We start from the raw sequence: 230,686 nt of genomic DNA, 5'->3' as shown, positions 1-230,686 counted from the left end.
AAACCAATGAACATCCATTCTTTCAAAATATAGGCTTGTGCAAATAAAAATAGGGCAAACACCAGGCGAACCCAGCGCATAATATGCCAATTGGTGAATAATAATGTTTTCATTTTTTTCTCTAAAAAGTAATCTGAATTTAGTTTTTTATTTTTTTGATGGTATACTTTTCATCGCAAGTAATAACATCTTTCAATATATCGGTTTCAATTTCATTTTTACTGACTATTAAAACTTCAGCATAATTACTGCTGATACTTACATTTAAAACACCGTCGATTGCCAATATTTTTTTAGTGATGGTTTCCATGCAATCGGTACACGTAATGCCTTCCAATTCATATAAGTTTACACCAACCTGACTGTTCTTATTCAATTCGATAAATAACTCTGAATTCGCTCTTGGTGTAATTGAATTTTCAGATATATTCATTTTTGTAAAATCAAAAGCAGCTGCAAAATGTTTTTCATATTCTTCTTTGCTTCCTCCAAAAGGAGGTCCGGATTCAAACATTCTATTGAATAGCAATCCTGCCAGAATTCCTTCTTCAGCTAGAAGTTGATGCATTTTCCACACGTATTTTTGACGCATTGTTGGAGGCAAAGCGCAGAAAAAAGTTTGCTCTATAATTAAATCGTATTTTCCCTGATGTTCAAAGAAATCACCTAAAACAATCTGAATATTAGGATTTTTTTTGAATTTTTCTTTTAAAACTCCAACTGGTGTTGGTGCAATATCGATAACGGTAATGTTCGAAAATCCTTGCTTCAGAAGATATTCTGCTTCATAGCTGTTGCCGCAACCTGGAATTAAAATACGGCTTTTTTTATTGTCAACCGTATCCATGTAAGCTTTTATGGGCGGTGAAACCTGGCCTAAATCCCAGCCGGTAGTTTTGGCTTCATATTGCGCTTCCCAATAGGCTGAATCTAGCGGTCTATCGCAGGAAACAACACAACATTTTAAATCGGACATTTTATATTTTTTTTCGGGTTGAAATTCCAAATGGGGAATACAATGGACAAAAGCTCACAAAACTGGTGATTATAAAAATAACTGCAAATGCTCCTAAAACAAGTGCAAGTGTACCGCTGATGATATTAGTAAAATACAATATCGCAATGAGTATTGCTATGGCGATGCGGATAATTTTGTCTGTTGAACCCATGTTTTTTTTCATTGTATACTTTTTATTTGGTTACTAATTATTTCAAAACTTTACTTTGGCAAACGAAATCGGTTTTAGGAACATCCGTTTTTGCAATAGCATTAAAACCGCCTTCAATTTCAGTAAAATTTCTAAAACCACGCGCTTCCAGAATCGAAGCCGCAATCATACTGCGGTATCCGCCGGCGCAATGCAGGTAAAAATGTTCTTTTGGATTAATATCTTTGATCCATTCATTAATAGCCGCTAATGGTTTGCTGTAGGATTCCTCAACATGCTCTGCGCAGTATTCACTTTCTTTACGAATATCAATTATTTTGCTTTCGCCAATTTTCACTTCCTTGGCAAATTGTTCAGCTGAAATTCTGTTTACGGTATCAATCTCCTTTCCGGCTTTTGCCCAAGCATCAAAACCACCTGCTAAATGACCAATCAAGTTGTCAAAACCTACACGACTCAATCGGGTAACAGTTTCTTCCTCTTGTCCCGGTTCACAAATAATCAGCATTGGTTGTTGGACATCGGCTATTAAAGCGCCTACCCATGGAGCAAAATCACCATCAATTCCAATATTTACAGACTGCGGAATAAATCCTTTGGCAAAATCTCCGTTTTTTCGAGTGTCTAATAGTAAAGCTCCAGTCTCTTCCGCAGCCACTTCAAATTCTGAAGGAGAAAGCGCACGCATTCCTAAATTCAGAACGTTTTCGAAACTGTCATATCCTTTTTTATTCATGGCCACATTCATACCAAAATAAGCAGGTGGAGGCAATAAACCTTCGGTCACTTCTTGTACAAATTCGGCTTCTGTCATATTCGCACGCAACGCGTAATTAGTTGCTTTTTGGTCGCCAATGGTTGAAACGGTTTCCTTGCTCATGTTTTTCCCACAGGCACTTCCTGCGCCGTGAGCCGGGTAAACGATAACATCATCTGCCAAAGTCATAATTTTATCTCGTAACGAATGAAATAGGGTAGCTGCCAGTTGTTCTTGTGTCATGTGTGCCGCTTTTTGTGCTAAATCCGGTCTCCCCACATCGCCTATAAATAAAGTATCTCCTGAGAAAATAGCATGATCTTTTCCGTTTTCATCAATCAATAAAAAAGTTGAGCTTTCCATCGTGTGTCCCGGAGTGTGCAATACTTTTATTTTGATGTTTCCAATGGTGAATTCCTGTCCGTCTTTTGCAGAAATGCAATCAAATTCACAGGTCGCATTTGGACCATAAACAATTGGAGCACCGGTTTGACGACTTAAATCGACATGGCCGGAAACAAAATCGGCATGAAAATGAGTTTCGAAAATGTATTTTAATTTCACGTTATCTCTTTCCAATCGGTCTAGATAGGGTTGAGTTTCGCGTAACGGGTCAATAATGGCAGCTTCACCATTTGAAGTGATGTAGTAAGCACCTTGTGCTAAACATCCGGTATATATTTGTTCTATTTCCATGATTGCGATTTTTAAATGTATAGTACAAATGTACTTCTGTTATTTAGGAAAAACAGTGACAATTGTTACATTACTATTATTAGATTAAGAAAAATGAGTACTTGGATTGTAAGTTTCCGTTTTTGAATATCAAACAAATAAACAATACTAAAGATAATCAAAAAGAAAGTTTAGTGTACAATTTATAAAGTGAATTTTTTTATAAATTATTATATAAAGTGTTGAATTACAGTTATTAGTACTGTTTAATTAAAATTACAATCGAAAAAAAAAGTATTTATAAAAAGTGTTTTTCTTAATGAAGTGAGTAAATTTATTTTAAAAGTTCAATATTATTCCGGTGTAAAGCAACTATTCCACGCTGTTCCATTTTTTTCAATAAACGGGAAATCACTTCTCTTGACGTATTCAGTTCAGAGGCAATTTCTTGATGCGAAAGCTTCAATTCTTTACAATTGCAAACGTCTGCGTGGCGTTTTAAGTAAAATTCCAATCGCTCATCCATAGCTCGGAAAGCAATGCTGTCAATGACCTCAAGCACCTCTTCAAACCGACTTCTGTAGGTATCAATTACAAATTCATACCAGCTGCGGTGCTGCATCATCCATTTGTCCATTAGTGGTAGCGGCACTAGGAATAGTTCAACATCTTCAACAACTTTAGCCATGATTTGGCTTTTTTCATTTTTCGTGGCACAAATCATAGAAATGGCGCAAGCCTGACCGGGCTGTAAATAGTACATAAAAAATTCACCACCATTTTCATCTTCGCGATAAATTTTTATTTTGCCGCTGATTACCAATACCGTATTTTTTATATATTGTCCGGTACGCATGATAATGTCGCCCGTTTTGAAGGATTGAATAGTAGCATTAGTATCAATATCTTTAGCTAATTCAGTAGAAAAGGTAGTAAAGGTTTTTTTTATTGGATCAAGCATTTTTAATTTTTTTTCAATATTTTGAAAGGTAAAAGTAGTCTAAAATTTTCAAAAAACAGCTTGTTTTTCCAGACTAAAAAGACCCACAAGTACTTGACTAAGTGTTTAACTTATCTGTTTGTCCTATAGAAATAGTAGATTGTGTTTTTTTGAAAATAAAAGAGAATTTATAGTTTAATGATCACTATAGTTTTGCGAAAACGATTTATAGTGATTTTTATCTAATTAACAATTAGGGCATTTTTTGTTTGATAAAAACGTTGTATTTTTACAAAAAACATCATTATGAATTTAATACAAGAAGATTGGGTTTCTCAATTTGAAGCAGATGAAAATGCAGTAATTCTGGACGTGAGAACCGCAGAGGAATTTAGCGAAGGTTTTATAGCAAATGCGATCAATATCGATATTCATAGCGGTCAGGATTTTGTAAACGAAATAGAAACTTTGGACAAAAATAAAAAATATTATGTGTATTGTCGCTCTGGAATGCGAAGTGCAAAAGCTTGTGAGATAATGAATCAGCTAGGTTTTGAAAATACATATAATTTAATTGGTGGCATTACAGAATGGGAAGGACAAATTGTCGAACCATAAAATATGAAGAGGTAAGTACCTCATTTCTTTCTTATAAGTAAAAATATAAAATCCTTTAATATGAGTTTAATACCAGAAGAATTTCAAATTACAACATTATTAAATCAAGACACCTATTTATTGGATGGCGAGTTAAAAAAATGGGAAGGTCAGACAACCGCTGTTTTTTCAACGATTTCTTCTACCGAAGAATACGGCCCAACTATTTTAGGTTCGATCCCGTTCATGGGTGAAACCGAAGCAATGGCAGCTGTTGATTCGGCAAGTATAGCCTATAATAACGGACAAGGACTGTGGCCTACGATGAAAGTGGCGGATCGAATAAAGTGTATGGAAAACTTTGTCGCTCAAATGAAAACAACTCGTAAAGAGGTAGTTAAACTAATGATGTGGGAAATTGGAAAATCATTAGGTGATTCTGAAAAAGAATTTGACAGAACCGTAGAATATATCTACGATACTATTGACAGCTTAAAGGAATTAAACAGTCGCAGTGCCCATTTTTCTAAAGTTCAGGGCGTAAATGCTATGGTTCGCAGAGGACCGCTTGGCGTTGTCTTATGTCTTGGACCTTATAATTACCCGTTAAACGAAACTTTTTCGTTACTGATTCCTGCTTTAATTATGGGTAATCCAGTAATTTTTAAACCAGCCAAACATGGGGTACTGTTAATTTCTCCATTATTAGAAGCTTTTAGAAGCAGTTTTCCAAAAGGAGCTATTAATATTGTATATGGTCGCGGACGAGAAGTAGCTTCGCCCATAATGAAATCTGGAAAAGTAGCTATTTTAGCCTTGATTGGAAACAGTACCTCCGCTATAGCATTACAAGATCAGCATCCTAATAAAAATAGATTGCGTTTGATTTTGGGTTTAGAAGCTAAAAATCCTGCTATCATTTTACCGGATGCTGATCTAGATTTAGCCATTCAAGAATGTATTGCGGGCTCTTTGTCGTTTAATGGACAGCGATGTACCGCATTGAAAGTATTGTATGTCCACGAATCGATTGCAGATGAATTCAACAAACGTTTTGCGGCTAAAGTTGATGAATTAGTTTTTGGAAATCCTTGGGATTCCGCTGTTTTCCTGACTCCTTTACCGGAAAAAGAAAAACCAGCATACATTCAGGAATTAATTGATGATGCTACCAGCAAAGGAGCTTCAATAATCAATGAAAAAGGAGGACAGCATTTATCAAATTACATCTTTCCTGCCGTTTTATTTCCTGTTAATAAAGAAATGCGCGTGTATCACGAAGAACAATTTGGTCCCGTAGTTCCTATTATTTCTTTTAAAGACATACAAGAGCCTTTAAACGATATGGCCGAATCTAATTACGGGCAACAGGTGAGTTTGTTTGGAAAAGATATTAAAACGATTGCACCACTTATTGATGCTTTAGTAAATTTAGTGTGTAGAGTAAACTTGAATAGTTCTTGTCAAAGAGGCCCGGATGTTTTTCCTTTTACAGGACGAAAAGATTCAGCAGTAGGAACATTAAGTATTCACGATGCTTTGCGTTCTTTCTCAATTAGAACCTTTGTAGCCTCTAAAGACAATGCCTATAACAACGCTATTTTACAAGAATTATTGAAAAGCAAAGAATCAAATTTCATCAATACCGATTATATTTTGTAACCTACATTTTATTTTAAACCTCGTGAATATTTACAAAGCGAGGTTTTATTATTTTATTAAATCTTCAATTTTTGTTGTTTATTCTTTCACCACTGCATCGATACAACATTGACAGCAATTTCAAGGATCTTCTTTTTTAGGCTTTTTTAACATAAAAAATGTAGTCATTTGTTCTGCTATTTGGAGTTTTTTGCATTCTAAATAAGGCACTATTGCTAAAAATACCGCTTGCAAGTTATTAATTTTATAAAATATTTTTTTATACCACTATATGTGACAGTAATCCATACTTTATTTCAAAATTGTGGTCTTTTATGATTGTAATTTTTAAACAATGAAATTTGAGGAGCGCTACCGAAAAGTGTGTAACGAGTAAAAAATAGTTTTTAAAAATATTTTTTGTTCTCTTCTACTTCATAAAAAACCGAAATGACGGTGTAAATAATTTAAAATAATGTTTAAAAATAGTATCAGGCTGCAGAAACCATAAAGGAAGACCTTTTTTACAATTCAATTGTGAAAATTAATATAGTAGCAAATTATTTTTGATTTCTTTAAAGCGAATGATTTAGAGATTATGATACAAATTAGAGGAGAAATTTATTGTAATTATACAATCGTAAGAAGAAAGTTTAAAAAGATAAAAAGGAATATTTATACTTTTTTTTTACCGTTTATACAGCTTTACTTTAAATGATAAAATTGTAGTATTAAAAAATTCAATATCATATACAGTAAAGTTCCTATTATTAGTATTGCTACAACACAACTAATTAAATTGAGCACAAAATTGGGGATAAACTTCAGTTTGGGATGTGTAATAATGGGTTCCCGATGAAGTCTTTCCTGAATACTTTCCTTCACTATTTTAATTTTCTTTTTGATAGTCAATGCTTTTAAATGCAATCAAAAAGACCTTAATTATGTTGCTTTTTGATTCCTATTATTAAGGTTTAAAAATACATAATAAATTCAATATAAATAGATTATCTATTTTTAAAAATAAATTTTTGAAGCAAAATATTTTTTTTATCATGTCAAAAACCAAAAAATTATTGTGATTGCATTTATATTTAATGGTACAATTAGTTTATATTCCTTTAATATTTCCCTTATTTTTCAAGAAAATTACCTCGATTATTTTACTAGTCATTCCGGCCTCTATTTTGAGTCTGTTTGATAAAATTTCGATGATACTTTTTTCCTCTTTCTCCAATTTTCCATCAGCAAGTAAAACTTCTAACGCAAGTGCAAAAACAGTTTCTTTATACTCTTCCTCGATCAATTTGCAACAGGCAGAAAGATGTTTTAATTGACCCATTTCAATTTTTAAGTTGAAAGATTTTGCATAGAGAGGAGCAATATCAATTCCGATAAACTTTTCCTTTGAATGTAATATTCTGGTTAGCGTTGCTGTTTCCGAATCTGTAATTTGGTTATCAGCAGCAATGCAAGAGTATAAAATTCCAACCCAAGCCTCACAATCGGTAGTGATTGGATTATTATCATCAAATGAATTCATGTTTTTTTTGTTAAAGTTACAGCTAACATTAGGAAAGACCACTCAATTTTAGGTTTAAATTATTATTTATTTTAAGTTCATACCAACTATACCAGCGTAAAAATTAGAATATAATTCCAGTACCATTTTCTACCGGGATCAATTTGATATTGGTAAAATGCTGAAATTATAAAAGAACAGGATGTTTTAAGTGTGGTGAATTATAAAAATTTTGATTACCAGGATATTATTACAGATGCAATAATGGGTTTTGAATAAATATTTTAGTAAATTTATCAGATACTTTTATATAGTAACTACTATAGTTTTTATCTATAGAAAATAAATATTGGTAAGAACCTTTTTTGGTAATTTTGTTCAAAACAAATAAAAATTAATCATACTATGGAGAATAATACAAATCCTCATGCAACTTCCTACAACGTTAATGGAGAAAGTAAATGTCCTTTTTCGGGCGGAGTTGTCGCAAAACAAAGTGCTGGAGCTGGTAATGTAAACCGCGATTGGTGGCCAAATCAGTTAAAATTAAACATCCTTCGACAAAATTCTTTAATGTCAAATCCTATGGGAGAGGCCTTTAATTATGCAGACGAATTTAATTCTTTGGATTTAGAAGTTTTAAAGAAAGATATTTTAGATGTTATGACAACCTCTCAAGATTGGTGGCCAGCTGATTATGGTAATTACGGACCATTTTTTATCAGAATGGCATGGCATAGTTCCGGTACATATCGTATTGCTGATGGACGTGGTGGAGCAGGTTTTGGAACGCAACGATTTGCCCCACTAAACAGTTGGCCTGATAATGCTAATCTAGACAAAGCTAGATTGTTGTTATGGCCAATAAAACAAAAATATGGTAAGAAGATTTCATGGGCCGACTTGATAATCCTTACTGGAAACTGCGCACTTGAATCTGCCGGGTTAGAAACCTATGGTTTTGCTGGAGGTCGTGTTGATGTATGGGAACCTCAAGAAGATATTTATTGGGGATCTGAAACAGAATGGTTAGCAGCTAGTGACAAACCAAACAGCAGATATTCGGGTGATCGCGACCTAGAAAACCCGTTGGCCGCAGTACAAATGGGACTTATTTACGTAAATCCCGAAGGACCTGATGGCGTTCCTGACCCGTTATTAGCAGCTATTGATATTCGTGAGACTTTTGCTCGTATGGCAATGAATGATGAAGAAACAGTAGCCCTTATTGCTGGTGGGCATACTTTAGGCAAAACCCATGGTGCCGCAGATCCAAGCAAATATGTGGGGCCAGAGCCTGCAGCCGCGCCTATTGAAGAGCAAAGTAAAGGTTGGAAAAACAGCTTCGGTACAGGGAATGCAGGAGATACAATCACAAGCGGACTTGAGGGAGCATGGACAACAACACCTACAAAATGGAGTAATAATTATTTTGAAAATTTATTTGGATTTGAATGGGAATTAACTAAAAGTCCAGCAGGTGCTCATCAATGGAAACCAAAAGGGGATGCAGGTGCTGGCACTGTTCCAGATGCACATGATCCTTCCAAAACACATCAACCATTCATGTTGACCACTGATATCTCCTTAAGAGTAGATCCTGTTTATGAGAAAATTTCAAGACATTTCTTTGAAAATCCTGCCGAATTTGATGCTGCATTTGCAAAAGCATGGTTCAAGCTTACCCACAGAGATATGGGGCCAAAAACACGTTATTTAGGATCTGAAGTACCTAGTGAAGAACTAATTTGGCAAGATCCAGTTCCAGCGGTTACTCACACATTAATTGATGAACAAGATATTGCTGAACTTAAGAAAAATATTTTAGCATCAGGTTTGTCTATTTCAGAATTAGTGTCAACAGCTTGGGCATCAGCATCTACTTTCCGTGGATCTGATAAACGTGGCGGAGCAAACGGTGGACGTATTCGTTTAGCGCCACAAAAAGATTGGAAAGTGAATAACCCACTACTTCTAGAAAAAGTACTTAACAAACTTGAGAATATTAGAAATGAGTTCAACAGCGCTCAATCTAACGATAAGCAAGTTTCTATTGCTGATTTAATTGTTTTAGGCGGTAGTGCGGCCATAGAAAAAGCCATCTTAAATGCTGGTCATTCCGTTATCGTGCCATTTGCAGCAGGACGAACTGATGCTTCACAAGAACAAACAGATGTAGAATCATTTGCAGTTCTTGAGCCTCAAGCAGATGGTTTCCGAAACTATGTGAAGACAAAATATACAGTATCCGCAGAAGAAATGTTAGTTGATAAAGCGCAATTATTAACTTTAACGGCTCCAGAAATGGCCGTTCTTGTTGGTGGAATGCGTGTGCTAAACACCAATTTTGATCAGTCACAAAATGGTGTTTTTACAAAACGTCCAGAAACACTTACAAACGATTTCTTCATGAATCTTCTTGATTTAGGAACTACTTGGAAAGCGGTTTCTGAGGATGATAGTGCATTTGTAGGAAGTGATCGCGCAACAGCAGGATTAAAATGGATTGGTACTCGTGTAGATCTTATCTTTGGTTCAAACACAGAATTAAGAGCCATAGCTGAAGTTTATGGCTACAATGATGGACAAGAAAAATTTGTCCAAGACTTTGTGGCAGCATGGACAAAGGTGATGAACTTAGACCGTTTTGATTTAGTTTAATTTAAATTTTATAATTTGTTTAAAAAGTGGTCTGGCAACAGATCACTTTTTTTTATGCCCTTTTTGAAATCGAAAGGTTTTCTAAAAATAATTAGTTTCAGGATCAACAAAATGTGATGTTGGTAAATGTATCTCCGTTATTTTTACGATTGTAAGAAATAGAATTTAAGTTGTAATTATTTTTATACTCTGCCTTTTTTTGGCATTCGCTCGCGTTTTTCTGTGCTAATAAAAACTATGGATTTTTTAGAATATAAAGATTTAGGCGAAATTGCTTCCGAGTTCAAAAGAAAGGCTGGGCACTATTGCCAAAAGCGGAAACAGGATTAGCAGAACCCTTTCTGGATTTGTGGAACTGGATCCCACAACTAAAGGTTTTCAATCGTCTAGTTTAATACTGCTTGGTGGAGTTGCAGGAATTGGGAAAACATCACTGGTAATATCCTTGATCAGAAAAATAGTGAATAAAAATTAATGTCCTATCTCTTTTTCTAATTGGAAATGACAAGTCAACAGTTGATGATGTGCCTCATCACTCAGCAGACCAATATTGCTGCAAAGTAATTGCGTCTAGGTTTGCTCAATAAAAATGAGATGGAACTTGTTTCCAAAAGAACAGTAGCATTGGGAAATACACTTCTATATGTATTTGATTACTCTTTTCTAACTATATCTGATATTGGAGATACCCTTTTGTGTTCTCCTTCTGATTTTGCCATGGTTTATATTTTGAAAACAGTATTGAGTACTCCAACTAAACAGATTTCGTCTTTGAGGATTTGACTTTACTAATAGGTATACCAGAATTTACGTATTCTTGATTTATAATATGTCCTTCGCTTTTGTAAATTTGATCTTGACTGTTTCTGCTATCTAGTGGCCAATTTACAATTATGATATTGTAATGCGCCCTGATTTTATTTATAAATAAGGTGTTTGTGTTTAGACAATCTTAGAGCGTAATTTCTTTGTGTTCAAAGATGCCTGTATCCCATAATGAATATTTGAATTTTAAAAAACAACACACCTCTAGCCTCCCGTTCTAGAAACGGGACAAGCGCTCTCGAGAGGGGAATTCACCTTTGCTACTATTTAATCCATACTTGTATGTTAGGCACATAACACGATTTATTAAATTTCGAGTTCTTTTAAAATTGCATTCACATCCTCTTCTGTAGTGGTTAATTTTAATTTGCAAAATTTAATTAGTGCTGTTGCTCTTTTTACTTTTGCAGAGAGTTCATCAACAGAGATTTCTCCTTGTTCTATTTCGGTAACAATTTCTTGTAATTCCTCAAAAGCATTTGTATAATTCAATTCTTCTTTCATTTTATTCGTTGATTTTTGTGATTGTACTGTTTATTGTACCATTAAAAAGCACTGTATTTATTGCTACGCCTTCTCCCAATTGGGAAACATTTTTGACAGCTTTACCATTTGAATACGTGATGCTGAAACCTCTTTTTAAAACATTTATAGGATCCATGATTTGGACGTTTTTTTCTATGTTTTCTAATGCAAGTTCGGAATTTTTGAGATATAGTATGGGTTGTAATTCTAATTTTCCTTGCAAATGAATTATAGCTACTTTTAGTTGATTCAGATTGAATTTAGTTGCAATGCGTGTTTTGGCTTGTACTACGTTTAATTTTCCGTGGTTATTTTTTATTATAAATTGTGATTGCTGCTGAATTGAATAGCTGGCATTTATAATTCGGTTTTTATTGGTGTTCAAAATAGAAACCGTTATGGAACGAAACAATTTAAGTTCTGATTCAAGTTTTGTATTTTCCTCGTTTAGCAATCTTCTCGATTTGTCCGCTATTTTTTCTTTAGCTTTTTGAATTGGAACTGAAAAATTATGAAATTTTTGAAGTAGGTATTCGGCAAGTTTAGTTGGTGTTATTGCATTGGTATGAGCAATCATTTCGCAAACCGTTTCATTTGTGACATGGCCGATACCCGTAATAACTGGAATAGGAAATAGGGTAATTGCTCTGGCCAAATCATAATTGTTATAACAAGACAGCCCTACATCACCACCGCCACCTCTGATGATGGCGACTGCATCGAAATGATGGATTACTTTTTTAATTCTTTCTAATTGCGCAAGGATACCGATAACTGCTTTGTCTCCTTGTAGTATGGATGGAAATAATAGATAGAAGAACTTGTAATTCCAAGAATTTTTATCAATTACATCTTTAAAATCACCAAAGCCTTTGCTGGTTTCTACCGAAATTATTGCAATTCGTTGGGGTAAAAAGGAGAGTTGTAATTTTTTGTTTTTATCATAAATACCCTCCAGTTGTAGCTTTTTGATTGTTTCTCGTTTTTCATTTTCTAGATCTCCTAACGTGTATTGTGGATCAATGTCAATTATTTGGAGTGAAAGACCAAATGCAGGGTCGAAGGATATTTTGGCAAGGAATAAAATTTTGATTCCATCCTTGAGTGGTTCTTTTAATATTCGCAGAAAATTGCGATTTATATTCTGGAAATCGTCACGCCATAACGTTGCTTTTATTTGCGCAATTATTTTACCATTTACTTTTTCTATTATTTCGGGAAAGCAATGACCGGATTGACTGTAATGATTCAGTTTGTTCATTTCGGCTTTAATCCAAAACGCACTTTTATATCTTTGTTCTAATGTTTTTTTAATACTGTTAGTTACCTCCAGCAACGAAAAAATAGTCTTATCATTAATTTTTTCAGGCATTTTAATTTTGGATTTATACTTTAATGAAAGAGGGACATTTATAGTGTTTCAAAGGTAAAGCAGTTTTTTCATTCTTTTATTGGATAGTGATTATTAGTTTAGTTTTGATAATGTAGCGAGTTGAGAAATGAGAAGAAAATCGTTTTTGTGTATTAAATAGAAAGGATTTGGAATATAATTTTATGACTGCGGTGGGCAAGATCGTTAACTGTCTAATAATTGGAATAGGTGCGGAATGCTATTCCACGGGAATGGGGCTCTTTTTAGTGAGCTGCATTGCAAACGCTACGAATTGTTTTTATAAGTAAAATAGCCACTCATTACAAACGGAGTTTTAAGGGGATGTTACGATTGTATCACACCGTTTGTTTGTTGTTTAAAAGGGTTTGTTTTGAAAAAAGCAAGCCCTTTTCTTTGATTTAGATAAGGAATTGTCTTTTGCAGTGTGACATTAAAAGGGATTAAATCCTTCTTTTAGTTGGTTGATTGTTGGTAAGAAAAGGGGCGAGGGTAAATTATCCCATTCAAACCATTCCCATTTGTCGCATTTATCAGGTTCCCTTAGTTTTACTTCGCCGGACTCATAATTGGAGATCATGCTAATTGTGATGTAATGTTTGTGTTCGTTTTCAAAAATATCATTAGTAATGGTTCCAAAGCGAATATTTTTAATTTGAATTCCTACTTCTTCCCAGACTTCCCTACGGGAGCATTCCTCCCAAGATTCCCCAAATTCTAAGTGGCCACCAGGGTAGCACCAGCTTCCTTCACCATGGGCATTTTTTCTTTTGCCCAAGAGAATTTTCTTGTCTTTAATTATAATTACTCCAATACCAACTTTGGGTCTGTTTTCCATTTATAGTTTTTATTAATGCCAAGATAGTATTATGAAGTCTCTAGCTATTTTTTGTGTTTTGTCAGCCATGTACTTAGGGATTCAATAAATCCCTTGATGTTGTCGCATTACTACCAAATTATTATTCTGTCCTTTATTGGCAAAAACATTTTATCTTCAGGTTTTACATCAAATGCTTCATAAAAAGGAGTGGTATTCATTAGAGGACCATTGACACGCCAAACAGGTGGGGAATGAGGATTATTATTGATCCACAAGCGCAGGTATTCGTCTTTCATTTTTACTCTCCATATTTTGGCAATAGACAAAAAGAAGCGTTGGTCTGGAGTAAAACCTCCAATTTTTTTGGTGTCTTGTCCTTGTTGGGTCATTTTAAAAGCATCATAGGCTACCGCTATTCCCGCAATATCTGCCGTATTTTCACCAACAGTCAGTTCGCCTTTAATGTGTAAAGTATCTAATACAGTATAGGTACTGTATAAATCGATAACTTGTTGTATTCTTGATTTAAACTTTTTATAATCCTCTTTGGTCCACCAGTCTTTTAAGTTCCCTTCCTTATCATATTGTGCGCCTTGGTCATCAAAAGTATGGGTTATTTCATGGCCTATTACCATTCCAATACCTCCATAGTTAAGGGCATCATCTACACTATTATCAAAATATGGAGCTTGTAAAATACCTGCAGGAAAAACAATCTCATTTGCAGTAGGATTATTATATGCAGTAACCGTTGAAGGAGTTGTATACCATTCTGCCTTATCAACAGGCTTGCCCAATTTTGCCAATTCGCTTTCATATCCAGCTGCAGCGGCCGAAACGACATTTTCAAAATAGGTATCTCTTGCAATATGCACATTTTTGTAATCTTTCCATTTATCGGGATATCCTATTTTTTTGGTGATGGCAAACAATTTTTCTTTGGCTTTTTGTTTTGTACCGTCACTCATCCATTCCAACTTATCAATTCTGGCAGCATAGGCTTTTTGCACATTGTTCACAAGGACCAACATCCGTTTCTTGGCGTCCTCCGAAAAATATTTCTTTACATACAATTGTCCAAGGGCTTCGCCTAAGTAATTGTCCACTGCACTAGCCATCTTTTCGCCACGTGATTTTTGAACTGCCTGACCAGAAAGTACTTTAGTGTACTCAAATGCGGCATTTACGAAAGCTTTGCTTAAATCATCTGCATATCTTGCTATCGTATTCGCTTTTAAGTAAACTTTCCAGTTATTGATGGGAATAGTTTTTAAAAGGATGTCAAGGGTATCATAATAAGCTGGTTGGCCAACATCAATAGAATCGGTTTGAGCACCTAAATTATCTAGCAAAGCAGCCCAGCCTATGTTGGAATGTCTTTTTACAAGATCTGTCACAGCTATCTTATTATAATTAGCTTGTACATCTCGAAGTTCCACTTTTGTTTTATGCGAAATGGCGAGTTGTTTGTCAATATTGTAGACTAGATCAGCATTCTCTTTGGACTCTTTGGCATTGCTGCCTGTATTTTGAAATAAGGTGGCAAGGTATTTTTTGTATGATTCTTGTATGGCAACAGTTGATGAATCTGATTTGAAATAGTAGTCCCTGTCAGGCAAACCAATACCTGTTTGGTAGGTATGTGCAATATTCATACTGCTGTTTTTATCATCAGGTGATACCCCAAAAGCTATAATTGAAGAGTTGTCCATTTTTACTTCACCCGCCACAAAATTCATTAAGGACGGTATATCGTTGATAGTTTCAATTTTGGCTAAAAGTGGTTTAATAGGTTCGTAAGTGCGTTTGTCGATCCTTACAGTATCCATACCTGAGGCATAAAAATCAGCTACTTTCTGTTCCGGGCTCCCCATAGGATTCTTGTTTTGTGAAATATTATCCAATATTCCTTGTAGGCGTATCCGTTGCGGGTAATTCATAAACATGTAGGCACCAACTCCAGTTTGGGAGGTGGGTATTGGTACCGAATCATACCATTTTCCATTTACATATTTAAAAAAATTATCACCGGGTCGTAATGTGGAATCTATTCCCGTAATAGCAACATTATTTTTTAACGTCTGTTTTGAGCAGGAAGCAAAAGCTAAAAGTGCACTGAAAAGCATTAGTAAATTTTTCATAACCTAGATGAGATTTATTAAAAATAAATTGAAGAACCTTTGAAAACTGGCATTTTAAAATAGTACGCCTGGTAAAGTTAATTTTAGCAGCACAGTATACGAATTCAGTTTTTAAACCCTACTATTTTATGCTTCTTCAAATATATATAACTTTTATTACAATTTTGCAATGGGATGGAATTAACCTCTTTGATTTTTGTGATGAAGGAGGGGGAGAGTTTTACTTGTTTAGTCTATATTATATTATTCTGGTCAGACTTAATGCTGTTTTTATTCCAAGGAGTTTCTTTTGTGCAGCTTTTCTTTTTTTACAACAGGTAGAGGTTTTGGTGGCGAATTTGACTTTGTTTGTTATGTATAGTAAACCAGATTAAAGGATTACTTCGACAAATTTCATTTCGTTCTCGGGTTATTATTACTAGGAAAACGAAAAGAGAAATCTGCATAAGCAAATAAGGAAAGTTTTTTATAATATCCTTTATAATGTAATCGCATTTAAATCATCTGAGTTGAGAAATGTAAATTGTTCAATGGGTTAGCGCTGGAAGTTTAAGTCACTAGGAGAAATAAACCTGATCAGAGGATTTATTCCAGAGCAGGGGAGGACACTTTGGGGAAGTAGACTAGATAGTAATAAAAACGGTAAATTATATAGCCATTAGAAGCAAGTTAGGATTAGATTTGATTAATTTTACAAAAAAGGGTAAAATAATGCGCCTTATCAAATCAATTTTATGCAAATTCAAAATTCCAAAATACAAATCAAGCAAGAACTCGTAAACAGTATCGTACATGGTTTTGGAATTATTTTTGGTATTGTAAGTATTCCTATCCTAATTGCATTTGCCATTAAAAGTGATAACACTTCTGGTATTATTGGGGCAGCTATCTATGGCTTTTGTTTTTTACAACTTTTTACTTTTTCTACACTTTACCACGGAATTCAGCATGCTCAGGCAAAACGCACACTTGAAATTCTTGATCATATCAGTATTTATTTCTTGATAGCGGGTACTTACACTCCGTTTTTACTAATGTATATGCCTAATTCTTTTGGTATAACTTTGCTTTCGGTTTTGTGGGGTCTTACAGCATTAGGAATCATTTATAAGATTTTTTTTATAGGAAAATGGAACATTTTATCTACGATAATTTATATAGGAATGGGCTTGATTATGGTTGTTGGCGGACGTACTTTTTTTGAAAGTATTCCCTCTAATATCCTTACAATGATTCTAATTGGAGCAGCACTTTACCTTATTGGTGTTGTTTTTTACTTATGGAAGAAATACCGTTACAACCATGCTGTCTGGCACTTTTTTGTGCTCGCAGCTGCTGTTTGTCATTACGTAGCTATTTTATTGGCAGTAGCTTCAAATTGATTAAAAAAAGAATTGGGTTGTAAGAAAACAAAAGACACAATCTTACTAAATGCAATGAAGAGGTTTATGATATAGAAAAACAATTGTTATTCGATAAAAAGGAAATTCAAATTCCAGAATAGTATAAACCGAATAGCACAAAATTAGCTATTATAATAAATAACTATTTACTAATGCATAAGTTTTTTTTTCATCATGATTCAATTTGAACTATCAAATAGGATGAGGAATGAACACAACTAAAGTAGATAAAGGAGGTTGTTTGCAAGTGTCACATTCAGTTCCTGAGGAGTGCTTTAACAATACTGAAATTAGGTATTGAGTTACTGACTTAAACCCAATAAAATGGCTATTGGTTCTCTACAATAGCCGAACGATAACGTTCCGTTGCCTTTTGTAGGTTTTCTGAAAGGGATTTTAACCAATTCATGTGATTGGCAATTAAATAAGCTTCCTGAAGACCATGAAGCGTTTCGGTATCTAATTCGGTGTAGCCTAATCTGATATTTTCATCTCGCAAATCTGATAATTGCTGATACTTACCCAATAACTTTTCCTCTGCATCTTCAGCAGTTTCTGTAGTGACTTTATTCTTTATTTGAGTATTGTCAAAACTATCGAATGACAACTGTAGTGTATTGGAAATTTTTTTAATCAGTATGTCAAATTCTATAGAAGCAGGTGTGGTTTGATGATTACTGATAAAATTACCGATGGATGCAATGGCAGAAACCATTGTCTGGTTCAGCGTCACAATTTCATAAATTAGTTGAAATTCTTTCTGTTTCGATTTTGGGTCTTGGGTAAATCGCTGGAAGGCCGCATTTAAATTACTGATAGCAAGAAAGGCTTCTTTCCTTGCTAAACTATAGGATAGTTTGTGTTTAGAAGGATCTTGATACAACTCTTGCGTTGCTAAAAGATATTCTTTGTTTCTTTTTAAAGCGTTCAGAAGTACTTGTTTTAGATTATTGGCTTCCCAACTTGGTAAAAGTATATAATTAGCAACAACTGCTATCGTGGCTCCAATGATAGTGTCGATGACGCGGTACTGAATCACTTCAAAGGCATCAGGATTGATTAAGGAATACACAAATATGATACTGATGGTGATCAATGCGGCGGCAAACTTATAATTCTGCTGAATTAATGCAAATGCGAATACCAATGAAACAAATGCCAATACCGCATAAACCACTACATTTTGAGTAAGTAACACAATACCAATAGCAACAGCCGCACCAATGAGTGTGCCAATGATACGATCTTTTGATCGCTCTTTGGTTAGTCCGTAGCTAGGTCGCATAATAACAATGACGGTCAGTAATATCCAATAGGAGTTTTGGATTTCAAAAATAAAACCTAAAAGATAGGCAAATACTATCGCAATGGTAAGGCGCAGTGAGTGTCTAAACATGGTGGAATCCAAACTGAAATTTTGAACAAGGACGTTCAGTCTGTATTCCTGAAGCGTTAAAAACTGACTCGAATCTTGTCTTTTTAAGGATACTTTAGAAGCCTCTTTGACATTAGCCATTACACGCCTAATAACTCTGATTTCTTGTAGCAGTTGCTCTTGGTAATCGTATAGGTTTTTCAATACTAAAGCACCTTCGCGCGCTTTAGGTAATTTGACGGTATCAACATAATTTTTGATCGATTCGTTGACTTCTGCCAATGCGCTTAATAGAATATCTTTATTTGGTATTTTATTCTTTTGAATCAATAATTCCGACAAACGGATGAGGTGGTTGCCCATGATTGTACTCAGATTCTTGGAAGCTTTTAGAAATTCTTTATGCTCGCCAAAAATGGCATCGATCATTTTATAATCTAAATGTTTTGCTTCTATCAATTCGAAAATATTAATAGAAGAGAGTAAGATTAATAGTTGCTTTTCTTCATAATGCGAACGTCCAGAACGTTTACGTGAGGTAAGCAGTGTTTCTCGGAGGGTTTCCTGCTTTTCGTTGATTTGATGTTGCAGGACTAAGCTTTGTTTAAGGTATTCGTCACGCTTGGTTTTCTTTGTTAATAATTTTGCTCGTATTTTTAGGTATTCACCAATAAGCAGAAGCGTATCTGACAAGAGCTGATTCTGATCTTTTACGGGCGAAAGTCGATGAAAAATAAAGGATACAACTAAATACCAAAGACCTCCAACGCCCATTAAAGCAACTTGAACTAAAATATCATGTGCCGTTTCTTTTTGAATAGCAATTGCTATAACCATTGCTAACAAGCCAGAAAAAGACACTAACGACGCTCTAAACCCATAAACAGAAAGCAGCGAGACAGCAAACGTAATAATTGTAATTGCTACCAATAAAAGGGGTAGGAAAGGTTTTGAAAATAGGATTGTAGCTGTAATAACCATTGTTAATCCAATACTGACTAAAATGGCATTGACTTTACGTTTGGTGCTGCCCGGAATGTCGCCTGGCGCATTTAAAAAAGCACCTATAGCAACAGCTAGAGCATATTCAAAGTACCCTAAAAGATACAGCACTGCAAGGGGTACAGCAATCCCAAAACCAATACGGATTCCTCGGTCAAAGCTCGAGCTCTTTAAAAATAATTCTAATTGTTTGCGTTTTTCTTTCAAGAAGGTTTGTATTTTGATTCTAAAGGAGGAATAATTGTTTGATTAACTTATTTTAGTTGGTACATTTAAATGAATTGCAGAATGTGAAATAATTGCATAAAGCCTTTTAGAAATAGCTAATTTTCCATGTTATTGCTAATATCTGACTCGGTTTGGTCGTCTTTTTTGACGGAGTTCACTTCTCTATTTGTACCTATTTTAAAGCCCTTTAATTAAATCTATTAGCAAATAATAAAAAAAGCTAAAATAGGGATCTTTATCTTTTTACCAACATCAGGAGACTTTTTTTCTTTAAGACGGCCGTCAAGTTGTTTTTTAAACCTATAAAATCAGGCTATATTTCGTTTTCTGATTTAGTCATTCGCCATTCCTTTTTTGAAAACGTAGAATAGATTTCTGCGGGCTTCTAAAGACTTAAAAATATTTCCATGTTTAAATAGTAGCCTTTTATTGTTTTTCTATAAATAGGAATAAAACTTCCTTTATATTCGCAAGGAGTACCAATGAGAAAATCATTAATTGGCAAAAGAAGGGAATATAGTTACACTCGAATGGGCTCTGTTTAGTGAGCTGCGTTGAAAATGCTTGATCTGTTTTTATGAGGTTAGTAGACGTTCGTTACAAACGAGCGCCAATGGAGGAACGTAGAAATATTAAATCTGTCTTTCTTGATATAGGTCAAGGAGGTTTCTGCTGTAGTATTGTACATTTGTAGATATTAAAAATTTATAAAACAGAATATGAGCATACCTAATATAGCAAAAGAAGACGTTATCAATGCATTTCAATTTAGACATGCCACTAAAGAGTTTGACACTACTAAAATTATTTCAGATGAAAACATGGAATTTATTTTAGAAACCGCTCATTTATCTCCAAGTTCTTTTGGTTTCGAACCTTGGCATTTTATTGTTGTACAAGACAAAGCGTTGCGTGAATTGATCAAACCAGTAGCTTGGGGAGCACCGGCAAAATTAGATACTGCAAGCCATTTTGTATTGGGTTTGTCTATGAAAGCGCCAATGGTGAAACACGATTCTGATTATGTCATGTCGATGATGAAAGACGTCAAGCAATGGCCAGCAGAGACCATAGAAATGTATACTAAATTCTACAGAGAATTTCAAGAGAGTGACTTTGATTTAGACACAGATAAAAAATTATTTGATTGGTCATCAAAACAAACCTACATTGCTTTAGGAAATATGATGACATCAGCCGCTTTAGTAGGTATTGATAGTTGCCCCATTGAAGGTTTTCATCAACAAAAAGCAGAAGCTTTATTGAAAGAAAAGTTTAGTGTAGATACAGACAAATACGGTTTGTCATTTATGGTTGCTTTTGGTTACAGAAAAGCAGAGCCAGCGAATCCTAAATCAAGAAGAAATACAGAAGATATTATTACTTGGATGTAATTTTTAAACATTTCAATTTTGCCAGAAAAATAATTAATGGTTCCAAAGTGTAAAAACCTTGGAACCATTTTTAATATAAGTTACAGAAAAAGAAAGTGATGAGACTTAAAGAAAATCTTTTGATAGAAGCTATTAAATCATAACTTTGTTACCGGCAGGTAATAATTATTTAAAACAATGGAAAAATCGTTTTTACTAAAATTTTTCTTCTTGACGGAACACTTTTTTATCGAAAATTACTTGAAAGGACTATAAATTATCAGAAAAAAATAATTACGCCCAAGAGGCAACTTAGTTTCATCAATTTTGCAATAGTAAGTTTAAATCAAAACAGCAATAAATGAATAAAGAAAACACAGCTGTTGATTCAATTCTGGTTCAGGATTTTAATGGCAACCAAATCGATCTTATAAAAGAGTACCAGGGGAAACCTATTTTGGCCATAATTTATAACAACCAATGTTTGGGGTGTACAGGACGCGCGATTCCTTTGGCATACCAATTACAGAAAGAAAATGTAGGGGTGCAAGTAGTGGGTATTCACAGCAACTTCAGTACTGCAAAAGTTACCGAAAATGATATTAAGAGCATTTTTACAATAGAGGAACTTCCTTTTCCTATTTTTCTGGATGAAGGGCATTTGGTTTATGACCAATTTGATTCAGAAGGAACTCCGCAATGGCTTTTAATTACAAAAGAAGGAATTTTATCTCGCTCCATATTTGGCTCTCAAGAAGGGTCACAAAATCGTTTGTTTTATGCACTTGAGCAACTGGATTAAAAAACACTTTCAAAAAAATTGCCCTTTGTCCTGTAACGACCTGTTCGTTTTAAACGGGAAGCGGTATTCCCTATTTAAGAGTCATTCCAGAAAACTTAAGTAGCGTCAGGAAAACAGTTAAATCTATTATAATTGATATAGGTCAATGATATTAGCGCTGCGGTATCGTAGATTTACACAAATTAATAATTTATAAAAAACAACATGAGTAAACAACCTTTATTAACGCCATATAACAAAAATATTAATCTCAATAACAGAGTTGTCATGGCGCCTATGACACGTGGTAGAGCAGATAATGAAGGCAACGTTCCAACTGATGAGCTACATGGTTTGTATTACGAGCAACGTGCATCAGCAGGTTTAATTATTACAGAAGGATCACAAGTCTCTCGTGATGCTGTAGGTTACATTAATACAGCTGGTATCTACACAGAGGAGCAAGTAGAAGGTTGGAAAAAAGTGACCAAACGCGTACATGACAAAGGAGGTAAAATCTTTATTCAATTGTGGCACGTAGGCCGTATGTCTCATCCTGATTTTCATAATGGAGCATTACCATTATCCGCATCAGCTATAAATCCTAACGATAAGTCATTTACTCCAGAAGGATTTAAAGAGACTGTTACGCCTAGGGAAATGACCATTGAAGATATTAAAACTACGGTACAAGATTTTAAAAATTCAGCTGCAAATGCAGTAAAAGCTGGTTTTGATGGAGTAGAAATACATTCCTCTAATGGCTATTTGTTTCAGCAATTCTTTAACGGAACGTCTAACCACAGAACGGATGAATATGGTGGAAGCATTGAAAACAAAGCCCGTATATTTTTTGAAGTTCTAGACGCGATCAAAGAAGTTATTCCGCAGGAAAAAATTGGAGCTCGTTTTAATCCATCATTAAACGGTCCATTCGGGACCACTATGGATGAAGAAACTATCCCAACATTTGAATACATCATTAAAAAATTGAACGATTATAATTTAGCTTACGTGCATCTTTCTGAACCTTTTACAGATGTTTCAGAAATACTATTTGCTGTGACGCAAATAGCTAAACATTTCCGTCCTTTGTATAATGGAACATTGATGATCAACTCAGAATTTGATCAAGAGAAAGGGAATAAAGTAATTGAAGAAGGGTATGCAGATTTAGTAGCTTACGGTAAGCCATACATATCTAATCCAGATTTAGTAGAGCGTTTTGAAAACAACTTAGATTTAGCAGAGTGGGATCAAAGTACGTTCTACGCAGGAGGAGCAGAAGGGTATACAGATTATCCAGAAGCTTCTAAATAAATAGTAACACACAAATCGAATTAATAGTAACTTTAAAAACAACATAATAATGGCGACTACAATAGTAAAAGCATATGGTTCAACAGCACCAACAGAAGATTTAAAACCTTTAGATATTGAAAGAAGAGCTGTAGGAACAGATGACGTAAAAATTGACATCACTTATAGCGGTGTTTGTCATAGTGATATACATACAGCAAGAAACGAGTGGAATGGATCAACCTATCCTGTAGTACCTGGACATGAAATAATTGGTCGAGTAGTAGAGGTAGGAAAAGGTGTTACTAGCCATAAAGTAGGTGATTTAGTAGGAGTAGGTTGTTTGGTAGACTCTTGCCAGACCTGTTCTGCTTGTGAGAAAGATTTAGAACAATTTTGCGAAAATGGAGCAACATTTACGTATAACAGTCCGGATAAACATCTTGAAGGCAAACAAACTTACGGAGGTTATTCAACGTCAGTAGTTGTTGATGAAAAATTTGTACTGCGCATTCCAGAAAATTTAGACGAGGCAGCAACTGCTCCGCTATTATGTGCTGGAGTTACTACATGGTCACCATTACGTCATTGGAACGTAAAAAAAGGAGATAAAGTAGGAGTAGTAGGTTTAGGAGGATTAGGTCACATGGGCGTTAAATTTGCCAACGCATTAGGTGCACATGTGGTTATGATAACAACATCTCCAGAAAAAGGAAAAGATGCTCAACGTTTAGGTGCTCATGAAGTTTTAATTTCAAAAGATGAGGACGACATGAAAAAACACCAAAACAGTTTCGATTTTATTTTAAATACCATTCCTGTAGGTCATGAAATGGATCCATATTTAGGATTACTTAAAATTGATTCAACAATGGTTTTAGTTGGTGCAGTAGAACCGTTAAAGCCATTTCATGGAGGAAATATCATTGGGGGACGTAAGCGTATTGCCGGTTCTTTGATTGGAGGTATAAAAGAAACACAAGAGATGTTAGATTTCTGTGGCGAACATAATATTACGAGCGACATTGAGCTTATCAATATGCAAGATATTAATACCGCTTATGATCGTGTTACAAGCAATGATGTTAAATACAGATTTGTAATTGATATGAAATCGCTTAAATAAAAACGATTTTTCTTCAGCGCATAAAAAATAGCATCTAAGTAATTTTAGATGCTATTTTTTTTTGTACTAAACTATTGCGTCAAATTTAGTTTTATTTCTTTTTTCTAAAATGACTAAGAGATACAGCCTATAAATTTTGGTTGTAACAGTGCTTACGCTTCTGCCATTTCGCTCTTTATATGCTTTATGGTATGTACTTCCAGTAGGGCCAAAAGCATACATGAACTTGTCATACCAATTATTTGATTTTTCATGTCTTCCTAGATTTTTTTGTATTTATGGGTTAAAATATAAAAGAGATTATAAGAGTTATTAAAATTAAGAAAGGAGAAATATTCTTTATTATTAAATTTTAATGTTTTATTTTAATCATATTCAAATAATTCTTTATAGATACTTAGAAGCTGATTTCTAAGCTGATTTGTTTTTAATCCAGTTTTAGATTCAATCTCTTTTAAACTTGGTAACGGGATATCGTCATCTTTATAGTAATCTTTTTCGGTAAGGAAATTTATGAGAGTCGCATATTTAATGTTTTCATTGAAAAGCCTTTTCAATTGATCCGTGATTGAAAGTAAATCGATAAGGATTCTTTTACAGACAATTTATGTGATTCCATTTATATTTAAAAGTTGATAAAAAGTAAAAAGAGAAAATCATGGGGATATTAGGGAAATAAAAAACCTTAACGCCTTTGTTTACAAGGGTTAGGGTAATTTTCCTGCGGAGAAAGAGGGATTTGTTTGTTTTTAAAAAATGGCGTAAAACAAAGCTTTACAAAGCTTTTTGTTTTAAGTGACACCTCAACTGACACCTCTCTATTTTGAGCAAATTATTCTAAATTCTAACTAGTCAAATATAAGCTTTTTAAGGCTATAATTGATGATAAATTATCAAAAAATGAACAGCTACTTGTTCATTTTTTAAATAGGTAGCTATTTAATTTTTGAAAAGTATGGCCATATAGTTGTTCAATTATTGAATAGGTAATCTACATGAAATTTGATTTGATAATAGCATAGGCTGGTGTTCAATTTATGAATGGGTAATCTATAATTTATTAAACATGCTCCTTTAAAATAAGAACGGATCAAAACGTTTCTCATCCCACTATTAGTGGTTCGACCTGTTCAATTTTTAGGCTAGTGTATTGACAAAATTCCTCGATTGACACAAACTCATTTTGGAGCTTATTGAGCTCCTTTCTTATTTTTTGAAGTAGTCTAATGCTTTGACGATAACTCTTCCCGGTTATGCGTTGTATGTCTTTCGGGTAGATACACAATCTCTTGTTTTGGGTTTTCATAAACTATCTATGGCTTTAATTGGGCTTTGATTTACTCTAAAGTACTACTTGTCAAACTTTAGTGAAGCCTAAATTTATGAAAAAAAGTGTTTGCTTAATCAGTCTCAAATAATCTTTGGTATCTGTCTTCTAATAGCGTTTTGTATTTTTCTTTGAATTCATCCGACAGGAATGAATTATTTATCCATTGGATGGCGAGGGGTTTATTTTTTTGGAATCGCTTTGCCATTCCTTGTATTTGTTTTTCATTTAATCCAAGGTTAATACCCAGTTTTTTGAAGTGCTCCCATTTTAGTTTTTTCTTTTTCCCATCCAAGGTCAGGGCCAACTCTTCAGTGTCGTCTGGATTAACGATGGCCACATTCAATAAATCATAGGCTGGTGCCAATGTCCAAGTTTCGCCGAAATGAATCATCGAAAAGTTTTTCAAGTGCATATCATTATTACCGGTCAGGAAACTGAAAATACCCAGTTCGAGAAAGTACACTTTGTCGAGCAAGGTGTTGTCTGAAAATTCATCTAAGGCTTTGCCTATTTTTTCCATCGAGCTTTTGTACTTGTCAAAAGCTTCTGTGATTTGGAACATGTCCAACATGTGAATTTTTTCTCCAGTTTCTGTTCTGTCGATGCGTTTGGTGATATAGGATAGTTCTCCAGACTGTAATCTTATTAAGCTAGATTTTACGGTATTGATTCCGAAAGCTTCCGCAATACGCATTGTTACATGCTCATTTTCGGGCATTTCAGGAAATTGTTCGGATGGTGGTTTGAAAATATAATTTCCGCCCAAGGCTCCAATAACGGTAAGGCGTCCTTTGCTTCCGTCCTGTATCGTATCGTTTACAATAGACAAGGACAACTTGGGTTGTACTCCGGGCACTGCCACACTGCGCTCCACCACATTTTTTGCTAATTCTACCATTTGCTTTAGCGAATGATCGAATGCCGGCTGTTGTTTGGTACCGAAAAATTCTAAGCTGCACCGCTCATGGAAATCACCAACGCTTTTATCGTTTAATGATTGGTAACAATATAAACATTTCTTAGACATCTTCAGTTGGAATTGGTTGAACACTTACTGCTCCGATACAATTTTGGCAACAAGCCAAAAGGAGTCCCATGCGATCGTTAGGATTGATTTTCCAGTTTTTGGCGGCGATATCCAGTAACCATCCTTCGGGTATCAGACCTTCAAAAAATGGGAATAACCGTTTTTCCGTGTATGGTTTTACTCTTACAGGCATGTTCAAAGTGATACTTTCTTTGGGATGTTCTGCAACATACTTTTCTTCGTATTGAAAGTTATAATCCCCATCATCTGTTTCTGTGAGTATTCCTGACAGAAACTCTTTATAATAGATAGCTGCTTTTCTCATAGAATCTAATCTTCACTATTGGATAAATCTCGGGTATTTACTGGAGCTAATGTATGTCCGAACATTTTAAGTACCTGGTTTACTTTTTCGAGATTCAGGTTTTCCTTTCCTTGTTCTATTTTTCGTATCACGGTAAGGGCTACTCCGGCACGTTCCGCTAGAGCTTCCTGTGTGAGGTTGACCTCATTTCTTTTCTCTTTCACAAAATCTGCTATTGTTTTCATATCCGGAAACGTATTTTTTAATAGATCATACTATAATTGACTTTCGAGGCATTCGTTTTCGCTCATGCGATGTCATGATTATATGCTTTTGCAACGATTTTAAACAAATGTATTAAATTATATGTAAAAGCATATAGTTTTGATTAATTATTTATATTTATATGCAAAAGCATATAGTTGTAATTGATTGTTGATTTTCAATGACAACTGACATTTAGGTCAATTTCTGCCATTGATGTCACTTTATGACATATGGAACAGCAGCGTCTTTTTTATCTGATTTAATAGCTTAAAATTTGTTTTATAATCAATCGAAAGTGTTGCAACAGGATGAGGATTGAAGGAATTTTAAAGGAAAAATTAATTTTAAATTTTAGAAATTATGGCAAGACAGAAAGGCATAATTAAGTTGAAAGGTACTATCGGGGATATTACTTTTTACAAAACTCAAGACGGGCATTTGGCCAGAGAAAAAGGCGGCATCGACGCAAGCAGAATCGCGAGTGATCCTGCATTCCAGAGAACACGGGAAAACGGTTCCGAATTTGGACGAGCTGGGAAGGCCGGGAAAACTTTGAGAACGGCATTACGAACGTTACTTATCAATTCTGCTGATGGCAGAATGGTCAGCCGATTGACTCAATCTATGATAAAAGTCATTCAAGCGGATCTGGTAAGTGAGCGTGGATTGCGTAACGTGATTGATGGCGAAGCAGAATTGCTTGCAGGTTTCGAATTCAACATCAGAGGAAAACTAGGCACTTCTTTATTTGCTCCTTTTGTGGGGACAATTGACCGTGCTACGGGTGATATTATGGTTGATTTGTTGCCGTTTGTTCCTGCGAACATGATTGCGGCTGCAAGTGGAACTACTCATTTCAAAATCATCTCCGGAGGTGCCGAAATCGATTTTGAAGCAGAAACTTTTGTAATTACAACTTCTCAAACGGACATTTTGCCGTGGGACAGTAATGAAACTGTGGCTATTAATCATGTCAATCCGGTTACTCCGGACAGTACGAAACCCTTATTTTTGGCTTTAGGTCTTGAATTTTTTCAAGAGGTAAACGGTAGAATGTATCCGCTGAAAAATGGCTCTTTCAATCCATTGGCTTTGGTTCAAGTGAGCGGTCTGTAAGATGGTTTTAGTGTTAAAAAGGACGTATTTTCCAGAGGGAACGCAAGGAATTCTAGAATGGAACGGCACCATAGTTTGTTATACCATCGAGTTGCCCTGGTTGAAAAACCAAAGGCGTATTTCTTGTATTCCTGAAGGAGAATATGTTTTGCAGAGACGGTTTAGCCCCAAGTTCCAATGGCACTTGCAGTTAAAAAATGTTCCGGGAAGAGATTTTATATTAATCCATCCCGCCAACGACGCTAAAATGGAATTGTTGGGCTGTATCGCACCTGTAACACAACACACCGGAATAGGGAAGGGAAGTTCATCGCGAAAAGCGATAGAAAAATTAAAGGCTATAGTTTATAAAGTTATGACCTATAATGAAGAAGTGAAAATAAAAATCCAATCTAATCCTTTGAAACCGCTGAGGATGACAAGGTAAAAAAGTAAAGAAATTATGAATATAGTTGAACGTGCAAAAGCACCAACCCCAAAGTTTTTTAAGATTTTGAGAAATATTGGAATGGCATTATTGGCTATTAGTGGCAGTATCATTGCAGCACCGGTCGTTTTACCAGTAGCCGTTGTGAGTATTGCCGGGTATGCAGCCCTAGCGGGAGGAATCATTTCAGTAATTAGTCAAATTACGGTTGACGATACGGCCAACTCAGAGCAGGCCATCACCAATCGGATGAAAAAAAACAATCAAAATTTACCGCGAGATGGAATCAAATAACACTTTATCAATCGGAACCGCATCTGGAACTTTATTAAGTGTCATGCCAAATATTGTTTCTGAAGATATTCTAAAAACGATTATCTTAGCGGTGGTTGGAGCGATAATCAGTTTTATTATTACGCTCCTTTTAGCAGGATTAACAAAATTTAAAAAGAAATAATTCGGGTTTGGCTTGGTAACCTTTTCCCGAATATATTAGAAAGTCTGGTCGTGAGATCAGGCTTTTTTTATGCTTAGATAATGTTACATTGGTTATTATTGACAATAATTATTTTATCAGGTATTTTGTTTTGTTCAGAGTTCCTGAAATTTCAAACAGATTCAGTACGACCCCTTTTTTTAAGTCTCTACTTGCCGTTGCGGATGATATATCTTTAAAGATATTCATGTACTCTTTTCTTGTGAATTCTTTGAGTCCAAGAGTAATAAAATGATCTAATCTGTCAATATCCCGTAAAATTCGATTGTTGTAATTGAGTAGACTTTTTAAAGACTCGTCAATCACTCCAAGCATGTATTCAATAAATACAGTAGATTTTCCGACCTTATCACTAAGCGCTAATGCATTATAGTACTCGTTTTGTGATTGGCTAATTAATGTTTCAAATGGGAGGAATTCAAAGACCGGATATTCAGATCTTAAAATTAAGGTTTGCCATAATCGGCCCATTCTGCCATTACCATCTAAAAAGGGATGGATGAATTCCATTTCATAATGAAAAACGCAGCTTTTTATTAAAGTCAGTTCCTCGGAATCTTTGAGATATTCAAACAAGTCCTTTATTAAATAAGGAACATTGTCATGCGGTGGAGCAATATGTTCTACTTTAGTTCCTTTCACAATTCCAACAGCCTGTTTTCTATATTTTCCCGCGCTGTCGATTAATCCTTTCATTAATTCCTGATGTGCTTTTAAGAAACTTTTGTCTGAGGAATAGCTATAGTCTTTTAATTTTTCGTAAACTTTAATTGCGTTTATAACTTCTATTACATCTTTTTCAGGACCGATTACCCTTTTGTTTTCGATTAATGCAGTAATCTGTTCTTCTGTCAAAGTGTTTCCTTCAATTTGAAGCGACGAATGAATGGTTTTAATTCTGTTCTGCTTTCGAAGTTGAGGAGATTGTTTGCTGAGGTAGGTAGCGTTTACTTCTCCAATCTTTTCGGAAATAGAACGTATCAGTTTTAAAATATTCGGCGTTATGTCGTAAGGAGGTTTCATTGATGCTATCATTTGATAGTATCAAAAGTAATTTTTTTAAGGTTATTTTCCAATAGTATCGCAATTTAATAGTTGCTTTTTTTTTATTTACAATACCTCAACAATATAACCCGTCTCATTTCATTTATGAGTACAATATTCTTCTGGAATTGATCCTCTTTTTGTTCCAATAACCCCAACGCCTGAATTTGTTTTTTATGCAGCTCATGTTCCTGCAACATTTCATTTACTTTTGAGTTAAAATCTTTTTTAAAATCGTCAATTCGTAAAAATGGAATTACGGACCCTACTAACGATTGGTGCCAGAATCTTGCTTTCCATAAACTATAAGCCAACCAATACACTGTTTCGGTATCTTCTTCATTTTGAAATAGTATTACAAAACTATTGGTGAAAGGTTCTTTTTGTGGTTTTACCAATGCGTTGTTATTGTTTTTTTGGTATTGGTGAATTTTGCTACGCTCCATTTCCGCTATTCATCTCTTTGTTGAGTATGAAGATTTGGTTTGCTTTGTAAATTGAATTTTTTTGATGTGTTTTAATGATGAAATTTGGCATGGCGTGTTGGTTTTAAATATTCGACTTTAATTTTTTGAAAAGAAAAAAGAGAAAAAAAGAAAGCACTAAAACAGCAGCAATGACGAACGAAAATGGAGGGAGGAACGACCGACTGAAAGTGAGGAATGGAGGCTATGTTTGCTGGATTTTTTTCTTTTTCTTTTCAATAAATTGCAGGAACGTCTTGTTGAGGTTTTTCTGGGGACGTTATTATGAAAACGGCAATCAAACACCCCCAAGCACCGCAAGGAATGGAGCTAAAATGAAGCGATAGCGTAATTGTAGCGCAATGTATGAGGAGCGCAGTGGCGGGGTTGCGGCAATCGAACAGCCACCTGAAGCCGAGAATTGCAGCTGGTGAGGAACGAGACGTAAAATGAAGGAAAAAGAGCGTGAAACGGCGGGGAAAAAATAGAAGATAGCCGCAGGCGTTCCTTGATTTAGGGCAAAGTGACGTTTTTCACGGAACGGCGCCAACCCCGATGGCTGTGCGAAGAGCGCAACCGCTGAAAAAATAAAGGGCGACAGACATGATACTGCTGGAATGCAGTGAAACGGAGCCTGCGGAGTGTAACGAAATGAAGCGGTATTGTGGATGTACTAGCCCTGCCGAACGCAGGAAGTGAACGTGTGAAGATGAGGAACGAAACAGTGCAAAAAAACAGCTGCTGGTTTTCAAGCTGCTGGTTTTTTAGTGCTGTGAAGTGTCTGCGGAATGGAGGGAAACCTAACTAATGAACTGAAATACTGAATTGTTTATTTCCAAAAAGTGTTCTTATGAAAAGGTAAGGTTGACTGACTGAAGCTGCCGAACGGAACAAAGAGAACGACCGAAGAGAGACCGCTTGATTGCTTTTTTTGGAAAGATATACTTTTGGAGTGGAATAGTTTCCTTTGATTGCGCTAGTGTTGGAGATTGCTAGAAAGGCCTGCAAGTATTTTGTATTACTTGCAGGCTATAAAGGGATACTAGCACGAAATATTATAGTACCTTATAATTCCAAGGTATTAATTACAAATTAGTAGCAAATCAAAGGTATATGGAGTATCGGGTTGAAAACGTTTTATATTATGTTAAGATGCACAGGAATAGAACCTTTACAGGTTAAATTGTTCAATAATTGCGTTGCAGCACTTTCTTGAAATTCATTAAAGTCTTGATATACCTGTACAACTCCAAAAGCGGATTCTAAGTTTGGAATAACTTGTAAGACATACGGATTTCCAAAAACATATAAAATGCACTTTTTATTGCTTAATAAATTTTTTAAAAAAGCTAGTACAGATTTTTCTATATCAAAAGTATTTGTCGGTTTAGCTTTTGGTACAAATAATGAAATAAGAATCGTTTCGTAATCTGCTAGATTTTTTTCTACATCTTTAATAGCATTTTCATCTTCTATTTCAATACAAAATTCGGGAGAAGAGAGCGAATGATTCAGGGCTCTGAAAAAGGCGTTATCAGTGGTTTTAAACAAACTTAGTTTGGCTAATTTATTCTTATTTTTAGCTTTAAAAACAGCTTCTGTATTATTGTTCCCTTTGATTTTGGTAAGACAATTTTCTGCAATTTTCCGGTTCAATTGAGATGCTTTTTCGAAATCTAAAGAAATTGAAACTGGAGTTTTACTATCCAAGATCCCAGCCTTTTGCTTACATTTCATTAAACGATTATAACTGGCTTCAATCCTTTCCGGGCTTGCTTTTTCGAGAATTTCCTGAATTCCTTCTGCAATATTTTCTGCAAAACAGAGGACATCGTTTCCAGCATTAAAAGCTTCCCATTCGAGTTGTCCTTTTTTGGAATACAATTTGGAAACACTGTGCATATTCAAAGCATCCGAAATAATCAAGCCATCATAGCCTAATTGCTTTCGCAAAAGGGTTTCAATGATGGAGTTTGATACCGTTGCCGATATATTTTTCCCTTCATTCAGTGCCGGAACTGCTAAATGTCCGATCATGATAGAATCCACTTTATTTTCGATTCCTTTTATAAATGGAACCAATTCATTTTCTAACAATTGTGCCAAATTTTCTTCCAAAACAGGTAATCCCAAATGAGAATCGACATTTGTATTGCCGTGTCCGGGAAAGTGTTTCAGACAACCTAAAACATCTACTTCATTCATTCCTCTTAAATATTCCAAGGCAAAAAGAGCTACTTTTTCTTTGTTTTCACCAAAGGAACGATACCCAATTACCGGATTATTTGGATTGTTGTTGATGTCAGCCAAAGGTGCTAGATTGTAATGAATTCCCGCTGATTTCAGGTCTAACCCAATTTGTTTTCCTACTTCATAAACCAAATGATGATCACCTTGATTTAAAGCACCAAGGGTAATGGCAAAGGGATATTGAGGTGTTTTTTCGACTCGCATGGCCAATCCCCATTCGGCATCAATGCTCATTAGAAGTGGAGTAGTAGCAGATTTTTGATAGCGAACAATAAGATCTTTCAAACGCTGGTAACTGTCATCGTTTAAAACAATTTTCTTTTTGGCCTCATAGTTGGTGGCGGCACTATCTCTACTATGAAAAAAAGTAAGTCCGCCTATATTTTGCTCCTTGATTAAGCGTTCGGTTGCTTGAATATTTTCTTCAGTGTCGTTTATAAAAACCGCAGGAAAAAAGAATTGTCCTATTTTTTGTTTTAATGTCATAATAGCGCTTTTTAATTTAGAAATTTAATTTACTTAATTGTAGATGAATAAAAAAGATTCGCTAACGCGAAAATGCAGATAAATACAGAATATAAATTTTTTAGAAAATCAACGGAAATGCTTTTCGTATTTGTTTAAAATTTAATCTTTAAGAGTCGGTTTTTAACTTTGTCTCTTTGAACTAAATCCCTTTCAACAATTACTTTTTTTTAAATTATCCTGTTTTCTTTCCAAAGTATTTTGGAAATATTAGAAAGCGCGAGAGGATTAATCCTGGTATTGTTGCCAGAAATACCCAAATAAAGAAATTGGCATATCCTAAATATTCTTGGATAAAACCGCTCAGCATTCCCGGAAGCATCATTCCTAAAGCCATAAAACCAGTTGCAATTGAGTAGTGGGAGGTTTTTGATTCCCCTTCGGCCACATAAATTAAATACATCATAAAAGCTGCAAAACCAAAGCCGTAACCAAATTGTTCCGCAATTACCGTAATGTATATAAAGTAAATCGATGTCGGATGAAAATGAGCTAGTAGTATAAACCCAATTATAGGCAAATGCATGGATAAAATCATGGGCAACATCCATTTACCAAGTCCATCACGGGAAATAGCTATTCCGCCTATGATGCCGCCAATTGTCAATGAAATTAGGCCAACAGTGCCGTAAACTATTCCGATTTGCTGGGTTGTTAAACCCATACCGCCAAGTCCTTTTTCGTCAAGAAGAAAGGGTGTTAACATTTTTAATAATTGAGATTCACCCAATCGAAAGAATAAGATAAATGCCAAAACAATTCCAATTTGCTTTTTTTGGAAAAAGCTAAAAAAAACAGTTCCAAAACTGACTAAAGGAGTTGCTGCTATTTTGGTGTTTTTCACTTCAACTTTTGGAGTAGAAAAATAGTTGTAAAGGGTAATTATGGACATTATTAAACCGATAATAATCATTGTGTAAGACCATGCTTTCTGTTTGTCGCCATATTCTTGTTCGAGAAAACCAGCTATAAATACAATTAATCCATTTCCGGTGAGCATGGAAAGTCTGTAGAAAGTGCTTCTGATTCCCAGAAAAAAAGATTGTTCTTCTTTGGCTAAAGCCAACATATAAAAACCGTCACTGGCCACATCATTCGAAGCAGATGCAAAAGCGGCGACCCAAAATATGGATAAACTTATTACAAAAAAATGATTCATAGGGATGGTCAATCCTACTATTAAAAATGAAATGGATATTATAAATTGCATGGCCAAAAACCACTTTCTCTTGGTCGAATAAAGATCAATAAAGGGGCTCCATAATGGTTTAATTACCCAGGGTAAATATAGGAGACTGGTATAAAATCCGATATTTTCATTATTAACACCCAGGCTTTTGTACATGATTACTGATACTGAAATAATAATTGCATATGGCAGTCCCGATGCAAAGTTTAGAAGCGGAATCCAATACCAAGGTCTGTTTTTTATATTCATGTTTTAAAGGAGTTTCATTATTTTTATTAATGCCGTTATATTTAATACCGTTAGGTCGTTTTAATTCTGATTCAAAAAAGAAAGTAAAAAATGAGGGCGGATTACTAATTAATTTTTAATTTAAAATAAAAGTAGTTTTCCTGTTGTAATTTCTTTCCCAAATCTTAAAGTCCGCTACTTTGGGGTAATGAGTTGTGGCTATTTTAGATCAGACTTTAAAAAAAAGTTTCTTTTTATAAAAAAACCATAAAACAAAAGACCAAAAAAGGATATTAAGCAAAGCCCATATTAGAGAAGCAAGTTTTGGATCATCAAAATAAGGCAGAATACAAAATCTATTTAAGTAGTCTTGTAATCCTATTTGTTCCGGAATTTCGTTTAGATTTCTAATAGCATACTCTGGATTAGGAACTTTTATAGACGATAAGACCCGAGGCAATATTCCCGAAAGAAAGAAAACAATCATTGGGTTTACACCCCAAACTAATACAGGTGTTGTCCAGTTTTTGTAGCCTTTGATATCGATTATATAATAAAGAATAGCTAAAAATAATGTAGCAAAACCAGCTGTATAAAGCACAAAAGAACTTGTCCACAATGATTTATTTAATGGAAAAAAATCATTCCAAATTAAACCTACAATAACCAAAGCTAGGCCTGAACCAAACATTTTTATGGCTTTCTCTTTTTTAGTCAAACTGCTATTTAATAGTTGTCCGACTAACAAACCAATAATGCCGTTTGCAATAGCAGGAATTGTACTAAGAATACCTTCTGGGTCCCAGGTTTTAGAAAACGACCAGAGATGATTTTTTAACAATAAATTGTCTATCCAAGCCGCTAAATTCGTGCCTTTATCTAAATTTGCAGGTCCAAAATTAGGTACTGGTATTAATGTCATGCTGGCCCAATATCCGATTAATAACAGTAGAACAATAATTATTTGCCCTTTGATTTCCGTTTTTAGATAAACCAGTGAAGTAAAGAAATAGACGATACCAATTCGTTGTAAAACTCCAGGCAAACGGACATCGCTATATTCGGTTATACCACTAAAAGCAAGAAAAATAAAAATAAAAAATAAGGTCAAAACTAAGGACAATTTTATTTTTGGTTTGAAATTTCCAAGCAATGCATAGGCTACAATTCCCGTAATAATCAATTTTGACATTAGCAGGGGATAGCCATCTAAATCAAGTATTTCTATTTTACCATAAAATCCTAAAAAAAGTCCAAGTGAAATAATTCGCAAGGATCGTGTTAGTATTTTTAAAAAGCTTTGTTGATTCAATACTTTGGACAGAATCGCAAGAGGAATTGCTGCTCCTAAAATGAAAATAAAGAAAGGGAAAACTAAATCAGTTGGAGTACAACCATGCCAGTTGGCATGTTCCAGAGGAGCGAAAATATTTCCCCAATTACCAGGATTATTTACCAAAACCATCATCATAATGGTAAATCCTCGCAATATATCCAGTGAAATTATACGTTCTTTTGTCATTTTTTAATTTTTTTAAAAAGGAGACGTGATTTTTTATCAGGTTCTTATTTTTAATTAGGAAAGGAAATTTTTCCCATCGAAACCGCAGGAATACCTTCACGTGATCCAAAATTTGAGTTTCCTCCCGAAACTGTTTCATTTGCTAAAATAGCAAACAAGATTGCCTCTTTTGCATCACCTGGAATGCCTAAGATATCTGTTTTTAAAAATTTACAGGTTAGTAATTCTTTTAACCAAGACACCAATAAAGGATTGTGTGTTCCTCCTCCAGACATGTAAATTGTAAAACTGTCTGTGTTATATTTTGTGTTTTTTATAGCGTAAAGAATTGATTCGGCTATTGTTTCTGCACTGAATCGTGTTAATGTTGCCAATAAATCTGGAATTGAAATGTTTTCAGTATTGGATTCTTTCTGTGCTTTTATAACATATTCTATGCTGAAAAGTTCTGGCCCTGTAGTTTTTGGAAACGGTTTTTCGAAGAATGGATTGGATTTAAGAATCTGTAAAAGTGAGGAATTCACAATACCTTGGAAAGCAATTTTAGCATCTTTGTCGTAGGCTTTATCTGGAAAATAGAATCTGGTAAAGGCATCAATTAAAGTGTTGCCGGTTCCTGTGTCAGTAACAAAAACTTCTTCCGGATTTAGATCCATTGGCAAATAGGTAAAATTTGCGATACCTCCGATGTTGAGCATTATACGATTTTCTCCTTTTTTACCAAAAATTAAATAATCACCGTAAACTGCTAGAGGGGCACCTTCGCCGCCGGCGGCAAGGTGTTTTTGTCTGAAATCAGAAAGCGTTATAATCCCTGTTTTTATAGCAATGTGATCTCCATCACCAATTTGTAAAGTAGCGTTTGGAAATTTTTCTTGTTGATGTAAAATTTTTGGTAGGTGTAATACTGTTTGTCCATGCGAAGCAATTAGATCAACTTCATTACTTTTAATTTCCCATTTTTCCAAGCACTTTAATACCATGTTGGCATGCAAGATACCTATCCATTCGTTTAATAAAACCAGACTGTGGAAATCAATATTTTGTTTTGCAAAAACTTTTAGAATTTCTGTTTTTATTTCTTGTGTATACTCAACGGTATCAAACTCTACTAGTTTGACTTGTGTGTTTTGGCCTGAATCTAAAATTTCGCATAAAGCTACGTCTAGGCCGTCCAAGGATGTACCTGACATTAGTCCGATTATCCTGCGAGCAGGTTTTTGAGCGATTTTATAAAGTAATTCTATATTTACATTCATATTCACAAATAATTAAATTTTAAAGGACTATTTTCTTTTTGCAGATGATTTTAAAAATGTAATTCTTCATTAGAAGTTTTACTTACTAGGTATAGTCCTATAAACGTAAGTAGTCCATTTAGTATGATTAACTCATTATCAAATACGTACCCAAACAGGAGTGTTTTAGAATTTTCGCTAATAAAATAAGTCAGTGCTGGTGATAATAGACAGATTATAGGGACTAGTTTGTCATTTACTTTTTTTGATTTTTTAAATATACCAAAAGAATATAACCCCAACAAAGGGCCATAAGTATAGGAAGCAACCTTGAATATCATTCCGACCACAGAACTGTCATTAATAGAGTTGAAAATTAGAATTACAATAAACACTAATACAGAAAAGCTAATGTGTACAAAATATCTAGTTTTCACCATGTTTTTTTTATTAAGATTTTCTGTTTTATCCATATTAAGGAAATCTACACAAAAAGAGGTAGTAAGTGCTGTCAATGCTGAATCAGTTGTTGCGAAAGTAGCTGCAATAATCCCTAATAAAAATACAATAGCAGGCATTATTGATAGATGATTTAATGCAATTTCAGGAAATAATAAATCAGTTCTGGGTTTATTTGTAATAAGATCAAGAGGAGCGGTGATTCCATTCTTATTTGCATAAATATAGAGAAGTGCACCAACACTAAGAAAGAAAATATTGATAACAACAAAGATTCCGGTAAATGTGAACATGTTTTTTTGAGCTTCGCCAATATTTTTACAACTTAGATTTTTTTGCATCAAATCTTGGTCAAGACCAACCATTGCAATCGTAACAAACATGCCTCCTATAATTTGTTTCACAAAGTGAAATTTACTAGTCATAAAATCGTCAAAGAAAAACACTTTCGAGTAGTTACTGTTTTTTACTTCATTGAATGCACCAATCGCATTTAAATCGAGACTGTCGCAAATGAAATAAATAGTCAGAATAACAGAAGTTACCAGGAAAAAAGTTTGTAAAGTATCAGTAATTATTATTGTTTTAAGACCACCTCTGTAGGTGTAAGAAAATATTAAAAGCAATGATATTAGTACTGTCAAGAAGAAAGGGATTTTATAGAAATCGAAAACATAACGCTGCAGTACTATAACTACTAGATAAAGTCTAAATGCGGAGCTAATAGTTCTACTAACTAAAAAAATAGTAGCTGCAGTCTTGTAGCTATAGAAACCCATTCTCTTTTCTATATAGCCATATATAGATGTTAAATTCATCCTATAATATATGGGTAATAGCAGTTTAGTAATAATAACAAATCCTATAGCATTCCCTAGTATAAATTGAAAGTATTTGAATTGTTCTCCACTTGGAGCACCAACTTCTCCTGGAACTGAAATAAATGTGACTCCTGATAGAGCAGTACCTACCATCCCAAAAGCTACTAGATACCATTTTGAATTTTTATTAGCTTTGAAAAATGCTTCATTACTATCATCTTTCTTGCTGACTCTATGTGATATATAGAACAATATACCAAAATAAACAATTATAAGGATCAGGATTGCATTTGGTGTCATTTTATAATCTTTAGGAGTTTGTATTTTTGAATAACGGAGCGTTAAATATCAAGATTTTTATTTTGATTGAGTAATACTGCTCTTACGCTTTTATGTTTTTCTAACAATTTAGAAGCTGATTTTTCATCTATTTGGAGTTCTTCAACAATCATTTCTATACCTCTTTGTACCAATTTATTATTGGATAATTGCATATCGATCATTTTATTCCCATAAATTCGTCCTAGTTTAATCATAACTGAGGTAGAGATCATGTTTAGCACTAATTTTTGCGAGGTACCTGCTTTCATCCTTGTACTTCCAGTGAGGAATTCTGGTCCTACAATTAATTCAATAGGATAATCAGCTTCTTTTGAAATCAGACTTTCACTATTGCAAGAAATGCTTCCGGTGATAATATTATTTTCACGGGCTTTGTTTAAACCACCGATGACATAGGGTGTATTTCCTGAAGCAGCAATTCCTATAACTACATCTAAACCTGAAATGGCATATGCCGATAAATCTCTCCAAGCTTGATGAACATCATCTTCAGCATTTTCTACGGCTTTCCTAATGGCGGAATCACCTCCGGCTATGATACCAATAATCCAATTATCGGGAACTCCAAAAGTAGGGGGACATTCTGAAGCATCAAGAATTCCAATTCTCCCAGAAGTGCCGGCTCCAATATAAAATAAACGGCCTCCCAGTTTCATTTTAGATACGATACTGTCTACCAGTTTTTCAATATTTGGAATTTGTTTTTCAATTATAGCAGCTACTTTCATATCTTCTTTATTGATATTTAGAAGTAGTTCCTGAGTACTCATTTTGTCTAAATTTGAATAAAGGGATTCTTGTTCTGTATCAGTAGTATTATTCTTTTTCATTTTTTGTGTAAATTAATTTGGATAAAAAAGTGCGCAAAGAAACCCATAAACTATTTTTATGCAGTCATTGCTAACCTTTTGTAAATAACAATAGAACTATAAAAGTGGATTTTACTAGTTTGAAAAAACGAGGCGACATAAAAACAGATTAATCGCCTCGATTCTGTTTTAGTTTTAATTAGCTGGATCAGCAGGAGTATTTGTATTGTTAAATCTTTCTGAATCTGGATAAGGATACCAATTACGGTTTCTTTCTGCTCCTACAGTTCCACTAGCTGGACGATTAAATCGACGTGTATCTTCAAGTTTCAAACCAGACATAAACAACTCAATACAACGGTTTCTATATATTTCTGTTAGCACACTTGCTTGGTCAGCTGCTCCAGAATAGGCCGGCAAATTTGCGCCAACACCCCACGCATCAGATGCTACCGTTTTTTGTAATATTCGATTAATTTCTATAATAGCTTGCGGCAACTGATTTTTTCGTGCCAATACTTCTGCTCTGATCAAAATCATTTCACCTGGCAAATAAATAGGGACTGAAGAACCTACACTACTCCAAAATCCAGCTCCTTTAACTGCTGAAGATGTAGAAATTGGATTGATGTAAAAATTAATACGCCCATCAGCTGTGGCTGGTTGTAATGCTGCGGGTAAACCTAAAGTACGTCCTATTGGCTGATAATTATTCGCAACTAAAAATGCAGTTGCTGCAATTGAATTTTGATTTACAGCATCGAAAGGAAAGCTAGAACGGATAGATAAATTAACTAAGGTCGCATGTTCAAATGCTTTATCTAAATCGCTTGGGCTTCCGGACATCAGATAAAACCTAGCCAAAAGAGCATTAACCGTGTTGGTATAATTTAAATTACCCACTAAACCAGAAAAACCAGTTGCACTAGGTAATGAAGTCTTGGTATCTTCCAAGGTTTTAATTACTACTGCAAGTACTTCGGCACGTGAGTTAAAAACGGCATTTTTTTCAGTTGAGATTGGCACTCTTTCAAAAAATTGAATTAAATTTCCCAATGATAAAGCTTTGAAAATTGACGCATGTACTAGTATGCTGGCTTTTTCAACTGGTAAGCTAATGCGATCAATATTATTGATCACTTTTTGAGCTTCCGAGTTCAGAATTAAGCTTTGCGCCCAGATAGTGCTTACCACTCCGTTAACTGGTAAAACCTCTCCAGAACCAGCAAATAATGCAACTTCATCTGCATTTCCGCCTTGTGGAGCACCAAGCTCATTTGTCGTAAATCCATTTGCAGTTATGATAGCATACCCAAATGGACTCTGGCGTCCAACACTAAATCGTGATTGTAGCCCATTGGCAACGCCAACTAAACCATCGCGGGAAGAAAACACATCTACTTCTGAAGCGCGAGTTGGATCTAAAAATTCTTCATCGCAAGAGGTTAGAAACAAGCTCATAAGAGCTGATAATATAATAAATTTTTTCATTTTTCTTTGTATTAAAATTTAAATTTAATCGCTAGTGCAACAGTACGAGGAATTGGAATTGTTCCAAAATTATATCTTGCCACAGCTGATTGTCCACCAGAATTTACCTCAGGATCATAGCTTGTAAACTTATCCCATGAATAAAGGTTACGACCACTAAGATTTATTATAAAGTCCTCAAAGAAGTTATTCAATTTACCAAAAGAGTAATTTATTGAAACTTCTCTTAGTTTAAGATAGCTACCATCAACAATTCGAAATTCTTGGATGTTATAAATAGAATAAACATAACCACGTGGTAACTCTCCTCTTAACTCTTGAGCAACTAATTGTCCAGAACCAGTACCTTGACGTGTTCTATAATCAGCATCCCATATATCTCCGCCGCTCACACCGTCCAATAAAACAGAAAGACCCCAATTTTTATAGTTAACATTGGTGCCAAAAGCATAGATGAAATCTGGATTTGGATCGCCAATCTCTTTATTTAAAACATCACCAAACGGTTGTCCATTTGCATTTCTTTGAATTACTCCAGTTGCTGTGTTTCCGCGTTCTGTTTGCGGCAATCCATCGGGCATAAGTAACAAGCTTCCATCAGGATTACGTGCATAGTAACTTCCAAAATAAGTACCAACAGGGCGATTCAGCTGAACTGCAACAGGAGCACCCGCTGGATTTGAATCTAATAAAAAGAACGGTTGGTTTAATTTAGTAACTTCATTTCTGTTTCGGCTCATGTTACCATAAATCTCAACGTTAAAATCTTCACTTTTAACAACTATACCTTTCACAGTAAATTCTAGCCCTTTATTAGTCATTTCGCCTAAATTTTCAATTGAAGAAGTTGCGCCAGTTGACGGTGCCGCTTGTACACGCAATAGTAAATCTTTAATGTCGGCTCTATAGTACGTTCCAGAAAGTGTTAATCTATCATTAAAGAATCCAAAATCAGCTCCTACTTCATAAGATACATTGCGTTCTGGTATTAATCCTAAATTTCCACGGCTGTTCCCCGCAAGTGTAAAAGAGGTTTGTCCAAAGAGGTTACCTGTAGAATAGTTAGTAAATCTTGAATAAGCCCCGATCGCCGTTAAGTTTCCTGATTCTCCCCACGAAGCTCGCAGTCTTGCAGTGCTCACTTTACTGTCTTTCATAAACTCCTCGCTGGAAAGCACATAACTTCCGCTCACTTTTGGATAAATTTGTCTTCTTACATCGGCTGAGAAAATTGTGGATGCGTCCTGCCGAATTGCAGCGGTTACAAATAATTTATTTTTATAGCCGAAAGTTTCTTGCAGATAAACACCCCACAGGTTATAATTTGTTTCTGCAGAAGAAGCGGAACCACCTATTATAGTATTGGCAGCATTTATATTTTCAATAAATGGTTTTAAATCTCGTCCTTGAACAGAAAAAAGTTTGTCTCTATAATATTGCACATTGTATCCTGCATAAGTTGTTGCTGTAAAATCTTTTGATATATTCCAAACGTACCTAAGATTTAAATCATTGTTTAATTGATAAACTTTATTATCGGTTTCTGACACAAACCCATCGTTATAAGTACCTACATTAACAGGTGAATAAGGGAATCTTGGAATAAAACCAAATCCTTTTTGGTTAAAATTGTCTAAACCAACAATAAAGTCAGCATTGAAATTTTTAAAAGGCTTGTAATTCAACAGTACATTTGCGATCACACGATCGGTTTGCTGTCCAAATTTGAAAGTTTCAATAACAGAGAGTGGATTAACACGACCTGGATCAACTGCTAATAAATTACCATTACTATCGCGTGTAGATATGTCATAAATATTATTGTTTATCGTCGAAGAATTCATCGGACTGTAAAAAACATTCCCATCAGGCTTGTCTTCAGAGCGAGAGGTAACATAATTTACTCCAAAGGAAGCAGAAAGCTTTTCATTGATTTTATTTTGAACTTTAAGATTTAGACCCAGTCTTTTGTAATCGGTGTTTTTTACAATACCACCATTTTCTAGATAACCAACCGATGCAAAATACTTAGTGCTAGTATTACCGCCTGCGACTGAGAAGTACGTGTCAGTACCAATACCAGTGGTGAAAATATCATCCTGAAAATCATAACGAGTTACATCCTTCAAACGAGTGTCCATATTTGTAAGCCCTTGAGGAACCCCAGCTTGATTTAAACCTCGACTTACAGGGACAGTAGTGGCTGAACTAGCAGGAAATCCAGTAATTGGAAATAATGCTCCACTAGCTGCAGGTATTTCAAATTGTTTATTTACAAGATTGACATCTAATTTTTTGCGTAAAGAATTAACAACCAAACTTGTTGAAAAAGTGTACGAATCTTTACCAGCTTTTCCTTTTTTAGTAGTAATAATTACAACACCATTTGCTGCACGAGATCCATAAATAGCTGCTGCGGCGCCACCGTTAAGGACTTCTACACTTTCAATATCGTTTGGATTGATATCGGAAGTTCGGTTTTGTCCTATTACTAAGTTTGTATTACCACCAATCTCAGGATTTGAAACATTAGCACTACTGTTACTAATAACCACACCATCGATAACATAAAGTGGATCAGACCCTCCCAAAATAGAAGAAGTACCCCTTAATTTAATTGAAAACCCTCCTGAGGGATCACCTGAATTTTGCGTGATCTGTGCTCCTGCAATTTTGCCTTGTAAGGCAGATGCAAGTCCGTTAGGTTGTGTTTTAACTAAATCTGACGACTTAATACTAGTTACAGCATTACCCATTTCTTTCCTTGTAGTTCGAATGGTTGATCCCATTACAACCACTTCATTTAATGTATTTAGCTCTTCAGACATCCCGACATTAATAGTACTGCTGTTTGCAGTAACTTTTACTTTAGAAGTAGCGAATCCTATATAGCTAAATGTAAGGATATCTCCTGTGGAAGCAGAAATACTGTATTTTCCATCAAGATCCGAAACGCTACCTTCAGAAGTTCCATCTAAGGTGATGGTAATCCCAGGGATAGGTATGCCATCCGCTTTGTTTTTGACAGTTCCAGTAATTGTTTTTGTTTGTGCAAAAGCACCTAGGGTTAACAAAAACAATAATAAAATTAGGAATAATTTTTTCATAATTATAGGGGTTATTTTATGGTTAGGAAACAAATATATCCATTATTTGCATATAAATGCGATATTGTTAATATATCTTTCAATTTATTTGATAATAACGCATTATAATGCAATTTAAATTTCATTTTGAATCATTTTTATCATTTACATTACGTAAATAATGCATCTCATAAATAATATATAGCAACATATATTTATTCTAGTTCAAATATTTATATCTTTGGCAATATTTTTAATTAATTGAAATGCTAAAAGTAGAAAGACATAAATACATTCTGGGTAAACTTCATGAAAATCAAAAAGTTAGTACTATTGATCTAGCTTTGGAATTGAGTATTTCCGAAGATACAATACGAAGAGATTTAATAGAATTGAATAAAAAAGGTCTTCTTGAAAAGGTATATGGGGGCGCATTTCCTGTTATTGATAAGCCTGCTAATATTTTTGATATCGCGATTGTGAATCGAGATAAGAAAGATATTATAGGAAATAAAGCCCTTTCTTTAATTACTGATGGACAGGTTATTATTATGAGTGGGGGAACTACAAACCTTGCTTTTGCTAAATTAATTCCATCTGATCTGAAAGCAACTATATATACTTATAGTTTGCCAATAGCCATGCAACTCTCACAACATCCTAATGTTGAGTTAATTTTTATTGGAGGAAAAATGCAAAAAAATGCAATGGTTACAATTGGATTGGATGTGGTGCATGTATTGTCTAAATTAAAAGCAGATATTTGTTTTATGGGGGCTAGTAGTATAAATGTTCGTTTGGGTCTTACAGAAATGGGTTACGAAGTGTCTATTGTAAAAAAAGCAATGATGCAAGCCTCAGATAAGGTAGTTACGATGGTTTCTTCTGAAAAACTAAATACTAAAATGCCTTACGTTGTTAGCGAACTTAACCAACTAAATACTATGATAACTGATCTGAATCCAAAAAATCCTATATTGGAAGAGTATATAAAAGCCGGTGTTAAGGTATTATAAATTGCATTATTATGCATTATTTAATAGTTTATTCTAAATTAACGCATAAAGTTGCAATTATTTAGGATGTTTTTTTATATTTGCCTTAATAATATTCTTAAATTCCGAAATAATTATGAGTGCAATTCAACTTTTATCTTATGTTAAGCCAGGCAAATATGAAACTACTCGATTTGAAAAAATTCACAATAAGGTTTTTAAAAATGCTTTGGAAGCTTCAATAATTGTTGCCCGTGAAATAGCTGAATTGATTAAATTAAAACAAGCTCAAAACTTACCCTGCGTTCTGGGTTTAGCAACAGGTTCCAGCCCGATAAAAGTCTATGATGAACTCGTGCGCCTCCACAAAGAAGAAGGTTTGAGTTTCAGTAATGTTATTAGCTTTAATTTGGATGAGTATTATCCAATGACCAAAGAGAACAATCAAAGCTATCATTATTTCATGCAGCAGCATCTATTTGATCACGTAGATATTAATCCTGAAAATATTAACATTCCTAACGGAACTATAGCTATTGCCGATTTAAATCAATATTGTGTTGATTTTGAGCTGAAAATTAAAGAAGTGGGTGGAATAGATTTTCAACTTTTAGGAATTGGGCGAACCGGTCACATTGGATTCAATGAACCAGGATCTCACATTAATTCCGGTACCCGAATTATCACTTTGGATCATATTACAAGAGTCGATGCTTCTTCTGATTTTAATGGGATTGACAATGTTCCTAAGCGAGCAATTACTATGGGGGTTTCAACAATTCTCCGATCAAAAAGAATTGTCTTAATGGCTTGGGGCCAAAATAAAGCCGATATTATAAAAAGAACCATCCAAGGTGATATCAGCTCTGAAGTTCCTGCTACCTTTTTGCAAAATCACACCAATACCACATTTGTTTTAGACCAATCTGCCGCTTTGGAATTAACCCGATTTAAAACACCTTGGTTAGTTGACGCCTGTGTTTGGACCCCTGAATTAAAAAGTAAAGCCATAGTTTGGCTGTGCCAACAGACCAATCAATCTATTTTAAAACTGACTGATAGGGATTACAACAACAACGGCATGTCGGATCTATTAGCGCAAGAGGATTGTTCAGCTTACGATTTGAATATAAATATGTTTAATGTTTTGCAACATACTATTACAGGATGGCCCGGAGGAAAACCTGATACAGATGATTCGTATCGACCTGAAAGAACTAATCCTGCGAAGAAAAGGATTATTCTTTTTAGTCCTCATCCGGATGATGATGTGATTTCTATGGGAGGAACTTTTTCTAAACTAATTAAACAAGGACATGATGTTCATGTCGTTTACCAAACCTCAGGAAATATTGCAGTTACAGATGACGAAGCCTTAAAATTTGCCGAAGTTTCTAATGATTTTGTAGGAGATGATGCCACTAAGATTAATTTTACTGCCATTATTGATTTTTTAAATAATAAAACCGAAAATCAAGTTGATTCTTTAGAAGTTCGAAAACTGAAAGGACTTATTAGACGCCGAGAATCGTATGCCGCCATTAGATATATTGGTTTAAAAGATGAAAACACACACTTTTTAGATCTTCCTTTTTATGAAACCGGACAAATTAAGAAAAACCCATTAGGAACTGCAGATGTTGAAATCGTAAAGAACATCATTGCAAAAATAAAACCACATCAGGTTTTTGCAGCGGGAGATTTAGCAGATCCGCATGGTACGCACGAAGTATGTTTGAATGCGATATTTGAAGCCATGAAACAACTGAAATCAAAACCTTTTATGAATGATTGTTGGTTATGGTTGTACAGAGGTGCTTGGCATGAATGGGATATTCATGAAATTGACATGGCTGTACCCTTGAGCCCGGATGAAGTTTTATTAAAAAGACATGCCATTTTATACCACCAATCTCAAAAGGATAGGGTGATGTTCCAAGGAAATGATTCCAGAGAATTTTGGGTAAGAGCCGAAGATCGTAATAAGAATACAGCTAAATTGTATGATGATCTAGGTCTCGCAGAATATGAAGCTATTGAAGCTTTCAAACGTTTTGATTACTAAACGAACGGAATCACAAACTTTATCTTTTATTCTTAAAATTATAAATCACTATATTTTATAATTGTGAAAATTATGGACATATACTCCCCTCAATGTTAAGCTCACTTTCGTTAGAAAAATTATCTCAGTCGTTAGAAGGCTCCCTTTTATATGATGAACTCCATAAAACACTATATGCCACTGATGCTTCTGCCTATAGAATTATGCCTCTTGCTGTAGCTTATCCGAAAAACAAGGAGGATATTGTCAAGTTGATGCATTTTGCAACCCAAAATAAAATTTCCCTGACACCCAGAACTGCCGGAACTTCTTTAGCAGGTCAAACTGTTGGAACTGGAATAATCGTAGATGTTTCGAAGTATTTTACCCAGATTATTTCTTTTGATGCCAGTCAGAAAACGGTTACAGTGCAACCTGGAGTGATTCGGGATGAGCTTAATTTGTTTTTAAAACCCCACGGTTTCTTTTTTGGCCCTAATACTTCTACTTCCAGTCGTTGTATGATAGGCGGAATGGTAGGCAATAATTCCTCGGGAACCACGTCTATTCGGTACGGAGTTACTCGGGATAAAATTGTAGAGCTAAAGGCACTTTTAAGCGATGGTTCATCGGTCGTTTTTAAAGAACTTTCTTCACCAGATTTCATCGAAAAAACTAAAGGCAATACTCTCGAAAATAAGATTTATAAAACAATTTGCGAGGAACTTTCGAATGCAGAAAATCAAAAAGAAATTATTGCAGAGTTTCCAAAACCTGAAATTCACAGACGAAATACCGGATATGCCGTAGATTTATTATTGAAATCGGACTTGTTTTCAGGTGCCGAACGAACTATAAATCTAGGAAAATTACTTTGCGGTAGCGAAGGAACTCTTGCCTTCACCACCGAAATCACCTTGAAAGTCGATGAATTACCTCCAACGAATAACGTCATGGTGGTGGCTCATTTTCACAGTATCCAAGAAAGTTTAGAAGCGGTCTTGGTGGCTATGAAACATCATTTGTACACTTGCGAAATGATTGACGATACCATTTTGGACTGTACTAAAACCAATAAAGAACAAAGTAAAAATAGGTTTTTTCTCCAGGGGGATCCCAAAGCCATTATGATGTTTGAAGTAGCTTCTGATTCAATGGAGGATGCCGAAAGTCAAGCCAATGCTTTGATTGAAGATCTTCGAAGAAATAACTTTGGTTACGCTTTGCCAAAAATTTACGGCGAAGATATCAACAAAGTAAATGAATTACGGAAAGCAGGTTTGGGTCTTCTGGGAAGTATTGTCGGTGATAATAAAGCAGCCGATTCCATTGAAGATACTGCAGTTGAATTGAGTGATTTGCCCTCTTATATCGCCGAATTTTCAGCTATGATGAAGCGTCACAATCAAGGTGCTATTTATTATGCGCATGCCGGAGCAGGTGAACTGCATTTGCGTCCTGTTTTAAATTTAAAAGAGAAGCAAGGAGTGCAACAGTTTAGAACTATTGCAACCGAAGTAGCTCATCTAGTCAAAAAGTATAGAGGTTCTCTTAGCGGAGAACACGGTGACGGAATTATTCGAGGGGAATTTCTTCCTTTCATGATTGGCGAAAAAAATTATGAGCTGTTAAAACGAATAAAACAGGCTTTCGATCCCAATGCTATTTTAAATATTGGAAAAATTGTGAATACTTCCAAAATGGATGAAAATCTCCGTTTTGAAGCGGGTAGAGTAGAACCTGAGATTCAAACTATTCAGGATTTTTCAGACAGTATGGGCGTTTTGCGAGCTGCCGAAAAATGCAATGGTTCTGGTGATTGTAGAAAATTACCCTCTGCCGGAGGGACCATGTGTCCTAGTTATCGCGCCACCTTGAACGAAAAAGATACCACTCGGGCTCGAGCCAATGCGCTGAGAGAATATTTGACCCATTCTGAAAAAGACAATAAATTCAATCATAAGGAATTGTATGATGTTTTTGAATTGTGTATCAGCTGTAAAGCCTGTGCAAGCGAATGTCCCAGTAATGTTGATGTGGCGGCTTTAAAATCAGAGTTTTTGTACCAATACCAAAAAGCGAATGGATTTTCCTTTCGAAATAAAATTTTTGCTAATAATGCCAAACTCAATAAACTGGGAAGCTTTTTTCCATCGATTACGAATTTTATTGTCAATCAGTCTCTTGTTAAAAAGGGAATGGGTGTGGCTCCAAAAAGAGAAGTACCATTATTAGCTCCAAAAACTTTTAAAAAATGGTACGGAAAAAGCAAAAGTAAAGCACAAAGTGATTTCTTTGTTAACGGAAAAGTCTATTTATTTTGTGATGAGTTTACAAATTATTACGATGTTTCCGTTGGGATTGATGCCTATGAATTATTAACCAAATTAGGATATCAGGTTCTCCTGATCGATCACGAGGAAAGTGGAAGAGCATTCATATCCAAAGGTTTTCTGGAAGAAGCGCAAGACGTAGCTAATAAAAACATTGCTATTTTTAAGAATTTAATTTCAGAGGACTGTCCTTTAATAGGAATTGAACCTTCGGCGATATTAACGTTTAGAGACGAATACCTTCGATTGGCAAAAGATAAAGACAGTGCCCAAAAATTATCAAAAAATGCCCTTACTATTGAAGAGTTTTTCAAAAAAGAAATAAGTTCTGGAAAAATTCATTCAGGTCAATTTTCCGACATGGAAAAATCTATAAAAATTCACGGACATTGCCATCAAAAATCTTTGAGTTCAATTGAAGCTACATTTGCAATGCTGAATTTACCAAAAAATAGTTCGGTTACTATCTATAATACGGGTTGTTGTGGAATGGCAGGTTCTTTTGGTTACGAAAAAGAGCATTATGATATTAGTATGCAAATGGGAGAAGACACATTGTTTCCAAAAATTCGAAATACAGCAGAAACAACAGCGATTGCTGCGGCCGGGACCAGTTGTCGTCATCAAATTTTTGATGGAACCACCAGAAAAGCTTTGCATCCAGTGAGTATTTTAAAAACTTTTTTGAAATAAAAATTTAGTATTTTTTTTAAAATTTTATTAATAATATTTACAAAATGATATTATAAGAATAACCTTGTAAGGCTTATTAAACTCTCATAAGATCCAGATTGAGATTTGGTTCAAGAATAAAAAAGTTCAAAAGCTAACTATGAGTACTTTCAATAATGAAAATCTATTATTCCCCTTATACAAGTTGGAAACTATTGAAATTACTTCAAAAATGGAAAAAATAATTTATGTAGAGCAAGAAGAATTTGGATTTTTTAGTAGCTATGAGTTCATTCTTGAAGACGAATTTAGCATTGAAAATCTATGCTTTCTTCTGATAAATTTTGACGATGAACAAATTTTAAATAAATTTACTTATGTTAATCAGAAACTTCTAGAAATTAAAAAGAACCTTTGATTGATTATCAAAATGGTTTTTACCGAATATGCTAATCAAGCCAATAAAAAGATATTCTTTGTCAAATACGAAAATTAAGCAGATTTAAAAATCTATTTTGTGGAATATGAAAATCAAGCAGGGTGGAGGAATAAGTCAAAACAGCAGTTGATGTATTAATACTAATTTATATTTTAAACTTCTGTTTACTGAGTTTGATTGATAATATTATGCGGAGAATATCGGTTTCAAAAGGTTCAAAAACTATGTCTATAATTGCGTTTTCTCTAATTGGATTTAATCCATTTTGGTATTCAAGAATGTAATTAAAAAAGCTCTCCTACATCTTCTTTTTTTATTTTCTTTACAGTATGAATTAGGTCATTGTATACCAAGAATATTTTTTATTATTTTCCATTAGAAACCTCCTTCAAATCTCTTTTAGAAGCAACATCCTTGTTTTAAAACTGTTTAAAAAATAATATCTTTTAGGGAAATTATCTTGTTTTCGATTATGTTTATTGCTTTTTCTTTAAAACAGTTTTAAATTCTAATGGGAACAAGGAGTATTTCTTAGTTTTAATAGAATTTGAAAATCTATGTTTGATATGTTTCGGTATTATTGCAGGTTTTAGTTCGTTCTGGGAATTTCTCGGCTATTTTAGCCAAGGCTTTTGTTGGTGTAAAACCAATACTAACCGGGTTTCCTGTTCCCTTTGTTACTTTGCGTTGCATGTCTAATTCAATATCAATTATTAAAGAAGTTTATTTTTATCTGTTGTAATTGTAAAATACACTTTATTGATGGTTATCTCATTATAGCCAATTAATGGAACTTTATTTTTGACTCTTTCATCATTTACAAAAGTACCGGTGCTTTCTAAATCATATAACCAAACATTATCTTTGCTGTTTATGATTACACAATGTCTTCTGCTTACAGCATTACCGCCAGATACTTCGATGTTGTTTTGAATGTATTCAGTTCTACCAAATTTTATTATTGGTTTTGATAGGGATGTTGGTGTAACATTTTCATTATTCGTTTCCAATATTGTTATTGTGTTTTCTTTCAAAGTGTTGAATTGAAAGTCCATAAATAATAGTTTTGATTTTAGTGTTGGTGATTTTTTATAATTATGACTTATTTCCTCTTCCATAATCACCGAAAGATTGTATTCGATAAATGGATTGTTACCTTGTTCAAATTTTGATTTTGGAGGGTATGACTTACCATTAGAATTTAAGACAAAAGCAATAAAATAATTATTTGCAAAACACGGTAAAGACGGATTGGCTTCCATAATCATTTTGGATAATTCCATTGCTGTTTCGTATCTATCGGTTTCGTAAAAACATCGAATTAATAAATTATAGGCTTCATAATCTGCCGGATTCCTATGCAGATGGTCTGATAATAATCCTATTGCAATTGGATATTTCTTTGCCTCTAAATTGATCCAACCTAAATCTTTTTGTACATCTAATCTCGGATTGAGTTTGAGTGCTTTTTCATAAAATTTTTTAGCCGCATCAATTTTCTGAATCCTTAAATTGTATTTCCCTAAAGCCTGTAATACTGCCACATTATTGTGGTATTTTTTATTGGCTAAATCTAAATATTTCCAAGCATTCCTCCATTTGTTTGTTCGTAAGGCTTTGTCTGATAATTCGATTAATTCGGCAGCTTTTAGATTGTCTTTGCTGAATATTATTGGAACTGATTTGGCTTTTAATGCTTCTTCCAATTCAATCATAAACTGGAAACGGAGTTCCGGAACTTTATTGATTGCTTTTAAAATTATTTCCTGTTGCCAATTAGGAAGCTCCTGAATTGGGAAATCAGCCGATTGGTGTTTTTCAATTATTTCCTCTCTAGATAAACTGGAGAAAGGATTTTGATTTGTAAGTAACTCCATCATAGTAACTCCTAAAGCATAAATATCAATTCGAGGATCCTTTGTGCAGTCTATGTCCCATTGAAACTCTTCCGGGCTCATATATGCTCTAGTACCTATGTCTTTATTCGCTACCCCAAAGTCAGCAATTTTAATAGTGCCGTTTTGAGTGAAAACAATATTATCGGGTTTGATGTCATGATGGACAATTCCTTTTTTATGAATGACCCTAAAGGAAGTAGCCAATGTCTGTATCCATTCTATAGCTTCAGCCGGGGTTACATTGTTCTGTGAAATCTTATCTCGTAAAGTACCACCAGAGCAGAATTCCATTACTAAATATAATATATCTTCCTCGTAAAAATGATGGTAGTAGGTGACAATATTGGGATTTTCGAACTTTGAAATTATTTCAATTTCGTGGATTATATCTTCTTGGTCGGACTTATTTGTGTATAGTAGTTGCTTGATTGCTACATACCTGTTCGAAACTTTTTCTTTCGCCAAAAACACCTTGCCAAATCCACCATTGCCAAGGTCTTTTATGAAAGTGTATTTGTTGTCGTAGAGTTGCATTTAAATTTGAATATTAATTTTTTTTTATTTGTAAATTTAAATATCATTAGAAAACCCTCTGCAAAAAGATATAGCTCACAATAATTTAATTTGCCACTTGAAGAATTTCAACAAAATTGTCTAAATCTCCAACTTTTACAATGTCACCGATAGAACGCCCAAGTATTGATACTGCCAATGGTGATTTGATATTAACTTTTTGAATTCCATTTACAATTTCACCTTTGTTGGTAGTAGATTCAACAATTTGAACACTAATATCTTTACCATTATTCACATATTTTACTTTTACCTTACTATTTAGCTTGATTTCATCTTGGAATAGATGGGTTTGTACCGGAGCCTTTCTTTCAATTGCTTGAATAATTTTAACATCATGCTCATTATCAATGAAAGATACTTTTGAAATATATTTTTCAATTATTTCAATTTCATCTGTAAAAGCTAATGCTGTCTTTGAATGATCTTTTAATTTTGAAACACCTGTTGATCCAACACTCTTTATAAAGTCAATTAGTTTTGTGGTTTCTCTGCTTGGATTACGCCACCAATTTGTACTCCAAATTCTGTGAAACACAAAACCGTGATTTTCTAATATTTTTTGTCTGTGTCTGTCGTGTAAATAGGCTTCACGACTGGAATGGTATTTTGCACCATCACATTCAATTGCAATTTTAGGAATACCAATCTTTTTAGGGTCATAAACAATATCAATTCTAAAACCAGCAAACTTCAATTGAGGAATTAAATTCTCAATGCCCAGTTTGTCCGCTAGACTTTGATACACTTCTTCTTCAAATGGCGATTCGAGATCACTTCCAAGGAATGAATCAAGACCAACGTTATTAGTTGTGTTTTCAGATAGGGCAGTTAAAACAGAAAGCCGCAAATCATTGCTGTTCTCACTTACCGCTTTACTGTACGCCAAATATGCATACAAAACAGCTTTTTTATTGTTTCCTTCAGTAGCTAAATATTCCTGATATTTCATAAATACTTCCTCTGGTATTGATGAACACACATACACTTTAAATTTGGCTCGAGTAATTATTACGTTTAAAAGTTTATACCCTTTTGAATGATTAATTGGACCAAATCTTTGAGCAAATTTGCCGTCTTTACCTATTCCATAAGTTGTAGAAAGAATAATTACGTCTCTTTCATCCCCCTGAATATTCTCTAAATTCTTTATAAACGATTTATTACTCTTAGGGTTATCAAGCTCTAATTCTTGTATTTTTTCATTAAAATTACTGAACTTTTCAAACTTTTTCCGCTCCTCAATTTTTGACTTTATTAGGTTTCTTTGAGCAATATTGAATGTTGCTATTCCTACCGTAGGGTATTCTCCATTTGGTAATCGGTTAATATTATTTTCAATTATTGATAAAACCATTTCGGCTTCGGCTTCATTTGTGTGCTCTGAAAATGTGCCGCCTACCTGAATGTATTTGATGGGTATATATTCAAAATTATTTGGCAAAGGTTTTAGTCTTTGATTGTAAAAAGCATAATTAGAAAAATCAATTAAAAATGGATGTCTTGAACGATAATGAAAATCAAGATGCTTCTTTTGGAAGTTCAACTCAGTACCGAAGTCAAGTAAAGATTCACAAGACAACAACATAGCATCTTTATCGATTCTAACTTTATTGTCATTTTCCTCTTCAATATCCTCTTCATCTTCTACAGTTCCTTCAAATACCTTGCTAAAATAATTTGAAGGGGGCATTTGATGTTCATCTCCTGCAATAACAATCTGCTTTCCTTTTAATATTGCCGGTAAATTATCTTCCAGTCTTAATTGACTGGCTTCGTCAAACATTACAATATCAAAATAACCATTCATTCCTTTGAATAAATTACTAGCAACATCTGGAGATGTGAAAATAATTGGAAAAAAGTTAGTAAATAGGTTCGGGTCATACTGAACAATTTGTCTTAATGAAAGTTTTTTGTTTTTTGTCCCGCGATGTTTGAGATATAAATTTGCAACAGATAGATTAATATTGTTTTGCTCAAATTCTCTTGTGGAATCTATCTGTTTCGAATACCAAAATTCTTTGATGAATTTTAATTGTTCTTTTTCAACTCCGCTTAGCGCCTTATCCAATTCATTATGATCACCCTCATCTGTTGGCAAATCCATATTCGCTGAATTAAGAAGCATCGAATTGAGATAATGAATCAAAAAGGATTTGTTCCAATTTGATTTAGACTTTAATTCATCAAGTATTGATTTATTAGTAACAGATTGGATATTGTAAAATTGAAACCATTTAAATTCAATTGTGAATAAATCTTTTTCCGCCTTGAAATAATCAACTTTCTTCTGGATAAGAGCTTCTATGTCCATTATGAATTTGTAGAATTCTACCAACTTAATTTTCTCAATAGTCCAATTGTCATTTTTGATTTTATCGGCGAAAGCATTTGACTTTTCTTGAAGTAGTGAAAGGCTTTTTATTTCAATTTCATTCGGATTTGCCTTGAGTAAACTAATCTTTTGAAACTCTGTTCGAATTTTAGAGTCAAATGATTCTTTTATCAATTCTAAATCAGCAAGTAGACTAGATATAATACTTTTTCTGTTATTGATTGAACCAATGAATGAATATTGTAATTCCAAGTCATTGCTTTCAGCGATTGTATTTGACAGCACCTTAAAGACTGCATTAAGATCGTCAAAGTACGTTTCAAAATCATTTTTTATAGCTTGCAATTTTAATCCAAAACTTTCAGAACATTCTAAATCGTTTATTTTGAAGTCAATTGGTTGAAATAAAATTTTAGTGTCAGCTGCATCCAGTAGGGAAGTTAAATTGAATGAATGAAACTCCTCTTCAATTTTGTTGTTGAAGCCATTTTTCAACTTTACTGCATCACTTTTGAATGTGTGTAAAGATTTTTTCTTTGAATCTAAATCTCCAACAAATTCTTTAGTATCGTAATCTTTTGAAGATTCTATAAGTTCTTGGAGACTTATAAAATTGTACTGTAGTTTTTGATGATCTGAAATTGTTTGTTTCTTGCTCTTTGAGAAAATAGATGCTATTTTGAATCCAAAACTATCAATTTTTGCTTTGTTTGTTAAATCATCATTTCCTTTATTGCTTTCAAAAATCGCATCAATTTCTGTAATCAACTTCCAAAAGCTGTTTTCTTGTTGGTCTAATTCTGATTTTCTAAAGGTGCAATATTCAACTTGATTTTTATAAAGTAAATGCTCCAGTTCTTTTTCCTTTTCAAAAACCTTTTCTATTGCTTCATTGACAAATGCAAGCTGTGTTTTCAATTCATTTTTTCTTAAACCAAAAAACTCATTTCTATTTGCTTCTAAAAGTTGTTTAATCTCAGCCAGTTGTTTTACATAAATATCAAAATCTTCAATAATACTTTGTTCAATTAAGAAGGGATTCTCGCCAATTAATTTTGTGGGATTTATGAATGAATTCGATGCAATAGGCGAAAAATCATCATATAGGATTTGACCTTTATGGACCAGGTCGACCAAGGAGTTTAATTCTTGGGATGTATACGTAAAGAGCGTTTTGTCAATATCCAGATTATTATCATCTTCTGTTCCTTTAAGTTCTTTTAACAGATTTCCTACTACATCAGGCCAAGATTTGTTTCCAATAAGTTTTTTGTCAAGTTTTTGATGTTTATTATTGATATTGGAGATTAATTCCTTTGCTTTTGAAGTTAAGATGTCTAAAGATTCCTTTGAATAATTGTATCTGTAGCGTTTGTATTCTGAATTATCAACACGATCTCTTACTGAGTCAACAACCGTTTTTCGGTCCTTTACAATGTCTCTAATTAAAACACAATGATAATTTAAACCTTTTTCTATCAAGGCGTTATGGAGTACTTCAAGTGCCGTTCTTTTCTCACATACGACAATCGTTTTTTTATTGTTCTCGAGTGCATTTACAAGGATAGCAGTAAGTGTTTGGCTCTTGCCAGTTCCCGGAGGACCTTGAATTAAAACATTTCTTGTGGCTTCTAATGAATGCAAAATACTTTGTTGTGAAGGATCCGTTTCTACTGATGAAATGGATTGAAACGTATGTTCCTCCATATCTTCAAGGTCTAAATCTACTCCTTCAAGTTCCATTAAATCCCCATAATCATTGATTATGTTTTGTTTCTGAACTTCAAAAATTGAGAACAAACCACTAAAATCAATAAAGGAATTTGTTGAGTTTAAAGGTAATTTTTCATAATGTGCCTTGTCTCCAATCGCAGTAATGGTCTCCAGTTTCTTTTTAAAAGTATCTTCTAAATCTTCTGGTGACTTTGTGTTTATTGCTTTTATGAGATTGCTGCAAATTTCAATAAGCTCTGCTTTATTGATTAAACCATCATCAAGCATTTCACTTGGGATTTGTTCTATCTCAATTTCTGAATCACTTTGCAAATGATTTATTAAAACTTCATTAATGTATATGGGGTCGTCTTCATTCCTAAGTATTTCCCAGGTATTAAATTCTTTGGTTCTCCTAATTCGTAATGACCAGATCAGGATCGGTGCAACAGTTAATTTATTGTCAGCTCTATCTCGTCTTGCTAAAATTGGAAATCCAAATCCAAAAGTATTAATGCCCTTTTCAGATTCAATTGCATCTGTTTGATTTATCAGGTTTTCGAATGCCTTGGTAATTCTAACTAATTGTGTTTGGTCTTCTTGAAAAAGAGAGTTTAAATCCGGCACATTGTCTTTCCAACTTATTCTAAATTTAAGCGGTAACTCTGTCAGTAGTGATTTAATAAAATTATTTGGAAGGTCTTTGTCAATATGGGAAAGTCTATTTAAATCGAACTTATATCTTGAATTTGCAGGAATAGCATTTAAGTGAACACCTCTTCGGTTTCCTATTTTAAGTCTTCTTTGTAATTCGGATAATAATTTCTCAGTTAATTCCATAATTGTTTATTGAAGCAATGTGTAAATTTAGTTCTTTGTTAAATTGGCTCTTAATATATCAAGACTAATCTTATTTATTTCGTCATAATTAATGTTTAGGGAATTCTTTATTCCATTTTTTTCAACGGATGAAATGTAAATACCTTTTCTTCCCACTATTAGCATAAAAATTATTTCAGAATTTAAAATATTACCCTGTATTTGTTCTAATATTGATTTCTTATCAAGACCTGAAGGAGTAGGATAATCTTCGGGATGGGTATGCCATTCGCCTAAATATATTTTCTTTCCCTTACTATCTTTAAAAATAGTATTAATTATTTTTTGAGCATTCTTTTTAGATCTAGTAAAATTAAATCTACTTGATTTGTCAAACTCACTAGGTGAAGAAACATCGGTAATTGAATAATTATTGTCTTCTAAATAATGACCAATTAAAATGCCTCCAGCTTCGGGCTTGTGATTTTCATCTTGAATAAAAGACTTCATTTTTTCAAATACTTCTTCGGAAATTTTGATTGACAAATTCCCTAACTCAAATTCTATCATAAATTATTTATTATTAGTTGGTAGGAGTTATTAGTGTTACCAAAATCTGTAATTACTAATCCTTTACTGCTTAGTAGTTCTTTATCTCCAATCCAAGAATAAACCATTGATTTATGGTCATTATTAGTTATATGTTCTTTTAAATATGGAAAAATAGAAGAAATAAATTGAATTAAGTATGAAGACGAATATGGAAAATAACCTGTTTGACAACTACCTTCAACTAGATAAGTCTTATCTTGTTGATTTTCTATATTTGATAAAACACTATACTCATAATTTTTATTTCTAATTAGGTTTAAAGCTTTTTCAGCGTCACTAGGCATAATAAATAGCATTTGACCACTCGCTAAAAAGGGTTCAACCCAAAAAATAAAAGTAGGTTTTGTCAACTTTTGTTCAATTATACTTTTTATTATATATTCCTCAATCAATGTTTTGCCAATTGCTACAATATGATAATCACAATCATTTATAAATGTTACTTCATCTTGGATAATTGATATTACAGATTCTATTCTTGTATCTACATCAATTAGTGGGTTAGAGTTTTTTATTTCATTCTTTATAGCATCAACTTTATTGTATTTTAGAAATGAAAATCCGGATAAATGTCTTTTTATATTTTCAGATGATAATCTTTCTATGTCGATTAATTTGAAATTGTTGATTGGTAAGTTTTTTAGAAAGAATATAAGATTAGAACCCACGCTACCTAAACCACTAATTGTGATGCTTTTTTGTATTTCTATATAACCAGTTGTCCTTAATTGTAACCTATTAGGATTGATGCTATCAAACGTTAATCTTGTTACATATTTGTTTTTGTAAATGTGGTGAGATAAGTAATCAATTTTTGACTTTAGATTTCTGTAACCACCATTCTTTCTATCCAATAGTTGAATATTTTTATAGGTCCAGCCATAATATTCATTAGTTGAATTACTATTGTTTACAAAAATTACTAAAACACAATCAAAATCATTATTTCTGCATAGTTCTTTGAATTTGCTGTAGTTGTTAATGTCTTTTTTTATAATCGTTAAAGATTCTGTAAAAGTTATTTCAAACGGAGGTTCTTCAAAATTATTTTCAATTATCAGAATCCCAACTTCCTTATATTGGCATTTGTAATTATCAGCAAATTTTTTAATTTTTTCTAAATCATTCTCATCATTACAGATATAATACTCATATTCAGATAACAATAAATTGGTAAATTTAATACCGATAATTTTATTTGTGCTATAGTAAGGAATAGAATGAAATCCTAATTTTTGGGGCATATCATCCTTTGAGTAACTTAGTTCCCAATAAGCCTTAAATTCTCTTTTAAATTCTTCTTTCTTGTATACGACGTCTTCAGATTCTCGAATTATTTTTTTTGCTTTAGAAATCATTAATTCAATGAATTCTACAACATTATTTTTGGGTAAAATTAAATTTAATCCCTCGTCAAAAATACAGATACTTAGATCTTCATTTATGTGCGGAATGTATTTTAGAATTTCATAACTTTCATTACTGATAAAGATTTTAGGAGCAACTAAGGGGAAATCATTTGGGAAACTCAAAAACAGTTTGACATCAAAACACTTATCATTTAATGTTATTTCTGTTTTAATTTCCCAAACAATACTGTCTTTGAAAAAATTATAATCGAGGGGTTTTATTTCGTCTCTTTCTAAATTTCTGCAAGTCTCTGTTTTTTCAATTTCTTTTAAAAGTAATTCGTAATCAATCATTATGCTGATTTATTATCATATCGTAATTGGTCAGGTGTTGCAAATGCTTTTGCTACATCTTCATCTTTTTCTTCGATACTTGAGCAAGGAAATCTGTTACCTAAATGTTTTTGCCATTTTGCACAAGCATCTTTTTTACTTTTTACTTCTAATGCCTGTCTGCCAGATTTTATAAGACTATCTAGTGCGTCAAGAAAATTTTTCTTTCTTGTTTCTGAAGAATATTTATCCAATAGATTTTCTGTATCATCAGTAGTCGGTCTTTTACATTCATAAGTTGCCCAAGTATGTCTAGTATTATCAATTGATTTTTGAATTGTTTCCAACGTTTCTAAAAATGCTTCATCATCTCTATCTTTTGAAACATAATTATTAACTGCAAGAATTGTAAAAACCATACCACTAGGTAAATTCAAATGACATTTATTATCTGTCCAAGCTTTTAGATAACGAACAATTCTTTTTAATTGATTTTTATCTTTAGATTCCTTATCAAACCATAATTTAAAAGCATATGGATCACTTTCAATCCAACCTTTCCCTTTGTGAGCAAGTTCTGGAATGTCTTTGCTATCAAAAAAATTTCCTTCATTGCTACCAGTTGTTTTATAGTAAATCGGTAAATCAACGTGATAGTTTTTAGCATACTGAACCCTGATACAGGTATTTTTATCAATTGTATTTTGGCCGGTTCTATTCTCAACCGCTTTAAAAATCCAATTATGTGCCGTTGCGGGTGTTGGTCTGTCTTCCTCTTTGCCAAAAATATAAACACCATCATCAACATCATATTCACCACTTGCTGGAAGTATAGTTGTATTCATTGAAAACGAGCCTTGTCCTTTAAATCTTACTGTGTGATTATCTCTATTTTTTTCAAAATAAGTTTCTATATCTTTTCTAATTGCATTTCTAGATGTTCTTAATTCCTCTTTCTTTTTTGGAATTAAAGCAATTATTCCATTGAATTCGTTGAATGTTTCGTTTAAATCTGCCATCTTTTATCTTACTTTAAATGTTTTTTCGGTCGTAAATAAATTTTTTATATCATCTGTTTTCTCAAATATCAATGCTTGATCTTGTGCTTTTATTTTCATCAAGTCATATGCTTGCTTATTTGCAACATCAAGTTGGATTAAACTTTCTTGTTCAGTTGCTATTGACACACTAGGAATTCTAAGATATTTTATGTCTACATTATAAATTTCGGTAATTTTGGACAAGAAAAAATCGGTAAAATAGCTTTGACCATTCATTGATGTTTCAAATAATTCTGCACCCCAATCTTTAAATGAACGTTCTCTTTTTAATCCTGTTTTTTTACCTCCAGTAATTGTAAGGCTACTTAAAGACAGTATTTCAATAGAATTATATTCTTTACTTTTATCGCTTCCAACGAAGTAATTTAGTGCTTCTAGAAGACCTACCAATGTTGGATTATTTGCCCAAACACCTCCATCAATAAACTGTTCATTATTATAAAATTCTGATTCTGCTAATGGAAAATAAGTAGGTGCTGCAGATGTTGCTAAAGCTATATCAATAATTGGAGCCTCATTGTCTCTAGATAAATCACCTTTTTGATGATCGAATTTAAATACTTTCGGTTTCGCTTCTGTAATAGAATAACTAGGAATGCATAGCAAATTATTACAATCTTTGATTTGTTTATCACCAAAAATTTCTATTAATGCTGCTTTTAATCCTTTATCGGAGTATTTACCTCCTTTTGCTATTTGTTTTAAAAAACCATAATCAATTGTACCGAAAAAAGGAATTTTTTTCTTTTTGTTTTTAGGGAAAATCAATTCTCCTTTATCTTCATAAAATTTACAAATATCTTTTGCGGGTATTTTTAATGATAAAGCTAAGGCAATTAAACCACCAGTAGAAGTGCCACAAATCATATCAAAGTGATCACTAGTTTGGCAATTAAATTTTTCTTCAAATTTAGCAAGTATTGAGGCTGAGTATAGACCTTTAATACCACCACCATCTATTGATAAAATTTTAAAAACTTTTTTCATAATTTGAATTACTTTAAAATTAACTATTTTCCACAATCCCAATCTCTTCCTCATTCAAACCATACAATTCATACACCATAGTATCAATGGCTTTTTCGGTGGTTTCTATTTGGGATTTCAGGTCTTGGGCTTTGGTTTTGTTTTCTTCAAACAGATCTAGCCATTCGAACTCGTCTTTTTTGGTGAGCGGCGTTTGTCCTGCTGTTTTAATGGCTTTGTTGAGTTCTTTAATGAATTCTGTAAAAGTTAATTCGCTCCAGTTTTCTAGTTTCTTTGGAAGTTTTTCTAGATTGTATTGACCTGAAAAGTAGTTGGTAAATTTTTTGTTTATGGATTGCTTTTGTTTTTTGAACTCCAACATCAGATCAACTTTTTCAATGAAAGGTTGTTGTTTCTTTGAAAGTGTTTTTGGAATTGGTATTTGTTGTAATTGATTTATTTTAATATGTAATCCTTCTTGGAAGTTTGATTCAAACCATTTGTTTACAAAATTAGAATTTAAAAAGGCCATAATAGCTTTTAAATGGTAGCCTTTATCAACTTTATAAATAACATTTAAAGTGTCATTTGCTAAAATTTCTTCATCGCAATAACAGGCATTTATACTTTTTGAAATATCTTGAATATAAATTTTTTCGCCTAAAAAATTTTGTAAAATCCGAGGTCTACCACCTGCCTTTTCTGTTATTAATTCCGGCTTATACCAAATCCAATCAGTATCATTAGAATAATAATATCTTGAAATATTTCTCCCTCTTAATATTGGAAAACAATCGCTATTTATTTTTGTATTAAAAATAAATCGGGAATCATCACTTGTTTTAATTCCAAGAGAAAACTCAGCTATTTTTCCTAATTTAACGAATTCTGTTTTTATTGAAATTTCAGGAACAAACGAAAAAGTATTTGTTTCAGAACTTTTAATTCGAGCATAACTTAATTTGCTTTTTAATAATTGGAATTCTGAATTGACATACTCTTTTAAAACTATTGAATCATCTTCCGAGGGCTTTACTTTTCTGAAAATAATTATTAGAGGAGTTACTACTGCATCATCAAATACATCATTAGGAAGTTTAACAAGTTCTTCTATCAAAGTATTTTCGATTAAGTATTTTCTAAGTTTAGAAAAACTTTCAGTTCCTAACCAAGAGTTTGGGAATATAAAGCTTAGGTCTCCATTTTGCTTTAATATTTGATAACCTTTTTCTATAAAAATGCTATATAAATCGGATTTGTTTTTAACTGTTTCATAATTCTTTTGATAAAATTCTCTTTCGTTTTTATTTGCGATATTTACAATGTTCACATAAGGCGGATTCCCAATGATCACATCAAAACCACCTTTGGCAAATACTTCGGGGAATTGTTCTTTCCAGTTGAAAGCTTTGTCACCGGCAACGGCTTTGTTTTCGATAAGCGAGTTACCGCATTTGATGTTGTTGTTTAGGCTGGTGAGTTTTCGTTTTGGTTGGGCGGTGCGCAGCCATAAAGAAAGTTTTGCAATCTCGATACTCTCCTCGTTGAGATCGACCCCATAAATATTGTGTTCCAGGATTTGGTTTTCGATATCGGGAAAGACAAAGAAACCTCCAAAGAGTTGTTTGTTGAGTTCGTCTAGGTAAGCATGTTCCTTGATCAAGAAATCTAAGGCTTGGTTCAGGAAAGCTCCTGAACCACAAGCTGGGTCACAAATGGTGAGTTGTAATAACCATTCGCGGTAATCCTTGAGTTGCTGGTCCAGTTTTATAATGGTGGTGGTTTGGCGATTCTTACGGCCTTTGGCATATTCTTCATCAATTATGCCCAGTTCTTGTTTTTTCTCGGTACAGAGTTTACCAATGGTGTTGTCGACTATGTATTTGGTAATGTATTTCGGGGTATAGAACACCCCGTCTTTCTTGCGTTTGGTTTTTTGTTTGTCGAAAGCGGTTCCTTCAATTTCGGCATTGACACTTTCGATTTCATTTAGTGAATGTTCAAAAATGTGCCCTAAAATATTCACATCTACCTGACTTTCGAAATCATAAGTCGAAAGTTTTAAGGTATGACGGTAGAGTAGATCATTGTCTATGATCACGGCATCAAGAATGGTGTCGGGCTGGAAGAGTCCTCCGTTGTAGGCAAAGATTTCCTCTTTCTTGTCGGTGCCTTTGCGTCCGGTATCGAGATAGCCAAAGTATTGTTTGTAGCGATCGTAAAGTGGCATTTCTACATCCAAATCAGCCAATGCTTTCCATTCTTTAAGCACGGTATTAATGGAGTTTGGAGCCAGCAGTCCACGGTCTTCTGCAAAGAGAATAAACAGAAAACGGTCGATCAATTTTTGTGATTTTTGGAAAAGAATCAGTTTAGTAGTCTTTTCGGGTAAATCATTAAGTAAGATGTTAGATCGGTTTTGTTTGACTAAATCCCGGTACAATTCTCGTTTGAATACCGAATAATCAGCATAGAATTTTTTAGTAATATTTTCTTCTTCCACTACCGAAGCTTCTTTAATGCTGAGTGGTTTGTTGGCCAATATATTTTCTTTAGCCAGACAGAGGTAGAAGATTTCGAATTCAACGTGGGTAAGGGTAAAGAGGTTAAATTCCTCGAAGTCCACGGCATTGTTAATGTAGAACCTCAACTTCTCGAAATTGGAAGTAATCACATAAATGCAACCAGTTTGGTTGGCTTTGTAATCAAAGGCTTGCTGGCGGATGCTTTCGAGGTCTTTTGTATTTGTACCTTTAAGTTCAATTACACCGACGGCGTTTCCGTTTTTGAGAATGGCGCCATCTACTTTTTTTGCTCCTTTGATGTTTTTGAGTTCCGTGGTCAGGTTAAAGTTAGCTGCCGGATTGAGTGTGTAGCCCAAAATATCCACAAATAATTCGCGCAAGAATCCTTCCTGGAATTGTTCTTCCTTGCTGTTGCGGATGTTTTCCTGAATGGCAGCGTTGTGAAAATACTTAACGTATTTTTTATAGGCTTTTTGGATCAAGGCAGAATCTTGTTGGCTCAAGTATTTCTTGAGAACTGAGGGCTGAAATAATGACATTGGTAACGCTTTTTTTTTGAGAATCTAAAAATACACAATTTGAAAGTAGTGTAAGATTTTTTTTATTAACAAATTAGGTTGATAAAACACTATTCAAGCAGTTCCATTCCACTTGGTTTTTTCAAAGCTAAGTTGACAAAATTAATTTATCTTACGGTTTCCCACATTTTGAGAAAATAATTATTTAATTCCACACCGTTTAGATTGTCCAGAAACAATTGAAAATCGTACAATTGAATCAATCCTTCCTTGTTATCCGGAACTTGTGCCAACTGCACAAAATTGATGTTTTGGTATAGGGATTTTTCTCCTACAATGTCCTGCATTATGATGAAAATTGCTTGTTGCAGCGTCTTTGTATCACAATACAAATTGTAACTTTTTAAAAAAACTACAATGTCTAACTTATGCGATATTTCATGATACTCTACAGGTAAAAAAGTAAGTTCGCTGGCTTTTAGTGTAATCTCATGGAAGATGTATGGATCGTCAAGACCTTTCATCATTTCTTCAATTTTTTCGGTTGGTTGTATAAATGCGGTGAATTTCCAGTTTTTCAGCTGCGGTGCATTGTCGACTAAATTTAATACCTGTTCAAAGAAATGAGGATTGCCATTTGCGGTTAGTATTAGCTCAGATTTATTATTATTACTAATTGGGAAGACAATCATAAAGTCAATTTCCTTGCAATAGTAACTGAGGTTTTTGTTGATCCAAAAGCTGATGTGTTTTTGGTTTAAAGGGGTTTCGTTGATGCGGTTTTTGATGGTTTGATTGTTGTCTTGGAACCAGTTCCAGAAGTTGTTGATTGCTCTCATGTTGAGGAAAGTTTAAGGTTTAAAGTTTAATGTTGCTGAACGATTTGACTTATATTTAAAACGAAGTGCTTTGATTTCATCGTTTGTCTTTGGTTGTTTTATCAAAAGCGATGAGATTTAGCATATTGCGGAGTCGAGAACGAACCCGATTGCCATACGCATTTTCTATTTCTGATGCGGAGAGATTGCTTGTGATGTGCGTGTGTATTTTTTTGGAGATAAAAATGTCATATCTGGATAGAATTATCTCTGCCATAACATTGCATTCGTTTCCAAAGTATTTGAGGTTCTTTTCGGTGCCTAAATCGTCGAAACAGTAGTTTTTGTGTTCGGCATGGGTATTATGACCATGGCTGTAGCGGTGAATTACTTCATAGCCGTCTTTTATAAACTCAAAACTAATGTCCCGGCACGTTTTTACAAAAAACTTTTTAGGAGGTTGCGGTACATATCGCATGAGTGACATCAAAGTAGTTTTGCCACAGCCAACCGGACCACAAAGTAAAATTCCTTTTGTGAGATCGATTCCAAGTGCGGCAGCTGTATTTTCATCATCTAGGAAATAACTAGCCATTTTAGTAATATTAGGCATGTCCTGTTCAAGAAAGTGGAATTTTTCTCCGAAATCTTTCTTTCCTTTTTTTTCTAACCAAGCAATGATTTCCGGGTAATTGAATTGTGAGCTCATGAGTAAGTGTTCAGTGTTCAGTTTTGAGTGATCAGTTATAGAAGCTGAAATGAATCCAGCTTAAAAAAGTTGAAACGAGTTCAGCTTAAAGCGGTTCAGCATAGTTTTTATCGGTTACAGTGTGCAAATTCTGAGCGCGTGTTTGCTCTTTTACCAGAATGTTTTGTGGAGTGTTGACAGTGAATTTTGTAGTATTCAACATCCAGTTGCGTGCGGCTGCTTTCCAGTCTTTCATTTTTGATTTCCCGCCAATGAGCCATCCATTGCTGCTGTAGTAATTGAAATATCTTTCCGCTTCAAATTCGGTATTTTCTTGAAACTTGAAATATTCCTTGACCAATTCCAATGTTGGCATCTCGTCCTTCGACTCCGTTCTGGATGACACGCTTGAAGTGACAGTTTTTTCCATTTCTTTTTTGGCGGAACTTTTTTGCCGACTTTCTTCAGTTTGTTTTTCAGCAGTGTCGGCGAATGCGAAAAGTATGTCTTTTTCTTTTTTTAAAAGAGAATTAGTATTAAAAAATTTAAACTCGGGTTCTATATCTAAGTTTATATTGTTTGTATTTGTTTTATTATTGTATATATAGGGCTGTTCAACAGCCTGTTCACTCCCTTGATCATTTTTTGAACAGGGTAGAGGAGTAGCCTGTTTAATTTTTGATGCCGTATGTTTATCCACGTGTTCATTTTTTGAACTAGTTGCTTCACTTTCTTCAAATCTTGATTTAGAACCTTCTTGTAAATTGTGGATTATGATTGCGGTCCCTGTGTACGGGTTGAAAGAAGGGTTGTAGTCCAAATATCCTAAACGTTGTAATTCCTTGATGCATTTGTGATAGGTGGCAGTTGACGCAATTTTGCTGCCCCGCATTATATCTTCTCTTGTAATTGTAAATGGATTTTTGAAACGGTTCACATTCCAACATTGAAAAATGGTAATGTATAAACTGATGTGGGTAGGATTGAGTGTTTTTTCAATCGCAATGCTATTGAAAAAACCAGTGAGATGCTTGATGTAATTCATTAATGGGAGTATTAAGAAGTGAGTATAAAGAATTAAGAATGGCAGATTGTACTATTTGTCAAGCATTTTTTTTAAATCGTCGTATTTGTAATACATGATGCTGCCCACCTTGGTGTAGTTCAATGTTCCGTTTACGCGAAGATTTTGTAATGTACCGGGAGAAATTTTTAATAGATTTCTGACTTCTCCGGATTTAAGCCATTTTGTGGGTTCCGGATTGTGACTGATTATTTCTTTGAGTTCCGAAATAAGCGTGTTTTTAAATTCTACTAAGTCGCCTTTAGTAATAAGCTGATGGCTGAATAAAGTTGGATTTTCAGGTGTCATATAATTGTTTTATAATTAGTTATGGCACAAAAGAAGTGAAGTAGAAATTATAAAACACCCAAGTTGGGTGTACCTTGGGTGTTTTTTTTATACAAATTGAACTAAAAGCTATTATTTATTATCCTTTTCATCGAAGCGTTTGTTGAGGTTTTCGCTCAGCGTATCGATGAATTTAGTTTTATTAATTTTTCGATTTTTTATTTCATTGCATGCTCTGTAAATATCGCCTAATTCGATATCAAATAACTTTTCAAAACACTTGCTTATTTCCGTTAAATCGGCTTTTCCATCATTGAATACTTTTTGTGTGTGCAAGGCATAAATTAACTCAATCAGATCGGTTTTACTGGCGGTCCATTTAAACACCTTATTCTCTAAAGGATTTTTAATTACTACCGATTTACTATTGGATAAACTTTTGATTTTATTTTCAATGTATCTTTGAAAAATTTCATTTGCCAGAATCATTGCTACTTTGAAATCATGGGTTGTTGAAAAACGATGGTCTAGCTCATGATAAAAAATATCAAGATTATAATCAATTTCTACACTGTGTCTAATAAATATTTTGTTGTCAAAGGATTGACCTCCTAATCGGTAATAGTTATAAAATTCGGTGTTTTCACTAAAATAAATATTAAGCTTATTCAATTCGTTGTCTAAGTAATCCCTCTGTATTCTTTTACTCCCAAGAGGCTTATACGATTCTAATTTTCTAACTTTATTAAAGTAAATTAATTTAGAAGAAAATTTGGGTTTTATATATTTGAAAAAATGAATTTCATCTTCCTTGATTGGAAATTCATTATCCAAAATGTAATTTTTAAGAATTTGTAAATACTTAACAATAGTTTCGATAGACTTATCACTCATGCTGATAGGGTTATCATAATTAAATGATATAGCATGTAATTCCTCTTCGAGTTCACATAGTAATGCGCGACTGAATGTGATCATAAAATAATTTAGGTTAGGTTATTTGAAATTTGGTTTTAGTAATAAATTTCCCTAAATTACTTTAATAGTTAACCTGAAAAATAATATAAAAGTGACTAATGTTAATTTTTAATTGCTTATCGCTAGTTTATTTTTTTCTCTTGATTAAAAGGCATTGCAGCAAATTTGTCGCGCAGTATTTTCATATCCTCACTTACTTTTTTGTCTAAAACCTTTGCATAATGCTGGGTGGTTCGTAAGTTTTTGTGTCCAAGCATTTTACTGACGCTTTCAATAGGAACGCCATTTGTAAGCGTTACTGTCGTTGCAAAAGTGTGCCGGGCAATGTGGAAAGTCAATTCTTTTTCGATTTCACAAACACCTGCAATCTCTTTTAAATAGGCATTCATTTTTTGATTGCTTAAAATGGGAAGCAGTTTATTTTGGTTGTTGCACTCCGGATGATCTTCGTATTTGTCAATAATCATTTGCGTTAGAGGAAGTATCGGAATTTTTGAGGCTGTTTCCGTTTTTTGACGGTGGGTAAATATCCATTTTTCACCATCAATACCAATACTGATATGAGATTTTGTTAAGTTTTTGACATCAATGTAGGCTAAGCCTGTAAAGCAGCTGAAGAGGAAAATATCGCGTACCAATGAAAGTCTTTCTGTTTTGAAATCTTTGTTGATAATGTTTTGGATTTCGCCTTCCGATAAGTATACGCGTTCCACTTCTTTGACTTTCGATTTATAATTAGCAAACGGATTTCTGTCAATCCAATGATTGGCCAAGCAAATCTTAATTATTTTACTGAAGTTCTTGATGTATTTAACAGCGGTATTGTTGGCACAATTGCGAACGCTTCTCAAATAAAACTCATATTCGGTAATGAAAGCATGGTCGATTTTAGAGATTTCGATATCGGATATTTTGTATTTCCATTCTAGGAACTCAACCGTGTGCTTTAATGAGGTGGTATATCGTTCCAGTGTTCCCGGCGCATATTCTCTACCTACTAATTCTTTGATTTTATTATTGTGATCTTTGAAAATAGGGATGAGGGTCATTTGGCGCTCACCGGTACCGAACAATTCATTCTTAAGATTTTCAGAAGTTAATATGATGTCTTTTTTGAATAACTTTTTCTCCGCTTCGAGGACCTTGCTTTTTATATTTTCAAGGTGATTATTTATTGAACGGGTATCCTCAGTGGAACCCTTCACTTTCGACCCTTCATTAGACCATCTTTCTGGATTAACAAACTTACTGCTGCTAAACTCAAATCGTTTGGTTAGAATTGTCACACGGACATAAATAGGGCAGATGCCTTCAATATTGGCTTTTGATCTTTTGATGTAAAAGAGAACTGATACGGATGTATTCATGGCTGGTAACCTTTAAGTTATTATTAAATTTAAACTTTAAAATAGTTTCACGCAAGATGTTTAAATTATGAACATCTGATTGAACAGCTACCTGTTTAATGAATGAACAGTAGCGGAATATGTCTTTTTTTTGAGAGGTGTCACTAAAAGTTTTAATTTTCTAGTGACACCTCAAAAGACACCTAAGTTTTGAGATTTAATGAATAATTTGATATACCGTAAATGAAAAAACCCCCCTAAATCATAAGATTTAGAGGGGTTTGCTTCGTTTTGTATTTCTACCGGCGGAGAAAGAGGGATTCGAACCCCCGGACCTGTTACAGTCAACAGTTTTCAAGACTGCCGCATTCGACCGCTCTGCCATTTCTCCAGTCTGTTGCTTTCATTACCTGATTGCGAGTGCAAATATAAGAACCTTTTTTGGTTATACAAATGTATTTTTAGAAAAAAAGTATCTATTTTTAGAAGTGGTTTTTAAAGGTTTCATTTTCTTAGCTTTAGCATCGTTTTTAATTTAATAAATAAGATAAAAAAAATTAATAACTGACGTATTCTGTTATTTCTAGGCCGTAACCAATCATTCCTACTCGTTTTCCCGGTTCCGTATTAGACACTAATCGTATTTTTGAAATATCTATATCGTGAAGTATTTGCGCTCCGATTCCAAAATCTTTACTGTCAATTTTGATTTTTGGTGCTTTTATTTCTCCTTCAGCCTGTAAAATTTTAAGCTCTGCAAGGCGATTCAATAAATTAACAGATTGCATGTCTTGATTGATAAATACAATAGCACCTTTTCCTTGTTCGTTAATCACCTTGAACATATCATCAAGTTGCTGGTCAGCATTGTCCGTCAAAGTACCTAACAGATCATTATTAACTTGTGAAGAATGTATTCTTGTTAAAACAGCTTCTCCTAAATTCCAAGTTCCTTTTGTTAATGCAATATGAATTTGTTTGTTGGTGGTTTGCTGATAAGCTCTTAAACGAAAAGTGCCAAAACGAGTTTGAATATCAAAATCATCTTTCTTGATAATTAGACTATCGTGCTGCATTCTATAAGCTACAAGATCTTCAATCGAAACTAATTTTAAATCAAATTTATTAGCAACTTTTATTAATTCAGGCAAGCGCGCCATGGATCCATCCTCATTCATGATTTCTACAATAACACCAGCTGATTTGAAACCCGCTAATCGCGCAAAATCTATGGCGGCCTCTGTATGTCCAGTTCTTCTCAAAACGCCTCCTTGCTTAGCAATTAATGGGAATATATGTCCCGGTCTGGCTAAATCATGCGGCTTGGTTTCAGGATTAGTCAATGATAAAACGGTTTTTGCTCTATCAGCTGCAGAAATTCCTGTTGTCACGCCATATCCTCTTAAATCTACTGAAACTGTGAAAGCAGTTTCCATTGGATCCGTATTATTAGTAACCATAACGTGTAATCCCAATTCTTTGCAACGGCTTTCTGTTAGAGGCGCGCAAATTAATCCCCGACCATGTGTAGCCATAAAATTTATCATTTCAGGGGTTACTTTTTCGGCTGCAGCCAAAAAATCACCCTCGTTTTCACGACCTTCATCATCAACAACGATAATAATTTTACCCTGACGAATATCTTCTATAGCTTCTTCTATTGTGTTGAGTTGTATATTATTTATATTCATTTGTACAATTAATTTTGTGGTGGAAATATTTTTTTAAATATCTTTTGAAATGGAGCCAAAATAACATCAATATTTATTAATCCAATGTCATTTGTTGCTCTATATGTTAGTATAATTGCTAGTGGCGTTAATAGTATTGAGGATAACCAAGCTCCTAAAAACGGTGTCATTCCATTTTCCTGAGCAATTCTTTTACCAAAAGTGTTTATAAAGTGAAAGGTTATGAAAATTAAAATAGCAAAAACAATTGGCAATCCTAATCCTCCTTTTCTAATAATAGCACCTAAAGGGGCTCCTATGAAAAACATTAGAAAACAGGCAAAAACAATGACAAATTTATCGTAAAAAGCTAATAAGTGATTGTTTATGTTTTTTTGCTTATTTTTTAATTCTATTTCAGTTGTATCTATCGCATAAATAGTGCTACTGATTGTACTACTAGCAATTTTCAATATTTCTATTTGTTCCGATTTTGTGTAAATAGATAAAATATCTTTTGGAAGTGATTTCCCCTTTTTTAGGTCTTTTTTGTTGCTAACAGGAATTCTTATTCGGGAATTACTGTTTTCCGAAAACGAAATAATATCATTTTTTAAATTTTTGTTTAAAGAATCTAACGTATAATTTAATTCATTTACAGTCAACATTGTATTGGTATTTGCTACGCTTTCATCATTAACATCTACATTGTTTAATTCTGATAAATCAATGTTGATAATATGTTTTTTAAAAGAACTTTTTATGAAAGGCATTTTATTTCGATCCTCATATTTTTTAGGAACAATATCTTCATAGTAGTTTCCATCATTCAACACTAATTGCAAAATACTAGATTTCTCACTACTTATTAATTCTCCATCTTTAGCTGTGATTACCGTTTTGCTTCCGTCACCAACATTTGATTTTTTATGAATAGTCACACCGGTGAGAATGTTGCCGTTATCACCCGTTTTTTTATTTACTTTAATATTATAAAAACCTACATCGCTAAATTGTCCTTCAGTTATGGCTAAAGCAGGTTTTACTTGAGCAATATTTTTTCTGAAATTGATAAATTTGTACTCCGCGTAAGGAATAACATTATTTGAAAAAAGAAATGCAACAATACTTAACAAAACAATGAATACCGTCAAACTTCTCATAGCCCTTTGCAACGAAATGCCTGATGATTTCATCGCAGCAAATTCATAATTTTCGGCTAAATTGCCAAAGGTCATTATGGAAGATAACAAAATTGAAAGTGGTAATACCAATGGTACAATTCGCGGCATTGAAAATGCCAGAAATTTTATGATCATCAGTAAATCTAAGTCTTTACCTGCTAGTTCGGCTATGAATAACCAAACCGTTTGAAGTATAAATATAAAAAATAAGATGACAAATACCGTGGTAAATGTAGTCAGGAAAGTTTTTAATAAGTATTTGTCAAGAATTTTCACCTAATAAATTAATCTAATTTGTTGATGTAGTAATTTGGATATTTACTACTTGCAAATGTAAATTGATTTTTTGACAAAGGTTGGTTGGTTTTAAAAGAATTCACCGTTAAAGTTGTTTTTGTACCTTTTTTACCTATTTCAATTAAATTATAAATATGTTTTGTTTGTACATCGATCCCTAATAATATTTCTTTCCTTTGGTCTTTTGTGTTCAACGGAATCAATTTTATATACTGAATTTTGCGACCTCTGACATTCTGCAAAACATCCATTGAGTATTTATAACCGCGATTAAAAAAGGTTAGCATTTTTGAAGGAGTGATCGCATTGTCATCTTGATCATTAACTGTTGAAATGGTGATTTCTTCATCTTCTGGAACAATAGTGTAGTTTTTCTTTCCGTCATAAATTTTAGTGACTCCCATAAAATTTAAAACATACTGGTTTCCTTTCATCGTAACATTACCTTTGCTTTCTTGGTTAATGTTTTCTTTTGAGTTATTTAAAGAATATTTAAAGTCAATTATTATTGTATTGTAGCTTTTTACTTTTGCAGTAACTTGGTCTAAAAGATCTTTTGCCTTTCTGTCCTGAGCTTGTACGGCAAAACTAAAGAACATTAAAGTGGCTAAAAGAATAAGTCTTTTACTCAAGTTTTTTAAATTGCTTTTTTTGAATTCCTTCATTTCTTTGCTTTTACTTGAGTTTTGAATCTTTGATTTCATGTTGTTAATTATTTTGTTCATTGTTGAAAAATTGATCAAGAGAACTCATATCTAGAATGTTTACACTGCGGGCTTTACTTCCTTCAAAAGGGCCCACGATTCCCGCAGCTTCCAGTTGATCTATCAAACGGCCTGCTCTGTTATAACCCAGTTTTAGTTTTCTTTGTAGTAACGATGCTGAGCCTTGTTGTGCATTAACTATTATTTCGGCGGCTTCTCTAAACAAAGTATCTCTATCAGATATGTTTATATCAAGATTAATGCCACTTTCCTCACCAACGAATTCTGGGAGTAAATAAGCGGTAGCGTATGCTTTTTGTGCTCCAATGAACTCTGTGATTTTTTCCACTTCAGGTGTGTCTATAAAGGCACATTGTACCCGCACTACGTCATTTCCATTGGTGTAAAGCATGTCGCCACGACCTATCAATTGATCTGCACCTTGCGTGTCAAGAATGGTTCTGGAATCAATTTTTGAGGTAACTCTAAAAGCAATTCGAGCAGGAAAATTAGCTTTTATCAAACCCGTAATTACATTTACAGAGGGTCTTTGTGTGGCTATAATCAAATGAATTCCAATTGCGCGCGCAAGCTGTGCCAATCGTGCAATAGGAACTTCAACTTCCTTTCCTGCTGTCATAATCAAATCGGCAAACTCATCGACAACTAATACGATATACGGTAAAAATCGGTGTCCATTTTCAGGATTTAATTTTCGCGCTTTAAATTTATCGTTGTATTCTTTGATATTACGCACCATCGCATCTTTGAGCAAAGTATAACGATTATCCATTTCTACGCAAAGCGAATTCAACGTATTGACTACTTTTGCATTATCAGTAATGATGGCATCATCCATATCAGGAAGTTTTGCTAAGTAATGTCTTTCAATTTTATTAAAAAGTGTTAACTCTACTTTCTTAGGGTCTACCAGAACAAATTTAACTTCTGCAGGATGTTTTTTATATAATAGTGATGTTAGAACCGCATTTAAACCAACAGATTTTCCTTGACCAGTAGCGCCAGCCATTAATAAGTGAGGCATTTTGGCCAAATCAACTACAAAAGTCTCGTTCGAAATTGTTTTTCCAAGAGCAATTGGTAATTCCATTTCAGCTTCTTGAAATTTAGCAGAACCAATAACACTTTTCATTGAAACCATTGTTGGGTTCTTATTAGGAACTTCAATTCCTATTGTACCTTTCCCTGGAATAGGAGCGATGATCCGTATTCCTAAAGCAGAAAGTGACAACGCAATGTCATCTTCTAAACTTTTTATTTTTGAGATTCTAATTCCAGCTTCTGGTACAATTTCATATAATGTAACGGATGGTCCTACAGTAGCTTTTATCTGTGCAATTTCTATTTTATAATTGCGAAGCGTATCAACAATTCTGTTTTTATTTTCTTCTAATTCTTCCTGATTAATGGTGATTCCTCCGGTTGAATATTCCTTCAACAGATCGATTGTAGGGAATTTATAGTTAGATAAATCTAAAGTTGGATCAAATAAACCAAAATCAGCCACCAAACGAGAAGCTAAATTTTCTTCTATAATATCCTCTTCTGGTGCCGTTTCAATAACAAAAGTATCAACGGGAGCAACGATCTCTGGAGGAACTATTGGAGTGATTTCCATAGCAAGAGGTTTATTTATCGGTTCCCGATTAATGTTCGATGCACTATTTATAGTTGGTTTTAACGCTTCTTTATTAATTTCAAATTGGCTGCCATTTATTTTCAAGTGAATGCTGTCCTCTTCTTCGGTTACAGCAAATTCTTCTAAATTATATCCGCCTTTCTCGTTTTTTATAAGACTGCTTGTTGCTAAATCAGTCTTTATTTCCTGTTTTGTTTGATTAAAAAAAGATTGAATTTTTTCAGGCGAAATTTTAAGTTTAAAAATTAAATAGATAATTAATCCAAAAACTAAAATTAATAAAGTTCCCGTTTTACCAATATAATCTTGTAAAAAAGAATTCAATTCATAGCCAATTACGCCGCCTAATTCGGGTGCTGATGTAGCAAAAAAACCAAATAATACCGATAAAACGATACACACAAATAAATCCCAAAACCAAATATTTTTTAGTTTCCTTAAGGAGAGACCTACGATCATATAAATTCCCGTCAACAAAAATAATCGGACAAATATAAATGCAGCAAGTCCAAAACCATTGTAAATTAATAGATCTGCTAAAAAAGCACCAAATTTTCCTAACCAATTTTGAACGATTTCCTCGCGATTCGTTAAGGCATTTACTGCACTTTGATCTTCTTGTCCATAAATATAAAACGAAACAAAGGCAAATAGTAAAGCAATTGAAAATAATACTAATAGTGATCCAAAAACAATTTTATGCTGTTTAGTCACCTTCCAAGAATTATTTTCCGAAGTTTTAGAATTATTTTTTTTATTTAAAGGAGGTGTTTTTGTTGATTTTGCCATTCTTGTTTTACTAATTCTTACAGGAATTTAGGTATGTAAATTATTGAACCGATTGTTATTGCCGTCAAAGCAGCAAAAAAGACAGCTCCTGCAGCAATATCTTTAATAAACCCAATTTTTTCATTATAATTGGGATGAATGAAATCTGCTATTTTTTCTAAAGCCGTATTTAATCCCTCAATGCTCAGTACTAGCCCTATTGCAAAGGTTTGGAACAGCCATTCTGTTTTTGTTATATCAAAATAAAAACCAGCGATAGTCAACAGTATGCCTATCGAAAACTGGACCATAATACTGTGTTCTGTGCTGATTAATTTTAAAGCGCCCTTAAATGCATAAGTGACGCTTTTTAACCTTCCGGTGAAGAAAGTGTTATCTTTTTGAAATTCCATCAAACTGATGTTAAAGCACTGCTAAAGCAGCTTCGTAATTTGGCTCATTTGCAATTTCAGCAACTTGTTCGGTATGGGTTACAATTCCGTTTTCGTCAACAACAATGACTACTCTGGAATGCAATCCAACTAATGGACCGTCCGTCATTTCTAAACCATTTGTTTTACCAAAATCGCCACTTTGAAAATCAGATAAATTGATCACATTATCTAGTCCTTCAGCACCACAAAAACGCTTTTGTGCAAATGGTAAATCTCTCGAAATACATAAAACAGTTGTGTTCTCTAAAGCACTCGCACGCTCATTAAAATGTCTCACTGATGCAGCGCATGTTCCTGTATCTATACTTGGAAAAATATTTAAAACTAGTTTCTTTCCAGCAAAATCATGAAGTGTAGCTACAGATAGATCTGTTTTTATTAATTTAAAATCAGTTATTTTAGTTCCTATTTCTGGTAATTCTCCAGTAGTGTGTATTGGATTTCCGCCTAATGTAATTGTTGCCATAATGCTTGTTTTTTAATGTGGCTCAAAAGTATGAAAATTATTTAAGAATTAGGTTTTAAGACATAAGATTTTGATCAGGAAATTAGAAAATCCATCCTAATAATTTTAAATAAAAAAAACGCTCAGACCAAATTTTATTTGGATCATGAGCGTTTCTAAAGTGTGTGAATTGAATTTACTTATCAATAGATCCTAAAACGCGTTTCATAAATGCGTTTAAAGCTTCTTTTTTATCGGTTCCGTTTTGAATCATTTTATGAACTTCAATTGCGCCGTACATATTTGATATCAATTCAGCAATTACATCTAGTTCTTCATCTTTTAACGAAGATAGTTCTGTCAAGGCTTCTAAAACTTCAATAGTTTCAATCACATAATCCTGATCATTTTCCTCAATAAAGTGAGTTAAATGTTTTATTACGGGTAGTTTCATAACATTTAGTTTGCAGAAATTTCACTAACTAGTTCGGCTAAAACATCTGCCTTATTGGTTTGTGTTTCGTTCAATAATTTTCCTCCCACAAAGGTAGCAAATGTTGGTAAATTAGAAACATTAGCCAGTTTTCTGGATTCAGGTGAATTTTCAGCATCTACAAAAACAAAAGTAATTGCTTCATTTTCAGTGGCCATTTTTTTGAATTTTGGCTTCATGATTCTGCAATTTCCACACCAAGATGCAGAAAATTGAACTACTACTTTTTCGTTTTTTGAAACTAAATCTTGTAACGTATCTTCGGTTAAATCGATTAACATATTTCTTTTTTTTAAAGATTAAATGGCAATCTTAATTTTAAAGTGTAATTATTTTGCCATTGAATTGAACAATAATTTGATCTTTAGTTACTCAAGTAGGATGCAACACCTTCTCTTGTAGCTGTCATAGCTTCTTTTCCTTCTTCCCAATTTGCTGGACAAACTTCACCTTTTTGTTGAAAGTGTGTAAAAGCATCAACTAAACGCAAATATTCATCTACATTTCTTCCTAAAGGCATGTCATTTACACTTTCGTGGAAAATTCTTCCTTCTTCATCAATTAAATAAGTAGCTCTGTATGTTACATTAGATCCCTCAACAATTATTGAATCGGTATCGTCGCTGTAACTAGTTGAATCAATATCAAGAATTCCAAGAATGTTAGATAAGTTTCTGTTAGTATCAGCTAGAATTGGATAGGTAACCCCTTCAATTCCTCCGTTATCTTTAGGAGTATTTAACCAAGCAAAATGCACTTCGTTTGTGTCACAAGATGCACCAATTACTATTGTATTGCGTTTTGAAAATTCTGGCAATGCAGCCTGAAAAGCATGTAATTCTGTTGGACATACAAAAGTAAAGTCTTTTGGATACCAGAACAAAAGTACTTTTTTATTGTTTTTTGTAGCCTCTTCTAAAATATTTATTTTTAAATTGTCTCCCATTTCTGACATTGCGTCAACGGCAATATTCGGGAATTTTTTTCCTACTAATGACATGATTTTTTGTTTTTGATGTTTTTATTTGATGCTGCAAAAGTAGTTCGAATCTCGACTTTTAGAAGCTGCTTTTAATTATATTTTACTATGAAGTTATAATTTATAGTTATTCTAATTCCTTTAATAAAAACAAAAAGCGTTTCAGTTACACCAAAACGCTTTTTAAATAAAATTTAGACACAATAAAACTAAGTTTTAAACTGGTATTTCATTTTTGTTAGCAACTAATTGCCTAATTTTTATATTAAAGGCAGCAAAGATTAAAGTCATAAATGGACTTAAAATATTAAAAAATGCATAAGGCAGGTAATCTAATGTTGTCACACCTAAAGTTCCTGATTGGTAGGCTCCACAAGTATTCCAAGGAATTAAAACAGAGGTTACCGTTCCGGAATCTTCTAATGTTCTACTTAAATTTTCAGGAGCTAAACCTTTATTTTTGTATGCTTTTGCAAACATTTTACCGGGAACAACAATAGCTAAATATTGATCTGAAGCAGTAATATTTAGCGCTAAACAACTTCCTACAGTCGACGCAAATAATCCAAAAGTAGTATGGGCTAATTTTAAAAGTGCTTTACTGATTGTGGCTAAAGCACCAATTGCATCCATAACTCCGCCAAAAACCATTGCACAAATAATCAACCAGATGGTTCCCAGCATTTTTTGCATCCCTCCTGAAGTAAACAAGTCTACAAGGGTTTTATTTGATGTAGGAATGCTAACGGTTGTAGTAATCGCGTCCATAATTCCTTTGTAGCCGGATTGTATCGTCATGTTATCAACACCGGCAATTTGATTTATAATGTGCGGTTGAAATAAAATTGCAAATATTGCAGCCAAGAGCGTCCCAGCTAAAAGAGCAATCAACGGCTCTGTTTTCTTGATGATTAATCCAATAACAATTATTGGAACTAAAAATAACCATCCAGAAATGGTAAACGAACTTTCAATATCAGTCAACAGTGTTTTTATATCTACATCGCCTTTAATATCAACTGTTAATCCCAGAATAATAAACAAAAGTAATGTAATGATGTAGGTAGGAATTGTTGTCAAGGTCATGTATCTGATGTGTGTAAACAAATCTGTACCAGCCATAGCAGGAGCAAGGTTAGTCGTGTCTGACATGGGCGATAATTTGTCTCCAAAATAGGCTCCTGAGATTACGGCTCCTGCCACCATTCCTAGATCAAAACCCAATGCCCCACCAACACCGATTAATGCAATACCTACCGTTGCACTTGTAGTCCAAGAACTTCCGGTAGCAATAGAAATTATAGAACAAATTAATAATGTCGCTGGCAAAAATACGGCTGGGCTCAAAATTTGTAAACCATAATAAATCATTGACGGTATGATCCCGCTAACCAACCAAGTTCCAGCCAATGCGCCAACCATAAGTAAGATCAGAATTGCTCCTACGGTTGATTTGATATTCTCGGCCACTTCATCAATCATTTTTTGATACGTAACCTTATTAAAAAAACCAACAATTGCAGCAACAGCTCCTCCCAGTAGCAGTACAAATTGATTGCTCCCGCTTAAAGCATCATCACCATAAACATACACATTAAAACCTAACAGAATGATAAGCGCAACAACAGGAATCAACGCTTCTCCTATTGATAATTCTTTATTTTTGTTGATTTTCACATCCATTTTTAAGGGTTTGAGTGTGCAATATAGATAAAAAATAGCCTTGTATCCTAAAGGAATTTCTGGATCAGTTTTGATTTTCTGTCGATTTTACCACCAATATTTTTTAATTAAACCGATTGATATTCAAGATATTTCCGAATTTGTTTTGGGCTTTTATTATCGTTAGAAGCGATAGCTAACAGAAAAATAAAATTATACGTAAATTCCATTTAAATTGTCGTAATATGCACAGGAAGAGCTCCTTTGCATTTCATATTTTCCAGCAATTGATGTGCTGCCGTTTCCTGAAACTCTTTAAAATTCTGATACACTTGAACGATTCCTGCAGTAGCGCTTAAGTTAGGAATTACCTGTAATGCGTATGGGTTGCCAAAGACGTATAAAAAACATTTTTTTGAAACAAATAATCTTTCTAAATACTTCAATATGGCATCTTCAATGTCAAAATTGTTCATTGGTTTTGCTTTTGTAACAAATAAAGCAATAAGAATAGTATCAAAATCAACAAGGGCTCGATCTAGTTCATTGAATATTAAATCACCTCCGGTTTCAAAACAAAATTCAGGAGAAGTCAAAGCGGGGGACAAACTTTTAAAAAATGAATTTTCAGTGTTTTTATAAATACTTATTTTAGCTAGTTTTGCTCTTTTTTTTGCATCAAAAATGGCAATAGTATTTTGATTGTCTTTTACTTTTGTAATGCAGTTTTGAGCAATTTTTGTATTTAATTTAGAAGTGGTTTCAAAATCAAAATCACGGTCGGAAAGATTTGGCAAATTCAGTTTTCCATTTGTAATTCCTGCTTTTTGTTTGCATTTCCAGATGCGTTGAAAACTGGCTTCTATTCGCTCCGGATTTGCGTTTTTTAGGATTTCTTGAATGCCTTCTGGTACGTTTTCGGCAAAGCACAACACATCATTTCCGGCATTAAAAGCTTCCCATTCCAGTTGCCCTTTTTTGTCGTATAACTTAGAAACACTGTGCATATTCAAAGCATCCGAAATTACTAAACCATCATAGCCCAATTGCTTTCGCAAAAGCGTTTCTATAACTAATTTTGATAACGTTGCCGAAGTATTTTTTCCTTCATTTAAAGCGGGAACAGCTAAATGACCAATCATAATCGAATCGACATTGTTCTCAATTCCTTTTATAAATGGAACCAATTCATTCGCTAATAACTCCTCTAGCGTTTCTTTTAAAACCGGTAATCCTAAATGCGAATCGACATTGGTATTTCCGTGTCCGGGAAAATGTTTAAGACAGCCTAAAATCCCAACATCATTCATTCCCTTTAGATATTCCAATGCAAAATCAGCGACTTTTTCTTTATTTTGACCAAAAGAACGATAGCCAATTACGGGATTATTAGGGTTATTATTAATATCGGCTAATGGTGCCAAATTATAATGAATCCCCACGGATTTTAAGTCCAAACCTATTTGTTTTCCAACCTCGTAAACTAAATGTTTTTCACTGTCAGGTAAAGCGCCAAGGGTAATCGCATACGGATATTGCGGTGTTTTCTCGACACGCATGGCCAATCCCCATTCAGCATCAATACTCATCAATAATGGAGTCGTAGCACACTTTTGATACCTGATGATAAGTTCCTTCAAACGTTGATAACTATCATCATTCAAGACTATCTTTTTCTTAGTTTCATAATTTGTAGCAGCGCTGGCTCGGCTGTGAAAAAAAGTCAATCCGCCTATATTGTGATATTTGATTAATCGTTCTGTAGCCTGAATATTTTCCTCGGTATCATTGATGAAAACAGCTGGGAAGAAAAATTGTCCTATTTTTTGTTCTAATGTCATTTTGAAATGAATGTGATTTTAATTTTAAACAGATAAGTCATGTAAGTCAAATTCTAAAAAATAAAATATTTCATTTGGGTATTTACAAAAAAAAGCCGTGTTAGAGTAGTCGTGCTCATATGACTTATGTGATAAAAAAAACTATTTTGTTTCTTTTTGTTCGGTTTTCTTTCCATAATTGGCAGGAAAAATTAAGAATCGCGATAAAATTAATCCTGGGATGGTTGCTAAAAACACCCAAATAAAGAAATTACCATAGCCCAAATATTCTTGAATAAATCCGCTCAACATTCCCGGAAGCATCATTCCTAAAGCCATAAATCCGGTTGCAATAGAATAGTGGGAGGTTTTTGATTCTCCGTCAGCCACATAAATCAAATACATCATGAAAGCGGCAAAACCAAAACCGTAGCCAAATTGTTCTGCAATTACCGTTGCGTAAATATAGAAAACGGAGCCAGGATGAAAATGGGACAATAATATGAATCCTATAATAGGCAAGTGCATGGCTAAAATCATGGGTAACATCCATTTTCCTAATCCATCTCTGGAAATGACAATACCACCTAAAATCCCACCAACAGTCAGTGAAATAACGCCAAAAGACCCATATATAACGCCAACATCCTGCGTGGTTAAGCCCATGCCGCCAGCAGTTACAGGATCAATCAAAAAAGGAGTCAGCATTTTTAATAACTGTGATTCTCCTAATCTAAATAATAGAATGAAAGCTAAAACTAAACCAATTTGCTTCTTTTGAAAAAAAGTAGCAAAAACAACTCCAAAGCTTTTATTTGGCACCGATTCTGCTTTTGCCTCTGCAATTTTTGCTTCTATTTTTGGAGTAGAAAAATAATTATAAATGGTGATTACAGTCATAATCAATCCCACAACAACCATCGTGTAGGACCACGCTTTTTGTTTATCGCCATATTCTTGTTCCAGATAACCGGCAATGACCACGATTAGTCCGTTTCCGGTAAGCAGGGAAAGTCGGTAAAATGTACTTCTAATGCCAAGGAAAAAAGATTGTTGCTCTTTCTCTAAAGCCAACATGTAAAAGCCATCACTTGCTACATCATTCGACGCAGATGCAAATGCGGCAACCCAAAAAACGGCTAAACTGACCACGAAAAAATTACTCAAAGGAATCGTTAAACCCACAAGTAAAAAAGCAACAGCAATTAGCAATTGCATGCTTAAAAACCATTTTCTTTTAGTTGAATAGAGATCAATAAATGGGCTCCATAATGGTTTTATTACCCAAGGTAAATACAGTAAGCTGGTATAAATCCCAATATCCTCATTGTTGATTCCTAGGTTTTTATACATAATCACCGAAACCGAAATAATAATAGCATAAGGCAATCCGGAAGCAAAGTTTAAAACGGGAATCCAATACCAAGGTTTATTGTCTGTTTTCATTTAAGGCAAATTATATTCAATTAAAATTATAGCGTAAAGTTGACAAAAGTGGCTTCACTTTCATTGCCATAAAAATCGATGAATGTAATGGCGCAGGAATTATTTTTATCTAATTTATAGGTCGGAATTACTATCTCAATCGGATTTTTCTCGTTGAAAGCAATTTTGTTGATGATTTGACTCGGATCATTCACATCAATTTGTGTTTTAAGTGTCGATCCGTAAACCATTACATAACGCACTTGGCTATTTTCAGGATAGTCTACATTAAAACTTGATGATAAAGCATTTTTGACTAGTGTATTTGCCTTTGGAACCACTTGTACTTGCTTGACGAAATTTGGAACAACATAGGGAAGTGCCGGATATTTGTATTGGTTGTTTTCCAGTAATCGAGTCACACTTTGATTTTTATTCAAAAATGACTTGGCACTAAAAAAAGCATTTCCCTGAATGTTTTTGTAGGATCGGGTTATATCTATTTGATTTGGGATTTCATATGGATTATTCCACCTTTTGTCAGAGTCAGTATTGATTTTATAGGTTCCGTTACCAATATAGATGGCCGTATTCGTTGAGTTCTCTGACCACCAACGCAACAATTTAGAATAAGAAGCTTTAGGATGATCCATACTCCAATATAACTGTGGAACGAGGTAATCAATCCATTTGTTTTCCATCCATGCTAAAGGATCAGCAAATAAATCATCATAATTAGTTTGCCCTGATTCCGTTTCTGAACCTCTTGGATCTACTGATTTATTTCTCCAGACGCCAAACGGGCTAATACCAAATTGTACCCACGGTTTGATGTTTTTGATCGATATTGAAACACTTTTTACAAAATCATTCACATTTTTACGTCTCCAATCAGCCAAACCCAGTCCGTTTCCATATTGTTTGAAAGATTCAGTATCATCAAATAATTCTCCTTTTATTTTATAAGGATAAAAATAATCGTCAAAATGGATGGCATCAATATCATAATTTGCAACGACTTCTTCAACAATAGCTGTCAAATGACTTTGAACTTCAGGCAAGGCCGGATTGTAATAATATTTTCCACCATATTTAATCATCCATTCCGGATATTTAAAATAATCATGTTCTGGACTCAAAAGAGAAGTATTGTAGTCCATCGTGGCGCGGTATGGATTCATCCAGGCATGAAATTCAAAACCTCGCGCATGGGTTTCAGCAATCATCCACGCTAATGTATCAAAATAAGGTTTTGGGGCTTGTCCTTCTTTCCCGGTCAAAAATCGGGACCAAGGCGCTAATTTTGTTGGATAAAAAGCATCTCCTACACTTCTAATTTGAACAATTACGGCATTGTAGTTTAGTTTTTTATAGGCCTCTAAAATCTCAATATAGTCTGCTTTTTGTTTGGCAACATTATCAGTACTGGTTTTTGGCCAGTCAATATTTACTACGGTAGCAATCCAAACGGCTCTAAATTCATTTTTTGGATTGGTAGCCAATGCTTGTGCAGTACCATTCCAAAAAGAAAATAAAAGAAACGTAATAAGCAAAAGAGCGTGCTTGTAATTTTTCATTAGAGTATTGTTTATAAAGTATTCAAAAATAGTTTTTTTAGTGAAATTTATCTGCTAAAATGGTTTTAAAATTCGACTTTTTTTAGCAGCTCAATTTCTTTGCCAAATTTTTCTAAAGCGTTGAAAAATATTGTTTTTAATGTATTTAAATTTGACTGGATCTTTTTGATTTTTTCTTATTCGATTTTTCACTTTATAATACGGTATATTTTTATATTTGTGAAAATAACAGCAATTTACTCCACTACATGTCAATTACGCTTCAATTACAAGAGTTAGCTCAATCATTAGAAGGCAGTCTTTTATATGACGATCTTAATAAAACACTTTATGCTACAGATGCTTCTGCGTACCGAATTATGCCAGTTGCTGTAGCGATTCCAAAATCAAAGGATGATATTGTTAAAATTATCCGCTTTGCAGCAAAAAATAAAATTTCAATTACGCCCAGAACTGCCGGAACATCACTGGCTGGTCAAACAGTTGGAAATGGAATAATTGTGGACGTTTCTAAACATTTCACAAAGATTCTCTCTTTTGATAAGGAGAAAAAAACAATTACCGTCGAGCCAGGAGTAATTCGGGATGAACTGAATTTATATTTAAAACCACACGGATTATTTTTTGGACCCAATACGTCGACCTCAAATCGCTGCATGATAGGAGGAATGGTAGGTAATAATTCATCGGGAACCACATCAATTCGATACGGAGTTACCCGAGATAAAATAGTAGAAATTAAAGCAATTTTAAGTGATGGAAGTGAAGCGGTATTCAAAGCAATGACTTCGGCTGAATTCATTGAAAAAACCAAAGGAAACACGCTCGAAAACTCTATTTACAAAACGATTTATGAGGAACTTTCGAATAGAGAAAACCAAAAAGAGATTATCAAGGAATTTCCAAAACCTAAAATTCACAGACGAAATACCGGTTACGCAATAGACATATTATTGAAATCAGACCTTTTTGGCGGCACAGAAAACACTATAAATCTTGGTAAACTCCTTTGCGGAAGCGAAGGAACACTGGCTTTTACTACAGAAATTACACTGAAAGCAGATGAATTGCCACCAACAAATAATGTGATGGTAGTGGCCCATTTTCATACTATTCAGGAAAGTTTAGAAGCTGTTGTTATCGCGATGAAACATCATTTGTATACCTGTGAAATGATGGATGACACGATATTGGATTGTACCAAAACTAATAGAGAACAAGCTAAAAATAGATTTTTTATTCAAGGAGAACCAAAAGCGGTTATCATGCTCGAAGTAGCTTCGTATAATAGTATGGAAGACGCCGAAGCGCAAGCGAATGATCTGATTGCAGATTTGGAAAATAATAATTTTGGATATGCTTTGCCAAAAATTTATGGAGCAGATATTGATAAAATAAATGAGTTGCGAAAAGCAGGTCTCGGACTTTTAGGCAGCATCGTAGGTGATAATAAAGCAGCTGATTCTATTGAAGATACCGCTGTCGAATTGAGTGATTTACCAAATTATATTGCCGAATTCTCAGTAATGATGGAGCGTCACGGACAAAGCGCTATTTATTATGCGCATGCTGGCGCAGGAGAATTGCATTTGCGTCCTGTTTTGAATCTAAAAACAAAGGAAGGGATACACCAATTTCGAAACATTGCAACCGAAGTAGCTGCTTTAGTGAAGAAATACAGAGGTTCCTTGAGCGGGGAACATGGAGATGGTATTGTTCGTGGTGAGTTTTTACCTTTTATGATAGGAGAAAAGAATTATGAATTACTAAAAAGAATTAAACTTGCTTTTGATCCTGATACCATTTTGAATGTGGGAAAAATTGTAAACGCTTTCAAAATGGACGAAAACCTTCGGGTGGAAGCGGGCAGATTGGAACCGGAAATACAAACGATTCAGGATTTCTCCGACAGTATGGGAATTTTACGTGCTGCAGAAAAATGCAATGGTTCTGGCGACTGCAGAAAATTACCTTCGGCTGGCGGAACTTTATGTCCCAGCTATCGCGCTACTAGAAATGAAAAAGATACGACGCGTGCTAGAGCTAATGCACTACGAGAATATCTGACACATTCAGAGAAAGACAATAAATTTAATCATGAAGAATTATATAAGGTATTTGAATTGTGTGTAAGCTGCAAGGCTTGTGCCAGCGAATGTCCCAGTAATGTAGATGTAGCGGCTTTGAAATCAGAGTTTTTGTATCACTATCAAAAAGCAAATGGATTTTCATGGCGTAATAAAATATTTGCTTTTAATGCGAAATTGAACGGATTGGGCAGTATCACACCAAAGTTTACGAATTTTATGGTGAACTTGCCTTTGGTAAAAAAAACCATGGGAATTGCTTCTAAAAGGGAAGTGCCACTTTTAGCTCCGCAAACTTTTAGAAAATGGTATGAGAAAAATTGGAACCAAGCCCCAAGTGATTCTTTTATGAATGGAAAAGTATGTTTGTTTTGCGATGAATTCACCAATTTCTATGATGTTTCGGTGGGAATCGATGCGTATGAATTATTGACAGCATTAGGATATGAAGTGATTATGGTAGATCATGAAGAAAGCGGAAGAGCTTTTATTTCTAAGGGTTTTCTGGAAGAAGCCAAAGCAATCGCCAATACAAATGTGGATGTTTTTTCAGATTATATTACTGCTGATTTTCCGTTGATAGGAATTGAACCTTCGGCGATATTGACCTTTAGAGATGAATATATTCGATTGGCAGACGATAAAGAAGGTGCCGAAAAATTAGCCAAAAATGTCTTTACCATTGAAGAGTTTTTTAAAAATGAGATTGCTGCGGGCAAAATTTGTGCAGAACAATTTTCAGATGTGGCCAAAACCATAAAAATTCATGGACATTGTCACCAAAAGTCATTGAGTACGATGGAAGCAACTTTTGCAATGTTGAATGTTCCCAAAAATAGTTCGGTTACCATTTATAATTCGGGTTGTTGTGGTATGGCGGGTTCTTTTGGATATGAAAAAGAACATTACGAAATCAGTATGCAAATGGGCGAAGATACGTTGTTCCCTAAAATTAGAGCCACAGAGCCAACAGTCGCTATTGCAGCAGCCGGAACGAGTTGTCGTCATCAGATTTTTGACGGTACGAGCAGAAAAGCCTTGCATCCGGTTACGATCCTAAAAAGCTGTTTGAAACACTAATTTCAGCACTACTTTAAATTGTTTTCACTTTTAGAAATAGTTTAATTTGACTTAATTAGTGTTTAAAAATGAACAATTTAACTTTAATAAAAAATAAACAAAAAAATAGTTAGCGAAACTCCAATAATTAAAATTGTTTTATACTTTTGGATTTTGAATATAATTTACATTATGTTCCTATTTATAGCATATAATTTACAGTGTATTGATTTTTAATGGTAAAGTTTAGTTTATGGCATCTTCAAGTTTATTTAGAAAAAAAACAGTCCAAGATATTTTAAAACAAGTCGAAAAAAGAGATGCTGACGGACATAATGCATTAGGAAAGCATTTAACGGCTCGCGATCTAACTGCCTTTGGTATTGCCGCAATTGTAGGAGCCGGAATTTTTAGTACTATTGGAAAAGCAAGTTCTGATGGAGGCCCTGCAGTTATTTTTCTGTTTTTATTTACTGCGATTGCCTGTAGTTTTGCGGCTTTTGCATATGCTGAATTTGCCTCGATGGTTCCCGTTTCCGGGAGTGCTTACACGTATTCATACGTAGCTTTTGGTGAAATAATAGCGTGGATTATTGGTTGGGCTTTGATTATGGAATATTCAGTGGGAAATATAACGGTTGCCATATCGTGGAGTGATTATTTTACGGGTTTACTCGAAAGTGGCGGGCTTCAGTTGCCACAATGGGTTCAAATGGATTTTTTGTCTGCTTCCAGAGGTTTTAATGATGCCACTGCACTGATGCAAGGCGGAAAAGAATTCGTGAACTTAAATCCTGCTTTGCAAGATGCTTATACGGCCTGGACCACTTCACCAGTTCTTGGTTCTTTTCATTTTGTAGCAGATCTTCCTGCATTACTGATTATTGTTTTGATTACCGCATTGATTTACCGCGGAATGAAAGAATCTCGAAATGCCAGTAATATCATGGTGGTTGTCAAATTATGCATCGTTCTTTTAGTTATTGCTGTAGGTGTTTTCTATGTCGATACCGCGAATTGGGATCCATTTGCACCTAATGGGGTTACTGGAGTTTTGAAAGGAGTTTCTGCAGTATTTTTTGCTTACATTGGGTTTGATGCCATCTCAACAACCGCCGAAGAATGCAAAGATCCACAGCGTGATTTACCAAGAGGAATGATGTGGGCCATAATAATATGTACTATCCTATACATCGCCATAGCCCTGGTGCTTACCGGAATGGTGCGATACGACCAATTGAATGTTGGTGATCCTTTAGCTTTTGTTTTCGAAAAGCTAAATTTAAAATGGATGTCAGGAATTATTGCTGTAAGTGCAGTTGTGGCAATGGCTAGCGTTTTATTGGTGTTCCAAATGGGTCAACCACGTATTTGGATGAGTATGAGTCGTGATGGTTTGTTACCAAAACGGTTCTCAAAAGTACATCCAAAATACAAAACACCATCATATGCGACGATAGTTACCGGTTTTGTGGTAGCAGTTCCCGCTTTATTTTTGAACTTAACACTGGTTACAGATTTGTGCAGTATTGGTACTTTATTCGCTTTTGTGCTAGTGTGTGCAGGAGTTTTAGTTTTACAAAACAGAACGGATATTCCTCGTGGAAAATTCAAGACCCCGTATGTGAATTCTAAATTTATATTGCCAGTATTAATTATTTTGGGATTGGTATTTGCCTTTGGTTACAACAAAAAGGGAACTATGGATTTCATTACCAATGAAACTCAAATTAATAGTTCAGCCGCAATAATTACATCGTTAAACAAGGAAGAAACGCAAAAAGTTTACAATTACCTGGTTACTATTGATACGAAAAACAGTACTGATGAAACTCCTGATTTAGAGCACTTATTAAGTCAATACCAACATGATGACGCAAAATATGCTGCAGTCATAGCCGGTTTGCCAATCGCTGATACGGTTAAATATGAAAGTGGTTTTAGTTTATTCAAACACAAAATTCCAATGTGGATTTTCCTGATAGTTTTGGCTGGATTATCCGTTTGGTCTTTCAAATCAAACTTGTCTTTGATTCCATTATTAGGATTAATTTGTTGTTTGTACATGATGGCAGAATTGAGTGTTTGGAACTGGATTTATTTTGGAATATGGCTTTTGATTGGGTTGGTGATTTATTTTGGCTTTAGCCGAAAAAACAGTAAACTAAATTACGTAATAACATAAAAAGATCTGGAATAGTCAGCGACTTTCTAAAGATTTTCTCCGGTCAATCGCGGGATTAAGACCTATTTAAGTCCTCTAAAAGTAATTTTAGAGGACTTTTTTGATGTTCTTGGGGATCTTTATTAAACCCCCTGAACACAAAATGAAAAGCAAATATTCTTATGAGGTTGGATAAAATCCTTGGTAGACAATTTCTTAGCAGATAATTGACGCTATCATTTTTTACCTTATTTTTATAAAAAAAATAAACAGATGATTTTTACTGCTAAACCTCTTATATTCATTAGTTTCCTTTTTTGTGTTGCTAGCTGTCAATCACAGAATTTGATTTATAAAACAGACGAAAAAATAAATTCAAGCAGCAATGACACTCTATTTGTAAATTTAAAAGAATACAGTCAAGATTTTGTGTATGACATGAAATACGCAACAACAGATAATTTCCTGAATGCAAAAGTATACGATTGTGCGGAATGTTTTTTGAGAGTAAAAACCGTTCGCGCACTTGTGGAAGCCAATGAAAAGTTCCTTGCCAAGGGCTATAAAATTAAACTTTTTGATTGCTATCGTCCTTTGGATATCCAAAAAAAAATGTGGAAAATTGTGCCCAATCCTAAATATGTGGCTAATCCTTCTAGAGGATCAATTCATAATAGAGGCGGAGCCGTAGATATAACTTTAGTCGACAGCGACGGAAAAGAATTAGATATGGGGACGGGGTTTGATTATTTTGGAGTTGAAGCCGGTCATGGTTATCCCACTGTTTCGCAAACGGTAAAAGCAAATAGAAACCTCTTGAAAACAACAATGATTAGTAGTGGTTTTAATTCATTGGATTCAGAATGGTGGCATTATAATGTAAAATCCGGGTCGATTGATCCAGTTTCTAATACTAAATGGGATTGTGAATAAAAGATTATTCGATACATTTTATGGTATTGATAAAATAGTTCTCTGGGTAGTATACCTCGTTATTTAATTCCGATTTAAATTCTTTTTTCATAATAATATCTTCTGTTTCGGTCATATATTTGATTCGCATCATGGAAACGGGAGATTTTTTTAATTCTTCAAAGCTGTCTTTCATGAACATAAAAACTGCTGAATTGATTCTATTATCATAACCATTATCATCACGAATAAGGGTTCCGCAATTTTCTTGATCGGTGTGAATCATTGTAATTATTTTACCATTGTTGAGTTGCAAAAACAATTTAGAATTTTTATCAAAACAATTTGCTTTAATAAAACCTTTACTTTTTTGGATAAATTGAATGTTTAATGTTGGTAATCCATCCGTTAAAGCAAGTGAATAAAAAATAAAACTGGAGTTATCAGCAAATTTTTTCTCACTAATCATATATTCTTTTGTTGCTTTGTATGTTCCTATGGAATCCGTAATGTTTTCGCTGTATTCACATGGTTTTTGAGCAAAAAGAGTCAAACTGAAGAAAAAGAAAGTAAGTGTAATTATGGATTTCATTTTTGTTATATTTTGGTGCAAATTAAAACTATTTTATGATTATTGGCATCAGTTGTAAAAAAACTATATAAATTTCCTCCATCTTTTATTTTCCATTTTTTGCGAATGCTTTCTACGCTATCAGGAAAATTTCGTGTAGTGATATTGGCTTTTGTGTTTTCTAAAAAAGTTTTCATCGCTGTTTTACTATATTCAAAAGTTTTTTGAATTTCAAAAACACGACCTGGAAAAGGAATTAAGTGTTCAGAAGTATACAAGTGCGAATGTTTGTGAAGCTTGTTGACCTTATAAAATGATCCCACTTCATCAAATCCACCGGATTTCATAATAGCACTATTGGGTTCATATAAGTAGGTTTGGGGTAAGCTAAGATTTGGAAACCCATCATCATTGTTCATGATAAAATCAAAAGTTTCATTTTTATCCTTCGCAATATTGATAGTTTTAATGCGTACTGGTCCTGCATAGTCCGCATGAAGTTCCCATAGAAGTTCCTTTACCTCGTTTTCAACAGCTACAATATGTATTTGTTTCACATGTGGTAATTCTGCTAATCCAGCGGTAATGTCAAGAATAGGCGCTGTTTTTATCAGAATAGCATTTGTGTTTTTAAAGTAAAAAGTTAGATTTTCGGGAACATTTGGCAAACAATCTTTAAGCATGAATACTTTTCCTTTAGTATCATTTCTTCTGGAGGGATCTATATAAATCCAGTCCCAGTTTGTTTTTAAATGGGCTAATGCTTCCAGGCTATCGCCAGCGAAACAAGTAATGTTAGGTGCTTTTAAGCACTCAAAATTGTGTTTCACGATTTGAGATAATTCGGTATTAATTTCGCAATGAACCACTTCTTTAATTTTTTGTGCAAAATAAAAATCATCTACCCCAAAACCTCCTGTTAAATCAATTAAACGGTCACCAGAAACTATAGAAGCTTTGTAAGAAGCTGTTTTTTCGGAAGAGGTTTGTTCTATTGAAAGTTTGCTTGGATAAATAATGTTTTGGGACATAAACCAAATCGGTAATTTATTTTTTGCTTTAGTCTTTGCTTCAATTTGGTTCAAAATTGAAATCCAATCTACATCAGGAAATGGATTTTTTTGGAGTGCTAGTGTCGCTATATTTGTACCAATATTAGTATTGATAAAGACTTGTACTTTGGGATTTAGAATCGGAAAATCCAAAATTAAAGGTCTTTAGTTAATAATTGAATAATCTTATTCTCCGGAAAAAATTCTTTTCCTATGACCTTCATTATTGTGTACAAAGGAACTGCAACAATCATTCCCAATATTCCAAAAAGAAAACCGGCGATCAGGATCACCAAAAATATTTCTAAAGGATGTGAACTGACACTTTTTGAAAAAATAATTGGTTGAGATAAATTGTTATCAATAATCTGAACGATCCAGAAACCAATAAGAACATAAATAGTGGTAGGTAAAATATCAGATTGAAAGTCACTACCTAAATTACTGATCATTGTCAAAATTGCGGCTAATACAGATGCAATTAATGGACCTATATAGGGTATTATATTTAGGATGGCACATAAAAAAGCAATAACAAATGCATTAGGAATGCCAAAAATGACCAGAACAATCAAATACAAAATGAAAACGATAAATAGTTGAAGCAATAATCCAATAAAATAACGAGATAGTAAGTGGTTTATTTTTTCTATGGAATGTAAAACTTGGACTTCATGGCTATTAGGAATTAATTTTTTTGCTCCTCTAAGAAACATGGATCGATCTTTTAAAAAGAAAAAAGTAATAAAAAGTACCGAAGCTAATCCCATACCAAAACTGCTGATCGTTCCCAAAATTGCATTTAGAAAATTTGGAATAATATTAAAATTTATTTTTGAAGTAATGTTGGCTTCCTTCAGCATTTGTGAAGAATCAATTTGGTGACTTTCTAAAAATACTGCAATCTGATGGGATAACTGGGTTATGTTTTTTTCAATTTCAGCTGTATTAAGCAAAGATAAGTTTTGTCCTTGGGATAAAATTAATGGAATAAACATCATTATGAATCCGAAAATAAGCAGGATAAAAATAAATAAAGTTGTAATAGTAGCAAAGAGATGATTGAATTTTAGTCTTCTTTTGAAAAAATCAGAAATTGGATATCCAATCAATGTGAGTATAGAAGATACTACAAGATAAATTATAACCGATTGAATTTGGTAAAAAAACAACAGAACCAAAGCACTTACAACTACGGTAAGAAGTGCTCGAACGATGCCGTTAGAAATGGTTTTAGAAGTAATCATAGCAGTAAATTTGGGGCCAAAGATAAAAAAAACTCGCTAACATGTAGCGAGTTTTAAATTCTAAAAAACTAAAAATTATATTCCGAAACCTGCTCTAGCTCCACCAGAAACAAAAAGAGCATCCATTCTTGATTTTTGTCCACTTGTAAACATGTACATTCCTCTATCATCTGTGTAATCCATATAGTTCATGGTCATTTCTACTGGAGTACCAGTACAAGTGCTGTAATGAGGGTAAGCTGGAACACCATAATTTGCAGTGTTGTGTGTAGGTGTGTCAGAAACTAAATCGCTACCACAAGTAGCATCACCCCAAATGTGACGTAAGTTCATCCAGTGTCCTACTTCATGAGTTGCTGTTCTTCCTAAATTATAAACTCCTGAAACTGTACCTGTACGTCCAAAAGCGTTATTGTCCATAACTACTCCGTCCGTAGCAGCAGCTCCACCAGGAAATTGTGCATAACCAAGAATACCACCACCCATATTACAAGACCACATGTTTAAAACTGTTGATGGTGTTGTTGGAGCAATTCCTTTTGCCGATTTTTTCATGGCATCATTTGTTGACCAAGAAGTTGTTGTTGTAGCTCTTCGAACTACGTTTTGCAATACAAATGTGATTCCAATGTTAGCTTTTACTCCTGAGAATAAAGTAGGAACACTACTGTAATCAGAGTTGGCAGCATTAAAATCTTCATTTAAAACATCTATTTGAGATTGTATTTGCGCTAAAGAAATGTTTTCAGCAGCAGTTTTGTACAAAACGTTTACTACTACCGGAATTTCAACTTTTCCGTTTACTAATCGACTAGATAGCATTGCTTTTTCAGTAAAAGCTTCAATTTTATTCATTCTCAAGGCTAAAGTTGGGTCTGCTTTCATTTGTGCAGCTAGAACTTCTTGGGAGGCACAACCGCGTTGCAATATAGTACTTGCTTCTGGCATTATTTCTGTTGAGTCATTTTGACAAGAGAAAAGCATTAAAAAAGCAGCAACTGGTAAAATAATCTTTTTCATAATGGGTTTGTTATAAATTAATAGATTTGGTTAATTATTTCACAATTTTATAACAATTTTTTCATAAAAAAAATTAAATTTTAGTTTTTTATCTAAAATAGACTGTTTGCGTAGCATTATACTACACTTGTTGTTTTTTTCTTGTTTTTATTTTTAAGTAGTTTCTTTCAAATGCGTTTGTTTTGTATAAATTTATTTTTTTTCGTTGATTATATCACAATTTCATGCTAATAATAGTAACTATTGCTAATTTTAATATGAATATCTTATTAGTTGGTTTTTCTTAAATAGTTGTTAATGTGTGATTTAATTTGAGCTGAATAAGATTTCTTTTCAAAATAGCGATCATTAAACCAGAGAAACAGACATTAATTACAAAAATTATATGTGTTTTGTCAAGCGGGAAATAACAGTAAATTATAAAATTTTATTAATGATTTAGCCGTAAAAAAGACAAGTTTCTAGCCAAAGAAGTGTTTGTGAAATTCAGGTTTTGCACATTTGAAAAAACAGGTGTAGGGCGGAATTAATTATTAAAAATATAATTCATAATATTAGCCCCCATTTTTAATGCTTTTTCGCGAACCGCTGCTGGATCATTATTGACCTCAGGATCTTCCCAACCATCCCCTAAATCAGATTCGTAGGTGTAAAGGAGTACTAATTTATTTTCTATAAAAAGTCCAAAAGCTTGAGGTCGTTTACCGTCGTGTTCGTGTATTTTAGGCAATCCGTTTGGGAACGAAAATGGTTTTTGAAAAATGACATGACTAGAAGGAAGCTCCACTAGATTATTATTTGGAAATATTTTTTTGATTTCTTTTCGGATGTATTGATCCAATCCATAGTTATCATCAATATGAAGAAATCCACCAGCTTGTAAGTATTTTTTTAGATTATCTGCAGCAGCATCACTAAAAACTACATTTCCATGACCTGTAATATGCACATAAGGATACGAAAGTAGGTCAGGACTATCAGGCTCAACAGTTGCGGGCTTCGGTTTTATTTTGGTATTAATAGTAGCATTGCAATATTTTATCAAATTAGGCAATGAAGTTGGATTTGCATACCAATCACCACCACCACTGTATTTTACTAATGCAATTTCTTGCGAAAACAATGGTGTTGAAAAGATCAACAGTAGATAAAATAGATTCCTCATAATTAATGAAATCAGTGATTCTTAGTCCTCATTAATGAATACCACACTGTGACAGGCAACAATTGCCGCGGTTTCTGTTCTTAATCTGGTATTTCCCAAAGAAACAGCAGTAAAATCATTCTCTAGAGCTAATGCTATTTCTTTTTCTGAAAAATCGCCTTCAGGACCTATAAGTAATGTAATATCTTCATTTGGTTTCAAAACGGATTTCAGTGTTCTTTTATCTGTTTCTTCACAATGAGCAATCAGTTTTAAACCTTCATTTTTAAGTTTGATAAATTCCTTAAAGGTAATAGCAGGATTCAATTTAGGAAGAAATAATTCATTCGATTGCTTCATGGCAGTCAACAAAATTTTATCAAATCGCTCATTGTTAATTACTTTTCGTTCCGAGTGGTCACAAATAATTGGCGTGATTTCATGAATGCCTATTTCAGTTGCTTTTTCTAAAAACCATTCGTAACGGTCGTTCATTTTAGTTGGTGCGACAGCCAGATGTATCCTAAATTTTGCAGCGGGTGCTTTTTCAAAGGAAAGGATTCTAACGGTACATTTACTATCAGAAGCCAATGTTATTTCTGTTTTGAATAAAAAACCTAAGCCATTGGTTACAAATAAAATATCGGTATCTTTCTTTCGTAATACTTTGATAATGTGCTTGCTTTCTTCTTTGTCAAAAGAAAAAATTTCAGTAGATTCAGTGATCGTTGGATTATAGAATAATTGCATAATTATAATTGTATTCTTGCTTTAGAAACAACCGAAGAAGTTTCAAATGTTTGAGTTAAAAATTTTTGATAGCCAACAATTCCTATCATTGCAGCATTATCAGTAGTGTATTCAAATTTAGGAATAAAGGTTTTCCAACCATATTTTTTTTCCGTTTCTTTCAAGGTATTTCGGATTCCGGAATTAGCAGAAACACCGCCACCAATCGCTATTTGTTTGATCCCGGTTTCTTTTACGGCTAATTTTAACTTGTCCATTAAAATTTCAATAATAGTATATTGTATCGATGCGCAAATATCATTTAGATTTTCTGCAACAAAGTCCGGATTTTCTAATTTTTTCTTTTGAATAAAATATAAAATAGCAGTTTTCAAACCAGAAAAACTAAAGTTTAAACCAGGTACTTTAGGTTTTGTAAATACAAATGCCTTTGGGTTCCCTAATTGTGCGTATTTATCAATTAATGGACCTCCGGGATAGGGGAGGCCTAAAATTTTAGCGCTTTTGTCAAAAGCTTCTCCAACTGCATCATCAGTGGTTTGACCAATCACAGTCATATCAAAAAAGTGATCCACTTTGATAATTTGTGTGTGTCCGCCGCTAATGGTCATGGCTAAGAAGGGGAAACTTGGTTTTTCATATCCTTCTTCTGCTATATAATGCGCCAAGACATGAGCTTGCATGTGATTTACGGCGATCAAAGGAATTTGTAATGCCAGGGCAAGTGATTTTGCAAACGAACTTCCTACTAAAAGTGATCCCATAAGTCCTGGACCTTGCGTAAATGCAATTGCAGATAACTGTTCTTTTTGTATATTTGCCTTTCTTAGCGCGGCATCGACTACAGGAACTATGTTTTGTTGATGCGCACGAGAAGCCAGCTCAGGAACCACGCCGCCATATTGATTATGAATTAGCTGATTTGCAACAACATTTGACAACACTTTATCGTTGTGTAAAACGGCCGCTGCAGTATCATCACAAGAACTTTCAATAGCAAGAATAAAAACCTCGGGATTTTGCATAAAAAGGCATTAATTTTGAGTTACATTTGGTGAGTATTTTTACAAAAAAAAACATTTTTTATGTAAAAGCCAAAATTAAAGAATTTTTATTTAAGGTGCAGGGGTTTCCAGAGGTAAAATGAAATTTTAGAAAATTTAAACATATAGTAGGTATCAAAAAATTTAAAAAAATAGTATTTCGGTCTATACTTGGACTAATCCTACTTTTGCTTGTACTTGGTATTGCTCTAACTCTGCCATTTGTTCAAACTAAAATAGCACAATATTTTACAAAAAGTCTTAATGAAGACTTTGGAACTAACATTGCCATTGATGGGGTTGATATATCTGTTTTTGGAGGCGTAAAGTTCAAAAAAGTATTGATTCTGGATCATCATAAAGATACTTTAATTTACTCCAACAGAATTGCTACGACTATTTTAGAAGGTAAAAAATTATTGGATGGTGATTTGATTTTTGGAGATTTGCGTTTGCATGGTTTATTTTTTAATTTAAAAACATACAAGAACGAAAAGCAATCCAATCTGGATAAATTTATTGCCGCATTTGAAACTGGAAAACCTTCAACAAAGAAATTTCTTCTTAAGGTAGACGACTTAAAGATTTACGATAGTCGTTTTATGCTGACGGATTTAAATCGGGATATTCCAAAAAACCTCGACTTTACAAAACTAAATGCATCAACATCAAACTTTAAGATTTTTGGTCAGGATGTGACAACGATGATCAATACCATGTCGTTTTTAGATTTTCGTGGTTTATACGTTAAAAATTTAAAATCAAAATTCAGTTATTCCAGAAAAAATTTAAAGCTAGAAAATTTAGATTTACTGACCAAAGAATCCACGGTCAAAGGAACTGTTCTATTAAAATATAAAATTGAAGATTTTTCTAATTTTACAGATAAAGTTCTCTTTGATATACAACTGGATGCGGCTTCAATTGCTTCAAATGATATTCGCTATTTTTATAAAGAACTAGGTAAAAACCAACATTTTTATACAAAAGCAAGTATAAAGGGAACTCTAAATGATTTAAAGTTTAAAAATCTGAGATTAATTGATGACCGTAAAACACAGATTAATGGTGATATTAATTTTAAAAATCTATTTGCTAAAAAAGGTCAAAAATTTTCTATGTACGCCAAGTTTGACAAATTAACGTCCAGCTACGGTGATTTAGTTGTTATACTGCCCAATGTTCTTGGAAATAAATTACCAAGTTCTCTAAAAAAACTAGGACGATTTTCAGCCTCTGGAGTCTCTACTGTTTCAACCACTTTTGTAAAAGCTGATTTTTCCATGATTACTGCACTTGGCAAAGTATTTTCTAACTTAGAAATACAAAATATCAATGTTATTGATAGAGCGTCGTACACTGGAAACGTGATTCTAGAGCAGTTTGATATTGGTACTCTATTGGACCAAAAAGAGTTAGGAACAGTTAGTTTGAATATTGATGTGGATGGTAAAGGATTCAAGGAAAAATATTTAGACACGGACATTAAAGGGAATATTAGTCAAATAGAGTATAAAAATTATAATTATACCGCTATTGTTGTCAATGGAACGCTCAAAAATCCGAATTACAAAGGACAAATTTCGATTCAAGATCCTAATTTAAAAATGAATTTTGACGGGTCATTGGATTTAAGTAAAAAAGACAACCGATATGATTTTCATATTAATGTTGAGAATGCAGATTTGAATAAATTAAAGTTAATTAAAGATTCCATTGGTATATTTAAAGGAGATGTGGTGGTTCAGGCTTCTGGAAATAGCATAGAAAATTTTCAAGGAAATGTGTACATAAATGAAACCTCTTATCAAAATGCAAAAGACACTTATAACTTTGATGATTTCGCTATAAATTCCGTTTTTGACGAAAATAAAGTGAGAACGATAACCGTTAATTCTCCAGATATTGTGCAGGGTGAAATTGTAGGTAAATATGAATTTAACCAATTGGAAAACTTAGTAAAAAATTCGTTGGGTAGTCTTTATACGAATTTCAAACCCGATAAGGTCAAAAAAGGACAGTTTCTCAAATTTAACTTTTCTATTTACAATAAAATAATTGAAATATTTTATCCTGAAATTTCGATTGCACCAAATACTATTGTAAAAGGAAACATAAACTCCGACAATCAGGAATTTAAACTCAATTTTAATTCGCCTCAAATTATTGCCTCAAAAATTACGTTGGACAACATAAGAGTTTCGGTTGATAATAAAAATCCTTTGTACAATGCCTACATCGAATTGGACAGTATAAAAACCAAATATTATAAAATTCGTGATTTTAGTTTGATAAATGTAACAATGAAGGACACATTGTATTTTCGTTCGGAATTTAAGGGAGGTCCGCAGGCTGAGGATTATTTTAATCTCAATTTATATCATACCATAAATAAGGACAATGATAATGTGGTAGGTATTAGTAAATCTGAAGTGAAATTTAAAGATTATTTATGGTTTTTGAATGAAAATGAAGCAACCAATAATAAAGTTGTTTTTGATAAATCATTTCAAAACTTCAACATAGATAATATTGTTTTATCACATGAAGATCAGGAAATATCTTTAGATGGTTTTTTAAAAAATACGACAATTAAGGATTTACAATTGCGGTTCAAAGATGTAGATTTAAATAAAATTACGCCCACTAATAATAAATTTATTGCTTTTGGAAACATTAATGGAAAAGTGAATTTTAAGCAAAATAAAGATGTTTTTCAGCCTACATCATCAATAGTAATTGATAATTTGATTTTAAATAAAACAGATTTAGGAACGTTAAATTTTGAAATTGAAGGAGATGAAAGTCTTCGAAAGTTTACCATTAATTCTAATTTGGAAAACGAAAATTTTGAATCGTTTAACGCTGATGGTAGTTTTGAAATTGTTAATAAAGAAACCATTCTTGATTTGAGATTAAAATTTGACAAATTTAATATTGCAACGTTAAACTCTTTGGGAGGTGAAGTGTTGTCTAATATCAGAGGATCTGTAGCTGGGAATGCTACAATAGCGGGAAATCTTAAAAAGCCTAACATAAACGGCAGGTTATACTTAGATGATGGGGGCATAACAATTCCTTACCTGAATGTTGATTATGGTTTAAGTGATAACACCATTATAGATCTGACTGCTGAACGATTCTTGTTTAGAAACAATACGTTGACGGACACTAAATATGGGACTGTTGGGAACTTAAACGGAAGTATAGAGCACAATAATTTTTCAGATTGGAAATTAGATTTAGCGTTAACTTCAAATAGGCTTTTAGCTTTGGATACAAAAGATAGCGAAGATTCTGCTTATTACGGCACTGCTTTTATTGACGGAATTGCTACTATAAAGGGACCAACGAACTCATTATTTATAAAAGTAGCGGCAAAGTCAGAAAAGGGAACAGCAATAAAAATTCCTATCAACAATGCCGAAAGTGTCAGTGATAATATTTTTCTTCACTTTCTAACTGCTAAGGAAAAATATAACGTAAAGAACGGTATTGTAGAAAATATTAGAAATTATAACGGACTTGAGTTAGAGTTTGATTTTGATATTACTCCAGATGCCGAAGTAGAAGTAATTCTGGACCGCAACACTGGTCATGGGATGAAGGGAAAAGGTTTTGGATCGTTATTATTCAAAATAAATACTATGGGAAAATTCAATATGTGGGGAGATTTTCAAGCGTATGAAGGAACTTATAATTTTAAATATGGAGGACTGATTGACAAGAAGTTTGAAGTTAAAAAAGGAGGTTCTATTTCTTGGGAAGGAAATCCAATGCGCGCCCAATTAAACCTGGAGGCCGTGTACAAAACCACTGCCAATCCTGCAATTTTGTTAGAAAACGCATCTTTTAATACTAAAGTACCTGTTGAAGTTATTATAGGGATTAGAGGAGATTTGACCAGTCCAGAACCGATTTTTAATATAGAATTTCCAACGGTCAGTACGGTATTAAAATCAGAAATACAATATAAATTAAATGATAAAGACGTGAGACAAACTCAAGCTTTGTACTTATTGTCTTCTGGAGGATTTTTAAGTCCGGAAGGAGTAAGTCAGTCCGATTTTTCTGGAAGTTTATTTGAGACTGCCTCTAGTCTTTTAGGGGGAATAATACAATCAGACGATGAAAAGTTTAAAGTGGGTCTGAATTTTATTGGAGCCGACAGAAGAATAGGAAGAGAAACAGATGGACGATTTGTTGCAACAATTTCATCGAAAATAAATGAAAGAATTACCATTAACGGAAAGCTAGGAGTTCCCTTTGGCGGAATTAATGAATCTGCAATTGTGGGTGATTTAGAAGTTCTTTTCCGGGTCAATGAAGATGGAACGCTGAATTTACGGTTGTTTAACAAAGAAAACGATATTAATTATATAGGTCAAGGTATTGGTTATACTCAAGGATTAGGGGTATCTTATGAAGTTGATTTTGATACGTTTCAGGAGTTTGTGAATAAAATTTTCAAGAACTTAAAAATTGATAGAGTATCAGCACCTGCAGCCGAAGATCAAGATTCTAATGTGTCTCCTGAATATATTAAGATTTTGAAAGCTAAAAGAGCCAAGAAATCCAAAATAGAAAAAATCAACCAGAATCAAGAGGGTTTAATTCCTGAGGAAAATTAATTAAGTGATTTATATTTTCTGCATAGAATATGTTTTTAACAAAAAGAGTTAAAGATAAAAATTGCAAGACAGCCAATAAATAAGATTATTTCACAGCCATTTTAATTAAATTGTAAGACCTAATTTAATTACTTCTTGGCCTGTATGTTAACTACATTTCGTAATTTCTGATTTGGAATGATTTAACAAATTGATGCTAAAATGTGGTTGAAATTATGATTATATTGCTAAATATCAAATAAAAATTCATTTTTTTTATGAATACAAATGTGGTTTATGTTGGTTTTTTTAAAACTTATTAACGAAAACGTTTGAATTTATTACACTGCACTAACTTATAAAAAACAAGGTGCTGTAAGTGCATAATGTTTGTTAGCTTTACACTTTAATACTTAAATAATGCCAAAAACAATTAAAAAAGTTGGTGTTCTTACATCGGGAGGTGACTCGCCGGGTATGAATGCAGCAATTAGATCCGTTGTTCGAACATGTGCTTATCACGCTATTGAATGCATAGGAATATACAGAGGATATCAAGGAATGATTGAAGGAGACTTCAAGGATATGGGTCCCAGAAGTGTAAATAACATTGTAAATAAAGGCGGAACGATTCTGAAATCAGCTCGGTCCTTAGAATTTAAAACTCCTGAAGGAAGAAAAAAAGCACACGATAATTTAGTGAAAGCTGGGATAGATGCTTTAGTAGTGATAGGTGGTGACGGTACATTTACCGGAGGTTTGTTATTTAATAATGAATTTGATTTTCCTGTAATGGGAATTCCCGGAACTATTGACAATGATATTTTTGGAACTAGTCACACATTAGGGTATGATACTGCGTTAAATACTGTTGTAGATGTTATCGATAAAATTAGAGATACGGCAAGTTCACACAATCGTTTGTTTTTTGTAGAAGTGATGGGTAGAGATGCTGGTCACATCGCCTTGAATGCAGGAATTGGTGCAGGAGCTGAAGAAATTCTGATTCCTGAAGAAGATTTGGGATTAGAACGTTTATTAGAATCGCTTCAAAAAAGTAAGGCCGCTGGAAAATCATCTAGTATAGTTGTCATAGCCGAAGGTGATAAAATAGGTAAAAACGTATTTGAATTAAAAGATTACGTAGAAACACATTTACCAGAGTATGATGTTCGAGTTTCGGTTTTGGGTCACATGCAACGCGGTGGTTCGCCTTCTTGTTTTGATAGGGTTCTTGCCAGCAGATTAGGAGTAAAAGCAGTTGAATCTTTACTTGAAGGTAAATCTAAACTGATGGTGGGATTGCAAAACGATACCATTTCATTAACTCCATTGGAACAAGCCATTAAGGGGAAAACAGAAATTGATAAAGAATTATTAAGAGTTTCAGACATAATGTCGACTTAAAGTGCTTTGCGTTTATAAGGAGCAAAATAAACGTTGAAGACTGTTAATGTTTAAATAAATAAAATTAAAGTAAAATGTCAAAAGTAAAATTAGGAATAAACGGTTTTGGAAGAATTGGAAGAATTGTTTTTAGAGAATCGTACAACAGAGATAATGTAGAAGTAGTAGCAATTAATGACTTATTAGATGTTGATCATTTAGCTTACTTATTAAAATACGATTCAGTTCACGGGCGCTTCAATGGAACTGTAGAAGTAAAAGAAGGAAAACTTTTTGTAAACGGAAAAAACATTCGTATTACAGCTGAAAGAAATCCAGCAGATTTAAAATGGAATGAAGTTGATGTTGATGTAGTTGCTGAATGTACAGGTTTTTTTACAACTATTGAAACTGCAAACGAGCACATCAAAGGTGGTGCTAAGAAAGTAATTATTTCGGCACCTTCTGCTGATGCTCCTATGTTTGTAATGGGTGTTAATCATGACAAAGCATTAGCTTCTGATACAGTAGTGTCTAATGCATCTTGTACTACCAATTGTTTGGCTCCATTGGCCAAAGTAATCAATGATAATTTTGGAATTGTTGAAGGTTTGATGACTACTATTCATGCAACTACTTCAACTCAAATGACTAATGACGGACCATCAAGAAAAGATTTCCGTGGTGGTAGATCTGCATTGGTAAATATGATTCCATCTAGCACAGGAGCTGCAAAAGCAGTAGGAAAAGTAATTCCAGAATTAAATGGAAAATTAACAGGTATGTCTATGCGTGTTCCTACAGTTGACGTTTCTGTAGTAGATTTGACTGTGAAATTAGCCAAAGAAACTACTTATGAAGAAATAATGGCCGTTTTAAAAACAGCTTCTGAAACTACTATGAAAGGTGTTTTAGGATACACTGAAGATGCGGTTGTATCACAAGATTTCGTATCTGATTCACGTACTTCTATCGTTGATGCAAATGCAGGAATTGGTTTGAATTCTACTTTTTTCAAAATTGTATCTTGGTACGATAATGAATATGGGTATTCAAGCAAATTGATCGATTTATCTGTGCACATTGCAGGTTTAAAATAATAAATTATAGTCACAAGATCCCGTTATTTTATTTTAACGGGATTTTGTTTTTTATTCCCTTTTTCATTTAATTTTTTTTAATATCTTTATTTTAAATAACATAAGGAAATACAACTTCAAAACCAAAACCCCAAAAAAATGAGATTAATAGTTGATAGTGGTTCTACCAAAGCCGATTGGATAGCAATAGATTCAAACGGTAAAATATTGTTCACAACTCAAACCTTAGGATTAAATCCTGAAGTACTTGAAGAAAATGAAATTATTGATCGTTTAAATGATCGTTTTGATATTTTGCAAAACAAGAAAAATGCAACCCATTTATTTTTTTATGGAGCGGGTTGTGGGACTGATAAAATGAAAATTGCATTGTCTCAGGTTTTTCAAAACTATTTTCCTAACGCCATTATAGATGTTAAAGAAGATACCTATGCAGCCGTTTATGCAACGACTCCAAAAGGTGAAAAAGCAATTGTTTCTATTTTAGGAACAGGATCTAACTGTAGTTATTTTGATGGTAAAGAACTTCATCAAAAAGTACAATCATTAGGCTACATTGCCATGGATGATTGTAGCGGAAATGTTTTTGGAAAAGAACTAATCAGAAAATATTACTTTAACAAAATGCCTCAAGAACTGGCCATTGAATTTGAAAAAGAATACGACCTTGATCCAGATGCGATAAAAAATAAACTTTATAAAGAGCCAAATCCAAATGCTTATTTAGCCACTTTTGCTAAGTTTCTAATTCAGCATAAGGAAACGGAATTCTGCAGAAAAATTATTTTCAAGGGCATGAAATCTTTTGTAAAAAATTACATAAAACAATACGATAACTGCAAAGAGATTCCAATTCATTTTGTTGGTTCTATTGCTTTTTATCTCAAAGAAGAATTACAAGAAACTTTTGATAAATATGAGCTGCAATTAGGTAATGTATTGCGAAGACCAATTGATGGTTTAATAGCGTATCATATTGCAAATAAATAGTTTTTCGTTTTTAAATTAAAAATCACTACTAATTTACTTTATATAAGTTCATTAGTAGTGATTTTTTTTATGACAAAAAAGTGATTTCAGCATTTATAGAACCGTAATCTGGCTAGTTGTTAAAGAATAGCGATCATTGATATTTCGACATTTACATTTTTTGGCAAGCAAGCCACTTGAACTGTTTCGCGTGCTGGAGCAGTTTTTTCGTTAAAATAAGAACCGTAAACCGTGTTTATTTTTCCAAAATCATTCATATCCATAATAAAAATTGTGGTCTTTACTATATTTTCAAAAGTCATACCTGCCGTTTCCAGAACTGCTTTCATATTTTGCATGACTTGCTCTGTTTCGGCTTCAATTGTATCAAGAACTAGCGTTCCAGTTGCTGGATTTATCGCAATTTGACCTGACGCATACAGTGTGTTTCCTTTCAAAACTGCTTGATTGTAAGGGCCAATGGGTGCAGGAGCATTTTCTGTAAAAATTATCTTTTTCATGATTATATTGATGTAATTGATTTAGGTTATAAAACAAACGTTCCAATTATTATCGGTTGATGGTGCTTCGTTTGTCCCATTTAATGTCGCTGAGCACACCTGATTTTATTCCAATGAAGAATCCCCAATTTGCATTTTCTCCCATTGGCGACCAGTTAAAATCCATTCTCCAGCTTAATAAATCCCGTTCAAAACGGAGTTGGGTAAAGGTGACCCCTTTTTGAACAAAATCATATCCCGTTGAAACTCCTGCTTTCCACTTAGGCGTAATATCAGCATTAGCAGAAATCATTATTGAGTTACCAATGATTTGATTCTCTCTATTATTATTTCCGTAAGTCAATGAATAAGCAAAGGTCATGTCCCAAGGTAACTTTGAATTAAAAAATTCAGAGATTTTATCTTCTCCAGCATCTTCCTCGTCTTCGTCAAATTGACTGCTTCGGTTGTCTCCTAAATCTGTATTGGTACCAAATAAATCATCTGCACGCCCCCCGTTTCTTCTACTTTGTTCATTTGTGTCTTTGTCTTTTTTATCATTTCCTTTGCTGGAAATGGAGTAATTCAGAGTCATATTAGAACTAGTCATTCTAAAAAGACTACCGCCATTGTTAATATTAAAGACATTGATTCGGTTTCCGGAGTTGTCAATCGCGTACGGATCTAGCGTAGCGCCAAAGTTGACATTCATTTTGTTTTTAAATAATTGTGTTCCTCCGCTTAATCTCATCGGTGCAAAGGCAAGTGAATTTATGCCATCTGCATCTAAATTGTAACTAGTAGACAAATTTAAATTGTTCAACAACATGATTTTTTTTGGCTCAACCTTAGTACTATCACTATCCGTTACTTTAGCTTCAAAGGTGTTGCTTAAGTCAAATCCTAATGAATTAGAATTACTCAATCCAGGTGCTCCAAAAATACCATTTTCAAATCGGGAATATTGTTTTGTCATCGTTCCAGTAGCATCAGATGCATAAGTGTCATAATATTTCTCAAAACTAGGAGTGTAGCCGTACGAAACGGATGGCCGCATTACATGCCGTATCGATTTTATTTTTTTGTTTTCACCAAAATTAAATGTACCATAAATAGTAGTTCCTACACTAGATGAAAAGGAATAGGTTCTAAAAGCATCAAAACCATTGATAGTTTTGTCAACTACCTTGCTTTGGTCTTGATCAAAATTTCTTTCGATTGTTTTGGTATACCAAATTTCTTCATAATTAACGGATGTAGAAGCGCTGAAATATTTAAAGAGTTTAAAATTGGTACTTAATGGAATGCTGTGTTGAAAACCAATTTTGGCATCGCGAAACATTTGCGGTTTGAAGAATAATGAATCTGTGGTAACGATGCTATTTCGACCATTCAGATTGTATTGTAAATTGATATTCTTAAAAAAACCTTTTTTTACTCCGTCTTTACCAACAAAAGGATAGATCCGATCCACACTTAATTGTAGTGTGGGTAATGTCATATTGATTTCCTCTGTTTGTGTGTTTTGTGAATGTGTTGCTGTTAATGACATTCTAACTTGCGGAATTGAAGTAAATGTTTTTGAATACGAAACAGATGAACTTAGGGTATTGTTAAGATTTGATCCAATATTGACCTGATTGATCGATTGCTTGAAGTACTTACTACTTCCAAGATTCACGGAAGCTGAAAAACTAGAGTTAGGACTTGCTTTTGTGTCCTTCGAATGTGACCACTGTATGTTGTAAATATTTTGTTTTAAGTAATCAGGATACCCTCTTTCGCTGGTGATTAAGTTTTCAAATCGAATATTTAAATTCCCTCTGTAATTGTATCGTTTGGCGTAGCTAGATTCAAAACGCAAACCGTAACTTCCATTGGTGTAGTAATCTCCTAAAACGGTTAAATCATAATTGTCGCTCAATGCAAAATAATAACCCAAATTTTGTAAAGAAAACCCTCTGTTATTAGAATCGTTATAACTAGGCAAAATTAATCCTGATATACTTGTTTCTTGGCTCATTGGAAAAAAAGCAAAGGGTAATGCAATTGGGGTTGGAACATTCGCAATAACCATATTAGTCAATCCAGTAACTACTTTTTTGCCGGGTATAAACTTTACTTTGTTTGTTTGAAAATAATATTCGGGGTTATCCACATCTTTTGAAGTAGTAAATCGCGCTCCTTTTAAGAAATAAACAGAATCATTTTCTTTTTTTGTCAGAGTTGCTTTAATTTTAAACTCACCTTGATCTGAGCGTGAGTTCCAAATTAAAGCTTTTTTTGTTTTAAAATTAAATCGGATGGAATCAGGTTCAACTGCATTTGTGCCTTGTTTGAAATTGGGAAACTGCGTGTACGCTCCCGTTGAATCTTTGATACGGCCTGCATAAACCTCATTTTTTTCATAATCAAGTATTATAATACCAGACTTTAACTCAATATCTTGGTAATATAATTCTGCTTTATCATATAATGTGATTGTTTTTTTCTTTTGATCAATTTTAGCATATTGCTCTGCTTTGTATTTCACCTTTCCGTCAAGAAATGCTTTTTTAGGCTTGATGCTATCTTTTTGAATGGAGTCCGTCTCTTTAGCAATAGTCGCAACAGTTGTAATTTTTTTTGTATTGTTTAGCGTGGTACTATCTGCTTGTTTACTAACAGGTATAGCTGTATTTTTTTTTGTTATATCTTGTGAATATAATTTACCAGAACCTAAAGATAGGAAGATTGATAATAAAACGGTATGAAATAAGTTTGTATACAAAGGTTTAAATGCTATTTTTGTAAAATTATGGCCTGTTTTTTGAGATGTCAAACTTACATATAAATTTTTGTCAAAAATAGTCAAATAAATAAATTTATACCTTTAGTCTTCTAATAAAATTAACTTATAGCTTTATGCACAATACCTATAAAATCAAAATTATAGTTACTTTTTTTATGACGATAGTTTCGCTATCCGCTTTTTGTCAAACTAATGCTTTCAAGGTAACGCTTGATGCTGGTCATGGCGATCATGATTATGGTGCAGTTTACGATGGTCGGATCGAAAAAAACATTGCTTTGGCGGTTGTTTTAAAAGTGGGAAAACTTTTAGAAGCAACGCCACAAATAAATGTAAATTTCACCAGAAAAACAGATGTTTTCATCGACTTAATTGAGAGAGCCAATATTGCGAATAGGTTTAATGCTAATATTTTTGTGTCCATCCATTGCAATGCCAACAGGAATACGGCAGCTGATGGAACCGAAACGTATGTCATGGGTTTGAGCAAGATTGCCTCGAATCTTGAAGCTGCAAAAAAAGAAAACTCTGTAATAACCCTTGAAAAAGATTACCAACGAAAATATGAAGGATTTGATCCAAACTCTCCGGAAACGATGATTGGTATGACTTTAATGCAAGAGGAATATTTAGATAATAGTATAAGACTGGCCAGTAAAGTAGAAGATGCTTTTGCTGATTTAGGAAAAAAAATACGAGGAGGCGGAGTAAAGCAAGCACCCTTTATGGTACTTCACAAAGCTTATATGCCGCGAGTATTGATAGAAATGGGATTTATTTCTAATCCTGCTGAAGGAAATAGATTGAATTCAGAAGAAGGTCAAAATGAAATTGCCAGAGCCATAGCAGGAGCTATTATTGGATATAAAAAAGAATATTTTGGAAGTGGAGAAGCTGAAGTTTTAGAAGTAAAACCTTCTCAGAAAATCATTGAAGATAAAGTAAAGGATACTGCCGCTCCCGTAAAAGCAAAAATAAATTTGCAATCTGATAATTCAAAAAAACCAGTTGATAATTCTAAGACTTCATTTAAAGTGCAACTTTCCGCTAGTATCAAAAAAGTTCCGCTCGTGCCTAAAAATTTTAAAGGGTTAAACAATATCTCCGTCGTTTATGAAAATAAAGTATACAAATATATGTTTGGAGACACAACAGACTATGATGAAGCAAGAAAACAGTTGAATGAAGCAAAAGCAAAAGGATATGGGACTGCTTTTCTGATTGCCTTTAAAAATGGAGAGAAAATTAGCATTCAAGAAGCTCTAGAATAATAAGCTTAATCGTTTTATGAAATTATATAATTTTGTACGGAATTGTATTTACAAGGCTAAGTAGAGCGCCGCGTATGTTGTCGTTTCTATTATTTAAGATAATAGGTGGTATTTTAAATTTTGTACATCATGATTCATATTCAGGAACCTTAAATGTTGGTTTTATCGAAGTACTTTGATATCAATATCTGTCGCGTCAGAAAAAGTCAAATAATGAGGTACATGAGTTTTTAAGCAGAATGCTACTTTTTCAAATATAATTCTCTTTTTTTTAGAAATTCTACTAATTAAATTGCGACTTTGTAAAAGCAATAAGTGATTGCTAAGGAGGAAAGTGAAGTCCTGTATTTGAAAAAATCATCAAAAAAATAGATTGCTAATACGATCTTTTAAAATTAGAAGATCCCGCTGTAACATCTAAAATTTCATTTTTTTTTCTTTATGGAAGTTCAAAATGGAATGATTGAATAATGAAAAAATATTTTTTTTAATATAAATATCTGTAAATCAAGTGTATTTTAAAAATGTAAAATCGAAAAATTAATAAACCACTAGAAAATACAGTCGTAAACGGAATTGTATTGAGGGACTAAAAGAAAGTTAGTATTTAAGAAGCAATTAAATATTAACAACAACTTAAAATATTTTATATTAAATTTGTAAAAAATACTTAAATTTTGAAAATAACACGAGAAATCAAAACTGCAATTTTAGTAATTGCAGCCATTTTATTATTTATTTGGGGCTATAGTTTTTTAAAAGGCAGAAACCTTTTCACAGATTACAAAACTTTTTATGTAGAATATAAAAGCGTTGAAGGGCTTGGCACATCAGCGCCAGTGACTTTAAATGGAATGGTAGTTGGTAAAGTCAGCAGCATTTCAATAAACGAAAATACGGGACTCTTACTAGTCGAAATGCAACTGAATACTGATTTTCCTATTTCTAAATCGAGTATTGCGTCAATCTACGAGCCAGGGTTTATTGGTGGGAAGCAAATTGCAATTATACCTAATTTTGAAGACAAGGACTTAGCAGTTGATGGCCAGAAATTACAAGGTGGCATAAAAATGGGTCTTACAGATAAAGTAGGTGATCAGTTAGCTCCTCTTCAAGAGAAACTAGAGAAATTATTAGGAAGTACTGAAAAATTAATTTCAGGTTTAAATAATGTTTTAGATCCAGAAGGACAAAAGGATTTAAAACTTACTGTGGATGAATTGGGTAAAACTATTGAGCAGTTCCATAAACTTTCCTTGAATGTCAATAATTTATTAGAAACTAACAAAACGCAAATCAATGGTGTTGTAAGTAATTTTAGTACTATATCGAGAAATTTTTCTAAAATTTCAGATTCATTGAATAAAGCAGATTTAGGTAAAACAGCCAGAAATTTGAATGCCACTTTATCCAGAGTTGATGGTATTATGAGTGGTTTAGAATCTGGTAAAGGGTCTATGGGCAAATTATTAAACGACGAAGCTTTCTACCAAAATATAAAAAATTCTACCAAAGAATTAGAATTATTACTTCAAGATATTAGACTTTATCCAACACGATATGTGAACATTTCTATATTTGGAAAGAAAAACAAACCGTACACAGGACCTGTAATTGATTCTGTTTCTAATGATATAAAATAGCAAATATGAGCTACTTAGATAACATTTTATTCGCCATTACGCTAATTGTAGGCTTTGGATTTTTTTTTACCAGCGTCAAAAAAATCAAACGGAATATTAATCTTGGAACAGATGTGAATCGTTTTGATACTCCCAAAGCACGTTGGGCCAATATGGCTAAAATTGCTCTTGGTCAATCAAAAATGGTAAGACGGCCTGTTGCTGGGATATTCCATGTTATCGTGTATGTTGGTTTTGTAATTATAAACATTGAACTACTAGAAATTATAATCGACGGACTTTTTGGTACCCATCGTATTTTTGCCTTTTTAGGGGTAACATATGATGTGCTAATCGCTTCTTTTGAAATTCTTGCATTTCTAGTTTTAGTTGCCGTATCTGTTTTTTGGATTAGAAGAAATGTGATTAAACTGAAAAGATTTGTAAGTTCCGATTTAAAAGGCTGGCCTAAAAGCGACGGAAATTACATCTTGTATTTTGAGGTGGTTTTGATGACTTTGTTTTTGCTTATGAATGCTTCTGATTTACATTTGCAAAATGTACCTGGAGGTTTTTCTCATTTTATAAAAGCAGGTTTTTTTCCTGTGAGTCAATTTATTGAGCCTATTTTCAATGGAATGTCAAATGAATTGGTCATGTTGCTTTCAGAAATATTTTGGTGGTTACATATTGTGGGAATTTTAATTTTCATGAATTACCTTTATTTTTCTAAACACTTGCATATACTATTAGCTTTTCCAAATACCTATTTTGCAAATCTGAATCCACAAGGACAGTTTGATAATTTAGAGTCTGTTACCAAAGAAGTAAAGTTAATGATGGATCCTAATGCTGATCCTTTTGCGGCCGCACCCGTAGATGAAAATGCGGTTCCAAGCAAGTTTGGCGCAAGTGATATTCAGGATTTAAATTGGGTACAATTGTTGAACGCCTATACTTGCACAGAATGTGGTCGTTGTACATCAGTTTGTCCAGCAAATATAACTGGTAAAAAATTGTCTCCGCGAAAAATCATGATGGATACCAGAGACAGGATGGAAGAAGTGGGTAGAAATATAGATGCCAATAAAGGTGTTTTTATTCCGGATAACAAAACATTATTGAACGACTATATTACTAAGGAAGAGCTTTGGGCTTGTACTTCTTGTAATGCTTGTGTGGAAGAATGTCCCGTAAACATTAGCCCGCTTTCTATAATTATGGATATGCGACGCTATTTAGTTATGGAACAAAGTGCAGCTCCAATGCCTTTGAATGCTATGATGACCAATATAGAAAATAATGGAGCGCCATGGCAATACAATCAACAAGACCGATTGAATTGGAAAAATGAATAATTGTTTATTAGCTAAAGGTTATTTAATGAGCTAATCATTTACGTTTACTCGAATAATCAAATCAACGAATAACCGAATCACAAATAGTATGTCAGAGAATTTAATAGTGCCAACAATGGCCGAAATGTTAGCTCAAGGGAAACAACCAGAAGTTTTATTTTGGGTAGGTTGTGCAGGAAGTTTTGACGATAGAGCAAAGAGAATTACAAAAGCATTTGTTCGTATTTTGAATCGTGCCAATGTTCCTTTTGCCGTTTTGGGTACCGAAGAAAGTTGTACAGGTGACCCTGCAAAAAGAGCTGGAAATGAGTTTTTGTTCCAAATGCAAGCCATGATGAATATCGAGGTTTTAAACGCATACGAAGCTAAAAAAATAGTTACGGCTTGTCCACATTGTTTCAATACACTAAAAAATGAATATCCGGAATTAGGCGGAAAATATGAAGTAGTTCACCATACAGAATTTTTGAAATCATTATTAGATGATGGTAGACTGACGATCGAAGGAGGACAATTCAAAGGAAAGCGAATTACTTTTCACGATCCTTGCTATTTAGGCAGGGCTAATAATGTATATGAAGCACCTAGAGAATTGATTCTTAAATTAGATGCTGAATTAGTCGAAATGAAACGTTCTAAAGCAAACGGTTTATGCTGTGGTGCTGGTGGTGCGCAAATGTTTAAAGATGCTGAACCTGGAAATAAGGAAGTCAATATCGAAAGAACCGAAGACGCATTAGAAACAAAACCAGAAATTATCGCTGCAGGTTGTCCTTTTTGTAATACGATGATGACTGATGGTATTAAAAATAAAGAAAAAGAAGGCGAAGTAAAAGTCATGGATATTGCGGAATTAATCGCCAATGCGCAAGATCTATAATTCAATATAATTTAAGAATTTTGAATATCATTCTCAAAATTCATAACACGTAATTTACAATTAAAATGGTTATTCCTTTTGAAAATTTACCCGAAGAGTCTAAAATCTGGATTTATCAATCCAACAGAAAATTTTCGGATGCGGAATTTTCTGAAATAGAAATTGCTTTGCAAAACTTTCTTGAAAGTTGGGCTGCACATGGTACTAGTTTAGAATCCTCCTATCAATTAAAATACAACCGATTTATAATTATTGCCGTAAATCAAGATGTTCAAGCCGCTACTGGTTGTTCGATTGATTCTTCAGTAGAATTTATTCAAAGTTTAGAACAAAAATACACCGTTGATTTATTGGACAAAATGAATGTTACCTTTAAACTTGGGGAACATATTGCGCACAAACCATTGATTGATTTCAAGAAAATGGTAAAAGATAAAGCCGTTACTGAAAATACTATAGTTTTCAATAATTTAGTCAATAATATAGAAGAGTACAATGAATCGTGGGAAGTTCCAGCTATTGACAGCTGGCACAGTCGCTTTTTTTAAACAAAATAGATCAATGAAAAAAATAGGTGTCAAAATTGTTTTTTTTTGTGTCTTATTTATTTTTGTTGCTGCGGGTTGTGTTGGTACAAAAGTGAATAAGCAGAAAGCAATTGTAACCAATATTCCGTCCAAAATAGAGAATTTGGACAGTGTAAATTCTACCAATACTCCGCATCTTTTTGAATTGTCTCCTCAAGGCAACAAATGGGTGGATAGTGTTTATAATGCAATGACTTTAGAAGAAAAATTTGGGCAATTATTTATGGTTGCTGCTTATTCCAATAAAGATTCAGCGCATATTAAAGCTATTGACAAACTCATATTAGATCATAAAATTGGCGGATTAATTTTCTTTCAAGGCGGCCCGCAACGTCAAGCAAAATTGACTAATCGATATCAATCGAAATCAAAAACTCCACTATTTATAGGTAATGATGCAGAATGGGGCTTGGGCATGCGACTGGATTCTACCTATAGTTATCCTTGGAATATGACACTTGGAGCCATCCGAGATATGAAACTTTTGGAGAAAGTTGGTATTCAAATCGGACAACAAAGCAAACGTATGGGATTGCAATTTAACTTTGCACCTGTGCTAGATATCAATTCAAATCCTAAAAATCCTATTATTGGTTTTCGTTCTTTTGGCGAAGATAAATTTAAAGTTACCGAGCGCGCCATAGCTATAATGAAAGGTGTTCAGAGTCAAGGTGTGTTTTCAACTGGTAAACATTTTCCGGGTCATGGAGATACGGAAACAGATTCTCATAAAAGACTACCAACTATAAATTCCTCAAAAGAAAGATTATCAGATGTAGAGTTTTATCCATACAAAAAAATGTTTCATGAAGGACTTTCATCTGTTATGGTGGCGCATTTAAACGTTCCCAGTTTAGATTCAAGGCCTAATTTTCCTTCTTCGATTTCTTATAATGTAGTGACTGATATTCTTCAAAAAGAATTGGGTTTCAAAGGCCTTATTTTTACCGATGCCTTAAATATGAAAAGTGTAAGCGATTTCAAATTACCAAGTGAAATCAACTTTGAAGCTTTTATGGCCGGAAACGATGTGCTCGTATTTCCTGAAAATGTTCCTGCTGCCATTGATAAATTTATACTTGCATATTCTCTAAATTTACTTACTGAGGAACGATTGGCTTTTTCGGTAAAGAAAATTCTAAAATTCAAGTACAAAGCCGGTTTGAACAACTACAAACCAATTGCCACTGAAAATTTATACAACGATTTAAATGGTGTCGAAAATAATGCATTGCAATATGAATTGTATGAAAATGCGATTACTGTTCTGAAAAATACGGGTACTGTTTTACCAATTAAAAATTTGGACAAACAAAAAATTGCTTATGTAAAAATTGGCGATGACAGTAATGATGCATTTGTTTCGACTTTAAAAAAATATGCTGAAGTTACTGTGATTTCAGATTCGAATCTCGATAGTCTTCAAGTGAAATTGCAAGCTTTTACAATAGTGATTATTGGTTACCACAAATCAGATGTAGCTTTTAGAAACGATGATTTAAAATCGAATGAAGTATTCAAAATCAATTTTTTAGCTAAAAATAATAATGTAATTCTGAATGTTTTTGCAAAACCATATTCTTTATTACCCATTACAGATTTTGATGATATCGAAGGATTGGTTATTTCATATCAGAATAATTCTATTGCTCAGATTGTTTCTGCTGAACTAATTTTCGGGTCTATTGCATCCAAAGGGAAATTACCGGTTTCTATTAATAACAGTTTTAAGGTAAATGACGGTTTATCTACGGAAAAACTGAATCGTTTAGGATTCACAACTCCTGAGAATGTTGGCATGAATTCAGCTATTTTGTCAAAAATTGATGGTATTGCCAATAAAGCAATTAACGCTAAAATGACGCCTGGAATTCAGGTTTTGGTTGCCCGAAAAGGAAAAGTTATTTATCAAAAATCATTCGGGCATCATACCTATGATCAAACCATTAAAGTGCAGGATTCAGATATTTATGATGTGGCATCGTTGACAAAAATTTTGGCGACTTTACCAAATGTTATGTTGCAATACGATCAACAAAAAATAAATCTGGAAACTACATTAGGAGTAATGTCTCCAATTTTCAAAGATTCAAATAAGGCAAATATTAATTTCAAGGATTTATTGTCGCATTATGCGGGGCTTGCTGCCGGGATTCCATTTTATAAATCGGCAATGGATAAATCTAGATTACCTTCGGAAGTTTATTTTAGAAAGGTAGCAGAACAGGATTTTTCTAAAAAATTAGGGGACAGTCTTTTTATCAGAAATGATTTTAGCGATACAATTATGAAAATGATTGTTGAAAGTAGAATTGCAACTAAAAAAGAGTACAAATACAGTGATCTTACCTTCATGATCTTGAAGGATTATCTAGAAAAAACAACGGGAAAAACATTAGATGTTTTAATTCAAGAGAATTTTTATCGTTCTCTTGGTATGAATAATTCCAGTTTTAATCCGTTGACTAAATTTGACAAAAACAGAATTCCTCCAACGGAAACTGATACTTATTTCCGTCGTCAACTATTGCAGGGCTATGTTAATGATTTGTCAGCTGCGTTAGAAGGCGGAGTTTCGGGTCACGCCGGAGTTTTTTCGAATGCAATGGATGTGGCTAAAATAATGGAACTTTATTTGCAAAAAGGAAATTATGGTAATCAACAATATTTTTCCGAGAAAACTTTTGAAGACTTCAATACATGTTATTTCTGCACAGTGGGAAATAGGAGAGGTGTTGGCTTTGATAAACCGCAATTGGGAGCATCAGGACCTACATGTGGTTGTGCTTCGATGACTAGTTTTGGTCATACTGGCTACACAGGAACGATGGCTTGGGCTGATCCTGAAACACAAATTGTGTATGTGTTTTTGTCAAATAGAACTTTTCCAGTTGCGGTAGAAAATAGATTGTCTAAAGCAAATATTCGGGAAGACATTCAAGCTATAATTTACGAAGCAATTACAGATTAAAAGGGACAATAGTTTTGATCATTTTTGGTTAAGAAATACGGTTTGACTTCTCTCTTGCTGAAAGTTAATTTTGTACTTTTAGAATTCTTAATCTACTTTAAACATGGCATACAAACATAAGAATAACGTTAGTCTTAAAACTGCTTGTTGCTCATTGGAAGAAAATAAAAAAGAATCAATTCACAATCAAACAGAGTGTTGTACCACAGATATTGATGCTGAAAGTCATGACGGGCACAATCATGATCATGATGATTTAAAAGAAAAAGAAAATGTATTCAGATTATTTTTACCTTCAATAATCAGTTTTGTATTTTTAGTTGTTGCGCTGTTATTTGATAATTACTTTCCTCAATCGTGGTTCAACGGTTGGATACGAATTTTATGGTATGTTGTAGCCTATCTTCCCGTAGGTTTTTCTGTTTTGAAAGATGCTTTTCAAAGTATTAGAAAAGGAGCCGTTTTTTCTGAATTTTTTTTAATGAGTGTTGCTACAATTGGTGCGTTTGGCATCGGTCAATATGCGGAGGGAGTTACTGTAATGCTTTTTTACGCAATTGGAGAACTGTTTCAAATGATGGCTGTTCAAAAAGCCAAATCCAACATAAAATCATTATTGGACCAAAGACCTGATACAGCAAATGTAATTTATGGAACGACTGTTGTTTCTAAAAGAGCCTCGGAAGTAACTATTGGAGAAATAATAGAATTAAAATCTGGAGAGAAATTAGCATTGGATGGAAAATTACTTTCGGATCATGCGACTTTCAACACTGCTGCATTAACAGGAGAAAGTAAACCGGATTCTAAATCAAAAGGGGATAGTATTCTTGCCGGAATGATTAATCTGAATGCTGTTTCGCAAATAGAAGTAACTACCGCATTTACCGACAGTAAATTATCTAAAATCCTTGAAATGGTTCAGGAAGCTACTGCCAAGAAAGCACCGACAGAATTATTTATCAGGAAGTTTGCCAAAATTTATACACCAATAGTTGTTTATCTGGCAATCGGAATTTGTTTAATTCCAATGTTATTTGTTGATGATTATGTTTTTAAAGATTGGCTGTATCGCGCCTTGATATTCTTGGTGATTTCATGTCCTTGTGCTTTAGTTATTTCGATACCCTTGGGCTATTTTGGTGGCATTGGAGCAGCAAGTAAAAACGGAATCTTATTTAAAGGATCCACATTTCTCGATATTATGGCGGCAATTCAGCTCGTAGTTTTGGACAAAACAGGAACGTTGACCAAAGGCGTTTTTAGCGTGCAAAAAGTAGTAGCAATAGGGATTTCTGAGAAAGATTTAGTGAGATATACTGCAGCTATAGAAGCTAAATCGACACATCCTGTAGGTTCAGCAATAATAGAATTCGCTAACTATGTTAATAACAATACGGTCGTTACCGAAGTCACTGAAATCGCTGGGCATGGAATCAAAGGTTTTGTAGATGGAAACGAAATTTTGGTGGGAAGTCCTAAACTGATGAAAAAATTCAATATTGATTATGATTCAGAGCTTGATGCGATTCCGTACACCATCATTGTTGTTGCCATTAATAAAAAATATTCAGGTTATTTCTTGATAGCGGATGAAATAAAAGAAGATGCAAAAACGGCAATAGAAAGTTTGCACAAAATAAATATCAAGACAATCATGCTTTCTGGTGACAACCAAGCGTTAGTTTTGGCTGTAGCCAAAGAATTAAACATAGATGAAGCATACGGAAACTTATTACCGGAAGATAAAGTCGAGAAAGTAACCGCATTTTTAAATCAAAAATCAAAAGTTGCATTTGTTGGAGATGGCGTCAATGATGCTCCAGTAATCGCTTTGGCCGATGCCGGAATTGCAATGGGTGGTCTAGGAAGTGATGCTACTATTGAAACTGCTGATATTGTAATTCAAAATGACCAACCCACTAAAATTTTCACTGCTATCAATATTGGGAGGAAAACTAAACAAATCGTTTGGCAAAATATCGGATTGGCTTTTTCAGTAAAACTACTAGTTTTGATTTTAGGAGCTGGTGGATTAGCCACAATGTGGGAGGCAGTTTTTGCAGATGTGGGCGTAGCCTTGTTAGCTATATTGAATGCGATACGAATCCAACGAATGAAATTTTAAAATCCTCTCGTATTTAACTTAAAATTCCATAAAACCCATTCCTATTTTTCTTAATTTCGTCTTATTAAATTACACACATGAAAATTGCAATCGTTTGTTATCCTACCTTTGGAGGTAGTGGTGTTGTCGCTACAGAACTTGGACTGGAATTGGCTCGTCGAGGTCATGAAATACATTTTATAACTTACAGTCAGCCTGTGCGTTTGGCGCTTTTGAACCCCAATGTGCATTACCATGAAGTGAATGTTCCTGAATATCCATTATTCCATTATCAACCGTATGAACTGGCGTTATCGAGCAAATTAGTCGATATGGTAAAATTATATAAAATAGAAATACTTCACGTGCATTATGCTATTCCACATGCATATGCGGGTTATATGGCAAAACAAATGTTGAAAGATGAAGGAATTAATATTCCAATGGTCACAACGCTTCACGGAACCGATATTACATTGGTAGGAAATCACCCTTTCTACAAACCAGCGGTAACTTTTAGTATCAATAAATCAGATTTTGTTACTTCGGTTTCCCAAAGTTTGAAAGACGACACCTTAAAATTATTCAACATAAAAAATGAAATTGAGGTGATTCCAAATTTTATTGAATTGGATAAAAATATAAATGATCCAAGTGCACCTTGTCAACGTTCAGTTATGGCGAAGGAAAATGAACGCATTATTACACACATCAGTAATTTTAGAAAAGTAAAGCGAATTCCGGATGTTATTAAAATTTTCTATAACATTCAAAAAGAAATTCCTGCTAAATTAATGATGGTTGGCGACGGTCCTGAAAAAGAAAAAGCAGAATATTTATGTCAGGAACTAGGTATTTTAGACAAGGTAATTTTCTTTGGTAACAGTAACGAAATTGATAAAATTCTGTGTTTAACGGATTTGTTTTTGCTTCCCTCAGAAACTGAAAGTTTTGGACTTGTGGCTTTGGAAGCTATGGCTTGTAAAGTTCCAGTTATTTCTAGTAATTCTGGTGGGTTACCTGAAGTAAATTTTGATGGTATTTCCGGCTATTTAAGTGATGTGGGAAATACGGAAGAAATGGCTCAGAATGCATTAAAAATCTTAAAGGACGAAACAGTACTCAATCAATTTAAAGAAAATGCATTAAAAGTTGCAAAACAATTTGATATAAAAAACATATTGCCGCTATATGAAGCGTTGTACAAAAAAGCCCTCAACAAATATTTGTAAATCTTTAAAAGAGAATAAATATTGCAAGAGTATAATTCAAATGCATATAAAATGAAAAAAGGAATGCTTTCAATACTAGCAATTACGCTAGCTTCGTGCAGTGCCACTTCTGTTAAAAGTTCAGATGGCAATGTATTATACGAAGTAATGACGCAGCAAACGACTGGTGGTGCAAGTATTCGTTTTTTTGAAATTCTTTCGGAACCAGATGAAATAAAAATGCTGCAGAATGATGAAAATCTAAAAAATAAGATTAGCGCTAATGATGTTCAGAATGCTAACTTTATTGTGTTGAATATGGGAGAGAAGTCCTCTGGGGGATATGCTATTGGAGTGGAAAATATAGTTGAAACCGATAGAAATATAATTATTACCATAAAAGAAACCAAGCCTGAGCCCGGAAGTATGGCGGTGCAACTGATAACAACTCCTTTTTGTGTAGTGAAAATAAATTCTAAGAAAGAAATTTTAATTCAATAAAAAAATGCCACTATTTCTAGTGGCATTTTTTATAATTCTTTTACAATATTAGAATTGGTATTTAAGACCCAAAGCTACATCAGAACCATAATTATTGTCGTAATAGCCATTTCCACCAAATTCTGGTCTAAAGTCTAAAGAAATTAATAATGGAAAGTCAAAATTATATTCGATACCAATATCACCAGCAGCAAATGCGAAAACACCGTTGTTGTAATCTCTACCATCTCTATAATCTCTGTTGTAACTTCCTACACCACCACCAATACCTGCGTACCAGTTGAAACCACCATCAATATTCCAAACCCATTGGTATAAACCAGTTAGTTTTATAGCATCGTCATCATAGAAATTGTCATTAGTTCTATTTCTCCAACCCAAATCAAGTTCAAGTCTGTTGTTGCTACCTAATGCTCTTTGATAAGAAATTTCAGCACCAAAACCATTGCTATCACCAAAACGCAAACCTAATGCATTTTTTGAAATATCTTGTGCTTGTGCTGTAAATGCTAATCCAATTAGCATTATCGCTGATAAAATAATTTTTTTCATAAGTAAATTTTTATACCTGCAAATGTAAAAATAACTCTGGGACTATTTTTGTAAAATTAATTGTAAATGTTTCAAAATTCACACTTTTATAATCATCTTACTCCATGTTTGCTATTTATTTTTATTTGTAATAATATAAGTTTGCGATTTTTTTGCAGACCAATGGTCCTGAGGACTGAGAAATTATGGTTTTAAAAGCGGTTATTGACAGAAGACATTTCGGGTGCGAAGCGTATTTTGAAGGATCGTATACCTTAATAAACACTTGAAATATTTTTTTAAATAAATGCAACAGTCAGGCTAATCTAAAATGATTTTTTTGAAAAAATTGCAGAAGTAACAAATTGACTGCTGATTAAATCTTCCATTTCAAAAAGATTTTCTTCATCTAAATAATTTGTTTCAGAGTATTGAAATAATTTCCAACGTTTATTATTATACTCCAACGCAGTTAAATTTTCAACCCAGTCCCCTGAGTTCAAATATAAAGTTGCTCCGTTTTTATTCTCTTTTTTGATTATTTTTGGCTCGTGAATATGACCACAAATGACATAATCATAGTTGTTTTCAATGGCTAATTCTGTTGCTGTTTTTTCAAAATCTGAAATATGCTTTACCGCTTTTTTTACGCCTGCTTTTATTTTTTTTGAAAATGAGTAGGGCTCTTTTCCTATTTTTAACAAACACCAATTAACAAATCGGTTTAAAAGAATCAGATAGTCATACCCTAAACCACCCAATTTTGCAATCCATTTTGAGTGCTGGACCGAAGCATCAAAGACATCCCCATGAAAAATCCATGCTTTTTTGTCATCGAGATCCAAAACTAATTTATCAACTAAAGCAAAATTACCCATGCTCATATCGCTAAACTTTCGGAGCATTTCATCATGGTTTCCTGTGATGTAGTAAACTTTCGTCCCTTTTGATGCAAAACTAATTATTTTCTGAATTACTTTTAAATGCGCTTTGGGAAAATAGGATTTTCTAAATTGCCATACATCAATAATGTCTCCGTTTAAGACTAAAACTTTGGGTTTAATAGCACACAAATAATTATAAAGTTCCTTGGCATGACTTCCAAAAGTTCCTAGATGCACGTCTGAAATTACGACCAACTCGACTTTTCTCTTTTTCAAAGTAATTCAATTTGAAGTTTGCCAAATCAATGGAATTTCTTTTAATTATTGTGCAACAAAAGGTTACTAAAAAGTTTTTAATATTAATTTAAAGCCAACAAAAGGGTTTAGATATTCAAAAGTTTAAGGGTTAAACTTTTGAACTTTGAACTAAAATATTACATTTGTTCAAAACTTATCAGTATGGCAGGAAATAGCTTTGGAACACTATTTAGAATAACGACTTTTGGAGAATCTCACGGTGATGCTTTAGGTGGAATAATAGATGGCTGTCCTCCAGGAATAACAATAGATTTAGAAGCAATTCAATTTGAAATGTCACGCCGAAAACCAGGGCAATCTGCAATAGTTACCCAACGTAAAGAACCGGATGAAGTTCAATTTCTTTCGGGAATTTTTGAAGGTAAAAGCACAGGCACTCCAATAGGTTTTATTATTCCGAATACCAATCAGAAATCAGACGATTATTCACATATTAAAGATAATTACAGACCCAGTCACGCTGATTATGTGTATGAAAAAAAATACGGAGTTCGCGATTACCGTGGCGGAGGCCGCAGTTCAGCTCGGGAAACTGCCAGCAGAGTGGTGGCGGGAGCTGTTGCAAAACAAATGTTGCCTAACATAAAAATTAATGCTTACGTTTCTTCTGTTGGACCTATTTATTTAGAAAAACCATATCAAGAATTAGATTTTTCGAAAACTGAGAATAATCCCGTTCGTTGTCCAGATGAAGCAACAGCCGTAATCATGGAGGAATATATTCGGGATATTCGCAAACAAGGAGATACTGTGGGAGGTACAGTAACTTGCGTGATTCAAAATGTGCCGATTGGTTTAGGAGAACCCGTTTTTGACAAATTGCATGCGGAACTCGGCAAAGCCATGCTGTCGATCAATGCGGTAAAAGGATTTGAATTTGGAAGTGGTTTTGAAGGATCACGCATGAAAGGAAGTGAGCATAACGATTTATACAATGCTGATGGAACGACTAAGACTAATCGTTCAGGCGGAATTCAAGGAGGAATCAGCAACGGAATGGACATTTATTTCCGTGTGGCTTTCAAGCCTGTAGCTACTATTATGCAAAAACAAGAATCCTTAGACAATCAAGGTAATATTACAGAAATGTCTGGAAAAGGACGTCATGATCCTTGTGTTGTGCCTCGCGCTGTGCCTATTGTTGAGGCAATGTCAGCGATAGTATTGGCTGATTTTTATTTATTCAACAAAATATATTAATATTAATTTTTGTAAGTGTTCTGTTTTTGTATTATTGCGAATTTACTTGACACCAAACGAGTAGAATTCTATAATAATCAAACTAGTCTTAAAACCTAATAACCACTTTAATGAATACCAAAACAACCAAAAAGCCGTCCTTTTTTTCAGGATTAACAGGCCAAATACTTATAGCCATGGTGCTGGGTGCTATTTTAGGAATTATCATTCATAATTCAATATCCTCGGAGGCAGCTCAGAATTTTAGTAACAAAATTAAAATTTTGGCTACTATCTTTATCCGATTGGTTCAAATGATTATCTCGCCACTGGTTTTTACCACTTTGGTGGTAGGAATTGCAAAACTTGGTGATATAAAAGCAGTGGGAAGAATTGGAGGAAAAGCGATGGCGTGGTTTTTTACAGCTTCCTTTATCTCGTTATTACTGGGAATGTTTTTTGTAAACGTACTAAAACCGGGCGAGGGACTTAATTTATCAAATGTTGATTTAGGATCAGTATCAGAAGTTACAGCGAAAACACAAAACATATCTTTTGAAAATTTTATTGAGCATATTGTTCCTAAAAGTATTTTTGAAGCAATGGCAACCAATGAAATTTTACAAATAGTAATTTTTTCTATTTTCTTTGGTTTAGCAGCTGCTGCATTGGGTGATTATGTGAAGCCAGTGACAAACGCTTTAGATAAAACCTCCCATATTGTTCTTAAAATGGTGAATTATGTAATGAAATTTGCACCAATAGGCGTTTTTGGAGCTATTGCTGGAGTATTTGCAGTACGAGATTTTCAGGAGTTAGCTATTACGTATTTTAAGTTTTTTGGTTCGTTCTTAATTGGAATTTCATCACTTTGGGTAGTATTAATAGTTGTAGGCTACATTTTTCTAAAAAGCAGAATGACCGTTTTGTTAAAGAGAATTGTAAGTCCACTAATCATCGCTTTTGGTACTACCAGCAGCGAGGCTGTTTTTCCAAAATTGACAGAGGAGCTAGAACGTTTTGGTGTTAAAGACAGAATTGTGTCCTTTATGTTACCGCTAGGATATTCGTTTAACTTGGATGGAAGTATGATGTATATGACTTTTGCCAGTATTTTTATCGCACAAGCGTATGGAATTGATTTAGATTTAGGTACACAAATGACCATGCTATTAGTTTTGATGCTCACGAGCAAGGGCATTGCTGGAGTTCCAAGAGCAAGTCTTGTTGTAGTTGCCGCTACTTGTGGTATGTTTGACATTCCTATTGAAGGAATTGCTTTAATATTGCCAATTGACCATTTTTGTGATATGTTTCGTAGTGCCACCAATGTTTTGGGAAATGCGTTAGCAACCTCAGTGGTTGGAAGTTGGGAAAAAGAAGAGGATATAGAACAGGTATCCTTAGATTAAATAACAAAGCTCCTCACGTAACGAGGAGTTTTTTTTTGCAGCATATCAGTTCGTCTGATTAAATAGAATGAAAAATTATGAAAAAACTTGCTTTGCATTGGAAAATTCTTTTAGGAATGATTCTAGGCCTTCTTTTTGGATTATTAATGAAAGATTTAGAACAAAAAGGGATTGTTATCGATTGGATAAAACCTTTTGGAACCATATTTATAAATTTACTCAAAATGATTGCTGTTCCATTAATTGTGGTTTCACTTATTGTTGGATTAGCAGATTTAAAAGATATTTCTAAACTTTCTAAATTAGGAGGAAGAACAATTTTTTTCTATTTATGTTCGACTGTGATAGCGGTCACTATTGGTTTGCTACTTGCAAATTTAATTAAACCTGGAACCTATATAAATGAGGAATCCAGAATAAGTTTGCTTGAAAATTTTTCGGTAGATGCTTCTCAAAAAATTGAATTAGCTGTAAATACTAAAAATGATGGACCACTTCAACCATTAATCAACATAGTTCCAGATAATTTTTTCAAAGCTTTAAGTGATAATGGAAGTATGCTCCAAGTCATTTTTTTTGTTATTTTAATTGGGATTGGACTTATTTTAATAGAGGAAAAAAAATCAAAACCTGTAGTTGATTTCTTCAAAGGACTGAATGAAGTTATTTTGAAAATTATTGATATTATCATGCTTTTTTCGCCGATAGGTGTTTTCGCACTCATGGCTGCCTTGATGGTTGAAATTCCGGATTTTTCAACATTGGGTGCTTTAGGGATTTATGGATTAACCGTTTTATTTGGCTTGTTATTAATGGTATTTGTGTTCTATCCAACCTTATTAATGATTTTTGCGAAAGTAAATCCAATACAATTTTTTAAAGCTATTGCACCTGCACAATTACTGGCTTTTTCAACAAGTTCAAGTGCAGCTACACTTCCCGTAACTATGGAATGCGTTACTGAAAATTTAGGAGTAGATGAAGAGGTTTCCAGCTTTGTGTTGCCTTTGGGTGCTACCGTAAATATGGATGGAACTAGTCTTTATCAAGCAGTAGCGGCGATATTTATTGCTCAAGCAATGCTTCCTGATGCTTTAGATTTAAACACCCAATTGATGATCGTTGTTACAGCAACGCTGGCTTCTATAGGTTCAGCTGCGGTTCCTAGCGCCGGAATGGTGATGTTAGTTATAGTTCTTGGTCAAGCTGGGATTCCAGAGGCTGGACTGGCACTTATTTTTGCTATTGACAGACCTTTAGATATGTGCAGAACTGTTGTAAATGTGACAAGTGATGCAACCGTGGCAACCATTGTTGCTAAATCAGTAGGGAAATTAAAAGTACCAAAAGAGTAATCATGTGAATTTAACATCACGTTTTGGGTGTATTTCAGTTTGTTGATTTTTGACTAAAAGGTATTTAGATTTTAAAATTGTGGAAAACACTTTACCGCAGTCAATAAATTTTAGATTGTGCCAATTCAAAATTAGGCTATCTAGCTGTTTTATATTTTTTTAGCTGGCATAAAACAAAGATGACGCCTTATTTATATAATTTTTTTTAAGGTGAATTAAAAATTTATCAATCACATCTAAAATGTTTAAATAAATTATAAGATAAACACAGATAAATGTATATTTGATAAAATTAATCATTTATGTATCAGGGGCGTATCATTTTATGTGTAGTATTTATATTTAATTTTTTTAGTAATACTGTGCTTTCACATACGATAAAGTCTTCAGAAAATGAAATTATTAAATTCACAAATCTGGCGGGACGGTTTGTGAAGATTGTTGATTTACCAAAATCTATTTTACAAAATGAGGAGTATTTTGCACTGAAGTTTTACTACATAACTTTAGCTGATAATAGTGAATCTGAAAAAGTTACTTTTTATGATCAAAAGACAATTGATAAAATTGAAAATGACAAGTTCGCAAAACAAGAAAGTTTAAGAAAATCGAAAGTAATTGTTGTGCTATTTGTTGTTATTTTATTATTTCTGCTGGTCTTGCTGTATTCATTATTCAAAGCTAATAATTTCAAGAAAAAAGCAAATGCTGAACTTTCTCAAACATTAATAGCACTAACGATTGCCAAAGAAAAAGCCGAAGAAGCATCGATATTAAAATCGCAATTCGTATCTACAATTAGTCATGAATTGAGGACGCCTTTATATGGTGTGGTGGGAATTACGAATATGTTGCTTGATGAACATAAGGAATTGGCAAACAGTCCGCATTTAATTTCATTAAAATTTTCAGCGCGGTATTTACTTTCACTCGTAAATGATATCCTTCAGATAAACAAAATTGAAGACAATAGAATTGTTCTAGAAAGCATGACTTTCAATATTTCTGATGAAATAAACATGATCAAAAATTCCTTGTCTTTTATTGCTAAAAACAACAACAATTTTATCATTGTCAGCATTGATCCTGCTATTCCTGAATATCTGATAGGAGATAAGTTAAGACTCTCTCAAATAATAATGAATCTGGTTAGCAATGCATTGAAATTCACTAATGATGGAGAAATTTTAATCAAAGTAAACTTAGTCAAAGTCGAACAAGATCTTCATTTTATCGAATTTGTTGTAAAAGATAATGGAATTGGAATTGCACCTGAAGATCAATACAAGATTTTTGATAAATTTATTCAGGTGGGTAGGAAAGAAACTGATTATCAGGGGACCGGACTGGGTTTGTCAATTGTAAAGCAGTTATTAGGATTGTTTGATAGTACAATATCACTTCAAAGCGCAATTGGACAAGGAACCACATTTAAATTTACGATAGCATTTGAATTTAACCCTGAAAAAACAAATGAAATTATTAATAATATTTTGGTCGACTTAAAAACCGCACAAATTATCAATATTTTAGTCGTTGAAGACAACCATATTAATCAAATGGTCACTAGAAAAACGATAGAGAAGAACAATTACAAATGCAGTGTTGTTGATAATGGATATGCAGCACTAGAAATACTTGACAAAGAAAATTTCGACGTGATTTTGATGGATATCAATATGCCTCTTATAAATGGTTTTGAAACTACAAGAAAAATACGTCTAAAGGGGATAGATATACCCATCGTTGCATTGACAGCTTTTGATAAAACAGAAATAACAGAAGAAGCTCTTTCTGCGGGGATCAATGATATTATTATAAAACCTTTTGATGCTAGTAAATTATTTAATATCATTAATATTTTGATTTCTAAGAATTAAGAATTTTTTTAGGACAGCCACAACTTAGAAATAATAGTAATTTTTCTGTTTACGAAAGTTTCTTTATAATCAAAATCGTTACACTTTTAAGACCAATTCAGGTCATGAAAGTGTAACGATTAGAATAAAGTTGCTGTCAAAAAACGTTATTTGATAGCAATTGTTTTATTGGCTCTTTTCTTTCCATTATCTTTCTTGGCAATGTCAATATGCAGAATCCCGTCTTTGTAATTTGCTTCGATTTTATTTTCATCGATGTAATTCGGCAATGTGAAAGATCTTGAAAATGATTGATAACTAAATTCTTTACGAACATAATTATCTTTTTTTCTTGTTTCTTCTTTCTCCTCTTCTTTTTCCGATGAAATCATCAACATGTTGTTGTCTAATTCTACTTTAAAATCTTCTTTCTTCATGCCTGGAGCTGCTAATTCAATTTTTAATTTATCGTCTGTTTCTTTTAGATTTACAGAAGGTAAATTACTGCCAATAGCCGTAAAGTTTTTGTCAGACCAATCAAAAAGATCTCGAGATACAAAATCATCAAAAAAGGTGTTCACTGTGGGAAATAAACCATTTCGTTTTACTAAAGTTTCCATAATTTTTAATTTTAATTGTTTTATATAATTAAAATCAAATTTAATAATTTTATTTATTTTTAAATACTTAATTATATTTAAAACGTTGAAAAACAACATATTAACGACAACATGCTTGTTTTAGCAATAGTTAAAAAGGAGTTTCTTACAGCTCAAATTTGTTGCCTAAAAAATTAGTACCAGCGTTTTTTATTTTGTTTAGAAACTTCTGATTTTCTTGATTTATGAGCTCCGGCACTGCGATTTGAATTTTTTTGAGCACCAGCGGGAGCGGTTTCAGGACTTCCTGAATGCCAACCGTAGGGATGATCGCTCACGATTTTTACATCTACTTTTATTAATTTTTGAATATCTTTCCAGTATTGGTGCTCATCTTTACTACAAAACGAGATTGCAACACCTTCATTTCCTGCACGACCAGTTCTTCCTATTCGGTGAACATAAGTTTCTGGAATATTGGGTAAATCAAAATTGATGACATACGGTAATTGATCAATATCAATACCTCTGGCTGCAATATCTGTCGCTACCAGAACATTTACTTCTTTATTTTTAAAACCATCTAAAACGCGTTGTCTGGCGTTTTGAGACTTGTCACCATGAATGGCTTCGGCAGCAATATCATGTTTCCGCAATGCTTTTACAACATTATCGGCTCCGTGTTTTGTTCTTGAAAAAACCAAAACATTGGACAGTTTTTCATTTTTAATTAAATGATAAAGCAAATTTCGTTTTTCTGCTTTTTCAACAAAATATACACGTTGTTCTACGTTTTCAGCTGTAGAAGAAATAGGCGAAACGGTAACTGTTGCAGGATCTTTTAGAAACATTTCAGATAACTCTCTTATTGCGATTGGCATCGTTGCCGAGAACAGTAAGGTTTGTCTGTTATTTGGGGTCAGTTTTACGATTTTTTTGACATCATTTACAAATCCCATATCTAGCATTTGGTCTGCTTCATCAAGAACTAAAGTGTGTAAATAATCTAAATCTATAAAACCTTGTTTGACTAAATCGAGTAAACGTCCCGGAGTAGCGACTAGAATATCAATTCCTTTTTTTAGCATTTCTACTTGAGGTACTTGAGAAACTCCGCCAAAAATGGTAAGTTGAACTAAGTTGGTATATTTTCCATATTGGTCAAAATTTTGTCCAATTTGAACAGCTAATTCTCTGGTTGGAGTGATTACTAAAGCACGAATTGGACTAGCTTTTTTTGACGAACCTACAATTCTATGCAATTGATGAATGATAGGAATGGCAAAAGCCGCTGTTTTTCCGGTACCAGTTTGTGCGCAACCAATCATATCTCTTCCTGATAATACGATTGGAATAGCTTGTTCTTGTATTGGAGTTGCTTCTAAATAGCCTTGTTCGAATACGGCTTTTTGTATACTTTTTGAAAGTGGTAAATCTTCGAATAACATATTTTAGGAATTAAGAATTTAGTTATAGTTACTTAAATTCTCTGCAAAGATAGTTTTATTTCTCGATTTGTTTTATTCCTGATTTGTCTACCCCTTTTAAACGACAACGCTGTTACATAATTTGTTGGTTCGATTTAATAAAATCAGTTACCAGATAGCCTATTAATTTACCTATTAAATGATTGTTTTTATCTTCACCTAGGTCGGGTGCGCCTTCGCAAATGTGTAAATACGTCGCATTTTTATTTTTGGAAAAATAGAAAATAAATTGCCGAAGTTGTTCTACAGAAAAACCACTCATGGTCATGGCGCTGCAGGCAATGTTTGGAATTGCATCTAAATCAATCTCTATTCCAAAAAAATCGTCATTTATAAATTCAGATGCTAATGCCATTTCTTGATCAAAGTCTTTTTCTTTCCTAATGCCTATACTGTCGTAAGTTGTAAATCGTACACGATCCTCTTTCTTCTTGATAATATCTAGAACACTTTTAGAAGTATAATTTTCATGTAATCCAAAAATAAAATATTTTTTCAAAAAGCCTTCTTCGTACGCATAGGAGAAACCATTGCCACTGTGTCGTCCTTCTAAAATCCTAAAATCCGAATGCGCATCAAAATTAATTGCATTTATAGGTTTGCCTTTAGCAAGTGCAGCTCCTTTTATATTACCGTAGGAATTATTATGGCCGCCTCCAATGATTATTGGGGTTTTACCTAATTTTACAATATTGAAAATAATATGAGAAACATCTTTATCAATTTTTTCTACCAATTGACTTAACTTAAATCGATCATCAATATCATTAAAATCGAGGTGTTCTACTTCCTGCATTTTTTCACTTACGTCTAATTGGCCTAAAACAACTAGCTGACTTCCTTTACAAAAACGGTTATGCTGAATATTAGCAATGCTTTTTATCGCACTGTCCCAAGCTGAAGCCGCACCAGGTCTGCCAAAATTAGCTCTTATTCCAATATCTTCAGGAATACCAAATAGTACATATTTAGCATCACAAGAGGTAAGAAAATCAATTGAATTAACGTCTTTCGGGATCGTTATCATTTTTTCTCCAAACTTTATTTCACCGCTTCTGTGGTTGGTGATTTTTGCAAGATCTTTGATTGTAAACGGGATAATTTTTTCCATTAAAAAAAATATTTTCCCCCAAAAATAATATAAATGCAACAACTTGCGTTACTCATTAGTTATATATTGTTAAATTTGTAGAAATTAAATGTAATAAAACATGGAAAATCAAAAGAGCAGTTCAAGTCTTAAAGCTGTCATAGCGGTATTAGCTATATTATTAGTAGGAAGTTTAGTTTATATTTTTAAAGTGACCTCTGATGCAGATACCGTTAAAACAGAATTGAAAACGACGATGACCGAAAAAGAATCGGTTATGAAAGATTTACAGGAATTAAAAGCAACTTATGATGCTGCAATAGCTGAAAACACATCCATGTCCGATGAGTTAATTCAAGAAAGAGACAAAGTGGTAAACTTGATGAGTGATTTAACTAAATCTAAAGGAGATGTAGCTTCACTATCAAAATACAGAACTCAATTCAATGCTTTGCAGGGCAATATGAAGGTTTTAATGGCTGAAAATGAAGGATTGAAAAAAGACAATACAATCTTAACTACCCAACGTGATAGTACGGTAGTGGTATTAGGAGAGTCTAAAAAATACAATGAAGTACTAGTTGGACAAAACGAAGAGTTATCGAAAGCAGTTGAAAAAGGATCAAAATTAACAGTTTTAAATACCAGAGGAACTGCATTCAAATTAAGAAATTCAGGGAAACAAATTGAAACAGACAAAGCCAGTAGAGCTGATGTTTTAAGAGTTAATTTTACTATTGCTGAAAATCAAATCGCCATGTCGGGAGACAAAAGGTATTATGTCCAAGTAATCGATAGCAAAAATAATGTTTTGGGAGACAAAAAAACAGAGAATTTTGGCGAAAATACATTGACTTACAGTTTTGCAACTACTGTGAATTATGAAAATAAAACAGTTCTTGTTTCTGAGGATTTAAAAGGAAACGATTTTGCTAAAGGAACTTATTTTATCAATATTTTTGATAAAGATGTTTTAGTTTCAAAAACAAGTTTTGTGTTGAGATAATTCATAACTGAAATATTTTAAAAAGAGGAACGAAAGTTCCTCTTTTTTTTATGAAATAACTTCACCTTCAATTAGCACATTTTCAATTAAATTACTACCAAAAGCATAGGGCAGTTGATAATAGGAATGAATTGGTTTCGTGATAATTAGATTTGCTTTTTTACCAATAGTAATACTTCCGTGGGAGCTAGCAATACCCATAGCATAAGCTCCATTTATTGTGGCAGCATTTATGGCTTCTTCGGGAGTCATTTTCATTTTGATACAAGCAGTTGCTACAACAAAATTCATATTTCCAGAAGGAGTGGAGCCCGGATTATAGTCCGTTGCTAGCGCTATAGGAAGTCCAGCCGCTATAATTTCTCGCGCTGGGGTGTACGGAATACTTAAAAAATAGGAGCAAGAAGGTAATGCAACAGGCATTATTTCGGTATTTTTCAAAGCCTCGATATCTTCGGGTTTCATTATTTCTAAATGATCTACTGAAAGTGCGTTGTATTTTATTCCTGCTTGAATTCCGCCAATTGAGTTGAACTGATTGACGTGAATTTTTGGCTTTAAGCCAAATTTAATTCCAGCATCCATAATTTGTTGGGTTTCTTCAACAGTAAAATAACCCGTTTCACAAAATACATCGATGAAATCTGCCAGTTTATTTTCAGCAATTGCTGGGAGCATTTTATTGATGATTAAATCGATATAACCGTTATGGTTTGCAGTGTATTCTAATGGGAAAGCGTGTGCACCCAGAAAAGTTGCTTTTATGGTAATTAGATAATTTTGAGATAATCGCCGTATCACGCGAAGCATTTTCAATTCTCCATCAACTGTTAATCCGTATCCTGATTTAATTTCTATAGCTCCAGTTCCCAATTGCATGACTTCTTCTAATCGAACTTTAGATTGATTGTAGATTTCTTCTTCCGAAGTTTCATTTAGTTTTTTAGCTGAATTTAGGATTCCACCGCCACGATTAGCAATTTCTTCGTACGACAAACCATTGATCCGATCTACAAATTCTTGTTCCCTATTTCCTGCATACACAATGTGCGTGTGGCTGTCACACCAAGACGGTAAAATGATTTTTCCAGTAGCGTCAATTATTTTGTCAGCGTGTATTTCTGGTAAATTATCCATCGAACCAAAATCAGCAATAAGTCCGTTTTGAATAACTAAATAGGCGTTTTTGATGGTCGGTAAAATCGCCATTTCAGCGCCTGAAACTTTAGTTATAGATGAATCCCTTATTTGGAGTAGTTCTTTAATATTGATGATTAATGTGATCATTATGCATGATTATTATTCTGAAACTTTGATTTCAAACATTTTATCCCAATTTTTACCAGTTACAAAAATGGTTTTTGTTTTTGGGTTGTAGGCAATTCCGTTTAGAACATCCGTGTCTGGTAATTGAGTTATTTTTTTCTTCAAATCAGCAAGATTAATAATTGCTTCAACCGCTCCATTTTTTGGATTGATGACAGCAATCGCGTCTTTTTGATACACATTTCCATAAATTTTGCCGTCAATCCATTCCAGTTCGTTAATTGCCTTTATTTTTGTTTCAAACGAATACACGTTTAAGTAATCTACTTCTTTAAATGTGGTTGGGTCAATGATCCAAATTTTTTCGGTTCCGTCGGATTGGTATAAATAGGTTCCATCATTAGTCAATCCCCAACCTTCAATAGGTTTGAAGTAGGTAAACGTTTTTACTTTTTTGAACGTATCCGCATCATAAACATATCCTTCATTATTTTGCCAAGTCAGTTGGTATACTTTGTTATTTAGAATTGTAATGCCTTCGCCAAAATATTTATCAGCTAATTCCACTTTTTTATAGACTTCTCCAGTTTTATAATTTGTTTTTCTTAAACTAGAAACTCCTTTTATTCCAGAGCTATTGCCAGAGCCGTTCCCCGTTCCTTCATAAAGCGTATCTCGATAAAACTCTAGTCCTTGCGTGTACGCCTGAATATCGTGTGGATAGGTATTTATGATGGTGTACTTTAATAATTTCGGACTAATGTTTGAAACTAATTCTATTTTCGCCGTAGCTTCAGCAGTTTGCCTTTCGTAATAGACTAAAGCTTTAAGGTCTTGGTACCCTAATTTTTGTTCTTTTAGGTCAAATGATAGTTTGTCAATACCTTTCTTAGAAGCTATTTTTTTATCATTGACGTAGTAAATAATACTGTCAACTGTTTTTGATGTGGTGTTCAAGATTTCTAAAGAAAGTACCTCTTGTGGATTATATTGTTCCTTAAATTTGGAATTATCAAAGGTAAATAAAGTGTTTTCGCCTTTTTTTGCTTCATTACAACTTGCTAAAGTGATTCCTAATAAAATGATAGATAGGAAGTTATGTTTTTTCATGATTTGAATTTTTGATACCCCAATATACAACGTTATTTTTAATGAATAAAGCTCTTGTAAAAATATAAAAAGATTGTATATTTGCACCGGCAAGTCCTACACGACCAGCTCCTGCAGACTCCCCCAGGATGGGAACATAGCAAGGGTACGTGGTTGAGCGGTGCGATGTAGGTCGCTTGCCATTTTTTTTTGTTCCAAAATTAGTCTTCCTTATGGAAGATTTTTTTATTTTTGGACCTTTCGTTTCATAAATAGCAATCATAATGAATAAAGTAGTATTAATAACGGGCGGTTCCTCTGGAATAGGAAAATCTATTGGGGAGTTTTTGCATCACAAAGGTTTTGTTGTGTACGGAACCAGCAGGAATCCGGATCGAATTTTGAATTCGGTTTTCCCTTTAGTAGCTCTGGATGTGCGGGATACGGATTCAATTCGTGCGGCTGTTGCCAAAGTGATTGCGACTTCCGGACGACTAGATGTTGTTATTAACAACGCGGGTGTTGGGATTACGGGACCATTAGAAGAAATTCCGATGGATGAAATAAAAAATAATTTTGAGACAAACCTTTTTGGCCCAATTGAAGTAATAAAAGCAGTGTTGCCACAAATGCGTGCGCAACAATCTGGACTCATTATTAATGTAACTTCGATTGCAGGTTATATGGGTTTGCCGTATCGAAGTGTTTATTCTGCTTCAAAAGGAGCCTTAGAACTCATAACAGAAGCGTTGCGAATGGAAGTGAAGTCGTTTGGTGTTCAGATCACCAATGTGGCTCCGGGTGATTTTGCAACAAATATTGCTTCGGGACGTTTTCATGCTCCGGTTTTAAAAGGTTCTGCTTACGAAACTCCGTATGCAAATACATTGAAAACTATGGACGAACATGTGGATAGCGGCAGTAATCCAAATGAAATGGCCGAGGCAGTTTACAAGGTTATACAAACTCGGGAACCTAAAATTCATTATAAAGTGGGCGTTTTTATGCAAAAAATATCAATTGTTTTGAAACGAATACTTCCTGACAAAGTGTATGAAAAAATGCTAATCAACCATTATAAATTGTAATTTTGCAGGAGATTTGCGTGAAGGATTGAAGCGGCATCCCTCGCTTTTTAGCGAGGATACAGCGGAAAGCCTGACCCGAAGTTTTTACGAAGGGTCACGCCCAAATAATTAAAAACACATAATTAAATTAGATAATATGAAATTTTTTATTGACACGGCTAATTTAGCTCAGATTAAGGAAGCACAGGCATTAGGGGTTTTGGATGGCGTTACAACCAATCCTTCGTTGATGGCCAAAGAGGGAATTACAGGAAAAAACAGCATTTTGAAACATTATGTTGACATTTGTAACCTAGTTGAAGGCGATGTGAGTGCTGAAGTAAATGCATTGGATTACGACGGAATGATTAAAGAAGGAGAAGAATTAGCAGATTTACACGAGCAAATCGTGGTAAAATTGCCTATGACCAAAGAAGGGATTATGGCTGCTAAATACTTTTCGGATAAAGGGGTTAAAACAAATGTGACTTTAGTATTCTCAGCAGGTCAGGCTTTAATGGCGGCAAAGGCAGGAGCGACTTATGTTTCTCCATTTATTGGTCGTTTAGATGATATCTCTACAGATGGTTTGGCTCTAATTGAAGAAATCAGATTGATTTATGATAACTACGGTTACGAAACTCAAATTCTTGCTGCTTCGGTGCGTCACACAATGCACATTGTAAACTGTGCAAAAATTGGTGCTGATGTTATGACTGGACCATTATCAGCTATTTACAGTTTGTTGAAACACCCATTGACTGATATTGGATTGGCACAATTTGTTGCTGATTTCGAGAAAGGAAATAAATAGATTTAAGATTAACGATTTCTGATTTGAGATTTCGGTATAAATAAAAACTCCCATTATGCTTAGCAAAATGGGAGTTTTTTGTTGGTTTGGTTTTGGTTACTTTGTGTTTATATTAATGTGCTCCACCAACTTCTACTTCTTTTCCAATTCCTTGTTTTTCTAAAATTTTAATTACTTTCCATCCGTAGAATGCGATGAATGCGAAACATAAAACAGGAATAAAGTAAGAAGTATGAATGCCTACAATATCTGCTAGTTTTCCTTGTAAGGGCGGTATAATTCCACCACCTAGAATCATCATTACCAAGAAGGCTGAGCCTTGAGAGGTGTATTTTCCTAAACCTGCAATTGCTAATGAGAAAATAGAAGGCCACATAATACTTAAGAATAATCCACCGCTCATAAAGGCAAAAATTGCGATTGTTCCAGTAGTGAATAAACCAATAAGCATGGCTGTCATTCCCATTAAACCAAAAATCATAAGTGTTCTTGACGGTTGGTCTTTTCCTAAAAAGAAACCGGCGATTTGAAACAAAATTACAAATGCGTAGGCGTATAAAGGTGTTACATCTTGTCCTGAAATGGCATTAGCAGCTAATACTACTCCAAAAGCAATATAAGGAACAACGATAAGTAAAATTTTCTTTAGTTGAGATGAAGGATTAAAAACCGTGATAGCTCCTGCCCAACGGCCAATCATTAAACTTCCCCAGTACATAGACATATATGGTGCTAAAGCAGGTCCTGAAATCGAGCCAAAATCAGCAGTTACCAATAATTCACCAAGGTTACTTCCTATAGTTACCTCGACACCTACGTAAGCGAAAAGAGCTAACATTCCTAATACTAACTGTGGGTATTTCATGGCGCCCCATCCTTCAGGATTTTTTTGAGCAGTAGTGTTAGCAAATAATAATCCAATAACAACTACTAAAAGTGTAGATACAGTTAATCCTAATCCTAAATAATCTTTCTCTTTATTTTCGATAAATCTAGTGATGAAGTCAGCATCCTCATAACGTGAGAAGATATAAGCAAAAATTGCGACCAAAATTATCGTAATGGCAATTAAGGTTTTCATTGCTTTTGAAGCAGTTTCAAAAGAAGAATCACTTTTTCCAGACGGTAATTTTTTAGAAAAATGGAATAAGGCTGCTGCTAATAAAAACAACCCTCCAACAAATACGTAGAGTATTCTCATGGAGTCTAAAGAATCGGGTCTTTGCGCATATTCTTCGATATTTACACCAGCAATAACACCAAAAAGGGCGATTGAAACTACTATTGGTCCTATTGTGGTTCCCAATGAGTTAATTCCTCCGGCAAGATTCAATCTGCTGGATGCAGAATGGGGCTCACCAAGAGAGGCGGCAAACGGCTGTGCCGATGTTTGTTGTAATGAAAAACCAAGAGCAACAATAAATAAAGCAGCAAGTATAAATAAATAACTTCCCTGCGTAACTGCTAGAATCATTAGGAAAGCCCCAAAGGTACTGACCAATAATCCGTAAATAATTCCTTTTTTGAATCCCCAACCGTTAAGAATGTCTTTTTTGGCAATACTACTAAAAATGAAAAGTAATAAGGCACCAATATAGTAAGCGCCATAAAAAGCAAAGTCAATTAGCTGACTTTGAAATTGGTCTAAGCCAAATTTAGCTTTACAAAATGGAATAAAAACTCCGTTAGAGGCTCCAATAAAACCCCAAAAGAAAAATACGGTGATCAGCGTATAAAGCGCGGAATTGTTAGACTTTGTTTGTTCTGAATTCATAAGTATATTAGGTTAATGTTTGTTTTTTGAATACTTTTCTAGCTGCAAGACCGTAAATATATTTGTTAAGTAAATTAAAAAAAAATAATTTAGAATAAATATTGTTAAAATTATTGAATAACCATTTTTTGTTGAAAATACCTGCTTTTTTTACAAATTTTTTGCTAATTCTAAAACGTGGAGAATTAAGAAATGGGTTTGTTATATTCCAAATTGGTAAAAATGGTTGATGATTTCTGTGATTCAATAAATTTTCAGAGGTAAAAATAATTATTTGGTTGTATTGGATTGATTTTTCTTTGCTCTTTCAAAAAAAAACTATCTTTATGAATCAGTATAAAAAACACGATATGAAATGTACTTCAGAAGGAAAAATAGATATCAGTTATGAAAGTATCGGTAAATTTGAGGAAACACGATTTGAAAAAATTCATAATACAATTTTCAAAAATGCTTCAGAAGCGTCTGCAGTAGTTGCTCAGGAAATTGCTGACTTGATTAAATCCAAACAATCTGAAAATAAAGTTTGTATCCTGGGTTTGGCAACAGGTTCCTCACCTATAAAAGTTTACGAAGAATTGGTTCGAATGCATCAAGAAGACGGACTCAGTTTTAGCAATGTAGTCACTTTTAATTTGGATGAATACTATCCAATGAAGAAAGAGAACCACCACAGCTATCACTATTTCATGTACGAACATTTGTTCAATCACATTGATATTCAACCGGAAAATATAAATATTCCAGATGGAACAGTGCCTATTGATGCGCTGAAACAATATTGTATTGACTATGAAAATAAAATTAAAAATGCTGGTGGACTTGATTTTCAATTGTTAGGAATTGGTCGTACCGGCCATGTGGGTTTTAATGAACCGGGTTCTCACATCAATTCTGGAACTCGAATAATTACTTTGGATTATATTACTCGAGTCGATGCTTCTTCTGATTTTAATGGTATTGAAAATGTTCCAAAAAGAGCCATTACGATGGGCGTTTCGACTATTCTTAAATCCAAAAGAATTGTTTTGATGGCTTGGGGCCAAAATAAAGCCGATGTAATTAAAAGAACTGTGCAAGGCGATATAAGCTCGGAAATTCCAGCAACTTTCTTGCAAAGCCATGATAATACCACTTTTGTTTTAGACCAATCAGCGGCTTCAGAACTAACACGATTCAAAACTCCATGGCTCGTTCAAGATTGTAATTGGACATTAGAACTTAAATGTAAAGCTATTGTTTGGTTGTGTTTAAAGACAAATCGTTCCATTCTAAAACTAACGGATAGGGATTATAATAATAACGGAATGTCTGATTTGCTGGCTTTAGAAGGTTCTGCTTATGATTTGAACATCAATATGTTCAATGTATTGCAACACACCATAACCGGATGGCCAGGAGGAAAGCCCAATACCGATGATACCAACAGACCCGAAAGAGCGAATCCCGCAAAGAAGCGAATTATCCTTTTTAGTCCGCATCCGGATGATGATGTGATTTCGATGGGAGGGACTTTCTCTAAACTGATACGACAAGGACATGATATCCATGTCGTGTATCAAACTTCAGGAAATATAGCGGTTACGGATGAAGAAGCGTTGAAATTTGCCGAAGTTTGTAATGATTTTGTAGAAAATGATGTCGCAAAAATAGATTTTCAATCGGTTATTGATTTTTTGAATAACAAGTCAGAAAACCAAATGGATTCTCTTGAAGTTCGGAAGCTAAAAGGACTTATCAGACGAAGAGAATCGTATGCGGCAGTGCGGTACATTGGATTGAATGAATCGAATATTCATTTTCTGGATATGCCTTTTTATGAAACGGGACAAATAAAGAAAAATCCAATACATGCCGAAGATATTGCCATTGTTAAAGCAATTATCGAAAAAATAAAACCGCATCAGGTTTTTGCCGCAGGTGATCTTGCAGATCCGCATGGAACGCATGAAGTTTGTCTTAACACTATTTTTGCTGCAATGGGAGCTTTGAAACCCGAACCCTTTATGAAGGATTGTTGGTTGTGGCTCTATCGCGGCGCATGGCATGAGTGGGAAATTCATGAAATAGATATGGCAGTTCCGTTAAGTCCAGAGGAAGTAATGCTAAAAAGACACGCTATTTTGTATCATCAATCGCAAAAAGACCGCGTGATGTTTCAAGGTAATGATTCCAGAGAATTTTGGGTGCGTGCTGAAGACCGAAATAAACATACTGCAAAATTGTATGATGATTTAGGACTGGCTGAATATGAAGCCATCGAAGCTTTTAAACGTTTTGATTATTAAAATATATTGAATACCTATAGACTATGAAATACTTTTTAATGTTATTATTTGGGACTTGTGTTGTAAATGCTCAAATCACCACCGAGCAATTAAACCTGATGCCTTGGCCACAAAATATAAAGTTGACCGCTGGCACTTTTGCTTTAAGCAAAAATTTTAAAGTGAATATTACGGGGAATCCTAATCCCAGAATTTTTATAGGCGCAACCAACTTTGTAAGAAGATTGGACGGCAGAACGGGATTGTTTCTCGAGCAAAGTTTTTTGACGAAAGTCAACGAAAGTCCGGAAGCCGAATTACAAATAAATTGTGTTCGCAATGGGAAAATAGAAATTAATGAGGACGAAAGTTACCAACTGACAATTACTGCGAATAAAATTATTATTAATGCAACCAATGATTTAGGGGCGTTGCATGGTTTGGAAACTTTATTACAGTTGTTGCAAAATAACAGTACGTCTTATTATTTTCCAGTTATTGAAATTTCTGATTCACCACGTTTTACCTGGAGAGGCTTGATGATTGATGCTGCCCGACATTTTCAGCCGGTTGATGTCATCAAGAGAAATCTTGACGCTATGGCTTCAATGAAAATGAATGTTTTTCATTGGCATTTAGCCGATGATCAAGGTTGGAGAATTCAATTGAATAACCATCCTAAATTAACAGAATTAGCCTCAGATGGATATTTTTATACTCAGGAAGAAATTAAAAACATTGTAAAATATGCTGATGAAAAAGGGATTTTGGTTATTCCCGAGATAGATGTTCCGGGACATGCTTCTGCATTGCTGACTGCTTATCCGGAAATAGGAAGTAAAATTGGAGAAGGAAAAATCACGTATGAAGTGCAAAGAAATTCAGGAATTTTCAATGCGACTCTAGACCCTACAAATCCAAAAACCTATGAAATTTTAAGCTCGATTTTTGATGAAGTCTGTCCGTTATTTCCGGGCAGTTATTTTCATATTGGTGGTGACGAAAACAATGGTAAAGAATGGAATGCAAATTCTAAAATTCAACAATTTAAGAAGGATAATAATTTGGCTAACAATCATGATTTGCAGACTTACTTTAATATGAAGTTGATTCCAATGCTAAAAAAGCACAATAAAAAACTGATGGGTTGGGAGGAAATAATGACTGAAAACATGTCTAAAGATGCTATAATTCATGCTTGGAGAGGAACGAATGAAGGTCAAGAAGCTGGTGGAGCTTTGATCAAAGCCGCAAAAAGTGGATACAATACCGTTTTGTCCAATGGGTATTATATTGATTTGATGCTGGGTTTAGAAAGTCATTATATGAATGATCCCTTACCGAAAAAGATTATTCTTAGTTCAGAAGAAAAAGCAAGAGTTTTAGGAGGAGAAGCTGCAATGTGGAGCGAACTCGTAACACCATTAAATATAGATTCTAGAATTTGGCCACGAACCGCCGCAATAGCCGAGAGATTATGGTCAAGTGCGGAAGTAAATGATATGAACAGCTTGCGCAAAAGGTTGAAAACAATTTCTTTTCGATTAGAAGAACTCGGAATTACGCACATCAGAAATAAAGAAGTGATTTTGAGAAACATAAGCAACAATCAAGATACACGCGTATTGAATGATTTTTCGAACCTTTGTGAACCACTTAAAAATTACAAACGCAACGGTGGCGGAAAGAAATACCGCATGCATTCTCCGTTGACATTATTTGCGGATGCGTGCAATGCAGATGCTTCGGAAGCGCTAGATTTTAATGTTGCTGTGAAAAATTATTTAGCTGATAAAAGCAAGGAGAATAAAGGGATTGTAACTGATTTTTTCAAGAAGTGGATTGTTATGAATGCCGATTTAATTGCTTTAGGCGTCAATGCTCCTTTGGTGCAACCTCTTTTGCCTTTATCTAAAAGTTTGAGTGATGTATCGGAACAATTTTTACTTTTTTTGAATAAAAAACAAAAAGTAAATCAATCGGTAATGGAGGATTTACTAGAAAAATGCAATACCAGAAGCTCTTCTGATGTAGAATTAGCAGTTTATGGCAGTTTGAAAAAGTTGCTTTAGAATAAATATAATATTGGTTTTATGAAATAAGAATTTTGAAATCCTTACAATTTTTGTCAGGATTTTTTAGGTCAATTATTATCCTATTACATAAATTTAAACCGTTGAAAACGGATTTTTTTGTAATTCAGTAAATCGGTATTTTTTTTGTAATTTTGCATAAATTTTATAAAATAAATATTCATGTTAACAGTAAATAATTTATCAGTTCAGTTTGGCAAACGAATTTTGTTTGACGAAGTAAATACGACCTTCACACACGGTAATATTTATGGCGTTATCGGAGCTAATGGCGCTGGAAAATCTACTTTTCTTAAAATAATTGCAGGTGAAATGGATCCAACTTCGGGGCATATTCATTTGGAACCAGGAAAACGTATGTCGGTTTTAAACCAAAACCACAATATGTTTGACGAAAGCACCGTATTGGAGACTGTTATGATGGGAAATAAAACCCTTTATGCGATCAAAAAAGAAATGGATGCTTTGTATTTAGATTACAATGACTCAAATGCGGATAGGATAGGGGAGTTGCAAGTGCAATTTGAAGAAATGAATGGTTGGAATGCTGATTCTGATGCGGCATCAATGTTGTCAAATCTTGGCATTACCGAGGAACATCATTATACGTTAATGGGAGATTTGGAAGGAAAAATAAAAGTTCGTGTCCTTTTGGCACAAGCGCTTTTTGGAAATCCGGATTTACTTATTATGGATGAGCCTACCAATGATCTGGATTTTGAAACCATTGCTTGGTTAGAAAATTTCTTAGCTAACTATGAAAATACCGTAATCGTAGTTTCTCACGACAGACACTTTTTAGATTCTGTTTGTACGCATATTTCGGATATTGATTACAGTAAAATAAATCATTATTCGGGTAATTACACTTTTTGGTATGAATCAAGCCAATTAGCAGCGAAACAACGTGCACAACAGAATAAGAAAGCTGAAGAAAAGAAACAAGAACTAGAAGAATTTATTCGTCGTTTTAGTGCGAATGTAGCCAAATCAAAACAAGCTACTTCGCGAAAAAAAATGATTAGTAAATTGAATATTTCCGAGATAAAACCATCAAGCCGTCGTTACCCGGCAATTATTTTTGATCAAGAGCGTGAAGCAGGAGATCAAATTTTGAATGTGCAAAATTTAAGCGCTACTATCGAAGGAGAAATATTGTTTAAAGGAGTAGATTTGAATATGGCCAAAGGCGATAAAATTGTTCTTTTCTCAAAAGATTCACGTGCAACAACAGCTTTCTACGAAATTTTAAACGGAAATAAAATAGCAGATTCAGGAACTTATGATTGGGGAGTTACAACAAATCAAGCGTATTTGCCGGTAGAAAATCATGCTTTTTTTGAGAATGATTATACTCTTGTAGATTGGCTACGCCAATGGGTAAAAACAGAAGAAGAACGGGATGAGGTAAACATTCGCAGTTTCCTTGGAAAAATGATTTTCTCCGGAGAAGAAGCGTTAAAAACCTGTAGAGTTTTATCCGGAGGAGAAAAAGTGCGTTGCATGTTGTCTCGAATGATGATGGAACGAGCAAATGTTTTAATGCTGGACGAACCAACCAATCATTTAGATTTAGAGTCAATTACAGCTTTTAATAACTCATTAAAAAACTTCAAAGGATCTGTTATTTTCACCACTCATGATCATGAATTCTCTCAAACAGTTGCTAATAGAGTTATTGAACTAACGCCTAATGGAGCGATTGACCGTTACATGACTTTTGATGATTATCTTGATGATGAGAAAGTGCAAGAACTAAGAGTTAAAATGTACACCGTATAAAAAGTAGTGTCTATATAAAAGAAAATATCCCGCAATTGCGGGATATTTTCTTTTAGGGAAGTTTCGGATTATCAAGTTTATTTAAATCCTTATTATTTTTTACCAAAAATTTTACTAATGATAAAAATAATAATAGCGATAACGGCGACTACTATAAAAATGCCGACACCGACACCCGCTTTGAATATTCCTTCAATTATTGAACAACTTGAAAATGATATTAATACTATAAAAAGCATCAATAATCTGGTGAGTCTTTTTTGCATGATTTTGTGTTTTGAAAATTAAAAATTAAAATGTAAAAATAGAATATGAATTCATTTCCTTGGTTATATAATTTTTATTGATTGTTTCAAAATTAAGTACTATAAATATACCTGTTTTCTTTGAATTATAAGCACAGGCATTTTCTCTCTTTTTAATTCTAAAATCATAAATTGGAATTTGTATATTTGCCAAACCAAACCACACAATTACTATGAGTCAAAAAGTATTACTTACTGCAAAAGAAGTTACTATCATATTACACCGTTTGGCTTGTCAATTAATCGAAAAACACTTAGATTTTTCAGATACAATATTAGTTGGTATCCAACCAAGAGGTGTTTTTTTAGCAGAACGTTTAAAAGAAATTTTAGAAAAACAATACCAAACTCCTGAAATACAGCTCGGCTATCTGGATATCACCTTTTTTAGGGATGATTTTAGAAGAACTGAAAAGCCATTAGAAGCCAATAAAACCAAGATTAATTTTATCGTCGAAAATAAAAAAGTCATTTTCATTGATGATGTTTTGTTCACCGGACGCAGCATTCGCTCGGCTTTGACTGCTATTCAATCTTTTGGACGACCTTCAGAAATTGAACTTTTGGTCCTGATAGACAGGCGTTTTAGTCGTAATTTACCCATTCAACCGGATTATAGAGGAAGGCAGGTAGATGCTATAAATGATGAAAAAGTAAAAGTGAGTTGGAAAGAAAATGACGGAGAAGATGGCGTGTATTTAATTACAAGTTAGATTGAAAGCAAACGCCAACTATTAAAAACTATAATCGTAAATAAAAATGAAAGAATTAAGCGTAAATCATTTATTAGGCATAAAATACATCAACAAGAATGATATTGACCTGATTTTTGAAACTGCCGATCATTTTAAAGAAGTCATCAATCGACCAATTAAGAAAGTGCCTTCGTTACGAGATATTACCATCGCCAATATTTTCTTCGAAAACAGTACCAGAACAAAACTCTCTTTTGAATTAGCACAAAAACGCTTGTCTGCGGATGTCATTAGTTTTTCGGCGGCGCAATCCTCCGTCAAAAAGGGAGAGACGCTGATAGATACCGTAAATAATATTCTTTCGATGAAAGTAGATATGGTGGTGATGCGGCATGCAAATCCTGGTGCTGCGTATTTTTTGTCAAAAAATGTTAAAGCCAGTATTGTAAACGCAGGAGATGGCGCACACGAACATCCTACACAAGCGTTGTTAGACAGTTATTCCATTCGAGAAAAGCTAGGTGAAGTAGCTGGAAAGAAAGTGGTCATTGTGGGCGACGTTTTGCATTCCAGAGTCGCTTTGTCTAATATTTATGCTTTACAAATGCAGGGCGCTGAGGTGAAAGTTTGCGGGCCTAAAACACTTATTCCACGATATATTGAATCGTTGGGTGTTACTGTAGAACCTAATTTACGAAAAGCATTAGAATGGTGTGATGTTGCCAATATGTTGCGCGTTCAAAATGAACGTATGGATGTCAATTATTTCCCTTCAACTCGGGAATATGCGCAACAGTATGGAGTCGATAAACCACTTTTAGATTCTTTGAACAAAGAAATTATAATTATGCATCCCGGACCTATTAATCGCGGTGTCGAAATTACAAGTGAAGTAGCTGATTCTAATCAATCTGTGATTTTAAACCAAGTAGAAAATGGTGTAGCAATCAGAATGGCAGTTATTTATCTTTTGGCTTCAAAAATTCAATAACTAATTTAAAACTTTGTAAATTAGCTACTTATAAACTACGCTGCCACAAGCAGCCTTTGAAAATCAATACAATGAAAGTAGATCAAAAAGGACATACCGTTACAATTAGGGACACTCAAGGTGATTTTACTTCTTTTTTAATGAAGGTTACTCATCAATATAAAACATTCGAAAAATACAATATCATAATTGATCTTTTGTTGCATAATGATTTGTCTACAAATGATATAAAGTTATTTATGCCATTGTCAACACAACATAAAAAAGCTAAAAAGTCCTTTGTTATCGTCACTTCTGATTTTGATTACAATGCTGTTCCTGCTAAATTAACTGTGGTTCCCTCATTATTAGAAGCGCACGATATTATAGAAATGGAAGAAATAGAAAGAGATTTAGGCTTTTAAATGAATTTATTCGGTTATTTTTTTGACCGTTTAATTCATTTAAGCAAAATTCACCATAACCGAATAATTAAAAACTTGAAACTAACAATCCTTGGTTGCTATGCCGCAACACCCCGAACATTTACCAATCCAACTTCCCAGATTTTAGACATAAAAAATAGACTTTTTCTGATTGATTGCGGGGAAGGAACGCAAGTACAACTGCGTAAGAATAAAATTCGATTTTCTAAAATAAACCATATTTTCATTTCCCATTTGCACGGAGACCATTTCTTTGGATTAGTGGGTTTAGTATCCACATTCACTTTGCTGAACCGAACTACGGATTTGCATATTTATGGACCAAAAGGCATCAAAGAAATTATCAAGTTGCAATTGCGATTGTCTAACTCTTGGACAAATTATGGTTTGTTTTTCCATGAATTGGAATCTCTGGAAAGCGAAATTATTTTTGAAGACCATAAGGTTTTGGTGAAAACCATTCCATTGAAACACCGTGTGTATACAAATGGTTTTTTATTTCAGGAAAAATTAGGCGATCGTAAACTGAATTTAGACGCCGTTCAGAATTATGAGATAGAGAGTTGTTATTACCAAAAAATAAAAAACGGAAAAGATATCACACTCGAGGACGGGCGAATCATTGAAAACGACAAATTAACATTTGACCCTATTCCGGCAAAAAATTATGCTTTTTGTTCGGATACGGTTTACAATGAAGCGATACTTCCAATTATAGAAAATGTAGATGTTTTGTACCATGAGTCTACTTTCCTGGAATCTGAGGAAAATCTAGCAAAAAAAACATTGCATTCAACAGCAAAAGAAGCGGCAACAATAGCTTTAAAAGCCAATGTTAAACAATTAATTTTAGGGCATTATTCTACTCGATATGAAAGTATCGAATTGTTTAAAGAAGAAGCGGAAACTATTTTTCCTGAAGTACTTTTAGCTGATGATGGGAAAAGTTTTGAGTTTTAAAAACAAAAATCAATTTAGGCGGTAAAATAATAGTTGGATTTTTTGATTTAGTCAAATTGTTCAACAATCAAATATTTTTAAAATAAAAATTATGAGTGATTTAAGTGATTACAGAAAATCTTACGACAAGAGTGAATTATTAGAAACTAATATTCCAGAAGATCCAATTAACTTGTTTAGCCGATGGTTTCACGAGGCAGAAGATTTTGGATCGAACGAAGAAGTAAATGCGATGACCATTTCTACAATTGGTTTAGATGGTTTTCCTAAATCCAGAGTTGTTTTGTTGAAAAAATTTAATGAAGAAGGTTTTATTTTTTATACCAATTACAATTCAGAAAAAGGTCAGGCTATTTCAGAAAATCCAAATGTTTGTTTGTCTTTCTTTTGGCACAGTATGGAACGTCAGGTAATTATCAAAGGAATTGCAAAAAGAACCACGGAGAGCACTTCCGATAGTTATTTTGAATCTCGACCTGACGGAAGTAAATTGGGAGCAATTGTATCAAACCAAAGTGAAGTAGTTCCTTCTAGAGACTATTTAGAAAAAAATTTAGAACAACTAGAAAAAGATTTTGAAAGTATGGTTATTCCAAGACCAAAGCATTGGGGAGGATTTTTAGTAACTCCTTTAACAGTAGAATTTTGGCAAGGAAGACCCAACCGATTACATGATAGAATTCGGTATACAAGTCAACAAGATTACTCTTGGAAAATTGACAGACTCTCCCCTTAATGTAAGAAAAATATATAAATAATAATTTATATAGTGTATTTCATCGGTTTTTTTTGGTAGTTTAACGATAAAAGATGTACGTTTAATTAATATTTAAAAACATCTTTAAATTATTATTAAAGTTTTTTGCCCCACAATCTACTTTAAACTTAAACTACTATTATTATGAAGCTAAAAGTACTTCGTGCATTATGGCTCGTGGCTGTGATATGCATTATGAATTCTTGCTCTGCAGACTCGACTGAAACAGAAACAGTTGATGCAGTTGCTAATAAAGTAATTTTGTATTCATACAATACTATTGAACTAGAAACGATGAATTTGATTAATGCCCACAGAGTTAGCAAGGGATTAAATGCTTTGGAAAAAATAAATCACATGTCTTACAAATCAGAAGAGCACGATCTTTACATGATTGCTAATAATGTGGTAAACCATAACGATTTTGTTGCTCGTTCGGAAAATATAAAGAAGATATTAGGAGCTTCATCAGTAAGTGAAAATATTGCATATAATTATAACACGCCACAAGCCGTTTTAAGTGCTTGGTTAGGCAGTCCTAGTCACAAAGAAAATATTGAAGGAAACTTTACTCATTTTGGAATTGCAATAAAAGAGGATCCTGCAACTGGTAAAAAGTATTACACAAATATCTTCGCAAAAATATAAGTAGAGTATTTTTATATAAATAAAAGGCTGTCTTCTCCCCAAAAGACAGCCTTTTATATTTTTATAAATTGTCATTTGAGGAAATAAATAATCTGTATTTATTAAAAAATGCTGTTGAATTTTCTTTCATTGGAGTTTTAGTTCGTTACTGCTTTTTCCAACTGCTTGAGTACAATTATCAAAAACTGCTAGTCGATTATTTTTTATGTTACAAAAAGTAAAAAAATTACTCGATACGCTTCACATTTGGAGTGACGGAATTCGAGAGCCATTTTTAATCAATCTTTTTGTTCTTGATAGATCACCCAGAAATGGAATCACATTATGCAACGAAAAATTATCTTTAAAAACTAAGGACGCTTATCTAGCGTTAAGAGTGAAACAACGTGCTAGAGTTCATGTATTTATTGTGTAGATAGGAGGTCTTAAATGTCTAAATATATGCTGTGGAAATAAATTAATTTTATCTTCCAATGTAATTAGGACAACCAAAACATTTCACATCTAAACTAAATTGGTAGGATAAGGAGAGTTCATAAATGCCTCCCGTTTTTCCAATTTTAGTGGTATTTAAATCGTATGCGATACCAAGTCGTAAACGATCATATTGCAAGCCGGTAAAAAGGTTCACGGATGTTAGCAGTTGACTGTTGATACCATTTTTAGCAGGATTCGTTACGGCAGTGGCCCCAAAAAACATTTTTTCAAATAGGATAGATGCGCCAATATCAAGTCGGTTATAGCGCCCTTGTTGCATATAATTTGAAGTCACAAACATTTTGGTGGCATACGGGAAAAATTTGACATCAATATAGTCAGCCAGAAGAAATTCATAACCTGTACTCAAGGAGAAAAACGTATTCAAAGGAACGTTTCCGTCTTGCGTAAAGGAGATGTTGGGTTTGTTTAAATGTTTCATGGATAAGCCAATCCACATGTTTTCAGTATTAAAAACCATCCCTGCAGTAGCATCAAAAAAGCTAACTTTGTCATTACTCAATAGTGGATCAATTGAATTCGTATTTACAATTCCCGTTCTAATATTGATTTGATCTGCCAACAATAAATTTTGAAAAGCAAATGATTTGAGTCCAAAACCAATTTCTATTGCGGGTCTAAAATCCCAATCGTCGCTGATTCGTACCCGGTACGCATAATTTGCATTGATCTGTGTAAAATTGTAATTGGTGGCATTTTCTCTTTGGTTTAAAATACTAATACCATAGCCACTATTCATGTTTTCGTTCCAAGTATTAACAAAAGCATAGTCAGTATCGATTTTTAAATCTAAGTCCGGCCATTGTTCTCTGTGAATAATACCAGCGTAGGTGGTCTCCATAAAACCGGAAAAACCAGGATTCAAGGTTTCTGGAACTAAGAAATATTGAGTAAAAACAGGGTCTTGTGCGCTTACTTTTGAATAAATGCAACAAGATATAATTATAATAAATAGTTTAATTTTCATTAGTTAATGCGTTACTTTTATTTAATTAAGGTAAAGGCTCCATCTTCAATTATGGTATGATTGTAAAATGTTTTGGCGGTGAGTTTGAAATGGTAATTTCCATTTTCGGCTTCTAAATCTTTTACTGTTCCATTCCATCCCCTTATAGTTTCTCCTTTTTCACTGTATACAATACTGCCCCAAGTGTCGTAAATATCCAATGTCATTTCTATGAATCCTAAAAATATGGGTGAAAAAGAGTCATTTACACCATCGCCATTAGGGGTAAATGCATTTGGCATCATTAAGCTATACCCTTTTTCGATAAATATCGTAGTAGTATAAACGTATTGACAACCAAAAGGATAAGTAACCGTTTGTTTTACCGTATACGTTCCTATTTTGGTGAAGATGTGTTTTGGACTTTCTTCATCTGAAAAATTGCCATCTCCAAAATCCCAAGAAATTTTAGTAAAATTTCCTGTGGCTAAGTTGTTAAATAAAATAGGATCGTAAATAGAATATAAGCCATATACATCATTTCCATACGAACTAGTTTCGAACTTAGCTTCTCCTAGAACTGGTGTGTCAACATTATAAGTAATATCAGCAGTACAGCCAAAGCTATCCGTAACACTAAATATAACTAAGCCATTGTTGTTGGTATTCATAATTTCATTATTGGCACCAGTAACAATACCATCAGACCAGCTTAATTGATAAGGAGGAACACCACCTTTGACCTTCCCTACAAATGTTTGACGGACGTATTTAGTATCACAGTTAAAATCAGTAAGGACTTCAATAGTAGGAGTCAGTTGCTCAAATCGAATAATTTTCCAGGATTCGGATTTTTTACAGCCATTAGCATCCGTTACGGTAACAGTATAATTTTCTGGCGGAAGATTTTGTAAGTCTTCGGAAGTGGCGCCATTAGACCAAGAAAATGTAAATGGAGGTGCGCCTCCTGTTACTACTAAATTAATAGCTCCCGTATTTGCATCCAAACAATTCAAAGGGTTTGAAACGTCAGCTCGCAACTCTAATGGTAAAGGTTCTATAATGATAAATGTTTCCTTTATGGTACATAATTTAGCATCAGTAATTGTTACTGTATATTTTCCGGGTCCTATATTATTTCGATCAATACCGGCGGTTGCATCATCATCCCAAACTAAAGTAACAGGAGTTTTGCCACCCATTAGGTTTAGCCGTATGTGAGCATCTTTTTCACCAAAACAAGAAATTTGTTTAATATCCGGATTTATAGTAAAAACAGGTGCATTATCTATGGTTATGCTAAATTGTTTTACGCAACCTAAAGAATCCGTAATAGTAATTATATAAGTTCCCGCGGATAAATTATTCTGAACACGTCCTGTTCCTAAATTACTCCATTTAATTAGGTAAGGATTTCCAGTTGCAAATGGAATCCCTCCACTAATATTCGTAAGGGTAATAGAAGCGTTTGCATCATTATAACATGCTATTTCAGTTTTTGTATATGCTAAAAGGATTTCATTATTTTGAAGTAAAACAACTTCTAAATTTTCCGTACAACCAGAATTATCAGTGACTGTTAAGTTATAAGTTCCAGCTGCAACATTACTCAGGTTTTGAAGAGCACTCCTGAATCCGTTTGGTCCGGTCCAGCTGTAGTTGTAATTAAAAATGTCTGGTGCCGTTTCAATTGCTCTTCCACCGGTTGCTTCCACATTAATTTCTCCGGTAAAATCTCCATAACATAAAATATTTACCTGACTGATTAGATTTACTTTTAACAAAGGAGGCTCTATAATAGTAAAAGTTTCCGTGAGGGTATCACAATTGTTCGCTTCTGTAATCGTTATTTTGTAAACTCCCGGAGCCAAGTTGGTAAGATCTTCTGAGGCTGAATGAGGGGTTCCGTTTTTTGTCCAAATATAAGTATAAGGAAGAGTACCTCCTGTAGTTGCTATAGTAACCTTTCCATCATTAGACCCAAAACAAGTAATGTCATTTTTAAATCCAGAAAAACTGAATTTAGCAGGCTGACTAATCGTGTAACTTCTTATAAATGGACAATTGCCATTATCAATAACGCGAACAGTATAAATTCCTGGTTCCAAATTAGAAATATCTTCTTCAGTACTGGTAAACCCATTAGGACCAGCCCATGAAAAGGTGTAAGGTTTTCCTGTTGAAAAAGGGATTCCGCCAGTGACGGTTATGCTAATAGCGGCATCATCTGACTCAAAGCAGGTACTGTTTTTAATGGTGTCCACCACATTTATTAGAGGGTTAACAAGTACTGTAACCGTAAAATTAGGTCCGGGACAGCTACCAGAAACAGGAGAAACAATATAAGTTACAGTTGCTGGATTTGGAGTAGTATTAGTTAGTGTTTGACTAATATTTGTTCTGGGTGACGATTGTGCCGAGGCACCACTTACCGCACCTGCAGGGAAAATAGAAGGTGTTGACCAGGTATAAGTAGTGCTTGATGGGACATTATCTGTTCCATCACTAACTGGTTTGACTAGAAAGGTTTCTCCACTACAAATTTTTAATTCCTTTGGCTTTATAATGGGCGAAAGAACTAGATTAACTGAAAAATTAGCTGTTTTTGTAGTAGTACCGCAACTATTGGTAACACTAAAAATGGCTTGATAGTTTCCACTAACAGAATAATTGATTGATCCGGGATTAAGCAATGTAGAGGAAGATGGGGAACCTCCGGGAAAACTCCAGAGATAAGTAATTTCAGAACTTGGAGAACAACTTTCGACCACTGTTCCTACTGGTTGGATTGTTGCCGAGTTACAAAAATCCGAAATAGGATTTAAAGTAGTAACCGGCGGCTTTTTTACTTGTATAATCTCCGTAATCGATCGGTCTATACCACAAGAGTTTCTCGTTGTCAATCGCAGATAATAGGTCCCAGGCGTTATAAAATTCAAAATTGGGTTTTTAGATGATGAGCCTGTACCATTTGCAAAATTCCATTGTGCGGTTCCTTTTCCGCAAAAACCTTCATAATAATTTATGATCTCCCAATAATAACTTTCGGCACCACAACTTAAACTGGTATCCGTAGTATTTGTAATTTGTAAATTACTCGAAGCACAAGCATTCCCGTATGTAAATTTAGGTTGTAATATGGGCTCCACACAGATCCATTTGCTAAAAGAAGTTCCTTTTCCACAAGGTGTTTCAGCTGATAATGTGATTTTATATTTGCCAGGCAGTGCGTAGACATGACTTGGATTAACGTCTCTGGAAGGTGCGCTCCCGTCCCCAAAATCCCAAGTGTACACATTAAAAGTGCTACAGTCATTCGTATATCCTGCAGCGGTTGAATTATTGAAATACACGAATGTATTTGCACATACTATACTATTGACGGAAAAGCTTATAATGGGAACATCTAGAATAATTATGGGTCCTGCCGTAAGATAAGTACTGCCGCAGGAAGTGGAAATCGTTAGGCTAACAATATTTCCTGATGGGCAATTAAATCGAGTGAAAGTATGTGGGATTGGGAAATTTTGGGAAGCAGACGGAATTGCTGCATTATAGTAAGCTGAACTTTCTAATTGCGCTTGGGTGTAATTTCTAATTGTACCATCGCCGTAATTGACCTGATATTTTGTATCTGATGGATTCAGCGCCCATGATCCTATAGCAAATTCCATTGGAGCCACTGGAGTACAAAAATTAGTAGTATTTCCCGGCGCAATCAATGCTCCAATTGGATTGTTAGAGTTCTTAATGACATAAATAATAGAATTGGTACAACCATTACTGCCAACTCCTGTAACAACCATATTAAACGATCCTAACTTCATATAGGTATGCATTCTGGGAAAAGTAACATTTGTTTCTGTACTTCCATCGCCCCATTCAACGGTATAGGATGACATGCAGGAAATTGAACTCGAATTATTGCCTACATTAATAGTGTATTTAAGATCTGAATTATTGTCTCCACATTTTTCAAAAGGGGCACTGGATCCAGGAGGAGCATTGAGGTTGACAAATTTTAAATCTGGTTTTTGTTTAACTGAAATGACTTTTGTTATGGAAGAGATCCCCCCATTAATATCAGTAACGGTTAGTTTTACATTAAAATTTTGAAGGCCACAACCTAAAGCTGTAAAAGAATGCGAAGGGCTAGCAGCAGCAGATGTACTTCCATCGCCAAAATCCCATTGATACTTGAAAGGTGCATCTCCAGTGATACTAGATGTAAACGTAATTAGAGTCCCGGAACAACTACCGTCATTAGTAAAACTAAACGAAACGGAAGGTACTACTAATTCGCTTTTATAATTTTTATTCGTCGTTTTTAGGGTATGACTATTTTCATTTGTTTTAGTAAATGCAAAAATTGAAGAGCTAACTAATAAAAAAAAGAGATGTGCAAGAAAAAAAAGTTTCCTCATGTATGATGAATTATTTTGGGTCTAAATATATATATATATTATTTTTAGTATAAAAAAAAGATTACAAAAAAACACATAAATTTTTACATAGAGGAAATGAAAAGTTGATTTAATACTATTTATTCAAAATAGTAGCCCCGAGAGAAGCAAATATTCAACACTTTTGGCATAGATACTATCTAAAGTCGCATAACTGTCGATAAAACAACGAAAAGTTCTTCTACGTAAAATGAAAAAACACCTCGGATTCAGGCTTTGTTTTTTTGTGGACGGTTTCTTAATTTACTATTTTCAAACTTCGTACATTTGCACTTTAGAAATTGAAAGAAAATGATTGAAATAGGAAAATACAATACGCTTACCATCTTACGCGATACCAAAGTGGGTTTGTTTCTGGGAAATCCAGAAGAAGATCCCGAAGGAATTCAGGATATTCTGTTGCCTAACAAATACGTGCCAAACGAATTTGAAATAGGGGAAGAGTTGATAGTTTTTGTGTATTTAGACCACGAAGAAAGACCAGTTGCCACTACATTAGAACCATACATATTATTGAATGAATTTGCACTTTTGCGTGTGAATTATACCAATCAGATTGGTGCTTTTATGGATTGGGGAATGGAAAAAGATATCTTGGTCCCGTTCAAAGAGCAAGCACGTCCTATGGAAAAAGGAAAACGCTACTTGGTTTATCTTTATATGGATGAAAAAACCAATCGTTTAGTTGCTTCAAGTAAGACAAATCAATTTCTTAAAAATGAAATACTTACAGTTGAAAAAGGCGAGGAAGTTGACTTAATTGTGTCACATATCACTGAGATAGGCATTAATGTGATCATCAACGAGAAGCACAAAGGTTTGATGTACAAAGATGAAGTGTATGATGATGCGATTCGTACTGGAGACCGCATGCGAGGATATATCAAGACGATTCGCCCAGATAATAAGATTGATGTGGCATTGCAAGTTCAAGGATATCAAAGTATCGAACCGAATGCAGAAAAAATTCTGGATGAGTTAAGAGCGAGTAGAGGTTTCTTGCGTTTGACTGATAATTCACATCCGGAAGACATTAAAACGGTTTTGAAAATGAGTAAGAAAACCTTCAAGAAAGCGATAGGAGCTTTATACCGAGAGAAATTAATCGAAATCAAGGAAGACGGGATTTACTTGGTTAAGGAATAAATTAAAGTTCGTGACCAACTGTTTTCGGTTTAGAATTACCCAATTAATAAGGGATTGTATTATAAAAAAAGACTAATCGTAACGGTTAGTCTTTCTCTTTTTAATGCTGTTTTAGGATAATAAATTCCACTATTTTAATTGCAATCCATGTTTTTTTTTAAAAGTTGACACTATATTGAAAAATCAATAATTAATTCAGGATAAATAATTTACTATCAATTGATTGGCTTACTTTTAAATCAAAATTATTTGGATTTTCAACTGTTAAAACGTTGTTTTTTGGTCGTTTTTTAACATTACAAAGCCTTTAATGAGAGAAATATTACCGTAAGCTTGTCTAAATAGAATAGATAAAATGTAAAAAATGATTTATTTTTACACTGAAATAATTAAAATCAATTGTAATGGATTGGATCACTGCTAAAGAATACGAAGATATCACTTATAAGAAATGCAATGGCGTTGCCAGAATTGCGTTCAACAGACCGGATGTGCGCAATGCATTCCGTCCAAAAACAACTGCTGAATTGTATAATGCCTTTTATGATGCACAGGAAGACACTTCTATTGGTGTGGTTTTACTTTCTGCAGAAGGGCCTTCGTCTAAAGATGGCGTATATTCTTTTTGCAGTGGCGGCGATCAAAATGCTCGCGGTCATCAAGGTTATGTTGGCGATGACGGGCAGCATCGTTTGAATATTTTAGAAGTGCAACGTTTAATTCGATTCATGCCAAAAGTAGTTATCGCTGTAGTTCCAGGTTGGGCTGTAGGTGGTGGACACAGTTTGCATGTGGTGTGTGATTTGACTTTGGCGAGTAAAGAACACGCTATTTTTAAACAAACGGATGCTGATGTAACGAGTTTTGACGGTGGTTATGGTTCCGCTTATTTAGCTAAAATGGTGGGACAGAAAAAAGCACGCGAAATATTTTTCTTGGGACGCAATTATTCCGCTCAGGATGCTATGGATATGGGAATGGTCAACGCTGTGATTCCGCATGCTGAACTAGAAGATACTGCTTACGAATGGGCACAGGAAATTTTGCAAAAATCTCCAATGGCAATTAAAATGCTAAAATTTGCGATGAATCTTACCGATGATGGAATGGTAGGACAACAGGTTTTTGCCGGTGAAGCCACAAGACTTGCCTATATGACCGAAGAAGCTAAAGAAGGAAGAAATGCATTTCTGGAGAAAAGAAAACCGAATTTTGAGAAAAAATGGTTGCCGTAATTTAGTAATCAGTATTCAGTAGTCGGTCGCTATCAAGAACGCAGTCGTGATTTGTCATTTCGATGAAGGAGAAATCTCATTGACAGTTTCAGTAATCAGACTCAAAAGACTCAAATAAAAACGTAGCACCTTAGTGGTCTTTGTGGCAAAAAAGATAGCCTCTTTTTTGGTAAAAAAACTAAATTTTATAAATGGAAAATTTTACAAACGAAACAATTGATACGTACCAGCTTCCAAGATTTGAAGAAGTCAATTTTACGAATTTGCATCCTAAATACATTAGGGTAGTATTGATTAATCTGGCATTATTTATTAGCATACTTATTCTTGTTCCAATATTGTTTTCAGTGTTTAAACCAGAACTTTTTTTAGGAAGAGTCTGGTTGATTATAGGGGTTGTTATTCCTGTATTAGCGGCTTTGTTGGTAGTATTTTCTATTATTGGATTCCAGAAAAAAGGATTTGCTTTCCGGGAACACGATGTGCTTTTTAGATACGGAATTCTTGCTACTAATACAATCGTAATTCCTTATAATAGAGTGCAGCATGTGGCATTGCATGAAGGATTTATTTCACGTTATTTTGGTCTCGCCAAAATAGAAATTTTTACTGCCGGTGGAAGTTCCAGTGATATTGAAATTCCGGGAATCGAAAAAGAACACGCCGAGAATATCAAACAATTGTTGATGGGTAAAATACAAAAGCAATTGTAATGGGAGCCGATTTTAGTCAGCCACAGCGGCAATCTTCAATAGGGATTTTGGTGATGTTTTTTTATACGCTTCAGCAATACGCCAGAGCGTTGTGGCCTATGATTGTGATTTGGATTTTTAAGTTTGACGAAGTTAATAAATTGTATTTTTCCTTAGGAATGATTGCTGTCTTTGTGATTGTTGGAGTTGTTTCTTATTTGAAATATCTGAATTTCACTTTCTTTTTGGATTCCGAAAACGAGGAGTTTATCATTACAGAGGGTGTTTTTAATAAAACTAAAACCGCGATTCAGCTTCGTAAAATTCAACAGGTAAATATCAATCAGTCTTTTATCCAAAAGTTAATTGGCGTTTACGAATTGGATGTAGACACAGCGGGAAGCAATAAAAAAGAAGGTGCCATCAAAGCGATTTCGCATGAATTGGCTTTAGAGTTAAAATTCCGTTTGTTAGAAAATGAAGAACTAAAGACTACAATTGGAACTGAAGAAACTTCATTGGATGAAACCGAGCAAAAACTATTTGAAGCTTCGCATCCTTTCATAAAAATAAGTTTTTTGAGTTTGTTAAAAGTTGGAGTTACTTCTAATTACGGGAGAACTATCGCTTTATTGGTGATTTTCTTTAGTACAATTTACGAGAATTTTCAAAATTTTGGAAACGAAAGTAATGAATACAAAGAAAAGGTAGGTTCGTATATCGATAAAAACCTAGTATTGCAAACAATTTTAATAGCGATAGTGTTATTGTTTTTAGTGGTTTTGATTATTAATATCATCCGCACTGTTTTTAAATATTATGATTATAAAATAGCAAGACAAAAAGGATCTTTATTACTATCTTTTGGATTATTAAATTCTAAAAGTACCATTATCAAGCCTGAAAAAGTTCAGATTACCACTGTTACTAGAAATTATTTCCAAAAGAAGATGGGTATTCTGGAATTAAAAATTAAACAAGCTACCGGCGGTGAAAAGGAAGAACGGAAATCAACAATTGAAATTCCGGGATGCACCGAAGCAGAAAGGGATTCGATATTGAGATTGTTGTTTCATAAAATTCCTGAAAAAGGAGTAATGCTGCAACCTAATTTTCGTAAACTTATTTTTTCTGTTTTTCTTTCAATAGGATTACCTTTGTTGGGATTTTTGGGGATTGGGTATTGGCTGGAGCCTATGATTTTTGAATATAATTATGTGGTGCCAATTTATGTTGTTTTTATTGGATTAATCCAGTTCTTTAAATTCAAAAATAACCGATTATTTATCCAAGAGAGATTTATAATAAAGCAAAGTGGCGCTTGGGATATCAGTAATGATATTATTGAACCCAGTAAAATACAAGCAATTACAACTTCGCAGCTTTTCTGGCATAAAAAGTTGGATATTGGTTCCATAACTTTGCACACCGCAGGAGGAAACATCGCTTTTCAGTTAGGGGATTATTCAGTACTAAAACAACAAGTCAACCGTTGGTTGTACGAAATAGAAACTTCCGATAGCAATTGGATGTAGTTTAAAGAGGTTATTTGGTTAATTGTTTGTTCCGTTAACCGAGTAAACAATTAACCAAATAAACAATTACACTTTTAAATAAAAAAACATGAAACATTGGATTGAAGCCGCACGATTACGAACCTTACCCTTATCGGTTTCTGGAATAATAGTTGGAAGTATGTATGCTTTAGCAAACCCGACAGATAATATATTAACTCCAACAGAAGTCTTTAACTGGCGATTGTTTGGTTTTGCGATATTGACAACATTAGGATTGCAAATACTGTCAAATTTTGCCAACGATTACGGTGACGGTCTGAAAGGAACAGATAATGAAGATCGGGTAGGACCCAAACGTGCGATACAAAGCGGTGTGATCACTCCGCAGGCCATGAAACGAGCTATTATAATGACATCAGCATTGACGTTGCTATCTGCTATATTATTGATTTATTATGCGTTCAGAGACACAAATCTATGGTTTTCCTTTTTCTATTTAGTATTAGGAATTCTTGCAATTGTATCTGCTATTCGCTATACGGTTGGAAATACCGCGTACGGCTATCGTGGATTTGGGGATGTATTTGTGTTTGTGTTCTTCGGATTAGTGAGTACTTTAGGAGTCAATTTTTTATACTCCAAAGAATTGGATTCGTTATTGGTTTTACCAGCTGTGGCGATCGGATTATTGAGTGTCGGCGTTTTGAATCTGAATAATATGCGAGACGAAGTATCCGATAGAAAATCAAATAAAAATACAATTGTTGTAAAAATTGGCGGAGCCAAAGCTAAAATATACCATTACATTTTGATTGTAACGGCGATGGTTTTGGTATTGATTTTTGCAATTATTGACGATTTTCACTTTGATCAGTACTTGTTCTTACTAGCCTACATCCCTTTAACTAAACATTTAATTACCGTCTATAAAAATCATCATCCTAGAGAATTAGATCCCGAATTAAAAAAACTGGCGCTGAGTACTTTTGCCCTTTCAGTGTTATTGTCTTTAGGTATGATTTACTTCTTTTCGGATATTGTTGTGAATACTTTTTTAGGAGGTAGATAAAACAGAAATCAAATATTAAATCATTCAGTCATTCAATTTTAAATAAAAAAAAATGAAAATAACATTTTACGGTCACGCGTCATTAGGTATAGAAGTTGGCGGCAAACACATTATTGTAGATCCTTATATTTCGGCTAATCCAAAAGCGGCTCATATTGACGTTGATTCTTTAAAAGCAGATTATATTTTGCTAACCCACGCCCATGGTGACCATATCCTAGATGTCGAATCAATTGCCAAAAGAACGAATGCGGTAATAGTTTCCAATGCCGAAATTGCAGGTTATTATGATGCAAAGGGATTTCAATCACATCCAATGAATCACGGCGGAAGCTGGAATTTTGATTTTGGTAAACTGAAATACGTAAATGCGATTCACTCCAGTTCTTTTCCTGACGGCAGTTACGGAGGAAATCCGGGTGGTTTTGTTATCGAGGGAGAGCATAAAAACATATATATATCTGGTGATACGGCGCTGTCTATGGATATGAAACTCATTCCCATGCGTACCAAACTCGATTTAGCAATTTTGCCGATAGGGGATAATTTTACCATGGATGTCGAAGATGCAATTATAGCTTCTGATTTCTTGAATTGTGATAAAATTCTAGGTTATCATTACGATACTTTTGGGTATATCGAAATTGACCATGAAGAATCCATTCGTAAATTTTTCAATAAAGGAAAAGATTTGATGTTACTGGAAATAGGGAGTTCTATAGACTTGTAATTTTTATTTGGAGCTATTCCAGCTATTCGTTGCAAATGAAATTCACTGAACTCCAATAAAATAGAAGTATGGTGAAGTAATCTTTTTATTAGCCAAAAAAGGCTAATAAAAAGGATTTCCACTGCAAACGAAGTTCACTGAACTCCTATGTAAATGAAGGTTTAGTGAAGTAATCTGGGCTAAAAAACATTAATCATGAAAATGAAGATTCAAAAAATCGCTTTCTTAGTAGTAACAATTATTTCATTTCAATCTGTTTTCTCTCAAAAAGACGGCTATTGGGATAAAACCCGCGCCACAACCGAAGAAATAACAGTTTCTGCCAGAGACAGAATCATTATAAAAACCCAAGATTTCCCTGAGGGAACTACTGAAGTCGTTTACAGAATAACACTTTTGGACAAAAATCAGCAAATGGCGGGCAGTTTAGTTTCTGTTTTGAAAGCGATTCCAGATCCTACAGGAATCAGTCAAGGTTCAGCAGGAGCAGTTTTTATCTTGTCAAAAATCTCAGGAGATGATAAATGTAAATATGCTGTTTTTTCTAGTGCGGAATTAGCTACAAAATACAAAGAAAATGGAAAAACAGATGACGCGTGTTGGGTTCAGGATACACCTGTAAGCAAAGATGCCAAGCGACTTTCTGCTGATAAATCTGCTTGTATGCAATCGAATTCAGGGAATTTATGGTTTGGTTTCGAAAGTAAAAACTGGATTATGAACCAGAAAATCATTCTGGAAGTGGTGCCCTGGGTCGATAATAAACTCAGTCGTGGGTGGACACTTGAAAACAGAAAAGCAATCATCAATCAATGCAAAACCTCTAATTTGGCTCAAAAAATGACCAATTCAGATGATTTTTGTGTCTGTATTCTCGACAAAATTCAATCCAAGTACACGTTTAAGGAATTTCAGAAATTATTGGCTGTAGAGCGTTCTAAAGCGTTTAAAGATTTTGGAAACAGTTGCTTTGGAGAAAGCAGTCTTTCTAAAAGTGTGTATGACGATTTGCGTAAGCAAGCCGCTGTTTTAGCAAAGCAAGGAAAACAAGGCGAAGCTATTCGGAAACTGACAACAATTATCAATGATGGAAAAGCAACGGCCTTGGATTACAACGCTATAGGAAATAGTTATCTATTGACTAAGCAATATGGTAAAGCGTTTAAATTCCTAAAAGAAGGCGAAAAGCTTGACAATACGGAGTTATTGATACAAATGAATTTGGCGCACGCTTATTTATTAAATGATAATTATTCGTCAGCAAAAGCCATTTACAAAGAGTTTCAGTCTCAAAACGTAACGGATAGCTTGAGTTGGACTCAAAAAATAAAACAAGATTTTACAGCTTTCAAAAAAGTAGGAATAGTTTCCAATGACTTTGAAAGAGTTTTGAAGTTGATTGATTAATTCAAATATGGAACAGAAATTAAAATATTCAATTATTGATTTGCAAAAAGCATCTGATGAGAATTTAGCCTCTTTGATTTATCAAAAAGCTACTGAGTTAGAATTTGAAACCTTTGGAGAAAACTTAACTATTGCTGATATAGCAATGAAGGAATTTTTAGCTATTTGGGTTTTGCAATTTGAAGTTGAAAATGGTGGATTTGATCAGTTTTTTTTAAACTACGATTTAGAATTTAGTGAATTTGTTTTGAGTGGATTAAAAAGAATCGGAGCAGATGATTATAAAGAGTTAATTGAAAAAGCAATAATTGTTTTTAAAAATCAGAACTTAGATTTTTTAAACAAACGAAATCCTGATTTTGATAAATTTGATGATTTTTTTTATAATTTAAACGGCTTGCAAAAGCTTCAAATTGAATACATAAGGAAGAACTATGAAAAATTTATTATTAAATAAATTGAATAGAAGCAAGTTAATTGTAAGTTTGAGAATAGTTGAGAACTGTACATAAAAAGGTCTTTAGCCCTTTGAAAACATTTAACGCTCTTTGCGGTTAAAAAAAAATATGAAAGCAACCTACCACAAATACCTTCTGGATTTCAAACGCCCGTCAGGAACTTCCCGTGGCGTTATGACCGAAAAAGAAACTTGGTTTATCGTCTTGGAGAAAGATGACAAAAAAGGAATTGGAGAGTGCGGAATCCTTCGCGGATTAAGTATTGATGATCGATCGGATTATGAAGAAAAATTGAAATGGACTTGCGACAATATTAACTTGGGAAAAGACCAGCTTTGGGAAGCTTTAATCGAGTTTCCCTCGATACAGTTTGGAGTCGAAATGGCGTTCCAATCTTTAGTGAGTGAAACTCCTTTTTTACTCTTTCCTTCGGACTTTACAAATGGTACAAAATCCATCTTGATAAACGGTTTGGTTTGGATGGGCGAGGAGTCGTTTATGAAGCAGCAAATCGAAGAAAAACTAGCACAGGGTTTCCGATGTATTAAACTCAAAATTGGAGCGATAGATTTCGATAAAGAACTGCAATTATTGCGATTTATTCGGGAACATTTTACTCCGGAACAAGTCGAAATTCGGGTGGATGCTAATGGTGCTTTTGATCCAACTTTAGCTTTAGATAAATTAATGCAACTATCTGAATTTAAATTACATAGTATAGAGCAACCGATACAAAAAAACAACACTGACAGGATGGCAGAGCTGTGTAAAACCGCTCCTTTTCCTATTGCTCTGGATGAAGAGTTGATTGGTGTGTTTACTTTAGCAGAGAAAGAGCAATTATTGGAGAAAATCAAGCCGCAATATATCATTTTGAAGCCAAGTTTTGTAGGTGGTTTTCGAGGCACGCAAGAATGGATTTCATTGGCTGAAAAGCATAAAATAGGGTGGTGGATTACCTCTGCTTTAGAGAGTAATATTGGACTGAATGCCATTGCACAATGGACGTTTTTACAACAAAATGTAATGCCTCAGGGATTAGGAACTGGAGCGCTTTATACCAATAATTTTGACTGTCCGCTGGAAGTTTCCGATGGACAATTATGGTACAAAAAAGAGCTGGATTGGGCGTTTGATTTTGCCCTTTTGCATTAGATTATTTTGTATTTTTTTTTGGTTCGCCGTCTCCCAATAAAACGGATAACGTCTTTAAGCTCGGCGTGCGGTCCGCAATCAATTTGATGATACTGATGAACGGAATGAACAGAATCATTCCTGCAGCGCCCCAAATAATACCACCTACTATTACCACAATTATAATGACAAGTGTATTTATTTTCAAGCGGCTTCCCACAGCAAAAGGAAATATAATATACGCTTCAAGTGCTTGAACAATAGAAAAAACGGCAATTACAGCCAACGGATACCAAATAGAGTTGTACGTAATCCAAGAAACGGCTATAGGCAATAACGAAGATATCATAATGCCAACATAGGGTATAAAAGTAAGAATTGAGGCTATAAAACCAAATAGAAAGGGATTTGGCACTCCAATTATCCAAAGGCCAATGCTGTTTAGTAAGCCAACTATTAAATAAACTACCAACATTCCTTTGATAAAATTGTAATATTCATGAATGGTTTCAACAAGTATTTCATGAATAGTATTTTTTCGTTCAGGTGGGAATAGTTCATACAAAGCATTTGATAACAACTGGCGATGGAAAAGTATTAATACAGAAAAAACGGGAATCATGATTAGAAAAAATACCGATTCAGATAAAGAGTAGGCGGTATTTCTAATTATGGAGAAGGCTTGTGAACCAGAATTGTTGAGCGTATTATTTATGAATTCGGTTTGTTTTTCCAGACTAATGTCAAATCGTTCTGCTATAAAAACACTTAACTGCTGAATAGTTTCGTTCAGTTTGGAGGTCAAAGATTCCCATTCTTGAAGAAATTCAGAGAACTGTACGATCAATAAATAAATAACGGAACCTATTAAAAGAGTCACTCCTAAAATTGAAATAACAATTGCAATTCCCTTATTGAGACCCTTTGTTTCCATCCATTTACAGATTGGATACAGAATAAAACCAATGAGTAATGAAAAACTTAACGGAATAAATAGTGCTTTGCCAAAGTAAAGAATTAAAAAAGCCAATACTATAAATTGCAGTATTTCTAAAACAGAAAATCTTTTGTTTGATTGAAAAACAACTGGCGTTTTAGAAGATTGTAACATACAAAATGGTTTTAAATCCGTTTTTACTATTTGTTTTAAATAGTATTTTAATAAAAGTACGAATTTTAACGTATTGAAAAACAGTAAATTGTTTGTTAATTGAAAATTTTAAGTTTCCAATAATCTTCTATGGTAATTGATTTGTCCTAAATGATAGGCTAGGTGTGTTGTCAAATGGATAAGTAAAAATTCAGTTGAAGTTTTATCTTTTAAAACCAACAGTGGATATTCTATTTTCAAATCTTCTTCTGTGATGGTATTAAGTGCATTTTCAACGACAACAATGGTTTCGTCAATTTTTTGTAATAACACTTTTCTTGGAATATCTTTCAATGAAAATTCAAGGGCTCTATTTCTAATATATCCGGTTTTTCCGAATTCGGCTCCAATATACATATTAAGATTTCCTAATAAATGCAAACAAAGATTTCCAGCTGAATTAGCGATTCCGTTTTGTATTTTCCAAATCGTACTTTCATTTTGATAGGATTCAATTTCGGATTTAAGGATGTTTAAATCTCTACTAAAGAGCATTGTTAAGGTTTCAATCAGCATGTGTAGTTTCTTTATATTTTTTTAGTGATAGTAGAGCTTGCTGTTGGATTTTTTTCTGAAAAAAACCAGTCCAGCCCAATAAATATCCAGTGATTCCAAAAGCCTGTTTGGACCATTTCCAAATATCAAAATCATCAGTGTGTTTTATAATTAATCCGTTTTTAAACTGAAATTGTGCCTGAATACAATTAACTACTTTTCTATTAGTTTCACTAATATTGTAGGTCGCAATCCACTGGGCAGAACCATTATATTCATCGGCTTTTAACGCTGAAAATTCAATTTTAAGGTTTCCTTTACTTTTTTCAATTAACATTTTCCACATTTGGCAAACATCATTTCCTTTTAATAAACCAAAAACCGGATCACGAAACTGACTTTTAGAATCATAACAATCGGACATTGTTACTGCATCTGCATTTGCAAAAGCAGTATAGAATTTGACAAGGACTTTCTCGTTTGTAGTCATAATTACATAAATGTGAAAAGTAAAAATACTAAATTTATGTGGCAAAGTAGTATTGTATGTATAAATTGAGGAAACAATCTTGAAGTAAATTTTATAGTTAAGTCATCATTACTAGTAATTATTTGTTATTCAAATGGTTTAAATAATTTTAGACAAAAAAAGAGGATAGACTTTTGATTGTCTATCCTCTTTAGTAATTTATAAAAAAGTGTATTTTATATTCTTCAGCTTATTTAGTTGCTGGAATAATATCAATAATTACAGTACGATTGTAAAAACGTTCTTCTGGAGTTTTGTTTTCAAAAGGAGAATTATTTTCATTCTCACCTTGACCAGTTACTTCAAATGTAACGTCATTTCTTCCGGCTTTTGATAATCCTTTTTCAATGATACTTTTTACATCGTTAGCACGATCTAAAGATAAATTTTGATTGTAGGTTTCATCACCAATAATGTCTGTGTGGCCGTGAATAATTACGGTTGCACCAGCAGGAATTTTAGGGGTTACAACTTCAGTAAGGTATTTATCGTAGATAGCAATTGCTTTAGATTTATTAAATTCATAAATAATGCTATATCTCATTCCTTCTTCCATTTTTGCAGGAGTCCAAAGTACCATGTGAACAGGAGTTTCTTTCTCTACAATTTTACCGCTTTTAGTCTGACCAATCATTTTTACTTTATAGTCACCTTCTGAACGACTTCCTAAGATTGATTTTCCAGGAATTTTAACTTCGTCTTGAGTGTAAGGACCAAAATTTTGAATTGCTCCTTGCTCATCAGTAATTTGCAATGACCATGAGGATAATGCTTCTCCGGCTCCTTTATTATTGAAACTAACATAGCTTTCAACAGGTGCTTCTTGAAGTGCAACTATTTGTACAGGTTTCAATTGTGCATCAGGACCACTTTGAAATTCCATTAGTAAATCGGAAGAAGTACTTTCGATAGAAACTCTACGATCACCTTCACGTAGTAAGACTAATTCTTGAGTAGCACCCGGTTGTTCAGAAGGAATACTTGGCTTATCTTGACCTTTTGTAGTTATTCTGGCTGCATCAATAGCAAAAATATTTACGAGATAGGTTTTGATTGATTCTGCCATTGCAATACCATCTTGGGAACCTTTTTCAGAAGATCCTACCAATGTAATTGTTGCATTAGGATTTTTTTGCATACGATCTCCTAGAATATTTAAGATATTGTAATAAACAGTCATTTGACGTTTAGAACGATCTGACAAGTTTTTAGGAGCGAATGTTTCTAATTGATCTTCTTTGAAATCTTTTACCTGATTTTTATTTAATAAAACATAACGGCTAGGAATTTCAGTTGATGCTTCATTGAAGAAAACATAATTTCTAAGTGGGAAAACTTCAGTCATTCTTCTTTCTCCTTGAATATTACTAGGGGAATTTACTGAGAATTGTACTTCAAGATCTTTAGCCATGTCTGTAGCTTCTTGAATATTTTTTCCTTGTCCAAATTTAAGTGCTACACCTGCTCTAATGGTAGTATTATTCCAAGTTTCCGTTTTACGCGGATTTTGGCCAAAATAAGGTTGGAACGAAACAAAAGGAGACAATACAAACTGCGTTTTGTTAGCATCTGAGGAAAGTGGAATATCATAACCAGCTCCAATTTGCATTGATAAAATGGTTTCTTCGATTTCACTAAAATCGCCCGTTACAGCTGCAGAAGGATTTTGATCAGGGAATGCAGGATTAATACCTAATTGATAATTAAATGATTTGTCAAGATTGAAAGCCAAACGAGGACCTCCATAAAGATAAAAATTAGATTTGAACGGAGCAAAACGAACACTTGGTTCTACAGTAATATAACTAAGATCAGTAGATAAATCTGCTGGACAGTCGCACGCAGTTAACACCTGATCAAAAGAACCTTTACGACTATCGTAACCGGCTTGCAACATAACTCCCCATCTAGAAGTAGCTGGGCGATATTCTAAAAGTGGCGCAATAAAAAGTCCAACACCATCTCCATCATGAAATGTTGCTGGTGGTGTAAAACTAGCATTTAACTGATTTGTTGAACCACGATAAAAATTGAAATTGGCTCCACCTGCAAGTCCAAAGTACCAAGATGGTTTGGCGTATTTAAATGCTTGTGCTTCTTGTGCTTGAACGGGTGTTTGAACGCTTAACCAAGTCAAAGAGACTACTAAAAGGCTTTTGATAGGTAAGCTATAAGGGGACCAAGTTTGACGTAATCCCTTTTTTAAATTAATTATGTTGTACATATTTTTATTTGTTTTTTAATCATTTTAAATATATCCTGCCCTAGGACGGGATATAATTGTTTTATTCTAAAGTTTAAATAGTATTCCTAGTTATTAGGAACGTTGATCGTTGTATTTACCATTGTAACAGAAGCTACTAGAGATATTGCTCTACCGTTAAGTACTGTTAAAAATGGATTTGTACTATTAGCAGGAGATGATAAAGTTACGCCAGAATTAGCGATTATATTTCCTACCATTACTCCACCACCAGCATAATTAATAACAGCTGTAGTACCTACATACCAATACACATTGTTAGGATTACCAACACCGTTCAAAAAGGTAACGCTACTTGGCATTGAATCTCCAACAGTTAAAGAAGAAGGTGCTTGGAAATACCATTTTGCATCTGGATTCCCGTTAGCATTTAAAGTAAGATTTCCGTTAGTAATAGTAAATGAGCTAGAAGCTGCATAAATTCCTGGAGCCAAAGTTAGTCCACCTAATTCTCCAGCACCTGGATTTGCAACACCACCAGGCATTGATGCAGGTGAAATACTGTTATAAAGATCTCTTGCAGCATTTAATCCTGCTAATGCAATTGCTGCATTTGTAGCATTTCCTGGTGCAGGTGAATCTGTAAATACTCCATCAGTTACAACTCCATTGTTGAGTGGAGTAACGGTATAAACATCACCGCTTGTACCATCAGTAAAACCTGTTACTAAAGAAGACGCTGCGGTAGTTCCGATTGCTCCATCCACAACCGTTAATAAACCTTGATTAGTTATTCCAGCATTTCCTCCAAAAACTCCGAAAAATAAACCACTTGTGATTACAGGTGAAGGAGTTGCTGAATTTGCAGTAGTGAAATTCCAAACGTAGTTATTAGCCAATGGAACTCCCATTGCACTTTTGGCACCAGTTGTAATAGTTGCTGTATAAACAAGTCCAGGGCTTAAAGCATTCACTGGATTGAATGAAGCAGTTGTACCGCCTGTATAGGCTACAACACCAGGTATTACCGTCGTGCCTTGCTTTAAAGTGAATGTTGTTGTATTTAAAGTGGAAGGATCCATTGCTAAACTAAAGTTAGCGATAAGCGTTTTGTTCAAATTAACAGCCGTTTGATTGTTAATTGGATCAGTAGAAGTTACTGTTGGTGCAGGCACCGTTGTAAAACTCCATACATAATTTGAAGCTAATGGTGTTCCTTGTAAACTTTTAGCACCTGTAGTTACTGTGACAGTATAAACGGTATTAGTTGTCAATGCATTTGTTGGTGCAAATGATACTGTTAACCCACTAGTTGTGATTGAACCTGCAACCGTGTTTGTTCCTTGCTTTACAGTAAATGTAGAGTTTGTTAAAGTCAAAGGATCCATAGGCACACTGAATGTTGCAGTTATGGTTTTGTTTAGAGCTACATTTGTTGCATTATTTGCTGGATCAGTAGCAGTGACAACAGGTACAATAATCATCCCAGTTGCGAATGTCCAAACGTAATCTGTTTGTAGCGCATTACCCATTTTATCTTTTACGCCAGTTGTAATTCTACCAGTGTAAGTTGTATTAGGTTTAAGAAAAGTAGTTGGTTTAAATGTAGCCGTTGTTCCGCTGTACGTTATTGTACCTGCTACAACAGTTCCATTTGCTTCCGTTACTAGGAAAGTCGATGCATTAATCGTCTCTTCATTGATTGGTTCATTAAAAGTAACAGAAATAACCTGATTAAAAGGAACACCTAGAGTTCCATTTGCGGGAATTACAGAACTTACAACAGGGCAAACTCCTATTGTTTCTACAAAATCGTCTTCTGCGCAAGCGGTAATAAATGCAATAAATAGTATTGCAAAGGTTAATAGTAATTTTGTTGTTTTCATTTTTTTACATTTAGGGGATTAAGTATTATCCTAACAAATGTATGGCAACACTCCAAAGTATTCATTATAAAATTATCATAATTACTTGTAAGATTCACTGTTATAAATTAGTAATATAATAGCTCGTTAATTAGAAATATTCAGAGCGCCTGTTCTAGTTTTTATGAAGTAAAACGAAACAAAACTTCCTGATACGCTTCGCAATGCAAGTGACGCTTAGTGAAAGCCTGCTTAATTCAAAATTTTATTTTTCTTTAGGTCTGTCTAATTAAAATTATTAGAACGTCGTTAAATCAAAATTAACACCAGATTATAGCTAACGATTGTTAATACTAAAAAATCAGGAAGTAGTTTGTTCTGAGAAGTAAAGAAGACGAAACATTAAAATCTATGCTATTCCTAAAGGAGGAATTTACTGTTAGAAAAAGGAGTACGATCTTCCTTATGGCATCTTGATAATTCTTCTGTGAGAATTAAAGAATACAATAATCAACAAGACTGAAAAGTTAAATGAAGCAATTTGTAGTGTAAGTGTTTTTTTAGGACTTTTTTTTCTTTGTACACTTTTGTTCTAGCGCACATATAAAGGTGGTCAATTCATTTGTAAAAACATCAAGAGAAATGGCTGATTGCTTGATATAACTTAAAAATTCCTTTATTTCGTTTGGTGAATTTTTAGGGTCCTCCAATAGATTTGATAAACCAATAATATTGGCAATAGGTTGTCTTACTCTGTGAGAAGTCATAAACATCATTTCTTCAAGACCTTTTATGTATTCTTTTTGTTGTCTTTGAGCTTTTTTAAGTGCTGTATTTGCACTACTTAATTCAGCGGCTCTTTTTTCTTTTTCTATATTTTGAAAGGCTAGTTCCTGATTAGCAATAATTAGCTCGGCTGCTCTTTTTTCTTTTTCTATATTTTGAAAGGCAAGTTCCTGATTAGCTACTATCAATTCAGCTGCTCTTTTTTCTTTCTCTGTATTTTGAAAGGCAAGTTCGTGATTGGCAATAATTAATTCAGCTGCTCTTTTTTCTTTTTCAATATTTTGAAAAGCAAGTTTTTGGTTAGCAAGCACTAATTCGGCTGCTTTTTTTTCACTGTGTTTATTTTGAAAAATAAGTTGCCGATTATTTATAATTAACTCTTCTTTTTTTATTTTTTTGTCCATTTTTTCCAAATTAATTTTTAAAGAATTGTATCAATTATGGCAAATAACGATTTTATTATTTAGTTATAAGTTTTTTCAATGGAAAATAAATGTATTAGATTTTTATTTTCTAGTGAAGAGTAGAAAATCACTTATAATATTGAAGTTTTGTGTGTTATTAAGATTTAGGAGTATTTGAATATTTTGTAACTACATTTGTAATAACAAATTGTAATAAGGTTCCTAATATTCTTTTAATTGGATTGTGTGTAGCTCCTAACATGACTTTTTTAGTGAGATATCCAGTAGAAATCCCAACGATATTGTTAATCAGATTTCCTCTTAATTCGGCTGAAGTAGTCATATCTGTAAAAATATTCTTGACTATATTCAACGGTCTTAAACTCTCATAGGTGTAATGATACTGATCCTTGAGTTGCATCAGCTCTACAGTTTGTTTTTTTTGTAGTAGCACAATCATCTCTTGCAGTGTATCGGTTGCATTTATTTGTTTCATCTCTCTTTCTTTAACATTTTAACAATAATATAATTACTGATCGGCATTTTAACCCATCGATTTTTATAGTAATATAACAGTACTGAAATTAAAAAGTAAACAGCCGCGATTACAAAAAATCCATAATACGACTTTCCAAGTAATTCACCAATCCATAAGGAAAGACCTATGGTTAAGAAAAAGATAAACAATACAACTACAACAGAAACAGCTAGTTTTGAAAGTAGAGAGGAAACAATATCAGAGGTTTTGTCTATCGCATTTAACTTAGCAAGCTCTATTGTTGTCCGGGTATAATTCTCTGCTTTTTCAAAAAGCATTTCTATTGTAGTTGAATTGTTTTCCATATTGAAAAAATATAACGAAGTAGTGTTTGAAATTTTGTTATCGTTATGATTTTAAATTTAAATTTTAAAATCTTTTCTAGCTTCTGTAAGTTTTGCTTCGCCTTGACCAATTAAATTCTCGCCTTCGCTCCAAATTTTTTCATACTTTTGAGTTATTGATCCCAATAAAGTATCTAATTTATCTTTTAGTTCGTCTGCATAATCATTACTTTTATTCATGATTTTTCTTCTTGTTTTGTCTCCTTTTTCAGGTGCAAACAAGACTCCTAATAATGCTCCAACGGCAACGCCGCCTAAAACTCCTAATATAATTTTATCTGGTTTCATATTTTTTTTTTAAAATAATGATTTATATTCCTCTTCCTTTTATCAGTCTAAGTATTACAGCTATTACCGCAATAACTAAAAGTATGTGAATGATTGATCCTGCGCTATATGCAAAAAAACCAATTGCCCAAAAGATTATTAAAATTACCGCTATTGTATAAAGTAGATTGCTCATAATTTAAGTTTTTAAAAAATTAATATTTTAATTAAGTCTTAGTCCAACATATACACTCAAAACGCTATTTTTAGCATCAGGATAAGTGTAGTTAGAATAATTTCTTTCTTTTCCTACTTTGGTTAAACCATAGCTATAACGCACTCCAAAGTTTACAGCATCTAAATCAATACCAACTCCACCCGCAACACCTGCATCAATCTTGTTGAAGTCATCAGTATCTAATTCATTCTCTGCACTGAACAAATTTGAATCATTTGTTGTCTTACCACTTACCATATAACCAACATAAGGACCAGCATGCACGTTGAAATTATTGGTAAGATTTACTACTAACAGCACAGGTACTTCAATATAATTGACATTAAATTTTGCAGTTCCATTTGCAAAAGTATTATCGTAAACTAGTTCAGCTCCTTTTGTGGTATAGTTAATCTCTGGTTGAATTGCAACAGAATTAGTAATAGGAAGTTTTGCGTATAAACCGGCATTAAAACCAGTTAGGACATTATTGTCATCTACTGTATCTGTATACAGATTAGAGAAATTTAAACCTCCTTTAAAACCGAAAGCGGCTGTTTTTTCTTGTGCTTCAACAGTTGTAAAAACCATAAAGCTTGCAAATAATGAAGCTAGGAGTACTGATTTTGATTTTTTCATTTTTTTGTTTTTTGATTAATATTGTTCTTTACAAAGATCATATTGTTTCAAAATATATATGTTACAATACTTTTTGATAAATTTATATTATTCACACTTTTTTAATTTTAAAATAAATTTTCATAGTTTTCACCTAAATTCACCACACATTAAAACAATAAAAAAGAGACAATAGAAAATGTCTCTTTTTTATAATCTACTTATTATCAACTGTTAAATTTTTTATTGCTGTACCAAGTTCGTCAATATCTCTGTTGTATTCTTCTTTAAAAGATTTCCAATCATCACCAGCATCATTTTTGTATTGATCAACTTTTAGCTTTATTTCTTTATTTTTTTGTTCCAGCTCTTCAATTTTTTGAGCATATCCTTCATCTATTGTTTTTCCAGTTTTTTTCATTTTAGCTTTCATCTCAGCTATTCGCATTTCGTTTTGCGATATGGTCGCGTTGGTACTATCCTTGAAAGCTTGCCATTCCTCTTTTGTAGCAGCTTCTCTTGCGCTTGATAATTCTTCTTTGGCATCATCAAGATTGTCTCTGGCGTCTTCAACATTTTCTTGAGCCGCAGCTTCATCTTTGGTGGTGTTTTGACAGCCAACCATTATTGTTGCAGCTATAAAAGTTGTTATTGCTGCAGAAAAAATTAATTTTTTCATCTTGTTCTATTTTATTTAATGATAAATTTTGGAATCAGTCAATTGCAAAAAGGCAACAAATTATAGACTATCAATTATTTTAAGTATCTCTTCTCTTGTTTTTCCTAATTTTATTTGGAGTTTGCTAATCATCTCCTCTTTTTTATCCTTCGCAAAAAGTAAATCACTTTCATTCAAAGCTGCAAACTTTTCTTTTAATTGTTTTTTTTGGTCTTCCCACTTTCCACTTTGCTCGGAATTATTCATTTTGATTTTATTTTTTTGCGAAATAATTTTCACTTTCCAAAGTTCAATTATTTGATTCAGATGTTTATTACATAACTATTACGATTAGTTGCATTATTCACGGATTATATAAACAAGTTCATAGCCTTGCAATTATTACTATTGTGAAGCACAATCTGAAAAACTTAGAGTACCACACTTGAGATTCAATAAAAATCTTTAGGGTTACATCATGTTTTTTTGCCATTACGTTCTTACTTGGGATCTGTTTTAGTTACTTAATAATTAATTATTTTGATCTGGCGTTAAGGTGATTTACTATTTTTTCGTCTAAACGTATATTTTCTCTATTTGAGGAAGTTGTGGTTTTAGATTAAATTTCTTTATTGGACATGATACTGAAGGAAATAAAGAGAATTTTTGTGAATTGAATGTATTCTGGATCGAATAGCAACTTTTATTTTTTTTAACTAAATACTTTTTGAAGTTAAGTTTTAGAGTTAAATCGTAGTTTCTAAAATTTAGAAGATCAAATTTTGTCTTTTATTATTAGAGTGATTTAAAAAAAAACCTACCTCATATTATATAATAAGGTAGGTTTTCAAGATTTAAAATCTATCCGTAGATAAGATCATTTGCATTCCTGGATATTGAACGTCTGCATCGTCTTCAGCGGTAATAAATACTTTTGAAGGCTTGAATGCTGTAACAGTTTCAAAAGTAGCTTTAAGTTTTGAAGATAGTAATCCAGTATCACTTTTTATTTGTCCAATATTTTTAGTGATAGATTGATCCGTTTCCATCCAAACAACATATACATTTTTAGAAGGCTGTAATCTCGTTACCTCGGCTAAATTTGTTATTTTGATTTTTATCGAATAATTTTTGTTACTGTCTTTAGTAACTTTTACTGATCCTTTTGCGGCAGGCACTACAATTGAATTCTGGAAAGCAACATTTGTACCGCACGATGAAAATGAGAGTAGCAACACAATAGCAAATGTACTCGCTAGTAATTTTTTTAAGTTAGAACTTAATTTTGTTTTCATTGGAATTTTATTTAAAGATAAATATGTCACAAATTTCCGAAAAATAACACTAATTTTTGTTGTATAACTTTTATTCAAACTTATAACATTCACACATTACTGCGTTAATTACTTTGCTTATTGCTTTTTAGGATTAAAATAATACCTCCGGCTACTAAGACTATTCCAGCAATAGGCGACCATTTAATAGGATGATTTACTTCTTTATTAATTTGGATAGGACCAATGTCAACGATTTTCTCAGTAGTTACATAATTAAAACTGTTGTACAGCAACATGATTGCTCCTATTATGGTGATCACAATCCCAATGGTTCTTGTTTGCATTTTTGTGGTTTTTTAAAAATTGTATAAAGGTTGCTTTGGATTCAAATAAGACTTACAAATACGTATTTAATTTTCATGTAAATCAATTTAAAAAAAATAAGTACTTAATGTTTTGCTTAAAAAAAACACTTTCAAATCATCTAATCTTTACATTCGTTTTCCTTCTGTAAAATAAGTGCTTTAAATAGTTGTATTTCTTAAGTTTTATTAATGATCCTAAAAGGCTGTTTTTCTAATGCTATTACAGTAGCTAATTCTGGAAGACAAAACGTTTGATTCAAATTAAAAATTTGACATAAAAACTATGGATTGCACTACTTTTCTTTAAGAAGTTTAAAATATATATATTGTACTTCATTCAAAAATAGAACGGTCAAAAAAAGATGTTTGGCAGTTCTATTTTATCGATTAAATAGTAAAAATGTACATTAATTCTTGAATTAATATACTCGTAATTTAATTACTACCTGTAAAATATGAAGTTGATTTGTTATGCTTCGTCTTTTGTTGTGCGAATCAAACTAATTCCAGACGCAAAAAATACCACGCCTAAGATGCCATAAATTATAAGTGATTTGATAGAACTCATTTCACCTGATGTACTTGAAAATAATACAGCAGTGTAAATAAGTCCACCTATTCCTAATATGGTTAATAACGTTCCGAAGATTCTTTTAAGATTCATAATTTTTTTTTAAAAATGGATTAATATAATTTTTAGTAATTTCTTTTGAATACCCAATTATAAAACACATCACTTATTGAAAACTTGCTTCAAAAGGTTATTTGAATTATAATTATAACACAAATATATTTGGATTAAACAGCAAAAATGTTACATAATTGATAATAAAAGTTATATCATTCACACTCTAAAAGGGCTAGTAAAAATTACATTCTTTCCATGAACCAATTTAATTCTTTGGTCATTTTTTGATTTTTAAAAATAGTTTTAATGTTTTTTTTCAATCTAATAAATGCCGTTTCACTTTTTATTACATAATCAAATGCCTTATGATGCATGCAATTTACTGCAATTTCAATTTTATCTTGTGATGACAACATGATTACAGGAATATCAGGGTTGAAAGCTTTAATCTGATCTAAAGTTTTAATTCCGTCCATCGCATTTTCCTCAACACCATCCAACTGATAATCTAAAATAATCACATCAGGATTATTAGCTATATTTGCTATACAAAGTTCGCCAGTAGAATAGGTCTCAATGATAAAATCGGCATTTTGGGTAAATTCAATTTCTAAAGATTTTAAAAATAACGCATCATCATCAACCAAGAAGATTTTTATTTTATTTTCGTTTTTCACTATTATGTGTTTTTAATTATATTAAGTTCTTCTTCTAATTCACTGCAGGCTTGTAAACAAACTTCTTCCAGTTGTAATACTAAATCATATATTCCCTCGGACTGTTCTTGTGAAATTGCAAAGTCTTGAATTTTTTTTGCCATATTTTCAAAATCACTATTTATACCCATTATTGCAAAAGAAGGAATCATTTTATGCACTGCAGCGCCTAGTAATTTCCAGTTTTTGGCTTCTAAACTTTGCTTTATGGTGTTCATTAATGAAGGCGTTTGTTCTAAATAAAGAGTAATCATTTCCATCATTAAAGCTGGATTAGACTTTGTTCGTTGATTTAAATAAATTAAATCAATACACTTTATTTTTTTTTCTTTGGTGTTGCTTATTTGTAGGCCATCATTTAGTTTTTCTGTCAGCTTTTCAAGTTTTGGCTTTTTTAAGATCCCTACAATTTTACTATACAATAGTCTTTCATCCACTGGTTTTGCAAGATAGTCATTCATTCCTACCGATTTGCATTTAGCCAAGTCTACTGTGGTTACGTCAGCAGTTAAGGCAATAATTGGTATTTTTGAATTCATTTTCTTACGAATATATTCAGTCGTTTCAAATCCATTCATTTCTGGCATTTGTAAATCCATTAAAATTATATCGTAGTGATTTTCTTTTAATTTTTCGATTGCTATTCTTCCATTTTCAGCAATATCACGCTCAAATCCAAAATCATCCAATAGCGTTTTCATTAACAATTGGTTGATGGCGATATCTTCTACTACTAAAACTTTTATATTTTTAATTTCAGTATCTAATTCAATTAATTCATTTTCTAATTCAGCATCAGCATTTGTTTTCTGAAAACTTAGCGTAAAACTAAAGGTCGAACCTTCGTTTAAGGTACTTTTTACTCGAATAGTTCCTCCTTGTGGCTCTATTAATTGTTTTACAATGGCCAAACCAAGGCCAGTTCCACCGTACAATCGTGAAGTTCCACTGGAGGCTTGTTGGAAATTTTCAAATATTTTTCCTATTTTTTCTTCCGGGATACCAATTCCTGTGTCTGTAACGGCAAATTCAATAATGACTTTATCTTCGTCTTCATGAATCAAATGAACGCTTACGGTAATATTTCCTTTTGAAGTAAATTTGACAGCATTGCTTACGAGATTTAAAATAATTTGATGTAAGCGTACAGGATCACCAACAAGTACATTTGGAATTTTACTATCGTATTGTTTTATTAATCGTAGGTTTTTTTCTTGAATTTTTGTTTCAAATAAATGCAGCATAGCAGAGATTGATGATTTCATTTTGAAAGGTATTTTTTCAAATGTCATCTTTCCTGCATCTACTTTTGCTAAATCAAGAATATCGTTAATGAGAACAATTAACGAATCACCACTCATCTTAATGGCGTTAATATATTCTTTCTGTTTAGGGGTTAAGTCTGTTTTTAATACCACTTTTGTAAATCCAATGATAGCATTCATTGGTGTGCGTATTTCATGACTCATATTAGACAAAAACTGTTGTTTTGCTTTCACGGCATTTTCGGCTACAATAGTAGCGCTTTCTGCATTTTTTTTTGCTTCTTCTGCAATTTCAGTGGCTAACTCTGCAAAAACTCTAGCTTCAATCAATTCGGTTGCAATTCTTTTTTGCTCTGTCACATCCCTAGCAACAATTACAACACCAAGGATATTTCCTTTATCATCCTTATAAACAGATCCATTGCATAATACATCAGTTAGTTTGCCATTTTTGTGTTTTAATACTAGTGGCGAGTCAGCTACACAACCTTTTTTAAATACTTTCTGATATACTTCTCGCGCGTCTTGTTTTTCAGTAAAATAATCAAAAAAATTAGAATCTGTAAGTTCCTCGCGAGTCAATCCCGTAACATTTACCGATGCTTCATTCATATCGGTTATTTTTCCTTTGGTATTTATTGTAACTAGTGGATCGCGACTTGCTTCAATTAAACTAAGAGTATATTGTGAGGCTAATTTAGCATTGTAAATAAGCTCTTCTAATTTTTTATTTACAATTTCCCGTTTTTCTTTTTCTTCATTTTGAAATAAAAGCTCTTTTTTTGCTTTTCTTAATTCTTTTGCTTGTTTTTGTTTTTCAGTGTTTTGAAACTTTAATTCCTTGTTAGCAATTCGCAAATCCTGTGCCCATTTTTGTTTGGCAATTTCTCTAGTCACGATTACAATTCCTAAGGTGATTCCCATATTATTCTTGTACACGGATCCATTAAACAAAACAAGTGTCAATTTACCATCCTTGTTCTGCAGTGTAAGTGGAAAATCACTAACAAGACCTTTTAATAAGACTTCTTGACAAACATCTTGTGTTTTTTGGTTTTCAGTAAAGTAAGTATAAAAATCAGAATCTATTAAATCATCATCACTGATTCCCGTAATTTTGACGGTAGCCAGATTAAAATCTGTAATTTTTCCTTCTGTAGTAATTATAAATATGGGATCTAAACTGGCATCTATAAGACTTTTGGCGTATTGGGATTTTTGATTTTTTATGATTTCTCTTTATTAAAAAATTTTATATGAATTAGAACGTACTTTTTTAATTGCCAATTTCTTCGATAGGACTTCTTCTCTTATCTTTTAATTTCTTAAAATGAGAAGGTGAAAGTCCAGTAACTTTTTTGAATTGACTCGATAAATGCGCAACACTGCTATAATTCATTTTCCAAGCGATCTCTGTTATATTTAATTCTCCGTAAATAATTAGTTCTTTGATCCGCTCTGTTTTATGTGAAATGATGAATTGTTCAATTGTAGTTCCTTGCACCTCAGAAAACAAGTTCGATAAATAGGTATAGTCGTGATTTAATCGTTGACTCAAATAATCAGAAAAATTAATTTTAATGTTCTCTGTGGAATGGTGAACCATTTCAATGATTATATTTTTTATTTTTTCAATAAGCATCGATTTTTTGTCATCCATCAACTCAAGACCTGAATCTAAAAGTGCTGATTTCAAAACTTGTCTTTGCTCCATAGTGATATTTTCCATAATTTCAACTTCACCTAAATCAACGACCATAAAGTGAAGTTTTAATTTTTTTAGCTCTTCTTTCACTACCATTTTGCAGCGATTGCTTACCATGTATTTGATATATAGTTTCAAAAATATTTATTTTACAGTTTTAACAAAATTAGATATTTGCAATAAAGGTACATTATAAAATTTAACATTTTAGTTATAAAATTGAAGTTATTGCATTTTTCGTAGGATTTTAATTTTAAATAGTTTGCTTACACAAGCAACTCATATTTCGTTCACTCCTTTACTGTAGCGCTTAATTATAGGGGTTAGCTTCTTTTTTTTAGTCTTTCGTAATTGATTTTATGTTCACTTTACCCAATATGTAATCTTTGACTACTACAAAATTAATGGACACAAAAAATCCCATAAATTTAGAAAAAAGGTATGGGATAATTCAGTATTACGTTATTTTATATTTTTTAGAAATGATATCTTACTTACTTTCTAATAATCACTATTTACAAAAACTAGTTATTTCATCAAAAATGAATTTACCCAATCTAAAGATTTAATTGAAGAAACTTTATTTTCTTTATTTAAGGTTACACGAAGTTCTTTATTAGCCACTTTTTTAGTGTAAAGTGCCTTGTATCTAAAAAGGGTGGTTCCGTCAAAATTATTTTTGTACGCTTCAACCAATTGAAGATCAATGAAATTACCGTAATACTGACGAAACCGTATACAGGTTTTCGTAAGCCTTTCTTCGGTTGTGTTTTTTATTACTGATGCAGTTGCTTCCGAGAGATTAAAAGGCTTAAATTTAGAGGTATTGCAAGTCATTAAAACTCTTTTCCCCAATTCATAAGCTTTAGTTTTCTGAGCATCTTCTATTGCTGTTACGTCCAGTTTGACAATTTTTGCGATTTCAATTTCAGGTTCTGGAGTTGTGACAACTGTTTTTGATTTACATCCAATCAATAAAAGAATGCTACAAATTATAATTATTTTTTTCATGATTTATTTAATTTTTAATAAGATATTTGGATCAGGGCAATTTTTTAAATAAAAACTCAAATCATTTTCACTACAAACGCCGGGATAGTCTCCAAAAACGGAATCTATTTTTTTTATTATCTGGAAATGTAAATGTGGCGCATAATCTCCATTTACAGTAGCATCTCCTAATGTAGCCAGCTGACTTCCTTTTTTTAAAAAATCACCAATATTAATATTGCCAATGCTTTCAAGGGACAAATGACCATATAAAGTATAGAATTTTTGGTTTTCTATTTTGTGTTCTAAAATAATTGTTGGACCATAATCGCCCACGCCTGTATTGTAATTAAAGCTATGGATAAAACCGTCAAGTGCAGCCAGAACTGGGGTGCCAGCCTTGATCCATAAATCTAGACCAATGTGAATATTTCTTTCATCGGTTTTAGTATCGTTAAAAATAGTACTTCGTTTGTACAAATTTCTAATTTCATTGTATCCACCATAAGCAACTTTTGCATTATTTTGAGTCAAATAATCCTCGATATATTCTTCAAAAGCAGTTGCGTTATCTAAATTTTTTTCTGAAATTATTGAATTAGTTTCAGATAAATCTAGCGGCAAGTAGCTTTTGTAATCAATAGTTTTATCTATAACTTTAACATTTTGAATATTGTGTAAGATAGTTTCTAGTTTTGTCATTTATTCGTTTTTAAAAATTCTAATTTAAATAAAAAAAGCCTGTATTAAAATTTTACCTCGGGATTATAACTTTTTATTAGCAGAAACAATCATTTTAATTGGTCATTCTAATTTATTTTAAATCCTTTAGTTAGGGATTGAACAATATCTTTTTTATTTAGTAAATGAACTGAGTTTTTATTTAAAACCAGAATGACATTTTAGGTTTTCTGCTTTAATAACTGCAAATTGTTGATTATTTGTTATGTTGGGAGTTATGTGCTTTTTATAAAAAAATCCCAACCGTTCTGATTGGGATTGTAAATCATTAAATCAATTTTAATATAAATTTGGATATTTTGATGGATTTACTTCATTCATCATGCTATACACTTTTTCAAAAATATCTTCAATTGAAGGCTTAGAGAAATAGTCACCATCTGTTCCGTAAGCAGGACGATGTGCCTTTGCGGTTAGGGTTTGTGGTTTGCTGTCTAAATAATTATAAGCATCTTGTTGTTCAATAATTTGTTGCAAAACATAAGCCGATGCACCACCGGGCAAATCTTCATCTATTACTAAAAGACGATTTGTCTTTGCAATACTTTTTACAATATCTTGATTAACATCAAATGGAAGCAGCGATTGTAAATCGATAATTTCACAATCAATCCCTATTTCAAAAAGTTCTTTTGCTGCTTGCTGTACTAATCGCAACGTTGAACCATAGGAAACAAGTGTGATATCAGTTCCCTGCTTTACCGTTTCAACAACTCCTATTGGTGTTTTGAATTCACCATAATTTAAAGGCATTTTTTCTTTTAATCGGTAGCCATTCAAACATTCAATAACTAAAGCAGGTTCATCACATTCTAATAAACTATTGTAAAAACCAGCTGCTTGCGTCATATTTCTTGGAACCAAGACGTGAATGCCTCTTACAGCATTGATGATCATTCCCATGGGCGAGCCAGAATGCCAGATGCCTTCTAAGCGGTGGCCACGAGTACGTATAATAAGTGGCGCTTTTTGTTTTCCCATAGTTCTATATCGCAATGTTGCTAGATCATCACTCATAATTTGTATGGCGTACAGTAAATAATCGAGGTACTGAATTTCAGCAATTGGACGTAATCCTCGAAGTGCCAATCCTATTCCTTGACCTAGAATAGTAGCTTCTCGAATTCCTACATCGGCAACACGAAGTTCTCCGTATTTTTCTTGCATTCCTTCTAAACCTTGGTTCACATCACCTATAGTTCCTGCATCTTCACCAAAAATTAAGGTTTCAGGATATTTTGTAAAAATAGCATCAAAGTTGTCTCTCAAAATCATTCGGCCATCAGTATCTTCTTTGGCATCCTCTTTATAGACTGGTGCAACTTTGTGAACAGAAAACACATTTAAATCTGTTTCTGAAAACAAGTTGCTGCTAAAATTCTTTTGTGTTTTAGCCGTGTATGTCGTTATCCATTTTGAAAGTTCTTGTTTCCCGTTTTCTGCAAGAATTAAGCGTAATACTTTACGGGCCGTTACTAAAATTTCTTTTTTCAACGGAGATTTAATATCGTTTAAATCTGTTGTATATTTTAATATTATTTCTTGTTTGCTACTGCTTTCCGCTATTTTTTTCAATAAAGCGACTAATTCTTTTTGCTCTTCAACAACAGGCTCTATAAAGGCATTCCAGGCTGCTTTTTTACCTTCTAACACGTCTTTTTTGGCTTGTGCGTCAATTGCTTCAATTTCTTCAGGCGAAGCAATATTGATAGCAATCATCCACAATCTCATCTGGCGAATACAGTCATATTCTTTTTCCCATGCCAATCTACTCGCATCTTTATACCTTTCATGGGAACCAGAGCTAGAATGTCCCTGAGGCTGTGTTAACTCATTTACATGAATTAATACAGGAACATGATTTTCTCGGGCGATAGCCGCCGCTTTTTCATAAGTAGTTATTAAGTCCGCATAATCCCACCCCTTTACTCTTAAAATTTCAAAGCCATTTGTGTTTTTTTCTTTTTGGTATCCTTTTAAAATTTCAGAAATATTTTCCTTTGTGGTTTGATGTCTTGCATGAACAGAAATTCCGTATTCATCGTCCCAAACACTCATTACCATAGGTACTTGTAAAACACCCGCAGCATTGATGGTTTCAAAAAATACTCCCTCGGACGTGCTTGCGTTTCCTATAGTTCCCCAAGCAATTTCATTTCCTTGGTCAGAAAAATTAGCTGCATTTGGAATTCCGCTAACGTGTCTATAAATTTTAGATGCTTGCGCAAGTCCTAATAAACGGGGCATTTGTCCCGCTGTAGGAGAAATATCAGCGCTTGAATTTTTTTGTTTTGTTAAGTTTTTCCAACTTCCATCATCATTCAAACTATGAGTGGCAAAGTGGCCGCCCATTTGCCTACCTGCTGACATTGGTTCTTGTTGTATGTCATTATGACCGTATAATCCTGCAAAAAATTGCTGAATAGTCAATTCTCCAATGGCCATCATGAAGGTTTGATCCCGGTAATATCCAGAACGGAAGTCACCATTCTTGAACGCTTTTGCCATAGCTAATTGTGGTACCTCTTTTCCATCACCAAAAATTCCAAATTTAGCCTTACCAGTCAATACTTCTTTACGTCCTAAAAGACTACATTCTCTGCTTATTATCGCTACTTTATAGTCATTTAATACTTCTATTTTGAAATCTTCAATTGTCAATGTAGTATTGGTTTTTTCTTTTATCATAATTGAAAAGTATAACTTTGAGCTGCAAATTTACTTAAAAACTAACTAGATTCATAATTCATTGAAATAAATAAAATTAAATTATTGTACTTTATTCGAATAAAAACATCTCTATTTTTTTAGTATATATAATTTTAAAATCAATTTACTGACAATAGTTTAATTAATAATGAAAATCATTTTGAATTAGAACCATTTTCGATTAAAAAGATTGATTAATGTTTTGGGCGAAAAAGTAACTATAAACCGCACTTTTTCATTATAATTTTTTTCTCCTATTTCCCATCCATTTGTTGAATATATTGGAAAATAAAGTTCAAAATAGTCAGTAACTAAATTCAGCCGAATACCACTATCGTATACAAAACGCTCCTTTATTCCTTTATTTTGAATGAATCCTAAATCGCCATACACTTCAATCCAGTTCCATATACTGTAACTGGCATTCAAACTGCTAATCCATCGATTGGCAAAAGGAGTTTTTATTTTTGATTTAAAGCCACCTTCAGCCGCTATATATTGTTGACTAAATAGTCCGCTGTTTTCAGATCTTCCTAAATAATTATAATCAAAAAGATAATCAGTAGGTCGATCGAGGGCGAAACTAAAAAAATCAGATTGGGTTTTATTGTATAAAAAAGTACCTGCATAAAAGCGTAAGTTGATCTGCCTGTTGTTTTCAAAGAGTTTTCGATATTCAATTTCTCCCGTAATTTTTCCAAATTTTCCTGAAAGTTGTAAATCTGAAATGAAATTAAAATGATTGGTTACCTCTGTTTTGGTATTGATATATCGTGCATCAAAGACGGAATAATTTGTGGGAGAATTATCTAAAACCAAGGCGCTTTTTTCCTTATTGACGATCACTTGTCTTACTAAAATGAGCTGTTTTCTATTGTCTCTAAAATTAGATTCTCTAATTCGTAATTGAATCATTGGATTTAATTTCAAATAAGTCGCGTCTTCAGCATAATGAAAGTAGGAGCCGCTTACAGAATATTTAGCGTTATAAAGCGTACTATTTCTGAAATTCTGGTTGGCTACAAAGTAAGCTGATCCCGATAAATTATCAGATTTAGTAGAGTATGACGGATTAATATCAAAAATAAACGGCTTGTCTAAAATAGTTTTATTATGCAACCGTATTCCCGGTGTAAGACCGTCATAAAGATTGTATGCTATTGAGGGAACGTACAAAACTTGATTGTAATACGGATCTTCTAAATCTTTCATGAACACAAACTTTACTGGCCGATTATTAGGAAAAAAACCGCTTAGTTTCTTCCAGTTATTCCTTAAATTATATTCCGGGACTTCATTTTTTAAATTCAAGATAATCTTATCCGCATTGTTTCTTGCAATCGTAAAACTACTGTCACATTCTTGAATATCCAGCCATTGCTTAAATACGATTTCTCCTTTATTTGTGCCATAAACCGGAATGGGAATGGCCGCTCCAGTTTTATTTCGCACTGAAAAAGTGATACTGTCTTTAGTTTTCGTTACATCAGAAAATTTATAGTCTATGATATCTCTGGAATTAATGATAGTATTAAAAAACCAATTGATATCTTTTTTTGCATTCGTTTTTAATAGCATCTCAAAATCATTTCTGGAAACCTGTTGGATCTGATTTTGAATATAAAATTGACGAATACTTGTTATGACAGCCTCATTTTGCAAATAATCATCCAGAAAACGAATGCTTAAACCCGCACGATATTTACTTGCAATTTGCTCGTTAAATTTAATCAAAGTGTTTTTTGGATCTCCAAGCGGTTGATCGAGATTTTTTCTAGCCATTAGCATATAAAAATAACTGTATTGCTCATTGAAGCTAATATTAGTTAAATTAAAACTTTTTAGCAGTCTTATATTTGAAGCACTTCCTAACATTTTAGTTTGTGGGTAATTTTCGTCAATGTATTTCATCATTGCAAAGACTTGAATTCCATCATAAATCCAATTGTCTTTTCGGGGATCAAGGTGCAAGCTGGTTTTTAAATACTCGTTTATATATGTTTTTAAAAATTTGATTTCATAAATAAAATCATCGGGAAACGGACTAATAAAAGAGGGGAGTTGGTTTAGTCCATAAAAAGGATTTCTTTCATAATCAGCTTGTGAAATAATAATGTGATCATGAGGATATTTTCCAATTAAATTACTAGTAAAATTCACAATTTTATCTACTATAATCGCTTTTTTTATAGGCTCTAAAGTGTTGCTTTTTAAATCAGTAAATACCTCAACAGAACTATTTGTATAACTTTCAAAACTTGATTTGGGTTCAATGATCAAGCTAAATACAGCTCTGTTATTGCCAGATAATTGGTAGTTGGTAAAAGTCTCATTAGAGCTTGTTTTAGTACTTTTTAAATCTGAAGTAAGCTCAAAATCTAAAGGAATTTTAAGATCGATAGTCAAATTGGTAGCAGCATTGGCACAATCATCTAAATTTGTATTGCTGTAAGCGGTAAAGGCATGGTTTTCAAATCGGGCAGGAGTAAGATACCAGTCTTTTAGGTTATATTTTCCATTGCTACTGTAGCCATATTTAGTAAATTTATCGCTTGGTATTTTCGAAATATAAGTGAGTTGGAATCTGATTTCTTGATTAGGAAGCAGTTTACTGGGCAATTGAACCACTATATAATCAGGGTTTTTCTCTGTTCGTTGCCAAGACAAAAATAATTGATTTTCGTCACGAATAATCAAATTCAACGTACTGCCTCGTTCTTCTTCTTTGGCTAAATGAAAACCTCTGTAAAATTCATCCGAAAACCGCTTAGCCAGAGGAGTATTTTTGTTGGAATATGCATTATTCCAGTCATTCAAAACAATAGAGGTTAACGTATCCTCTGATTGGTTTATAAAAGTAATTTCTTGCTTTATATTTAAAGTTTTAGCAGCCGGATTCAATTCTACTTTCAAATTAGAATGATGCTGTGCCTGTTGTTTTATCGAAATTAATAAAACAAAAACACAAAATGTTATTTTAAGGTTTGATTTCAATTTCCGTATTAATTTATTAAAAAATAAATATACTTAATATATGATAAAATTATAACTTAAAATTAAACAAAAAAAGCTGTTTTGAGACAGCTTCTTTTTTAAAAATTTGGTGATAAATTATATTTTTTATAAAATGCGTTCAAAACATCAACTACTTCATCCTCAGTATCTACAATTTTGATTAAATTTAAATCTTCAGCACTTATTGTATGCTCTTTTTCAACCAAAACCGTTTTGATCCAATGAAGTAACCCAGACCAAAAACTGGTACCAACCAATATTATAGGAAATCTAGCTATTTTTTTTGTTTGAATTAGCGTTATCGCCTCAAACAATTCATCTAAAGTTCCAAAGCCGCCCGGCATTACTACAAAACCTTGGGAATATTTGACAAACATCACTTTTCGAACAAAGAAATAATCAAAATTCAGGTTTTTATCACTGTCAATATACGGGTTAAAATGTTGCTCAAAAGGCAGCTCAATATTCAATCCTACTGACGTTCCACCACCCAGATGTGCGCCTTTATTACCTGCCTCCATTATTCCGGGACCACCGCCAGTAATCACACCATAACCGGCTTTGCTGATTTTATAGGCAATTTTTTCAGCAAGTAAATAATATTGATCATCGGGTTTCGTTCTAGCCGATCCAAAAATGGTCACACACGGACCTATACGTCCCATACTTTCATAACCGTTGACAAATTCGGCCATAATTTTAAAAATCGCCCAACTATCATTAGTTCTAATCTCGTTCCAAGTCTTTCTCTTCAATCGATCTTGGATTACTTTATCTTCATCATTATCAAAATCTTCTAATCTCATGTTTTTTGTTTTAATTCTTGTTTTTTGGAGCTTTTTCCAGCTATTCGTTACAATCTTATAAGCCGAACCCCGGCTTATAAGGATTTTTACTGCTATCTGGGCTAGGCATTTTATATTTTAAAGCAGTTCTTTTTTCAAAAAAGGAGCTGTATAACTTTTTTTGTTTTTTGCAACTTCTTCGGGAGTTCCTTTAGCCACAAGCTGTCCGCCGCCTTTTCCGCCTTCAGGACCAATGTCTATAATATAATCGGCTAGTTTGATCACATCCATGTTGTGCTCAATAATCAATATCGTATTGCCTTTGTCAACCAGTTTATTGATTACTTCCATCAAGACTCTGATGTCTTCAAAATGCAATCCGGTTGTAGGTTCGTCTAGAATATAAAACGTATTTCCAGTATCTTTTTTTGATAATTCTCCAGCTAGTTTAATTCTCTGAGCTTCACCACCGGAAAGAGTGGTACTTTGTTGACCAAGAGTAATATAGCCCAAACCTACATCCTGGATGGTTTTTACTTTTCTGTAAATTTTAGGAATCATTTCAAAAAATGGAACCGATTCATCCACAGTCATATTCAATACATCCGAAATAGATTTTCCTTTGTATCTAATTTCTAATGTTTCTCTGTTAAAGCGTTTCCCTTGACAGGTTTCACACTCAACATACACATCAGGCAAAAAGTTCATTTCAATTGTGCGCACCCCAGAACCTTGGCAGGTTTCGCAGCGTCCGCCTTTGACATTAAAACTAAATCGTCCTGCTTTATATCCCCGAATTTTACTTTCAGAAGTCATCGTAAATAGATTTCTTATTTCCGTAAAAACTTCCGTGTAAGTGGCTGGGTTGCTCCGTGGCGTTCTACCAATAGGGCTTTGGTCAATAGCAATTACTTTATCAATATGTTCTAATCCCTCAATTTTTTTGTACGGCTTTGGTTTTTTGACACCATTAAAATAATACGCATTCAAAATAGGGTAGAGCGTTTCATTAATTAATGTAGATTTTCCGCTTCCTGAAACTCCGGTCACACAAATCATTTTACCCAAAGGCAAATCGATAGTGACATTTTTTAGGTTATTTCCTGTTGCTCCCGTTAGTTTTAGAAATTTTCCGTTTCCCTCTCTACGTTTTTCGGGAATATCTAATTTCATCTTCCCATTGAGGTATTGTGCCGTAATAGTGTCTGAGGCCATTGTTTCTGCCGGCGTTCCAATACTAATAATTTCTCCTCCAAATTTCCCTGCCTTTGGACCAATGTCAATTACATAATCTGCGCGTTCAATCATGTCTTTATCATGCTCCACTACAATTACGGAGTTCCCAAGATCTCGCAACTGCTCCAGAGAATGAATCAATTTGTCGTTATCTCTTTGGTGTAAACCAATACTCGGTTCATCCAAAATATATAAAACACCCACCAATTGTGAACCAATTTGAGTGGCCAATCGAATGCGTTGTGCTTCGCCACCAGAAAGGGATTTAGAGCTTCGGCTTAAAGCCAAATAATCCAAGCCCACATTCATCAGGAAGGCCAATCGATCTTTAATTTCTTTGATAACTTCTGATGCAATAATTTTTTGTTTAGCAGATAAATGATTTTCTAAATCGTTAAACCAAACGGTTAGATCCGAAATATCCATATCGCATAATTCTGTACTGTTTTTTTCATTGATTTTAAAAAACATTGCTTCTTTTTTCAGGCGGGAACCTTCACAAACAGGACATTTAATTTCGTCCATAAATTCCTTTGCCCAGCGTTTTATGCTTGTAGAACCACTTTCATCGTATTGGTTTTTGATAAAATGGGAGATGCCTTCAAAATCAATTTTGTATTCTCTTGCTACGCCTAAATCTTTTGAGTTAATGGTGAATTTTTCTTTCCCACCATTCAAAATCATTTCCATTGCTTCCGGCGGGATTGTTCCCACAGCATCTGTCAATTTAAAACTATATTTCTCTCCTATAATTTCTAATTGTTTAAAAATCCAAGATGATTTATATTCGCCCAAAGGCGCAAAACCACCAGATTTTATAGATAATTTAGGATTTGGAATAATCTTTTTAGTATTGATTTCGTTTACGGTTCCCAAGCCATTGCAATGATCACAAGCACCTTTTGGAGAATTGAACGAAAATAAATTTGGTTCTGGATTTTGGTACGAAATTCCAGTAGTTGGGCACATCAAATTTCGGCTAAAAAAACGTACCTCATTAGAGTCCTGATCCAGAATCATCAGTACATTCTCTCCGTGATGCATCGCTGTATTTATACTTTCGCTTAATCGTTTTTCATTATCAGGAGTGTCTTCTATAACCATACGGTCCACAACGATTTCGATATCGTGGGTTTTATAACGGTCTAACTTCATTCCTAAAGTTATATCCAGCACATCGCCATTTACTCTAACTTTAAGGAAACCTTGCTTAGCAATTTGCTGGAAAAGTTCAGCGTAATGTCCTTTTCGTGCCCGAATTACAGGCGCTAAAATATTGATTCGTTTGCCCGTAAAATCCTGAATTATCAAATCCTTGATTTGCTCATCAGAATAAGAAACCATTTTTTCGCCAGTATTGTAACTGTAGGCGTCAGCAGCACGCGCATACAGCAAACGAAGGAAATCATATATTTCAGTAATGGTTCCTACCGTAGAACGGGGGCTTTTGCTTGTGGTTTTTTGCTCAATGGCAATCACTGGCGAAAGGCCGTCAATTTTATCCACATCAGGGCGCTCTAATCCGCCCAGAAATTGACGCGCATAAGCAGAAAATGTTTCTACATAACGGCGTTGTCCTTCGGCATAAATAGTATCAAAAGCTAATGAGGATTTTCCGGAACCGGAAAGTCCAGTAATTACAACTAGTTTTTCCCGAGGAATGGAAACGTCTATATTTTTTAAGTTGTGAACGCGAGCGCCTTGGACTTCAATAGTATTGTTGGTATCTAACATAATTTTTTGCAAAAAAGCAAAGTTACTATTTTGATTTATTCTTTCGATACAACAGTTTAGAAGTTTATGTTAAAAAGAAAGAGATTATTCAATCGTCATTGATTTCAATTTGGTTCTGTATGCTTCTAGCGCGGTTGATTTAGAAATAAAACCATAATATTTATCATTTTTGAGTACTGGTAAAAAGGCCATTTTAGATTTCTCAAATTTATTCATGACTAGTTCCATACTATCGTCTGGTGTCACTATTGCTGGAGGTTGCAACATAATGTCTTTGACTAATGTGTACTTCACTCGGTAGGCATTAAATATTATTTCCCGAATGGTGTTAAAATGTACTATTCCCAACATCTGATTTTCGGTTCCCACAACAGCAAAAATTACTTGATTGGAATGTGAAATCAAATCTACTAATTTTTCTAAATTTTCGTTAGGTGTAATGGTTAAGTAATCCGTTTGAATGATAGAATTTGTTTCTAACGTTGATAATACATTAGTGTCTTTATTACTAGTAAAAGCATGTCCCTTTTGTATCAGATTTTTTACATCCATCGAATGTTTTTCAAAACGCTTTGAAATTGCAAAACTTATAGAAGAGACAATCATTAGCGGAATCATTAAGTTGTACCCTCCGGTAATTTCAGCTATTAAGAAAATTGCAGTTAAGGGCGCATGAAACAAGCCGCTCAATATTCCAGCCATTCCTACTAGAGTAAAATTGCTAATCGGGAGCTTCGTTAATCCAATTAAATTTAAAAACTTAGCAAAGAAAAATCCAACATACGATCCCAAAAACAAAGAAGGAGCGAAGTTACCTCCGTTTCCACCACTACTTAAAGTAAGACCTGTAGCAAAAACCTTTACCATCATGGTCAAACCAACAAATACTAAAAGAGCCCAACTATTATTTCGGAAATCACTAAATAATGTGTTTTCTAATAATTTCCCAGGATCATTTTCTGATAATGTTTTAATACTTTCATATCCTTCCCCAAATAATGTTGGAAAAATAAAAATAAGAACAGCTAAAATAGAAGATCCAAACAATGCTTTTTTATAAGGAGATAGTTTTAGTTGACTAAAATAATGTTCGATCCTTTGAAAATTTCGGGAATAGTAAACTGAAATGAATCCAGTAAGCACTCCTAAAAGAACGTAGAAAATAATATTTTCATAATCAAAACTTTGTTGTTGTTTGAAAGACAACAAAATGGCTTCATCTAAAGCTATTACAGAAACAATGGTGCCTGTTGCTGCTGCGATCATTATAGGCGTAAAAGCTGCGATACTTACATCTACTAATAGCACCTCAATGGCAAATAAAACACCAGCAATTGGTGCATTGAACGCGGCTGCAATTCCGGCGGCTACTCCACATCCTATTAATAACGTTCGGTCTTTATAACTTAATTTATATTTTTGAGCATAATTAGAACCAAAAGCAGCTCCTGTAATAACAATCGGACTTTCTAAACCTGCTGAACCTCCTAATCCTACTGTTAAGGAACTGGTAAGAATTTGAGCATACATTTGTTTTTTTGGAATAATACTTGCTTTTTTGGCTACGGCATATAAAATTTGTGAAGTTCCTTTTTGAATGCTTCCTCCCAAAACTCTTTTGACAACAAAAACAGTAAGTAAAATACCAATTATGGGTAAAATACTATTAATAAATCCTAGTTTTAAAATACCACTTACATAGGTGGCAAAAGAAAATACCCAATGTGCAAAAGTTTTCAAAACGATTACCGCAAATGCTGATGATATACCTACTAAAATCGCAGATAAAAATATAAATTGTTTAGGAGTCAGCAAGGACTGAGCAACAGCAATGATTATTTCTAATTTGGCAATTAACTTTTTGAACATTATAAATTTTTAAATAGAATGTAAAACTACTAATATTTTAATCTTTACGCCTTTTTTTTAAAGCTTCTTTTTTGTTTGAGGATTGTAAATCCCTATTTATTACTACTTTTTTTATCCTTTCAGAATTGAATTTTGTACATTTTTAGATCAATAATCAGGTTGTTTTTCTTGTTTAAGCAATAAGAATAAAACAATCATAAGGTCATTTAAGGTTTAATTCTTATATGACTTATATGTTTAATATTATTTCAGTCACTTTTTAGTACGACATTAAATAGGTCCAACTACTTATAATAATCATAAGGTCATTTAAGGTTTAATTCTTATATGACTTATATGTTAAATAGTATTTCACTTCTTTTTTAGTATGACATTAAATAGGTCCAACTACTAATATCCCAATTTTAAAAAAAATTAGAAATAATCGAATATGAAAACATAAACCTCAAATTGATTGCTTAAATTTCTGTTCTCTTTCTTCTATTCCCTTTTTCTTCTTTGCTCTTTATTCTTTATTCGAATCTCTCAGGTCTCCTAAAACCCAACCGCTTTATCATCTCCTCGAAAATCTGCGCCACCTTCGAGTTTTTTATTTGGTAAAATCAAAATAGCATCTACTTTTCCTATTACTGGTGTTGTTTTCTCGTTGATAAGATATCCTTTTGATTTTAAGTTTTCGAAGGTTTTAGTATTAAATGTATTCGGTTCAAAAGTGATTAAATCCGGTAACCATTGATGGTGAAAACGAGGTACATTTACAGCTTCTTGCATACTGAAATTGTATTCATAAACATTTAATATCGTTTGTAATACGGAAGTGATTATTGTAGAACCGCCCGGAGAACCGACAACCATTAATAATTTTCCGTTTTTCTCTACAATAGTTGGGGTCATTGAACTTAACATTCGTTTTTGAGGTGCAATACTGTTGGCTTCATTTCCCACTAATCCAAACATATTGGGTACGCCAGGTTTGGCACTGAAATCATCCATTTCATTATTAAGGAAAAAACCCAATTCATCACAATAATATTTAGAACCATAACCATCGTTTAATGTTGTAGTTGACGAAACGGCATTGCCAAATTGATCCACAATAGAATAATGTGTTGTTTCTGTACTTTCATTATACGTTACTTTTCCTTCTTTTATATCTGATGATAAAGTGGCTTTTTCAAAACTAAAATTTGACATTCTTTGTTCCAAATAATCGTCTGCCATTAATGCTTTTAACGGGATTTTTACAAAATCTGGATCGCCTAGATAATAACTTCTGTCTGCGTAAGCTCTTCTTTCTGCTTCTACAATAACTTGAATGGCTTCGGTTGAATTATGTCCCATTTTAGCTAGGTCAAAAGGTTCAATCATTTTGAATATTTCAGCCAGACATATTCCGCCACTACTTGGTGGAGGCATAGAGATTATCTTTAAATCTTTGTAATCAAAAGTAAGCGGCGTTCGCCATTTGGCTTCATATTTGGCCAAATCTTCCAAACTGATTATAGCTCCTTTTTCCTGAAGGTATTTGACTAATATTTTAGCGGTTTCTCCTTTGTAAAATTCATCTCTGCCATTTTTTGAAATTCTTTTTAGTGTAGCTGCCAGTGCAGGATATTTTATTATGTCATTTTCTTTAAATGCTGTTGCAAATAATGTTTTGTTGCCATTTACTTTTATGATTTTGTCTCGATAAGCAGCCAATCGGTCTTCTTGTTTTTTGGTAACATTAACCCCTTTTTCGGCTAATGCAATTACGGGTTTCAGAATTTCTTCAATCGGTAAAGAACCCAATTTTTCATGAACTGCAAAAACACCAGCAATTGTTCCGGGAACTCCAATAGCCAGCGGAGATTCGGTACTTTTCCCTTTTATAACATTTCCTTTTTCGTCCAGAAACATATCTTTTGTTGCTGCTAAAGGTGCTTTTTCTCGGTAATCCAAAGTGCCTATTTCGCCATTCGCTTTTCGGTACACCATGAAACCACCACCGCCTAGATTTCCTGCAAATGGATAGGCTACAGCCAAAGCCAACTCGGTACCCACCATCGCATCAAAAGCATTTCCGCCTTTTTTCATGATTTCAACGCCAATTTTTGAAGCTTCTTCACGTGCAGAAACGACCATCGCCTGACTTGCAACTTCCCCTGTGGGCTGTATCATGTTTTGTTGGGTTTTACAACCAATAGACAAAACACTTAATAGAATAATAATTTTTTTCATTCGAAATTGTTTAATTTAAAAACCAACGGCTTTATTATCCCCTCTTTTATCTGCGCCGCCCTCTAATTTTCCATTTGAAAGAACCAAAACAGCATCTACCGCACCAATGATTTCTTTGTTATTTTCATTGATGATATATCCTTTTTTCTTCAAATTGTTTAATAATATTGTATCGAAAGAATTCGGTTCAAAAGTAATTTCATCGGGTAGCCATTGATGATGAAAACGGGGAGCATTTACCGCGTCTTGCATGCTCATATCAAATTCATACACATTCAATATGGTTTGTAATACCGATGTAATAATGGTGGAACCTCCTGGCGTACCTACAACCATGAACAGTTTATTGTCTTTTTCTACAATCGTGGGTGTCATGGAACTCAACATTCTCTTTCCGGGAGCAATGCTGTTGGCTTCACTTCCAGTTAATCCGTATAAGTTTGGAACTCCAGGTTTGGCACTGAAATCGTCCATTTGATTATTCAAAAAGAAACCCAATTCGTCACAATATATCTTAGAACCGTAATTATCATTTAAAGTAGTTGTTGCCGAAACTGCATTTCCTTGTGAATCTACAATGGAATAATGCGTGGTTTGATTGCTTTCATATCCTTTGATTTCCCCATGGGCAATATCCGACGATTTAGAAGCTTGATTAAACGAAAAATCATTCATTCTTTTTTCTAAATAAGATGGACTTATTAATTCTTTCATTGGAAGTTTTACAAAATCTGGATCACCCAAGAAATAATTCCTGTCAGCGTATGCTCTTCGTTCTGCTTCTGTAAGTACCTGAATCGTTTTTACGCTGTTGTGTCCCATTTGGGAAAGGTCATAAGGTTCAATCATTTTCATGATCTGATTTAAACAAATACCGCCACTGCTGGGAGGAGACATCGAAGTGATTTTTAAATTTTTATACTGAAAAGTAATTGGAGTTCGCCACTTGGCATTATAACTGTTTAAATCTTCAATTGTGGCATTTCCCCCTTTTTTAGCCAGAAAAGCAACTAATTTTTGAGCCGTTTCCCCTTTGTAAAACTCATCTCGACCATTTTTCGCAATGCGTTTTAATGTTGCTGCTAAAGCGGTATATTTTATAGTGTCATTTTCTTTATATGCTTTGGAAAACAAACTATTCTTACCATTACTTTTAATAAAAGAAGCTCTATAAAAAGCCAAACTTTCGGCTTGAAATTTAGTGACAACAACTCCTCTTTCTGCCAAGGCAATTACGGGTTTCAGAATTTCACTGATGGGTAAAGAACCATATTTTTTATGTACTTCAAATATTCCTGCAATCGTACCCGGAATTCCTAAAGCTAATGCTGTTGCGGTACTTTTTCCTTCGATTACATTTCCTTTTTTGTCTAAGAATATGTCTTTTGTGGCTGCTAAAGGTGCTTTTTCTCTGTAATCGATAGTTCCAGTTTCGCCATTGGCTTTCCTGAAAACCATGAAGCCGCCACCACCAATATTTCCTGCCTGTGGATGCGAAACCGCCAAAGCCAGTTCCGTGGCAACCATTGCATCAAAAGCATTTCCGCCTTTTTTCATGATTTCAACTCCAATTTTTGAAGCTTCTTCACGGGCTGAAACGACCATCGCTTTTGAAGTTACTAAGCCAGTTGGTTCTACCGTTTTTTCATTCGATTTACAACCTAAAACGGCAAAGACAAGTAGGAAAATTATTTTTTTCATAAAGTGGTTATTTTAGTATTGGAATGTGTGATTAATTCCTCGAAAAATTCGCTGAAATGATCTTCGAATTCTGCATAATAGTCAGATAGTTCATTAGTGGCAAAACGCATTTTAGATTCATTTTTGGTTCGTTGATCCATTTGTGTCAAAATTTGATTAATTCCGTCCACTGTTTGATAGCTTACTAACCAATTTTGCTCAATCATGTAGGGCATCATCCCGATGGTTCGTTCCGAAAGAACAGTAGTATTATCGTGTAGGGATTGATAAAATCGTGCTACAAAATGGTCTAGTTCTTCATCGGAATACGTATTCCAGTTTTTAGCCAAAAAATGATCGTAAAAAACATCTACGATTACACCTGCATAATGATGGTATTTTTCATGCAGTTTTTTAGTGCTTTTTCTGAAAATGGGATGCGCATCAGTAAATGTGTCAATGGAGCGATGCAGAATGATTCCTTTTTGAATTTCCAAAGGATAACTTTCAAAATGTTTCCCCCGAATACCATCGGCCATAAAATTACCAATTTTTATTAAATCATTGTCACCGGAAAGATAGATGTGTGCTAAAAAATTCATTCGCCTAATTTAGGGATTTAAATGATGAATTTTGAATTCTAAATGACTTTTATAAACCATCAATTATTATATTTGTGATCAATTTAAAATTTATAATTCAAAAATTAAAATAATAATCAATGACTTTAATAAAATCAATATCAGGAATTCGTGGAACAATAGGAGGTAAAGTTGGAGATAACCTAACACCTGTTGATGCAGTTAAATTTGCTTCGGCGTATGGAACTTGGTTGAAAAAATATATAGGAAAAGATAAAATTACTGTTGTTGTAGGTCGTGATGCCCGTATTTCGGGACCAATGATTCACAATTTGGTGGTAAATACTCTAATTGGTTTAGGAATTGACGTGATTGATTTGGGGCTTTCGACAACACCAACTGTTGAAGTAGCTGTTCCTCTTGAAAAAGCCGAAGGAGGTATTATCCTTACCGCTTCTCACAATCCAAAACAATGGAATGCCTTGAAATTATTAAACGAAAAAGGAGAATTCCTAAATGGTGCAGAAGGCTTGAAAATTCTCGAAATTGCGGAGGCGGAAGCTTTCGACTTTTCAGATGTTGATGATTTGGGAGCCATTATGATTAACGATGCGTACATGGATATTCATATTGATGAAGTATTGAACTTACCTCTGGTAGATGTTGATGCAGTAAAAGCGGCTAAATTTAAAGTGGTTGTTGATGGTGTAAACTCTTCGGGTGGAATAATTATCCCAAGATTATTAAAATTAATGGGCGTTGAAGTAATCGAATTATATTGCGAACCAAACGGACATTTTCCTCATAATCCAGAACCTTTAAAAGAACATTTGACTGATATTTCAGAATTGGTAGTAAAAGAAAAAGCTGATTTAGGAATCGTTGTGGATCCTGATGTGGATCGTTTGGCTTTCATTTGCGAAGATGGTGAAATGTTTGGTGAAGAATATACTTTGGTGGCTTGCGCCGATTATGTTTTGAGCAGAACACCGGGAAATACGGTTTCGAATATGTCGTCTTCTCGCGCGTTGCGTGATGTAACCAACTTACATAAAGGAAGCTATGAAGCCAGTGCTGTAGGTGAGGTGAATGTAGTAGAATTGATGAAAAAGAATAATGCCGTGATTGGTGGTGAAGGTAATGGCGGAATCATTTATCCGGAATTGCATTACGGTCGCGACAGTTTGGTAGGCGTGGCTTTATTTTTAACACATTTGGCCAACAAAAAAATGACGGTTTCTGCTTTGCGTGCTTCATATCCGGAATATTACATGAGCAAAAACAAAATTGAATTGACACCACAAATTGATGTTGATGCAATTCTTGTTGCCATGACGGAGCAATACAAAAATGAAGATATTACAACTATAGACGGTGTGAAAATTGACTTTGCAGAAAATTGGGTTCATTTAAGAAAATCGAATACGGAGCCAATTATTCGCATTTACACTGAAGCAGCTTCTCAGGAAAAAGCAGATGCTTTGGCACTTCGAATCATTGATGAAATAAAAGCGATAGCTGGAATATAATCCTATATTTCACATAAAACAAAACCCTTTCAAAACAGCATTTGAAAGGGTTTTGTTTTACAACACTTTTTTTAGGTATTAAAAATTCACTCTAAAACTTAAATTTGGTGTTAATCCAAGTGATTTATTATCTACTTGAATGGCATCGTTCGAGTCATTTGAATTGACTTTGTAATACCTATTTATAGCATTATCTTGATTGGTAGCGTTAATTACACCGGCAGTAAAGGATGCTTTAATTGATTCTGAAAGATTGAAATTATAATTTAAAGAAGCATCTAAACGCATAAAATTATCGAGGTTTTCACTGTTTGGAGAATCATAGTTTACCATAGTATTATTTCCGTTTTGAACAGTTTCGTTACCTTCAAGTGGTTTTGTATAAGGCTGACCATTTCTCCAAATACCACCAACTGCTATTTTTAGATTTTTAACAATATTGTAATAAAAACCAATTGATACAGAATGTCTTATATCTACATTATTAGGAAAAGTGGAAGGTGTAAAAGTATCAAATTCATAGTCGTTTATACTAAATGTGTAACTTGCCCAAACGCTATATTGACGCGCAGTTTTATTGGCCAAAAACTCAAAACCTTTGGCGGTATAACTTCCATTTGCGTTGTTAAACTGAAAATTGTTGTAAAAACCCTGATTAGAAGCCGTAATGCCGTCAACAATTTTATAAAAACCTGTGGCCTCAATATTTAGTTTGTCTTTGTTGAATTCCACACCAAACGAGCCTTGTTTACTTGTTGCAATCGGGATATCTTGATTGTTTACTAGAACCCAGCGTCTTTTTTCGACACCAAGGAAATCATCTTCAAAATCGATTATTTGTGCGGTGGTTTGATTTTTAAATTCCCCTTCTAATTTTAAAGCAAATTGATCTGATAATTTTTGGCGGATATTTATTCTTGGTTCTATCAAAAGTTTATCGAATTTCTGAAAATAATTTAGACGTACGCCAACTCTTAAATAGGTATTTGAGTTGTTGTATTGCGCTTCCGAAAATAGAGAGTGATTTAACAGCACATCCTTTTTGGTCCGTTCATAAGACGGAGCACTAACGGTAGTTTCGTTTAACATTCCGGTTTCATTAAATTGGTACCCAGATAAAATGCTCAGTTTTGTGTTCACTTTATATTGAGTATTAAGTTTTACACCAGTTTCCAGAACTTCATTGGCCTCTGTTAGTCTCTGATCAGTTTCTACTCTATAATCAGTAGCGTCTATATTGTATTTTGAGAAGTAGGTAATCAAGTTTGTACTCCATTTTGGGGTCCATTGTGCTTTCCAGTTTCCGCCGTAACCAATATTATTTTGAGAAAGCGTACTTGCTTTGGTTTCGGTATTGTTCGTATTAGCATTGCTCTCAGAATAGCCTAAAGCATTATTTATCCCAATAATATTCGCCCGAAATTGGTGTTTTTCATTTAAATCAAAAAGTAATTTAGCTGTAAAATCATAAAAGTAAAAATCAGAGCTGGTATTTTTATCGGAACTATCGGAATTGATTTCGCTGTCCTGAAAACTTCTTTCAAAATAATTAGTATAGGTTGGTGTATTGAAAACATCCGTAATAGAACGGCGACCTGATAGGTGAAGTTCCAAGTCTTTGGCTAGTGGAATAGCAAGAAATGCATCGGTGCTAATAAGATTAATGCCCGCTCCACCTGAAAATTTATTAGTAACCGCGTCTTTTGTTTGCATATTGATAGTACTCGAAACTCCGTCACTGAACTCGGCACTGGTCCCGTTTTTACTCACGGTAACTTTTTCAGTAAGGTTGGGATTGTAAGCAGATATTAACCCAAAGAAATGACCGGAATGGTACATTTTGATATTATCCCAAATGACAAGATTTTGATCGTTAGTTCCACCGCGAACATTGATGTTTGCAATGCTTTCATTGGTACTTTCAATACCGGGAAGTATTTGTATGGATTGTAAAATATCAGGTTCGATAAGTCCCGGTAGAATCCCGAATTTTTTAGTGTTTAGGACAGTACTTCCATCTAGGTATTTTTGTAATCCGGGCGTCAAATAAACATTTATCAGGACCTGATTTAACTCCTCGTTTTTTGTGGAAAGAACTATTTCTTCGCAATTTTTTTGTACTGAAAACAATTCGTTAGCTAAGACCTGTTTGGATTCAAAACCCAAATAGGAAATGGTCAGCGTTGCATAAATCGGAATATTTTGTAAAGTAAATGTACCGTTTTTATCAGTTATTGTACTGCTTCCGCTGTTATTTACAAGTACTGAAGCACCTGCTAAACGAGATTGTTTTTTATCGGAAAAAACAACTCCACAAATAGACATGGTTTTGTTAAGTGCAGAAACGGTAACATATCGCTTGTCTAAAGCTTTGAAGTTTAGTAGCGTTTCCGCATTTAAATAATCAATTGTTTCTTGTAATGTAAAAGAAGTATTTGGTTTGTTAATTTCAATAGTGGCTACATCCTCAACGGCATACGAAAACTTAATATTAAATTGTTTTTCAATGGAAATAATAACGACACTTAAAGGTGTTTTTTTAACTATATTTTGTCCGTAACAAATACTTCCAAAACAAAGCATTAGAGAAATCATCCATTTATTTAGCACCATAGTTGTACAGTATTATGGTTTTGTCTTCAATCTTGTAACTTAATTTAAGCGGAATTGTAACTGCCTGAAGTGCTATTTCTTTGTTAGTATGTGTAAAACTTCCAGTAAATAGTTTTGAAGTATCCACCTCTTTCACTTTAATTTTTATATCATATTGTCGCTCTAATTCTGCTATAACCTGGTTTAAAGGTATATTATTAAAGCTCGATTCCTCTTGAATCCACGAGGGGTTTTGGCTAGTAAAATCGTCAACATTTTCTATAATGCCATTTACAATTCGGAACGTATTTCCAGGAGGTAATTTAATAGTTTCATTATTATATGTTACGCTAACCAAGCCTTCGTAACAATTGACTTCAAAATAGTTTTGGCGTTCTTTGACATTAAATTGTGTCCCTAAAACGGTAACGATTCCCGCAGTTGTGTTCACACTGAAGGTTTGTCCTTTCTGAACTTTGAAGTAAGCTTCACCTTCTAAAGTTAGAGCGCGTTTATCAGCCCATTTTTTTTTGTTAAAACTTAATTTAGACGCAGCGTTTAAGATCACTTCAGAATCATCAGGAAGCAAGATGGTTTTTGTTTGTGCTATTTGGGTTTCAAAAGTTTCGATAGTATTAAAAAACAAGAAATAAGCAGAGGTTAACATAACAGCTAGAACTGCGGCAACTCTGTAGAATGCCTTGAAGTTTAAAGTTCTTACTTTTGGCTTCTTTTTTGAATGTTTTCGGGTATTGAAAGCTTCCAAAGCTGCGTTGGCATCTACTTTTGGAGTTTCCAATTGTGATGCATAATGAGCAATTTTTTCAAGTGTTTGCAAATCATCAGATCGTTTTAAATCATCAATTTCTGTACTTGAAAGCTCCTTATTTAACCATTTTAATATCTCTTTTTCGTTTTTCATTTTAGATCTATATGTTTATAAGACAACTAACTTTCTAATTACCCTACAGCTAAATGATTACTTATATATTCTCTATTTGGGCTCTTAATATTTGTAGCGCTCCAGACATTCTTTTTTCTACTGTTTTTTGAGAAATATCAAGTAAATCAGCTATTTCTCGGTACTTTTTTCCGTCTATTCGATTCAATAAAAACACTTCTCTTTGCACTTCACTTAATGATGCAATTGCTTTTGTAAGTTTTTGTTTGAATTCTTCTTCTTCTAATAAATATTCAGGACTTTGATTATTTGTATCTACGTTAGGTGCATCTTTGGCATATTGTAAAACCACTTTTTGATGCTTGATCGTATTTAGAAATAAATTATTAATGCTGGTAAACAAATACGTTTTGACTTTGCTAAAATCAATGTTGGCACAATTCTCCCAAATTTTGGTAAACGCATCTTGAACTAAATCTAAGGCAGCTTCAGCATTGCCACATTTGTAGTATGCAAAATTAGTTGCTGATTGTACTTGCTTTAAGTAAAAGTCACTAAAGTGCTTTTCTTCGCAAAGTGTACTTTTTTCGTCGTCCATTTAGAAGGATTCAATTTTTTGTAGATCGTAAATGTAATTTTTTTTTTAAACAGCAGTTGCGTTAAATAGAATTGATTTTTTTTAGCCGATAATTTTAATCTGTAACAAATTGTTTAATAGTTGCTTATGTTTTTATTTAGATAATTATTTATTTATTTTTAAAAATAGAGTAGGGTACAAAGTTTTATAGTTGTCTTACTAACAGAAAGGCGTTAAAAACAGCGCTTTTACAAACAAAAAATATTTAAATTTGAACGTTATGAAAAAATTAAAAACGATTACAGGAATTGCATTATTGGCGCTATTCGGTTTTGCATCTTGCCAAAGTGAAGTGGATAACGAGGAAGGTCAAAATCCAAATACTAATGCTGCCAACTCAACTACAGCAAATAATCTGAAACGTACTTCGATGTATGATGGATCATCTGATGATTTTTTAGATGGCACTTCCTGCTCTTCTATTATATTGCCGGCTTCCGCCAAAGTAAATGGGATTCAGGTTACTCTATTTAGTCAGCTTGATTATCAACAAGTAATCAGTATTTTAGGGCAGTATAATAACGATCAAGATGCTGTAACATTACAATTTCCTTTAAAAGTTAAATTAAGTAATTACACAGAAGTGAATGTCAGCAATCAAACGGAGTATAATGCTATTGTTAATGCCTGTACTTCAGCACAATCATCTGGTCAAAATGCAATTTCTTCAGTAAATATCAGTTTTCCAATTACTATTTTGACCTATAATTTAAGTTTACAACAAACCGACAGCGTGGTCATTACATCCGAAGAGCAATTATATAAGTATATGACTAATATCAGCAGTACTGAATTGTTTTCAGTAAATTATCCGATGTCAGTTACAACCAGTGATGGCACCAGAACTACAATTTCTAGTGATACTGAATTGCAGGCTACTATTGAAGCATCTCTTAAAACAGAAGCAACTAAAGATGAAGCCGCTCAAAATTCAAAAAAATTGGAGACAATATTGGTTAACGGTAAATTTAAAGTTGAATCATTTGTAAGTTCGGGTGTAAATTCAGCAACTACCTACAAAGATTTTACTGTAGATTTTGCAAATGATTGGAGTGTAAAAGCAGTTAATAATTTAAATACAACTGTAAATGGCACATATGCAGTAAGCTCACAAGTAGATGTTTTACTAAAACTAAAATTTTCAGGCAATGCAGCGTTCAGTTTGTTGAATAATGATTGGAAGGTAACTTCTTTTAGTGCAACAACTATATCATTGCAAAGTTCAACCAATGCAGCAGCAACATTAGTATTGAAACAAATATAAAGCAGGCTTTTTAATTAGGTCTGATTTTTATAATTCTAAAAAACAGCTGTCTTTTAGGCAGCTGTTTTTAATAATAAAGTAAATACAAATAGATAATAATGAAAAAAGTAATTGTAATCCTGTGCATAGGTTTTGTCTTATTCGCATCCTGTTCAAAAGAAGAAGATTTAACAGAAGCCATACAGACTGTTAACCCAGTAACAAACAAACAGCCAACGGGTAGTTCTTCAAACGATATATTATCGGATAAAAAGTTTAAAAGCATGGTTGTCGAAGTGGTTTATGTAGCCGGTTTTGAGCCAACCAGCACTTCAATAAATAATTTTGTATCTTTTCTGGAAGCAAGAGCGCATAAACCTAATGGGATTAATATTGTTTTGAGATCAATCCCTTCGCCAGGGAATTCTCCATATACTAATGAGGAAATTGTGGCTATTGAAGACGCAAATCGTACAAAATACAACACCTCAGACGAAATAGCCGTTTGGGCCTTTTTTGCAGATGGGGCATCAGCAAATAATACAAGTACAGGAGTTGTTTTAGGAACGGCTTACAGGAATACTTCATTTGTTATTTATGAACAAACAATTCAAGGACTCAGTAACAGTCCATTTAAACCCAACAGAAGCGTATTAGAAACAACCGTAATCACCCATGAATTTGGGCATATTTTTGGTTTAACAAATCTAGGAACAGCCTTACAAAGCGATCATGAAGATGGGGAACATCCAAAGCATTGTAATGTGAATACCTGTTTAATGTTTTGGTCTGCAGAGACAGGTAGCGGTATCGAAGGCATGGTTTCAGGTGGATCAGCTCCTCAATTGGACGCTCAATGTATTGCAGACCTTAGGGCAAATGGAGGAAAATAAAAGATTATATTCAAAAATAATAGTGATCCTTTTTAGTATAATTCACAAGGCAACTCTTTTTGTAGGAGCAAAAGAAGGCATGTAAACTAGTGGTCGTATAATTAGATGATGTAATATCAGAACAACAATGTTGTTTTTAGTTAGGTTTTTATAGAGATTGCGCGATTAGCGAAAGTTTTTCTTTTCAACTTGAATCAATTTTGGAAGAGGATTTAAAAAGAATTCTGGTAATAGTTCAAGAGTGCGTTATCACTTAGATCTAGGAGATTTATAATTCTAAATAATTTAAAAAAGAATGCTTAATAAATTTTTTTGGGCATTCTTTCTGTTTTTCCAAAGATAAATAAGTAATTTATTTTTAGAAAGAGACTTTGTAAATTATTCCAGCAGTGAATCCCCGAGTTAGTCCATCAGGGCGAACCTCTCGAATTACAAACGGTGTGGCCAGCGATATTTCGATGCTGTTTTTAGTATTAATGGCATACGCGCCAATTATGTTTCCGTTAATGGTCAATCCATCAGAGTTTTTTATCGTTTCTCTTTGTCCAAAAGCATTCTCGAAACTATCTTCTCCTAAGTGATAAATAAATAAAACATTGGGTTTAAAAGTGAATTTTTTATTAGCGGTTTGAAACGTATATGTGGTTCGAAACAAAGCATCTGATTTTCTTTCGAATAAATTAGTAGAAGGAAAATCATCTGTATTAGAAAATTCCTTGAAATACGAATTTTTATTGTTATTGAAAACAGGAATTTGAACGGCCGTATTAAAATCCCATTTTTTATAGTTAAGATTCAATCCTGCAATTAAATCAAATGTTCCCAAACTGGATTGGTAATCCAAAGGAAGTGAAAACTCATTTATTTTAAGATTTGAACTCGTAAAAGGGATTTTGAAACCTAAAAGTGAACTCCATTGTGTATGCGATTTTGGTTTCCAATTGTAATTTCCTATCAAATAAGCATCACCAAAAGCGCCTCGCTGACCAAAGCTTCCACTAGCAACGGAATAGGTAATTTTAGAACTTAATGATAATCTTTCGTTTATAGTTCTGGTGTAAGTTAAGTACGGTGAAATATAAGTAACATCAGCTTCGCCTGTGCCAAAAATAGTTCCTGCTTCAATTCCATTTTTTGATTCTTTATCTGTAGTTTGGAAACTGTTTCCGATGGAACAAATTCCAGCATCGCTACATCCTTGTGCAAAGGAATTAGAAAACATTCCGATAGCGATTATTAGCAGTAGTTTTTTCATAAATCAGATTTTAATTTTGAGACAATTGCGCTACTGCAAAAAGATGACTATACTGTTGACAGTGAATAAGGACATATTTATAGCTAGAAACATTTACTTGTGTTGGAACTGCATATACCGTGGCACTTGTTAAATTCCCTAGATTCACAAAATCTATAGGGGTGTCATTTTTTGAAAGGTATACTTTAAGATCAGGCCCGCTTGATACACTAAAATCTTCTAATCGAACTTCGCTTTGATTTCCGTTTAAATAAATTTTGGCAGAACCGGTTACCTTAATTCCTGAGGTTGGCATGAAATTACCGGTGGCAAGAGGAGGAGTATTTTCAGGGATTGGTGAAGTTAACTCAACATCATGGGTCAAATCGCCTTCAACTTCACATGAAATTAAAAGCAAGAGTAGAGGCAGTATAAAAATAATTCTTTTCATGGTGAACTTTTTTTAAATTCGCAAACCAAATATAAAAAGAATCAAGATTACTGTTTGTCGGCTACTTTACATTTGAATCATGTTTATTGATTTATTTGATATCAGTATTAACAAAAATTGAAAATGACTATTTAGTAAAAATCAATATCTTTGAACTCAAATTAGACATACAATGATTACCAAAGAAGCGCCAACACAATTAGAGCAATACTTTCAACAGTTTCGCGATAACATAATCGGAATAAATCAAGAGTTTGAATCTCCTTACGGACATAAACAAATTATTTATACAGATTGGACAGCCAGCGGTCGTTTGTATCGTCCTATTGAAGAAAAATTAATGAATCAATTTGGTCCTTTTGTGGCCAATACTCATACTGAAACCACTGTTTCAGGAACTGCTATGACCAAAGCGTATCATCAAGCGCGTCATATTATCAAACATCATGTGAATGCAAGTGCTGATGATGTTTTGATTACCGATGGAACCGGAATGACGGGCGTTGTCAATAAATTTCAACGTATTTTAGGTTTAAAAGTACCTGAAAATTTAAAAAATTTCATCACTATTCCAGCCGAAAAGAAACCAATTGTTTTTATTTCGCACATGGAACATCATTCCAATCAAACATCTTGGTTGGAAACAATTGCTGATGTTGAAGTTATTCCTTCAACGGAAGATGGATTGTTCAGCATAGAAAATCTGGAACTTTTATTAGAAAAATATAAAGAACGACCTTTTAAAATAGCTTCTATTACCTCGTGTTCGAATGTTACGGGAATCAGAACGCCATATCATGAAGTAGCAAAAATAATGCATCAACATAACGGACTTTGTTTCGTAGATTTTGCTTGTTCAGGACCTTACGTGAAAATCGATATGCATCCTGAAGATGCTGAAAGTTATTTGGATGCCATTTTCTTCTCGCCACATAAATTCCTTGGTGGACCCGGAACTTGCGGAGTTTTGGTCTTTAATAAAAAATTATACCAAAATTTAGTTCCTGATAATCCTGGTGGAGGAACCGTAAGTTGGACAAATCCTTGGGGAGAACACAAATATATTGATAATATCGAAGATAGGGAAGATGGTGGTACTCCCGGATTTCTTCAGGTCATAAAAACCGCATTGGCTGTTCAGTTGAAAGAGCAAATGGGAATTGAAAATATCCTAAAAAGAGAGCACGAAATCGTAGATTATATTTTCTCGGAATTAGAGAATATTTCAAATATTAAAATTCTTGCAGGACAACATCAGGACAGGTTAGGAGTGATTTCTTTCTTTGTTGAAGATTTACATTTTAACTTGGGTGTGAAATTATTGAATGATAAATTCGGAATTCAAACCCGTGGCGGTTGCAGTTGTGCGGGAACCTACGGACACTTTTTATTACATGTAGATCAGGAAACTTCCCATAAATTAATTGACGAGATTACACTTGGAGATTTAATCAGAAAACCGGGCTGGATTAGAATGTCTATTCATCCAACAACTACAAATGCTGAAATTGAATTCGTCTGTAACGGAATAAAAGCATTAGCTGAAAACCATAAAACTTGGGCTTTGGATTATAATTATAATTCGGCTACAAATGAGTTTGTAAATAAGAACGCGCAACCTTTAGAAGATGAATTGGTAAAAAACTGGTTCTCTTTATAAGAGTTGAGGTTTTAAAAGAAATAAAAAAATCATCTATTATAAACAATAGCGTTTACAATAGGTGATTTTTTTTACTGAATACTATTTTTGAATACTGTAAACTGAACACTATTTTTTGTGTTTCCATCTTTTATGTGTCCAGAAATAGTATTCTGGAGCTTCCAGAATTTGCTTTTCTACTTCATTAATGTACGCATCTGTAATTCCAAAATTAGGAACGGAGTTGGGATTATCACTGATAGGAACAAGAATAAGTTCATAATATCCTCTTTTTACCTTTTTGACTTTTGCAAAAACAACAGTCATATCATATTTTTTGGCTAACATTTCGGGTCCCGTGTGCACTGGAACTTCAATACCCATAAAACTTTTCCAGTGGAATATTCTATCCGCTTTTGGAGATTGATCACTCGCCAATCCATATACGCAAAGAATATTATTTTTTTGATTGTGAGCAATCAACGGAATTGTCTCGCTTGTTGGAACTAATTCCGTGTTATATTTTGAGCGAATATCCCTTACGAGTTTATCGAAATAAGTATTGGCTAATTTTTTGTAAACAGCTACACCGCGAAAAGATATTTTTTGGTTCAGCGTAATCAGCCACTCCCAACTTGCATAATGCGAGGCTACAAGCATGATGCTTTTTCCTTTCTTTTCATATTCTTTAATAACTTCCAGATTGGTGATCGTAAATCTTTTATTCATTTCTTCGGATGAAATAGTCATGGTTTTTATCATTTCCATAAACATATCACACAAGTGATGGTATGATTTTTTTTCAATGACAAGGCGTTCTTTATCCGTAAGATTCGGTAATGCTAAAGCTATATTTGCTCGAACTACTTTTTTTCGGTATCCAATGATATTATAAACTAAAAAGTAAACCCCATCTGATAACCCATAAAAAACACGAAACGGAAGAAGAGAAATGAACCAAAGAAATGGGTAAACAATAATAAAAACAAGTAATTGCATGCAGAATTTTTTTGCAAATATACTGTAAAAATGATTGTCGAGATAAATTTTGAGCGGGTACTGTATGCGTATTTGAGAATGACTATCTTTGCAATTCACAATAAACACACTTTATGAACATCATTTTAATAGCTATAATTGTTGTAAATGTTTTGATTAGTTACAAAGGATTTAATGACCTTTCTTTTTTTAGAAAATACGAATTTCATGTTGGTAGTATTCGTTCCGGTGAACAAATCAGAATGTTATCCTCTGGTTTTCTGCATGCTGATATGACCCATTTAATTTTTAATATGTTGACGCTTTGGTTTTTTGCTCCGGTTGTCATAAATTATTTAGGAGATTTTTCGTTTGTGTTGGTTTATTTTGGGAGTTTGATTTTCGGGAGTTTACTAACAATGGTTTTTCACAAAAATGATTATGGTTATAGGGCTGTAGGAGCATCTGGAGCAGTAACAGGAGTTTTATATTCGGCCATAATGTTGCAGCCCGATATGATGTTGGGAATCTTTTTTATTATTCCAATGCCTGCCTATATTTTCGGAATTTTGTACTTATTGTATTCTATTTATGGAATGAAGGCTAAGAATGATAATATTGGTCATACGGCTCATTTTGGTGGAGCTGTAGGAGGTTATTTAATTACATTAATAAAAGAACCTACTTTGTTTGCAGATCATACTTTTATGGTGGTATTATTAGCAATTCCAATCGTTATACTTTTTGTGATGGAAAAAATGGGAAAACTTTAATGGCATAACTTTTGGATAACCAGTAGTAATATAAATAACTAAATTTAATAAAAATGAAAAAAGCACTATTGATTCTGTCGGTTCTATTTATTTCAATGTCGTATGGACAAGAAGTGAAGCAAATTCCTCAAATAAATGTAAATGGAGAGGGAAAAGTTAAAGTTATTCCGGATCAAGCCACAATAGCTGTAACAGTAGAAACAAAAGGTAATAATGCCAAAGACGTAAAAAAAGAAAATGACGAAAAGATAGAAGATGTTCTAAAGTTTATTAAAAAAATGAACTTGGCGCCATCAGATTATAAAACGCAACGTGTTTCACTGAATCCGCAATACGATTATGAAAAAAAGAAACACAGTTATAATGCCACTCAAACAATAGAAATTTTGTTAAGAGATTTGTCAAAATATGATGAATTAATGGAAGGATTAGTAAACGAAGGAATTAATAGAATTGATGCCGTTACTTTTCAATCATCAAAATTAGCGCAATATCAATCTGAAGCTAGAAAATTAGCAATGAAGGAGGCAAAGTTGAAAGCTGAAGACTATGTTTCTGTTTTAGGACAAAAAGTAGGGCGCGCCTTGACCATATCTGATAATTCACAAACTTTTTATCCACAGCCAATGTACACAGCCATGAAAACAATGGAAAGAAGCGATGCTAGTGAGCCAAAAGAAACTCTTGCAATAGGAGAAATTAATATTACGGCTAATGTTTCAGTGAGTTTTATTTTAGAATAAAGTCAGTGAAAATTATATTGTAAAAAAACCTATTTCAAATTAAAATGAGATAGGTTTTTTTTTTGGAATAAATTGCAATACTAAATTGAATAAAGGATCAACAAGTTTAAATAAAAAAACTCTTCAATTGCTTGAAGAGTTTTAGTGGGGAGAGCAGGATTCGAACCTGCGAAGTTTACACAGCAGATTTACAGTCTGCCCTCGTTGGCCGCTTGAGTATCTCCCCAAGACTCAATAAGCATTGCTTATCGTGCTAACCGGGTGCAAATATAAAAACTGTTTTGAAGTTTCCAAACTATATTTGCACTTAATTTTACTATTATTTTTAAAGCATTGGTATTGAATAAAATAAAAAAATCTCCACTAGGGAGATTTTTTTATATTTTCATAAAGTGGACGTTTATTTTGCCAAAAGTTCAATTATTTTAGCTCTAAGAGCATCACCCCTTAAATCCTTAGCAACTACGTTTCCGGATGCATCCAGTATAAAAGTAGCAGGTATTGCTTCCACTTTGTATAAAGCTGCGATTGGTTCATCCCAAAATTTTAAATTTGAAACGTGATTCCAAGTCAATTTGTCTTTTGCAATGGCTTCTTTCCAGGCTTTTGCATCTTTATCCAAAGAAACACCAATAATGTTTAAACCCTTACTGTGTAATTCTTTGTAGATAGCAACAACATTTGGATTTTCTTGACGACAAGGTCCACACCATGATGCCCAAAAATCAACTATTGTTACTTTTCCTAAACTTTCTTTGAGAGAAATTATTTTCCCTTGAGGATTAGGACCTGAAAAATCTGCTCTTCATTTACCGTCGGTTGTCGGAGCAGTTGCAGGAGCAGTTGCGCCTACAGCAGCTGGTGCTTTCATTTCAGCAAGTCTAGTTTTGATAGCAAGTCCTGGCTTAGTTTTTTTCAATGACTCTTCTAAGCTGTTGTATAATTTTTCAGATTTTGCAACATCAGCACTCGGATCGTTTAACATTCCTTGTATAATTAAAGCTGAAATAAAAGATTTAGGATGTGTTTCAGCATAGGCTAAGTATTTCGCTTTTGAAGCCACACCAACTTCTTCTTGAATTTTAGAAAATTCCTGCATCAAATTATTAATAACAACAGTGTCTTTGCTTTGTTGAGCAGCTTCCATTGTTTGCATATTTTTGTTCTGGAAATCCATTAGTTTTTCTTGAACTTTAGCTATTTCTTCATTAAAAGTTACGTACTCATCATTATTATACGTTCCTGAAACTTTAGATTTTTGGATACTGTCTTTGTTGATCGCAATTGTTACTTCTCCATTTTCTAAAATAAATGGTATTTTAGCTTGGGCTCCTTCTAATTGAATGGTATAAAACGATGGTTCAGTGATAGAACCTTTCATTTCAAATTTACCATTTTCAACTTTTACGGTATCTTTTGCAATAAGTCCCATACCATTTGCATCTTGTGTTTCTAAGATGATTGTTTTACCATTTTCAATTCCTGTTGCAGTCCCTGAAATGATGTATTCATCTTTGCCAACTTTGTTACAAGAAAGTAAAACAACAGCAGCCGAAAGTAATAAAATTATTTTTTTCATTATTAATTAGTTTAGTTAAGTTTGCAAAAGTATTTAAATTTTTTATTGATATAAAATTTTACAACCTAAATTTTTGTTATAATTTTTCATTCTTAATTAGGATTTGGCATTTGTTTTATCAGTCATTTTTTTTGTTCAAATTTGCTTAATAAAACTATCTAAGTGCAATTGTTTTAAAGACTTTTTAACGTTATTTTTAATGATAAGCTTTTGATAACAAACAATTATTTCAAAAGAATTTATTAGTTAAAAATTGTTTTAAAACTAAGTGCTAAATTGCATTTATATTTTAGTTTCTGAATTTTTTTTCAAGTGGTATGAATTATTTCATCATAATTATGAAGTTCGTAGTAAATCAATAGATAAAAAATTGTGTAAACTATAAGCGTTCCAACAAACACTACGAACTTTAAGTTCATCATAATTAATTCTAAATTCAGTTGGATGGAACAATTGCATTTTGACACGATTGCAAAAAAAAAGCACCCTTATATTAAAGGATGCTCTTATATTTGGAACCGAAAAAAAAGATTTAATCTTGATTAATTGTTTTTCTCCAAGTAAAGGAATTCAGGATATGTCTTTTTGCAAATCTTCCAGGAGATTCGGCATTTACCATTTTTACGTAAGTAGCTTTAGGAACACTTATGTATTCGTAAACACTTCCATTTGAAAAATTGATAATCAATCGGCCTTCTACAAACTTATAATCTGAAATTGTTGCTGTTGCGATTGTTTCAGTGTATTCTGGCAAATTTTGTTTTAAAGTTTCAGGATTGATACTTACTAGGAAATGATAAGCTTCAATAATTTTTTTACTGTTTTCTTCTGCAGCCTTTAAGCCAGCTTCATCTCCCTGAAATTTATCAGGATGCGCTTCTTTCATCGCATTACGATAAATCGTTTTCAAATCTTTTAGCTCTGCAGTTTTGTCTACATTTAGCAGTTTGCGGTATTCAACTATTTTTTTCATAAATAAGGTAACTACTTGTCTTTATCTATAAAACCAATGTAATTTGGTTTTAAAAGCGACAAATTTTTTGCAAAGGTACACTTTTTTTTATTTTTTTAGTTTCAGACTACTAAATTTTCAAAAAAATGTCTTTTTATGTCTTTGTATTTAAAGCTTAAAAAAGCATAAAAGTATTATTGTTGTGGTTTATTGTTTGCTTTATCAAAATTTTTAGATTTCTTTGGATATTTATTATAACTGATATCACTTGGATTTTCAATAATTGATTTTATTGTAATCCAATCTCCAATGGTATGTTTTTGAGCCATTTTATAATCCAAGAGATAAACACCACAAAAAAAGTTGTTGTTTTCATCTTTTTCTATAATTCCGGTGTAAACTCCTTTTTGCAACATTTGTTCTTGTGAAGATTTTGTCATAATCAATTTAATTTTTTAATATTTCGATACGGCAAAGTTAATCAATTATTAAATGTCTAACCACAATTTCTGTTTTCAAATTGTTAGTGCCAGTCTTTTTTTTCCAAAATAGATTTTGCTCTTAATTTTAACTATTGTTTTATGCAATATGTATTTAATTTTACAGAAAAATAATTACTTTAGGAACCAATTTCAACATGATCTAATTTTAGACTGTCTTGAATGTTTACAACAGCAATAGTTCTAATAATATTTAAAACTTTATGAAAAGAAGATCTTTTTTAACAACAGCTACTCTTGCTTCAGCAGGTTTAACTACCCTTTTGATGACAGGATGTACATCCGGTGCTAAAAAGGATGAAAATGTATTATCAGTTGCTGAAAACACTGATGTTTTTGAGCTGGATGAGGCCACAATCGGTAGTTTAAGAGAGCAATTAACCTCTGGGAAATATACGTCGGAGCAATTAGTGCAATTATATTTGAAACGTATTGAAGCTATTGACGCTAATGGTCCTCAACTGAATTCGATTATCGAAATCAATCCTGATGCAGTTGCTCTTGCTGTTGCAATGGACAAAGAACTAAAGGAAGGAAAATCTCGTGGTCCCTTGCATGGTATTCCAATTTTGATTAAAGATAACATAGATACTGCTGACAGAATGCAAACTACTGCAGGATCGTTAGTAATGGCTGGAAATATTGCTTCAAAAGATGCCTTTGTAGTAAAAAAACTTAGAGAAGCCGGAGCCATAATCATGGGCAAAACGAATTTAAGTGAATGGGCAAATTTTCGTTCTACCCAATCATGTTCTGGATGGAGCAGTAGAGGTGGACAAACTAAAAATCCCTATATTTTAGATCACAATCCATGCGGGTCTAGTGCTGGTTCTGGTGTTGCGGTATCAGCTAATCTTTGCGTAGTAGCCATTGGAACGGAAACGGATGGCTCTATAGTTTGCCCCGCATCGGTAAATGGAATTGTAGGAATTAAACCAACAGTAGGTTTGGTTAGCCGATCTGGAATTATTCCAATTTCAAAAACGCAGGATACCGCTGGTCCAATGGCTAGAACAGTCACTGACGCGGCTATATTGTTAGGCGTAATGGCTTCTAGCGATCCTGATGATTCAGTTACGCTGGAAAGTAAAGGAAAGGCGCTTAAGGATTATACCACTTTTTTAGACGTGAATGCGCTGAAAGGCAAACGCATTGGTATTGAAAAAAAACCGCAAGGAAACAATAAATACATCAATGCTCTTTTAAATGATGCAGTAAACTTGTTAAAAAAGCAAGGTGCTGTTATAATTGAAATCGAATATTTTGATAAAATAAATGCTTTAGGACAAGCAGAATTCGAAGTTTTGCAATACGAATTTAAAGAAGGATTGAACAGCTACTTGGCTACAGCAAATGCCAAAGTAAAAACTTTAAAAGAGGTAATTGATTTTAATGCTGCTAATGAAGATTTAGCAATGCCTTATTTTAAGCAAGAAACCTTAGAAAGTTCGAATGCTAAAAAAGGATTAGATGATAAAACTTATTTGGAAGCATTAGCCGTAAGTTTCGAAGGAAGTAAAAGCGTGTTAAATGCTGTTTTTATAGCAAATAAATTAGATGCGATTTGTGGCATTACGATGGGACCGGCTTGCAGTATAGATATGATTTACGGCGATCGATGGGGCGGATATTCCTTAACCACTCCTGCGGCGGCAAGTGGGTATCCTCATATTACCGTTCCTAGCGGTGTGGCTTATGATCTTCCTGTTGGCTTATCCTTTTTCGGAATGCCTTACACAGAAGGGAAATTAATAGGACTGGGTTATGCGTATGAGCAAGCATCAAAAAAGCGTTTAAAACCAGTATTTAAACGTTCTTTTTTATAATAAGTTATATTTCAAAAATAGTTAAAAGGGTAATTAGTGAATTACTTCTTACCCTTTAATTTTTTTATAAAATGCACAAATGGAGTTAATCGGGCATTCTGGACATTTGGGTTGTGGGCGGCAAATCTCTCTTCCTAAAAAGGAGATAGCCATCCCTATTTCGCCCCAGATTTCTCTTGGTAAAACTTGCATCAGCATTTTCTCGGCTTTGATACCATCTTTGGTCTCTTGGATTAATCCAATTCTTGGCGCTACTCTAATAACATGTAAATCTGCGATAATTCCCTGTGCAGGTACTTTTGCTTCACGCATAATTACATTGGCTGATTTTCTTCCAATGCCTTTTAAGGCTACCAAATCTTCCATGGTAAGTGGAATTTTTTCATCTTTTTGGATGGTTTGTGCGATTTCCAAAAGCCATTTTGCTTTGGTTCCAAAATTCCTGACTTTAGAGATGTATGGGATTAATGCTTCGCTATTTGAAACAGCCAAACTGTCCATATTTGGATATGCTTCAAATAGGGCTGGAGCAATTTTATTAATATTGGCATCAGAATCCTGTGCGGATAATACGACCATCACCATAAGTTGATATAAATTATGATATTCCAACGGATGTTTTCTCCCTTTGTATTTTGTTAGAATTGGCTCTAAATTCTTAGTCCATTCAGTATTATTTCCAAATAAATCCATAGTTTTATTCTGTAAAGTCCACGGATAAGGAATTTACACAATAGCGTTGCCCAGTTTTTGTAGGTCCGTCATCAAATACATGTCCTAAATGGCTTCCACAATTAGCGCAAAGAATTTCAGTGCGTTTCATACCAAGTGTCACATCTTTGATATATTCAACCTTTCCAGGTATCGATTCGTCAAATGATGGCCAACCACAATGGGCGTCAAACTTAGAGTTGCTTTCAAATAAAGATTCGCCGCAGGCACCACAGCAATAGGTTCCTTTTTCATAATGTAAATTATAGGTTCCTGTGTGTGGGTATTCAGTTCCTTTTTGTCGAAGAATTCTATAGCGTTCCAGGCCTAATTTTTCTTTCCATTCTTGTTCTGTTTTTTCTAAAGGATATTTCATAATTTTATTTTTATTAATTGTGCAATATTATTCTTTAATTATTTGTTTTGAATGAACTGAACTGTTTTTTCAATTACTTTAGGATTGCCAAGAATTTTTCGATGACCTAATCCGTCAGTCAATAATAACGCTCCATTTTTTAGATACTTATGAATGTGAATTCCAGCTTTTACAGGAACTTCAGGATCATTGTTATCATGAATTACTAAAACTGGAATCGCTGTTTCTTTTGCAGCCAGAAAGGCAGAATAATTATTCATTTTTTCGCCATATTTTTTTTCGAAATGCAAGCGCAAAAGAGCACTCACCGTTGGTTTCAATTCTAATTTTCTTGTAAAATCATCTATTATATCTTCTACAATATCGCCACTACCAATCACTACGGCATGATTAACTTTTAAACCTTTTTTTATCGCATTCAAAACGGACATCCCCCCAAGTGAATGGCCAATGGCTGCTTCAAAGGGTCCAAATTGCCGCTCAATTTCTAAAATTGTAGCGATAAAGTCGACCATTATAGTGGTTTTTCCCGGTGATTTTCCATGCGCTGGTGCATCAAAACTAATTGTGGAATAGCCAGCTTTTAGCAATTCATCCGCTATTTTGAATAATTGTGTTCCACGTCCTGACCAACCATGAACCAATAAAACTTTCTGTTCACTTTTTCCGTATTCATACACCACAACTTCTTTGCCAATTGCCGGAATTTGTACCAATTTTTGAGTACTTTTTCGATCCATTTCTAGTTCTCGTTTTGGAATTTTATGTTTTATTGGCGTAGTAAATAGTTTTGCAGCAAATAATGTGAGCAGTTTTGGTGAAATAAAAGAGATTAATTTACTGGTTACTAAAATAATCTTAGGAATTTTCAATGATTGGGTATGATTAGAAGACTTTTTTGACATTTTAATAAATTTTCAAGCAGGTTATTATATTATATTTTTTTTAGTAATTTTAGAAAAACATTAAAGTAGTATTTTATTTAATGTTTCAGTAGCATTTAAATAAAAGACAAAAATAGTAAACAATTAATCCAATAGGTTTAAAAGTACTATAAAACATCAAAAGTTATACATGGAAATATTTCATATCAGTGCAGAGTGTTATCCCGTTGCAAAAGTAGGAGGTTTAGCTGATGTTGTTGGCGCATTGCCAAAATATCAAAATAATGCAGGTCATCAAGTGCGAGTGGTAATGCCTTGCTACGACACCAAATTTAAAAAAGAAAATGATTTTGAATGTGTACACTGGGGACATGTAAAATTGGGAGATTTTAATTTTTCCTTTAATATTTTAAAAGAAAAAACGGATTATTTAGGATTTGAATTGTACCTGATCGAAATTCCAGAGTTATTCGACAGAAAGGATGTTTATGGATATAAGGACGACATAGAGCGTTTTTTATCGTTCCAAATTGCAACTTTAGATTGGATTATAGGCAGAAATGAAATTCCGGATGTCATTAATTGTCATGATCATCATTCCGGTTTAATTCCCTTTATGATGTTATACTGTCATAAATACGAAAAACTGCGAAATATTCCTTCGATGATTACCATTCATAATGGTTTGTACCAAGGGCAGTTTGGTTTTGATAAATTGTATTATTTACCAGAATTTGATTTGGCTCATGTAAAAGTTTTAGAATGGGATAATTGCATCAATTCATTGGCTGTAGCCATCAAATGTGCTTGGGCAGTCACTACTGTTTCCCCAAATTATCTTAATGAAATCAATTATTCTGCAAATGGACTGGAATCACTTTTTAATTTGGTTCGGTACAAATCGAAAGGAATTTTGAACGGAATTGATGTTGAAGTTTGGGATCCTGAAAAAGACTCAATGTTGTCAACCAATTATTCAATCAAAAATTTCGAAAAAGGAAAACAAGATAATAAAGAAAAATTATGCAATCTTTTTAACTTGGATCCAACGAAACCACTTTTTAGTTTTATTGGAAGATTATTAGAAGAAAAAGGTGGCGATTTATTACCACATGCAGCAGCGCTGGCCTTATCCGAAAATTATCAACAAATTAATATATTAATATTAGGTTCAGGAAATACCGTTATTGAAAATCAATTGAACCGTTTACTGGGTGATTATAAAGGAAATTACAATACTTACATTGGATACAATGAGGAATTAGCACATTTAATTTATGCTGGTTCTGATTTTTTATTAATGCCATCACGAGTAGAGCCTTGTGGTTTGAATCAAATGTATTCGTTGCGATACGGCACAATACCTATAGTAAGGCGAACAGGAGGATTAAGAGATACGGTCATAGATTTTGGCGATGATGGTAATGGAATATGTCACGATCAAGCTACAGTTGGGGATATTTGTTATTCGATTCAAAGGGCTGTGAATTTATATGACGATAAAAAACATTTAAAAGAAATTAGAAAAATAGGGATGAATACGGACCATTCATGGGAGCGTGTTTGTCAGGAATATATAGAAATGTACAAACTAATAAGTAACAAAAAATGAAACCCAAAAAGAAAAATGTTATTGCAATTATTTTAGGCGGAGGACAAGGATCCAGATTGTATCCTTTGACGGAATCACGATCAAAACCAGCTGTACCAATAGGAGGAAAATACAGATTGGTCGATATTCCAATTTCAAATTGTATGAATTCAGATATTTACAGAATGTTTGTATTGACGCAATTTAACTCTGCTTCCTTAAATGCGCATATCAAAAACACCTATAACTTTAGTATTTTTAGCCATGCTTTTGTCGATATTCTTGCTGCGGAACAAACACCAGATAATCCAACTTGGTTTCAAGGTACGGCTGACGCTGTAAGACAATGTATGCCTCATTTCCTGAATCATGATTTTGATTATGCGTTGATACTTTCTGGAGATCAGTTGTACCAAATGGATTTTAACGATATGGTTGAGGAACATATTAGAAGAGAAGCTGATATTACCATCGCGACTTTACCAGTAAATGCCAAAGATGCACCTGAATTTGGAATATTAAAAACAAACTCTGAAAGCTGGGTTGAATCTTTCATAGAAAAACCTGCAAAGGAATTATTGCCGGATTGGGAATCAAATGTAAGTGATCCAATGAAGAATGAAGGCAAGCATTATTTGGCTTCAATGGGAATTTATATCTTCAACAAAAAATTGTTGGTAGATATTATGGCCAATAAAGAAACCAAAGATTTTGGTAAAGAAATTATTCCGCAAGCAGTGGGTCACAAAAAGATTTTGAGTTACCAATATGAAGGATATTGGACAGATATAGGTAATATTGATTCCTTTTTTGAGGCGAATATTGGATTGACGGATGACTTGCCTAAGTTTAATTTATTTGACAACGACAATAAAATATTTACACGACCAAGATTATTACCACCATCAAAATTTCAAAAAACTACGGTCGATAAATCACTGATTTCTGAAGGTTGTATTTTGAATGCAAAAGAAATCAATCGTTCTGTGATTGGTATTCGATCCAGAATAGGCGAGGGAACTATAATAGAGAGTTGCTATGTGATGGGTAATGATTTCTATCAAAATATCGAAGACATGAATGATGATCTTAAAAATGGTAGACAATTAGTAGGAATAGGGGAGAGGTGTTTTATTAGTAATGCGCTTGTAGATAAAAATTGTAGAATTGGCAATGACGTGTATATCAATGGCGGGAATCATTTAGAAGACTTTTCTAATGAATTGTATGCCATAAAAGACGGAATTGTTGTTATCAAAAAAGGAGCAGTCATACCGGATAATTACATTATTAAGTAAACCTAAAAACTGTTTTTCTTACATTAATATTCTGTTTTTATAAAGCAGATGTACACAATTGTTATATGAGTAAAGTTATCTCGCATTCCCTTTTTACCGATTTTGATATTGATTTATTTAAAGCGGGAAAACATTTCCGTCTTTACGAAAAATTAGGAGCACACCTTATAACAGTTGACGGAGTAGATGGTGTTTATTTTGCAGTTTGGGCTCCAACAGCACATTCCGTTTCTGTAGTTGGAGAATTTAATTTTTGGACACAAGGCGAGCATCTCTTAGAAGTGCGCTGGGATTCTTCCGGTATTTGGGAAGGATTTATTCCAAATGTTAAAAAAGGAACCACCTACAAATATAAAATTGAATCCAAAAATGATGGAATTATAACTGAGAAAGCTGATCCGTTTGCTTTTTATTGTGAGAAACCACCACATACTGCATCAGTAGTTTGGGATTTAGAATATAAATGGAAAGATACTAACTGGATGGAAACCCGTCAAAATTATAATGGTTTAGACAAACCTTATTCTGTTTACGAAGTTCATTTAGGTTCCTGGAAACGTCATACGGACGAAAATAGGTTTTTGACATATCTAGAATTTGCCCGAGATTTAGTGAATTATGTTAAAGAAACGGGTTTTACGCACGTCGAATTTATGCCTATTATGGAATATCCGTACGATCCGTCTTGGGGATATCAATTAGTTGGATATTTTGCGCCAACTTCCCGTTTTGGGAATCCGCAGGAATTCATGCATTTAGTAGATAAATTGCACGAAGCCGGAATTGGAGTAATTCTAGATTGGGTTCCTTCCCATTTCCCTGATGATCCTCATGGTTTAGGATTTTTTGATGGCTCAAATCTCTTTGAACATCCTGATCGCAGAAAAGGCTATCATCCTGATTGGAAAAGTTTAGTTTTTAATTATGGACGAAATGAAGTTCGCTCTTTTTTGATCAGTAATGCTTTATTTTGGTTACACTATTACCATGCAGATGCGCTTCGTGTTGATGCTGTTGCCTCGATGTTGTATCTGGATTACTCTAGAGAGGAAGGCGAATGGGAACCTAATATTTATGGTGGCAGAGAAAATCTTGATACGATTAGTTTCCTGAAAGAATTTAACGAAGCCGTTTATTCTAATTTTGAAGGTGTACAAACTATTGCTGAAGAAAGTACATCGTTCCCAATGGTTTCTAGACCAACATCAATTGGTGGTTTGGGTTTTGGAATGAAATGGATGATGGGATGGATGCACGATACGTTAGAATATTTTCAAAAAGATACCGTATACAGAAAGTACCATCAAAATGATTTGACTTTCTCGATGACTTATACTTTTTCGGAAAATTTTATGTTACCACTTTCGCATGACGAGGTGGTATATGGAAAAAAATCTATAGCAGGAAGAATGCCAGGAGACGAGTGGCAGAAATTTGCGAATTTAAGATTACTCTATGGTTATATGTTTATGCATCCCGGAACAAAATTATTGTTTATGGGAAGTGAATTTGGCCAAAGTAGTGAATGGAATTTTGACGGAAGTTTAGACTGGCATTTGTTACAATATCCATTTCATGAGGGTATAAAACGATTAATTACAGATTTGAATAAATTGTATAAAACACAACCAGCGTTACACGAAAAACAATTCAGTCCGGAAGGTTTTGAATGGATTAACTACTCTGATCATCAAAATGCGGTAATGTCTTTCATTCGAAAAGGAAATAGCCCAAAAGACGACGTAATTGTAGTATGTAATTTTACGCAAGTGGTGCGTTCTAATTATCGAATTGGTTTACCAAAAAAAGGTAAATTAATCGAAATTTTTAATAGTGACGCATCAAAGTATGAAGGAAGCGGCGTTTCTAATATTAAAAAACTAGTAATTCAGGCCGTCCCTTATGATGGAAGAGATTATTCTACAGAGTTGCTTTTGCCGCCACTAAGTGTTACTGTTTTTAAAATTTCATAGGCATCAAATTGTTAAATTTTTTAAATAATAATAATTAAGGGGTTTTATTTATAATGGAAATTAATGTGATATATAACCATTTTTTTATTGAAACACACTATAACGTTATCGTGAATAAAAACCACACATATAACGCTTTACAAAGTATTTTTGTATTTTTGACTCCAAGAAAAAGATTAAAATTAATACCATAAAACATGATTACAAATACAGAATTAGAATATAAAGGAGATTTATATCCCACAAAAATAGTTTCTTTTGAGCATGAAGTAGATTCCATATATTTCCATACAGATAATAGTGTTATATTAAAAGTAACGGTATTAAGAGACAGTCTGATCCGATTTAGATTTACTACAAAAGGGTATTTCAGTAATGATTTTTCTTACGCAATTGATAAAAGTCATTCTCATGGATATAATTTTCTTGAGGTTTCTGAAGTAGAAGAGTATTATCAGATTAAAACAAGTAAAGTTAAATGCCGAATTCAAAAAACAGACATGAGAGTGTCTATTTATGATTTGGAAGACAATATAATTTTAGAGGACGAACTTGGTTTTCATTGGGAAGAAAGCTACGAATACGGTGGAAATATAGTAAAAATGAGTAAGTCTTCAAAAGACGGAGAATGTTTTTATGGACTTGGCGATAAAGCAACTCAACTGAATTTGAAAGGAAAAAGGCTGGAGAATTTTGCCACAGATCAATATGCATTCCAGAAAGATCAAGAACCATTATATAAAGTAGTTCCGTTTTATATTGGATTACAAAACAAGAAATCTTATGGTATTTTCTTTGATAATACATTCAGAACTCATTTTGATTTTTGTCATGAAAGAAGAAATGTAACCAGTTATTGGGCCGAAGGCGGAGAAATGAACTACTATTTCATTTACGGACCACAAATGCAAGATGTGGTTACCACCTATACTGATTTGACTGGAAAACCTGAATTACCGCCACTTTGGGCACTAGGATATCACCAATGTAAATGGAGTTATTACCCAGAAAGTAATTTAAAAGAAGTTGCGGCCAAATTTAGAGAATTGAAAATTCCATGTGATGCGCTGTATTTAGATATTGATTATATGGAAGGTTTTCGATGTTTCACTTGGAACAAAGAATATTTTCCGGACCCAAAAAGAATGGTCGCTGAATTAGCAGAAGATGGTTTTAAAACCGTTGTAATTATTGATCCAGGAATAAAAATTGACAAAGAATATTCTATTTACAAAGAAGCCTTAGAAAACGATTATTTCTGCAAAAGAGCTGATGGCCCTTATATGAAAGGCAAAGTATGGCCGGGAGAATGTAATTTTCCGGATTATACAAACCCAGCAGTACGAGAATGGTGGGCTGGATTATTCAAAGAATTAATTTCGGAGATTGGAGTAAAAGGAGTGTGGAATGACATGAATGAACCCGCAGTAATGGAGGTTCCTAATAAAACATTTCCCATGGACGTACGCCATGATTACGATGGAAACCCTTGCAGCCATAGAAAAGCACACAATATTTACGGTACCCAAATGGCCAGAGCAACGTATCATGGTGTAAAACGATTTGCCTATCCAAAAAGACCTTTTGTAATCACAAGATCAGCTTACGCTGGAGCACAACGTTATACATCTTCTTGGACTGGAGATAATGTGGCTACTTGGGAACATTTATGGATTGCAAATATTCAAGTACAACGAATGTCAATTTCCGGGATGGGTTTTACAGGATCAGATATAGGTGGATTTGCAGAACAACCTTCAGGGGAATTATACGCACGTTGGATTCAACTGGGTGTTTTTCATCCTTTTTGCAGAACACACTCTTCTGGTGATCACGGCAATCAGGAACCATGGGCTTTTGATGAAGAAGTGATTGATATTACCAGAAAATTTGTCAATTTGAGATATCAATTATTACCCTATTTATACACCATGTTTTGGCAATATATTGAGGAAGGAATTCCTATGTTGAAACCCTTAGTGTATTTTGATCAAGAAGATATTCAGACGCATTATAGAAATGACGAATTTGTTTTTGGAAATCAAATACTTGTTTGCCCTATTTTAGAACCAAATTCAGTAGGTAGAAGAATGTATATTCCTCGTGGACAATGGTATAACTATTGGACTAACGAGGCTGTTAAAGGCGGAAAAGAAATTTGGGTAGACACTAAATTTGATCAAATTCCTCTTTTCGTAAAATCGGGAGCAGTTATTCCAAAATATCCAGTGCAACAATATGTTGGAGAGCTTGATTTTGATGAGTTGACACTGGATATCTATTACTATGAAGGTAAGGAGAAATCAGTAGTTTATGAAGATGCCCAAGATGGATATGATTACAAAAAAGGACGATATAGCTTTTTATCTTTTCAAGTTACTGGGAAAGAAAAAGAATTAATTATTCAGTTGCACAAAGAAGGTAAATATGATACCAATTATTCCAAATATAAAATAAATTTAATAGGACTTCCATTTAAAGTAATAAAAATAGAAATTGATAATGTAGAAGTTACTTTTGATAAAAAAACGCTGGATAACGAAGGCTATTTAGTTGTTGATAAGGAATTTACGGCTTTATACATAATAGGTGAATAACAAAAAAAGTTGATACTTTTAAATTTAATTATATAAAACTCAAAGTTTTAATATTTGTAGTTTTGTACTATATCTAAAATAATAGAATCATGAAAAAACATTTAATAGTTGGTATCTTTGCTCTTGGTTTAGCAACTTCTTGTGCTACTAATCCTCTTACGGGAAAAAAAAGCTTAAATTTTGTATCTAATAGTGAGTTATTCCCAACATCTTTTCAACAATATGGTACTTTTTTAACGGAAAATAAAGTAATTACCGGAACTGCGGATGCTAGAAAAGTAGAAACAGTTGGCCTGCGAATCAAAGCCGCTGCAGAAAAATATTTAACCTATTTAGGACAAGCTCAATATTTGCAAGATTACCGTTGGGAATATAAGTTAATTGATAATAAAGAAGTGAATGCTTGGTGTATGCCAGGAGGAAAAATTGTTGTGTATTCAGGAATTTTGCCTATCACAAAAGATGATGCAGGTTTAGCTACCGTAATGGGTCATGAAGTTTCTCATGCTTTAGCTAATCATGGCGCTCAACGTATGAGTGCTGCCCAATTACAACAATTAGGAGCCGTGGGAGTTGCTGTTGCAACAGGAGGAAAAAGCGCTGAAAACCAGCAAATCTGGCAACAAGCATATGGTGTAACCACTCAATATGGTGCAATGCTTCCCTTTAGCAGAAATCACGAGACAGAAGCTGATAAAATAGGTCTTACGCTAATGGCAATTGCAGGATATAATCCGGAACAATCTATTACTTTTTGGCAAAGAATGTCTGCGCAATCAGCCGGACAAGCACCACCAGAATTTATGAGTACGCACCCATCTGATGCGACTAGAATAGCAAACTTACAAGCGCTAATTCCAGAAGCTAAAGCTTTAGCAGCTAAGGTTGGTGTTATGTATAAATAAAATTTAATTTTTAGAATCTAAATAGGCTATTCTCAAAAGGGAATAGCCTTTTTTTTTGTTTAAAATTTCGTTAAATGCAAATACAATTAAGCACTGCAACAGTTTGTTACTGCCAAATAAAAATATTTTTCACTTATAATTACTAAAAATTAAATAAATTCGTATCGAAAAAAATAAATTATGGCAGATCTACAAAAAGGTAGTAAAAAATTATTAAACGCTTGGGCATTTTATGATTGGGCAAATTCAGTTTATACGCTTACTATTGCATCTGCAGTTTTTCCAATTTTTTATGAAGCTTTATTTTCTGAACGAAATCATTATATAGATGTTTTTGGTTTACATCTCAAAAATTCAGCTTTAATTAGTTTTGTTACCGCTTTTGCTTTTTTATTGGTAGCTTTTATTTCACCTATATTATCGGGAATTGCCGATTATGTGGGGAATAAAAAATCATTTATGAAATTTTTTTGCTATCTGGGAGCATTCTCTTGCATGGGATTATTCTGGTTCAACTTAGAAAATATATACCTTGGATTATTATTTTATTTCCTCGGATTGATTGGATATTGGGGAAGTTTGGTTTTTTATAATTCCTATTTGCCGGATATAGCTTTTGTGGAGCAACAAGATAAAATTAGTGCCAAAGGATATTCATTAGGATACATTGGAAGTGTGATTTTATTGATTATAAATTTAGCGATGATTATGAAACCAAAACTTTTTGGAATAACAGGAACTGAGGGAGAAGCAGCAATGAAGGCCATGCGATATTCCTTTGTTATGGTGGGTGTATGGTGGATTTTATTCAGTCAGTACACCTACTATTTTCTGCCAAAAGGCAATAAAAATGCTGATCGTAAAGTAACACACCATGTTGTCTTTAATGGTTTTAAAGAGTTAAATAAAGTATGGCTTTTATTGAATAAAAATAAAGCATTAAAGCGATACTTAGGAAGTTTCTTTGTTTCAAGTATGGCTGTACAAACGGTAATGCTTGTTGCTACTTATTTTGGAGCCCAAGAAATTGCTTGGTCATCTAAAGCCGAAAGTACAACGGGATTGATTATTTGCATTTTGATTATTCAATTAGTGGCTGTTCTTGGTGCAGTTCTAACTTCAAAAGCTTCAGAGAGATTTGGAAATATTCCAACTTTAATTGCAATTAATTGTATTTGGGCAGTATTTTGCGCACTTGCATATTTTATTACTTTACCGATACATTTTTATGTAATGG

At 33.6% G+C, this 230,686-nt stretch carries 184 protein-coding genes, 2 tRNA genes, 1 other RNA gene and 2 pseudogenes (2 of these 189 cut by a window edge); 73 read left to right on the top strand and 116 right to left on the bottom strand.

The genetic code is table 11. The features are described 5' to 3' along the window. The 5 genes from ACEN2F_RS01670 to ACEN2F_RS01650 all read right to left on the bottom strand — a co-directional run. Positions 1-113, bottom strand: the 5' portion of a protein-coding gene (locus tag ACEN2F_RS01670; protein ID WP_441735209.1) for a hypothetical protein. 94 nt of this gene lie to the left of the window's left edge; the window shows 113 of its 207 coding nt (coding positions 1-113); it begins with the start codon at positions 111-113; its stop codon lies off the left edge, out of view. Between the two features lie 26 nt (positions 114-139). After that, positions 140-976, bottom strand: coding sequence for a methyltransferase domain-containing protein (locus tag ACEN2F_RS01665; protein WP_441735206.1), 837 nt, complete (start codon positions 974-976; stop codon positions 140-142). A gap of 1 nt (position 977) precedes the next feature. Continuing rightward, on the bottom strand, positions 978-1,181 hold the full coding sequence (locus tag ACEN2F_RS01660; RefSeq protein ID WP_441735204.1) for a YgaP family membrane protein: 204 nt from the start codon (positions 1,179-1,181) through the stop codon (positions 978-980). A 25-nt stretch (positions 1,182-1,206) separates the two neighbouring features. Then, the gene (locus ACEN2F_RS01655; RefSeq protein ID WP_441735201.1) at positions 1,207-2,622 is read right to left on the bottom strand and encodes an MBL fold metallo-hydrolase; all 1,416 of its coding nucleotides are present in this window, start codon (positions 2,620-2,622) and stop codon (positions 1,207-1,209) included. A gap of 313 nt (positions 2,623-2,935) precedes the next feature. Further along, on the bottom strand, positions 2,936-3,562 hold the full coding sequence (locus ACEN2F_RS01650; RefSeq protein WP_441735198.1) for a Crp/Fnr family transcriptional regulator: 627 nt from the start codon (positions 3,560-3,562) through the stop codon (positions 2,936-2,938). Between the two features lie 285 nt (positions 3,563-3,847). On the opposite strand from ACEN2F_RS01650, the gene ACEN2F_RS01645 reads away from it, so the two are divergent. Next, a complete protein-coding gene (locus ACEN2F_RS01645; RefSeq protein ID WP_441735196.1) occupies positions 3,848-4,159 on the top strand; it encodes a rhodanese-like domain-containing protein in 312 nt (103 codons plus the stop codon). 60 nt (positions 4,160-4,219) lie between these two features. Beyond that, on the top strand, positions 4,220-5,800 hold the full coding sequence (locus tag ACEN2F_RS01640) for an NADP-dependent glyceraldehyde-3-phosphate dehydrogenase (protein ID WP_441735194.1): 1,581 nt from the start codon (positions 4,220-4,222) through the stop codon (positions 5,798-5,800). A 1,090-nt stretch (positions 5,801-6,890) separates the two neighbouring features. On the opposite strand, the gene ACEN2F_RS01635 is transcribed toward ACEN2F_RS01640, so the two are convergent. Continuing rightward, positions 6,891-7,322 (bottom strand): tellurite resistance TerB family protein, encoded by a 432-nt coding sequence (locus tag ACEN2F_RS01635; protein ID WP_441735192.1) that lies wholly within the window; start codon positions 7,320-7,322, stop codon positions 6,891-6,893. Between the two features lie 384 nt (positions 7,323-7,706). Between ACEN2F_RS01635 and katG the strand changes: the two genes are divergently transcribed. From katG to ACEN2F_RS01620, 3 genes are all read left to right on the top strand, one after another. Next, positions 7,707-9,962 (top strand): catalase/peroxidase HPI, encoded by a 2,256-nt coding sequence (gene katG / locus ACEN2F_RS01630; RefSeq protein WP_441735189.1) that lies wholly within the window; start codon positions 7,707-7,709, stop codon positions 9,960-9,962. 349 nt (positions 9,963-10,311) lie between these two features. After that, positions 10,312-10,437 carry a DnaB-like helicase C-terminal domain-containing protein gene (locus ACEN2F_RS01625; protein WP_441735930.1) on the top strand — a complete coding sequence of 42 codons (126 nt, stop codon included), beginning with the start codon at positions 10,312-10,314 and terminating at the stop codon, positions 10,435-10,437. A gap of 119 nt (positions 10,438-10,556) precedes the next feature. After that, positions 10,557-10,745, top strand: a complete 189-nt coding sequence (locus ACEN2F_RS01620) for a hypothetical protein (RefSeq protein ID WP_441735186.1) — start codon at positions 10,557-10,559, stop codon at positions 10,743-10,745. Positions 10,746-11,093: 348 nt separating this feature from the next. Here the strand turns inward: ACEN2F_RS01620 and xseB are convergent, their stop codons facing one another. From xseB to ACEN2F_RS01600, 4 genes are all read right to left on the bottom strand, one after another. Beyond that, a complete protein-coding gene (xseB, locus tag ACEN2F_RS01615; RefSeq protein WP_441735184.1) occupies positions 11,094-11,291 on the bottom strand; it encodes an exodeoxyribonuclease VII small subunit in 198 nt (65 codons plus the stop codon). A gap of 1 nt (position 11,292) precedes the next feature. Continuing rightward, positions 11,293-12,684, bottom strand: coding sequence for an exodeoxyribonuclease VII large subunit (gene xseA, locus ACEN2F_RS01610; protein ID WP_441735181.1), 1,392 nt, complete (start codon positions 12,682-12,684; stop codon positions 11,293-11,295). Between the two features lie 451 nt (positions 12,685-13,135). Continuing rightward, positions 13,136-13,540, bottom strand: a complete 405-nt coding sequence (locus ACEN2F_RS01605) for a nucleotide triphosphate diphosphatase NUDT15 (protein WP_441735178.1) — start codon at positions 13,538-13,540, stop codon at positions 13,136-13,138. Positions 13,541-13,650: 110 nt separating this feature from the next. Continuing rightward, positions 13,651-15,663: a M13 family metallopeptidase gene (locus ACEN2F_RS01600; protein ID WP_441735175.1), complete on the bottom strand. Its 2,013-nt coding sequence runs from the start codon at positions 15,661-15,663 to the stop codon at positions 13,651-13,653. A 734-nt stretch (positions 15,664-16,397) separates the two neighbouring features. On the opposite strand from ACEN2F_RS01600, the gene trhA reads away from it, so the two are divergent. Continuing rightward, positions 16,398-17,045: a PAQR family membrane homeostasis protein TrhA gene (trhA, locus tag ACEN2F_RS01595; protein WP_441735173.1), complete on the top strand. Its 648-nt coding sequence runs from the start codon at positions 16,398-16,400 to the stop codon at positions 17,043-17,045. 349 nt (positions 17,046-17,394) lie between these two features. Here the strand turns inward: trhA and ACEN2F_RS01590 are convergent, their stop codons facing one another. Further along, on the bottom strand, positions 17,395-19,650 hold the full coding sequence (locus tag ACEN2F_RS01590) for an FUSC family membrane protein (protein ID WP_441735171.1): 2,256 nt from the start codon (positions 19,648-19,650) through the stop codon (positions 17,395-17,397). 740 nt (positions 19,651-20,390) lie between these two features. Between ACEN2F_RS01590 and ACEN2F_RS01585 the strand changes: the two genes are divergently transcribed. The 4 genes from ACEN2F_RS01585 (at position 20,391) to ACEN2F_RS01570 (ending at position 24,250) form a co-directional block, all read left to right on the top strand. Further along, entirely contained in the window at positions 20,391-21,065 is a 675-nt protein-coding gene (locus ACEN2F_RS01585) for an NAD(P)H-dependent oxidoreductase (RefSeq protein ID WP_441735168.1), read from the top strand. 340 nt (positions 21,066-21,405) lie between these two features. Next, positions 21,406-21,846, top strand: a complete 441-nt coding sequence (locus tag ACEN2F_RS01580) for a TlpA family protein disulfide reductase (protein WP_441735165.1) — start codon at positions 21,406-21,408, stop codon at positions 21,844-21,846. 204 nt (positions 21,847-22,050) lie between these two features. Then, complete coding sequence (locus ACEN2F_RS01575) at positions 22,051-23,145, top strand: alkene reductase (protein ID WP_441735162.1); 1,095 nt, start codon at positions 22,051-22,053, stop codon at positions 23,143-23,145. Positions 23,146-23,194: 49 nt separating this feature from the next. Beyond that, the gene (locus ACEN2F_RS01570; RefSeq protein ID WP_441735160.1) at positions 23,195-24,250 is read left to right on the top strand and encodes an NAD(P)-dependent alcohol dehydrogenase; all 1,056 of its coding nucleotides are present in this window, start codon (positions 23,195-23,197) and stop codon (positions 24,248-24,250) included. 1,400 nt (positions 24,251-25,650) lie between these two features. On the opposite strand, the gene ACEN2F_RS01565 is transcribed toward ACEN2F_RS01570, so the two are convergent. The 3 genes from ACEN2F_RS01565 to ACEN2F_RS01555 form a co-directional block, all read right to left on the bottom strand. Continuing rightward, positions 25,651-26,478, bottom strand: coding sequence for a HipA domain-containing protein (locus ACEN2F_RS01565; protein ID WP_441735158.1), 828 nt, complete (start codon positions 26,476-26,478; stop codon positions 25,651-25,653). Between the two features lie 121 nt (positions 26,479-26,599). Then, a complete protein-coding gene (locus tag ACEN2F_RS01560; RefSeq protein ID WP_441735156.1) occupies positions 26,600-26,932 on the bottom strand; it encodes a HipA N-terminal domain-containing protein in 333 nt (110 codons plus the stop codon). 5 nt (positions 26,933-26,937) lie between these two features. Beyond that, positions 26,938-27,156 (bottom strand): type II toxin-antitoxin system Y4mF family antitoxin, encoded by a 219-nt coding sequence (locus ACEN2F_RS01555; RefSeq protein ID WP_441735153.1) that lies wholly within the window; start codon positions 27,154-27,156, stop codon positions 26,938-26,940. A 382-nt stretch (positions 27,157-27,538) separates the two neighbouring features. Between ACEN2F_RS01555 and ACEN2F_RS01550 the strand changes: the two genes are divergently transcribed. From ACEN2F_RS01550 to ACEN2F_RS01535, 4 genes are read left to right on the top strand one after another with little or no spacing between them, the layout of a single operon-like run. Beyond that, positions 27,539-28,294 carry a hypothetical protein gene (locus tag ACEN2F_RS01550; protein WP_441735151.1) on the top strand — a complete coding sequence of 252 codons (756 nt, stop codon included), beginning with the start codon at positions 27,539-27,541 and terminating at the stop codon, positions 28,292-28,294. Position 28,295: 1 nt separating this feature from the next. Then, positions 28,296-28,721, top strand: a complete 426-nt coding sequence (locus ACEN2F_RS01545; RefSeq protein WP_441735149.1) for a DUF5675 family protein — start codon at positions 28,296-28,298, stop codon at positions 28,719-28,721. A gap of 15 nt (positions 28,722-28,736) precedes the next feature. Further along, a complete protein-coding gene (locus ACEN2F_RS01540; protein WP_441735147.1) occupies positions 28,737-29,015 on the top strand; it encodes a hypothetical protein in 279 nt (92 codons plus the stop codon). Further along, the gene (locus tag ACEN2F_RS01535; RefSeq protein WP_441735144.1) at positions 29,002-29,178 is read left to right on the top strand and encodes a hypothetical protein; all 177 of its coding nucleotides are present in this window, start codon (positions 29,002-29,004) and stop codon (positions 29,176-29,178) included. Before ACEN2F_RS01540 ends, ACEN2F_RS01535 begins: the two co-directional genes overlap by 14 nt. 108 nt (positions 29,179-29,286) lie before the next feature. On the opposite strand, the gene ACEN2F_RS01530 is transcribed toward ACEN2F_RS01535, so the two are convergent. The 11 genes from ACEN2F_RS01530 to ACEN2F_RS01480 all read right to left on the bottom strand — a co-directional run bounded on the left by ACEN2F_RS01530 (position 29,287) and on the right by ACEN2F_RS01480 (position 44,706). Beyond that, positions 29,287-30,240 (bottom strand): Fic family protein, encoded by a 954-nt coding sequence (locus tag ACEN2F_RS01530; RefSeq protein WP_441735142.1) that lies wholly within the window; start codon positions 30,238-30,240, stop codon positions 29,287-29,289. Positions 30,241-30,323: 83 nt separating this feature from the next. Further along, positions 30,324-30,707: a DUF6943 family protein gene (locus tag ACEN2F_RS01525; protein ID WP_441735140.1), complete on the bottom strand. Its 384-nt coding sequence runs from the start codon at positions 30,705-30,707 to the stop codon at positions 30,324-30,326. Beyond that, positions 30,697-30,798: a DUF6943 family protein gene (locus ACEN2F_RS01520; RefSeq protein WP_441735137.1), complete on the bottom strand. Its 102-nt coding sequence runs from the start codon at positions 30,796-30,798 to the stop codon at positions 30,697-30,699. The genes ACEN2F_RS01525 and ACEN2F_RS01520 overlap by 11 nt, the downstream gene beginning before the upstream one ends. Before the next feature lie 1,064 nt (positions 30,799-31,862). After that, on the bottom strand, positions 31,863-33,461 hold the full coding sequence (locus tag ACEN2F_RS01515) for a glycoside hydrolase family 3 protein (protein WP_441735134.1): 1,599 nt from the start codon (positions 33,459-33,461) through the stop codon (positions 31,863-31,865). Between the two features lie 214 nt (positions 33,462-33,675). Beyond that, the gene (locus ACEN2F_RS01510) at positions 33,676-34,938 is read right to left on the bottom strand and encodes an MFS transporter (protein ID WP_441735131.1); all 1,263 of its coding nucleotides are present in this window, start codon (positions 34,936-34,938) and stop codon (positions 33,676-33,678) included. A gap of 208 nt (positions 34,939-35,146) precedes the next feature. Further along, complete coding sequence (locus tag ACEN2F_RS01505) at positions 35,147-36,439, bottom strand: acyltransferase family protein (protein ID WP_441735128.1); 1,293 nt, start codon at positions 36,437-36,439, stop codon at positions 35,147-35,149. Positions 36,440-36,489: 50 nt separating this feature from the next. Then, positions 36,490-37,698 carry an anhydro-N-acetylmuramic acid kinase gene (locus tag ACEN2F_RS01500; protein WP_441735126.1) on the bottom strand — a complete coding sequence of 403 codons (1,209 nt, stop codon included), beginning with the start codon at positions 37,696-37,698 and terminating at the stop codon, positions 36,490-36,492. 50 nt (positions 37,699-37,748) lie between these two features. Next, entirely contained in the window at positions 37,749-39,257 is a 1,509-nt protein-coding gene (locus tag ACEN2F_RS01495) for a sodium:solute symporter (protein ID WP_441735124.1), read from the bottom strand. Between the two features lie 41 nt (positions 39,258-39,298). After that, on the bottom strand, positions 39,299-40,129 hold the full coding sequence (murQ, locus tag ACEN2F_RS01490) for an N-acetylmuramic acid 6-phosphate etherase (RefSeq protein ID WP_441735122.1): 831 nt from the start codon (positions 40,127-40,129) through the stop codon (positions 39,299-39,301). A 174-nt stretch (positions 40,130-40,303) separates the two neighbouring features. Then, the gene (locus tag ACEN2F_RS01485; protein ID WP_441735119.1) at positions 40,304-41,569 is read right to left on the bottom strand and encodes a RagB/SusD family nutrient uptake outer membrane protein; all 1,266 of its coding nucleotides are present in this window, start codon (positions 41,567-41,569) and stop codon (positions 40,304-40,306) included. Between the two features lie 41 nt (positions 41,570-41,610). After that, positions 41,611-44,706 carry a SusC/RagA family TonB-linked outer membrane protein gene (locus ACEN2F_RS01480; RefSeq protein WP_441735117.1) on the bottom strand — a complete coding sequence of 1,032 codons (3,096 nt, stop codon included), beginning with the start codon at positions 44,704-44,706 and terminating at the stop codon, positions 41,611-41,613. 245 nt (positions 44,707-44,951) lie between these two features. On the opposite strand from ACEN2F_RS01480, the gene ACEN2F_RS01475 reads away from it, so the two are divergent. The 4 genes and pseudogenes from ACEN2F_RS01475 to ACEN2F_RS01460 form a co-directional block, all read left to right on the top strand. Next, a complete protein-coding gene (locus ACEN2F_RS01475) occupies positions 44,952-45,701 on the top strand; it encodes a DeoR/GlpR family DNA-binding transcription regulator (RefSeq protein WP_441735115.1) in 750 nt (249 codons plus the stop codon). A gap of 115 nt (positions 45,702-45,816) precedes the next feature. Further along, entirely contained in the window at positions 45,817-47,745 is a 1,929-nt protein-coding gene (nagB, locus tag ACEN2F_RS01470) for a glucosamine-6-phosphate deaminase (protein WP_441735113.1), read from the top strand. A 92-nt stretch (positions 47,746-47,837) separates the two neighbouring features. After that, positions 47,838-50,750: an FAD-binding and (Fe-S)-binding domain-containing protein gene (locus ACEN2F_RS01465; protein WP_441735110.1), complete on the top strand. Its 2,913-nt coding sequence runs from the start codon at positions 47,838-47,840 to the stop codon at positions 50,748-50,750. Between the two features lie 484 nt (positions 50,751-51,234). Continuing rightward, positions 51,235-51,306: pseudogene (locus ACEN2F_RS01460) on the top strand (DUF6150 family protein); the annotation flags it as partial. Between the two features lie 417 nt (positions 51,307-51,723). Here the strand turns inward: ACEN2F_RS01460 and ACEN2F_RS01455 are convergent. The 28 genes from ACEN2F_RS01455 to ACEN2F_RS01320 form a co-directional block, all read right to left on the bottom strand. Further along, positions 51,724-51,861: a hypothetical protein gene (locus tag ACEN2F_RS01455; RefSeq protein WP_441735109.1), complete on the bottom strand. Its 138-nt coding sequence runs from the start codon at positions 51,859-51,861 to the stop codon at positions 51,724-51,726. Between the two features lie 20 nt (positions 51,862-51,881). Then, positions 51,882-53,600 (bottom strand): protein kinase domain-containing protein, encoded by a 1,719-nt coding sequence (locus ACEN2F_RS01450; protein ID WP_441735107.1) that lies wholly within the window; start codon positions 53,598-53,600, stop codon positions 51,882-51,884. Positions 53,601-53,685: 85 nt separating this feature from the next. Then, positions 53,686-58,530, bottom strand: a complete 4,845-nt coding sequence (locus ACEN2F_RS01445; RefSeq protein ID WP_441735105.1) for an AAA domain-containing protein — start codon at positions 58,528-58,530, stop codon at positions 53,686-53,688. Between the two features lie 27 nt (positions 58,531-58,557). Then, positions 58,558-59,079, bottom strand: a complete 522-nt coding sequence (locus ACEN2F_RS01440) for a Mov34/MPN/PAD-1 family protein (RefSeq protein WP_441735103.1) — start codon at positions 59,077-59,079, stop codon at positions 58,558-58,560. Further along, positions 59,076-60,824: an E2/UBC family protein gene (locus ACEN2F_RS01435; RefSeq protein WP_441735101.1), complete on the bottom strand. Its 1,749-nt coding sequence runs from the start codon at positions 60,822-60,824 to the stop codon at positions 59,076-59,078. The genes ACEN2F_RS01440 and ACEN2F_RS01435 overlap by 4 nt, the downstream gene beginning before the upstream one ends. Then, positions 60,824-61,822, bottom strand: a complete 999-nt coding sequence (locus ACEN2F_RS01430; RefSeq protein ID WP_441735099.1) for a CBASS cGAMP synthase — start codon at positions 61,820-61,822, stop codon at positions 60,824-60,826. Before ACEN2F_RS01430 ends, ACEN2F_RS01435 begins: the two co-directional genes overlap by 1 nt. Before the next feature lie 3 nt (positions 61,823-61,825). Beyond that, positions 61,826-62,851, bottom strand: coding sequence for a CBASS cGAMP-activated phospholipase (locus ACEN2F_RS01425; protein WP_441735097.1), 1,026 nt, complete (start codon positions 62,849-62,851; stop codon positions 61,826-61,828). 19 nt (positions 62,852-62,870) lie between these two features. Next, a complete protein-coding gene (locus ACEN2F_RS01420) occupies positions 62,871-65,894 on the bottom strand; it encodes an Eco57I restriction-modification methylase domain-containing protein (protein ID WP_441735096.1) in 3,024 nt (1,007 codons plus the stop codon). A gap of 146 nt (positions 65,895-66,040) precedes the next feature. Continuing rightward, positions 66,041-66,712, bottom strand: coding sequence for a hypothetical protein (locus tag ACEN2F_RS01415; RefSeq protein ID WP_441735094.1), 672 nt, complete (start codon positions 66,710-66,712; stop codon positions 66,041-66,043). A 76-nt stretch (positions 66,713-66,788) separates the two neighbouring features. After that, complete coding sequence (locus ACEN2F_RS01410) at positions 66,789-67,400, bottom strand: ATPase (RefSeq protein WP_441735092.1); 612 nt, start codon at positions 67,398-67,400, stop codon at positions 66,789-66,791. A gap of 85 nt (positions 67,401-67,485) precedes the next feature. Further along, a complete protein-coding gene (locus ACEN2F_RS01405; RefSeq protein ID WP_441735090.1) occupies positions 67,486-68,424 on the bottom strand; it encodes a transcriptional regulator in 939 nt (312 codons plus the stop codon). 51 nt (positions 68,425-68,475) lie between these two features. Further along, a complete protein-coding gene (locus ACEN2F_RS01400) occupies positions 68,476-68,751 on the bottom strand; it encodes a helix-turn-helix domain-containing protein (protein ID WP_441735088.1) in 276 nt (91 codons plus the stop codon). Positions 68,752-68,862: 111 nt separating this feature from the next. After that, the gene (locus ACEN2F_RS01395) at positions 68,863-69,708 is read right to left on the bottom strand and encodes an RteC domain-containing protein (protein WP_441735085.1); all 846 of its coding nucleotides are present in this window, start codon (positions 69,706-69,708) and stop codon (positions 68,863-68,865) included. Positions 69,709-69,830: 122 nt separating this feature from the next. Further along, complete coding sequence (locus tag ACEN2F_RS01390) at positions 69,831-71,075, bottom strand: site-specific integrase (protein WP_441735083.1); 1,245 nt, start codon at positions 71,073-71,075, stop codon at positions 69,831-69,833. A 285-nt stretch (positions 71,076-71,360) separates the two neighbouring features. After that, positions 71,361-71,445: transfer RNA gene (locus tag ACEN2F_RS01385), tRNA-Ser, on the bottom strand. A 166-nt stretch (positions 71,446-71,611) separates the two neighbouring features. Next, the gene (gene ribB / locus ACEN2F_RS01380; RefSeq protein ID WP_441735081.1) at positions 71,612-72,745 is read right to left on the bottom strand and encodes a 3,4-dihydroxy-2-butanone-4-phosphate synthase; all 1,134 of its coding nucleotides are present in this window, start codon (positions 72,743-72,745) and stop codon (positions 71,612-71,614) included. Between the two features lie 8 nt (positions 72,746-72,753). Next, positions 72,754-74,184 (bottom strand): LptF/LptG family permease, encoded by a 1,431-nt coding sequence (locus ACEN2F_RS01375; protein WP_441735079.1) that lies wholly within the window; start codon positions 74,182-74,184, stop codon positions 72,754-72,756. An 8-nt stretch (positions 74,185-74,192) separates the two neighbouring features. Further along, the gene (locus tag ACEN2F_RS01370) at positions 74,193-74,804 is read right to left on the bottom strand and encodes a LolA family protein (RefSeq protein ID WP_441735927.1); all 612 of its coding nucleotides are present in this window, start codon (positions 74,802-74,804) and stop codon (positions 74,193-74,195) included. A gap of 109 nt (positions 74,805-74,913) precedes the next feature. After that, the gene (locus ACEN2F_RS01365) at positions 74,914-77,358 is read right to left on the bottom strand and encodes a DNA translocase FtsK (RefSeq protein ID WP_441735077.1); all 2,445 of its coding nucleotides are present in this window, start codon (positions 77,356-77,358) and stop codon (positions 74,914-74,916) included. A 17-nt stretch (positions 77,359-77,375) separates the two neighbouring features. Then, positions 77,376-77,750 carry a diacylglycerol kinase gene (locus ACEN2F_RS01360; RefSeq protein ID WP_441735074.1) on the bottom strand — a complete coding sequence of 125 codons (375 nt, stop codon included), beginning with the start codon at positions 77,748-77,750 and terminating at the stop codon, positions 77,376-77,378. 10 nt (positions 77,751-77,760) lie between these two features. Then, complete coding sequence (gene tpx, locus ACEN2F_RS01355) at positions 77,761-78,258, bottom strand: thiol peroxidase (protein WP_441735072.1); 498 nt, start codon at positions 78,256-78,258, stop codon at positions 77,761-77,763. 175 nt (positions 78,259-78,433) lie between these two features. Then, positions 78,434-78,691, bottom strand: a complete 258-nt coding sequence (locus tag ACEN2F_RS01350) for a DUF6952 family protein (protein ID WP_441735070.1) — start codon at positions 78,689-78,691, stop codon at positions 78,434-78,436. A 5-nt stretch (positions 78,692-78,696) separates the two neighbouring features. Next, positions 78,697-79,011, bottom strand: a complete 315-nt coding sequence (locus ACEN2F_RS01345) for a thioredoxin family protein (protein WP_441735067.1) — start codon at positions 79,009-79,011, stop codon at positions 78,697-78,699. 83 nt (positions 79,012-79,094) lie between these two features. Beyond that, the gene (locus tag ACEN2F_RS01340; RefSeq protein WP_441735064.1) at positions 79,095-79,730 is read right to left on the bottom strand and encodes a peroxiredoxin; all 636 of its coding nucleotides are present in this window, start codon (positions 79,728-79,730) and stop codon (positions 79,095-79,097) included. A 195-nt stretch (positions 79,731-79,925) separates the two neighbouring features. Continuing rightward, positions 79,926-81,392, bottom strand: a complete 1,467-nt coding sequence (gene nhaC / locus ACEN2F_RS01335; RefSeq protein WP_441735061.1) for a Na+/H+ antiporter NhaC — start codon at positions 81,390-81,392, stop codon at positions 79,926-79,928. Positions 81,393-81,601: 209 nt separating this feature from the next. After that, positions 81,602-83,212 carry a glycoside hydrolase family 3 protein gene (locus tag ACEN2F_RS01330; protein WP_441735059.1) on the bottom strand — a complete coding sequence of 537 codons (1,611 nt, stop codon included), beginning with the start codon at positions 83,210-83,212 and terminating at the stop codon, positions 81,602-81,604. Between the two features lie 141 nt (positions 83,213-83,353). Beyond that, on the bottom strand, positions 83,354-84,637 hold the full coding sequence (locus tag ACEN2F_RS01325; protein ID WP_441735056.1) for an AmpG family muropeptide MFS transporter: 1,284 nt from the start codon (positions 84,635-84,637) through the stop codon (positions 83,354-83,356). A 26-nt stretch (positions 84,638-84,663) separates the two neighbouring features. Continuing rightward, on the bottom strand, positions 84,664-86,193 hold the full coding sequence (locus tag ACEN2F_RS01320) for a glycoside hydrolase family 10 protein (protein ID WP_441735053.1): 1,530 nt from the start codon (positions 86,191-86,193) through the stop codon (positions 84,664-84,666). Between the two features lie 248 nt (positions 86,194-86,441). Between ACEN2F_RS01320 and ACEN2F_RS01315 the strand changes: the two genes are divergently transcribed. The 3 genes from ACEN2F_RS01315 to ACEN2F_RS01305 all read left to right on the top strand — a co-directional run bounded on the left by ACEN2F_RS01315 (position 86,442) and on the right by ACEN2F_RS01305 (position 92,436). Continuing rightward, the gene (locus ACEN2F_RS01315) at positions 86,442-89,360 is read left to right on the top strand and encodes an FAD-binding and (Fe-S)-binding domain-containing protein (protein ID WP_441735051.1); all 2,919 of its coding nucleotides are present in this window, start codon (positions 86,442-86,444) and stop codon (positions 89,358-89,360) included. 232 nt (positions 89,361-89,592) lie between these two features. Beyond that, a complete protein-coding gene (locus ACEN2F_RS01310; protein WP_441735048.1) occupies positions 89,593-91,524 on the top strand; it encodes an amino acid permease in 1,932 nt (643 codons plus the stop codon). Between the two features lie 252 nt (positions 91,525-91,776). Further along, on the top strand, positions 91,777-92,436 hold the full coding sequence (locus ACEN2F_RS01305; protein WP_441735046.1) for a M15 family metallopeptidase: 660 nt from the start codon (positions 91,777-91,779) through the stop codon (positions 92,434-92,436). 4 nt (positions 92,437-92,440) lie between these two features. Here the strand turns inward: ACEN2F_RS01305 and ACEN2F_RS01300 are convergent, their stop codons facing one another. The 7 genes from ACEN2F_RS01300 to tsaD form a co-directional block, all read right to left on the bottom strand. After that, positions 92,441-93,007 (bottom strand): hypothetical protein, encoded by a 567-nt coding sequence (locus tag ACEN2F_RS01300; protein ID WP_441735044.1) that lies wholly within the window; start codon positions 93,005-93,007, stop codon positions 92,441-92,443. Positions 93,008-93,012: 5 nt separating this feature from the next. After that, entirely contained in the window at positions 93,013-94,191 is a 1,179-nt protein-coding gene (locus tag ACEN2F_RS01295; protein WP_441735041.1) for a THUMP-like domain-containing protein, read from the bottom strand. A gap of 2 nt (positions 94,192-94,193) precedes the next feature. Then, positions 94,194-95,285, bottom strand: coding sequence for an AI-2E family transporter (locus ACEN2F_RS01290; protein WP_441735038.1), 1,092 nt, complete (start codon positions 95,283-95,285; stop codon positions 94,194-94,196). 75 nt (positions 95,286-95,360) lie between these two features. Then, positions 95,361-96,305, bottom strand: a complete 945-nt coding sequence (locus tag ACEN2F_RS01285; RefSeq protein WP_441735035.1) for a zinc metalloprotease — start codon at positions 96,303-96,305, stop codon at positions 95,361-95,363. Positions 96,306-96,831: 526 nt separating this feature from the next. Further along, complete coding sequence (locus ACEN2F_RS01280; protein WP_441735032.1) at positions 96,832-97,470, bottom strand: DUF4159 domain-containing protein; 639 nt, start codon at positions 97,468-97,470, stop codon at positions 96,832-96,834. 21 nt (positions 97,471-97,491) lie between these two features. Beyond that, entirely contained in the window at positions 97,492-98,199 is a 708-nt protein-coding gene (locus ACEN2F_RS01275; protein ID WP_441735029.1) for a 16S rRNA (uracil(1498)-N(3))-methyltransferase, read from the bottom strand. A 2-nt stretch (positions 98,200-98,201) separates the two neighbouring features. Further along, positions 98,202-99,224, bottom strand: coding sequence for a tRNA (adenosine(37)-N6)-threonylcarbamoyltransferase complex transferase subunit TsaD (gene tsaD, locus ACEN2F_RS01270; protein WP_441735027.1), 1,023 nt, complete (start codon positions 99,222-99,224; stop codon positions 98,202-98,204). Between the two features lie 206 nt (positions 99,225-99,430). Between tsaD and ACEN2F_RS01265 the strand changes: the two genes are divergently transcribed. From ACEN2F_RS01265 to ACEN2F_RS01250, 4 genes are all read left to right on the top strand, one after another. Then, positions 99,431-103,873 (top strand): translocation/assembly module TamB domain-containing protein, encoded by a 4,443-nt coding sequence (locus ACEN2F_RS01265; protein WP_441735024.1) that lies wholly within the window; start codon positions 99,431-99,433, stop codon positions 103,871-103,873. A gap of 399 nt (positions 103,874-104,272) precedes the next feature. Beyond that, positions 104,273-105,259 (top strand): 6-phosphofructokinase, encoded by a 987-nt coding sequence (gene pfkA / locus ACEN2F_RS01260; protein ID WP_441735021.1) that lies wholly within the window; start codon positions 104,273-104,275, stop codon positions 105,257-105,259. A 74-nt stretch (positions 105,260-105,333) separates the two neighbouring features. Further along, positions 105,334-106,338: a type I glyceraldehyde-3-phosphate dehydrogenase gene (gap, locus tag ACEN2F_RS01255; RefSeq protein ID WP_441735018.1), complete on the top strand. Its 1,005-nt coding sequence runs from the start codon at positions 105,334-105,336 to the stop codon at positions 106,336-106,338. A 138-nt stretch (positions 106,339-106,476) separates the two neighbouring features. Beyond that, positions 106,477-107,328, top strand: coding sequence for an N-acetylglucosamine kinase (locus ACEN2F_RS01250; protein ID WP_441735015.1), 852 nt, complete (start codon positions 106,477-106,479; stop codon positions 107,326-107,328). Between the two features lie 119 nt (positions 107,329-107,447). On the opposite strand, the gene ACEN2F_RS01245 is transcribed toward ACEN2F_RS01250, so the two are convergent. Then, entirely contained in the window at positions 107,448-107,828 is a 381-nt protein-coding gene (locus tag ACEN2F_RS01245; protein WP_441735012.1) for a RidA family protein, read from the bottom strand. Positions 107,829-107,877: 49 nt separating this feature from the next. Continuing rightward, on the bottom strand, positions 107,878-110,628 hold the full coding sequence (locus tag ACEN2F_RS01240) for a putative LPS assembly protein LptD (RefSeq protein ID WP_441735009.1): 2,751 nt from the start codon (positions 110,626-110,628) through the stop codon (positions 107,878-107,880). 83 nt (positions 110,629-110,711) lie between these two features. Between ACEN2F_RS01240 and ACEN2F_RS01235 the strand changes: the two genes are divergently transcribed. The 9 genes from ACEN2F_RS01235 (at position 110,712) to ACEN2F_RS01195 (ending at position 123,106) form a co-directional block, all read left to right on the top strand. Continuing rightward, on the top strand, positions 110,712-111,869 hold the full coding sequence (locus ACEN2F_RS01235) for an N-acetylmuramoyl-L-alanine amidase family protein (RefSeq protein WP_441735006.1): 1,158 nt from the start codon (positions 110,712-110,714) through the stop codon (positions 111,867-111,869). A gap of 677 nt (positions 111,870-112,546) precedes the next feature. Beyond that, positions 112,547-113,512 carry an MlaD family protein gene (locus tag ACEN2F_RS01230; RefSeq protein ID WP_441735003.1) on the top strand — a complete coding sequence of 322 codons (966 nt, stop codon included), beginning with the start codon at positions 112,547-112,549 and terminating at the stop codon, positions 113,510-113,512. Positions 113,513-113,517: 5 nt separating this feature from the next. Beyond that, entirely contained in the window at positions 113,518-114,849 is a 1,332-nt protein-coding gene (locus ACEN2F_RS01225) for a 4Fe-4S dicluster domain-containing protein (protein ID WP_441735001.1), read from the top strand. A gap of 88 nt (positions 114,850-114,937) precedes the next feature. Continuing rightward, positions 114,938-115,729, top strand: a complete 792-nt coding sequence (locus ACEN2F_RS01220) for a (Fe-S)-binding protein (protein WP_441734999.1) — start codon at positions 114,938-114,940, stop codon at positions 115,727-115,729. A 65-nt stretch (positions 115,730-115,794) separates the two neighbouring features. Further along, positions 115,795-116,277, top strand: a complete 483-nt coding sequence (locus tag ACEN2F_RS01215; protein ID WP_441734996.1) for an ABC transporter ATPase — start codon at positions 115,795-115,797, stop codon at positions 116,275-116,277. 13 nt (positions 116,278-116,290) lie between these two features. Beyond that, positions 116,291-119,287 carry a glycoside hydrolase family 3 N-terminal domain-containing protein gene (locus ACEN2F_RS01210; protein ID WP_441734993.1) on the top strand — a complete coding sequence of 999 codons (2,997 nt, stop codon included), beginning with the start codon at positions 116,291-116,293 and terminating at the stop codon, positions 119,285-119,287. Positions 119,288-119,390: 103 nt separating this feature from the next. After that, positions 119,391-121,415 (top strand): heavy metal translocating P-type ATPase, encoded by a 2,025-nt coding sequence (locus ACEN2F_RS01205; RefSeq protein ID WP_441734991.1) that lies wholly within the window; start codon positions 119,391-119,393, stop codon positions 121,413-121,415. A 77-nt stretch (positions 121,416-121,492) separates the two neighbouring features. After that, positions 121,493-122,626, top strand: coding sequence for an N-acetyl-alpha-D-glucosaminyl L-malate synthase BshA (bshA, locus tag ACEN2F_RS01200; RefSeq protein ID WP_441734988.1), 1,134 nt, complete (start codon positions 121,493-121,495; stop codon positions 122,624-122,626). A gap of 51 nt (positions 122,627-122,677) precedes the next feature. Next, positions 122,678-123,106, top strand: coding sequence for a protease complex subunit PrcB family protein (locus tag ACEN2F_RS01195; protein WP_441734985.1), 429 nt, complete (start codon positions 122,678-122,680; stop codon positions 123,104-123,106). A 48-nt stretch (positions 123,107-123,154) separates the two neighbouring features. On the opposite strand, the gene ACEN2F_RS01190 is transcribed toward ACEN2F_RS01195, so the two are convergent. Then, positions 123,155-123,658, bottom strand: coding sequence for a hypothetical protein (locus ACEN2F_RS01190; RefSeq protein ID WP_441734982.1), 504 nt, complete (start codon positions 123,656-123,658; stop codon positions 123,155-123,157). A 305-nt stretch (positions 123,659-123,963) separates the two neighbouring features. Beyond that, positions 123,964-124,797 (bottom strand): UDP-2,3-diacylglucosamine diphosphatase, encoded by an 834-nt coding sequence (locus tag ACEN2F_RS01185; RefSeq protein ID WP_441734979.1) that lies wholly within the window; start codon positions 124,795-124,797, stop codon positions 123,964-123,966. Between the two features lie 183 nt (positions 124,798-124,980). Between ACEN2F_RS01185 and aroC the strand changes: the two genes are divergently transcribed. The 4 genes from aroC (at position 124,981) to ACEN2F_RS01165 (ending at position 130,665) form a co-directional block, all read left to right on the top strand. Beyond that, positions 124,981-126,039: a chorismate synthase gene (gene aroC, locus ACEN2F_RS01180; protein ID WP_441734976.1), complete on the top strand. Its 1,059-nt coding sequence runs from the start codon at positions 124,981-124,983 to the stop codon at positions 126,037-126,039. Positions 126,040-126,149: 110 nt separating this feature from the next. Continuing rightward, positions 126,150-127,430, top strand: coding sequence for a dicarboxylate/amino acid:cation symporter (locus ACEN2F_RS01175; RefSeq protein ID WP_441734973.1), 1,281 nt, complete (start codon positions 126,150-126,152; stop codon positions 127,428-127,430). A 77-nt stretch (positions 127,431-127,507) separates the two neighbouring features. Next, entirely contained in the window at positions 127,508-128,785 is a 1,278-nt protein-coding gene (locus ACEN2F_RS01170) for a dicarboxylate/amino acid:cation symporter (protein WP_441734971.1), read from the top strand. 362 nt (positions 128,786-129,147) lie between these two features. After that, complete coding sequence (locus ACEN2F_RS01165) at positions 129,148-130,665, top strand: response regulator (protein WP_441734968.1); 1,518 nt, start codon at positions 129,148-129,150, stop codon at positions 130,663-130,665. A gap of 146 nt (positions 130,666-130,811) precedes the next feature. Here ACEN2F_RS01165 and ACEN2F_RS01160 read toward each other — a convergent pair whose 3' ends face one another. The 3 genes from ACEN2F_RS01160 to ACEN2F_RS01150 form a co-directional block, all read right to left on the bottom strand. After that, on the bottom strand, positions 130,812-131,264 hold the full coding sequence (locus ACEN2F_RS01160; protein ID WP_441734965.1) for an Hsp20/alpha crystallin family protein: 453 nt from the start codon (positions 131,262-131,264) through the stop codon (positions 130,812-130,814). A gap of 173 nt (positions 131,265-131,437) precedes the next feature. Next, on the bottom strand, positions 131,438-132,691 hold the full coding sequence (locus ACEN2F_RS01155) for a DEAD/DEAH box helicase (RefSeq protein WP_441734962.1): 1,254 nt from the start codon (positions 132,689-132,691) through the stop codon (positions 131,438-131,440). A gap of 112 nt (positions 132,692-132,803) precedes the next feature. Continuing rightward, the gene (locus ACEN2F_RS01150) at positions 132,804-133,841 is read right to left on the bottom strand and encodes a formimidoylglutamase (protein WP_441734959.1); all 1,038 of its coding nucleotides are present in this window, start codon (positions 133,839-133,841) and stop codon (positions 132,804-132,806) included. A gap of 100 nt (positions 133,842-133,941) precedes the next feature. On the opposite strand from ACEN2F_RS01150, the gene ACEN2F_RS01145 reads away from it, so the two are divergent. After that, positions 133,942-134,826: a hypothetical protein gene (locus tag ACEN2F_RS01145; RefSeq protein ID WP_441734956.1), complete on the top strand. Its 885-nt coding sequence runs from the start codon at positions 133,942-133,944 to the stop codon at positions 134,824-134,826. 48 nt (positions 134,827-134,874) lie between these two features. On the opposite strand, the gene hutI is transcribed toward ACEN2F_RS01145, so the two are convergent. Both hutI and ACEN2F_RS01135 read right to left on the bottom strand, forming a co-directional pair. Then, positions 134,875-136,113, bottom strand: a complete 1,239-nt coding sequence (gene hutI, locus ACEN2F_RS01140; RefSeq protein WP_441734953.1) for an imidazolonepropionase — start codon at positions 136,111-136,113, stop codon at positions 134,875-134,877. 12 nt (positions 136,114-136,125) lie between these two features. Then, positions 136,126-137,202, bottom strand: a complete 1,077-nt coding sequence (locus tag ACEN2F_RS01135; RefSeq protein WP_441734951.1) for a glutaminyl-peptide cyclotransferase — start codon at positions 137,200-137,202, stop codon at positions 136,126-136,128. Positions 137,203-137,289: 87 nt separating this feature from the next. On the opposite strand from ACEN2F_RS01135, the gene ffs reads away from it, so the two are divergent. The 3 genes from ffs (at position 137,290) to fsa (ending at position 139,062) form a co-directional block, all read left to right on the top strand. After that, an RNA gene (gene ffs, locus ACEN2F_RS01130) (signal recognition particle sRNA small type) lies at positions 137,290-137,387 on the top strand. A 78-nt stretch (positions 137,388-137,465) separates the two neighbouring features. Continuing rightward, positions 137,466-138,269 (top strand): SDR family oxidoreductase, encoded by an 804-nt coding sequence (locus tag ACEN2F_RS01125; RefSeq protein WP_441734948.1) that lies wholly within the window; start codon positions 137,466-137,468, stop codon positions 138,267-138,269. A 136-nt stretch (positions 138,270-138,405) separates the two neighbouring features. Continuing rightward, positions 138,406-139,062 carry a fructose-6-phosphate aldolase gene (gene fsa, locus ACEN2F_RS01120; protein WP_441734945.1) on the top strand — a complete coding sequence of 219 codons (657 nt, stop codon included), beginning with the start codon at positions 138,406-138,408 and terminating at the stop codon, positions 139,060-139,062. 112 nt (positions 139,063-139,174) lie between these two features. Here the strand turns inward: fsa and ACEN2F_RS01115 are convergent, their stop codons facing one another. Beyond that, positions 139,175-140,836 (bottom strand): MFS transporter, encoded by a 1,662-nt coding sequence (locus tag ACEN2F_RS01115; RefSeq protein ID WP_441734942.1) that lies wholly within the window; start codon positions 140,834-140,836, stop codon positions 139,175-139,177. A gap of 350 nt (positions 140,837-141,186) precedes the next feature. Between ACEN2F_RS01115 and nagB (ACEN2F_RS01110) the strand changes: the two genes are divergently transcribed. The 3 genes from nagB (ACEN2F_RS01110) to ACEN2F_RS01100 all read left to right on the top strand — a co-directional run bounded on the left by nagB (ACEN2F_RS01110) (position 141,187) and on the right by ACEN2F_RS01100 (position 146,978). Further along, positions 141,187-143,124: a glucosamine-6-phosphate deaminase gene (nagB, locus tag ACEN2F_RS01110; RefSeq protein ID WP_441735924.1), complete on the top strand. Its 1,938-nt coding sequence runs from the start codon at positions 141,187-141,189 to the stop codon at positions 143,122-143,124. A 23-nt stretch (positions 143,125-143,147) separates the two neighbouring features. Beyond that, positions 143,148-145,175: a beta-N-acetylhexosaminidase gene (locus ACEN2F_RS01105; protein WP_441734939.1), complete on the top strand. Its 2,028-nt coding sequence runs from the start codon at positions 143,148-143,150 to the stop codon at positions 145,173-145,175. Positions 145,176-145,358: 183 nt separating this feature from the next. After that, positions 145,359-146,978, top strand: a complete 1,620-nt coding sequence (locus ACEN2F_RS01100; protein ID WP_441734936.1) for an ABC-F family ATP-binding cassette domain-containing protein — start codon at positions 145,359-145,361, stop codon at positions 146,976-146,978. A gap of 92 nt (positions 146,979-147,070) precedes the next feature. On the opposite strand, the gene ACEN2F_RS01095 is transcribed toward ACEN2F_RS01100, so the two are convergent. Further along, positions 147,071-147,244: a hypothetical protein gene (locus tag ACEN2F_RS01095; protein WP_441734933.1), complete on the bottom strand. Its 174-nt coding sequence runs from the start codon at positions 147,242-147,244 to the stop codon at positions 147,071-147,073. Between the two features lie 212 nt (positions 147,245-147,456). On the opposite strand from ACEN2F_RS01095, the gene pyrR reads away from it, so the two are divergent. The 6 genes from pyrR (at position 147,457) to ACEN2F_RS01065 (ending at position 151,759) form a co-directional block, all read left to right on the top strand. Next, positions 147,457-147,996, top strand: coding sequence for a bifunctional pyr operon transcriptional regulator/uracil phosphoribosyltransferase PyrR (pyrR, locus tag ACEN2F_RS01090; RefSeq protein ID WP_441734930.1), 540 nt, complete (start codon positions 147,457-147,459; stop codon positions 147,994-147,996). A gap of 46 nt (positions 147,997-148,042) precedes the next feature. After that, positions 148,043-148,969, top strand: coding sequence for an aspartate carbamoyltransferase catalytic subunit (locus ACEN2F_RS01085; RefSeq protein ID WP_426064872.1), 927 nt, complete (start codon positions 148,043-148,045; stop codon positions 148,967-148,969). Positions 148,970-149,040: 71 nt separating this feature from the next. Next, positions 149,041-149,373 (top strand): ribonuclease Z, encoded by a 333-nt coding sequence (locus tag ACEN2F_RS01080; RefSeq protein ID WP_441734927.1) that lies wholly within the window; start codon positions 149,041-149,043, stop codon positions 149,371-149,373. 75 nt (positions 149,374-149,448) lie between these two features. After that, positions 149,449-150,354, top strand: a complete 906-nt coding sequence (locus ACEN2F_RS01075) for a ribonuclease Z (protein WP_441734925.1) — start codon at positions 149,449-149,451, stop codon at positions 150,352-150,354. A 91-nt stretch (positions 150,355-150,445) separates the two neighbouring features. Beyond that, positions 150,446-151,090 carry a pyridoxamine 5'-phosphate oxidase gene (gene pdxH / locus ACEN2F_RS01070; protein WP_441734922.1) on the top strand — a complete coding sequence of 215 codons (645 nt, stop codon included), beginning with the start codon at positions 150,446-150,448 and terminating at the stop codon, positions 151,088-151,090. 165 nt (positions 151,091-151,255) lie between these two features. Continuing rightward, the gene (locus ACEN2F_RS01065) at positions 151,256-151,759 is read left to right on the top strand and encodes a CAP domain-containing protein (protein WP_441734919.1); all 504 of its coding nucleotides are present in this window, start codon (positions 151,256-151,258) and stop codon (positions 151,757-151,759) included. A 463-nt stretch (positions 151,760-152,222) separates the two neighbouring features. Here ACEN2F_RS01065 and ACEN2F_RS01060 read toward each other — a convergent pair whose 3' ends face one another. Together ACEN2F_RS01060 and ACEN2F_RS01055 are read right to left on the bottom strand one after the other, a co-directional pair. Further along, a complete protein-coding gene (locus tag ACEN2F_RS01060) occupies positions 152,223-153,224 on the bottom strand; it encodes a PorP/SprF family type IX secretion system membrane protein (protein WP_441734916.1) in 1,002 nt (333 codons plus the stop codon). A 17-nt stretch (positions 153,225-153,241) separates the two neighbouring features. Further along, positions 153,242-157,627, bottom strand: coding sequence for a PKD domain-containing protein (locus ACEN2F_RS01055; protein WP_441734914.1), 4,386 nt, complete (start codon positions 157,625-157,627; stop codon positions 153,242-153,244). A 330-nt stretch (positions 157,628-157,957) separates the two neighbouring features. On the opposite strand from ACEN2F_RS01055, the gene ACEN2F_RS01050 reads away from it, so the two are divergent. From ACEN2F_RS01050 to ACEN2F_RS01010, 9 genes are all read left to right on the top strand, one after another. Further along, positions 157,958-158,812, top strand: coding sequence for a CvfB family protein (locus tag ACEN2F_RS01050; RefSeq protein WP_441734911.1), 855 nt, complete (start codon positions 157,958-157,960; stop codon positions 158,810-158,812). 404 nt (positions 158,813-159,216) lie between these two features. Then, the gene (locus tag ACEN2F_RS01045) at positions 159,217-160,047 is read left to right on the top strand and encodes a 1,4-dihydroxy-2-naphthoyl-CoA synthase (protein ID WP_091170323.1); all 831 of its coding nucleotides are present in this window, start codon (positions 159,217-159,219) and stop codon (positions 160,045-160,047) included. Positions 160,048-160,238: 191 nt separating this feature from the next. Further along, complete coding sequence (locus ACEN2F_RS01040) at positions 160,239-160,760, top strand: PH domain-containing protein (RefSeq protein ID WP_441734908.1); 522 nt, start codon at positions 160,239-160,241, stop codon at positions 160,758-160,760. Beyond that, positions 160,760-162,274, top strand: coding sequence for a PH domain-containing protein (locus tag ACEN2F_RS01035; RefSeq protein ID WP_441734905.1), 1,515 nt, complete (start codon positions 160,760-160,762; stop codon positions 162,272-162,274). The genes ACEN2F_RS01040 and ACEN2F_RS01035 overlap by 1 nt, the downstream gene beginning before the upstream one ends. An 88-nt stretch (positions 162,275-162,362) precedes the next feature. Continuing rightward, positions 162,363-163,325 carry a 1,4-dihydroxy-2-naphthoate octaprenyltransferase gene (gene menA, locus ACEN2F_RS01030; RefSeq protein WP_441734902.1) on the top strand — a complete coding sequence of 321 codons (963 nt, stop codon included), beginning with the start codon at positions 162,363-162,365 and terminating at the stop codon, positions 163,323-163,325. Positions 163,326-163,377: 52 nt separating this feature from the next. Further along, positions 163,378-164,055: a metal-dependent hydrolase gene (locus ACEN2F_RS01025; RefSeq protein WP_441734900.1), complete on the top strand. Its 678-nt coding sequence runs from the start codon at positions 163,378-163,380 to the stop codon at positions 164,053-164,055. A gap of 195 nt (positions 164,056-164,250) precedes the next feature. Further along, positions 164,251-165,462 (top strand): tetratricopeptide repeat protein, encoded by a 1,212-nt coding sequence (locus ACEN2F_RS01020; protein WP_441734898.1) that lies wholly within the window; start codon positions 164,251-164,253, stop codon positions 165,460-165,462. Then, positions 165,455-165,919, top strand: a complete 465-nt coding sequence (locus ACEN2F_RS01015; RefSeq protein WP_441734895.1) for a DMP19 family protein — start codon at positions 165,455-165,457, stop codon at positions 165,917-165,919. The genes ACEN2F_RS01020 and ACEN2F_RS01015 overlap by 8 nt, the downstream gene beginning before the upstream one ends. A 109-nt stretch (positions 165,920-166,028) precedes the next feature. After that, positions 166,029-167,075 carry an o-succinylbenzoate synthase gene (locus ACEN2F_RS01010; protein ID WP_441734892.1) on the top strand — a complete coding sequence of 349 codons (1,047 nt, stop codon included), beginning with the start codon at positions 166,029-166,031 and terminating at the stop codon, positions 167,073-167,075. Between the two features lies 1 nt (position 167,076). Here the strand turns inward: ACEN2F_RS01010 and ACEN2F_RS01005 are convergent, their stop codons facing one another. From ACEN2F_RS01005 to ACEN2F_RS00865, 29 genes are all read right to left on the bottom strand, one after another. Continuing rightward, a complete protein-coding gene (locus ACEN2F_RS01005) occupies positions 167,077-168,165 on the bottom strand; it encodes an AI-2E family transporter (protein WP_441734889.1) in 1,089 nt (362 codons plus the stop codon). A gap of 108 nt (positions 168,166-168,273) precedes the next feature. After that, complete coding sequence (locus tag ACEN2F_RS01000) at positions 168,274-168,720, bottom strand: DUF1572 family protein (RefSeq protein WP_441734887.1); 447 nt, start codon at positions 168,718-168,720, stop codon at positions 168,274-168,276. Then, complete coding sequence (locus tag ACEN2F_RS00995; RefSeq protein ID WP_441734884.1) at positions 168,710-169,189, bottom strand: nuclear transport factor 2 family protein; 480 nt, start codon at positions 169,187-169,189, stop codon at positions 168,710-168,712. The genes ACEN2F_RS01000 and ACEN2F_RS00995 overlap by 11 nt, the downstream gene beginning before the upstream one ends. 229 nt (positions 169,190-169,418) lie before the next feature. Continuing rightward, the gene (locus ACEN2F_RS00990; protein WP_441734882.1) at positions 169,419-171,452 is read right to left on the bottom strand and encodes an OmpA family protein; all 2,034 of its coding nucleotides are present in this window, start codon (positions 171,450-171,452) and stop codon (positions 169,419-169,421) included. A gap of 86 nt (positions 171,453-171,538) precedes the next feature. After that, positions 171,539-173,317 carry an Ig-like domain-containing protein gene (locus ACEN2F_RS00985; RefSeq protein WP_441734879.1) on the bottom strand — a complete coding sequence of 593 codons (1,779 nt, stop codon included), beginning with the start codon at positions 173,315-173,317 and terminating at the stop codon, positions 171,539-171,541. A 539-nt stretch (positions 173,318-173,856) separates the two neighbouring features. Further along, the gene (locus tag ACEN2F_RS00980; protein WP_441734876.1) at positions 173,857-174,486 is read right to left on the bottom strand and encodes a histidine kinase dimerization/phospho-acceptor domain-containing protein; all 630 of its coding nucleotides are present in this window, start codon (positions 174,484-174,486) and stop codon (positions 173,857-173,859) included. 157 nt (positions 174,487-174,643) lie between these two features. Beyond that, positions 174,644-174,982 carry a hypothetical protein gene (locus ACEN2F_RS00975; protein ID WP_441734874.1) on the bottom strand — a complete coding sequence of 113 codons (339 nt, stop codon included), beginning with the start codon at positions 174,980-174,982 and terminating at the stop codon, positions 174,644-174,646. Beyond that, complete coding sequence (locus ACEN2F_RS00970; RefSeq protein ID WP_441734871.1) at positions 174,979-175,329, bottom strand: phage holin family protein; 351 nt, start codon at positions 175,327-175,329, stop codon at positions 174,979-174,981. Before ACEN2F_RS00970 ends, ACEN2F_RS00975 begins: the two co-directional genes overlap by 4 nt. A 57-nt stretch (positions 175,330-175,386) precedes the next feature. After that, complete coding sequence (locus ACEN2F_RS00965) at positions 175,387-175,656, bottom strand: YtxH domain-containing protein (RefSeq protein WP_441734869.1); 270 nt, start codon at positions 175,654-175,656, stop codon at positions 175,387-175,389. A gap of 22 nt (positions 175,657-175,678) precedes the next feature. Then, positions 175,679-175,831, bottom strand: a complete 153-nt coding sequence (locus tag ACEN2F_RS00960) for a lmo0937 family membrane protein (protein WP_441734866.1) — start codon at positions 175,829-175,831, stop codon at positions 175,679-175,681. Positions 175,832-175,858: 27 nt separating this feature from the next. Further along, the gene (locus ACEN2F_RS00955; protein ID WP_441734864.1) at positions 175,859-176,491 is read right to left on the bottom strand and encodes a porin family protein; all 633 of its coding nucleotides are present in this window, start codon (positions 176,489-176,491) and stop codon (positions 175,859-175,861) included. Between the two features lie 196 nt (positions 176,492-176,687). Then, entirely contained in the window at positions 176,688-177,149 is a 462-nt protein-coding gene (locus tag ACEN2F_RS00950) for a hypothetical protein (RefSeq protein ID WP_441734861.1), read from the bottom strand. Positions 177,150-177,209: 60 nt separating this feature from the next. Next, complete coding sequence (locus ACEN2F_RS00945) at positions 177,210-177,395, bottom strand: hypothetical protein (RefSeq protein ID WP_441734859.1); 186 nt, start codon at positions 177,393-177,395, stop codon at positions 177,210-177,212. 587 nt (positions 177,396-177,982) lie between these two features. Beyond that, on the bottom strand, positions 177,983-178,423 hold the full coding sequence (locus ACEN2F_RS00940) for a hypothetical protein (protein WP_441734856.1): 441 nt from the start codon (positions 178,421-178,423) through the stop codon (positions 177,983-177,985). A gap of 104 nt (positions 178,424-178,527) precedes the next feature. After that, entirely contained in the window at positions 178,528-178,749 is a 222-nt protein-coding gene (locus ACEN2F_RS00935) for a hypothetical protein (protein WP_441734854.1), read from the bottom strand. 490 nt (positions 178,750-179,239) lie between these two features. Next, positions 179,240-179,434 carry a hypothetical protein gene (locus tag ACEN2F_RS00930; protein WP_441734852.1) on the bottom strand — a complete coding sequence of 65 codons (195 nt, stop codon included), beginning with the start codon at positions 179,432-179,434 and terminating at the stop codon, positions 179,240-179,242. Positions 179,435-179,640: 206 nt separating this feature from the next. Continuing rightward, complete coding sequence (locus tag ACEN2F_RS00925; protein ID WP_441734849.1) at positions 179,641-180,075, bottom strand: response regulator; 435 nt, start codon at positions 180,073-180,075, stop codon at positions 179,641-179,643. Positions 180,076-180,077: 2 nt separating this feature from the next. Next, positions 180,078-182,573 (bottom strand): ATP-binding protein, encoded by a 2,496-nt coding sequence (locus ACEN2F_RS00920; RefSeq protein ID WP_441735921.1) that lies wholly within the window; start codon positions 182,571-182,573, stop codon positions 180,078-180,080. 82 nt (positions 182,574-182,655) lie between these two features. Then, positions 182,656-183,201 (bottom strand): helix-turn-helix domain-containing protein, encoded by a 546-nt coding sequence (locus ACEN2F_RS00915; protein ID WP_441735918.1) that lies wholly within the window; start codon positions 183,199-183,201, stop codon positions 182,656-182,658. A gap of 411 nt (positions 183,202-183,612) precedes the next feature. Then, entirely contained in the window at positions 183,613-184,095 is a 483-nt protein-coding gene (locus ACEN2F_RS00910; RefSeq protein WP_441734846.1) for a hypothetical protein, read from the bottom strand. A gap of 3 nt (positions 184,096-184,098) precedes the next feature. After that, positions 184,099-184,776, bottom strand: a complete 678-nt coding sequence (locus ACEN2F_RS00905) for a peptidoglycan DD-metalloendopeptidase family protein (RefSeq protein WP_441734843.1) — start codon at positions 184,774-184,776, stop codon at positions 184,099-184,101. 318 nt (positions 184,777-185,094) lie between these two features. Beyond that, complete coding sequence (locus ACEN2F_RS00900) at positions 185,095-187,503, bottom strand: alpha-ketoacid dehydrogenase subunit alpha/beta (protein WP_441734841.1); 2,409 nt, start codon at positions 187,501-187,503, stop codon at positions 185,095-185,097. A 186-nt stretch (positions 187,504-187,689) separates the two neighbouring features. Next, a complete protein-coding gene (locus tag ACEN2F_RS00895; RefSeq protein WP_441735915.1) occupies positions 187,690-190,437 on the bottom strand; it encodes an aminopeptidase in 2,748 nt (915 codons plus the stop codon). 179 nt (positions 190,438-190,616) lie between these two features. Then, a complete protein-coding gene (locus tag ACEN2F_RS00890) occupies positions 190,617-191,345 on the bottom strand; it encodes a TIGR00730 family Rossman fold protein (RefSeq protein WP_441734839.1) in 729 nt (242 codons plus the stop codon). Between the two features lie 117 nt (positions 191,346-191,462). After that, complete coding sequence (uvrA, locus tag ACEN2F_RS00885) at positions 191,463-194,294, bottom strand: excinuclease ABC subunit UvrA (protein WP_441734837.1); 2,832 nt, start codon at positions 194,292-194,294, stop codon at positions 191,463-191,465. Between the two features lie 84 nt (positions 194,295-194,378). Continuing rightward, positions 194,379-196,163: a chloride channel protein gene (locus tag ACEN2F_RS00880; protein WP_441734834.1), complete on the bottom strand. Its 1,785-nt coding sequence runs from the start codon at positions 196,161-196,163 to the stop codon at positions 194,379-194,381. 534 nt (positions 196,164-196,697) lie between these two features. Beyond that, the gene (ggt, locus tag ACEN2F_RS00875) at positions 196,698-198,383 is read right to left on the bottom strand and encodes a gamma-glutamyltransferase (RefSeq protein WP_441734831.1); all 1,686 of its coding nucleotides are present in this window, start codon (positions 198,381-198,383) and stop codon (positions 196,698-196,700) included. Between the two features lie 15 nt (positions 198,384-198,398). Beyond that, positions 198,399-200,084, bottom strand: a complete 1,686-nt coding sequence (gene ggt / locus ACEN2F_RS00870) for a gamma-glutamyltransferase (protein ID WP_441734829.1) — start codon at positions 200,082-200,084, stop codon at positions 198,399-198,401. Further along, positions 200,081-200,665, bottom strand: a complete 585-nt coding sequence (locus ACEN2F_RS00865; protein ID WP_441734827.1) for an ACP phosphodiesterase — start codon at positions 200,663-200,665, stop codon at positions 200,081-200,083. The genes ggt (ACEN2F_RS00870) and ACEN2F_RS00865 overlap by 4 nt, the downstream gene beginning before the upstream one ends. A gap of 119 nt (positions 200,666-200,784) precedes the next feature. Between ACEN2F_RS00865 and glmM the strand changes: the two genes are divergently transcribed. Further along, on the top strand, positions 200,785-202,173 hold the full coding sequence (gene glmM / locus ACEN2F_RS00860) for a phosphoglucosamine mutase (protein WP_441734825.1): 1,389 nt from the start codon (positions 200,785-200,787) through the stop codon (positions 202,171-202,173). A gap of 78 nt (positions 202,174-202,251) precedes the next feature. Here the strand turns inward: glmM and ACEN2F_RS00855 are convergent, their stop codons facing one another. The 3 genes from ACEN2F_RS00855 to ACEN2F_RS00845 form a co-directional block, all read right to left on the bottom strand. Then, positions 202,252-204,786: a TonB-dependent receptor domain-containing protein gene (locus ACEN2F_RS00855; RefSeq protein ID WP_441734823.1), complete on the bottom strand. Its 2,535-nt coding sequence runs from the start codon at positions 204,784-204,786 to the stop codon at positions 202,252-202,254. Continuing rightward, positions 204,773-205,687 (bottom strand): FecR family protein, encoded by a 915-nt coding sequence (locus tag ACEN2F_RS00850; protein ID WP_441734820.1) that lies wholly within the window; start codon positions 205,685-205,687, stop codon positions 204,773-204,775. The genes ACEN2F_RS00855 and ACEN2F_RS00850 overlap by 14 nt, the downstream gene beginning before the upstream one ends. Positions 205,688-205,748: 61 nt before the next feature. Further along, on the bottom strand, positions 205,749-206,264 hold the full coding sequence (locus tag ACEN2F_RS00845) for an RNA polymerase sigma factor (RefSeq protein WP_441734818.1): 516 nt from the start codon (positions 206,262-206,264) through the stop codon (positions 205,749-205,751). 259 nt (positions 206,265-206,523) lie between these two features. Between ACEN2F_RS00845 and ACEN2F_RS00840 the strand changes: the two genes are divergently transcribed. Then, positions 206,524-207,567 (top strand): hypothetical protein, encoded by a 1,044-nt coding sequence (locus ACEN2F_RS00840; RefSeq protein ID WP_441734815.1) that lies wholly within the window; start codon positions 206,524-206,526, stop codon positions 207,565-207,567. A gap of 98 nt (positions 207,568-207,665) precedes the next feature. Then, positions 207,666-208,439: a membrane metalloprotease gene (locus ACEN2F_RS00835; RefSeq protein ID WP_441734813.1), complete on the top strand. Its 774-nt coding sequence runs from the start codon at positions 207,666-207,668 to the stop codon at positions 208,437-208,439. Between the two features lie 358 nt (positions 208,440-208,797). On the opposite strand, the gene ACEN2F_RS00830 is transcribed toward ACEN2F_RS00835, so the two are convergent. Both ACEN2F_RS00830 and ACEN2F_RS00825 read right to left on the bottom strand, forming a co-directional pair. Beyond that, positions 208,798-209,694 carry a hypothetical protein gene (locus ACEN2F_RS00830; protein WP_441734810.1) on the bottom strand — a complete coding sequence of 299 codons (897 nt, stop codon included), beginning with the start codon at positions 209,692-209,694 and terminating at the stop codon, positions 208,798-208,800. Positions 209,695-209,704: 10 nt separating this feature from the next. Beyond that, the gene (locus tag ACEN2F_RS00825; protein WP_441734807.1) at positions 209,705-210,124 is read right to left on the bottom strand and encodes a DM13 domain-containing protein; all 420 of its coding nucleotides are present in this window, start codon (positions 210,122-210,124) and stop codon (positions 209,705-209,707) included. Between the two features lie 172 nt (positions 210,125-210,296). Here ACEN2F_RS00825 and ACEN2F_RS00820 point away from each other — a divergent pair, with 172 nt between their 5' ends. After that, on the top strand, positions 210,297-211,784 hold the full coding sequence (locus ACEN2F_RS00820; protein ID WP_441734804.1) for an aminotransferase class V-fold PLP-dependent enzyme: 1,488 nt from the start codon (positions 210,297-210,299) through the stop codon (positions 211,782-211,784). Positions 211,785-211,892: 108 nt separating this feature from the next. Here ACEN2F_RS00820 and ACEN2F_RS00815 read toward each other — a convergent pair whose 3' ends face one another. Continuing rightward, positions 211,893-212,762 (bottom strand): lysophospholipid acyltransferase family protein, encoded by an 870-nt coding sequence (locus ACEN2F_RS00815; RefSeq protein WP_441734801.1) that lies wholly within the window; start codon positions 212,760-212,762, stop codon positions 211,893-211,895. A 113-nt stretch (positions 212,763-212,875) separates the two neighbouring features. Between ACEN2F_RS00815 and ACEN2F_RS00810 the strand changes: the two genes are divergently transcribed. Both ACEN2F_RS00810 and ACEN2F_RS00805 read left to right on the top strand, forming a co-directional pair. Then, positions 212,876-213,514 carry a rhomboid family intramembrane serine protease gene (locus ACEN2F_RS00810; RefSeq protein ID WP_441734799.1) on the top strand — a complete coding sequence of 213 codons (639 nt, stop codon included), beginning with the start codon at positions 212,876-212,878 and terminating at the stop codon, positions 213,512-213,514. A gap of 53 nt (positions 213,515-213,567) precedes the next feature. Continuing rightward, on the top strand, positions 213,568-214,257 hold the full coding sequence (locus ACEN2F_RS00805; RefSeq protein WP_441734797.1) for an SIMPL domain-containing protein: 690 nt from the start codon (positions 213,568-213,570) through the stop codon (positions 214,255-214,257). A 145-nt stretch (positions 214,258-214,402) separates the two neighbouring features. On the opposite strand, the gene ACEN2F_RS00800 is transcribed toward ACEN2F_RS00805, so the two are convergent. From ACEN2F_RS00800 to ACEN2F_RS00780, 5 genes and pseudogenes are all read right to left on the bottom strand, one after another. Further along, positions 214,403-214,483: transfer RNA gene (locus ACEN2F_RS00800), tRNA-Tyr, on the bottom strand. Positions 214,484-214,657: 174 nt separating this feature from the next. Next, positions 214,658-215,044: pseudogene (locus tag ACEN2F_RS00795) on the bottom strand (TlpA family protein disulfide reductase); the annotation flags it as partial. An 18-nt stretch (positions 215,045-215,062) separates the two neighbouring features. Continuing rightward, the gene (locus ACEN2F_RS00790; RefSeq protein WP_441734795.1) at positions 215,063-215,836 is read right to left on the bottom strand and encodes a DUF4369 domain-containing protein; all 774 of its coding nucleotides are present in this window, start codon (positions 215,834-215,836) and stop codon (positions 215,063-215,065) included. Between the two features lie 532 nt (positions 215,837-216,368). Continuing rightward, positions 216,369-216,809: a KTSC domain-containing protein gene (locus tag ACEN2F_RS00785; protein ID WP_441734793.1), complete on the bottom strand. Its 441-nt coding sequence runs from the start codon at positions 216,807-216,809 to the stop codon at positions 216,369-216,371. Positions 216,810-216,982: 173 nt separating this feature from the next. Then, complete coding sequence (locus tag ACEN2F_RS00780) at positions 216,983-217,228, bottom strand: hypothetical protein (protein WP_441734790.1); 246 nt, start codon at positions 217,226-217,228, stop codon at positions 216,983-216,985. Between the two features lie 263 nt (positions 217,229-217,491). On the opposite strand from ACEN2F_RS00780, the gene ACEN2F_RS00775 reads away from it, so the two are divergent. Continuing rightward, entirely contained in the window at positions 217,492-219,114 is a 1,623-nt protein-coding gene (locus ACEN2F_RS00775; RefSeq protein ID WP_441734787.1) for an amidase, read from the top strand. 48 nt (positions 219,115-219,162) lie between these two features. Here the strand turns inward: ACEN2F_RS00775 and ACEN2F_RS00770 are convergent, their stop codons facing one another. From ACEN2F_RS00770 to ACEN2F_RS00760, 3 genes are read right to left on the bottom strand one after another with little or no spacing between them, the layout of a single operon-like run. Continuing rightward, positions 219,163-219,807 (bottom strand): endonuclease III domain-containing protein, encoded by a 645-nt coding sequence (locus ACEN2F_RS00770; RefSeq protein WP_441734784.1) that lies wholly within the window; start codon positions 219,805-219,807, stop codon positions 219,163-219,165. A gap of 4 nt (positions 219,808-219,811) precedes the next feature. Then, on the bottom strand, positions 219,812-220,201 hold the full coding sequence (gene msrB, locus ACEN2F_RS00765; RefSeq protein WP_441734782.1) for a peptide-methionine (R)-S-oxide reductase MsrB: 390 nt from the start codon (positions 220,199-220,201) through the stop codon (positions 219,812-219,814). Positions 220,202-220,239: 38 nt separating this feature from the next. After that, positions 220,240-221,106, bottom strand: coding sequence for an alpha/beta fold hydrolase (locus ACEN2F_RS00760; protein WP_441734780.1), 867 nt, complete (start codon positions 221,104-221,106; stop codon positions 220,240-220,242). Between the two features lie 169 nt (positions 221,107-221,275). Between ACEN2F_RS00760 and ACEN2F_RS00755 the strand changes: the two genes are divergently transcribed. From ACEN2F_RS00755 to ACEN2F_RS00730, 6 genes are all read left to right on the top strand, one after another. Continuing rightward, positions 221,276-222,697, top strand: coding sequence for a glycogen synthase (locus ACEN2F_RS00755; protein ID WP_441734777.1), 1,422 nt, complete (start codon positions 221,276-221,278; stop codon positions 222,695-222,697). Next, the gene (locus ACEN2F_RS00750) at positions 222,694-223,974 is read left to right on the top strand and encodes a glucose-1-phosphate adenylyltransferase (RefSeq protein WP_441734775.1); all 1,281 of its coding nucleotides are present in this window, start codon (positions 222,694-222,696) and stop codon (positions 223,972-223,974) included. The genes ACEN2F_RS00755 and ACEN2F_RS00750 overlap by 4 nt, the downstream gene beginning before the upstream one ends. 65 nt (positions 223,975-224,039) lie before the next feature. Beyond that, positions 224,040-225,947, top strand: coding sequence for a 1,4-alpha-glucan branching protein GlgB (gene glgB, locus ACEN2F_RS00745; protein WP_441734772.1), 1,908 nt, complete (start codon positions 224,040-224,042; stop codon positions 225,945-225,947). Positions 225,948-226,144: 197 nt separating this feature from the next. Further along, positions 226,145-228,544 (top strand): glycoside hydrolase family 31 protein, encoded by a 2,400-nt coding sequence (locus ACEN2F_RS00740; RefSeq protein ID WP_441734770.1) that lies wholly within the window; start codon positions 226,145-226,147, stop codon positions 228,542-228,544. Between the two features lie 89 nt (positions 228,545-228,633). After that, positions 228,634-229,449, top strand: coding sequence for a M48 family metallopeptidase (locus ACEN2F_RS00735; RefSeq protein WP_441734767.1), 816 nt, complete (start codon positions 228,634-228,636; stop codon positions 229,447-229,449). Positions 229,450-229,629: 180 nt separating this feature from the next. After that, positions 229,630-230,686, top strand: partial view of an MFS transporter gene (locus ACEN2F_RS00730; protein ID WP_441734765.1) — the 5' portion only. The gene runs 269 nt beyond the window's last position; only the first 1,057 of its 1,326 coding nucleotides appear in the window; its start codon is at positions 229,630-229,632; its stop codon lies beyond the right edge, outside the window.

This window comes from Flavobacterium sp. W20_MBD1_R3, from assembly GCF_052119725.1.
GTDB lineage: Bacteria > Bacteroidota > Bacteroidia > Flavobacteriales > Flavobacteriaceae > Flavobacterium.
The sequence above is the reverse complement of the archived record's forward strand: the minus strand, read 5'-3'. Positions and strand labels throughout refer to the sequence as shown.

Coding starts and splice junctions, on each gene's coding strand:
- ACEN2F_RS00845 (WP_441734818.1), bottom strand. CDS start 206,264: ATGGACGACGAAAAAAGTACACTTTGCGAAGAAAAGCACTTTAGTGAC.
- ACEN2F_RS01455 (WP_441735109.1), bottom strand. CDS start 51,861: ATGCAACGCAAAGTAACAAAGGGAACAGGAAACCCGGTTAGTATTGGT.
- ACEN2F_RS01550 (WP_441735151.1), top strand. CDS start 27,539: ATGGCAAGACAGAAAGGCATAATTAAGTTGAAAGGTACTATCGGGGAT.
- ACEN2F_RS01195 (WP_441734985.1), top strand. CDS start 122,678: ATGAAAAAAGGAATGCTTTCAATACTAGCAATTACGCTAGCTTCGTGC.
- ACEN2F_RS01345 (WP_441735067.1), bottom strand. CDS start 79,011: ATGTTAATCGATTTAACCGAAGATACGTTACAAGATTTAGTTTCAAAA.
- tsaD (WP_441735027.1), bottom strand. CDS start 99,224: ATGCAAAATCCCGAGGTTTTTATTCTTGCTATTGAAAGTTCTTGTGAT.
- ACEN2F_RS01155 (WP_441734962.1), bottom strand. CDS start 132,691: ATGTTATTCGAAGATTTACCACTTTCAAAAAGTATACAAAAAGCCGTA.
- ACEN2F_RS00915 (WP_441735918.1), bottom strand. CDS start 183,201: ATGGTAAGCAATCGCTGCAAAATGGTAGTGAAAGAAGAGCTAAAAAAA.
- ACEN2F_RS01560 (WP_441735156.1), bottom strand. CDS start 26,932: ATGAGAAAAGCAGCTATCTATTATAAAGAGTTTCTGTCAGGAATACTC.
- ACEN2F_RS01340 (WP_441735064.1), bottom strand. CDS start 79,730: ATGTCATTAGTAGGAAAAAAATTCCCGAATATTGCCGTTGACGCAATG.
- ACEN2F_RS01225 (WP_441735001.1), top strand. CDS start 113,518: ATGAGCTACTTAGATAACATTTTATTCGCCATTACGCTAATTGTAGGC.
- menA (WP_441734902.1), top strand. CDS start 162,363: ATGAAACATTGGATTGAAGCCGCACGATTACGAACCTTACCCTTATCG.
- ACEN2F_RS00760 (WP_441734780.1), bottom strand. CDS start 221,106: ATGTCAAAAAAGTCTTCTAATCATACCCAATCATTGAAAATTCCTAAG.
- ACEN2F_RS01405 (WP_441735090.1), bottom strand. CDS start 68,424: ATGAATTACATCAAGCATCTCACTGGTTTTTTCAATAGCATTGCGATT.
- ACEN2F_RS00955 (WP_441734864.1), bottom strand. CDS start 176,491: ATGAAAAAATCAAAATCAGTACTCCTAGCTTCATTATTTGCAAGCTTT.
- ACEN2F_RS01105 (WP_441734939.1), top strand. CDS start 143,148: ATGAAATACTTTTTAATGTTATTATTTGGGACTTGTGTTGTAAATGCT.
- ACEN2F_RS01445 (WP_441735105.1), bottom strand. CDS start 58,530: ATGGAATTAACTGAGAAATTATTATCCGAATTACAAAGAAGACTTAAA.
- glgB (WP_441734772.1), top strand. CDS start 224,040: ATGAGTAAAGTTATCTCGCATTCCCTTTTTACCGATTTTGATATTGAT.
- ACEN2F_RS01060 (WP_441734916.1), bottom strand. CDS start 153,224: ATGAAAATTAAACTATTTATTATAATTATATCTTGTTGCATTTATTCA.
- ACEN2F_RS01050 (WP_441734911.1), top strand. CDS start 157,958: ATGATTGAAATAGGAAAATACAATACGCTTACCATCTTACGCGATACC.
- ACEN2F_RS01115 (WP_441734942.1), bottom strand. CDS start 140,836: ATGAATTCAGAACAAACAAAGTCTAACAATTCCGCGCTTTATACGCTG.
- ACEN2F_RS01395 (WP_441735085.1), bottom strand. CDS start 69,708: ATGATCACATTCAGTCGCGCATTACTATGTGAACTCGAAGAGGAATTA.
- ACEN2F_RS00905 (WP_441734843.1), bottom strand. CDS start 184,776: ATGACAAAACTAGAAACTATCTTACACAATATTCAAAATGTTAAAGTT.
- ACEN2F_RS01495 (WP_441735124.1), bottom strand. CDS start 39,257: ATGACACCAAATGCAATCCTGATCCTTATAATTGTTTATTTTGGTATA.
- ACEN2F_RS01010 (WP_441734892.1), top strand. CDS start 166,029: ATGAAAGCAACCTACCACAAATACCTTCTGGATTTCAAACGCCCGTCA.
- ribB (WP_441735081.1), bottom strand. CDS start 72,745: ATGAATATAAATAATATACAACTCAACACAATAGAAGAAGCTATAGAA.
- msrB (WP_441734782.1), bottom strand. CDS start 220,201: ATGAAATATCCTTTAGAAAAAACAGAACAAGAATGGAAAGAAAAATTA.
- ACEN2F_RS00960 (WP_441734866.1), bottom strand. CDS start 175,831: ATGAGCAATCTACTTTATACAATAGCGGTAATTTTAATAATCTTTTGG.
- ACEN2F_RS01080 (WP_441734927.1), top strand. CDS start 149,041: ATGAAAGTAGATCAAAAAGGACATACCGTTACAATTAGGGACACTCAA.
- nagB (WP_441735924.1), top strand. CDS start 141,187: ATGAAATGTACTTCAGAAGGAAAAATAGATATCAGTTATGAAAGTATC.
- ACEN2F_RS00940 (WP_441734856.1), bottom strand. CDS start 178,423: ATGAAAACAAAATTAAGTTCTAACTTAAAAAAATTACTAGCGAGTACA.
- bshA (WP_441734988.1), top strand. CDS start 121,493: ATGAAAATTGCAATCGTTTGTTATCCTACCTTTGGAGGTAGTGGTGTT.
- ACEN2F_RS01400 (WP_441735088.1), bottom strand. CDS start 68,751: ATGACACCTGAAAATCCAACTTTATTCAGCCATCAGCTTATTACTAAA.
- ACEN2F_RS01465 (WP_441735110.1), top strand. CDS start 47,838: ATGTTAAGCTCACTTTCGTTAGAAAAATTATCTCAGTCGTTAGAAGGC.
- ACEN2F_RS01150 (WP_441734959.1), bottom strand. CDS start 133,841: ATGGAAAAAATTATCCCGTTTACAATCAAAGATCTTGCAAAAATCACC.
- ACEN2F_RS01065 (WP_441734919.1), top strand. CDS start 151,256: ATGAAGCTAAAAGTACTTCGTGCATTATGGCTCGTGGCTGTGATATGC.
- ACEN2F_RS01575 (WP_441735162.1), top strand. CDS start 22,051: ATGAGTAAACAACCTTTATTAACGCCATATAACAAAAATATTAATCTC.
- ACEN2F_RS01655 (WP_441735201.1), bottom strand. CDS start 2,622: ATGGAAATAGAACAAATATATACCGGATGTTTAGCACAAGGTGCTTAC.
- ACEN2F_RS01005 (WP_441734889.1), bottom strand. CDS start 168,165: ATGTTACAATCTTCTAAAACGCCAGTTGTTTTTCAATCAAACAAAAGA.
- ACEN2F_RS00840 (WP_441734815.1), top strand. CDS start 206,524: ATGAAAAAATTAAAAACGATTACAGGAATTGCATTATTGGCGCTATTC.
- ACEN2F_RS01035 (WP_441734905.1), top strand. CDS start 160,760: ATGGGAGCCGATTTTAGTCAGCCACAGCGGCAATCTTCAATAGGGATT.
- ACEN2F_RS01305 (WP_441735046.1), top strand. CDS start 91,777: ATGATTTTTACTGCTAAACCTCTTATATTCATTAGTTTCCTTTTTTGT.
- ACEN2F_RS01370 (WP_441735927.1), bottom strand. CDS start 74,804: ATGTTCTTTAGTTTTGCCGTACAAGCTCAGGACAGAAAGGCAAAAGAT.
- ACEN2F_RS00775 (WP_441734787.1), top strand. CDS start 217,492: ATGAAAAGAAGATCTTTTTTAACAACAGCTACTCTTGCTTCAGCAGGT.
- ACEN2F_RS01235 (WP_441735006.1), top strand. CDS start 110,712: ATGCACAATACCTATAAAATCAAAATTATAGTTACTTTTTTTATGACG.
- ACEN2F_RS01325 (WP_441735056.1), bottom strand. CDS start 84,637: ATGAAAACAGACAATAAACCTTGGTATTGGATTCCCGTTTTAAACTTT.
- ACEN2F_RS01545 (WP_441735149.1), top strand. CDS start 28,296: ATGGTTTTAGTGTTAAAAAGGACGTATTTTCCAGAGGGAACGCAAGGA.
- ACEN2F_RS00945 (WP_441734859.1), bottom strand. CDS start 177,395: ATGAATAATTCCGAGCAAAGTGGAAAGTGGGAAGACCAAAAAAAACAA.
- ACEN2F_RS01135 (WP_441734951.1), bottom strand. CDS start 137,202: ATGAAAAAACATAACTTCCTATCTATCATTTTATTAGGAATCACTTTA.
- ACEN2F_RS00850 (WP_441734820.1), bottom strand. CDS start 205,687: ATGAAAAACGAAAAAGAGATATTAAAATGGTTAAATAAGGAGCTTTCA.
- ACEN2F_RS01585 (WP_441735168.1), top strand. CDS start 20,391: ATGAGCATACCTAATATAGCAAAAGAAGACGTTATCAATGCATTTCAA.
- ACEN2F_RS01210 (WP_441734993.1), top strand. CDS start 116,291: ATGAAAAAAATAGGTGTCAAAATTGTTTTTTTTTGTGTCTTATTTATT.
- ACEN2F_RS01510 (WP_441735131.1), bottom strand. CDS start 34,938: ATGAATATAAAAAACAGACCTTGGTATTGGATTCCGCTTCTAAACTTT.
- ACEN2F_RS00865 (WP_441734827.1), bottom strand. CDS start 200,665: ATGAATTTTTTAGCACACATCTATCTTTCCGGTGACAATGATTTAATA.
- ACEN2F_RS01530 (WP_441735142.1), bottom strand. CDS start 30,240: ATGAAACCTCCTTACGACATAACGCCGAATATTTTAAAACTGATACGT.
- ACEN2F_RS01480 (WP_441735117.1), bottom strand. CDS start 44,706: ATGAAAAAATTATTCCTAATTTTATTATTGTTTTTGTTAACCCTAGGT.
- ACEN2F_RS01570 (WP_441735160.1), top strand. CDS start 23,195: ATGGCGACTACAATAGTAAAAGCATATGGTTCAACAGCACCAACAGAA.
- ACEN2F_RS01390 (WP_441735083.1), bottom strand. CDS start 71,075: ATGAATACATCCGTATCAGTTCTCTTTTACATCAAAAGATCAAAAGCC.
- ACEN2F_RS01170 (WP_441734971.1), top strand. CDS start 127,508: ATGAAAAAACTTGCTTTGCATTGGAAAATTCTTTTAGGAATGATTCTA.
- ACEN2F_RS01275 (WP_441735029.1), bottom strand. CDS start 98,199: ATGCAATTATTCTATAATCCAACGATCACTGAATCTACTGAAATTTTT.
- ACEN2F_RS01500 (WP_441735126.1), bottom strand. CDS start 37,698: ATGAATGTAAATATAGAATTACTTTATAAAATCGCTCAAAAACCTGCT.
- ACEN2F_RS00965 (WP_441734869.1), bottom strand. CDS start 175,656: ATGAAACCAGATAAAATTATATTAGGAGTTTTAGGCGGCGTTGCCGTT.
- ACEN2F_RS01365 (WP_441735077.1), bottom strand. CDS start 77,358: ATGGCAAAATCAACAAAAACACCTCCTTTAAATAAAAAAAATAATTCT.
- ACEN2F_RS00830 (WP_441734810.1), bottom strand. CDS start 209,694: ATGAAAAAACTACTGCTAATAATCGCTATCGGAATGTTTTCTAATTCC.
- ACEN2F_RS01520 (WP_441735137.1), bottom strand. CDS start 30,798: ATGCCAAATTTCATCATTAAAACACATCAAAAAAATTCAATTTACAAA.
- xseB (WP_441735184.1), bottom strand. CDS start 11,291: ATGAAAGAAGAATTGAATTATACAAATGCTTTTGAGGAATTACAAGAA.
- xseA (WP_441735181.1), bottom strand. CDS start 12,684: ATGCCTGAAAAAATTAATGATAAGACTATTTTTTCGTTGCTGGAGGTA.
- ACEN2F_RS01310 (WP_441735048.1), top strand. CDS start 89,593: ATGGCATCTTCAAGTTTATTTAGAAAAAAAACAGTCCAAGATATTTTA.
- ACEN2F_RS01565 (WP_441735158.1), bottom strand. CDS start 26,478: ATGGTAGAATTAGCAAAAAATGTGGTGGAGCGCAGTGTGGCAGTGCCC.
- ACEN2F_RS01215 (WP_441734996.1), top strand. CDS start 115,795: ATGGTTATTCCTTTTGAAAATTTACCCGAAGAGTCTAAAATCTGGATT.
- ACEN2F_RS00980 (WP_441734876.1), bottom strand. CDS start 174,486: ATGGACAAAAAAATAAAAAAAGAAGAGTTAATTATAAATAATCGGCAA.
- ACEN2F_RS01660 (WP_441735204.1), bottom strand. CDS start 1,181: ATGAAAAAAAACATGGGTTCAACAGACAAAATTATCCGCATCGCCATA.
- ACEN2F_RS00770 (WP_441734784.1), bottom strand. CDS start 219,807: ATGGATTTATTTGGAAATAATACTGAATGGACTAAGAATTTAGAGCCA.
- ACEN2F_RS01000 (WP_441734887.1), bottom strand. CDS start 168,720: ATGCTGATTGAAACCTTAACAATGCTCTTTAGTAGAGATTTAAACATC.
- ACEN2F_RS01665 (WP_441735206.1), bottom strand. CDS start 976: ATGTCCGATTTAAAATGTTGTGTTGTTTCCTGCGATAGACCGCTAGAT.
- uvrA (WP_441734837.1), bottom strand. CDS start 194,294: ATGTTAGATACCAACAATACTATTGAAGTCCAAGGCGCTCGCGTTCAC.
- ACEN2F_RS01475 (WP_441735115.1), top strand. CDS start 44,952: ATGCTAAAAGTAGAAAGACATAAATACATTCTGGGTAAACTTCATGAA.
- ACEN2F_RS01360 (WP_441735074.1), bottom strand. CDS start 77,750: ATGGAATTTCAAAAAGATAACACTTTCTTCACCGGAAGGTTAAAAAGC.
- ACEN2F_RS01420 (WP_441735096.1), bottom strand. CDS start 65,894: ATGTCATTATTTCAGCCCTCAGTTCTCAAGAAATACTTGAGCCAACAA.
- ACEN2F_RS01435 (WP_441735101.1), bottom strand. CDS start 60,824: ATGATTGATTACGAATTACTTTTAAAAGAAATTGAAAAAACAGAGACT.
- ACEN2F_RS01535 (WP_441735144.1), top strand. CDS start 29,002: ATGGAATCAAATAACACTTTATCAATCGGAACCGCATCTGGAACTTTA.
- ACEN2F_RS01175 (WP_441734973.1), top strand. CDS start 126,150: ATGAATACCAAAACAACCAAAAAGCCGTCCTTTTTTTCAGGATTAACA.
- ACEN2F_RS00780 (WP_441734790.1), bottom strand. CDS start 217,228: ATGACAAAATCTTCACAAGAACAAATGTTGCAAAAAGGAGTTTACACC.
- ACEN2F_RS01440 (WP_441735103.1), bottom strand. CDS start 59,079: ATGATAGAATTTGAGTTAGGGAATTTGTCAATCAAAATTTCCGAAGAA.
- ACEN2F_RS00975 (WP_441734874.1), bottom strand. CDS start 174,982: ATGAAACAAATAAATGCAACCGATACACTGCAAGAGATGATTGTGCTA.
- nagB (WP_441735113.1), top strand. CDS start 45,817: ATGAGTGCAATTCAACTTTTATCTTATGTTAAGCCAGGCAAATATGAA.
- ACEN2F_RS01485 (WP_441735119.1), bottom strand. CDS start 41,569: ATGAGCTTGTTTCTAACCTCTTGCGATGAAGAATTTTTAGATCCAACT.
- ACEN2F_RS00790 (WP_441734795.1), bottom strand. CDS start 215,836: ATGAAAAAAATAATTTTATTACTTTCGGCTGCTGTTGTTTTACTTTCT.
- ACEN2F_RS01410 (WP_441735092.1), bottom strand. CDS start 67,400: ATGAGCTCACAATTCAATTACCCGGAAATCATTGCTTGGTTAGAAAAA.
- ACEN2F_RS00990 (WP_441734882.1), bottom strand. CDS start 171,452: ATGTACAACATAATTAATTTAAAAAAGGGATTACGTCAAACTTGGTCC.
- ACEN2F_RS01555 (WP_441735153.1), bottom strand. CDS start 27,156: ATGAAAACAATAGCAGATTTTGTGAAAGAGAAAAGAAATGAGGTCAAC.
- ACEN2F_RS00805 (WP_441734797.1), top strand. CDS start 213,568: ATGAAAAAAGCACTATTGATTCTGTCGGTTCTATTTATTTCAATGTCG.
- ACEN2F_RS01415 (WP_441735094.1), bottom strand. CDS start 66,712: ATGAGAGCAATCAACAACTTCTGGAACTGGTTCCAAGACAACAATCAA.
- pfkA (WP_441735021.1), top strand. CDS start 104,273: ATGCCAAAAACAATTAAAAAAGTTGGTGTTCTTACATCGGGAGGTGAC.
- murQ (WP_441735122.1), bottom strand. CDS start 40,129: ATGAAAAAGAATAATACTACTGATACAGAACAAGAATCCCTTTATTCA.
- ACEN2F_RS00930 (WP_441734852.1), bottom strand. CDS start 179,434: ATGAATCTTAAAAGAATCTTCGGAACGTTATTAACCATATTAGGAATA.
- ACEN2F_RS01350 (WP_441735070.1), bottom strand. CDS start 78,691: ATGAAACTACCCGTAATAAAACATTTAACTCACTTTATTGAGGAAAAT.
- ACEN2F_RS01280 (WP_441735032.1), bottom strand. CDS start 97,470: ATGAGGAATCTATTTTATCTACTGTTGATCTTTTCAACACCATTGTTT.
- nhaC (WP_441735061.1), bottom strand. CDS start 81,392: ATGGATGTGAAAATCAACAAAAATAAAGAATTATCAATAGGAGAAGCG.
- ACEN2F_RS01430 (WP_441735099.1), bottom strand. CDS start 61,822: ATGGCAGATTTAAACGAAACATTCAACGAATTCAATGGAATAATTGCT.
- ACEN2F_RS00995 (WP_441734884.1), bottom strand. CDS start 169,189: ATGACTACAAACGAGAAAGTCCTTGTCAAATTCTATACTGCTTTTGCA.
- ACEN2F_RS01190 (WP_441734982.1), bottom strand. CDS start 123,658: ATGAAAAAAATTATTTTATCAGCGATAATGCTAATTGGATTAGCATTT.
- katG (WP_441735189.1), top strand. CDS start 7,707: ATGGAGAATAATACAAATCCTCATGCAACTTCCTACAACGTTAATGGA.
- ACEN2F_RS01205 (WP_441734991.1), top strand. CDS start 119,391: ATGGCATACAAACATAAGAATAACGTTAGTCTTAAAACTGCTTGTTGC.
- ACEN2F_RS01245 (WP_441735012.1), bottom strand. CDS start 107,828: ATGAAAAAGATAATTTTTACAGAAAATGCTCCTGCACCCATTGGCCCT.
- ACEN2F_RS00855 (WP_441734823.1), bottom strand. CDS start 204,786: ATGGTGCTAAATAAATGGATGATTTCTCTAATGCTTTGTTTTGGAAGT.
- ACEN2F_RS01285 (WP_441735035.1), bottom strand. CDS start 96,305: ATGAAAAAGATTATTTTACCAGTTGCTGCTTTTTTAATGCTTTTCTCT.
- ggt (WP_441734829.1), bottom strand. CDS start 200,084: ATGAAAAAAATAATTTTCCTACTTGTCTTTGCCGTTTTAGGTTGTAAA.
- ACEN2F_RS00890 (WP_441734839.1), bottom strand. CDS start 191,345: ATGAGATTAGAAGATTTTGATAATGATGAAGATAAAGTAATCCAAGAT.
- ACEN2F_RS00835 (WP_441734813.1), top strand. CDS start 207,666: ATGAAAAAAGTAATTGTAATCCTGTGCATAGGTTTTGTCTTATTCGCA.
- ACEN2F_RS01650 (WP_441735198.1), bottom strand. CDS start 3,562: ATGCTTGATCCAATAAAAAAAACCTTTACTACCTTTTCTACTGAATTA.
- ACEN2F_RS01040 (WP_441734908.1), top strand. CDS start 160,239: ATGGAAAATTTTACAAACGAAACAATTGATACGTACCAGCTTCCAAGA.
- ACEN2F_RS01055 (WP_441734914.1), bottom strand. CDS start 157,627: ATGAGGAAACTTTTTTTTCTTGCACATCTCTTTTTTTTATTAGTTAGC.
- ACEN2F_RS00950 (WP_441734861.1), bottom strand. CDS start 177,149: ATGAAAAAATTAATTTTTTCTGCAGCAATAACAACTTTTATAGCTGCA.
- trhA (WP_441735173.1), top strand. CDS start 16,398: ATGCAAATTCAAAATTCCAAAATACAAATCAAGCAAGAACTCGTAAAC.
- ACEN2F_RS00825 (WP_441734807.1), bottom strand. CDS start 210,124: ATGAAAAGAATTATTTTTATACTGCCTCTACTCTTGCTTTTAATTTCA.
- ACEN2F_RS00880 (WP_441734834.1), bottom strand. CDS start 196,163: ATGTTCAAAAAGTTAATTGCCAAATTAGAAATAATCATTGCTGTTGCT.
- ACEN2F_RS01580 (WP_441735165.1), top strand. CDS start 21,406: ATGAATAAAGAAAACACAGCTGTTGATTCAATTCTGGTTCAGGATTTT.
- ACEN2F_RS01635 (WP_441735192.1), bottom strand. CDS start 7,322: ATGAATTCATTTGATGATAATAATCCAATCACTACCGATTGTGAGGCT.
- ACEN2F_RS00935 (WP_441734854.1), bottom strand. CDS start 178,749: ATGCAAACAAGAACCATTGGGATTGTGATCACCATAATAGGAGCAATC.
- aroC (WP_441734976.1), top strand. CDS start 124,981: ATGGCAGGAAATAGCTTTGGAACACTATTTAGAATAACGACTTTTGGA.
- ACEN2F_RS01315 (WP_441735051.1), top strand. CDS start 86,442: ATGTCAATTACGCTTCAATTACAAGAGTTAGCTCAATCATTAGAAGGC.
- ACEN2F_RS01045 (WP_091170323.1), top strand. CDS start 159,217: ATGGATTGGATCACTGCTAAAGAATACGAAGATATCACTTATAAGAAA.
- ACEN2F_RS00810 (WP_441734799.1), top strand. CDS start 212,876: ATGAACATCATTTTAATAGCTATAATTGTTGTAAATGTTTTGATTAGT.
- ACEN2F_RS01320 (WP_441735053.1), bottom strand. CDS start 86,193: ATGAAAAATTACAAGCACGCTCTTTTGCTTATTACGTTTCTTTTATTT.
- pyrR (WP_441734930.1), top strand. CDS start 147,457: ATGAGTCAAAAAGTATTACTTACTGCAAAAGAAGTTACTATCATATTA.
- hutI (WP_441734953.1), bottom strand. CDS start 136,113: ATGATCACATTAATCATCAATATTAAAGAACTACTCCAAATAAGGGAT.
- ACEN2F_RS01505 (WP_441735128.1), bottom strand. CDS start 36,439: ATGACAAAAGAACGTATAATTTCACTGGATATATTGCGAGGATTTACC.
- ACEN2F_RS01605 (WP_441735178.1), bottom strand. CDS start 13,540: ATGGAAAACAGACCCAAAGTTGGTATTGGAGTAATTATAATTAAAGAC.
- ACEN2F_RS00910 (WP_441734846.1), bottom strand. CDS start 184,095: ATGAAAAAAATAATTATAATTTGTAGCATTCTTTTATTGATTGGATGT.
- ACEN2F_RS00785 (WP_441734793.1), bottom strand. CDS start 216,809: ATGAAAAAAATAGTTGAATACCGCAAACTGCTAAATGTAGACAAAACT.
- ACEN2F_RS00815 (WP_441734801.1), bottom strand. CDS start 212,762: ATGCAATTACTTGTTTTTATTATTGTTTACCCATTTCTTTGGTTCATT.
- ggt (WP_441734831.1), bottom strand. CDS start 198,383: ATGAAAAAAATTATTATTCTATTAAGTGTTTTGTCTATTGGTTGTAAA.
- ACEN2F_RS01645 (WP_441735196.1), top strand. CDS start 3,848: ATGAATTTAATACAAGAAGATTGGGTTTCTCAATTTGAAGCAGATGAA.
- ACEN2F_RS01450 (WP_441735107.1), bottom strand. CDS start 53,600: ATGCAACTCTACGACAACAAATACACTTTCATAAAAGACCTTGGCAAT.
- pdxH (WP_441734922.1), top strand. CDS start 150,446: ATGAGTGATTTAAGTGATTACAGAAAATCTTACGACAAGAGTGAATTA.
- ACEN2F_RS01160 (WP_441734965.1), bottom strand. CDS start 131,264: ATGGAAACTTTAGTAAAACGAAATGGTTTATTTCCCACAGTGAACACC.
- ACEN2F_RS01085 (WP_426064872.1), top strand. CDS start 148,043: ATGAAAGAATTAAGCGTAAATCATTTATTAGGCATAAAATACATCAAC.
- ACEN2F_RS00970 (WP_441734871.1), bottom strand. CDS start 175,329: ATGGAAAACAATTCAACTACAATAGAAATGCTTTTTGAAAAAGCAGAG.
- ACEN2F_RS01125 (WP_441734948.1), top strand. CDS start 137,466: ATGAATAAAGTAGTATTAATAACGGGCGGTTCCTCTGGAATAGGAAAA.
- ACEN2F_RS00985 (WP_441734879.1), bottom strand. CDS start 173,317: ATGAAAACAACAAAATTACTATTAACCTTTGCAATACTATTTATTGCA.
- ACEN2F_RS00740 (WP_441734770.1), top strand. CDS start 226,145: ATGATTACAAATACAGAATTAGAATATAAAGGAGATTTATATCCCACA.
- ACEN2F_RS01515 (WP_441735134.1), bottom strand. CDS start 33,461: ATGACATTAAAACAAAAAATAGGACAATTCTTTTTTCCTGCGGTTTTT.
- ACEN2F_RS01620 (WP_441735186.1), top strand. CDS start 10,557: ATGGAACTTGTTTCCAAAAGAACAGTAGCATTGGGAAATACACTTCTA.
- ACEN2F_RS01540 (WP_441735147.1), top strand. CDS start 28,737: ATGAATATAGTTGAACGTGCAAAAGCACCAACCCCAAAGTTTTTTAAG.
- ACEN2F_RS01640 (WP_441735194.1), top strand. CDS start 4,220: ATGAGTTTAATACCAGAAGAATTTCAAATTACAACATTATTAAATCAA.
- ACEN2F_RS01425 (WP_441735097.1), bottom strand. CDS start 62,851: ATGAAAAAAGTTTTTAAAATTTTATCAATAGATGGTGGTGGTATTAAA.
- ACEN2F_RS00750 (WP_441734775.1), top strand. CDS start 222,694: ATGAAACCCAAAAAGAAAAATGTTATTGCAATTATTTTAGGCGGAGGA.
- fsa (WP_441734945.1), top strand. CDS start 138,406: ATGAAATTTTTTATTGACACGGCTAATTTAGCTCAGATTAAGGAAGCA.
- ACEN2F_RS01290 (WP_441735038.1), bottom strand. CDS start 95,285: ATGATTACTTCTAAAACCATTTCTAACGGCATCGTTCGAGCACTTCTT.
- ACEN2F_RS00820 (WP_441734804.1), top strand. CDS start 210,297: ATGATTACCAAAGAAGCGCCAACACAATTAGAGCAATACTTTCAACAG.
- ACEN2F_RS01020 (WP_441734898.1), top strand. CDS start 164,251: ATGAAAATGAAGATTCAAAAAATCGCTTTCTTAGTAGTAACAATTATT.
- tpx (WP_441735072.1), bottom strand. CDS start 78,258: ATGGCAACAATTACATTAGGCGGAAATCCAATACACACTACTGGAGAA.
- ACEN2F_RS01250 (WP_441735015.1), top strand. CDS start 106,477: ATGAGATTAATAGTTGATAGTGGTTCTACCAAAGCCGATTGGATAGCA.
- ACEN2F_RS01525 (WP_441735140.1), bottom strand. CDS start 30,707: ATGGAGCGTAGCAAAATTCACCAATACCAAAAAAACAATAACAACGCA.
- ACEN2F_RS00755 (WP_441734777.1), top strand. CDS start 221,276: ATGGAAATATTTCATATCAGTGCAGAGTGTTATCCCGTTGCAAAAGTA.
- ACEN2F_RS01220 (WP_441734999.1), top strand. CDS start 114,938: ATGTCAGAGAATTTAATAGTGCCAACAATGGCCGAAATGTTAGCTCAA.
- ACEN2F_RS00735 (WP_441734767.1), top strand. CDS start 228,634: ATGAAAAAACATTTAATAGTTGGTATCTTTGCTCTTGGTTTAGCAACT.
- glmM (WP_441734825.1), top strand. CDS start 200,785: ATGACTTTAATAAAATCAATATCAGGAATTCGTGGAACAATAGGAGGT.
- ACEN2F_RS01600 (WP_441735175.1), bottom strand. CDS start 15,663: ATGAAAAATTTACTAATGCTTTTCAGTGCACTTTTAGCTTTTGCTTCC.
- ACEN2F_RS01330 (WP_441735059.1), bottom strand. CDS start 83,212: ATGACATTAGAACAAAAAATAGGACAATTTTTCTTCCCAGCTGTTTTC.
- ACEN2F_RS00900 (WP_441734841.1), bottom strand. CDS start 187,503: ATGATAAAAGAAAAAACCAATACTACATTGACAATTGAAGATTTCAAA.
- ACEN2F_RS01095 (WP_441734933.1), bottom strand. CDS start 147,244: ATGCAAAAAAGACTCACCAGATTATTGATGCTTTTTATAGTATTAATA.
- ACEN2F_RS01300 (WP_441735044.1), bottom strand. CDS start 93,007: ATGAAATCCATAATTACACTTACTTTCTTTTTCTTCAGTTTGACTCTT.
- ACEN2F_RS01025 (WP_441734900.1), top strand. CDS start 163,378: ATGAAAATAACATTTTACGGTCACGCGTCATTAGGTATAGAAGTTGGC.
- ACEN2F_RS01100 (WP_441734936.1), top strand. CDS start 145,359: ATGTTAACAGTAAATAATTTATCAGTTCAGTTTGGCAAACGAATTTTG.
- ACEN2F_RS01145 (WP_441734956.1), top strand. CDS start 133,942: ATGGAAAATCAAAAGAGCAGTTCAAGTCTTAAAGCTGTCATAGCGGTA.
- gap (WP_441735018.1), top strand. CDS start 105,334: ATGTCAAAAGTAAAATTAGGAATAAACGGTTTTGGAAGAATTGGAAGA.